We start from the raw sequence: 218,500 nt of genomic DNA, 5'->3' as shown, positions 1-218,500 counted from the left end.
CGGCGGTGACGAGACGCGGGTTGACGCCGACGTCGAGCCCGACCGTCTCGAAGAGGTCGACGTATTCGCCGGCATCGACGACGCCGATGGTTCGCTCGACGCCGACCCGCTTTGCGAGCAGCGAGACCAGCAGGTTCTTTTCGTCGCTATCGAGGGCAGCGACGACGAGGTCGGACTCGTCGACGTGTTCGCGGACGAGAAAGTCGATGTCGGTCGCGTCGCTTTGCAAGACCATCGTTCTCGGCAGATTCTCTGCCAGTTCCCGCGCCCGTGCAGGGTCTTGCTCGATGAGTCGCGTGTCGATCCCCTCGGCTTCGAAGAGTCGGGCGGTCTGTGCGGCGATCTCACCGCCGCCGACGATGACGATCTCGCGGACGTCCTCGAGCGAGGGGGGTGGAGTCACGAAATCGGCAAACGCACGGACGCTCTCCACGGAGCCAATGACGACGACGGCGTCGCCGGGTTTGATGATCGTCTCACCGGCCGGAACGATGACGTCGTCGTCACGCAAGAGGGCGGCAAACGTCAACGACTCGTAGCGGGCGGCATCAGATACCGTCTCGCCGGCGATGGGACTGTCCGCCATCACCTCGAACTCGGCCATCCGAACGAGGCCATCCGAGAAGGTCTCGACGTCGTGTGCGCCGGGCAGTCCAGCGATCCGGACGATCGACTGGGCGGTCTGGAGGTTCGTTCCGACCATGAAATCGACGCCGAACGCCCCCTCGGATCGCTCCCAGGTCCGCAACAGCCCCGTCTGCTTGACGCGAGCGATCGTGAACGGATCGCCGACGGCCTTCGCCGCCCCGCAGATGACGATGTTCGTCTCGTCGATGTCGGTGCTTGCGATGACCAGATCCGCGTTCTCGATGCCGGCTTCCTCGAGCGTCTCGATGGCGGTGCCGTCGCCCCGGACGGTCAACACGTCGTGGGAGTACGTGATCGCCTCGATCCGGCTCGGATCCGTGTCGATGACGACGACGTGGTGGTCGTGCTCGAGGCTGGCGGCGATGTTCGAACCGACCTGCCCCGCACCGACGACGATCACGCGCACCGGCGGCTCACCCGCGACGATCGCGGACGCGAAACGGCGTGGCTCCGGCTCATGGTCTCGCTATCGGGTCCCGCCAGTAAGTCGGTTGGCCCTGCACTCGACTCGTGAACCGACCGGCCGGGCTAGCCGTCGGCAACAGTCACTGAAGGAGGGTCAGGGCATCTCGTGGACCGTCAACTCGACGTCACGCCGCTGGCCCTCGATGTCGGTGACAAGTCGCTCGACGACGGTTTCCGCCTCCGCGAGCAGTTTGGGCTCGACCTTGTCGATGACCCAGTCTAACGAGACGAACCGCGGCAGCGAGATCGCGTTCGTGTTCGCCGAATGGGGGTTATAGATGGCATCGAAGTAGATCCGACTCGCCGTCGGAGCGTCCGCCGGTGCCGACTCCGGTTCCGGTTCGACGCGCCACTCGCCACGGGCGTCGATGTCGTTGACCAGCCGCCACTCGAGCGAATGCGGCGGCGTAATGTCGATCACCTTCGAGCGGGCAGTGTAGCTGAGCTTCCACCACGTCAGCGTGAGGTCGTAGACCGAGCCGACGTCGCCGTCGCCGTTGATCCGGACCTCTTTCAGGTGGTCCGTGTACCGCGGATAGTCGGCGAACGAGCGCACGTGCGGGAACACCTCCTCGGGTGACCGGTGGGCGAGCGTACTGAGGAGAATCCTGTCCACACCCATGTTAGGGGGTATTCAAACGTAAGGATTGCTGTAGAACCAGTCGCTGTACAGGCCGGCAGACAGTAGTCCGTAACTACTCAACACCTCCCGTGCGATCGTGCCAGGCCCGTGCTATCCGCAGCCTCATACGGGTGACTGTTCAGTCAGTTCCGGTGCAACCGCGACCCGCACTGCGGTCCCACCGGTACATCGGTACAGCAGACCGTATCAGTCGCTCGAGGCCGATCGCGATCCCGTGTCATTCTCCCGGAGCGCGTCGATGCGGGCCTCGATTGGGGGATGCTGGGTCGCGAGGCTGTAGAACAATCCCGCCTCGAGGCGAACGTCGTTCGCGTCGGCAAGCGTCTCGAGGGCATCGACCATCGCCTCGCGACCGGCGGTACTCGCCGCGTAGGCGTCTGCACGGAACTCCTGCCAGCGTGCGAGTCCGCCCAGCAAGAAGACGCGATACAGCACGTAGACTCCAAGAAGCGGAACAAAGTAGCCGACGAAGCCGAACGTCACCGCCAACCAGCCGAACCCGACGTGCTGGGCGACGAGCGCCCAGGCGCCAAAGACGGCAACGGTGAGTATGCCGCGCTGCCAGAGGTGACGGCCCGCGACGTGGCCGAACTCGTGAGCGAGGATCGCTCGGAGTTCGTCGTCGTCGCACTCATCGAGGAGATAGTCCGTCAGAAAGACGTACTGCAGTCCGGGGAGCGTGCCAGCGACGAGCGCGTTCGCAGTCTTGGTCGACTCGCCCTCGAGCAGGTAGACCCCGCGGGGACTGTGGCCTGCCGCGTCACAGAGGCGCTCGACGCGTTCGCGACGCTGTCCCTCGAGCGGGTCGTGCGTCCGCGTAAGGACGAGCAGGTACGGCGAGAGACCGAAGCCGACGAAAACGAGGACGCCGAGCGCGGCGACGAGGACGAGACGCGACACGCTACCGGTCGAGACGAGCGCGATGAATCCGCCGATTCCGAGCACTGCCGTGCCGATCGCGACCATCAGGGCGACGGCCACTCGGCTGACGCGTCGCCATGCCGACATCGTCGTTGCCCGGAGCGAGCGGACCGTCGGATACGTGGCGAGTGCCATCGACACGAGCGGGACGGCGACGATGCCGAACGAGATCAGTACGATCGCCGCGAACTCGAGGAGCGCGATCCCGAACAGGTGGGGCCCTGCTGCCGCGACACGAGCCGTCGTTCGGTCCATCAACCCAAACGCGTATACGCCAAGCAGCGCGAGGGCCGGCAGTCCGAACCCCGCCGCCTGCTGAATGCGATTGAGACGATGTAAACGGTCTTCGGTCGGTGCATCCATCGCCTCGACGCGCCGAGCGTACGCTCGAAGTCCGAGGAACGGCCCGACCGCGAGGGCGAGTATGAACGCAGCGACGGCAAGCATAGCCTGCGGATCGATAACACTATTCAAAGTTATGCGTCGCTTTCGACGCGAAACGAGTTGAAACGGGGACCGTCTTGTGCACAGTCACCCGGCGGACGGTAAACGGATGGCAGGCACCAAGGCAACGCCAACCGCACCGAGGAGACGGACAGCTGTCAGTGAGTGGCACCGCGATCCCGAGCCGTCCTACGGTCACGCCGACACCTCGTGACAGCAGACCGCGTCGCGCTCTCGCTGTCACCGGCCGTCCGACTGCCGGCGCTGATCAGGACGTCCCGACGCCGTCGACGGGATCGACACCGTGCCCCGTCTCGGCAGCATGACTCTCCAAGACACTGATCTCGAATTCGACACGTTCACCGGCGAGTTCGTGATTGAAGTCGACCGTTACGGTCTCGTCAGCCACGTCGACGATCCAGCCGATCTCGCCGGTCTCGCTCTCGACGAGTTCGCCCACCTCGGCGTCCGTCTCGCTACGGGCCTCGATTTCCTCGCGGGGAACCGTGACGATGGCATCCTCGTCGACGGTCCCGTAGGCCGATTCGGGCTCGAGGACGACCGTTTTCGTCTCGCCCTCAGCCATCCCCTCGACGGCCTCGTCGAGCCCCGGGAGGACGTGTCCCTCGCCGACGCGGAACTCGAGGGGCTTGAAATCACGAGTGTCGTGGTAGATCCCCTCCTCGAGGGCGACGTCGACGTCGGTCGTCTCGAACACCTCTCCTGCCTCCGGGCCGCCGACGAGGCGACCGGTCAGATGGACGATAGCGATGTGACCGGGTTCGATCATGACTCCTCGACGGTGCAGTCGACGGCGTGGGGCATGTAGGCGTTGTTGCCGTAGCCGCTCTGGTTCCACGGATACTGGTCGTCCGCGATACTGCGGAGCTGGGCGTCCGGATCGGAGATCGTCGCTGGCTGTGTGTAGCCCCGGTCGTCGGTCGCCCGCGAGGCGAGCGTGTGGTCGCCCGTCGACGGGTCTTCCCAGACGTAACGGAACTGCCGCCAGCCCGAGCTACCGTCGACCGGGCCGAAGAACTCGGCTTCACCCCACGAGTCGCCGCCATCGGTCGAGACCTCGACCATGTCGAGGCCGTCGTCGCCGGCCCACGCGACGCCGATGACCTCGATGGTGCCGGCGGGTGACGGTGAGACGGTCTGTCCCTCGCCCGGATAGCCGATGAGCGATTTCTCGACCTGGTCGTACATGTAGGCGTTGTTGATCGCGTCGGTCTGTTCCATCTGCTCGCGCGTGTCATAGACCGGGATGTCTTCGTAGTGTTCCGCGCCGTCGTCTTCTTCGGGGACAATCCGGTAGGAGTACTGCTGCCAGTGGGTGTAGGTCCGCTGTCCGTCTTCGGGGGCCCCCTCTTCTTCCCACTCGTCGCCGATGACCATCGTTTCCATGACGTGCATCCGGTTGACCCACTTGACGTTGTTACAGCCGAACCAGCCGGGCACGAGCAGCCGAACCGGGAACCCGTGATCGGGCGAGACCGGCGACCCGTTCATGTTGTACGCCAGCAACGTGTCATCCAGCACCTTCTCCATCGGGATCGACCGGGTAAAGACGTCTTCCCCCTCCGGATGTTCGCCACCCATCACCGTGAGGAAGTACCCTTCGCCGGTCTCGGCTCCGTAGTACTCGAGGATCTCCGAAACCGGCGTCCCCGTCCAGACGGTGTTGCCGACCGCGCCGAACGTCCACTGGTTGCCTCCTACCTTCGGGTCGAAGTACGACCGGCCGTTGCCGGCACACTGCATCGTGTGAGTGACCGAATCAGTGCTAAAGGAGTGTTTGATCTCCTCCATCGACAGGTCGACCTCGTCGTCGACGAGGCCGGTCAGTGAGACCGACCAGTCCGACTCCTGGATGTCGGGCGTCGGGTAGTGATTCCGGATGTAGTGTTCCTCGCGTGGCGTGATGTAATCCGTGTACGTCGATCTGGCGGCTGCCTCCGCGTTCTCCGGCTCCGGCGAGAGGATGCGCAGGCCTGGATAGCGCTCCTCGAGTGATGGGCCTCCATCCCCGCCGTCCGATCCGTTGGTGTCGCCACTCTCTGCACAGCCGGCGAGCACGCCGACGCCGGCCAGCGCCCCGGTCGCCATCAGAAATCGCCGTCGTTCGACGAACCGATCGCGTCGCGAACCGTCCGCTGACCCGTTCCCCTCGCTCGATTGCTGACGAGACATGCTGTGTGTTGTCCACGGTAGACAGTATCAAACATTGGCTGGTCCACACCAACCCTATTCGGAGACGGTCACCGTTCCGACCATCCCCTGTCCGGCGTGGGGTGTGCAGACGTAGACGTACTCGCCGGGAACGGTAAACTCGTGTTCGAAGGTTTCGTCGACGGCCATGATGGCGAAGTGATCGTCCCCTTCGTAGGACGTAAACGGCTCTGCATCGTCGGGGTTTTCGCACTTCGGGGAGGCATCCGGATGGCTCGTAACGTTGTGTCCTTCACTCAACGCAGTCCACCTGACCGTCTCTCCGGTCGCGATCTCGATTTCTTCGGGCTCGAATCGAAGGCGTCCCTCCGGGCCGACATCGACGTCGGTGACGCCGTTTTGTCCGTTCGCGCCATCCGTTCCGTTCTGATCACCGTCTTCGCCACCGGAACAGCCCGCAAGTGTCGTTCCGAGCGCCACCGTGCCAGCCGTCCGAAGGACCGTGCGTCGTTCGATCATCGTACAGACCACCGCAAGTCCCCGGTCCGCATAGATCCTGAATTGGCACAGACCAACCGCAACCCTCCCGAGACGCGGCTGTAACCGATCGGGTACGTCACCACCGTTCGACCACTCGTCTCGGATCGGAAGTTCGGGCGACCATCGGAACGATTTTTCAGTCCGCCTCGAGCGTTACCGAGAGGACGGACACCGTATTAAAATAAATAATACATATATAACGACGCGTGTGGTGTATTACCACATGCGCGAGCTGACTTTCGAACTCGAGTATCAGGATGGGGTCGATCCCGTGATGGATACGTTCATGGAGTATCCAACGCTGTCCTCGGATTCGATCGCCAGTTGTGTCCGCCGGGATCGGCTGTGGTGTATCGAGCGGTTCGTGGGACCCACAGCGGCACTCGATCGGATCGAGCGCCTCAGACTCGAGGCGGAGACGCCGACCGAGGAGATGACGACGACGGACTGCGATGCGGTTCGACAACACGAGGTTCTCGAGCGGTCCTCGACGACAGTCGTCTTCTACTCGTTTCTGAAACGACTCCACACCTGTAACTCCGTGGCAGCCCTCGCGGCCAGACATCTCGATCTCGGTCTCGTCTGTCAGTCACAGCGACGCGGGAACTGTCACGAGTGGCGGCTGCTCATGCCGTCGGACGAGAACGTCGACGTGTTCTCGGAAAAAGTCCAAACGCATCTCGGTGACGGGATCCGATTTACGATCGGTCGACTCGGCGATGCCGAGCAGTTGAACTACGACTCGCTGGCGACCGTCTCGATGCCTCACGAACAGCGAGCCACGCTCCGGGCAGCCATCGAACACGGCTACTACGAGACGCCACGGGAGATCACCATCAGCGAACTCGCGACCGTTCTCGACGTACCCCAGTCGACGGTTTCCTATCGCCTCCGGCAAGCCGAAGCGCAACTCGCCAAGGGCTACCTCCATCGCTCCGACGACGAGTTCCGTACACGGGCCGCACACACTACGTGATCACGGTCGCTTCACCGGGCTCGAGGTTCGGTCACGCGAGACGCCCCCACGCGATGTGCTCCCAGAGCCGTTCGTACGCGTAGTACGTCCCGGTCTTGACCACGTTAGCCACGAGGCCAATATCGATGGCAGTCCGTACGTCCCCGAGGACGACCCAGGCGACGACGACGGTGACCGCGACCATCAGGAGCCGATAGCCCAGCGTCTTGATCACCGCCCGCTTTCGCGCCTGAAACGGACGAGGCGTGCTGTCCGTTGATTGGGCCATACTACCAACCACCACGATCGGGGGTTTAAATGTAACCGATACCAGGTTCGTTATTGCCTTCGTGTAACCATAAGTGATTTCTCCTCTTCCAACGGTCACGTGCGGATCGGCATAGCCGTGTGCATCACGTAACGAGCGCCGGCTAGCATGATAATCTTCTATACGCGGCCTCGACAAGCGCGAGCCATGCGAGACGTCTGTATCGTCGGCGGCGGCACCGCCGGCCTCGCCGCGTCGATCTTCACCGCCCGCGCGGGACTCGACACCCTCGTCATTGACGGGGGCGAATCGATCCTCGCGCGCAACGCCAGCCTCGAGAACTACCCCGGCTTCCCGAACGGCGTCGATGCCCGTCGGTACCTGCAACTCACCCGCGAGCAGGCCCAAAACGCAGGTGCCGGATTCGAACTCGGGCGCGTGACGCGTGCTGAACCGATTGATGAGACGGATCTCGAGGCGGGCTTCGTCCTCGAGACCGAAGGCGGCGACCCGATCGAAACACGGCGTGTGATCGCGGCCTCGTGGTCGGACAGCGAGTATCTCGTCCCACTCGATGTCGGCCGCATCCAGCGCGGGAGCAAACACTTCGTCGACACCGACGACGCCGGTCGGACGGCCGTCGACGGCGTCTACGCCGCAGGCCGACTCGCGGACGAACCCCATCAGGCGATCGTCGCCGCCGGCCACGGCGCGAAAGTCGGGCTCGCCGTGATCCACGACTCGGACGCGAACTTCTATCACGACTGGGTCGCCCCCGAAGGTTACTTCACCGGCCGGGGCCGCGAGGTGCCGCCGGGCTGTGAAGAGATCGACGACGCGGAACGACACGAGCGCGACGAGACCGCGAGAGCGCGCATGCTCGAGGCTTTCGCGGAACCGTTAGACGAGGTGCCAACGATGCACCCGAGTGTCGAGGACGACTAAGTCATACGGACTGCTGTCAGTCAGTTCCGGCGCACCCGCGACCGTCATGTGGGTGCGCCGGAAATCGTGGCAGCAGACCGTATCAGCCACGCGACGCGACCGTATCCTTTTGCTGAATGCGTGCGTCGACTCGATCGATGGAAGTCGCCATCCTCACCGTCGGCGACGAAGTACTCGCCGGGGACATCGCGAACACGAACGCGCAGTGGCTCGCGACCCGGTTGACCGACAGCGGCGCGACCGTCGACCGAATTCTGACGATCCCGGACGATCGCGACCGCATCGCGGCGACGATCCGGGAGTGGACGACCGACGTCGACGCTGTGATCGTGACCGGTGGCCTCGGCGGCACCCACGACGACGTTACCGCCGACGCGCTCGCGGACGCGTTCGACCGCGAGCTGGTCGTCGACGAGGCCGTCCGGCAGGACGTCATCGAGACCGTTGCGGCGTACCGAGATCTCGACCCTGAAACGGTTACGGCTGAAGAACTCGACTTCGACGTCGACGCGTGGGCAGCGCTGCCCGCGGGGAGCCGTCCGCTACGCAATCCAGAGGGGCTGTGCCCCGGCTGTGTGCTCGAGACCGTCTACGCGTTCCCGGGCGTGCCCGCGGAAATGCGGGCGTTGTTCGAGCAGGTCGCCGCGGAGTTCGATGGCGAGACGATCTCGCGGATCGCGTACACGCCCCAGCCGGAGGGGACGATGGCCGAGGCCATCGACGGCGTTCGCGAGCACTTCGACGTGACGATCGGCAGCTATCCGGCGACGGAGCGACGAAATCGGCTGAAGGTGACCGGCACCGATCCCGCAACCGTCGATGCGGCCCTCGAGTGGCTCGCCGATCGGGTCGACCTCGTGGCCGAGGAGTAGAATACGTGTCGGCGACGCCTCGCTACGCTTAACACACCCCGAGAGAGAGTATCAGACGAATGCTCGAGGGAGTCAACGTCGCGCTCGGAGTGACGGGGTCGATCGCGGCCGTCAAGACGGTCGAACTGGCCCACGAGTTGCGACGCCAGGGTGCCACAGTTCGCGGGGTGATGACCGGCAGTGCCCAGGGGATCATCCACCCCTGGGCCGTCGAGTTCGCCACCGACAACGACGTGGTCACGGAGATCACGGGCAGCGTCGAACACGTCGACCTCTGTGGGTACGACGGCTGGGCCGACGTCTTTCTCATCGCGCCGGCGACGGCAAACACCGTCGGCAAGATCGCCGGTGCCGTCGACGACACGCCCGTGACGACGTGTGCGACGACCGCACTCGGTGCCGATACGCCGGTCGTGATCGCCCCTGCGATGCACGAACCGATGTACGACCACCCCGGCGTGCTCGAGGCCATCGACACCGTCGCCGAGTGGGGCGTCGACTTCGTCGACCCGCGCATCGAGGAAGGGAAGGCCAAGATCGCCAGTGAGGAGGCAATCATCTCTGATGTAGCTCGTGCGGCCGGCGACCGCCCGCTCGCGGGCGAGCACGTCGTCGTGACCAGCGGGGCGACCAGCGAGTCGATCGATCCCGTCCGCGTCATCACGAACCGCTCGTCGGGGAAGATGGGCCGCGCCGTCGCGAAGGCCTGCTACGTCCGTGGTGCGGACGTGACGCTCGTCCACGACGGTCCCGACGTGCCCTACGCCGCGGTTCGACAGGTCGAAAGCGCCGCGGAGATGCTCGCGGCTACCCGCGAGGCCTGCGCGGATGCCGACGCGCTCGTCTCAGTGGCCGCCATCAGCGATTACACCGTCGAGGCGAGCGACGAGAAGTTGCGTTCGGGGCAGGATCTCACGCTCGAGCTCGAGCCGACGCCGAAACTCATCGACGAGATCCGCGCCGAGTATCCCGAGCTGCCGATCATCGGCTTCAAGACCGAAACCTCCGGTGACGAGGGGGCGATGGTCGAACAGGCTAGAGAGACCTTGGAGCGAGCCGGGCTCGCCTTTGTCGTCGCCAACGACGCGAGCGTGATGGGGAAAGAGACGACACGTGCCCTGCTCGTCCACGCAGACGACGCCGCTCGCTACGAGGGGACGAAGATCGGACTGGGCGGCGAGATCGCCGACTCGATCGCAGCAGTACTCGGAGTCGGGTCGACAGGCGGCTGATCTCGTCACAGGCTCGTCAAGACAATTATATGGGTGGGATTCATTCGTTCGAACTAATGAGTATTCGATCTGATCAAAGGGGAGCACTAGACCGGGTCGGTTTGGCAACGCGAGGTGACTGAAGTGGCACAACAGCTACGGACCGACGACGGTTCGACGGCCGACGGTGACGACCACGACGCGCCCGACGACCCGCTCTCGAAAGGCGAGATCTTCGAAGTCTTACGGAACCAGCGACGGCGCTACGTCGTGCAGTATCTCAAGCAGGACGACCGCCCGGTCGAGCTCGGCGACCTCGCCTAGCAGGTCGCTGCCTGGGAGTACGATACGACCCTTGAGGGAGTCACGCCCGAGCAGCGAAAGCGGGTCTACACGACGCTCCAGCAGACCCATCTCCCGAAGATGGACTCGAGCGGCATTCTCCGCTTCGACTCCAATCGGGGCCTCATCGAGTCGACCGACCGAACGCGAGACATCAGCGTCTACCTCGAGATCGTCCCCGACCGGGAGTTCGCATGGCGGGAACTGTACCTCTCGATGGGGGCGATCAGCTGTGCACTGGCCGCGTCGCTCTGGCTGGAGATCTATCCACTGAGTCATCTCTCGAATCTGACCTGGCTGTCCGTCGTCGCAGGCACGTTCACGCTCACGGCGGTCGCACACATCTACTACGAGCGGAACATGCGCCTCGGCCACGGCGATCAGCCGCCGGAGCTCAGCTACACCGAGTGACGACTGGCGGTGAACACCCTCGACCAGTCCGGCAATACGATCGTGTGGGCAGCAAACACATCGCGCCGCTCGGCGGCTCACTCGGCCGGATCGTCAACTTTTACTCTCCGACCGTCCGACCGACGACATGGATCAACTCAAGCAGTCCCTCCTCGAGGCTCCGATTATCGAGAAAAACGGCTATCACTACTTCGTCCATCCGATCAGCGACGGGCTCCCCAAACTCGAGCCCGGCCTGCTGCGTGAGATCGTCATCCGGATCATCCGCAAGGCCGAGCTCGAGGACGTCGATCGGATCGTCACGCCCGCGGCGATGGGCATTCACATCTCGACGGCCGTCTCCCTGATGACCGACATTCCGCTGACCGTGATCCGGAAGCGCGAGTACGGCCTCGAAGACGAAGTCGCGATCTCCCAGCAAACCGGCTACTCGGAAAACGAGATGTACATCAACGACGTCCGCGAGGGCGAGCGCGTGCTCGTCATCGACGACGTGCTCTCGACGGGCGGGACGCTCGCGGCGGTACTCACCGCACTGGACGACATCGGTGCGGAGGTCATCGACACGGTCGCCGTCATCAAGAAGGTCGGCGGCGAAAACAAGGTCGACGACGCCGGCTACGACGTCAAGACGCTGATCAACGTCGACGTCGTCGACGGCGAGGTCGTCATCGTCGACGAGGAAGGCGATCAGTAGGCGAGCGGTGACGCTATAGTAGCCACTGAAAGTCACTGCACACCCGACCGCACGACGGCTGTGCGATCGGTGTGTAAACCGTTTCAGTTGTTACTATAGATCCAGCAGTCGCCGCTGGATCGCACGCAGACGAGAGCTTTGATTGGTGGCTGTGAACCGCCTCGGGTCAAGCCCCGTGGCATTCGCCTCGACAGCCTGTAGACCGTGTCGTTCGACCGGTCGATAGCGTCTTGACTCGCCGCTAGCGGCCGAATCGGTCCATGTCGGCCCAGCACAAGGAATATGGTAGCAGGATTTGAATCTCACGAACATGGCAGGGAATCGTGTCGGCCCGGATGAACGCAGTCGGCTACGACGGCGTTCATTTCTTGCGCGTACGGGGAGTGTGGGGGTTACAGGACTGGCGGGATGTCTCAGCTTCCACAGCGTCACGGCCGACGGCCCGGCCGAGGAACTGATCGAATCGGGGTTCGCGACGGCGGACATCGAGCCGCCGTTCGAGACGACGATCGCTATCGCACAGGGCGAAGAACGATCCCGGCTCGCACAGCTCCTGCAGGACGAACTCAACGGAACCGGCTTTTTCGATGTCGACATCGAATCACGAGAGTTCGGGACGCATCTCGAGTCGATGCTCGCTGCGGCCGATACGGAGGAAAACGCCATTTTCGTTGCGAGCTGGACCGGCGGCTGGGACCCCAGCAACTACGTCACCATGCTCTTTCACTCGGAGAACCACACGCCAAACGGGCTCAACGTCGGCCACTACACGAACGAAACCGTCGACGAGTATATCGACGCCGGGCTCACCGAGACCGAGCCCGACGAACGTGTCGAGATTTATCGGGCCCTACAAACAGGGCTGGTCGCGGACTCGCCGGTGTCGTTCGTTCGGTTTCGCGAGGCAACGCACGTCTGGGACGGCGATGTTGTCGACGATTGGCGGACGTATCCGCTCCAGCCGGGGTCGTACTACGCGGTGTACGCCCCTTGGGCCGGCGTCTACACCGATCTCGAGAACGGAACGGAGTTCGTCGGCGACCTGGAAAGCGACGTCACGAACTACGATCCCGTCAAAACGAACGGCACCGTCTCGAGTCAGGCGACGGCACTCGTCTACGAGCAACTCGTCGGTGTCGACTTTGATGGTGAGGTCCAGCCGATGCTCGCGACCGACTGGGAGCAACTCGACGCGACGACGTATCGGTTCGCTCTCCGCGAGGGCGTCCAGTTCCACAACGGCGAGGAACTCACCGCCGACCACGTCAAGGGCTCGTTCGAACGTTACGAAGGCACGACCCGAGAAAGCGACGTCTACGACTGGTACGAGAGCAGTACGGTCATCGACGATCACACGATCGAGATCGAGTGCTGGCGGGAGTACGGCCCGTTCGAGACGGCGCTGTTCAACGTCTCTATCGTTCCGATGGCCGCGATCGACGGCGAGCACGACCTCCAGACGGAGGCGATCGGGACCGGCCCGTATCGGTTCGCCGAGCACGAACCAGACGACTACTGGCGACTGCGCCGGTTCGACGACCACTGGTTCGCGGGCGACGAGACGGTTCCCGCGACCGCGCCGATCGAAACCGTCACCCTCGAGATCATCACCGAACAGTCGTCCCGGCAGGCGGCGCTCGAGCGCGGCGATCTCCACTTCAGTTACAACCTGTCGCCGGCGAGTCTCGGCGATTTCGAGGCAAACGACAACTATGACGTCGGCCGGCGTGTCAGTGGCGGGTTTGATATGATTCTGTACCCCTGCTATCTGCCACCGTTTTCCGAGCCATCGGTTCGCCGCGGGTGTAACATGTTGGTTCCGCGCGAGCGCATCCGTACGAGCATCTATCACGGTGTCGGTCAGTTGGCGTACACACCGATATCGCCGCTTCTCGAGGAGTACGCGGCTGAATCGTTTCAGGAAGCGATCGCAGACGAGTACGTCCATCAGCACTGATGTCGATGTCGCTCGGTCGATATGTGGGTCGACGGCTGGCGATCACAGTGCCGGTCTTAGTCGGCGTCACCGCACTGACGTTCTCGTTCGTCCACCTGTTGCCGGGCGATACAGTCGATGCGCTCGTGGGCTTTCGAGACGTCAGCCCCGCGACCGAGGTGGCGATCCGGACCGAGTATCACCTCGATCAGCCGGTATGGAACCAGTACCTGTTGTGGGTGCGTGATGTTGCCACTCTCGAGTTCGGCGAGTCGCCGGTCACCGGTCGCGACGTGACGACGACGATCGGCAGCCGACTCCCGGCGACGCTGGCACTCGGCGGGGCGGCGTGGCTACTCGCACTCGCGATCGGAATCCCGGCGGGGATTGTCACTGCCGTCAAGGCTGGCGAACCGGCTGACGAACTCGGACGGATCGCTGCGCTGGCTGGCATTGCGACGCCGAACTTCTGGCTCGGCCTGATCCTCTCGTTCGTCTTCAGCGTCCGGCTCGGCTGGTTTCGGGTCATCCCGCCGGACGCACCGCTCGCAAGCGTTGCGACGGCGAAGTTCCTCGTGTTACCGACGATCACGCTGGGGACGGCCGCGACTGCGCTCGTCATGCGCTTGCTCCGATCGTCGATGCGACGGGAGCTCGATGCACCGTACGTCGCGACCGCGCGCGCGAAGGGGCTCCCGGAACGAACGGTGATCCTGAAACACGTCTTGCGAAACGCCTTGCTGCCGGTCGTCACCGTCGCCGGCCTCCAGCTTGCGTTCCTGGTCGACGGTGCCGTCGTCGTCGAGGGGATCTTCTCCTGGCCGGGGATGGGACGGCTGCTGGTGCGGTCGATTCTCCGGCGTGACTACCCTCTCATTCAGGCGATCGTCCTGCTCATCGGTGTCACGATCGTCCTCGCGAACTTACTCGTCGATATCGTCTACGCGATCCTCGATCCACGCATTCGATACTGACGATGAACGACCGACATACCCCCGAACGTGGCCGAATTCGAATCGTCGGCTTCGACGACGATGACAACCGATCGGACAACGACGCGAACGGAGACTACGACACCGACGGCGCGACGCCGACGGGGTCCAGTGCCGGCCCGACGACAACCGCGGAGACAGAAACGATGGGTGCGTCGACTCTCCTTCAGCCAGGACGCCGCCTCGAGAACGCGTGGCGACAATTCCGCAGAAACCGGTCGGCGATGGCCGGACTGACAGTGATCGTCGGCATGGCGGTCCTTGCGGTCTTCGCCCGGCCGATCGCGATCTCGACGACCGAGGTAACGATCACGCTCCAGCCGTTCTCACTGGCACCCTCCGACCCGTCTGCGACGTTCGTCGGGCCGGCGAACGCGCCGCCCTCGCTGGCCCATCCCTTCGGGACCGACTGGGCGGGCCGCGATCAGTTCTCGCGGGTGCTCGTCGGTGGCCGATACACGCTCAGCATCGGGCTCGTTGCCGTGGCGCTGGCGCTCTGTGTCGGCGTTCCACTCGGCGCGATCGCGGGGTATTTCGGCGGCTGGATCGACGAGGCGATCATGCGAGTCGTCGACGTGCTGTATGCCTTCCCGTTGCTGGTGCTCGCGATCGCGATCGTCCCGATCCTCGAGCCGGTGCCGATCCTCGGGAGCGGCTACTGGACGGTGGTGGTGGCACTCGCCGTCACCGGCTGGATCGGCTACGCCCGGCTGTTGCGCGGCGAAGTGCTCTCGATCCGCGAACGCGAGTACGTCACGGCCGCGCGGGTGCTCGGCGTCCCCGACCGAACGATCATCCGCCGACACGTCGTGCCGAACACCATCGCCCCCGTCATTGTCCAGGCAACGCTCAACGTCGGGACGGTCGTCCTCACTGCGGCGGCGCTTGGCTTTCTCGGCCTGGGCTTAGAGCCCGGCAGCGCCGAGTGGGGGGCGATGCTCGCACAGGGCCGCAGCTCGCTGCTGCGCGGGGACTGGCACATCACCGTCTTCCCCGGGCTCGCGATCTTCCTGTTCGTGCTGGCGATCAACCTCGTCGGCGACGGGATCAACGACGCGCTCGAGCCCGACCGGGACGGCGGCGACGATCGGAGGCGGATACGCTGATGGCGCTGCTCGAGGTGGAAGACCTGGTCGTCCAGTTCTACACCGACGACGGCATGATTCGGGCGGCCGACGGCATCAGCTACGAGATCCGCGCCGGCGAGACGGTCGGGCTGGTCGGCGAGAGCGGTGCCGGGAAAAGCGCCGTCAGCCGCGCGTTGCTCCGCCTGCTCGACGGGACAGGCGAGATCGCAGGTGGTGAAATTCGGTTTCGTGGACGCGACATCCTCGAGTTATCGGCCGACGACCTCCGGGCGATCCGGGGCGACGAGATCACGATGGTCTTTCAGGACGCCGGCGCGGCACTCAACCCCGTCTACACCGTCGGCGAACAGATCGCCGAGACGATCCGCGCCCACGAGGACGTCACCGACCGCGAGGCCCGCGACCGGACGATCGCGCTTCTCGAGCGCGTTGGCATCCCGAAGCCGGCCACACGATATTCGGACTATCCCCACGAGTTCTCCGGCGGGATGCAACAGCGAGCCGTCATCGCGATGGCGCTTTCCTGCGATCCCGCGGTGCTCATCTGCGACGAGCCGACGACCGGACTCGACGTGACGGTACAGGCCGGAATCCTCGAGTTGCTCGCGGACCTCACAGCGGAGTCAGAGACGGCGGTCCAGTTGGTCACTCACGACCTCGGCGTCGTCGCCGAACTCTGCGACCGGGTGCTGGTCCAGTACGCCGGCGAGATCGTCGAGCGTGCGCCAGTCGACGAACTGTACTACGATCCCAAACACCCCTACACCGTCGGGCTGTTGGCCGCGACGCCACGACTCGGCGACGACCGCGACCGTCTGCCCACGATTCCGGGGACGGCCCCCGATCTCGTGGCCCCGCCGACGGGCTGTCGGTTCCACCCGCGCTGTCCGTACGCTGAGGACTGCTGTGCCAACCGCCACCCGTCGCTTGTCGAACCGGCATCGGGTCGGCCAGCCGACGGTAATCCCGACGCCCACGTCGCCGCCTGCCTCGAGTACACCGACGACCTCGAGGGTGGCTTGGACTACGAGGTGCAGGTGCGAGACGAGGCGGACAACAGCTGTCGCGAACGAAAGCGGCACGGTGAGCCGCGATGAGGGCCGATGACGACGAGCCGCTATTATGCGCTGAGGGGCTCGCGACACACTACACTACTGCCGATGGCATCCTCGATCGGCTCCTCGGGCGCGGCGAGACGGTTCGGGCGGTCGACGGTGTCGACCTCGAACTTCGTGCCGGCGAGACGGTCGGCCTCGTCGGCGAAAGCGGGTGTGGCAAGACCACGCTCGGCCGGACGCTCGTCGGACTGCTCGAGCCCGCCGCCGGTTCGGTCAGCTACCGCGGGACCGATCTCACCGCGTGCTCTCGAGCCGAGCTGCGAGCCCTGCGAAGCGAGATCCAGTACGTCTTTCAGGACCCCCTCTCGAGTCTGAATCCGCAGTTGTCCGTCGCCGAGATCGTCGGCGAAGCGCTCGACGTTCACGATGTGGTACCGCCGGCGCGCCGTGACGAACGGGTTCGAGAGTTGCTCGAGACGGTCGGACTGCAGGCCGACCACGCGACCCGGTACCCCCACGAGTTCTCCAGCGGGCAGCGCCAGCGGATCGGCGTCGCCCGCGCGCTCGCCGTCGAGCCCGAGGTGCTCGTCTGCGACGAGCTGGTGTCCGCGCTCGACGTTTCGGTTCAGGCCGAAATTCTCAACCTGATTGCCGACTTACAAGACCGGTTCGGACTCTCCTATCTGCTGATCACCCACGATATCTCGGTCGTCGAGCACCTCGCCGACCGGGTGGCTGTGATGTATCTGGGCCGGTTCGTCGAAACGGGATCGACCGCCGAGGTCTTCGCCGATCCGTCTCATCCCTACACCGAAGCATTGCTCTCTGCGGTTCCCGAACCCGATCCCCGCTGGGACGGCGACCGGATCGTCCTCGAGGGAGCCGCTCCTTCACCGACTGACTGCCCGTCGGGCTGTCCGTTCCACACGCGCTGTCCGCGGGTACTCCCGCCCGCAACGTCCGACCTCGACGACGACGAGTTCCGCGCCGTGATGGCGCTGCGAACCCGACTACGCGACGCTGACGCCGACGCCGGACTCGCGGCGCTGCTCCCGCGAGTTGACGACCGCACCGGTCCGGCTGCGCTCCGAGATGCCTCCGACATCCCCCGACAGCTCTCCGATCCGGACGCCGACGCCGCGCTCGCGGATGCGCTCGAGACTGTCGCGGCTGGCGACCTCTCGAGCGCACGGGAACTGCTCGCGTCGGCGTTCGAGACGCCCTGTGAGACGACCGAACCGGCACTGGAACCGGGACCGGCCCCCCATCCGATCGCCTGCCACCGGTTCGACGACCGGTTCGCAGACGATACCGGCGCCACCCGATCTGGGACGCACTCGATTGACGAATAAGATGACTCGAGACACCCGCACACGTGATCGCGAGCGCGCGGCCGATGAGCGCACACGCACGCGGACGATCGACTGGGAAGCGTTCAGTCATGCGGTCATACCGCCGACGCTTCGCCACTGGGCGATCGAGGTCAGCGTGGCGACCGACAAGTACCGATACGAACCCGGCGAGCGGGTCGGCGTCACGATCACGTTCCGCAACCGGCTCCCGATCCCGATCCGGATTCGGACGGACTCGCCGAACTACTGGTACTGGACCGTCGACGGTTTCCGTGAGGCGTCGCAGGTACCGCGGGCAGTGCCGGATCGGCCCGCCGCGTTTTCGTTCGCTCGACGCGAAGTCAAACGCTTCACACGGCAGTGGCACCAGCGACTTCAGTTCAGTGAGAACGAGTGGCAGCCGGTCGACCCTGGCACGTACACGCTTGCGGCGGAGATTACCCGCTCGGATGCTGTTACTTGTGGACTCGCCGACCACACAGTTATCGAAATCGTCGACTGAGACGGTCTGCTGTCACTGTGTCCCGGCGAACCCGCAACCCGTCATGTGGGTGCGCCGGCACCGACTGACAGGAGTCCGTATGACACACGGCTTTCCGACACGACGTAGCTGCTACTCGACAGCAATCGAATCCTCGAGCTGAGAAGTCGCGGGAGGTAAATTTGAACCATGTCGACTTCGGTCGCTTCGCTCCCTCGTCGTATCTTCATGGATTCGAGGCTCACACGTCGTCATACTCATCGTTCGCCGTTGAATCCGTGAAAAGTAGCGGGAGGTAGATTTGAACTACCGATCTGCGGGTTATGAGCCCGCCGGAATCTCCTGGCTATCCCATCCCGCTACATGTTCATACCGGAGTCGACTAATTAAGGGTTGTGATTCGGCTGCCGTATGCGGGTTTCTACCGCTACTCTTGATGGACTTGCCATGTGTAGAGACTCTCACAGGTGTAGTTGACGAAGAAGCCGACGCCGATTCCGACTACGTTCGCCGCCACGTACCAGACATCGAACCGACGAACGAGGAGAGCAAGCACCGCCAGCGTCACGAGAAACCCACCGAATCGGACCACGTTCGAGCGAAGGAACCGCTTCCCTAACGGCCGGAGCCCACGCTTCCCGTAGTCCGCGAACGTCCACCGTTCGTTGATCGCGAAGATCACTGCGATGCCGAGTTCCCAAGAGAGTATCTTCGCAACGACCGGACCGAGAACCGTCGCCTCGACGAGCAACACGAGGACCACGTTGTCGACAGTCGCCCCGACGGCACCGACGCCGACGAACTGCCCGAACCGCGTCGTCGACCACAACGCGCGAACCCGCATCCGGACGGCCTCTGACAGGGAGTTACTCATCGTCGTGTTCGGCCTCGAGCGTACGGGTCACTGTCGACGGCTTGGATTTCCATCTTCCGATCGCCGCGCGAAAACAACAATTAAATTACATATGGGCGAACCCATCGATGGAGCGAAACAGGAACGGACCGGTCGAACAGGAATCATACGGTCTGCTACCACTGTGTACCGGGCCCGCGACCCGTCATGCGGATGCGCTGGAACTGACTTGGCGGAGTCCCAGACGGGGTTACACCGACGCCGGTCAGAGCGCGAGATCGGCCTTCGGCCGGACAACCTCGACGTCCTCGGCCTCGACGTGGTCGACGTCGAGGAAGTGTGGCATGTAGTTTCGTTTCTCGTAATCCTCGTACTCGTCTTCCTCGCCGACGGTACACCACAGCTGGACCCGGTCGGGGCCGTGGTACTCGCCGTTTCTGTTGATCCCGAAACAGACCACTTCCGACCCCTCGTATCGGATGATGGCCCCGTTTCGAATACCGGGATCGCCGTGGATGATGAGCTGCTTCATGGGTGCTGCTTCACAGGAGAGCGGATTAAACGCTTCGGAGGCTGCTGTCGCCTCGCAGACGCAGGCAATGGAGATGGCGGCCCCGTCTGCAAGTCAAACGCGAGCACGACCGGCAGCCCGTCGTCGGCCGTGGGCGGTGGCCCGGCCGCTATCAAACGGTTTTTAAACAGCGCTGCCATAGGCCACAGCAAGTAAGATAACCATGCAGATGCCACGCCGATTCAATACGTACTGTCCGCACTGCAACGAACACCACGAACACGAAGTCGAAAAGTCCCGGACGGGCCGCTCGAGCGGTATGAAATGGGACGCTCGCCGTACCCGGCGCAACAGCGCCTCGATCGGGAACTCCGGTCGCTTCTCGAAGGTGCCCGGTGGCGAGAAGCCAACCAAGAAGACCGACCTCAAGTATCGGTGCAGTGAATGCGGCAAGGCCCACCTCCGCGAGGGATGGCGCGCTGGCCGACTCGAGTTCCAGGAGTGATTTCAATGGCAGGAAATTTCTACAGCGTTCGATGCAGTGACTGTGAGAACGAACAGACCGTCTTCGGCAAAGCCTCCTCGGAGGTCGCCTGTGCCGTCTGTGGCACGACGCTTGCGCGACCGACCGGCGGCAAAGCCGAGATCGAACACGAGATCATCGACACAGTCGAGTCACGATGAAGTACAGCGGCTGGCCCGATCCCGGCGAACTCGTCGTCGGCAAGATCGACGAAATCGAAGACTTCGGCGTCTTCGTCGATCTCGAGGAGTACGAGGACAAACGTGGACTGATCCATATCTCCGAGGTCGCAAGCGGCTGGATCAAAAACGTCCGCGACCACGTCCGCGAGGGCCAGATCGTCGTCTGTAAGGTCCTAGACGTCGACGAGAGTTCCCAGCAGATCGACCTCTCGCTGAAAGACGTCAACGACCACCAGCGCTCCGACAAGATTCAGGAGTGGAAAAACGAGCAGAAGGCCGACAACTGGATGGAACTGGCCTTCGGCGACGAGATCGACGACGAGGACTACACCGCGATCGCCAACGAACTGATCGGGGCCCACGGAAGCCTCTACGACGGCTTCAAGCAGGCCGCGATCCACGGCGAGGAAGCTCTCGAGAACACCGGCCTCGACGACGGTGAGATCGACGCGGTCGTCGAGACGGCCCGCGAGAACGTCTCGGTACCCTACGTCAACGTCACCGGCTACGTCGACTTGGAGAACCCGTCGCCAAGCGGTGTCGACGGCATCCGTGAGGCCCTCGAGGCGGCTGAAGGCAACGGCGAAGTGCCCGAGGAAGTCGACCTCGAAGTGAGCTACGTCGGCGCACCCGAGTACCGCATCGAGGTGCAGGCACCCAACTACAAGACCGCCGAATCCCAACTCGAGGATAGCGCCGACCGCGCGATCGCCGCAATCGAAGGCCATGACGGCAGCGGCGAGTACCACCGCGAGCGACGCACCGACGACGAGTAATGAAATCGGATATCCGGGTGTGTTCGGCGTGGCAGACGGCCCACGACCGCCCGGTGTATACCCTTTCTGAGGTCTGTCCCGACTGCGGTGCCGACGCCGAAAACAGCGCACCGGCACCCTTCGACCCCAACGACCCTCACGGCGAGTACCGACGCGCTCTTAAACGTCGCAATCGCTGATACGGTATGGACGAACTCGAGATCGACGTAGTCGCCGAGGTCGAACTGGACGACCCCGTCCTTGTCGAGGGGTTGCCGGGGGTCGGACACGTCGGCACCCTCGCCGTCGAACACTTGCTCGAGGAACTCGAAGGCGAGAGCACGCTCGTCCGACGGGTCTACTCCCGCGAGTTCCCGCCGCAGGTGAGCATCGAGAACGGCGTCTCGGAACTGACCTGTGCTGAGGTCTACGCTGTCGACGTTCCCGACGGCAGGGATCTCCTCCTCTTGACTGGCGATCATCAGGCCCAGAGCAACGCCGGCCACTACACGCTGACCGACGCCTTCCTCGACATCGCCGCGGAGTTCGGCGCGACGGAGGTGTACGCACTTGGCGGCGTCCCGACCGGCGAACTCATCGACGAGTACGCCGTCGTCGGGGCCGTCAGCGACGAGTCGCTGCTCGAGGGCCTCGAGGACGCCGGCGTCGAGTTCCGCGATGACGAACCCGCCGGCGGGATCGTCGGCGTCTCCGGGCTCTTGCTGGGGCTTGGTGAGCGCCGCGGCTTCGATGCGGCCTGCCTGATGGGCGAGACGAGCGGCTACCTCGTCGATCCGAAAAGCGCCCGATCGGTGCTCGAGGTGCTCGCGGACGTGCTCGGCTTCGACCTCGATTATGAATCTCTAGACGAGCGGGCCGACGAGATGGAAGACGTCATCGGCAAGATCCAGGAGATGGAACAACAACAGAGCATGGACGTGCCGACTGACGACGATCTACGCTATATCGGCTAACGACTCGATTTCGATCTCTTCTGTACGTGCTGAGCCGTGAGACCGTCGCCGGATCGATCACCCTTCGAGAACTTCGTAGGACACGTCGGCGTCCCGGAGTGCGTCGGTAACGCGGCCGACAGCGTCAGTCGTGGCGACGACGGTGACGGCGAGACCGTGGCTTGCAGCGTCGGCCGCGACGTCACCGACGGCGAACGTGACCGCGGGTTCGGTGCCGGCCGCTCGGCAGGCGACGATGGCTTCGACGCCGGTGGCGACCACGAGGTCGGCATCGTCACAGGCGTCAATGACGGTTTCGTCGTCGATGGCTCGACTCCCTCCGGTACGGATCGACGGGACCTGCAACACGGTGACGGTACCCGGCTCAAGTTCCATGACGCCCTCGAAGCTGGTGACGCCGACGTCGGTACCGGCCGCGGCGTCGCTGGTCGCGATTCCGGTCGCGGGGCCCTCACTGCCGGGCGTGGCGTAGAGATGACCGTCCTCGACTGTCAACGAGACCGTCTCGTTCTCCTCGATGTCGTCGGTGGCGATGTAGGCGTCCTCGCTCATCGCACCGAGGACGTCGCCGGTAACGTGGTCGGCGAACCGGCGGACGTCGTCGGCCGCACGGAAGAGCCAGTCGACCCCTTCACGGGTGACGCGATAGCGCGAGCGCCCCTCCTTTTCGACGAATCCCTCGTCGACGAGTTCGCGGATGTATTCGCTGACAGCTTGACTCGTCACGCCGACTTCCTCGGCGATTTCTCCCTGACTGACCGCGGGCTGGCGCTCGGCGATCTGGACGAGAATCCGGAACCGCGTCGCGGCCCGCTTGTTGTCGAGGACGTCGACCATACAGCTATGTTTTGGTGCGCGGCAAAAAGGACCGCGGTCGTCCGGTCGTGCTGAGGCGTCAAGTTGATAGCTGGAGAGTCCGTCGGATTGATGTGAACATGCCGGCCCTACCCGCGACGACAGCGACGACCATCGGTTCGGTTCCGCTCGGAGACGTCCTCGCCTGGACCGCAATCGGCGCGTTCGTCGTGGCGATGGTCCTCGAGTGGCGCGATGCCGTCGATCCCGCACGCTATCTCGCAGCAGGTGCCTGGGTCGTCTTCGGCGTCTTCTGGCTGACGATGGTTCCCCACTACTACCTCGAGGTCAAGAGCCCGATCGAGACGCTGCTTGCGCTTGCGGCGCTGCCGCTGTGTGTCTACGCCGGCTATCTACTTGCGACGGGCCGAGAATCGCTGCTCTTGCTCTCGAAAGCCGTCGCGCTCATGGGCCTGATCTACCTGCCGGTCGAGACGATTCCGGTCGTCAAAACGTGGCTGATCGAGACGACCGCTGCACAGACCCACTTCGGGATGGAACTGCTCGGCTACAGCCCCGGGATCGAAGAGGGTGCGAACGGCTATCAGAGTCGCTTCGGGTTCGACCCAGACGAGACCGTAACTGGCCGGACCATCTACATCATCACGGCCTGTACCGGTATCGGGAGCATGGCCATTTTCGGCGGGCTGATCGGCGCGGTCAAAGCGCCGCTCAAACGAAAGGCAACCGCATTCGCGCTCGCGATCGGCGTCATCTGGTTTTTGAACCTCCTCCGAAACGTCTTCGTCGGGCTGGCGTCTCCGTGGGGCTGGTTCCAGCAGGATTTCCTGATCTACATCGTCACGGAGTATATGGGTGAACCCGCCAGCCGGACCTCCTATCTCGTCGCCCACAATTTCATCGCCCAGTCGCTGTCGGTCGTCGCCTTGCTCGGCATTACGTACCTCGTCATCCGCATCCTCCCCGAAGTGCTCGAGCCGCTCGAGGATGTCCTCTACATTCTGACGGGGACGGAATACGACCTCGCGGCCGCGCTCGGGGATGACCTCCAGCCCACGGGCGGTCGTGATGGGGCCAGCACACCGCGATCCGAAACAGGCGATGACTGACAGCGGCGTCGAGATCGACGTCGCGTTTGCCGTCCACGATCGCGCCGTCTTCGTTCCCGCTGCCGAAACACTCGTGCTGGCTGACGTGCATCTCGGGAAAGCAGCCTCCTCGAGCGTCGACGCCCCGATCGACGATGGCGCTGCTGTCTGCGATCGGCTCGAGCAGGTGCTCGCAGCGACCGATCCAACCACGGTGGTCGTTGCGGGCGATTTGTTGCACTCCTTTTCGCGGCTCCCGCGTGGCGTCGAGCGCGACCTCGACCGACTGACCGCAACCGTCGACGCGGCCGGAGCCGAATTACTCGTCACGCCGGGCAACCACGATACGATGCTCGAGACGGTCTTCGACGGTGAGACAGCACTCGAATACGAACTGGCCGACGGCGGGACGGTGGTCTGTCACGGCCACGAGCGACCGGAGACGCCAGCCGACCAGTACATCGTCGGCCACGACCACCCCGCGCTGTCGATCGAGGGGCGCAAACGGCCGTGTGTCCTCTACGGCCCCGCTGCCTACGAGGGCGCGGACGTACTCGTCCTCCCGGCGTTTACCCGGCTCGCTGCCGGCGCGACCGTCAACAGCATGGCCGGCCACGACTTCCAGACGCCGCTCGTCCGGAATCCCGAGAGGTTCTATCCAGCCGTGCGCGACGACTCGAGCGGCGAGACGCTGTGGTTTCCGCCGCTCGGAACCCTTCGGAAACTGCTGTGACGTCACCCGAGTCAGCATCGCTGGCGATGTGAGTACGTCGGCTGCAGCGCTCCGCCCGCTCACTCGATCGGTGGTTCGGCGTCGGTGATCGAGACGTCGCCGTTCTCGAGTGTCACATCGTAGGCACTCCGATAGCCGGCGTTGAGACAGGGCGTGCCGGCGACTGTGTCGACGCCGTCGGCCTCGTGGATGTGTCCACACGCGACGAACGAGATGTCGTGTTCGGTCAGCAGGTTCGTTAGCGCGATCGACCCCCAGTGACGGCCGCCGATCCGAGAAACGGACTCGGCGACCCGATCGAGCGTCGTGTTGAACGGCGGGACGTGTGTGAGTACGATGGTCCCGGCACTGGCCTCGCTGTCCGTCGTCAGCGACGTCAGGGTCTCGTACTGATCGGTGTAGGTAGCGAACTGCGTGTCGAACTCCTCGAGTCGGCCGCGCAACGCGGCGGCAGCTTCCGTCTCGTCGCCTGCGGCACGGTCGAGCGTTCGCGCAAGCCATGCGTCAGGATCGTCGATCCCGGCCACTTGCTCGGGATCGTATCGCACTTCCGGACCGTCGTCGAGCAGTTCACTCCCGAAGCCGAACGCGTGGTACGCCCCGAGATCGACCGTCGCTCGATGCAGGTTCCGTACCCCTGTCGCGCCATCGATACACTCCTCGTGTCGCTCGTGGTCGTGGTTGCCGGGGACCGTTAGAACTGGGACGTCGAGTTCGCCTAGGTGCTCGAAGAACGTCGTCGCTTCCTCGAGTCCGACTAGTTTCTCCTGACGGAGCGTTCCATCGACAACAGTCACGCGGGAGTGAGCGACATCGCCGACGGTGAGGACGGCGTCGAACCGCTCCCACGACGGATTCGGACGAGCGGCGTAGCCGTCCTCACCGAGGTGGAGATCGCCGAGTACGAGTAGTTTCATGCGAGAAAGCAGCCCGGAACGTCGGCGACCAGCGACTTAACGATTGGTGATCGAGCCGTCAACGGTGGCGGGACCGCGAGAGATCGTCGATGACGGCCTTCGCAGCCTGCCGGCCGCTTTCCATCGCACCCTGAATGGACGACCACCGCGTGTAATCGCCCGCCAGATAGACTGGCCCCGCCGGGTCGCGAACGTCGGGCAGCCGCTCGCGAAAGCCCGGTGGCTGCGTAAACTGGGCGAACGGCACCCGCTCAGTGTGGATGGCGTCGAGTCCGTCGAACCGCTGGTCGGGATACCACGCCTCGAGCGTTTGTCGCGTCAGATCGGATCGTTCACCGTCGGGTTCCGCCGCCCCGCGGCTCGCGCCGCTCCGCCTCGAGGGCCGATGGCCCTCACCGCCGAGATACGTCGCGCTAATGAGCGTCGTCCCGTCGGGGGCATACGTCGGCGCGACCGCGCTATGCGGAACGACGTGGTTCGGCCCCGTTTCGGTCGCGTTCAACAGCAGCCGCCGGTCGGTCTCGAGGTCGATATCAGCCGGCAGCGTGTAATACTGAGTTACACAGCTGCGTGCGTCGGTCGGGATCGCGTCGACGCCGGTCAGTTCGCCGGCGGTCGGCGGGTCGGTCGCAACGACGACCGCGTCGGCCTCGATCGATTCGGCACCGGTCTCAACTGTGGCAGTCCCGCTCGAGTCGCCCCCGCTCGTTGTGATCGACTCGACCCTGACGCCCGTCTCGAGAGTGGCACCGACCTCGCGGACGCGATCGGCGAGTTGGGCCGGGATCGCGCCCATTCCCGCCGCGGGAACGGCGATTCCACCCGCCGCGAGGGTTCGAAACGTGTACTCGAAGATGCGACTCGAGGTCGACAGCGAGCGATCGAGCGTGATCCCGCCGTAAAACGGGGCGACGAACTCCTCGATGAATCGATCCGAGAACCCACGTTCATCGAGGTATGTCCGGATCGTCTCGTCAGTACCTCCCTCGAGTATCGTCTCCGGATCGGTTCGGCGAAGTTCCCACCAGAGTCGGGCGATCCGGAGCGCGTCACCGACAGAGACGGCTGGATTGGACAGCGTCGCCGGAATCGTCTCGGGCTCGCGAAGCGGGTCCGCGAGCGTCGATCGGCCGTCGGGACCCGCGATGGTGGCACCCGGCGCGAATCGCCGTAGATCGAGCGCCTCGAGATCGAGTTCCCGCTGCACTGCGGGATAGGCCGTAAACAACACCTGAAAGCCGCGATCGAATCGATAGCCGTCGCGCTCGACGGTGCGGACGCGGCCGCCGACCGTGTCGTGGCGCTCGAGTAACGTGACGTCGACGCCGCCGCCAGCGAGGTGGCGGGCGGCGACGAGGCCGGCGAGTCCGCCACCGGCGACGACGATCCGCGGAGTCGAGTGCATAGGCGGATATCAGTCGCTGATGATTAAAATAGTCGACCTAACAGTAATAAGTGACCGTCAGAGGTGATCGACCCTCGGTGCGTAGGAACGGTTCCCCAGGAATACGGGCGGTTCAAGGAACTGAAATTGGCAGACTGCTGGCAGTCGAAAGTCGCTATACTATACTGCCTCCTGGTGTCCGTCGCCTGTATGCCAGACAATGACAATGATGATATAACGCACGATTTCACGCGCGACGTCTCCCGACGGCGGATCATGCAGGCCGGCGGGAGCCTGGCCGTCTTCGGCATCGCCGGCACGGCAGAGGGGTTCGACCCCGACGCATTCGACGTGACGCCCCTCGAGCGACGTCCACCGCCGTGGCCGCCCGTTCGAACGGACGAAGCAGGATTCACTCGAGTCGATCACTGTCGGCCGGTTCGACGGTGGACAGCACGTCCAGCCAGTCACAAGCGGGGGACCGATGCGGCCGGCGGGGAACGCGCCGCGAGACCGGTGACGATCGCCAACAGACATAAGCCGTCGACCGACCCTGTTGCGATCATGGTCGACGCGACACTCACGCCGATCGATCGCGGGACGATCACCGCCGACGTCAACAACATCATCGAGGGGGCCGTCCTCGGAACGGCTGCCGAGCCAAATCCCGAGACGGTCATGGAGGACGCACCAGTCTACAACGTCGTCATCGACCACCCCGAGGCGACGATCCTCTGGGACACTGGATCACATCCCGACGCCGCAGACGGCCACTGGCCCGCCGACCTCTATGCGGCCTTCGAACACACCGGCCTCCGCCCGCTCGAAGACGATCTGGCCGACGCCGGCTACGGGATCGACGACATCGACATGGTGATCCAGAGCCATCTGCACCTCGACCACGGCGGCGGCCTCTACGCGTTCGAGGGTACGGACACGCCGATCGTCGTTCACGAAGAAGAACTCAAGTACGCCTACTACAGCGCCAAGACCGATGCAGGCGACGTGGCCTACCTCGCCGGCGACTTCGACCGCGATCTGAACTGGGAGATCGTCCACCGCGACCGCCGGCAGCTCGTCGACAGCCTCGAGCTCATTCACTTGCCCGGCCATACGCCGGGCCTCCTCGGCGTGCAACTCGAGCTCGACGACGCCGGCACGGTGATCCTCGCGGGCGATCAGGCCTACACCCGCGAAAACTACGAGCAGGGCCACCCGATGGGCGGCGGACTGCTCTGGAGCAAACGCGACTGGTACGAGAGCCTGCGAACGGTCAGAGACCTCGAGCGCCGCCACGACGCGCAGGTGTGCTGTGGGCACGCCAGGGCGGATCTCGAGGCGATGCAAGACGGATTGTAGAGCGGGTCACACGGACTCGTTCCGTTTCGTCTGTATCCCGTCGCACGAACGTGTCCCCCGACTCGTCGCCGACGGCGACGACGGTCACGTCCGATCGACACAGGGATCGTGTCGTTCGGCAGTATAGTTTACCACCGGCGATACTCTCGCTAGTCGTATGGGTCTGTTTGCTGGGCTGCTGAACGTTCTTTCAGCAAGTATCGTCGTTGTCTTCGTCGGCCGTGCAGTCCTAAAGCTCCTCGAGAATCCGGACCAGCCCCATCACGAACTGGTGTCAGCGAGAGAGCGCCACGCCACGACGATTATCGGGATTCCACTCACGCTCGTTGGCCTCTCGACGATGGTCGATGGTCCGCTTGCAGTCCCCTATAATGCACTACTGATACTGCTCCCAGGGATCGTCCTCCTCGTCTATCCGGATTTCAGTCCATCCGGCGTCTAACACCGTTTGCGGCCCGCTGCGATTCTCGACCGGTATATCGGTCGCCGACGGACGCGAGGTCAGCCCTCGAGTTCGGCTCGCAGGAGCTGGTTGACGTCGCCCGGGTCGGCACTGCCGCCGGTCTTTTGCATGACCTGGCCGACGAGGAAGTTGATCGCGCCGTCGTCGCCCGACTCGTAGTCGTCGACGGCGTCTGGATTCTCGTCGATCGCCTCGACGACGGCCTGCTGGACCTCGTCTTCGCCGGTCTTGCCTAAGCCTTCCTCGGCGACGACCTCGTCCGGCGTGCGGCCATCGTCGAGCATCGACCGCAGCACCGTTTCGCGGGCGTTTTTCGCCGTGATCTCGTCCTCGGCGACGAGTTCGACCAGCCGGGTCACTTCCTCGAGTCGGCCCTCGATTTCGGTGATCTCGATGTCGCGGTAGTTGAGTTCGCCCAGCAGGTTGTCCGCGACCCACGTGGCGGCGAGGTCGGGATCGAACTCGCCGGCGATGTCCTCGTAGAAGTCCGCGACCTGTTTCGTCGAGGTGAGCTTCGAGGCGGCCTCCTCGTTCAGGCCGTACTCCGCCTGGAACCGCTCGCGGCGGGCCGAGGGCAGTTCCGGGATGGCAATCTCGTCTTTCCAGCCGGAGACGCGAAGCGGCGGCAGGTCTGCCTCCTCGAAGTAGCGGTAGTCTTTCTCCTCTTCTTTCGAGCGCATCGAGACGGTGATCCCGCGGGATTCGTCCCAGTGGCGGGTCTCCTGTTCGACTGCACGCCCGCGCTGGATGGCGTTTTTCTGGCGCGTCTCCTCGTAGGCTAAGGCCTTCTCTGCGCCCTTGTGACTCGAGATGTTCTTGACCTCCGTGCGGTTCGCCGCGGCCAGCGCCTCCTCGCCGATCTCGTCGATGCCGTCGCCGTCGATCTCCTCCTCGGGGATGATCGAGAGGTTGGCGTCGATTCGCAGGCTGCCGTCGCGCTCGGCGTCGAAGACGCCCAGGTACTCAAGCACTTCCTCGAGTTCGGCGAGGAACGCTCGCACCTCGCTTGGACTGCGGAAGTCAGGTGCCGTGACGATTTCCATCAGCGGCGTGCCCGCGCGGTTGTAGTCGACTAAGGTGTACTCGGCCGAATCGATGCCGCCACCGCCGCCGACGTGCTGCAGACTGCCCGGGTCCTCCTCTAGGTGGGCGCGCTCGATCGCGATCGTCCGTCGCTGGCCCTCGACAGAGACCTCGAGTTCGCCGTCAGCACAGATCGGCTCGTCGTACTGGGTGATCTGGAAGTTCTTGGGCAGGTCGGGGTAGTAGTAGTTCTTCCGGTGGAAGCGGGTCTCTTCGGGGATGTCGGCGTCGATCGCCTTGCCGATCTTGACGGCGGCCTCGACAGCGGCCTCGTTCAACACTGGCAGTGCCCCCGGTAGGCCGAGACAGACCGGGCAGACGTTTTCGTTTGGCTCGTCGGTCTGGTCGGTCGAACAGGCACAGAAGATCTTCGTGTCGGTCTCCAGCTGAACGTGGACCTCGAGTCCGATGACGGTCACGAGGTCGCCCTGCTGGACGGTCTGGGCAGTCATTGGACATCGATTCGGCCCCACGGAGGTAAAACGTAACGGGACGGAGTCGCCTATCTCGCCGCCTCGAGTTCCTCGAGCGCTTCGGGGTTCTCGATGCTACTCATGTCACCCAGGTCTTCGTCGGTATAGGTCGCTTGGATGGCCCGGCGGATGATCTTGCCCGACTGCGTTTTGGGGAACTCGTCGACGAACAGTACCTCGCGCGGGCGGAATGGCTTGCCCAGCTCCTCGCCGACCTGTGCGCGCAGTTCGTCGCGGAGGTCGTCGGTTTCCTCGTATTCGTCCTCGAGGACGACGTAGGTGACCACAGCGGTGCCGGTCGTCTCGTCGGGTGCGCCGATGGCGGCTGCCTGGTTGACGGCCTCGTGGTCGATGAGTGCCCCCTCGACTTCGGCGGGGCCGACCTTCCGCCCGGCCACGTTCAGTGCGTCGTCGGCGCGGCCGTGGAGGAACCAGAAGCCGTCGTCGTCCTTCTGGGCCCAGTCGCCGTGATCCCACATGTCTTCGAACGTCGACCAGTACTCCTCGAGATAGCGTTCGTCGCCTGACCACAGCGATTTCGTCATCGAGGGACAGGAGTCACGCGCGACGAGGTAGCCGCGTTCGTTGTCTTCTTTGACGGAGTTGCTAGCGCTGTCGACGATATCGATGTCCATCCCCAGCCCCGGACCACCGAGCGTACAGGGTTTCAACGGTTCGCTCGGCATCGGCATCAGGAAACAGCCACAGATCTCGGTGCCCCCGGAGATGTTGATGATCGGGCACTCGCCGCCGCCGACGTGTTCGTAGAACCACTGCCAGGATTCGGGGTCCCACGGCTCGCCCGTCGAGCCGAGGATTCGGAGCGAGGAGAGATCGTGCCCCTCGAGCCACTCGTCACCGTGCTTGCGTAGCGCCCGGATCGCGGTCGGCGAGATACCGAACTGCGTGAGGTTGTGACGGTCGATCATCGCCCAGAACCGATCGGGATCCGGGTAGTCCGGCGCGCCCTCGTACATAAAGACGGTGCCGCCGAAGGTGTGGGTGCCGATCAGCGTCCACGGACCCATCATCCAGCCGATATCGGACACCCAGAAGAACCGGTCGGCGGGTTTGAGATCCATCCCGAAGTAGACCTCCTTGGGACACTGGACCTGTACGCCCGCGTGGGTGTGGACGATCCCCTTTGGCTTCCCGGTCGTCCCCGACGAATAGAGCAGCATCGACTCCTGATCGCTCGGGAGCGATTTCGTCTCGTAGTCGTCGTCCTGGGTCTCGACGGCGTCGGTCCACCACTCGTCGCGGTCGTCGGTCCACGGGATTTCGTGTTCGTTACGCGCCTCGCTCGAGCCGAGTCGATCGAACACGATCGTCGACTCGACGTGGCCGGCTTCCGCGATCGCCTCGTCGGCGGCGGACTTGAGGAAGACGGGGTCGCCGCGGCGGTAGAAGCCATCACCGGTAAACAGCACGGAGCACTCGGAATCCGCGATTCGTGTCGCGGCCGCATCGACGCCAAAGCCCGAGAAGATCGGGACCGCGATCGCGCCGATCTTGAAACAGCCATAGAGAATCGAGACGACCTCGGGGACCATCGGCATGTAGAGGCCAACGGTGTCGCCGGTCCCGATGCCACGCGCCTCGAGCGCGTTCGCGACCTGATTCGCCTGTCGATGGAGTTCGTGGTACGTGATCTCTCTGACCTCGCCGTCCTCGCCTTCCCAGATCGTCGCGACGGTGTTTCGCCGTTCCTCGTCGACGCCGGCGTGGCGGTCCACGACGTTGTGGGCGACGTTGAGTTCGCCGCCGGGATACCAGTCGGTGAACTGTGGCCCCTCGCTGTCGTCTCGTACCTCGTCGTAGTCCTCGTCAAACTCGATTCCCAGGTAGTCGACCAGTTCGTCCCAGAACCAGTCGACGCCGCTTTCGGGTTCTCCCTCGAGTTCGGTCGTCGTCCGGCCGATCAGTTCCTCGTAGTCGTCGATCCCGTACGTCGCCATGAAGTCGGCGACGTTGGTCGACTCGACGAACGCCTGGCTCGGTTCGTGGACGATCTCGTCGATGTCCTCGAGACTGGGGCTCGTGTGCTCGGACATTGTCACGAGAGGGTATGTGTTATGCCACCATCAAACAATAGGTCGTTTGGGCTCGACGCCCGTCCCGTCTGCAGCCGTCGCACCGTCGACGCAGCTCGCAGGGGCCCGAGCCGACGATAGCGCGTGTCTCCTCCACGTCTCCACGGACGATCTGTAAGCTAGATTATAGTCGTCTGACGTACGTTTATGTGGCCGGACGGCCCCCTAGCAGATATGTCGAACAACCGTGTCGAGCAACTCGAATCGACGGTTGCGGAACTCGAGTCGACGGTAACAGGTCTAACGGAAGAACTGATCGAGGCCAAAGAGCGGATCCGCGTTCTCGAGGCCGAACTCGATGCCGACACGCCGACGCGCGTCCCCGAGCGACGGGCGGAGCCAGCCGATGAGGACGAGACCCCCGAAGCCGAACCCGACGACGTCGCCGAAGCGGCGGCCGACGCCGATGGAGACGCGGAGACGAGCAGTGACGAAACGGAAGACTCAGGTAGCGACGACATTATCGTAGCATAACTGCAGCCGACGCCGTGGGACGGGGGGACAGCGCCGTGACGAGCACCCACGACCGACGGCATTCGACGACACGGAGGCCGCGCAACGAGAATGTATATCAAGGCGATCATCCTCGACGATTTCAAGAGTTTCGGGAGGAAGACCAAGATCCCGTTTTACGAGGATTTTACGGTGGTGACGGGCCCGAACGGCTCCGGTAAGTCGAACATCATCGACGCCGTCCTCTTTGCGCTCGGACTCGCCCGGACCCGTGGGATCCGCGCCGAGAAGCTGACCGACCTCATCTACAACCCCGGTCACGAGGACGGCGATACGTCCAGTGGCCCCCGCGAGGCCACCGTCGAAGTAATTCTCGACAACGCCGACGGCACCTTGGAGCGCTCGCAGGTCGTCAACGCCGCGGGCAGCGAGGACGTCGGCGACGTCGACGAGATCCGCATCCGCCGGCGCGTCAAAGAGACCGAGGACAACTACTACTCTTACTACTATCTCAACGACCGCTCGGTCAACCTCTCGGACATCCAGGATCTGCTGGCCCAGGCCGGCATCACTCCGGAGGGGTACAACGTCGTCATGCAGGGCGACGTCACCGAGATCATCAACATGACGCCCCACGCCCGCCGGGAGATCATCGACGAAATCGCGGGCGTCGCGGAGTTCGACGCGAAAAAGGAAGACGCCTTCGGCGAACTCGAGACGGTCCAGGAACGGATCGACGAGGCCGAACTCCGCATCGAGGAGAAACGCGACCGCCTCGACCAGCTCGCAGACGAACGCCGGGAAGCGATGCGCTACCGCCGGCTCCGTCGCGAGAAAGAGGAGTACGAGGGCTACAAGAAAGCCAGCGAACTCGAGGAGAAACGGGACGAACTCGCGTCGGTCGAAGCCGAGGCCGACGACCTCGCGGACGAACTCCGCGAACTCCAACGGGAGCTCGACGAACGCGAAGGCAAAGTCGTCCGCTTAGCGGAAGACCTAGAGGACCTCAATGCCGAAATCGAGCGCAAGGGCGAGGACGAACAGCTCCGGATCAAAAGCGAGATCGAGGAGATCAAAGGTGACATCTCGCGGCTCGAGGACAAGATCGAAGCCAGCGAGGAAGCGATCGAGGACGCCGAATCGACGCGCCGCGACGCATTCGTCCAGATCGATCGCAAGCAGGAGACGATCGATGACCTCGAGACCGAGATCCGCGAGCACAAACTCGAGAAAGCCTCGATAAAAAGCGAGATCCAGGAGCGAGAGAGCGAACGCGACGATCTCGAGGCCGAGATCGAGGCCGTCGACACCGAGTTCGACGAACTCAAGGCCGACCTCGCCGAGCGCAAGGACGACCTGGAGGCGGCTAAGACCGAGAAAAACGATCTGCAACGCGAACAGGATCGCTTGCTCGACGAGGCCCGGCGGCGCTCGAACGCCATCAGCGAGAAAGAGGACGCGATCGAGGCCAAACGCGAGTCAATTCCCGAGATCGAAAGCGAGCGAGGCGACCTCGAACGGGAACTCGAGAAAGCCGAACGGAACCGCCAAAACATCGCCGAGGTCGTCGACGATCTGAAAGCCGAGAAGCGCCGGCTCCAGTCCGATCTCGACGATCTCGACGACAACCTACAGGCAAAACAACAGGAGTACGCCGAACTCGAGGCCAACGCCGGCCAGAGCGGCGACTCCTCCTTTGGCCGCGCGGTGACGACGATCCTCAATTCGGGGATCGACGGCGTCCACGGCGCGGTCGCCCAGTTGGGGACGGTTCCCGGCGAGTACGCGACCGCCTGCGAAACCGCTGCCGGCGGTCGGCTGGCGAACGTGGTCGTCGACGACGACGTCATCGGCCAGCAGTGTATCGAACACCTCAAGTCGCGCAACGCGGGTCGGGCAACCTTCCTGCCGCTGACTGATATGAGCCAGCGCCGGCTCCCGAACGCGCCGAGTGATCCCGGGGTCGTCGACTTCGCGTACAACCTCGTCGATTTCGACAGCGAATACGCGGGCGTCTTCTCCTACGTGCTCGGCGATACGCTGGTCGTCGAAGACATCGAGACCGCCCGCTCGTACATGGGCGACTACCGGATGGTCACGCTCGACGGCGACCTGGTCGAAAAGAGCGGCGCGATGACTGGCGGCTCCGGTGGTGGCTCTCGGTACTCGTTTACCGGCGGTGGCGAGGGCCAACTCGAGCGCGTCGCCAAACAGATCACCGACCTGCAGGAGGAACGCGACTCGCTTCGCGAGGAGGTTCGTGGCGTCGAAGGGCGGCTCGACGACGCTCGCGACCGCAAGAGCGACGCGGCCGACGAGGTCCGCTCGATCGAAGCCGAACTCGAGGGGCTCGACGAGAAACGCGACCGCATCGAGACGGAGATCGAGGCCCTCGAGGCCGACCTCGAGGAGCTCCGCGCGGAGCGCGAATCCGTCGACGAGCGGATGAACGAGATCGCCGACGAGATCGAGGCGAAGACGGCAACAGTCGAGGATCTCGAGGCTGAGATCGACGACCTCGAGACCGAACTCGCCGATTCGAAGATTCCCGAGTTGACCGACCAGATCGACGCACTCGAGGCCGAGATCGACGAGCGCGAGACCCGAATCCAGGACATCGACGGCGATCTCAACGAACTCTCCCTCGAGAAGGAGTACGCCGAGGACGCCATCGAGGACCTCCACGACGACATCGAGACCGCACAGAATCGCAAAGCCGAGCACGAAGATCGGATCGAGGAGTATGAGGCGAAAATCGACGGGAAACGCGACGAACTCGACGAGAAACGCGAGGCCGTCGCGGAACTCGAGGACGAGCTCACGGAGCTGAAAGCCGAGCGCAGCGACCTCAAAGAGGAGTTATCGACGGCCCGGACGAACCGCGACCAGCAACAAGACCGGGTCAACGCCGTCGAGAGCAAACTCGAGGATGCCCGCGAACGCGCGAGCGACCTCGAGTGGGAGATCGAATCCTTAGAATCCGAAGTCGGCGACTACGACCCCGAGACCGTCCCGGATCACGACACAGTCCTCGAGATGATCGACCTGCTGAGCGCGGACATGGAGGCGATGGAACCGGTCAACATGCTCGCGATCGACGAGTACGACGAGGTTCGCAGCGATCTCGAGGACCTCGAGGACGGCAAGGCGACGTTAGTCGAAGAGGCAGAGGGCATTCGCGATCGGATCGAGCAGTACGAAACCCAGAAGAAACAGACGTTCATGGACGCCTACGACGCGATTGCCGCCCACTTCACGGAGATCTTCGAGAAGCTCTCGGAGGGGACGGGGACGTTGCACCTCGAGAACGAGGACGACCCGTTCGACGGCGGCCTGACGATGAAAGCGCAGCCCGGCGACAAGCCGATTCAACGGTTGGACGCCATGTCCGGCGGCGAGAAGTCGCTGACGGCGCTGGCGTTCATCTTCGCGATCCAGCGACACAACCCAGCCCCGTTCTACGCCTTAGACGAGGTCGACGCCTTCCTCGACGCCGTCAACGCCGAGCGGATCGGCGAGATGGTCGACGAACTCTCCGAGAAGGCCCAGTTCGTCGTCGTCTCCCATCGCTCTGCGATGCTCGACCGCTCCGAGCGGGCGATCGGCGTGACGATGCAACAGGACAACGTCAGCGCGGTGACCGGCATCGACCTGAGCAGCGGCGAGGTGCCGGCCGATGACTGACGACGACATTCCGCTGAACATCACGGGCCACGAGGGGCGCGACCGCCCCGGCGAGTCGCCGCGATCCGACGCGGACGGCGCGGACGAGGCGGACGACGCGGTCCTCAAGTTCACCGACGCCGAGACTGGAGAGACGGACGAGGATGAAGAAACGGTCGAGCCGGTCGAACTGCTCGTCCAGCTCGCGGAAGACGGCGAGATCGACCCGTGGGACATCGACGTCGTCCGCGTCACCGACAAGTTCCTCGAGGCGATCGACGAAGTCGACCTGCGGACGTCGGGACGAGCGCTGTTCTATGCGAGCGTCCTCCTGCGGATGAAAAGCGACGAACTGTTCGCGACCGACGAGCCCGACGAAGAAGAGCTTCCGCCGTGGGAAGCGCCCTTCGCCGACGACGGGCCGATGGACGCCAAGGGAACCGACCAGAGCCACCCGCCGGGGTTCGACCCCGTCGAGAGTCTCGAGGACGAGATGGAACGCCGCCTCGAGCGCAAGCACGCTCGCGGGAAGCCGGAGACGCTTGACGAACTCGTGCGCGAACTTCGTACCGCCGAACGCGATACCTGGTGGAAAGAATCCCGCAGTTACGACACGAGCGATTCGCCGAAAGGGTACGATCGCGGCGTCCAGGAATTAAACTACCACTCGGGCGACGACTTCCGGGTCGACGACGAGCCGACCAGCGACGACGTCACTCACACGACCCACGAGGAAGACATCGAGGCGGTTATCGACGACGTCGAGGCCGAACTCGAGGCCCACTACGAGCGGGGTCGCGACGAAGTGCTGTACGCCGAAATCGACGCGGTCGGCGGCTCGCGCGTGATGACGTATCTCGCATTACTCTTTTTGGCCCATCGGGGTCGGGTGACCCTCGAGCAGGACGACCTGTTCGGTGATCTCTGGATCAAAGCGGCGACGGTAGAGTCGGACGCGAGCGAAGCGATCGCCGACTGAGCGGCGACCGATCACGATCCGGAATCGCTACAGATCGACCGGAATGCGCTCCTCGGGACGCTGGTCGGGAACGAGATCGTTCGGCAGCACGTCCCACCCGAGTTCGTCCTCGCCGGGGGCCGCGTCGGTCTCGAAACTGGGATCGCTGGCGGGCGATAGCTCGCGGTTCTCCTGTGGTGGTGCGTCGTGTGCGTAGACGGTCTCGGGATGATCGACGGTCCAGACGTGGAGCATACAGGGGGTTCGACAGGGAAACTCGAGGTCGTCAGCCGCGTGGCCGTACACCTGCTGGTAGTACCACCACGCGAACCGGCCGGGAAGGCCGGTGTGGGTATGCCAGGGCGAACACTGTTCCTCGGTATCGTCCGCTCCGTACACTGCCGGCGGCTCGACCGGCTCTCCGCCGCGCGTCGCGATGAACATGACGCCCATCGACCGCCACGACTCGTTGTCGACGAGAACCGATTCAGGCCGTTCGGGGTCCACGAGCCCGTCGTCGCCGATGAACTCCGGATGGAGCCAGTGTGACCAGCTGTCGTCCCCGACCTCGAGCGCGTCGAAGTACGGCTTGAACCCTGCGTCGATCAGCGCGTCGACGTCGGAAAACCCCGCCTCGAGGGATTCCTCGACCGCCGATCGAAGCTCGATCGTCGCCGGATGGTCGTCCGCACAGCCCTCTGCACTCCCTCCCTCGCACGGCTCCATTCCGGGCTCGACGGTCGCCTCCGGACAGTTCTGGTCGAGCCATGGAACGCCCTCCCCGTTCCCATCACCGCCGCCGTCGTCGGCTCGCGCGCTTCCGACGGCCGAAAGCGAAGCCGTCCCGGCCGACGCGTGCAATAGTGTCCGACGGGAGACGGATAGATCGTCATCATTGTCGTCCATACCGGCCGGTTCCACACCGACGACCGGTATGAAACCCCGTTACCGGTCGGGCTGACAGTCACTGTGCGTGGTACTCGGCCGGCCTCGACGCGGACCGGTCAGTCGAACACGGACTCGAGGACGGCACCGGTCCCGGGGCGTTCGAGACCGGCGAGATCGATCCGGCCGTTGGGCATCGGGACGCCGTCTGCGGGATCGTCGGCCAACAGCAGCGAGCCGTCGAGATCGGCGTAGTCGAGCAGCGGGGCGAGGTGACAGGCCGCCGCGATCGAGGCGTTCGACTCGGTCATACAGCCACACATCACCTCGAGGCCGTGGGCGCGGGCGGCGTGGATCATCCGCGTGGCTTCCAGCAGGCCGCCACATTTCATCAGCTTCAGGTTCGCGATGTCACAGCGGTCCGCGATCTGTGGGATGTCCGCGAGCGTGACACAGGATTCGTCGGCGGCGATCGGCAGCGCCGACCGTTCGGAGACGAACCGAAGCCCCTCCGAGTCCTCGGCAGGAACGGGCTGTTCGACGAACGCCAGGTCGTAGTCCGCTAACCGTTCGATCTTGGCGACGGCCTCGCGAGGCGTCCAGGCCTCGTTCGCGTCGACGAACAGCCGGACATCCGGCGCGACCGACCGAATCGTCTCGACGATCTCGAGGTCGCGGTCGGTCCCCAGCTTGACTTTCAGCGTGGTGTACCCGCGCTCGATGGCCGTCTCTGTCTTCTCGCGCATCGTCTCCGTGTCGTCGAGTCCGATGGTGTAGGAGGTCTCGAGGGTCCGGTCGGGGTCGAGTCCCCAGTAGCGGTAGAGCGGTACCTCGAGTCTCTTTGCGACGAGATCGTGAAGCGCGATGCTGACCGCGGTCCGAGCGGCCGGATTCTTGCGGACCGTCTCGCGCATACGGCGTTCGATCCGCTCGAGTTGGTGAGGATCACCGACGTCTTCGACGACCGACAACAGGTCAGGTAAGACGGCGGTGACGGTCTCGAGGGTTTCGCCGTAGTGTGCCGACGGTGTGCCAGCACCGATACCGACCCGGCCCTCGTCGTCCTCGATTCGGACGAACACGGCCTCGGATTCGGTCGTCGTGCCGCGAGCGATGCCGAACGGGTACTCGAGTGGCAGCGAGCGCCGTTCGAACGCGGTCTCGAGGCTCATAGGAGTTCGTCGAGGAGGGCGTCGGTTCCAAAGCGGATCACGTCGGTCGCGGGCGCATCGAGCCGATCGGCGTACGCGTCGACGGCGTCGCGGGCCGCCTCGTCGTCCTCGAGGGCGGACGTGTTCAGCGCGCCGGCGACGATTTCGCTGTCCGCGACCGGGGCGGCGACGTTCTCGTAGAGATCGACGTACGTCGGAATCGACGGTAGCGCGAACGACTCGTAGCCGTGGATCGCCTCCTGGCCGGCGTTGTGACAGAGCACGAGTTTGTCGGCCATCGACCCGTGGAGGATGCCGAGCGTGACCGCCGAGTACGCCGGATGGACGATGCTGCCCTGGCCCTCGACGAACAGGTAGTCGTGCTCGTCGCCTTTCTCTGTGATCATCTCTTCGACCGCACCCGCGGTGAAGTCGCTGATGACGCGATCGATCGGGTTCCCCCAGCCCTCGATCATGATGCCCGTCTGGCCAGTCGGGATCACGGCGGCGTCGTGGCCGGCCGCGCGGGCATCACGGGCGAGTTCCATCGTCGTCGTCATCTTCCCGGTCGAGCAGTCAGTGCCGACGGTGAGAATTACGTCGGCGTCGACCTCGTCGGCCACGCCCTCGGCGACTGTGAGGTGTTCGGGCGGGTTCCGAACGTCCCAGATGTCACAGTCGTTTTCGGCTGCCAGCCGAGCGAATTCCTCGTCGTCTTCGAGGAAGTAGTGCAGTCCCGAAATCACGTCACAGCCGTACTCCAATGCTGTTCGAACGTCGTCGCGCCAACTCTCGTCGAAACCGCCGCCGATCGGCGCGATGCCGATCACTAAGGCGTCGACGGCATCGGGCTCTACGGCCGCCATCTCGGAGACGATCGGTGCATCCTGCACGTCAGAAACGAAATCGGAGACGCGCTGGCCATCGGTCGCCCGATCGAGGATCGAAACGACATCGTGGTCGGCATAGCGGAGGATACCGAGTGCAGTTTTGGCGTTCTCAGGGAATTTTTCGTGGGCGAGAATTGCGACGCGCATACTATGAGATAGACGAGCGAGTACTTGAAATACCGGACCCGCTGAGAAATGGCAGATACCATCGTAGCTGTTACTACTACGGCTCCCGTCGGACCCTGCCGTAACAGTTGTCGGTGTCACAACTATTTCACGGACATACAGCGGACGCGGCCGATCTCCATAGCCACTAACGATCTTCTACCACGGGATCAACGATCGGTGCGCTTATTGACTATGGTATGATGAAGCCTGCCATGGATGGCGTCCTGAACGAAACGACGAACAAGATACACAGACACGAAGTCGGCCGCTCTGACTTCCAGACGACCTGTGGTGCGACCGCCCACGTCGCTCACGACCACCTCCGGTTGATCTCCATCGAGCGGGCGGTTGCCGATACGAGCGTGACGAAATGCGGTCGTTGTTTTGCCGACGGCAGCGGCTACTGACGACCTGTTGACGGGGTTACAGAACTCGTATATCGGTCGTCCAGAACGAACGGACGGCATCAGCAAGCGCCGGTTTCGGGTCGCCGGTCGCGTCGACGGCAGCCGTCGCGGTCGGCTCGAGTCTCGATTCGTCGACGAGTGCGTCGACGATACCGCGCTGACCCACGAGCACGAGCGGCGTCTCGGCACGGTCGCCGCCGGCTTCGTACGCCGACAGCGCCTCGCGACAGCGCTCGAGATGGTCGTCGATCTGCCCGTCGCGGAGCCGCTCGAAGCGTGCCTGCGAGAAGCCACCCTTCGAGTGGCTGCCTTTGACATCGCTTTCGAAGCCACGGTAGTCGATCCGTTCGTCGCCGTCGTAGACGCCACAGGCGAACAGATCGGTCCGGACCAGCGCGACCGCGTGGCGGCCGGTCGGCAGGAACCACTCGCGCTCGAGTTCGAATCGGTCGCTCCACGCGGTATCGACGTCGGGAACGATCGGCGGCTCGAGTGTTACTGCGAGCAGTCCGGCGTCGTCGACACAGCAAAGACACGGCGCGGCGTCGGCGACGAGTGCGAGTCGCTCGCCGAGGACCGGCTCGAGGTCGTCGCGAACGGCATCAGGTACCTCGTCGTCGACGCTAACGGTCAGCGCTCCCTCGGGACCCGTTCGAACCGAGCCCAGCCGATCGAGGACCTCCTCGAGACGGGCACCGCGAAGCTGTTCACAGCGGCGGGCGTCGAGTCCGGGTTCGCCATCGTCGACCCGCTCGAGTTCGCCTTCGAGTTGGGCGATGTGATCCTCGAGCCGATTGTTACGCTCTTCGACCTCCTGTCGGGCGGTGGCAGCGTCGGCCCGGCGTTCGGCCTCGGCCTCGTAGCGCTTTCGCAACCGCTCGGTTTCCGCCTCGAGCTCGTCGATGCGCTGCTTGAGCGACGCGCGGCCGAGCAACTCGTCGAGCATGCGGGCGAAACCGGGAATCGAGACTACTTTTAGGTTCCGGCAGGCGACGGCGAGTCGTCGAACGGCGTCGCGTCGTCGGCCTCCCAGCCGCCGACGAACGAAAGCAACTGGCGAGCACGTTCCCGGCGGGCCAGAAACACCTCTCGGAGCGAGGGTGGGTTCCGAACGTCGGTGTCCTCGAGCATCGGTTCCGGGAGTGCGAGCGTATTTGTCGGAACGTCGTCGGCCCCGTGAACCGGGAAATGGCTCGTCTCGAGTTTCATCACCAGCGGGGTATCGAGTCGCTCGAGGCCGTCGCCGGTTGCGTACACCGCCTCGTTGATCCGTTCGTGTTGCTCGCTGTGCATGAGTGCGCGGTGCCCGTCGGTCGGGGTCACGTAGAGCCGCCCGAGATAGTAGCCTCGAGAGAACACCTCGAACATGCTAGTTAGTACCAAGGTACGGAACGGCATAACTGTTTTCGGACACGTTTACAACGACGCGCTATCAGCGGGGTTTCCGGTCGGCGGCCACACGCAACCGACGGTCGCACGTGAGTGATTTCATACTCGTGATTCAACGGTGTGCCCCGTCAGTCACGAATCGTGACAACGATTGGATATAGCCGTCGTCCGAATAGCGACGATTACGGAACCACAGTCCGTTGTGAACGCTCAAAACGGCTCTTAACGGTCGAACGATGCGAGTAAACGATTCGAACGAAGGTCAGTCTTTTTAGGATATTCGGACCGATAACACGACCGATGAGAACCACGCGGTCTGTCGCCCTCCTGATGGCCCTCACGATCACCGGGCTCGTATTCGTGCCGGCTGCGGGCAGCGTCTCGAGTACACTTGCTGCGACCGACGCCGAGAAGCCCCAATCGACCGGAACGAACGCGTCCGTCGGCACGCTCATGCAAGCCAGCGCAGCCGACGCGAGCAACGGGGTCGAGTCCGAGCTGTTCGAGACGGCCTACGAGCGTGCCGACACCGAACACAAGGCAACACTCGTCAGTGATCGCACGACCGAACTCGAGGAAAAGGCCGCCGCCCTCGAAGCCGAACGCGAACAACTGAAAGCGAACCGCGAGCAACTCTCGCAGGGTGTCTATCAGTCGCAGCTGTCACGACTGACGGTCCAACTCGCCGCCCTCGAGCGGTCGATCGAACGGACCGAACGCCGCGCCGAGGCGGTCGGCGTCGCCGAAGAGCGGCTCACGACACTCCGGCAGAACGTGACTGCAAGTCGGCAGAACGTCTCGACGCAGGCCGGTCCCAGCGTTGCGGCCGTCGCCCGCGGCATGGCTGGCACGGGTCCGGCCGACGTCGCCACGGGACCGCCGAGCGAGCGCGGCCCTGACACCGGGCAATCGCCGGCAAACGGCCCGGAGAATCGCCCGTCAGAGGCAGGTTCGGCCGACCAGCAGTCAGAACGGCCCGCCGAGACGCAGCCGTCAGAATCGACGCCAGCCGCCCCCTCGAGTAGTAACGAAACGGGTGGCGAATCCGCTGACACCTCAAACGATGGCGTAGCCACTGACAACTCGACGGATGGCGAATCCGCCGACAACTCGAAAGGTGGCGAGTCCGCAGATACCTCGAACGCTGGTACAGCCACTGATCGAGGACCTGCACAGGGTGCCGGCCCCGACAAGTGATACTACCGGACAACAGTCAGTGAATACTCGATCGCGTCTCGACGGCTGTCGCCGTCGGCGACAGCGTCTTGGGTGCGGTCGAGGTCTGAACCGTATTGTCCGGCAGTATGATCAACGACACCGTTTTCCATACCACCGCGTCATCGATCGTCTGCCGAGCAGACACGCTTTTCAGCGGCAGTCACTAACGCTCTCGTAATGGACTCCGCCGCGCTGTTGGATTTACTCGGGAACGAAAACCGAAGACGAATCCTTCGGTTGCTCGCCCGCAAGCCGTGCTACGTCACCGAAATATCGGATTACCTCGGCGTGAGTCCCAAGGCGGTCATCGAACACCTGCGCAAACTCGAGGACGCTGGTCTCGTCGAGAGCCGCGTCGACGACCAGCGACGAAAATACTTTCACATCGCTCGTAACGTCAGACTCGAGGTAACTGTCTCTCCGTACGGATTCGCGAGCAAGAGCGCCTATCCGGCCAATAACAGCTTCGATATTACGGCTTGCCGACACCTCTCGCTCGACGTCACCTGGGACGAAACGGACGATCTCGACGACTTGCTGGCCGTCCTCGAGGAGTTAGAACAACTCGAAAACGAACTCTCGCTGGCCCAGCGCTGGGTGCAGGGACGCCTCTCGGACGTGCTCGATCACATCTCCGAGGCCGTCGGGGCCGGTTCGGAAAGTCGGATCTACGCCGATCTGCTCGCGAGCGTCCGCTCGGAGCCGAAATCCGTCGGCGAGCTCAGTGAGGACCTCGGCGCGCCACGCGAAGTCATCGCCGAACTACTCGAGGTGATGGCCGACAACGGCGTGGTTCGCCGGACCGAACACGGCTGGGAATTGACCACGAACGGGTACAGTAGCGAGTGACGCGCAGGACCGGTTTCTGGCCCTGATCACTCGAGATCGCGGCCCAGTCCGTCACGCAGGTCGCGACCGAAGTAATAGCCGCCGACCGCGGCGAGGACTCCCACAGTCGCGCCGATGGCGACGAGCGTCTGGCCGGAGCCGGCCACGGAGAGGATCATATTGTTGAGGACTGCTGCAATCGCACCAACGGAGACGCCAGCGGCCATCATCTCGAGATAGCGCCGCTTCGACGCGACTAGCCCGATGAAAAAGGCGGTGAGGAACGTGCCGATCAAGCGCCCGGCGACCGGCAGCACGGTTGCACCGGCCAGTAACCCGACACCGAGCAGTGCCACGAGTGCGACGTACGCCTTCGGCGAAAAGTACCGTCCAAGTGAGAGCCGTGCCGTCAGCGGCGAGAGCCACGAGCCTGACGAGCCGGTGTCCGACGCGGTGTCGGTGGGGCCAGTGGGTTCGTGTTCGGCGTCCAGCTCGCGATCGAACCCGGTGAGCAAATCCAGGCCAGTGTCGTCGCTCGATTCGCTCGGCGATGTACCGACGGACTCGGACGACCCGTCACCGGTGTCGATATCCGACTCAGAGAGCAGCCGATCCGTCTCCTCGAGGAGGTCGTCGGTGGCGGTCTCCCGCCGGCTTTCGGTGACCTCGTCCGAGCGGTCGCTCATGGCTGCACGGAGGGCGGCCGACGTGATGGGCCTTTCCCCCGGCCTCGCTCCTCGGGCGAGGCGGGGCTGGGCTCGAGCGATCACATCAGCAACGGTCGAAAATCGGCGCCGGAGACCGTTAGCGGACCGAATCGAGCAGCAGTTTCTGTTCGACGCGTTTGACCTCGTGTTGGACGTCGCGGACGGCGTCGATGTTCGCGGAGATCGAGCTGATGCCTTCGTTGACGAGGTACTGGACCATCTCGGGTTTGGAGCCGGCCTGCCCGCAGATACTCGTGTCGACGTCGTGTTCGCGGCAGGTCTCGATGACGTTGCCGATCAGGCGCAACACGGCGGGGTGGAGTTCGTCGAAGCGGTCAGCGACGTTCTCGTTGTTCCGGTCGACCGCGAGCGTGTACTGGGTCAGATCGTTCGTGCCGAAGGAGGCGAAGTCGATCCCCGCCTCGGCCATCTCCTCGACAGACAGCGCGGAGGCAGGTGTCTCGATCATGGCACCCCAGCGGCGCTTCTCGGGGTCGATGCCGGCTTCTTTCATGCACGCTTTGGCCTGATAGACGTCCTCGGCGTCGTTGACCAGCGGGAACATGATCTCGACGTTGTCGTAGCCCAGGTCGTAGAGCCGACGGAACGCCTCGAGTTCGTGGCCGAAGACGTCAGTGCGGTCGAGCGAGCGGCGGATACCCCGATAGCCGAGCATCGGGTTGTGTTCTTCTGGCTCGTTGTCGCCGCCCTCGAGCTGACGGAACTCGTCAGTGGGTGCGTCGAGGGTGCGCACGCGGACGGGGCGCGGATAGAACTCGTCGGCGACGCCGCGGATACCCTCGACGAGCTCCGTGATGTAGGCGTCCGTCCCGTTTTCCTCGATGAACTTCTCCGGGGTCTGGTTCAGCGAGAGGATCATGTGCTCGGTCCGCAGTAGGCCGACGCCGTCAGCACCCGTCGCGGCCGCGCGCTCGGCGGCTTCGGGAATCGAGACGTTTACCTTGACCTCCGTCGCGGTCATCGGCTTGACCGGCGACTGTGGGCGGACCTCCTCGACCGGCTCGGTCTCCTCGTCGGGCTCGACCGTCGAGCCCTCGAGGACGGCACCCTTGTCGCCGTCGAGCGTGACGACCTGCCCGTCCTCTAACGTCGTCGTCGCGTTGGTCGTCCCGACGATTGCGGGGACACCCAGTTCACGCGAGACGATGGCAGCGTGGCTGGTCATCCCACCCTCGTCGGTGATGATCCCCGAGGCGCGTTTCATCGCGGGCACCATATCGGGCATCGTCATTTCGGTGACGATCACGTCGCCCTCGCCGACCTTCGCGAGGTCGTCGAGCTTGGTGACGATCCGGGCGGGACCGCTGACGGTGCCGGGACTCGAGCCGAGTCCGTCGACGAGTACGTCGCCGGAGCCACTCGCCTCAGCAGCGTCAGTGTCGCTAGCGTCGGCGGCCTGGACGCTACCGCTACCGTCAGTCACGCCTTTCGAGGCGTCGGCGGTTGCCGCGGCGTCGGTGTCGGCCTCGTCGATCGTGGTGATCGGTCGCGACTGGAGCATGTAGACCTCTCCCTCCACGATCGCCCACTCGACGTCCTGTGGCTCGCCGTAGTGGTCCTCGACGCGCTCGCCGAGATCCATGAGTTCCTCGATTTCGTCGGCGTCGAGGACCCGTGCCGTTCGCTTGTCCTCGGGGACCTCACGCTCGACGGTTTGGCCGGATTCCTCGTCTTTCTCGTGCATCACCTTCTTTTCGGCGACGGTGACATCCATCGACCGGTCCGAGCGATCGATGACGTAGTTGTCCGGCGAGACGGCACCGGAGACGACGGCTTCGCCGAGTCCCCACGCGGCCTCGATGATCATCGTCGGATCGCCGGTCGAGGGGTGGCTCGTGAACATCACACCCGACTTCTCGGCGTCGACCATCTGCTGGACGACGACCGCGATGTTGACGACGGAGTGGTCGAAGCCCTGCTCCTGCCGATAGTAGATCGCCCGCTGGGTGAACAGCGAGGCCCAACACTCGCGAACGCGTTTTAGGAGTTCGTCTTCGGTGACGTTGAGGAACGTCTCCTGTTGGCCGGCAAAGGACGCGTCGGGCAGGTCTTCGGCCGTCGCCGACGAGCGGACGGCGACGAACGCCTCGCCGTTGCCGACCTCGCGGTAGCTCTCGAGGATCTCCTCGCGAAGCTCGTCGGGGAACGGCGTCTCGAGGATGAGTTCCTGTGCGCGGTCTGCAGCGTCAGCCAGCGCGGCCGAGTCATCGACGTCGACGTCGACGGCTGCGAACAGTTCCTCGTCGATCTCGGCTTCTTCGATAAACGAACGATATGTCCCGGCGGTTACGACGAATCCCGGTGGGACGGGTAGCCCCGCACCCGTAAGCTCGCCCAGGGAGGCACCTTTACCGCCGACCTTCTCGAGGTCGCCGGCACCGATCTCGTCCAGCCAGAGTACAGCCATCTCTATTGAGAGTGACAGTGGTCCGCATAAAGAAGGTTGCGAACAGCCGCTCGCAGTCGGAACTCGAACGTGAATGAGGATCTACTTCTTCTGGCCGTCGAGTGGAGTCAACGCAGTCGTTTCTGTGACATGCAGTGAAAAACTAGATAGCTATCGTGAGTGTACAATTTAACTGACAGTCATCGATATCGATCGTTGATGCTGGCGCACGCGGATGGTCAGCCATCGAGCGAGCACGGCCGGAACACCGGGTTCGAACCGGTGTGATCACAGTCGGGATTCTCATCGGCTCTGAGAACGCGACCACCGGCTGATCGTCCGTTCGGGTTGGGGCTCAGGCCTCGAGAATGTCGTCCTCGTCGTCGTCGGGGACGACGAGCGATCCATCGAGGACAGTCACTCCGCGGCCGCCGACCTGCACTCCGTCGTCGAGGCGAACGCGAACCGTGCCCGGCCGGTCGACGTAGTGGCCCTGCTCGAGACGGAGTTCCTCGGGCAGATCGTCGTCGAACGCGCCGAACCGGTCGAGATACGCGCTGGCGGCCCCGCTTGCGGTGCCGGTGACGGGATCTTCCGACACGCCAGCGCCCGGCGCGAACATTCGGCCGTGCAGCGTCGACTCGCGCTCGAGTGCGTCGAACGTGAAGAGATAGATTCCGGTCGCGTCGACCGCGTCGGTCACCGCCTCGATTGCAGCCATATCCGGCTCGGCGCTGCCGACGTCAGAGAGGTACGTGATCGGGACGATCAGGAAGGGAAGGCCAGTCGAGGCCACCGCCATCGGGAGGTCGGCGCTCGCCCCCTCGAGGGCGGCCCGGTCGACGCCCAGCGCGTCGGCGACGCGGTCGTAGCCGACGTCGACCTCGCGGATCGTCGGCTCGTCTTGGCTCATCCAGACCGTGCCGTCGGGCTCGACCTCGATCTCGAGGACGCCGACGTTCGTCTCGAGGGTTGTCGTTCCAGGGTCGAGTCCTTCGTCACGAAGGTGTGCGAACGTCCCGATCGTCGCGTGCCCGCAGAGATCGACCTCCTGCGTCGGGGTAAAGTATCTGATTCGATAGTCGGCGGTCTGACTCGAGCGGAGAAATGCGGTCTCGCTGACAGCAATTTCCGCGGCGATCGCCTGCATCTGCTCTGCCGAGAGACCGTCTGCGTCCGGCACGACGCCCGCGGGATTCCCGGTCAGCGGTTCGTCAGTAAACGCGTCGACCTGCACGACTCGAGTCGTCTCCATGTGACGTGGATTGGGCGACCGCCGTATCAATCCTCGGTCGTTCATCCGGACTACCGTGTGAACCGCCGGCTACCGGTTGGCCACCCAGGTCGCGAGATCGGCGACGACCCGCTCGGCGACGTTGTTCCGAACGGCGTAGGCGAACTCCACCGACGGCCCTTCACCCGGCATGAACAGGTGGTTGAGACCGTCATACGTCTCGAACGTCGTCTCGGATCGGCCTTCGAGTTCGGTCTGCCAGCGCTCGAGGTCGTCGGCCGCGGTGACCTGAAAGTCGCGCGTGCCCTGCAAGAAGTACGTCGGAACGTCGATCCCCGCCCCGGTTTCGAGGTGATCGTACGCTGCGAGACTGTCCCAGAACGCGCCGGGTTTCCCGAGTAGCTTCTCGCTCGCGTCGTACTCGTCCGCTCGAATCCGCTCGATTTCGTCAGCCCACTGGTCGGCGATCGTCGCCAGATCGTCCCACGTCTGGCTGCCGACCGCTACCTTGTGTTCCAGTTGCGCGAGCGTCAGTTCGTGGTACGGACGTGCCGGCGCGGCCAGGCCGGCGATGCCGGCGAGGTTCCCGTCTCGAGCGGCGATCCGCGGTGTCGCGCGGCCGCCGAGACCGTGCCCGACGACGACGATCCGATCGGCGTCGACGCCCTCGACGGCCCGGAGTCGCTCGACGGCGACCAGCGCGTCGTCGACGGTAACATGGTCGAGGGTGTACGAGCCCGGTTGGACCTCGCAGGCCGGGATGCGCTTGTCGTAGCGAAGCGTCGCGACGCCCTTCGTGGCGAGTCCCCGCTCCTATATCGGTAAACGTCCTGGTGCCGCCGCGATCGGTGTTTTTCGTCCCGGGCCCGACGTCGTGGACGAGGACGACGCCGGGGACGCCGTCTCCCGTGCTTCCGTTGGGTGTCGCGACGGTCCCCGGCAGCGAACAGTCCGCGACCGAAAGGCTCACCTCGCGTGTAACGATCGCGTCCGGATCGACGTACGACGGTCGCTCGTACTCGTCGACGATCCCGCAATCGACGGGCCGCGACTGCCCATTGACGATGACACGACAGGTGTGGTCGCCGCGGGCGAACGCCAGCGTCAGGTCGACCGCCGTGAAGCCGTTTCTCGTCATTGTGCTCGTATCGACGACCTCGTCGAACGAGCCGCCGACCGTGCCGTATCCCATCCAGAGGCGCTCGAGGCGGGCGGGATCGCCGCGTCTGTCGCGTTCCTGTTCGACGAATCGCTCGCTGGCCCGATCGAACTTCTCGTTCGCGAGGTCGCTGACCAGTGCCGTCGCGACGTCGGAGGGGGTCGAGCCGTCGGTTTCGTCGCTCGTCTGCTCAGTGAACAAGTCCGTACAGCCGGCCGCTGCCGACGCTGTCGCCGTCGATACTGCCGCAAGTACGGTCCGCCGTCGAGGAGCCATCGTTGTCGGACCGTCCACAGTATATCGGATAAAGACGAGGTCGATTCTCTGTGACTGTATTCGATTTTGACATACGAAGGTCCCGCCGGTCACCGGCGGGTCCGACTCAGTCGTCTCCGACTTCCTCGAGTCGATCGACACCTTCGTCGTCCGCCATCGGCGGCAGATCGCCCGACGCGTGGGTACCGACCGGCGGCCGGTTGACCTCGGCTGCCGGCGAGGTCTCGAGGTCGGTTCCCTCGTCTTCTTCCTCGAGTGAGTCCATGTCCCCGCTTTCGCGCGCATCCTGGTCGATCCGCATCGAGCAGAACTCCGCACCGCACATCGAGCAGAAGCGGGCCTCCTTGTAGTTGTCACCAGGCAGTGTCTGGTCGTGGAAGGATCGGGCACGGTCGGGATCGAGCGCGAGGTCGAACTGCTCGCGCCAGTCGAACGCGTAGCGGGCTTCCGAGAGGGCGTCGTCCCAGTCGCGTGCGCCAGGGCGTTCGGTGCCGACATCGGCGGCGTGGGCGGCGATCCGGTAGGCCGCGAGGCCATCGCGAACGTCGTCTTTCTCGGGGAGACCGAGGTGTTCTTTCGGGGTCACGTAGCACAACATTGCGGCACCCGCTTGCGCTGCCATCGCGGCCCCGATGGCGCTGGTGATGTGGTCGTAGCCCGGCGCGATGTCAGTCACCAGCGGACCGAGGACGTAGAAAGGCGCACCGTCACAGACCTCCTGCTGGCGCTCGACGTTCTCCGCGATCTTGTGCATCGGGACGTGGCCCGGGCCCTCGACCATCACCTGGACGCCGTGGTCCCAGCCGACGCGTGTGAGTTCACCCAGCGTGTCGAGTTCGGCGTACTGGGCGTCGTCACAGGCGTCGGCCAGACAGCCCGGCCGGAGGCTGTCCCCCAGGCTGAACGTCACGTCGTGTTCGGCGAAGATCTCGCAGATCTCCGGAAACACCTGATACAGGGGGTTCTGTTCGCCATGTGCTTCCATCCACGACGCCATGATCGAGCCGCCCCGCGAGACGATGCCCGTCTTCCGGCCGTCGGTCAGCGGCAGATGTTCGGCCAGAATCCCCGCGTGGATCGTCATGTAGTCGACGCCCTGCTCGGCTTGCTTTTCAATGAGTTCGAGCAGCAGATCTTTCGTGATGTCCTTGGGGCTGCCGGCTTGCTTGACCGCCTCGTACAGCGGCACCGTCCCGAGCGGCACCGGCGAGTGGTCGACGTGGGCCTCACGGATCTCGTCTAAATCGCTGCCTGTTCCGAGGTCCATCACCGTATCCGCGCCGTAGTGGACCGCGGTGTGGAGCTTCTCGAGTTCCGTCTCGAGGTCACTGGTCGTCTCGCTGTTGCCGATGTTAGCGTTGACCTTCGTCGCGAACTCGCGGCCGATGATCACCGGATCGAGCGTGTCGTGGTTGCGGTTGGCCGGGATGACGGCCTGTCCTGCGGCGACCTGTTCGCGGACAAACTTCGGCTTTCGGTTCTCTCGCTCGGCGACACGTTCCATTGCGGGCGTGATCGTTCCTTCACGGGCGGCCTGTCGCTGTGTCTGCGCCATTGATAACTAGGTTGTATTATCCAGTTATAAATAACTGTCTACGGCCGTAAACGACGCGGTCAAACGCGGCTGGTGATCGACGGCCGTTTCAGCCAACTTAAGGGGACCGCGCTCGAGACACCCGATAGGTGGCCATCAGATGTCCGATCTACCGGACGATTTCGACTGTACCATAACCAACTGGGAGTACATTTACGGCCTGTGCCGAGACGTGGCTGACGATGTCCGCGACGACGAATTCGAACCGGACGTCGTCGTCGCGCTGGCCCGCGGTGGCTGGTTCGCGGGTCGGTGTCTCTGTGACTTCCTCGGCTTGGACGACCTGACGAGCCTAAAGATGGAACACTACGTCGGCACCGCCGCGAAAGCCGACGAGCCGACTGTCCGGTATCCGATGCCGGAAGGCAGCGTCGAAGGGAAGGACGTGCTCATCATCGACGACATCGCCGACACCGGCGGCTCGATCAGCCACGCCCACGAGTACGTCATGGACCGCGAGGCCAGCGAGGTCCGCACCGCGACGCTGCAACTGCTTGGCACCAGCGAGTTCCAGCCTGACTACGTCGGCGAACGACTCGAGGAGTGGACCTGGGTCGTCTACCCGTGGAACTTCATCGAGGACATGATCGACCTGACCTCGAGCGCCATGGAAAAGGCCGACCAGGAGACGTTCACGAACGAGGAGCTCCGTCACTTCCTCGCGGCGTACCACGGAATCGACCGCATCGAGATGGAAATCGCCCAGCCCGACCGGCTCCCCGAAGTCCTCGCCGAGATGGAACGACGCGAGGTGCTCGAGTCGGTCGGTACCGAGGAGTGGGCGCTCGTCGGCGAGTAGGTCTCAAAGCCCTCCCACAGGAGCCGCTTCTGCCGGGCGCGATACCGGCGACTACCAGCCAGTGCGCGCTCGCTCGCGGAGATCGACAGTACGGCTGTCCGATATCGCAAGCAACGATCAGTACTCGAGAGTGTCAACGGGACACGTATTTATGGGCTGGCTGTGACTGTTTCCGACGTATGAAACGAGTCCTCACGAGTCTCGGCATCGGTTCGGCGACGGTCGATACGGTTCTCCCAACGACGCTCACGGCCGGCGAGTCCGTCGACGCACGCGTCGACGTCACCGGCGGTAACGACAGCCAGGAGGTCGACGGGATCTACTTCGCGCTCGAGACGCGCTACGAGACCGACGACAGCACGGGGACGGCGAAGATCGACACGTTTCGTCTCGCGGACCCGTTTACGATCGAGCCTGACGAGGAACGGAGTTTTACCGTCTCGGTCGACGTCCCGTACCACACGCCCGTCACACTGGGGAAAACGAAGGTCTGGCTCGACACCGGGCTCGACATCGACTGGGCGGTCGATCCCGACGATCGCGACCCTGTCGAGATCGAGCCCGATCCGCTCCGGCAGGCGCTGTTCGACGCTCTCGAGTCGCTCGGCTTTACGCTCCGATCGGCCAAGTGCGAGGCCACGGAGTCGCTGTTCGCCGACCATCGCTTCGTCCAGGAACTCGAGTTCGTCCCCCGATCGGGGCCGTTCGCGGGCGAACTCGACGAACTCGAGGTCGTCACGCTTCCCGAAGGCGACGGGTTCGACCTGCTGCTCGAGGTCGACCGTCGTGGCGGCTTGCTGGCGGAGCAGTTCGACCTCGACGAGCAGTACGAGCGACTGTCGCTCATGCCCGGCGAGGAGGGGGACATCGAGCGGCGGCTGCGAACGGTGATCGAACGGAACTGTTGAGCAGCCGAACGCTCGATCAATGTGTAAATCGGTTCGTCCGGCAGTATTAGGAGGGTCGTCCGCCCACGTCTCCGTATGACAATCGGCGTCATCGGTGGAAGCGGCATCTACGAGGCACTGCCACTCGAGAACGTCCGTCGTGAGCACGTCTCGACGCCCTACGGCGAGCCAAGCGACGCGGTCACGATCGGCGAGCTCGCCGGCCGGGAGGTCGCGTTTCTGCCGCGTCACGGCGAGGCCCATCAGCATCCGCCGACCGACGCGTCCTATCGGGCGAACATCTACGCGCTCAAATCGGTCGGCGTCGACCGAGTGATCTCGACGAACGCGGTCGGGAGCCTCCGCGAGGACCTGCCGCCACGGACGCTGGTCGTCCCCGATCAGATCTTCGACCGAACCAAACACCGCTCGCCGACGTTCTTCGGCGACGGGATGGTCGTCCACATGGGCTTTGCCGAGCCCTACTGTCCGGCACTGGCCGCCCATCTGGCCGAATCGGCCCGCGAGGCGACCGATGCCGACACCAAAGTTGCACCAGACGGCACCTACGTCTGCATCGAAGGCCCACAGTTCTCGACGAAGGCCGAAAGCGAGTTCTACCGCGAGCAGGGCTGGGACATCATCGGCATGACCGCCATCCCCGAGGCCAAACTCGCCCGCGAAGCAGAACTGAGCTACGCCACCGTCGCCGGCGTCACCGACTACGACGTCTGGAAATCGGATAGCGAGGTCTCCCTCGAGGAGGTCCGCCAAAACGCCGTGGCGAACCGGGATTCGATCAATGCGGTCGTCGAACACGCGATCCGAACGATGCCAGACGACTTCGAAAGCGAGGCCTGGAACGCGCTCGAGGGCGCGATCAACACGCCACCGGAGGCGATTCCCGACGACACGCTCGAGCGCATCGACCTGCTGGCCGGCAAGTATCTCGACTAGACAACGGCTGCGATCGGAGCGAGACACACGGTGACTCACATCGTGAGTGTGCCCATCATACAGTCACGATCAGCGTGATACTCGGGAGAAATGACAGAGAATATTAAGGAAATCGCTCGTGTGGATTGCTGCGTGAACGCCCAAGAACTCATCCATGTCCACGCATTACTGTTCGAATTGCGGGTACATTTCGAGCGGGACGGCGACATGCCCGCGGGTGCGTTTACTGCCTACGAGACGCAACCGGTTCGCCCAACGCACATCCATCGCCCGAAGCACGAACACGAACACGCGATCGACCTGCTTCTGGAGGGACTCGGTCAATCCGTCCGAACACGCCCGCCACCGGATCACGCGCCGGTTTCGTGACCCCGGATAGCCGGTCACGGGTTCGATTGAGACAACCGGTGCTGGCGAGTCACGAGTGACGACGGATCGCGGGTGCGCCGGGACACAGCGGTAGCAGACCGTATCGGTGTCTCTCCTGTATCGATAAGGATTACCCATTTGAGCGTTGTATGGCACGTATGGACGAACCACACGACTTCGACGATATCCTCGTGCCGACCGACGGCAGCAAGGCCGCCCGCAATGGGGCTGCACAGGCTATCAAGTTCGCACAGCGAAACGACGCGACCCTGCACGTCCTGTACGCGATGGATATGGGTGATGCCGACTACGTCGCGGTGCCAAGCGATATCAAGCAGACACGACGCCGACTCGAGAAGAAAGGGCAGACGTTCGTCACCGAGATCGAAGACCTTGCCGACGACGCCGGCGTCTCCTGTGTCACGGCTGTCAAGGCGAACACGCCTGTCGAGGCCATCACCGAGTACGTCGACGAACACGATATCGACCTCGTTGTCATGGGGAAACGCGGGCGCTCGGATCCGGACAAACCGCTTTTGGGCTCGATCACCAACCGGGTCATCGGCTCGCTCGACGTCCCCGTATTCACTGCCTGACGAGAGCCATTCCCGGCGTCGTACCCGTCGTCTGACTGTCTCGACGGCGGCAATCGCTCTCGGGATTCATTAGCAGAGAGTGTCATCGACCGATGGCACCGCGTTGTGCTCGTCCCACGTCTCGATCGCAGTCAGTATTCGCTCGGCAGCGGCGGCGGGCTCACACCGATCGGTATCGATCACGAGATCGGCGTCGGGGGCCTCGAACTCCCGGTAGACGACGTGGACGCCCTGTTCCGCGATCGAATCCGCCCGGGCCCGATTACGCTCGAGACAGGTCTCGAGGCTCGCGGTCACGTGGACGAACCGCACGTCGCCGAGGGCGCGAAACTGCGTCTGCCATTTCCGACGGTAGAACGTCCCGTCGACGAGCGTAACGCCGGCCGCAGGGGCCGAACCGGCCTGCTCGGCCAGTTGTTCGTAGGTGCGACTCGAGAAGTCATCAGAGTGGGAGAGTCGAACCGGAACGTCCCGCTCCGTGAGTCGGTCACGGACGCGGGTCGCGATGGTGGTTTTCCCGGCACCCGACGGCCCGCAGATGACGATCACAGCCGTCGATAGTGGCCGCGGCCATACGAATGAGTCGATCCGGAATCGGGAGGGTGGGTTCCGGCGTCGCTCGAACGACGTGTTCGTTCTGCGAACAGCCACGATGTCACGCTCGAGCAGGTGTGGACGCGGTCACCGATCGTCCCCGGCGCTCACGTCGAACGGGCCCGCTTCGGGATCTTTCTGGGGGACCATTGGGCCGACCGACGCGGTTCGGCGCGTGATAGTCGCGGTTCGCAGGATGTAGGAGGCAAGCAGCGCGAGCGGCGAGAGGACGACGAGAAACAGCACGCTCACGACGGCCGGGAGCACGGCGGCGCTGACGCTCGGCCCAGTGAAGTCAGCATACAACAACCCGATGAGGATCGCCGACAGGATCGATGGCACGCCACAGTAGACCGTGAGTTGCGAGAAGCGCGTGAGTTCCTGCTGCAGGTACGTCGTCTTGAACTGCTCGCGGGCCACGTGAAACAGCTTGAGCGAGTCGATCAGTTCGTCGAGTCGCTCGACAGCAGCCGGCGACAGCGAGTCGGCGTACTCGCCGCGCAGGTGGGTACCGACGTACAGGTGCCAGGACTCGTCGTACGTGATCGCCGCCGACACGGCGGTGAACGCGTCGGAACCGGACTGCCCGATACGGTCGTCGATCCGCTCTGTCCGCTCTCGAACGCTGTTCGTGTATCGAATGACTATCTCCGAGGGCCCGTCGTCGTGATCCCCGACCGCATCGGCGAGCGCGGTGGCGTCGCGATGGATCGATTCGAGGATCACTCCGAGGACTCGCGTCGGCACTGCCGGGCTCGCAGGGATGGCCGCGTCGTCCGCGAGGGTCTGACGGAACTCGATGACGTCCTCGAGCCGGTCGCGGGCCCTGCCGGCCGCGCTGAACTCCTGAGAGAGGATGAGCTGGTTGACCGAGACCACGAGCGTCACGAGCGAGAACGTCCCCGCGATCAGACCGCTTGCCACGCTCGTCACGGCACCCGGGTTGACGAAGGTAATGACGCCGAGTTCGTACAACGCGGCGACCACCGCGAAGACGACGAGCAAGATGATGGCGGCGACGGATAACCGGTTTCCATCGACCAGAACCCACTCACGGACCCGCGTCAACAGCCCCTCGTGGGTACCGATGTCGGCCCCGTAAGACTCGAGCGTTTCGTCGGTCTCGGCGGATTCCATAGCGACACGTTCCACCGACCCGACAATAAGGGGCTGCGTTGCACACCGCCACACGCCGGCGCTGACGAACGGGTACAGCGCTCGAGCGAGTCGTGCCGAAACAGGGACGACCGAGACGGCCGCCGGCGGACGAGGACAGCGGTTTCAAGGCCGACACTGAAATGGATCCGCGGTGTTGACCCGACACATGTACCGTGATGGAGTCACCTCGCAGACGACCGCTCGACGGCGATGAGCCGACGGCAGTCGACGAGTCGACGACGCGTCCTTGCGACACTGGGAACGGGTATCGCAGCCGCAGCCGCCGGCTGTCTCGGCAGCAGTAGTCTCGGCGGACAGCCGACCTACGAGGAAGGAACCGTCAGTGGGATCAACGCCAGCAACGTCTCCAACCGGTCGGCAACGCAGCTGTCTGCGGCGGCAGCACTCTCCCAGCAACAACCCAGCAACTCGGTGACGCCGCTCGACCCGCTCTCGCTCCGTGACCACGAGTTCGTCGTCGAGAGCGGCTACCTCGGCTCGACCATCCAGGGGACCGTCGAAAACACGGGATCAAACCGGATTCAGACCGTGGAAGTACGGACACGGGTCTACGACGACGCTGGCACCATGCTCGGCCGATACCTCGCCAGTACCGGGGACCTCAACGCTGGTCTCAGCTGGGAGTTTCAGGTGATCGTTCTCGAGTCACCGTCGGCCGTCGCAAGCTACGACATCGCCGTTCTCGGGACCCCGTCGTGACGGCGATACGTCAGTCACCTTCCGGGCGGGTACGGGTGTCACTCAAGGATGACCTCGTGCAGTTCATCGGCGACACCCTCGTAGACCGCCGTTTCGGGGACGGCAAGCGTGTACGCCGGCCGCCCCTTGCCCGTCGGCGACGTCTCCGGCGGGTTGACCTCAGCGACGAGGTCCTCGTCCTCGAGTTGGTACAGCGAGCGGATGATGTCGGCTTCTGAGATCGTGCCGATGACTTCCGTGTCGACATCGGCGAGTTGCTCCTGACAGCGTTTCCGAAGGTCGTGTGTCTGGATCGGCGTTTCGTCTTGGCGGGCGAGCTCGGCGACAGTAAGCAGGACCGCCTGATTTGTCAGGGAGATCGATTCGAATGGTGACTCGTCACTCATGTGTATCCCTTCTTCATGGACAATGGTAACCGTTACCCCAAATCCCAGCGAGAGAACCGGGCTCCCGGACGATAGCTGTGTCAATAACTGGTAGACTAACCCAGAATATGTTACTACATAAAGAGTTAATTTTGCTGTGGGTTATTGGGATGCCTGTATCCCTCTCAGGCACCCTCGTCGTCCTGTAACTCCGCGAGTTCGGCCTCGACGTCTTCCTGATCCTCACTCTCGAGGTCGGCGAGTTCTTTCTCGTCGACCTCGCTCGCAGCATCGGCCGCCGGCTCGGATTCTCCCTCACCGACCTCGGATTTGAGCGTCTCGAGTTCGGCGTCGACGCCGCTGTCGGTCGACAGCTGCTCGAGTTCGCGGTCGATCGTGTCCTTGTCGGACATGACGTCCTCGAACGCGCCGGACTCATGGAGTTCGTCGAGGGCGGCGGCGCGGGCCTCCATGTCCTCGGTCTGTTCTTCCGCGCGTTCGATGGCGCGGCCGACGTCCTCGAACTCCTCGCCGGTGGACGTCATCGCCTCCGAGACCGTCGTGCTGGCTTTCGCGGCCTCGTGGCGGGCTTTCATCGTCTCCTTTTTCGTGCGGAACTCCTCGATGCGGCGCTGGAGTTCGTCTTTCTGTTCGACCAGCCGGTCTTGCTGGCCCTGCAGGTCCGAGATCTGGCGCTCTAAGTCCTCGATCTGGTTCATCTTCGTCTTCTTCTTTTCGAGGGCGCGTCGTGCCAGATCCTCCCGGTCCTGCTGGACCGCTGTGCGTGCCTGTTGGTTGTGTTTCTCGACGTTGTCCTCGAGTCGGCGTTTCTGCATCTCGAGGCGCTTTTTTTGCGTAGTGAGATCGGCGATGCCGCGTTTGACCTGCTGGAGCTGGTCGCGCATCTGTTCGTAGGAGTAGTCCAGCGTTTCGGTCGGGTCCTCGGCCCGGTTGAGTACCGAGTTGAGTTTCGACCGGATGACGTAGGAAGCCCGAGAGAGGATGCCCATACTCGCAACGTATCGCTCTTGACCCTTAAAAATGTCACTTCGGGAATATTCCATGTCGACCCGGCTGTCCCGGCGCGCCGGGTTGATTACCGAGCGTCGTGATGGCCCATCCATGACGAACGTAGTGCTTCCCGGCAGCCGCGACGTTCGGGGGACACTCGAGGAACCGGACGGCGAGCCACGTGCGATCGTCGTCGCCTGTCCGCCACATCCCCAAGACGGTGGCACGCGGAGTGATCAGCGCCTCGTCGCCGTTAGCGATACCCTACGTGACGCCGGCATTGCCTGTTTGCGCTTCGATTACGGCCCGTGGGACGACGGCTACGGCGAACTGGAAGACGTACACAACGCCAGCCGATGGGCGCGCAATGCGTACGGCGGTCCGATCGGCGTCTTCGGCTACAGCTTCGGCGCGACGCTGGCACTGCTCGCGGCAGCCGAGGTCGAGCCCGACGCGGTCGCCGCCCTCGCCCCGACGACGCGACTGGCCGACGATCTCGACGCGCTCGAGACCGTCGATTCACTCGAGACCCCTGTCCACGTCCTGTATGGCACCCGAGATACGACCGCCGACTGGGAGCCGATCGTCGAGCGCGCGCGAGGTCGTGGCGACGAAACTACCGCCCTGTCGGCCGATCACTTCTTCCTCGGCGCGGCCGACGACATCGCGAGGGCGGTTCGGACGTTTTTCGAGGCAACGTTGCTCGCATCGGCGTAGCACGACCGAGACAGTCACAGACGACCGCTGCGTGTTTCGATCGATCTCGAGACGACGTGTCGGGAACAGGAACAAGATGTCAGACAAAAATTACAGTAATTGGTACGCATCAAACTGCTGTACTGAAACACGGGATGACTCCATAAAGAATATTATAATCAATGTTCGATGACCGGGTATATGGAAGTCCCACTGTTGGTGACCGATTTCCTCGACCGAGCGCGCAAGTACTACGGCGACGAAGAAGCGATCGTCGCGACGACGGGTGAGCGGTTCACGTACGAGGAGTTCGGCGACCGAGCCGACCGCCTCTCGACGGTCCTGCAGGACCGCGGCATCGAGAAGGGCGATCGCGTGGCCGTTCTCGACCCGAACACGCACTACCAGCTCGAGTCCGCCTACGGGATCATGCAACTCGGTGCCGTTCACACGCCGCTGAACTACCGGCTGACCCCCGAAGACTACGAGTACCTGCTCAACGACTCCGGCACGAAAGCGATCATCGCCGACTACGAGTACGCCGACAAGATCGAAGCCATCCGTGACGAGGTCCCGACGGAGATCTTCATCACGAACGACGCCGACGAAGTCGAGGGCGACTGGGAGGACTTCGACGACCTCATCGCGGACGTCGAGCCCGACTACGAGCGCCCCGAGATGAGCGAAGACGACGTCATCACGATCAACTACACGTCAGGCACGACCGGCGACCCGAAAGGAGTCATGCGGACCCACCGCACCGAGTCGCTGCACGCCCAGCTCGTGACGATCCACCACGAGATCACCGACGACGACGTCTATCTCTGGACGCTCCCGATGTTCCACGTCAACGGCTGGGGCCACATCTACGCCATCACGGGCATCGGCGCGAAACACGTCTGTACCCGCGGCGTCAACGCCGAAGAGATCTTCCAGCAGATCAACGACGAGGACGTCTCGTTCCTCTGCTGTGCGCCGACGGTGCTCAGCATGCTCGACGAGTACTACGAAGAAAACGACGTCTCCACCGAGGGCGACAACCCGATGCGCGTCACCGCCGCCGGTGCTGCGCCGCCGGAAAGCGTCATCCGAACCGTCGAAGAGACGTTCGGCTGGCACTTCCGCCAGCTCTACGGGGCGACCGAGACCGGCCCGCTGATCGGCACCTCCGCGACCCGTCGCCTGATCGACGAGGACAGCGAGGAGCGCTTCGGCCTCAAAAAGCGCCAGGGCATCGCCCCGCTGGCCACCGAGCTCGAAGTCGTCGACGACGACGGCAACGAGGTCCCGTGGGACGACGAGTCCATCGGCGAGATTCTCGTCCGCGGCAACCAGGTCATGGAAGGCTACTGGGAGAAGCCCGAAGCGACCGACGAAGCGTTCAACGACAAGCGCGAGGGCTGGTTCCACACCGGTGACCTCGCCGTCGTCAACGAGAAAGGCATGCTCGCGATCCAGGACCGCGAAAAGGACATCATCATCTCCGGCGGGGAGAACATCTCGAGCATCGAACTCGAGGACACGCTGTTCGACCACGAAGCGGTCGGCGACGTGGCCGTGATCCCCTCGCCCAGCGAGAAGTGGGGCGAGACGCCGAAAGCGTTCGTCGTCCCGTCGAACGACGACCCACAGAACCCACCAGTCACCGAGGAGGAACTGACGGAGTTCACGCGCGATCGACTCGCCGGTTACAAGGTCGTCCACCGCGTCGAGTTCGTCAAATCGCTCCCGAAGACGGCGACGGGCAAGGTTCAGAAATACGAACTGCAGGAACAGGAGTGGGACGAAGAAGAGTCGATGGTCGGACAGGGATAACGCACGCGAGCACCCCCTGACGACGCGGGCGGCCTCCGAGTACGGTCGCGACGACGTCGCGGCCCACCGTGGCCGTTCCTGACGATTGTGCCCGTTTCTTTTTCGGCAGCTACTCGAGACAGATCGACCGCGAGCTGACGGCACGTCACGGCAGCGACTGACTGTGACACCGAGAACGCGTAGAGCACGCCAGCACTGCCGCTCGCCTCAATCCGCCGTAGCCGGGTCAGTCCCGCCCGTGCCGAGTCAGACACTTCGGCAGCCCGATCAGTTCGACCGGCTCCGAATTGTCGGGCGAGTAGACGACCATCTGGCCTTTCTCCATGTAGGGGACCTTCGACTCGAGGTTGCTCGGAATATTCACACTCTTGATGGCGTCCTCGTCGCCGAGATTCAGGACGATGGTGGTGTTGATCTGCTTGAAGACGGCGTCGTGGATGTCCTGTGGATCCTGTGTGATCAAGAAGAGGCCGAGTCGCTCCTTGCGGCCCTGTTTGGCGGCTTCGGTGAACTTCCGGATGACCTTTCCAGCCTGGACGCTGTCGGCGTCGGTCAGGAAATTGTGGGCCTCGTCCATGCCCACCACGAGGGGAGTCTCCTTGATCCGGTCGTAGCTCGGATCGTTCGAGAGCTTCTGGTCGATCAACAGCGACGAGACCGCGAGCACGACGGTTTCAGTCGCGCGCGTATCGTTGATATGGTAGGTCGGCACCACGGTCAGCCCGCCGGGACGGACGAACTCGTGGACGAGGTCGGTGATCGGGCGTGCGTCCTGATCAAAGACATGGCCGAATCCGAGGACGCGCCGGCGCACGGCGTCGAACGTTGCTTCGTGAACGCGGCCGGACTCGTCGAGTTCCTCGCGCAGCGCCGGGTCGTCGAGGAACGTGGTGAACTCCTCGTATGTACCATCGGTGCCGTACTGCTGTCGGAACCGTGGCAACAGGACACTCGTGAGCGCGCCGTACTGGTTGTCGTTCAAGCCGCTGCCCGCGACCAGCCACGGGTTGTCGTGAACCATCGAAAACGGGATCGTGAACTCGACTTGCTTCGCGCGGTGATGGCCGGCGGCGTACGACGCCGACCCCACTTTCGGGATGAACGCCGTCGTATCGTCGTGGCCGCCGTAGGCGATCCCTTCGCGCTCGAGCCGACGCGCGAAATCGTCATCCAGTTCGGGATTGTCGTCGTGCATCTGGGCGTACTCGTCCTGTGGGTCGAACTGGACGACCGCGGGCTGAACCGTGCGCCCGTCGGCCATCGGATACGTGCGCTCGGCGGCGAGATACTGCCGCAGGATGTTCTTCGCGCCGTGGGTCTTGCCCGATCCCGTCCCGCCAGCGACGAGCGTGTGTCGGAACACCAGCGGATCGCCTGCGTCGTAATCGTCTTTCAGCCGGTAATCGATCGTCGGCGGGGTGGCCGCCGTCCATACTTTCTCGCCGCCGACGGAGAGATGGCCCAGAAAAACGCCGTCGTCGGGCATCTTCAGCCCAGTCTTGATCGCTTCGGTGTCGTCGGCCTGCCGGATCACGGTCTGGGGTTTCGGCACGCGGTCGGTCATCCGCCGTTTGAGGTCGCCGTCATCGTCGTAGAGGACGGCAACCGGCTCGAGGGTCGCGACGAACTTGTAGTCCGATTCGTCGATCCCGTCGGACCGCATCGCCCGCCGGGCGTGGATCTCCGTTGCGTCGTCGGCGTGGTACTGCTGGGCGTACTCGAGTCCCGTAATCCGACAGAACAGCGTCTCGCCGTCGGGGTAGGGCGCGAGCAGGTAGCTCCCGATCCGAATCGACGAGCGGTTGTCGCGGGTGATGTAGGCCTGTAGCGTCGTGTCGTCGCCGTCTTCGGCGACGCGCAGTCCCTGGGAGACACAGAGCGCGCCGATGCCGACGTCATCGCCGCTGGGCTCGACCGGCGTCGACTCGAAGTCGTCGCTCGCGCCGTCGGTCGTCGAACTCGTCGTCGCCGACTCGTCGGGTCCTACCGAGGCCGTCGACGAGTCGGTTGTACCGGCCGTCGATCCCTCGCCAGCGTCGGCGTCGGCGTCGAAATCGCCGAAGTCTCCCAGATCAGTCATATAGGTTTCATCCGGGCCATCACTAAAACGCGTTTCCCTCCAGTCGGACGGACTGTCTCTCAGCCCCGGCGCTCACGACTGACCCACAGCGCCCCCGCGATGACTGACACGGCCACTAGCGCGAGCCCAGCAATACAACTGGGAATCGACAGCCAACCGCCGCTGCCTGCCATTCCGTCGCCGCTCGAGTCGTTCGCCGCCGATGCTGTGAGCTCGAGGTCTAACTCGTCAGGGTCGGTGTGATCGAACGACGCAAGTGGGTTGTCACCGCCATCGATCGAAACGGTCACTGGCTCGTCGAAAACAGCAGGTGGGTAGTCGCCGGTGAGTGCCACGTCGCTTTCGCTGAACGAAATCGTCGTCGTCCCGGCCGGCGCGTCAGCGGCGACCTGCACGGTCAGCGTCGCAATCGTGCCCCGTCCGGTCGTGCCGCTGGCTGCCGGCTCGCGGCGCTGTTCGATGACCGTCGTCCCCTGCTCGTTGGCGATCACCGTCCTCGTGTTGACCTCGGTCTCGTTGCCCTCGAGCCACGGACCCTGTTCGACATCGGTTACCGCGAGGTAGTCGGGATGGTACTGGGCGACTACCGACACGTTCGTGACGCCCTCGCCACCGTGGCCGCCCTGGCTCTGGAGCGTGATGTCGACCGCGATCGTCTCGCCGGGCGTCGCCTCGACTGTCGTCCGATCGGGCGAGAGGATCGCGACCTGGTCGATCGCGACGGCCGTCCCTGCAACGCCGGCCAGCGACAGCGCGAGCAGGATGGCGGTGACGACCACGGCGGCGGCTTTGCTAACGTCGCGATCGTCGTCCCCGCGTGGCTCCGTCATGGTCGTATCGTGGTATAGCGATCACCGGCATGGCTCTTGCCGTTTCCGCCGTCGAAATCCGCTGAAACGACCGATAGGATAGACGAATGCAGCAATAAAGAACCGGCCGACTCGGACGCTGGTGGCGACTACTGGACGAGCGAGACGCTCTCGTCGCCCCGCGTGATCAGCTTCGAGTCGTGATCGTAGCTGATGACGCCGACGTCGGCCATCGCAGGAAGGTGGGAGTGGTGCAGTGCGACCGCCGCACGGTCGGCGTCGCAAAACGGTTCGACAGCGCGTGCGCTGAGTTGCGTCGCGAGTTCCTCGAGCGAGAGTGGACGGTCGCCGTCTTCGAGCACCGAAAGGATACGCATTCGGACGGGATCGACGAGTGTTTCGAGCAGTTCTTCGGCGTTTTCGTCTTTACAGGTCTCGAGAAAGATCGAGAGGTCCGTAGGACATACCGGCGGTTCGTCGACGAGTGCGACGCCGGCGTCGCTCCAGTCGACGATGCCAGCGTCCTCGAGTCGTGGTAGATGGTTGTGGACGAGGCTGAGCCGCACCTCGTGTCGCGTCTGCCCGGTCGCAGAATCCGAGTCCATTCGGTCGACCAGTGCCGTCGTCAGTTCCGCCGGCGGAAGTCGCGTCTCTCGGTGCCCGAGAACCTCGAGAACGCGAAGTCGGTGCGGACTGCGAAGGACTTCGTAACACTCCGCCGGAACGTCGGTGAGCGGTCCGGGGGCGTCGTCGCCGATGTGACCGTCCAAACTCATTATCCGTAGTAACTCATGCAATGGGCATAAGACCAGTTCCAAAATGATTTGGTTGTGAATGAGTTGTTACCGCCGAATCCGCCGGGTAATCCGCTGAACCGCCTGCGAACGGCAGATAGTAGAAATTACTTTTAGAAATATCTACTATCGTCGTTCGAGACCAGTCAGAATTACTGGACAGTGAACGGCAGTAGCACCGTTGTTACTAAGCTATTAGCATCGGGTATGAGCGGTTTTCACCGGCTCGGAGTCGTTTACGATCTTGTTACGATCGCGCGCGACGACGGAGCCACTGAACGTCACTGCACACCGAAAGGCAGTTCGGCAGATGTCTCGCCCACACGAGTCGTCACAGGTCAGCGGAATCGTTCCACGACCCGAACGAGACACGTGTCGTCAACGTCGATCAGTCGTCCCGTCTCGTATCGACTGATACGGACTCCTGTCAGTGGATCCGGGCGCATCCGCGACGGGTTGCAGGTGCGCCAGGACACAGGGACGGCAGACCGTTGAACGTCACCTCTCGATCGAATGCGTCGTCTCGTGCTCGTGAGCGCTGTACTTTTGCGTCCGCGAGACGTATCATCATCTATGCTTCAGGTACGCGGTCGTGCCGGCGGAACGGAACTCACCGGCACACTGTACGAACGGGGAGAACGAGCCCCCTCGTTCCGCGGCGCACCGGACGAAGACGCCGCGTACGTCTGGGTTTGTGACGAGTTCTACGAGGTCGACAGCGGTGGCACGACCCAACTCGTCGACGGCCGCGAGGTCAACCTCGCCTTCGAGTCACCGATGCCGCGGGGCTTCGACACCCGCGACCAAGCCCTCGAGGGTGCCAGAGAACACATCCGGACGCAGTTCGCCCGGATCGGCGTCGACCCCGAGAACGTCGCTCTCGAGGTGGAGAAAAACGACGGTGAATAGGGGATCGATCAGTACGGCTGGTCGTCCCAGCGGTGATCGTCGTACGTCCGGTCCTGAACCGTGTCGAACTGCGTCTCGAGCGTCTCACGAAGCGAGGCCTTCTCCGCGTTGCTGATTCGAGCGAGTTCGTCGGCCTTCTCCACGATCGTCGGCGGCCCGTGGGCGATGGCGATATCCTGTAACAGTTGCATCGTCAGTCGATCGCGCGTCTCTGAATCCTTCGTGAACGCGTACGGGGCCTCGATCCGATACAGCAGGTCGTCGCGCGGATCGTAGACGACGAAGAAGGTGACCTCGTAGGCCGAGCGCTCGAGGCGTCGATCGACGCCGAGCGCGTCGCCCTCGGCCGAGAGCGGGTGATCGACGCCACCGCGCGACAGGAACCAGTTCGTGTACGATAGCGACGAGGTATCCCGTTCCCAGCGCTCGCCGTCGACGTCGTCGACGTACTCGCCGCGCTCGAGCAGCCGGGTAAACAGCGCCGAATCGTTGCTCCATGGGATGCTGACGTCGATCTCCCGGTTCGATTTCAGCGTCCGCGTGACGACGCGCGTCGCGGGGTTTTTGACGAAGCCGACGAGCGGCACGTCCCGGTCGACGAACTCCTCGACCAGCCGGACGTAGTTCTCGAGGACCGTCGTGGGTCGGGGATCGTCGAGCAGGAAGTCGGCCAGATCGGGATGCTGGTCGGCCCAGCGCAGCAGGCCCCGCGGGTACAGCGGGCCGTCGAGGACGAGGAGATCAGAAACGTCGGCGGCGTGATCGCGAGCGTGGGTGCTCTCGGCGAGATACAGCGCCAGCGCGTGGACGACGCCCTCGGCAAAGCGGGGCAGCGGTGGGATCTTGACCGCGCGACTCCGGCTGTAGCCCTCGTCGAACTTCCCCCAGGTCTCGTCGACGGACATCGTCTCGTCGTTCGAGTGGACCGTCATCACGGTCGTCCGCGACCGGTGGAGGTCGAGATCGCTCGGCGTCGCGCTCATCGCCGCCTGCGCGATGTCGATGACGAGCCCGTTTTTGAACGTCGTCGGGTTGATCGTCCCCGCGTCGAGGCCGTGCTCGGTCGGAAACTCGCGGTCGCGCAACGCAACCGCCTCGCAGTCGACCACCCGCCGCGCCTGCTCGTCGACCGGCTCGAGGACCCGCCGGCCGTCGTCGAGCAAGGGATCGAGGAACTGCTCCCAGACGGTCTCGGCGAAGGCGCGACGGTCGCGCTCGTCGGTCCCGTGGTCGATCCGCCTCGCGAGCCGCGCGATACCGTCGAAGTGGACCGGATCGAGCGTCATGACAGGGGGCTCCCGCCCGACCCGCAAAAAGCCAGTGGTCGTGAACGACGACGATGTTGACTCGGGTTCGTGTAAATTACTATCAGAAAACGTATGTATGGACGGCTCGAGGCTGGTAATATCTGGATGTCCGAGCGAGAATCGGCGACCGTTACCTCCGACGAGCGTGCGATCAACTGGCGACAGAACGGGTCTGGGGTCACCATCTACGAAGAGGGGAACCCCGACGCCTGGATCCGGGCCGACTTCGAAGCCGGCGTCCCGCCGGAACACCGTCTCTTTATGATCTGTGACGAGTGCGGTGCCGTCTTCGCACAGCGGAGCACGCCCGGCAACGCGACCGTCTGTGGCGACTGCGGGACGACGTTCGATCACCGTCACGACGACTGACCGCGCCACTGGTTGACTCGAGTCGGCTCGGCGACGCGATGCAGTCGACCTGGGCTCGGCCGCTCGAGTCGGTCCACAGAACTAACCAATTACTGATACGCTGGTGGTGAGCAGTGCCGGCAGCAGGCCATTGTTGACGACGACAACGACAGGTAGTTAGGATATGCTAGTTTCCGATCTGGTATGGAAGCTGCGCTGATCGTCCTCGACGGCTGGGGACTCGGTGACGGCGGCAGGGACGCGGTCGACGCGGCCGAAACGCCGGTCTTCGACCGCCTGGCAGAATCGGGCGCGTACGGCCGGCTCGAGGTCGCCGGTCGACGCGTCGGCCTCCCCGAGGGACAGATGGGCAACAGCGAAGTCGGCCACCTGAACATCGGTGCTGGCCGCGTCGTCTATCAGGAGTACACTCGCATCTCGGACTCCATCACGGACGGTTCGTTCCGGGAGAACGACGCGATCAACGAGGCGTTCGACCGAGCGCGCGACAACGACGGCCGCGTTCACTTCCTCGGCCTCGTCAGTGACGGGGGCGTCCACTCCGATCAGGAGCACCTCCACGCGCTGATCGAGCTGGCGGCCGACCGCGACGTCGAGGCCGTCACTCACGCGATCACCGACGGTCGCGACACCTCGCCGACCGGCGGCCGGGACTATCTCGGCACGCTCGAGGACGTGATCGCCGAGCACGGCACCGGCGACGTAGCGACGGTCTCGGGCCGGTACTACGCGATGGACCGCGATCAGAACTGGGAGCGGACCAAACGAGCGTACGACGCCATCGCCAACCGCGAAGCGGAGTGGACCGCCGAGTCAGCCGTCGACGCGGTCGAAGAATCGTACGACCGCGGCGAGACCGACGAGTTCGTCGAGCCGACGGTGATCGAAGGACAGCCTGCGCTACAAGATGGCGACGCAGTCGTCTGGTTCAACTTCCGCTCCGATCGTGCACGACAGCTCACGCGGATGCTCGCGGACATTCGATCCGACGACTGGGCTGACGAGTGCGCAACCAGCCCGCCGGATGCCGAGGTCGTGATGATGACTCAGTACGACAAGACCTTCGACCTCCCCGTGGCGTATCCGCCGAACCAGCCCGAACAGGTGCTCGGCGAGGTGCTGGCTGACGCCGGGAAGACGCAGTTGCGGATCGCCGAATCCGAGAAGTACGCCCACGTGACCTACTTCCTCAATGGTGGCCGCGAGGTCGAGTTCGACGGCGAGATCCGAAAGATCGTCGAGAGCCCCGACGTGCCGACCTACGATCAGCAACCCGAAATGAGCGCGCCCGAGGTGACCGACACTGCGATCGAGACCATCGACGCTGACGATCCGGATGTCCTCGTGTTAAACTACGCCAACCCGGACATGGTCGGTCACACCGGCGACTACGAAGCCGCGATCGAGGCCGTCGAAGCCGTCGACGACCAGCTCGGGCGACTCGTCGACCAGCTCGAGGCCGCCGGCGCACACGTCCTCATCACTGCAGACCACGGCAACGCCGACGACATGGGAACCGAAGCAGACCCCCACACGGCACACACGTACAACGAGGTGCCGTTGGTCTATCTCGCTCCCGACGGCACCGACGGCGGTCGAACCGTCCGCGAGGGCGGCACGCTCGCCGATATCGCGCCGACGATGCTCGAGGCGATCGACCTCGACCAGCCACCCGAGATGACCGGCGAGTCGCTGCTCGAGTGAGCGCGTCGTAACCCTCTTAGAATTGCTGTCGCCCTACGCTCGTCTGAACGACATGCGTTCGAAGGGCACGTCAAAAAATCAGTTCGTCATCGAATCGATATCGACAGCGCTCGCCAGATAGGCAGCCCTCCGTCAGTCGTCGTTGTCGTCCTTGCCTCGTCCGCGACCACGGCCCGGATGCTCGGCGTGACGGCCGGGCTGTTCGGCCGGACGGCCGGGGAAGTCGTTTTCCGGCGGTTCGTACACGTAGAGACAATCGTTGCTGTACGAGCGGCCGAACTGGTCGGCGTCCTCACAGCAGAGCACGCGGCCGTCGTCTATCACGAGCACGTTGTCGACATTGATGAGCGCGTCGTCCGCGACGGCTGCTGGGTCGCTCGCGTCCGGCCCGACGATGACCGGCTCGAGCTCCGAGACGTTGAAATCCGCCTCGAGTTCCGCCCGGTAGACGACGCCGCCGTCGACTCGCTCGAGCTGGACGTCGCCGACGCCTTCGTAACCCTCCTCGGCGGAGAGGTCGTCGTTGAGTTCGGAGATGGCGAAGTAGACGTAATCGCCCGGCCCGGCTCCGTCGACGCTGTCGACGCCCTCGGCTTTGTTGAACTCGATGGTCGCGCCGATTTCCTTGGCGGCCGCGCGCGTCTCGAGGAACGGCACGCGCCGGAGTTCCGGATCGACGCCGTCTGGACCGGTTGCCTCGTACTGGTTGGCCCAGCGGATGATCTCCTCGTCGGTGATGTAGTCCTGGTTGCCGTGTTCGATGACCGCCTTGTCTGCTTCCTCGAGTGCGGTTTCGAGGTCCGTCTCCCAGTCGGTTTCGGCGTGGGTCTCGAGGTAATCGGTCTGGGTAATCCCGTCGTACTCGGCGATCCACGCTTCGACCTCGCGGTTGGTGGCACGGCCCAGCTCGAGCCACTCGAGTTCGAGGTCGATTGCTGCCGGCGGCAGTTCACGAGCGGCTTCCTCGTTGGTCACTTTGGGGGCGTAGAGCGTGCCGGCGACATCCATGGGATCGTCGTGGCTGTCGATCGGCTCGTCGGCGACGAACTTGTAGATCCCCTTGCTGTCGCCGTCAGAGCAGCCGTAGACGGTCTTTTTGTCGGACTGGATGTCCGGTGCTTCCCAGGCGGCCCGCCCCATCACGTAGTACTTCACGGGCTGTGGCGTGTCGGCTGCCGGCTTGCGGATGTCGACGTGATAGCCGTAGCGGTAGGGATTTGGATAGACGTCACCGATCGGCTCGGTCGTGTTCCCGTCGGCACCCTGGTCGACGGGGTCCGCGCCGAGATAGTACGCGAGGAACTCGACGCCAGTCATCGCCCAGTAGCCCTGAATGCCCCAGGCTTCGTCGCCGTAGTAGTCGTCGACGGCGCCCTGGATCGCCGAGGGGTTCGGTCGGTTCCAGAACTCGTGGGCGCCGCGGCGTCCCTTGCCCGTCCCTGCCTCGACGATGTCGCCGACCGTCGCGGCCAGCGAAACGCGTGGGTGTGCGTAGTTCTCTTCGGAGGAGAGCATCGTCGTCCACGGACTCAGATCACCGTAACAGTTGATGCGCGTCCCACCAAGTTCGCGCATCGGCTCGGTGTTCGCGATGTTGATGGCGTTCTCGAGGTCAGCCTCCCACTCGCCGTCGTCGGTCCGGCTGATCGGGATCCGGGAGACGTTGCCGGGGCTGTTCTCCCAGTTCGTAAAGAGATAGCCCTCGGTGCTGTCCGCAGTCGTGGGGACGAACTGGTTACAGTCAGGGTTGTACGCGGCGTCGCCGTACTGCGTGCCGGCGAACGCGTCGGTCGTGATATTTTCGCCATCGGGCGTCTGGACGACGCCGAGTTCTTCGGTCCCCCCGTTGATCGCCTCGTGAGCCCGTGCGAGGAACGTGAACTCGCCGTCAGCGCCGCGGACCGTCTGCTGTTCCGCGTTCGTCTGGGGCGTCGACAGCTCGTCGAAGTCGTCGTTGCTGCCGTCGAACTCGAACTGGAAGCCGCTGAAGTAGCCGATGCCGGCCTCGTCGTACGGCGCGGGATTGTCGCGGCTCGGGTGCTGGAGGCTGTAGAGCAGCGATCCTTCATCGAACACGAACGGCCCGGTGACTTCCGCGCCGAGCGCGGTCGAGGAGAACCGCTTTAATTCTCCGTCGACGTGCGGTGCCAACGGTGTGTCGGGATCGTCAGGGTCGGCGGCGCTCGCGACGCCAGTGACGCTCGCGCCGAGCGCTGCGGCGACTGAGACTTCCATCAGGTTGCGTCGAGTTAAATCGACCATCAGTTCCGTAACGGACCAGCGTATTATAGGAATTTTATATTTTTAATATTTATTCATCAATCCCTAAACGAAGCGTACGGAACCCTATGTAGCTCTCCGTTCGACTTCCGACCGATCTACGCAGCGTCGAATAGACACCGACGACGATTCGACTACTCGAGTGAGGATTCGGTCCAAAAAGAGAGCCTCGACTGCTCCCAGTGTGAGGGGTAGCTATCGGCTACTCGAGCCCCTGTTCAGCGGCGTTCGCACGGATCTCCTGGGCGCGCTGGCGGACGGACGCGACGTAGCGCTCGATCTTCGGGGGTGTTTTCCCGTAAAACGATGCCACCCAGTTTATGTCCGTGCCGGGCATCGTGAGGAAGTACGCCGCGAGCGTATCCCGGCCCGCCTGAATGACCTCCGGCGGAACGCCCCGGTCGCCGGTCCCCGCCTCCTGAAAGCCGTTCGTGTCGAAGTAGATATCGGCGTAGAGCGTCGCCATCTCCGGCTCCTCGAACGTGATCGGCGTATGCTGGGGTGCCTCGAACCGGTACTGCGGTGTCTCGGCGTCCGGCGGCGTGACCTCGAGGATTCGGACAGCCAGTATGTAGTCGTTGTAGACCGATTCCGTGTCGTCGCTCGGTGACCGTGACGTTGATTCGGACATGGGTGGTCGATGTCGCTCGGCAGCGGTTCGGACGGGGGTCCGTCGCACGTACCGTCGTGAACCAAGTGCCGGGTGCCGTGCGTATGAGCGTTGCTAGTAGCAGTACCACCGCTCACGGAGTGCTCACGAGCGATATAGAGCGCTCCCTCGTTTATTACAACCCCCACTCGAGTCGACGGCCGCACGAGCACCCCGCAGTGTAGCGATCGTAACGCCATCGCCGCGAGGTTCTGCTATCTTTACACGTCTGCGCGATAAGGGCGAGACATGGAAGCGGAAGCCACCGAGGAACCGGCGACGCAGGAGCCAACCGCCCGACGAGGCGAGCGCAACCAACTGTTTCGGCACGGATCGACGGTCAGTCGCCGACAAGCGACCCAGTCATGATCGAAATCGCGGGGTTGCTCGCCCTCGCTGCCGTCGGAACGGGCGTGCTCTGGTACGGCAGCGCCAGACTCGAGGAGGCAGCCAACGACCTCGCAGCCGCGTATGGGCTGCCGGCGGTCGTGCAGGGAGCTGTTATCGCCGCCGTCGGCTCGAGCATGCCCGAACTGGTGAGCGTGTTGCTCGCGACACTGATTCACGGCGAGTTCGAACTCGGCGTGGGGTCGATCGTCGGCTCGGCGGTGTTCAATTTGCTGGCGATTCCCGGCCTCGCCGTGGTGGTCGGCGGCGGCATCGACACGTCGCGCGAGCTAGTTTATAAGGAATCGCTGTTCTACATGCTCGCGGTCGCGTCGCTACTGTTGACGTTCTCGCTGGCGGTCATCTACAACCCGGTTGCCGGCGGCGACGGGCTCGTTCGAGGCGACGTCTCGCGGCCGCTTGCGCTGTTTCCCGTCGCGCTGTACGGCCTCTACATCTTCACTCAGTACCTCGATGCCGCCGACGAGGGCGCAACGACGGACACGTCGGTCGACATGTTCCCGACCTGGGTTCAGTTCGGCGTCGGGCTGGTGGCGATCGTCGTCGGCGTCGAGGCCCTCGTTCGGTCGGCGGTCGGTCTCGGCGACGCGTTCGGAACCCCCTCGTTCCTCTGGGGGATGACCGTCGTCGCCGCCGGCTCGAGCCTGCCCGATACGTTCGTCAGCATCGCAGCCGCCCAAGCGGATCGGCCGACGGTGACGCTGGCGAACGTCCTCGGGAGCAACACCTTCGACCTGCTGGTCGCCGTCCCGGTCGGCGTCCTCGTCGCGGGCTCGCTAACGGTCAATTTCGCCCACATCGTCCCGATGATGGCCTTTCTGGTGCTCGCAACGATCGTCTTCTTCGCGATTTCCCGCACCGAAATGCGCCTCTCGACGCGCGAGGCGTGGCTGCTGTTGGGGCTCTATGGCGCGTTCGTCTGCTGGCTCCTCCTCGAGAGCCTTCGTATCGTCACCGTGCTCGAGGTCTGATACGGACTCCTGTCAGCCAGTGCCGGTGCACTCGCGACCCACACTGCGGTCCCACTGGGACATCGGGACAGCAGACCGTATGAGTACCATGCGGTACTCGGTAATATCTGCCCGCATCTCGGTCGTATTCCGGCGTCAAGGGAAACGCGAGGGGTTTTACGTGGAGTGGCTGCAACGACTCAGGTATGAGTGACGATTCCGATTCGGACGGCCATCGCTTCGCAACGAACAGCATCCATGCCGGTCAGGAACCGGACCCGACGACGGGTGCCCGCGCGCCGCCACTGTACCAGACCACGTCCTACGAGTTCGAGGATACCGACCACGCCGCCGCGCTGTTCGGCCTCGAGGAACTGGGCAACATCTACTCGCGGATCATGAACCCGACGAACGCGATGCTCGAGGAACGCATCGCGACGCTGGAAGGCGGCGTCGGCGCGCTCGCGACCGCCTCCGGGATGGCTGCGTTCGACCTCGCGACGTTCATTCTCGCGGACGTCGGCGACAACATCGTCTCCTCGTCGTCGCTCTACGGCGGGACCTACACCTACCTCACCCACACCGTCTCGAAACGCGGCGTCGAGACGAAGTTCGTCGACACGCTCGACTACGAGGCCTACGCCGAGGCCATCGACGACGACACCGCCTTTGTCCACCTCGAGACGATCGGCAACCCCGCGCTCGTCACCCCGGACATCGAGCGAATCGCCGACATCGCCCACGAGCACAACGTCCCGCTGTTCGTCGACAACACGTTCGCGACGCCGTATCTGTGCCGACCGCTCGAGCACGGCGCGGACCTCGTCTGGAACTCGACGACAAAGTGGATCCACGGTGCAGGCTCGACCGTCGGCGGGATTCTCGTCGACGGCGGCTCGTTCCCCTGGGAGGACGGCGACTTCCCCGAACTCACCGAGCCGAACCCGGCCTATCACGGCGTCAACTTCCGCGAGACGTTCGGCGACGCGGCCTTCGCGTTCGCCGCTCGGACCCGCGGCCTGCGAGACCTGGGCAACCAGCAGTCGCCGTTCGACGCCTGGGTCACCCTCCAGAAACTCGAGTCGCTGCCCCTGCGCATGGAGAAACACTGCGAGAACGCGATGGCCGTCGCGGAGTACCTCGAGGACCACTCCGACGTGGCATGGGTCAACTACCCTGGCCTCAAGAGCCACGAGACCCACGAGAACGCCGCGAAGTATCTCGAGGGCGGCTACGGCGGCATGATCACCTTCGGGCTCGAAGGTGGCTACGACGCCGCCGAGACGGTCTGTAACGAGGTCGACCTGACGAGCCTGCTGGCGAACGTCGGCGACGCGAAGACGCTGATCATCCACCCCGCGAGTACGACTCACCAGCAACTCACCAAGGAAGAGAAGTTGGCCGGCGGCGTCACCGACGACCTCGTGCGCCTCTCGGTCGGCATCGAGGACGTCGACGACGTGATCGCCGACCTCGATCAGGCTATCGAACAGGCGTAAGGAGTCACGAGCGAGTGCGGCGGTCGGACGTGGCGTCAGTGGCGCTGTCACGGTCGTCGTCTTCGTCGGCTGCCTCGCTGTCGGTATCGGTCCCGATAACGGGCAAGCCAGAGCCGCGGTCGCCATCCGTCCCGAGGAGGCGAGCGAATCGACGACGGTCCGCAGTTTTCCGATCGAGAGTCATGCCGTCGAGCGATGCCGGAGTGCCGGGAAGTATCCGGGGTCCGTTTCGGCCACAACGCGATGTTTCTCGGTGAAACGATCCAGTATCGACCGCCAAACGGCCATCGTTCGGTCGCCGCCGAAGCGGCGAGTCAGCTACTCCAAAACACCCTTTTTCGTCACGCCCCTCTGGATGACCGATGACCGATCTTCCGGCCCCCGTCGACCGCGCACTCGACTCTCACGACGCGTTCGATCGCACCGACGACGGCTACGACCTCACGACTACCGTCTTCGAGACGACCGTCACGGCCGAGGACGCCGAGGGTAAGCGCGACGGTCGCTTCCGCGTTACCGTCGCCCTCCCGACGCTCGACGCCGCGGTCGCCGACGAAACTGTCGCGGACGTCGTCGAAGACGGCTGGTTCGAAACGCTCGAGCGCCGCTTACAGGACGTCTTCGGCGTCGCCCACACGAACACCTACGACGAGCCAACGCTCGAGCGCGACGCCGGAGAGGTCCGGGTTCACCTCGAGTACACCGCCTGGGACGCAAGCGAGGGCGTCGAAGACGCCAAAGCCCTGATCGAGTTCGTCGAGGGCACCTACGCACAGGGAATCATCCCCGGCTACGACTACCGCGGGCCGGCGGCGACGCTGCTCGAGAACGCCCAACAGCGGGGTCAGCAGGCAGCCGACGAGGAGGGGAGCAGCGGCGGCATGCCGATGTGACGAGCTATCGGCGTGAACGACCGATTTCGGATCATTCCGTTGGACTACTCGGCGGTGCAGACCTCGGTCCAGAGGTAGCCGAGACCGATAGCAGCATAGCCGAGGCCCAAGGCGGCGAAGAGTTGGTCGTTACCCATGACGCCCCACCCAGCCTGAGCGAGCCCCAGAAGGACCATCGTGGTCCCGATGCTCGCTTTGTAGCGGTTTCGGCTCATTGTGAGTCGAGTGGTTGCTCGAGTGATAGATACGCCAGCCATATGATTACTTCCGTACCCCATGGTGAGAGCGACCCGAACCATAACCGGGACAACATAAATTGGGCTAGAGAATGCGTGGTGGGTGGAATCCCGAATATATTTGATTTCCAATGTTTTGGAACCGACTATGATGGGTGAGACCCAGCGAATCGTCGCAGTCTGGGCCGTTCTCACGCTTCCGTTCATTCTTTTTGCAACGTATCTATGGATACACGACGACCTCAGCCCCCGGTTTATCGTTGCATACTGGTTTGCACCGATCGCCCTGACATTGATCGGTGTCTTCCCAGCACCATGGCAACCCATCGCAGAATCGGTGTGAAACAGATCCAGGGCGGTCATCAGGGGACGAAAAGCACACAAAATACGGTGTGAGCACTGTCAAATGGCTCCCTGCGGGGGCTGTGGCCGAGAGCGTGACTCGAGCAGACGCGAGAGTCGCGCGACCCGGGGAAGGGCAGGCGTTCACCCCGTTACCGACCGCGAGCGAACCCAAAAGGGTGAGCGAGCGGGCCGACAACCGACCCAACGGGGAGGGAGGAGTGCGTTTGATCGACACTGAGCGGGATCAAAGATCTCGCGAAATCCAAAAGAGCGTGAGCACTCTTTTGAAGAATTTACCGAGAGACGCGACGGTGTGCGGCAGCGAAGCTGCCGTCGCCGTCGTAGACCGCAGAGTAAAATTTCGTTCTTAGTCCATCGCGATGTACGTCTGCGTATCCTCGATTCCTTCGATGGCCTGGATGTGCGTCGCCGCGATTTCTTTGACTTCGGCCGGCGTCTCGACCCGTGCTTTCGCGATGAGGTCGACATCGCCGGCAACGATGTGCGCCGATTGCACGCCTGCGATGGATTCGATGCTGTCTTTGAGCCGATCCGCCTCGCCCGTGTTCGCCTTGATCATGACGAATGCAGTGACCATTAGTTCATCCCTCCAGTGTCGCTGTCCGCGTCACGGTCCGTCGAGATCGAACTCGAGCCCGAGCCGGCGTTCGCGGCCGCCTCCATCGGCGTTTCGCCGACCAGCAGCTGCCGGACCTCACTCAAGACGTCGAAGTCCGCGAGAACGACGAGCCGGTCGCCGACCTCGAGCGAGCTGTCTTCGGTCGGGATCTCGAGGGGACTGTTGTTCTTGCCGAACGCGAGGACGGTCGCGTCGGCGGGCAGGTGCAGTTCGCTGAGCGTGTACCCGTTGACGGGTGCCGCGTCGGTGACCGTGAGTTCGACGACCTGCAGGCTCGGAGCGATGTCGGCGATAGCCCGGATCGTCCCGCCCAGCAGGGCGTTTTTCGCACCGATCGCGCCCAGTCGCTCGGGGTGGATAATCTCGTCGACCTGATCGGCGTACTTGCGGTAGATCCCCTCGCGGTAGGCCTCGTCGATCCGCATGACGGTTCGACAACCGTGGTGGTTCCCGACCATGCAGGCGGTGAAGTTGACGTTGAGGTCGCTGGTCAGCGCGCCGACGGCGTCGGCGTCTTCGACGCCGGCCTCCTCGAGGATGGGTTCGCGGGAGCCGTCGCCCTCGATGACGGGAAAGTCCTGATTCTGGGCGCGTTTGATCCGCTGTTCGTCGCGTTCGACCAGCATGATCTCGTGGCCTTCGTCTCGCAGGACACGTGCCGTCCGCAGCCCGACCCGTCCAGCCCCGATAATGACGAACTGCATAGACAGGGGTACGCTCGCCCCTGTGAATAAGTTTGCCCCCGACTAGCACGGACCGTGGCTGCCTGTGGCAGCGGCTGCAGCACGAAAAACACGCGCCGAACCCGACACGACGACGGTAGCAGTGACCTCTGTGAGCGAGCGATCAGCCCATCGCGATGTAGGTCTTCGTATCGGTGACGCCGCCGAGTCGCTGCATCCGCGAGGAGGCCGTCTGGAGCACGTCGTAGACCTCTTGGGCGTCGATCTCGGCGATGATGTCGTAGTTGCCCGCCACGATGTGGGCATCGGAGACCGTCTCGAGCTCGTCGATCTCGGCGAGCAGGCCCTCGGATTTCCCGGCAGCGGTCTTCACCATAATGAACGCGTGGACCATCGCCAGTGTGGTACGCTGTGGCACGACTAAAGCCTTTGCCCGGGGCCCGATCGCGAACGGCGTCGCGCTCCCTCAGTGAGCGTCGTCGACGGCCTCGGCGAGCGCATCGGTCACCGCCTCGCGGACCGCCTCGGGCGACTGCGTCGCATCGACGCGGACGAAGCGGTCGGGATCGCGCTCGAGGAGGCGTTCGTAGTTGTCCCGCACCGACGCGAGGTACTCGGCGCGTTCGAACTTGTTCGTCGTCCCTGCACGGACCGCGGCGGTTTCGGGGTCGAGATCGAGGTAGATCGTCAGGTCGGGCTCGATCGAGAACGGCCGATGGACGTCGACGACGTACTCCAGAGGGTCCGCGAGGCCGTGGCCGTCGGCCGCCTCGAGAGTCGCACCCTGGTAGGCAAAGCGCGAGTCAGAATAGCGATCGGAGATCACGAGGTCGCCACGCTCGAGGGCAGGCTCGATCACCCGCGAGAGGTGGTCGGCGTGGTCGGCGGTATAGAGAAACAGTTCCGCCAGTGGATCGGCGTCGTCGTCCTCGATCGATCGGTAGACGGCGTCGCCGTACCAGGAGTTCGTCGGCTCCCGCGTGAACACGGCGTCGGGATAGCGCTCGTGTAAGGCCTCCCAGACCGTCGTCTTGCCGCTACCGTCTAATCCCTCGAGCGTGACAAGCATGGTCGCACCTCGTCGTGAGGGATACTACAATCTGTCGAGAGGCGCGCTCGGGTGCGTCGACGGCTGCCGATCACAGCACGAGGCCGTCGTCGACGCGCACGACTTCGCCGTTGACGTACGAGGCAGCGTCGCTGGCCAGGAACGCGATAACGTCAGCGACTTCCTCGGGCGTCGCGGTGCGGCCGCTCGCGGTGTTCGTCTCGACAGCCGACTCGTGGCCACGCGTCTCCGCGAGCAGGTCGGTATCGGTGTAGCCGGGTTTGACGGCATTGACGCGGATGTCCTTTCCGCCGAGTTCGCGGGCCGCCGCACGCGTAAAGCCGAGCACGCCGGCTTTGCTCGCGGCGTAGTTGGCCTGCCCGACCCCACCGTGCTGAGCGGCGACGCTCGCGACGTTGACGATTCGGCCGCCCCGGTCGTCACGTCGTAGCATTCGTCTGGCCGCTTCTCGCGTACAGTAGAACGTGCCCGTGAGGTTGACGTCGACGACCCGCTGCCACTGCTCGGGTGTCATCCGAACCAGCAGGCCATCGGCCACCGTTCCAGCGTTGTTCACCAGTACTGTCGGGGAGCCATACCGCTCGGCGATGGTCTCGAACGTCGCCGCCACCGCGTCGTAGTCGGCGACGTCGAATCGCTCGACTGCTGTCTCAGCAGGGAACGACGCTAGCGCCGCCGTCGTCTCGTCTGCAGCCGCGTCGTCCTCGTGATAGGTGGCGACGACGGTCGCCCCCAACTCGGCCAGTCGCGTCGCTACCGCACGGCCGATGCCGCGTGTCCCGCCGGTGACGACCGCGACCTCGCCCTCGAAGTCAATCATGCGGACATCTCACGCGCGTCCGCGGGCGTCTCGAGCGCCCAGCACTCGGCCTCAGGTGCAATACGCTCGACGAGTCCCGACAGTACTCCGGCCGGCGGGAACGCGACGAACCGCTCGATGCCACGCTCGCGAAGTGTTTCGATGACGGCCACCCAGTCGACCGGCGACGTGATCTGTGCCGTCAGATCTCGCCGTGCGACGGCCGGATCGGTATAGTACTCGCCGGTCACGTCCGAAACGACGGGCAGTTGGGCCTCGCGCAGCGTCACATCGGCCATCGCCGTTTCGACGCAGTCGACGGCCGACGCCATCACCGGCGAGTGGAACGCCGCGCCGACGTCGAGTTCGCGAAACCGGGCGGTCGTCCGTTCCTCGAGCCGTTCCCGGACCGCCGCCACGCCCTCGGCTGTGCCGCTGATGACGGTCTGTTTCGGCGCGTTGTAGAGGGCGACGCCGACGTCCTCGCGGATGGCACAGACCTCGGCGACCTCCTCCGGGTCGGCCAGCAACACCGCGACCATCGTCCCCGGGCCGTCGGCGGCTGCCGCTCGTTCCATGCACACTCCTCGCCGGTGGGTGAGGTCTGCTGTGGTTGCGGGATCGATCGCGCCGGCGGCCGCCAGCGCGGTGAAGTGCCCAAGGCTGTGACCGGCGACGGCCGCCGGCTCGACGTCGAAGCGAGCCGTCACGCCCTCGTAGACCGCGATTCCCGTCGCCAACAACAGTGGCTGGGTGTTGCTCGGGCGCTGGATCGCCTCGGCGGTCCCGTCGAAGCACAGTTCCGGAAGATCGATCTCGAGGGCGGCGTCGAGGCGGTCGAATACCGCGCGGGTCTCGGGCCAGTCGTCGTAGAACGCCCGTCCCATCCCGACGGTCTGGCTCCCCTGGCCGGGGAAGAGAAACGCCGTCCCGTCGAGCGTCGTGAGGGACTCGGCAGTGGTCATATCAGTGGTGTGAGTCAGACCACTCGCTTAGTGGTGTCGAGTCGTCGTCCCCACGACGGTGACCGAGCCAACGGCGTAGCCCGCGGTCTGATCGTGGCTCAGGCTGACATCGATATCGGCCGTCGCAAGCGAACTGCCGCGTTCCTCGAGCGTCGCGGCGAGTGCGTCGGCCGCGGCGGGTGCCAGCGAGAGATGCGGGCCGTCGACCCGGCGGTCGATTTCGATGGCAGCGGTGGGCACGCCGGGAGACGTGCCAGCGAGCGTCTTCAGGAACGCTTCCTTGGCCGCCCATCGGGCGGCGTAATGCTGTGATGGATCGGCCTGTGCCTCACAATAGGTCTGTTCAGCAGGCGTGAACACGCGGTCACGGAACGAGTCATCGAACTCCGCGAGCAGGTCGGCGATACGAGTGATAGAGACGACGTCGACGCCGTGGAAAACGACGGGATCGGAGCCGAGAGTGGGTGCATCGTCGGCCATCGTCATGGACGTTCGAACACGAGTACCCCGTTCGTGCCACCGAAGCCGGCCGACGTACTCACGGCGACGTCGACGGCCGTCTCGCGTGGCTCGGTGACGACCGGCAGGTCACAGTCCGGATCGGGCGTCTCGTAGTTTGCCGTCGGCGGGATCGTTCCCTCGGCGATAGTCCGTGCGACGACGACGGCCTCGATCGCGCCAGCCGCGCCGAGCGCGTGTCCGAGGTGGCCCTTGATACTCGTCGTCGGCGGGACGCCGGATTCAACCTCGCCGAACACCGTCGCGAGCGCGTCGGCCTCACGGGCGTCGCCGACGGGCGTACTCGTCGCGTGAGCGTTGACGTGATCGACGGTGGCCGGCTTCCTGTTAGCGTCCAAAAGCGCCTGCTCGAGACAGCGCCGAAGCCCGTCACCCGCTTCGGCCGGCCGCGTAGGGTGGTGGGCGTCGGCGGTCCGGCCGGCTCCGGTGATCGCGGCGTATGGCGTCGCGCCACGCTTGCGGGCATGGTCGCGTGCCTCGAGAACAACGATGCCACAGCCCTCCGAGAGAACGAGTCCGTCCCGGTCGCTGTCGAAGGGGCGACTCGCTGTCGCAGGGTCGTCAGCGGTGCTGAGCGCTCGCATCGCGTCGAAGCTGCCGACACCGAGCGGCGAGATCGCGGCGTCGGTGCCGCCGGCGACGACGATGTCGGCCCGGCCGCGCCGGATGTCGTCGGCCGCGGCTGCGATGGCGTGCGTGCCCGCCGAACACGCCGTGCCTGGCGCGCGATTCGGCCCCTTCGCACCGATCGTCATGCTGACGTGCCCGGCTGCGAGGTTCGTCAGCGCGCTCACGAGAAACGACGGCGAGGGGCGCGCGCCTGCCGCAGCTTCGATTTCGGCCAGGCCGGCCAGTCCCGAGCCGATGCTGGTTCCCACCCGTTCGGCGTTCCAGTCGGGGCTGGCGGCGTCGAATCCGGTGTCGTCGAGCGCCTCGGCGGTGGCGGCGACGGCGAACTGGGCGTACCGGCCCATCGTCCGGTCGTCGACGCGGTCATCGGGCGCGATAGCTGCCGGCTTCGTCTCCACTTCACAGGCGGTCGAGGCCCGCAGGCCCGCCTCCTCGGGATCGAAGTGCGTTATCCGCCCCGCACCGCTTGCACCCTCGAGCAGCCCCGTCCAGGTCCGCTCGACGCTCTCGCCGAGCGGCGTCACCAGTCCGAGGCCGGTCACGACCACGTCGCGGCCCATCTCAGGCGCGCTCGGCGACGTACGCCGTCAGGTCGCCGACCGTCTCGAGGTCCTCTAAGTCCTCGTCGGGGACGTGGACGTCCACCTCCGCCTCGATAGCCTCCGCGATCTCGACCAGATCGAGCGAATCGGCGTCGAGCGCCTCGCCGTCGAACGGCGTTCCGTCGTCGAACACGTCCGAATCGACGCGCAATCGGTCCGCAACGATCTCTTCGACACGAACTGATACGTTCTCCGTAACCGTCATGTGCTGTCGTTCCCCGAGCGCTGCCAAAACCGTCCCGATTCTCGTCGGCACCCCGTTAGGGTTCGAGGACGACTGTTCCAACCGTCTCGCGGTTAGCAAGCGCGTCGTGTGCTTGTTCGGCGTCCGCCAGCGGCAGCGTCCGGTCGACGACGACGTCAACGTGGCCGGTCGCGACGTGATCGATCAGCGACGGCACCGCACCGAGGACGCGCTCGGGAACGTGTTCGAGGGCGTGCTCGAGGTGGTAGCCGCGAACAGATTGATTCGCGAAGAACAGTCGCGGGGTCGCCACGGTCGGCACCGATCCACTCGCCATCCCGAACGAGACGATGCGACCGACCGGTGCGAGCGCGTCCACGCTGGCAGCGAAGGCATCGCCGCCGACTCCATCGATGACGAGGTCAACGCCACGGCCGTCCGTCCGTTCGCGGACGGCGTCCGCGACGTCGATGTCCGTGTAGTCGATAGCGTGGTCGGCCCCGAGGTCGCGAGCCAACTCGCGTTTCGCCGCGGTGCTCGCAGTCGCAAAGACCGTCGCCCCGGCCGCGGCGGCCAACTGGACGGCGAGCGAGCCGACGCCGCCGGCTCCAGCGTGGATCAGAACCCGGTCGCCGGCCGACAACTCGCCCCACTCGTGGAGGACGTTGTGGGCGGTCAACCCCTGGACCGGCAGGGCCGTCGAGTCGGCCCACGCGATCGCGTCTGGGAGCCGAAACGTGCGGTCGACGGGTGCCGTCGCGACCGCCGCGTAGCCACCGGTCGACGGCAGCGCAGCGACGCGGTCGCCGACCGCGAAGTCGCTCGTCGCCGGCGCGGCCGTGACGGTGCCGGCGACGGCCAGCCCCGGGACGAACGGCGGCGATGGACTGTCCGGATAGGCCCCACGGCGTTGCTCGATGTCGGCGAAGTTGACGCCGGCGGCGGCGACGTCGATAGCGACTTCATTCGCGTTTGGCGCAGGTACGTCCCGGTCGGTGACCGTCAGCACGTCGCTGTCGCCATATTCGTGGACTTCGATAGCTCGCATCGTCAGTTCCCGGCCTCCGGGTCGACGGCGTTTCCGCCAGGCAGTTGCTGCAGTCGGTTCCGACGCTGCTGGGCGACGAACGCCACGAGGTCGTCGCTGTCGGGCCCAGGAAGCCGACGCCAGCCCATTCGCTCGACGACGGCGTCGACCAGGTCGGCGAGGCCCATGACCGTCTCCTCGACGAGCGAGCGCTCGACCGCGCCGCGCTCGAGGAGGGCCCCAAGTCGACCCATCCCGTAGCCGACGTGGCGACCCTCGTCTCGTCGGATACCGCTGAATCCCTCGACCAGCCCGGGAAGCGACGGCCCATCCGTTTCCGGGCCGAACGTCGACTCGACGGCGTGAAAACCGGTCTGGCCGAAGACGCCCTCGACCGTCAGATGGTAGTGACAGAACGCTCGAGCCCGGTTTTCGGGCGTATCTGCCTCGAGCAGGCGATTCATTGCCGTTTCGGTCCGATTGAAGATTTCCTCGTAGGAGTCGGTGAACCACCGGTCGGCCGTCGGCGCGGTCGGCTCGAGGCCGCGTGCCTCCGCGGCGGGCCTGACAACGTCGGCCCAGTAGCGCTCGAAGAAGGCGGCGTGTTTGGCCTCGTCGTAGAGGTGGCTCGCGACGAATCGCTGATCGCTGTCGTCGTCGACGACCGCGGCGACCGGCACCAGATCCTCGGTGACGCTTTCCTCGCCCGCGCCGAACATGGCGAGCGTCGCGCGCAACTGGGTAAACGCGCTCCGGCTGAGGTCGGTGAGCGTCTCTCGGTCGGCCGTCAGGTCGATCGCGTACGGGTCCCAGTGGCGCTCGACGGCCTGCCTGAAATATCGCTCCGTCGTCTCCCGTGTGTCCGGCGGCATGTCAGCCTTGTTTGATGAACCCGAAAATAAGACTGCCCATCCCGGCTGGCGGTGTGGGTCGGCGAGTCGATCCGATTCGCCGCTGGCTGCATACGTAGCCGTTCACCTATTTATCGGAGCAGGATCATATTCTACGTATGAAGATCCTCGTCGCCGGCGGCACCGGCTTTATCGGCACGAACCTGTGTGCGGAACTGGCCGAGCGCGGCCACGAGGTAACGGCACTGTCTCGATCGCCGGACGGAGGCGGACTTCCGGCCGACGTCGAGACGGCGATCGGCGACGTCAGCGCCTACGACTCGATCGCCACGACCGTCGCGGACCACGACGCCGTCGTCAACCTCGTCTCGCTGTCGCCGCTGTTCGAGCCACCCCGCGGGACGAGCCACGAGGAGGTCCATCTCGGCGGCACCGAAAACCTCGTTCGCGCCGCCGAAGACGGGGACACCGACCGTTTCCTCCAGATGAGCGCGCTCGGTGCCGATCCGAACGGCGACACCGCCTACATCCGCGCCAAGGGAAACGCAGAGCGGGTCGTCCGGGACTCGAGTCTCGAGTGGACGATCGTCCGCCCGTCGGTCGTCTTCGGCGACGGCGGCGAGTTCGTCGACTTCACGAAGACACTGACGACGCCGCACGTGACGGGGTTGCCGGGCGGTGGGAAGACGCGGTTCCAGCCCATCTGGGTCGGCGATCTCGTCCCGATACTGGCTGACGCCCTCGAAGACGACACCCACGTCGGTGAAACCTACGAGATCGGCGGCCCGGAGGTCCTGACGCTCGCAGACGTGACGGAACTGGCCTACGAAGCCGAGGGCAAAGACGTCACGATCGTCCCGATCCCGATGGGACTGGCCAAAGTCGGGCTCTCGGCGGCTGGCCCGCTGCCGTTCGTCCCCTTCGGCCCGGACCAGGCCCGATCGCTCGCCTTCGACAACACCGTCGCCGACAACGACGTGGCCGCCTTCGGCCGAGATCCAGCGGAGTTGACGACGCTCAGTGCGTATCTTGGCCTTGATGGCGCGACACGACTGTCGAAACCGGCCGACACCGCCTGACGGCGGCGAGCCGGAAGCGGGCTCGAGTATTCGCCGACTAGATTCAGACGCCCGGCGGTCCCACCGGAAACTCGGCACGGCAGACCGTCTGACAAGGGTCCGTATCAGAGACAGTTTTCCGAAGTCGATCGGCTTATCAAAGCACAGACAGCAACGGTGGCGTTTCGGCCAGGATTTTCGGAGATGTCACGGCTCGTTCGTTCTAGTTACGTGAGAGTACTCCACTCGAGAAATTCAGCTTAGCACAAGGTTTATATCCTCCATTGCACTGGTACCAATCCAACGGAGCCCCCTGACAAACAATGAAGCTGGCGATGGTCGGATTCGGACAGGCCGGTGGCAAGATCGTCGATCGATTCCTCGAGTACGACGATCGGACGAACAGCGGAATCGTCCGCGCGGCGATTGCCGTCAACTCCGCGAAAGCGGACCTCATCGGTCTCGACAATATTCCACAGGAGAATCGCGTACTCATCGGCCAGGCCCGTGTAAAGGGCCACGGCGTGGGTGCTGACAACGAGCTCGGCGCGGAAGTCGCCGAGGAGGACATCGACGAGGTACAGAACGCCATCGACCAGATCCCGACCCACGAGGTCGACGCGTTCCTGATCGTCGCCGGTATGGGCGGCGGCACTGGTTCCGGTGGCGCGCCGGTCCTCGCCAAACACCTGAAACGGATCTACACGATCCCCGTCTACGGACTCGGCGTCCTGCCGGGCACGGACGAGGGTGGTATCTACACGCTCAACGCGGCTCGCTCGTTCCAGACGTTCGTCCGCGAGGTCGACAACCTGCTCGTCTTCGACAACGACTCGTGGCGACAGACCGGCGAGTCCATGGAAGGCGGCTACGACCAGATCAACGAGGAGATCGTCCGCCGCTTTGGGATCCTCTTCGGTGCCGGTGAGGTCGGAGAAGGACAAGAGGTCGCAGAAAGCATCGTCGACTCCTCGGAGATCATCAATACGCTCTCCGGTGGCGGCGTCTCGACCGTCGGCTACGCGAGCGAGGAGGTTGAACTCAACACTGGCGGTGGACTCCTCTCACGGTTTACCGGCGATGGTGACGGCGACGACGGACTGGACGCCGCCAACACCACGAACCGCATCACGAGTCTCGTCCGCAAGGCCGCACTCGGCCGGCTCACGCTCCCGTGTGAGATCGAAGGCACCGAGCGCGCACTGCTCGTGCTCGCCGGCCCCTCGGAGTACCTCAACCGGAAAGGCATCGAACGCGGGCGCAAGTGGCTCGAGGAGGAAACCGGCAGCATGGAAGTTCGCGGTGGCGACTTCCCCCGGGAGGAACCCGAAGTCGCCGCAGCGATCTTGCTCTCGGGTGTGACGAACGTCCCCCGAATCAAGCGTCTCCAGCAGGTCGCAATCGAAGCCCAGGACAACATTGACGACATCCAACAGGAGAGCGAAGAGAACTTAGAGGAACTCGTCGAGGACGACGAGGACGAACTCGAACCGCTATTCTAGACCGCGGTTTCCGTTTCAGCCGACGGTTTGAGCGACCGCACTCGTGTCAGGGGGCACGAGAATCGAACCGACCTATACGATCGGTCGACCGGAATCGATGCCGGCTCCGACGTGCTTTTGAGCGCGCCCGGACTACGGCACCCCATTCAGATGCGCGTCGTGGTCCCGTTCGCCGCCGAGACGCCGAAGACTCGCCTCGAGTCCGTGCTGTCCCCGCCCGAGCGACTGGGCTTTGCCCGCGCCATGCTCGCGGACGTCGTAGAGGCGATCGTCGAAGCGGGCCACGAGCCGACGGTCGTCGCGACCGCGCCGCTTGATCTCGCCGCGCCCGGCCTCGAGCTCCCGGACGGCGTCGCCACAGCAGTGTCGGTCACGGTCGACGACAGACCGCTGACGGACGCGGTCAACGCGCGATTGCCGGACGGCGACGCGACGACCGGAGACGCCGTCGCGGTCGTCATGGCCGATCTCGCGCTGGCGACGCCCGCTGCACTCGAGCGCCTCCTGACTGCCGAGGCCGACGTCGCGATCGCGCCAGGTCGGGCCGGCGGCACGAACGCGCTCGTCGTTCGTGATCCCGCGTTCGTCGTCGACTATCACGGCACCTCCTATCACGACCACTGCGAGATCGCCCACGAGGTCGGGGCCAGCCTCGAGACGATCGACTCGTTTCGGCTGGGAACGGACATCGACGAACCCGACGACCTCGTCGAAGTGCTCGTCCACGGGCGCGAGCGCGATCGTGCGCTCGCCCGCCTCCGGGCGTTCGGCTTCGAACTCGACCGACACGACGGTCGGGTCGGCGTCGTTCGTCCCGAGGAGTCACTGACGGAGACGTGACACCCGCCGGCCCGAACACCGCGAAGCCAAGCCCTTATACGCCAAGCGACGACAGGGAGAGGTAATGTTCCCCGGGGCGAACGAGTACGGCGTCGAGCTTGCCGTCGACGATCGAGCCGTCGAGGACCTGCTTGCGATCAGCCCAACCGACGTCGACGCGCCGTCGGAACTGACATTCGCACGGAACGTCTTCGTGCCGCTGACGACGGCCTGTCGCTACACCTGCACGTACTGCACCTACTTCGACCCGCCGGGACAGGCCTCACTGCTCTCGCTCGAGGAGGTCCGCGAGATCTGCCGGCGTGGCGCGGATGCGGGCTGTACGGAGGCGCTATTTACGTTCGGCGACGATCCCGACGATCGCTACACCGAGATTCACGCCCAGCTCGCGGAGTGGGGCTACGACTCGATTCACGAGTATCTGCGTGCGGCCTGTGAGGTCGCCCTCGACGAAGGACTGCTCCCACATGCCAATCCGGGCGATCAGACGCGCGAACAGATGGAAACCGTCGCTGACGTCAACGCCAGCATGGGTGTGATGCTCGAGACGACCGCCGAAGTCGATGCTCATGCCGGCCCGCGCCGGAAGGAACCCGGACAGCGCCTGCGGACCATCCAAAACGCGGGCGAACTCGACGTCGCGTTCACGACCGGGATTCTCGTCGGGATCGGCGAGACGTGGCGGCATCGTGCCGAGAGCCTGCTCGCAATCCGTGAGTTACACGACCGCTACGATCACGTTCAGGAAGTGATCGTCCAGCCCGTCGTGGACAACGAGCGCTGGGCCGGCGGTTCGCCCGACCTTGCGACGATGCGTCGCGTGACAGCGATGGCCCGCGCCGCGCTCCCCGAGGAAATCTCGGTTCAGGTGCCGCCGAACCTCGCCCCCGCGAGCGACCTGATCGACTGTGGCGTCGACGATCTGGGCGGTGTCTCGCCGGTCACCGACGATCACATCAATCCCGAGTACGCGTGGCCGGCGCTGCGCGAACTCGAGGCGATCGCCGAGGACACGGGCGTGCCACTCGGCGAGCGACTGCCGGTCTACGAGCGATTTCTGCCAGCCGACCTTCGACCGGACGGGTTCGATGGCACCGCCGCCGACGGTGCGGACGGCGACGACCGGGCGTGGATCTCGTCGACGATCCGGGCTGCGCTGACGGCCGACGATCCGGCGGGCAAGCGCTATCGGGCGGTGCTTCACGATCGGACGACGACGCTCGCGGATTAGAAGAAGTCCTCGTGGACTGCAAGCCCCTCGTCCTCGAGAAGCGGCCCGTCGACTGTCGTCGGTCCGTCGGCCCGGTCGACGACTTCTTCGCAGGGAATTTCGATCACGTCTTCGTCTCGGACTGCTGCGAGCGAGTCGACGGAGACGCTGTAGACGATCTGGTCGAGCCCCGCATAGACGATCGCACTCGCACACATCGGACACGGTTCAGTGCTGGTGTACATCGTACACGACGCGCGCTCGGCCGGCTCGAGTTCCGTCGCGGCCCATCTGGCCAATTTGAACTCCGGGTGGGCGGCGATGTCGTCGTCGGTCAGCGTCGTGTTCTCGGCCGTTCTGACGATTTCGTCTTCGATAACGAGCAGGGAGCCAAAGGGTGTGTTGCCGCTCTCGACTGCCGATTCGGCGAGGTCGATCGCCCGTCGCACGTACGACTCGTCGCTTGTCATACCGATTCGTCGGTCGCCACCACTGATACGGGTTGCTGTACTCTCGACTGCGCCGTTTCCGCTGTGGGAACCACCGACTCTCATATGCGTATGATCTGAGATGATAGTGATAGCACGGACCGGCAGCGATCGAGCCAGCAAAAAAGCGGCGGTAGAGTGGTCTCGGCTACGTGCTCGGCATTCGCGGTGGACTGGATTTCGCCTTCACGCCAGTGTCACGCTCAGCACTCGTCTCCTCGGGAACACCGGACACCTTCTCACCGGTCACGAGGAACTTGAGGATGTTGCCGATCAGGACATCGTTGTCGGCACGGTTGTAGTTCGTACTGGACATGAAGCCGGGATCACCGACTGCGATCACGTTCCCGCTCCGTGCAAGGACACCGTACGCTCCTGTCTCTCGGGTTTCGGAGTGTTCCGTTCCCTCGAGCGTCGTGAGGAGGGTCTGCCCGTCTGTGACGACCGGTGTCGGGCCGTCGAAGACGACGCGGTCGACGCCGTCGGTCAGCGCGGAGTCGGTCGACGGGGTCGCGTAGATCGACTGGAAATTGTTCGCATACTCCTCCATATTGTAGAGGTAGCCGGTGTCGTAGGCGATTCCCACAGGCGAGGTGACGGCAGCGAACTCGTCGCCCGTCGGCTGGGTGCCGCCGAGCAACCCGAGCAGCCCACCGAGGCCGCCCGAGTCGGGGCCGGCAGCGAACAGGACGCGGCCGCCGGCATCGGCGAACGCGCTCACGCCAGCCGCTTCTTCGGCGGTGTATCGCGTCCCGGGTTCGACGACGATCAGCGCGTCGGCGCCACGGAGCGTCTCGTTCAATCGTGCAGCAGGATCACGGTCGAACTCGTCCGACGCTTCGAGATACTGCACGGAGTGACCGTTCGCCGTTAGCGCAGAAACGACTGGCTCGAGGTCTTCCTCGGCGACGTCGTTCGAGTGGGCGACGTCGATCACGATGGTCTTTGACTCGCCGTCGTCATCGTAGGAGATCGTCCCGCTGCGGTCGACTGTCGGCGCGTCGATCGCGCTCGGCTGGAACTGTTGTTGATCAACCGTTGGTTGTGCTGTCATCCCCTGATTGGTGACGAGTCCGGCCGCACCCACGCTGGCGACGGTGACGAACACGACGGTAGCGAAGACGACGAGCCGAGAGCGGACGCTCACGGGCGACCACCTCCAGTCTCGTTGGCCACGGGGCGCTCGAGTTCGGTCGCGGCGATGACCCGTTCGTTGTCGACCGACCCCCACAGCGCGAGGAACGTGGGTGTATTGACGGCGCCGTACCGGCCGAAGGTCTGTGGGTGAACGGCGGACGCCTCCGGGCGGTCGCCGCTTTCACCACCGATGATCAGCGAAATACCGGAGCGCGGTTCACTCTCCATTTCGACGACATCATAGTCCTTGAGGCCGGCCATATCCGCGGCCGTCCCGGTTGCGACCTCGGTGTCTCCGATCTCATCTGCGAGCCCGTTCTCGACGCTCTCGATGCCGGTGTAGACCTTTGCGTACGCCAGTTCCGTCTCCGAAAGGGTCAACTCGTCGCCGCGATGCTCGACGACGGTGCCGACGAACGCTTGACGCATCATCTCTACCTGTGTCTTGTACTCGGCTTCGGTGCCGCCGGTGTTCTTGTCAGGACCGGTCGTGATCTGCTCGTCGGCCGGCGGCACGTCGAAGTACGTCGCCCGAACGCCGATGCTACCGACGATCGAGCCCGGCTTGACGTAGATTTCGTCGCTCGGCGCAATCATGTAATATCCGCCCGAGGCGGCCGTCGAGTCGACGCTCGTAACGACGGGCATCTCTTCAGCGGTGCGTTCGACAGCGAGGTACAACCCCTCGCTCGCGCTGACACCACCACCAGGGCTATCGACATCCAATACGACCGCATTGATCGAGTCGTTCTGTCGTGCTTCTCGTAGGTCGTCCGTGATTCGCTCGGCGGACGATTCGGTGAGTGTCGAATCGACTTCGATTACGGCAACTGTTCCGTCGGGATTGCTCGTCGACCCCCAGACGATCGGTGCCAGACTGGCACTGACGAGGAGGGCAACGACGACGACCGTCACGTACGACTTCGTGACGGTCCCCAGCAGGTTTCGCAGGGACGCAAGTGTTGGAGTCATATCACAACAAAGAATACTTTTCAAATTACATTATATAATATATTCTATTTCTAATTAGTTTGCATATTGTATGATAACAGCGACCATAGACCGCCGTTCAAACGGTGTTGGAAAATGTAACACAGCCTCACGTCGGGTCACTCGACGACTCGAGCGACGGACAGTCGCTGTAAGGCACACCCGCAAACGTTTCGAAAGCGGTCCGCGCTGATCCGGTCGAGTACCGCCACTTCTCGCAACATGATAGTACTGAACAAAATAATTTACACACTGATCACACGCGAGACGCGATCGAGTATCCACAGATTGTTGTCCGGCAGTATGCTGATGCAATCAGTCGGCGTTCGATCGCTCTGCTGCGGCCGTCACCGGTTGAGACGGCCGCGAATCCGCGACCGACGTCGTATTGACTGCTGTCCGACAGTATCAAACGGCACCATAAGAACCGGTTGAAGCGCTGATTCCACTCGAGACTGCAGCTATCCGTCGTCTCGGTCGCCAGCGGCCCACACGCGTAAGAGATTGTTTTTACGGTGTTCTCGAAGTACATTGGCTGTTACCGTATCGCTAGCGGTGAATCCGCCCCGGACCAGTGACGAGAGCGATCCAGTAGTCGAATGCTCTGGTTAGGCTGCAACGATCCTTGCCATCTATTCTGCCGCCGGTCGACCGATTCGATGCAGCCAGACGTAACTGGAGGAGTGAAACGATGACACCATCCGACACGGAGCGGACCGAGGAATCGCTCACCGAATCGGAAGCCGAATTGGTCGACGCTCGGCGGCGGCCGCTGTTGAAAACGCTGGGCGCGGGGGCCATTCTTTCGCTGGGAAGCGGGCTCGCAACTGCCCAAAATCGCAACGAGTCCGACGCAGCACCGACTGATGGGACAGAGCCGACTACCGCGGGGATCGACCCGTATTACGGCCTGGCGACACCCGACGCCAAGACCGTTCCCGGCAACCGTCAACCGGACCACGAGGTCGAGCTCCGCACGAACGAACCGGCCAACCCGGAGAACCCGGATCGCCCGCCGTTCTTCCACTTTAACCCGACTGGGATTCACGTCAGCACTGGCGATGTCGTGCAGTTCACCGCCGACTCACCCGACCACACGATTACGGCATACCACCCTGCACAGGGATTCCAACAGCGAGTCCCCGACGGGGTTCCGCCGTTCTCGTCACCGGTGCTCAACGTCGATGGTGCCTGGCTCTACGAGTTCACCGAGCCGGGGCTCTACGACGTGTGCTGTGGTCCACACCACGTGCTGGGAATGGCCATGCGAATCGTCGTCGGCGACCTCGAGCCCGGCGACATCCCGGCCTACGAGGATACGTTCGAAGGGAGCGAAGATCCGCCGCTACTTCCCCCGTTTAGCAAGGCGTTCCTCGAGCGAGAGCTCAACGCAACGAACGAGGCGAACGAGGGCTGTGAGTGGTCGTGGTTGACTCCGCAGGAGATCCTTGACGCGCCTGCGCTCGATCCGGCGACGATTCAAGACCTGGGAGCGGTGCCGTTCGAGGACGTGCTCGCCGATATCGATCGCTTCGCTGACGGCGTTTCGGAACACGGCAACGCCGACGACGCAGGACCGACCTCGAACCGATCGAGCGAGGACCCGGCTGACCACGAGTGATGGCAAACGGCTGACCGCTGTCCGGCTTCCCCCAAGACGACGGACTCGGCGGCGCTCGAGGGCGGGGTTCGACTACATGAGGTGGGTCTCGCTCGATGGAAGACCCATCCGCTCACAATCGGACGAAGAGGCGTGAAAATCACGCTTTTCCAGCCGCAATACTGTCGGAGAGAACTGTGAGCGGGTCACTCGGGACACAGCCCGTATCAGTCGTCAGCAGGGACCGCTCGCGCCTCTCGCTCTTCTCGCGTCAGCAACGGCGTTCCGTCCGCGTTCGGCCCGAGTTGCGGACCGAAAGGCGGGTCGTCGGGGTCGATGACCCGTCGCGTCCCGTAGTCGGTCGAGCGCTCGACGGGAACCCGGCCGATCGAGGAGATCATCTCGACGTAGTCCGCGAACGAGCGGAATTCACCGTAGCCGCCGCCGGCGCGCTTGGTGATCTCTTCGGAGAGGATCGTTCCCATGTAGTCGTCGGCACCACAGTTGAGCAGCTTCAGCCCGTGTTCGTCGCCGTACTTGACCCACGAGGACTGGATGTGCTCGATGTTGTCAAGAAAGAGCCTCGAGACGGCGATCATCAATTCGTCCTCGTCGGTGCTCGCGCCGCCGGCGACCACGTCGTGTTCGAACAGCGGCGTGTTCTGATGGATAAAGGAGAGTGGGACGAACTCCGTGATCGCGCCGGTCCGGTCCTGCAGGTCCCGAACGCGTTTCAGGTGCATCGCGCGGTGGGCCTCGTTCTCGACGTGGCCGTACATGATCGTCGCCGTCATGTCGAACCCGACGCTGGCGGCGGCTTCCATGGCCTCGAGCCAGCCGTCAGTGCTGATCTTCCCGGGGCAAATCACCTCGCGGACCTCCTCGACGAGGATTTCAGCGGCAGTGCCGGGAACTGTATCGAGTCCCGCGTCTTTCAGCCGCCGGTAGACTGCTTCGTAGTCCCAATCGGTGCCCCGGCGGGCGTGATACGCCTCCTCGGGGGTCATCGAGTGAACGTGAACGCCGTCGACGCTCATCGCCGAAATTTGGTCCGTGTAGGTGCCGGGGCTGGTCTCGTAGACGTCGGGTGGCTTGTAGTTGATGTCCTTCGGGTTCGGATGGGCCTCGAGGATCTCCCGGTGTTCCTTGTCGAGCGCGAACGCGGGGTGTAGTCCCGACACCGAGGTAACTTCGTAGATCCCCCGGTCGACCGCATCGGCGACGATCTCGCGTGACTCCGCTGGCGTTTTCGTAAAGCCCGCGGTCTCGGTCTCGGTCTCGCGTTCGAACGTGTGAGCGGCGTCTTTGAAGTTACAGAACAGACAGCCCACGTTACAGGCCGTCGTCACGTTGTTGTTCAGGTTTGCGATGAAGGTGACCTCCTCGCCGACGACCTCGGCACGCCGGCGGTCGGCCGCCTCAAGGACGCGTTCCTTGCGCCGCCGGTCGAGCCCCTCGCCGTCGGTTCCCGTGGTGAGCAGTTCGATCGCGTCGTCGACCGTGAGTCGATCGCCGTCGCGCGCCTTCGCCAGCGCGTTCTCGAATGACTGGTCGGTCTCGGGGACGTGTTCGAACGAGAGGTCGGCCTCGGTCACCGGTCGCTCCATCGGAATAGCAATGCCTGCACAGCGAGAAAAGGATGATGGATCCGGTATTCGCCCTGTTCCCGGAACGCACGTCTCGATTTTTCGGCTGTGGCACCGGCGGTGGTCGGCACGATACTGAAACCTTCTTACGGTCCGGCCACCCCAACTGGGGTATGAACTGCGGCGACGGACACGTGCTGGGGTGTCTCGTATGACGAGCGTCAAAGAGTTCCGCATCGAGGAGAAAGCGACCGCCGAGGAACTCGGCCAGGGCTCGTTCGTCTTCACCGACGACTACTCGGTGTTTGACTGGGGGAAAATGCCCGACCAGATTCCCGAGAAGGGCGCGACCCTCTGTACGATGGGCGCGTTCAACTTCGAGCTGCTCGAGTCCGAGGGCGTCCCGACCCACTACCGTGGCGTCGTCGAGAACGGCGACGTCATCCCGCTCGAGGAGGCGTCCCATCCGCCCTGGGAGATGGCGATCGATCTCACGCAGGTCCCCGACCTGCCCCACGAGGGTCGCGAGTACGACTACGACCACTACCACGAGGCAGCCGGCGAGAACTACCTCGTTCCGCTCGAGATCGTCTTCCGCAACCGGGTTCCCGTCGGCTCGAGTCTGCGCCGTCGGACCGATCCCGCCGATCACGATCTCGCGTTCGACGAGTGGCCCGACGAGGCCGTCGACTTAGACGAGCCGATCGTCGAGTTCTCTACGAAATACGAGGAAAGCGACCGCTATCTCGACCGCGCGGAAGCCGACGCAATCGCCGGCGTCGCCGCCATCGACGACCTCGAGGCGGTCGCCCGCGAGGTCAACCGAATCATCACCGAGCAGGCCGAGTCGGCGGGACTCGTCCACGAGGACGGCAAGATCGAGTGTTGCTATTATCAGGGCGAGATTCGCGTCGCCGACGTCGTCGGCACCTTCGACGAGAACCGTTTTAGCTACGAGGGCACCCAGCTCTCGAAGGAAGTCCTGCGCCAGTACCACAAGCGCACCCAGCCCGACTGGGTCGAGGCCGTCGACGCAGCCAAGACCGAGGCCAAGCAGGAAGATATCGCCGACTGGAAATCGCTGTGTGAGGAAGCACCCGAGCCGCTCGCAGAGGAGGTCCTCGAGACCGCCCGCGACATGTACTGTGCGGGGGCCAACGCCTACACCGGCCAGGAGTTCTTCGACGCGCCGCCGCTCTCGAGTGCGATCGGGGCGGTCCAGCGTCTCTGACGATCGGATTCTGTTCCGGACGCCCGTTGGCGAACGCGGCGCTCGCGGGGACTTATACGGTCTGCTGTACCGATGTCCCGGTGCAACTGCGACTGTCCTGCGGGTGCAGCGAGAATGGCGTACAGCAGACCGTATCACATCCAGCCGTCGGGAAGCCGCTCTCGATTTGCATCTAACAGTTCGAGCAGCGGCTTGACTTCCTCGAACTTCGACCCTCGTTTTACTCGGTTGCGTTCCGGATTCCAGTCGATGACGTCGTGATCCGCTAACTTCGGCAGATGGGCGTGTTTCACCTCCGCGAGCAGGAGCTTCGTTTCTCCCTCGCTCATATTCAGCTCGCTCGTGTGGATCGCGGGCGTTTCCAGTAGCTCGAGGAGCAGCCGCCGGCGTTGAATATGACCGATCGCCCAGAGGTATCGGTCGAACTTGGTCATCGTCCAGCGTACGTATGCTAATGTGAACCAAGTGGCTGCGCCACGCAGTGGCAGGCGCGAGTACAGTGGCGGTGGATGCCGTCCTCGAGTCCGGGTGTTCGCCCCGCGCTTCGTGGCGACGGTATTTGATCGCTCGAGTCCAACATCGGCTATGGACATCACAGTGTACGGGCCGCTCCGAAGCGCGACCGGCGAGAAGACGGTCACCCTCGAGTTTACGGGGACGACCGTTTCGGATGCGCTGGCCGAGTTCACCGCCGCATATCCGCGCGCGACTCCGTATCTCTACGACGGCGACGAGGTTCGCTCGAGCGTTCGAGTGACGGTCAACGGCGAACGTGCGCCGCTCGAGGCACCAGTGTCGAACGACGCCGAACTGACGCTGATGCCGGCCGTGCAAGGCGGCTCGATCGACGGGTGAGCCGGCTTATACGGACTCCTGTACGTCATTTCCGGCGCAACCGCGACTGTCTTGCGGTTGCACCGGTACATCGGTACAGCAGTCCGTATCAGAGGTCGTACTGCTCGCGCACCAGATGATCGATGCCGCGTTCCTCGAGGACGCCCATCGGCGCGAGCATGTCAAGTTGCACGACGCCGGGAAGGCGGCCGATCTGGACGCCGCCGGTGAACGTACACCGCGAGCGGACCTCGCCCTCGCTCATGTCGAGCAGGTCAGTGGCGCGGTCGAAGGCGTTCTGCGTGGCGTCGTTGACCGTCGCACCGGAGCCGATCACCTGGATCGGACCCATGTCCTCCTCGATATCGACGCCGTGTTCTGCGCCGAGATGGCGGCCCGCCTCGCGTTCCTCGTCGCTGTAGGGTCTGCTGATGAAGGGCAGGTCCTCCTCGGGCGGCAGGAGTATCGGGCCGTCGAGGTCGAGGCCTCCGATGACCTCCACATCCATCCGCACGGTGCCGCTGACGTCGGTCGTGTGCAGGGAGAGTTCGCCGTCGCCCTGGTTGGCGTGGAGGTCGCCGACGTAGATCCCCGCGCCGTCGACCTTGACGGGACAGATGAGCGTCGCGCCCGGCCGCACCTGCGGGATGTCCATGTGACCGTCGGTGCGTGCCTCGAGGTCGGCTTCGCTCTCGAGGCCGTAGTCGTGGTCGGCACCGATGAGGAACTGGCCGAAGTCACCCGCGTTGTGTGAGTCGGGCAGCGTGACCGGCGGGGTCGTGCCGATGTTTCCGATAAAGGGGCGCAGCCGTCCCAGCGTGCCGGGCATCTCGCCAGGTTCGTATAACAGGATGGGGTGCTGGCGGGAGTTCTCGGGGATGTCCATCACCTCGGCGGCGTTGTCGGCGAGGTCGTGTGCGCCGTCCTCGTCGAGGGTGATTCCGACGGTGTGGTCGTCGTCGAAGGCGACAGTGTAGCCGTACTCGAAGCCAAAGGAGGAGGCGTTCGCGCCACACTCGGCGCACTTGATCGCGTCCTCACCGGTACCCTCGACGATCGACTCGGGCCACTCGGTGCCACACTCGGGACAGCGGTGGTCGACGAACGGGTCGTCGCCGAAGGCATCTTCGCGTTCGGCCATCGACCCCGTACTCGTGGCCATGCTCGTGACCGTCATGTCCCGGATGTGGATCGCGACGGCGTCACCCACCGATGCGCCCTCGACGCGAACCGGACGAGTGACTTCGTGGCCCCCGTGGAACTCGGGAGTGATCATCGGCCCCCAGCAGCCCGGCGGCGTGTACGTCTCGATCGTGCCGCCGTCGGCGACGGTGCCGGCCCACTCCTGATCCGGTCCGACGAGGCCGAGCGTGTACTGGTCGACGGAGAGCTCCTGTTGAACTTCTTGTTGTGCCATACCAACCCACAGTTCGACACTGACGGCGATAAGGCTGCTGCCCACTCTTCCACACTCCTCGAGTTACGACCGAGTGTTCGATAAGATAGGGTCGTTCAAGTGGGGGTCACCCCATCTGTCAGCCGATGATCGACTCGCTCGACAAGGAGCTACCCCAATGTCGACAGTGTGGGTGGTCGGTGGAGCCGTCGTCCGAACGGCGCGTCGTGACGACCGTCGAAGACGGGACCGTCGTGCATCGTCACTTCTGTAGCGACGAGTGTCTCGAGGGCTGGGAATCACCGGAGTCAGACTGAGACTGGTTGCTGTCACTGCGCCATAGCAGCAAACCGAACAACAAAACGTGGTACAGCAATCAGTGGTCTTCAGCGACCGCATTGCCGATGCCGTCGATCGGCCGGTCAGGCGTGAACTCCTCGAGTTCGTCGGGGAGGCCGAGCTGGTACTCGTCGCCGTTCTCCCGAACCGAGGTTCGGCCGCGGTGGACCGACACGTCGCCGTTTAAGTGAAGCTGGACGGCCTCGAGCAGGGCGTCAGCTTCCAGTGGCTGGCCACGGCGTTTCATCTCGTCTAAGTCGGCGTCGTCAGGGACATCGAACGCGCGCTGGGTGATGATCGGCCCCTGATCTAAGTCAGTCGTGACGTAGTGGGCGGTGACACCGGCAACTCGAACGCCTTCCTCGATCGCCTGCCGATAGGCCTCCGCGCCGGGGAACGCCGGCAGCAGGGACGGGTGGATGTTGATGATGCGATCCTCGTAGCGAAAGACCACGTTGGGGCTGAGAATGCGCATGTACCGCGCGAGGACGATCAGATCGACGTTGTACTCCTCGAGGAGCGCGAGGAGCTCGTCCTCGTTTTGCTGGCCACCCTCGTCACCAATATCGTGGAACGGCACGTCGTAGTGCTCGGCCAGCGGCTGGAGATCGTCGTGGTTGCCGATGACCACGCCGATGTCCGCGCCGAGTTCGTCGTTAGCCCAGGCCTCGAACAGCGCCTCGAGACCGTGACTCTCTTTCGTCACGAGGACGGCGATCTGCTGGTGCTCGCGGTCGGCGGGGAACCGGACCTGTACGTCGAGGCCGAGGTCGTCCCCGAGATCGTGGAGGTCCGCCCGAAGCGTGTCTTCGGTACAGACCATCTCCGACGTGTCGACGGCCAGATACATCCGGAAGACGCCGTCACGAACCGCCTGGTCGAGATCCTCGATATTGATCCCGCGCTCGAACAGGAGGCTTGTCACGCGGGCGATAAGTCCGGTATCGTCGTCTCCGATTACCGTGATTTCGGTTACGTCGGTCGTCAACGCTGCCACCTCCGCTCGAGCGAATAGCGATTCATCACGACGGATCACAGTCTACGAGCGGCTAAAAGTCCTGCTTTCCGTGGAGGCGCGTGAGAATCCACCACATTGCAGTGTGGCTCAAGTCCGGCAGCCACATGCGACCCGGCCGGCAGCGTGGCCATCAGTATCCACGAACGTGCATTACGGAGTCAAGGCGAAAGCGTTTTTGAGCACGGTTACGGGGTATCAGGTAATGACCGCCTACACCGCGACGGTGACGGTTCGACTCAAGCGTGGCGTGCTGGATCCCGAGGCCGAGACGACGAAGCGGGCCTTAGAACGGCTCGGCTTCGAACTCGAGGCGCTGCGCTCGGCCGATCGCTTCGAAGTCGACCTCGAGGCCGACTCCGCGGACGACGCGCGCGAGCGTGCCGACGAGATGGCCGAACGGCTGCTGGCGAACCCGACCATCCACGACTACGACGTGGAGGTCGCCGAACGGTAAATGACCGTCGCAATCACACTGATCGAAACCGTCGGTCGCAACACCGCGGGGTGTCGACTGTGACGGTTTCGATCATCCGCTTCGGCGGCTCGAACTGCGACCGCGACGCCGAACGCGCCCTCGAGCATCTCGATATCGACGCCGAAATCGTCTGGCACGAGGATGGCCTCCCTGAGGAGACGACGGGGATCGTGCTTCCCGGCGGGTTCTCCTACGGCGACTACCTCCGCGGCGGAGCGATGGCGGCTCGCTCCCCGATCATGGCCGAGGTCCGCGAGGCTGCGGCCGACGGCGTGCCCGTCCTCGGCGTCTGCAACGGTGCCCAGATCGGCTGCGAGTCCGACCTCACCGAGGGCGCGTTTACGACCAACGAGAGCGCCCGCTTCCAGTGTGAACACGTCTACCTGCGCGTCGAGCGCGACGATACGCCCTGGACAGCCGCCTACGACGAGGGCGAGGTCATCGAAGTCCCGATCGCCCACGGCGAGGGGCGCTACGAGATCGCCGACGATCGGCTGGCCGAACTCGAGGACGATGATCGCGTGCTCTTCCGATACTGCGACGAAAACGGCGAGACGGGCCCGGAGGCGAACCCGAACGGCTCGAAACACGACATCGCCGGCATCCTCGGCGAGCGCGACTCCGTCGCGGTGTTGATGCCTCATCCCGAACGTGTGACCCTGCCCGATGTCGGCTCGACCGACGGACAGGGCGTCCTTCGCGGATTCGAGTCGGCGTAACGCAACAGCGACCGCTGTAACAGCGCTTTTTTGTCTGTTACCGAGCGACCACTGGCGAGCCGGTTCGCAGCGACGCTAGCGGCCCCACTCGTAGAACCACCAGCTCGCGCCGAGCAGTATGAGCCCGGCACCGAACGCGGAGGTCGCGGGCTCGGGGAAGACGAACAGGACGAATCCGACGAGAATCACCAGTGTGGGTTCGAGCTCGTCGACGTAGTTCCACAGCGACGGGAGTGCCATGGCTGCCCGTTCTCGGCCGCGCATCAAGTACGTGAGGCCGTCGGCTGCCGTGTGCCGCTATCGGGTCAGCGGCTGGTTGAAGCTCCGCTCGCGCTCGAGGACCGTCTCCCAGGTCAGTTCACACTCACAGGACACCTGCTCGAAGACCGACGGGTCCTGCCGCAGGTCGAAGTCCTTGATCGCTTTCTGGACGAGATCGTCACACTCCCCGCAGTTGTGTGGCCCCCGATCGGAGCCGTGGCCGACCGGGTCCGAGACGACGATGGCGTCGACGTCGGCCGTTTGCTCGAGCACGTGTGCGACCGACCAGAGCCACGGCGGCCGGTAGCCGTCGTTGAAGTAGAGTTCGTCGACCATCGTGTAGCGCTGGACGTTACACGGGTTCATCGAGACGGTATGACAGCCGTCGACATCGGCACAGCGCTCGATCGACGAGATCATGTCCGCGACGGCTTCGGACTCGGTGAGGAACGGCGGCTTCATCAGCAGATAGGCCTTGATCCCGGCCTCGGCGTCGTCGCCCGCCGCATCGTCGGCGGCCGCGGCCTCCGCACAGGCGTCCTCGAAATCCGCGAAGTCGAAGTACTTGTTCACACAATCGTGGCGCACCCGGTCGGTGGCCGTCTCGAGGCCGATCGCGACGTCGGTGTCGAGCCCGTGCTGGGTGAAGTCGGCGATCTTCTCGCGGTCGGCGAAATCAGGGAGCGATTCAACGACCATGCGGTCGCGGTCGGCGAAGGTGTCGGCGATCGCTCGGCGGCTCTCCGCGCCGACCTCGCGCTCGTCTAAGAACGAGCCGGAGGTGTAGATCTTGATGAGCTCGGCGGGCTCGTCTCCATTTTCGGCTTCGTGCTCGAGACAGACGTCGATCTGGTCCATCAGCGCTTCGTGGGAGACGCTGCCGCCGTCGACGCTTTCGGCGACGTAGCCACACATCGTACAGCCGCCGGCGCGGGCCCATCGGCAGCCGCCGGTGTTGAGAATGATCGTCAGACTGGTTTTGACGCCGTCAGGGGTGTTGTCCTCGTCGAGCCAGACGCGAGTGGGCTCGTGGGGATCGTAACTGGCCTCCTTGCGCGATCGGATCTCGCGCATGACCTTGTTGTGGGCGTCCATGCCCTTGCCCTGCTCGTAGACGTCGGGCGTGGGTTTACTCATTAGGAGACGCAAGCGGGCCAGCGCGTAAAGCGCCTTCGTCTCCCCGCGTGCCGACGTTCTGGCTGCGATCTGTCTCCCTGATGGGACTCGAGTCCAGCGGGTCGAAAACCATCACGTCTTACGTCCGACGGTCCAACTGGCAGGCAATGCGCGAGTGCTTCGAAGTTCGGGATCTCGACGCCGGCGGCCGCATCGGTGAACTCTCCGTTCCCCGTGCGGACGTCACCGTCGAAACCCCGGCGCTATTGCCGGTGATCAATCCCAATCTGGACACGCTCAGTCCCCGCCGACTCGCCGACGAGTTCGGTGCCGAGATCCTCATTACGAACTCCTATATCATCAACGGCGACGACGACCTTCGGGAACGCGCCCTCGCGGAGGGGCTCCACGACATGCTGGATTTCCCTGGCGCGATCATGACCGATTCCGGCTCGTTCCAGCTCTCCGAATACGGTGAGATTTCGGTCACGACCGAGGAGATCCTCGAGTTCCAACACGAGATCGGCTCCGACATCGCGACGCCGGTCGACATTCCGACGCCGCCGGACGTTTCCCGTGAGCAGGCCGAGCGCGAACTCGAGACGACACAGGACCGACTCGAGATCGCCGAAGACGTCGACACGGGCGAGATGCTCGTCAGCGCGCCCGTGCAGGGCTCGACGTATCCCGACCTCCGCGAGCGAGCGGGCCGCCACGCCGAGGACACCGACCTCGACGTCTTCCCGGTCGGTGCGGTCGTCCCGCTGATGAACGACTACCGCTACGACGACGTGGTCGACGTCGTCGCCGCCGCCAAACGCGGGCTCGGGGCCGACGCACCCGTCCACCTCTTCGGGGCCGGCCACCCAATGATGTTCGCGCTCGCGGTCGCGATGGGCTGTGACCTGTTCGATTCGGCGGCCTACGCACTCTACGCTCGCGACGACCGCTATCTGACAGTTCGGGGCACGCGAGCGCTCGAGGACATCGACTACTTCCCCTGTTCGTGTGCCATCTGTACCGACCACTCGCCCGACGAGCTCCGCGCGCTTCCAGACGACGAACGCGAGTCAGAGCTAGCCGCCCACAACCTCCACGTCACCTTCGCCGAGATCCGCCGAATCAAGCAGGCGATCCGCGCCGGCAACCTCATGGAACTCGTCGAACAGCGCGCTCGCGCCCACCCGACGATGCTCGACGGCTATCGGACCCTGCTCGATCACGCCGCGCAACTCGAGCGGTCGGACCCCGTCTCGAAGGGCTCATTTTTCTATACCTCCCACGAGAGCGCTCGCCGTCCCGAAGTCGTGCGCCACCACAAGCGCCTCGAGCGGCTGTCAGTGCCGGACTCCCTGTTGCTTACCGAGGGTAGCGCACCGCGGAGCGACGAGTACGATGACTCCTGGCGGGTCGAGCCGCCCTTTGGCCCGTTCCCGCGAGCACTCTCGAAGAGCTACCCGCTCACTGCCGAAGTGCCCGATCGGACGGATCGGGCCGCCCTCGCGGCTGCAGCCGACGGTGTCGCCCGCCTCGTCGAGGTGAATCCGGACGCCGACATCACGCTCGCGCACGAGGGCTGGCCTGCAGACGTCCTCGAGCGCGTCCCCGACGACGTGGCACTGGTCGATCTCACTGCGGCGTAACCACACTCAGCGTCCTGGATCGGAACACCGAATATCGAGGCGCCGACCGATTGGGGTATGCTCGGTCCCGGCCCCGCAACGCTCGCCGTTGGCTCGTTCGTCGCTCTCCTGGTTGGCTCGTGGCTGTTCAACCGCATCCGCGGTGGCTCCGCGGACGAGCGGCGGTCTCGAAAACGCCACCGGGAGGCCCAACAGCGCGAGCCGCCGGTCGACATCGGCGACGTCGAGACGGTCGCGATCCGGGAGTTTACCGATCATCACTCCGGCGAGCGACGGGCCGTCGGCAAAATCGAGGGATTCGTCGTCTTCGTCGAGGACGTCCCGGATAGCTGTGAGACGACGGACGTGATCAGAATCAAGATCCTCTCGTTCAATCGTGGGCAGACGTCCGCGACGGCGACGTACCTCGAGTCGGTGTAGCGACGGACAGTCACGACGAACGAGGGTTCGAGAAATATACCATACCATATATCTCTGGTGGGCTCAAACTCCCCTCCGTGATCGACCGCTCTATTAGCACCGTCTTTCTGGCCGTTTTCTTCGTCGTTGCGCTCGGTGCTGTCGGACTGTTCGTCGTCGAGGTCGGGTCGACCTCGCCTGACCCTGCCGCGTTCGATGACACGGTTACCGTTGGCCTCACCCTCGAGTCCGAGTACTCACTCGGGGAGGAAGTCGACCTCCCACGTGCGCAGGTCTTTTACTCACAGTATCAGTACGTCGTCGGCTACTACGGCGTCGAAACGTTCGTCGATCAGCAGCGCCAACCCGAACACGAACAGCGGTTTGGCTATCCGATGACGGTGTACGTCTCAGACTACAGTGGCACCGGGGTCGAATTAAACGACAACGGCTATCCAGTCACCGACGGCGCTCCCGGATGGACCGACGCGGAGACGGCATGGTTCGTCATCGGGAGTGACGCACAAACCCCTGCCGGCGACACCGTCATCCCCTTTACCGACCGCGAGGATGCACAGGCGTTTACCAACGAGTACGGCGGCACCGTTCACTCCTGGGAATCGACCCTCGAGCAATCGTTCGAGCGTGACGACGCGGAAGTCGCTCGCGACCGCGTCACTGACCACCGACAAACGGCAGACGCGCGGGTCGAAAACACGTCCGCGCTTCTCGATCGGCCGACCTCCGTGGTCGTCGGCGAGGACACAGCCACCGTTCAGGACGCGATCGATCAGGCCCCGGCGAACACGACGGTCGTCGTTCCTGCAGGAACGTACGACGAGAAACTCGAAATCGATCAGCCGATCACGCTCGCCGGCGAGGGAAACGTCACGGTTCGCGGTGACGGGAACGGCTCGGTCATCACGGTCACCAGCGAGGCGGTCGCAGTCGACGGGATCGACATCACCGGTGTCGGCAACGTGACGCGCGAGGGCGGCGACCTCCCCGTCGACATCGACGAGGGGGCGTGGGACGCCTCCTTCCTGCAGTACTACGCCGGGACCGACGCCGGGATCTCGGCGTACAACGCCGACGACCTCCGCGTCGAAAACGTCAGCATCGACACGCCCGCCAGTGGCGTGATCGTCTACGAAAGCGAGGACGCCGTCATCCGGAACGTGACGGTGTCGGCTCCGGACGATCCGACAAAAGGCCTCGCCAGTGTCCTGTTGTTCCAGTCCCCGAGTGTCATCGAAGACTCGACGTTCACGGGTGGACGAAACGGGATCTACCTCTATCGCTCCTCGGAGACGATCGTCCGCTCGAACACGCTCGAGGGCAACTACCTCGGCATCCATCTGATGTATACGGGAGACAGCCTCATCGCTGACAACACCGTCAGCGGACAGCAAAGCAATGGTATCGTCATCATGACTGGGCCGGAACGAAACGCCGTCGTCGGAAACACGGTTCGTGACACAGAATACGGCCTCAGTCCGGGCGGGAGCGCGAACTACGTCGCGAATAACGTCGTCGAAGGAAACGATCTCGGAGTCCACGTCGGCTCGACGTCGTCGATCTACGAACACAACGTCATCGCGGGGAACGACGTGGGCGCGGAGGCAAGCGCCATGTTACCGACGAATCGCGTCTTCGACAACGACTTCGTCGGCAATGACGTCCACGCCACCGCGATGTCCGGTCCGCTCCGTATCTGGAGCCATGGCGGCAATGGCAACTACTGGCAGGGTGCCGCTGGCATCGCCAGCGGCGACCAATCCGACCTGTCGTACTCGCCGACTGATCCCCTCGACAGCCGATTACACCGAACCGACGGCACGCCGACGCTCGCCCGGGCCCCCGCACTCAAGGCCCTCGCCGGGCTCGAAGGCTCCGTCCCCGGGATGCGAACCGGAAGCGTCGTCGACCGGGCACCGACCTGTGAACCGAACAACCCCGACCTGCTCGCACAGACCGAGTGGGAAGACGAGGCTTGGACCTGCTACGAACTGACGCGGACGACGAGCAATGACTGATACGACACCACTTCTCGAGGCGACCGGTATCGACCACGACTACGGGACGGTCTCCGTGCTCCGAGACGTCTCTGTGACCATCGAACGCGGCCGAGTAACGGCTCTGATCGGCCCGAACGGTGCCGGCAAGTCGACGCTGATTCGTGACCTTGTCGGCCTTCACGAGCCGACGGCAGGAGCGGTTACGTACAACGGCCCCGACACCGCACGGGAGATCGGCTATCTCCCCCAGCATCCTGCGTTCCGACCCGGCTTTACCGCACTCGAGACGCTGCAATTTTACGCGTCACTCGTCGGCGGTGACGAGACTGATGCGATGGCCAAACTCGAGCGAGTCGGTCTCGAGGACGCAGCTGATCGACCGGTCGAGGCACTCTCCGGTGGAATGACCCGGTTGCTCGGCATCGCACAGGCGACGATCGGCAATCCGCCGATCGTTATCTTAGACGAGCCGGGCAGCGGACTCGACCCGAGTATGGGACTGCACGTCTTCGACGTCGCTGCCGACCTCGCCGACGACGGGATCGCAGTCCTGTTGAGTTCTCACGATCTGGAACTCGTCGAGCAGATCGCCGACGACCTGTTGATACTCGCCGACGGCCGCGTCGCCGAACAGGGGCCGATCGCCGACGTTCGGACTCGAGTCGGTGGGGACACCCTGCGACAAATATACGAGCACGCCGTGGGTGGCCACCGCGATACCGTGCAGGTCGTGGGTGATCACGCATGAGCGGTGACGTGAACGCGCCAAGTGATCCCAGTGACCGGCCCACCGGACGGCACAATCGCTCGCAGTCGACCGCGCCCGGCTCGAGACACATCCTCGAGACGATCATCGGGCGGGAACTCCGAACGATCGTACGGACGCGGACGTTTTTCATCCTCGGGCTCGCCTTTGCTGCCGTCGTTCTTGGAATCAGCTGGATCAGCGGAAGCGTCCGCGGCGGGTACGTCCCGACGCTGGTCGACCTGCTCACCCCACTCGAGTTGCTCGTCCCAGTCGTCGCGATCGCCTTTGGCTATCGCGCGATTCTCGGCGACGCAGAGCGTGGCGAACTCGACGTCCTGAAGACGTATCCCGTCTCGAGTCGCGAGATCGTCGCCGGCGTCTACGTCGGGCGAGCGATCGGCCTGCTGACTGCGATCGTTGCCCCGCTGGTCATCACCGCGATGACGGTCGTCGTCGCCGAAGACGAGGGGCGGACCCTCTATGCCTCACACTCCGGTGTCGACTCGCCGATCCTGTTCGGTCGGTTCGTCGTCCTGACGATCCTGTTTGCGCTGACGGTTCTCGCCATCGCGATCGCGATCTCGGCAGTAGTCAGTGGCACACGCAGCGCCATCGCGCTGTCGGTCGTCGCGCTCGTCGTCTTGCTCGTCGGGTTCGATCTGGCGCTCGTCTACGGGTTTTCGGCCGGGTCGATCGGCGACGGCAGCCTCGTGCATGCGCTTGCGCTCAGCCCGCTGAGTGCTTACCGGGGCCTCGTCTTCGAGAGTTCGATCATCGTCGCGTCAGGGACCGGCCCGGCAGCCGCATCACCGATCGCGAGTCTGGTGAGTCTTCTCGTCTGGACAGCCGCGTCGCTGGGCACCGCGACGTGGGTCATGAACCGCTAGTCGGCCGTCAAAGCCTACCAGCGTTCCCGGAGCGTAGTACACGCGAAAATAGCCTCATTTCGAGTACAGGTGACTGTGCGATCTAGTGTGCATCGACGTTCAATGGCTACTATCGAAAACAGAACGGTGTTTTCGATCGGGTACCGTATCGAACGCGATCGATCGTGATCGTGGTCGCGCTCACATCCCTCCCGACATCATCGAACTGACCAGTTCCTGCGTGATTTCGTCGTGCTCGTAGATGTCACCGCCGTATTCGGCTTGGAACTCGTCGGCCTGATCGGCGTCACTAAACGGAACGATGGAATCACCCATCGCCCCGATGACATCACTGCCTGCAACCATCGTGAGTTCCGTCACGTCACCGAACGCGTCGGCCTCGAGATGGCGGGAAATGGTTGTTTGGGTGGTGCTCTCGTCGACCTCGTAATCGACGGTCGAATAGTCCGTCAGGTAGCTGACCTGGGGTTTGGACTCGTGTTTGAACGCGAACGTGTAGGTGCAGAGTGAACTACAGAACTGTGCCGGGCGGTCTTCGTCAAGCTCCTCAACTGCTGTCGGATCCTCGTAATGAGACTGGCCGGCAGGTCCTTTATAATTCCCGATTTTCATGCTACAATTATCACACACCTTTTCATCGTCGATAGTGATCGGGTCGGGAACGGATTCCGATCCCGACCCATTGCCGCCGGTTCCAGAGCAGCCAGCAATGCTTGCGAGACCGACGGCTCCGATGCCACTTAGCACTGTTCGACGGGATATCGATCTATCAGTATCAATAGCAGATGTCGAAACGTCCATACGACGCATTGGATCGGAGATATCAAAGTCTGTGTGGTCCGATTCCCGAACGATACCAAGAGACTGCTGGCCCTGTTCGAAGACGTCAAGGCCGTTTCGGTCGCAGCTTCACGGTCCGTTGATGTAGGAAAAGCGGTGGCTACTGCAGTATCAAGCGACGAAAAGAAACGTCCTGATACGATCCGCTGTCAGTCAGGGCCGGTGGGACCGCGACCGTCGTGCGGGTGGGCCGGTTCCCAGTGACAGGAAACCGTATGAATGAGTCGCGCTACGGCCGTCGTCGGAGCACGAGCGTCGTCAGCAGTGCTGCAAGCGCCGTGAGTCCAGCCCCGATCCCGAAGCCAGGCATGTCATCGGAGTCGGTGGTCTTGCTACCGGATTCCCCGTTGCTTTGCTCGAGGTACTCGCTCATCGAATCCGTATCCACCTCGGGAAACTCCTCATCCCACTCGCCGGCTTCGTGGACAGTCGTCTCTGGCCCGACCACGCTGAGATGTTCGATATCCGACTTCGTCGCCGACGCAGTGTCGATGCCGTCCATATCGTCGACGTAGACGTACATCGACGTCGTCTCGTTGGTCTGTTCAGTTGCGACCCCGCTGATCGACATGCTGTCGCTGACCGTGTCAGTGATCGCGCTCATGTTTTCGAACCGCGCTCCGGCTTCGACGCGCACCGTTCCCTCTTTGATGCCGGCGTCGATGCGGGCGACCTCGAGCTTGGAATCCTCCAGTGCCGAAACGAACTCCTCCGTCTCCGAGGACATCGTCGGCGAGGACTGACTGTTCTTGATCGACTCTGCCCATCGGTTGATCGTCTGTCCGGCCAGCTCTTTTGTCTCGAGTTCGAACTCGCCGTCCATCGAGAGTTTGTCACCATCTGTTTCGGCCGTCAGGTCGAACGTCACGTCGTTTGGCGGCTCGATGTCGCGGGACTCGAGCTCGTCGATGTAGGCGTCCCAGTTTTTCGTATCGCCCGTGACTGTTGCGTCGAACGACGCCTCACCGGACGACGTTTGTTCCACCGAGCCGTCCCAGGTGATCGTCGACTCGAGGTCCGCCGCCTGCTGGGCCTCGATGGCTGTCCGTGCCTTCTCGAGTTGGTCTTCCGGAAGCTGACCGCTCGTATCGCTTGCTTCCATCAGATCGAACATCGCGAACGTCAGTTCGTCGTAGTTTGCGATCGCGACGTCCCATTCGGCAGTTGTCGACCCCTCGCTCTCGTCCATCATGAACGAGATTTTCTCGAGGTCGACGGCAGTGACGCTGGTCGCGATAGTCTCTGCTTCCGAGCGGGTCAGATCAGACGATTGATCTGCCGTCAGCTGTTCGGTTAGCTGCTCTTCGAGCCCGCTGTCGATGCCGGTGTACGTAACGGTGTACTCGAGCGTAAGCTGCGACTGACCGGCCGATTCGTTTTGGAAGTCGTAGTTCGTAACTTCGATGTCGCTGGTTCCGCCTAGACTCATGGCGACCGTTCCATACTGACCCTGAAGGGTCTTTTTGGCCTGTTCTCGTGTCTCCCACTGACTGGCCGACCACTCGGAGACGAGCTGTTCTTGGGTAACGTCGATCGTGTAGCCGTTGCTCGTCTCTTTCAGGGTGGCATCGAAGTATCTGTCCGTCTCAGCGGCCATGTCGTCCGTCTCGGTCTCGGCGGACACCTCGCCGCTCGTCTCGAACCGGTCCGCAGTTGCGGAGATCTCACCGTTTGTACTGACCGACTCAGTGCTCGCGCTCTCACTGGTGAACGTCCCGGACATCTCTGCGTCGAACTCGTTAGCGTCCTCGGTGACCTCTCCGGTGACGTCGACGTCGAGCTGCTCGAGGTCATCCGGTTGCTGCATGACCATCGACCCGCTTCCGGAGAGCCCCTGCTGGTCGAGGACTGCCGAGAAGTTCGCCGACTCTAACTCTTCGTCTGGGTCCTCGATGTCGTCGACGACGAGCACGTGAACCAGGCCTTCGCTAACGTCCATGCCCATGTCGATCTTGTTGAGGTCACCGGAGTCGTCCTCGTAATGAAGGACGGCACTCCCGTTGTCGCCGAGATAGATGTCGTCGGCCGGTTCAGACTGTGAATCGACCTGTGCGACCGAGTCGTACGATTTAAATTCCGGAGAGGGCTCTGCTGCCTCGACAGTCGTCGTCGCGCCGCCGAAGGCGACCGGCAATCCGATCGTCGCGACGCCAACGATTGCGATCATAAACACGGCCAGAAACGCCCTGAAGCCGTCCGTCGATCGCAGATTTGCTATCGATTTCAATACTGGTAGCATATATATAGATATCAATATGAATGGTGATAAAGGTTAATTTTCTCAAATATCTCGAGCTATATTCTGGTTCTTACTATCAGTAATTCACAGAATACAGATCACGACAAACGATGGCTCGCCGGCGCGAGTCCTCACGTGCGATCGACAACCTCTTTCGCCCGCCACGGTCATATCCAGTATGACCGACTATTTCGAAGTGCACGAGCGCGATGGGGCCGCGCGCGTGGGCGAACTCCGCCTCTCCTCGCCACGATCGACGCCTGCACTCGTCGACGACGTCCTCGAGGATGCAGGCTCGCTCTGGAGCCAGTCCCGCGAGGTCCCCGAGGGCGACGAGTCGACACTGACCGTCCTTCCCCACCGAGCATTTCCCGGCGGAACCGCCCCGGAAGTCCAGGAATCATTCGCCGTCGACTATCCTGACGTCGACTACCCGAGCGTCGCCGTCGTCTCGAGCGAGCACGTCGACGATCACGGCACGGATGCCTATGCCCTCTCCGAAGTCCAGTCGGTGATGGGCCACGGCGCGGCGCTGGTCGAGGCCGTCGTCGACGTTCGCGAGGCGATCCCGGCAGATACTGCCCTGCTGTTTTCGGGCGTCGCGACGCCCCGAAACGTCGCCCTGTTGGCCTACGCCGGCGTCGATCTCTTCGATGCAACTGCTGCGGTCGTCAAAGGCACCGAAGGTCGGTATCTCACGACCGACGAGGCGTACTTCCTCGAGGATCTCGACGAACTCCCCTGTTCCTGCCCGGCCTGCCAACAGCCCCGCGAGGAGTTCACCCGCGAGGACTGTGCCGAACACAACCGGAACGCCCTCGCGTCGGAACTGGCGATCGTCCGGCGGCGGATCCGCGATGGCCGACTCCGCGACTACATCGAGGGCCAGGCCCGCCACGACCAGTGGCTGACCGCCGCCATGCGCGAACTCGACTCGCAGTGGGGGTATCTCGAGGAACGCACGCCCATCCTCCGGGACGCCCAGATCAACGCGGCGACCGAGGACACGCTCCGACGGGTGGAGATCCAGCGCTTCGCCGACCGGGTGACGACGCGGTATCGCAACCGCTTCCAGAATCCGCTCGTGCTCGTCCCCTGTTCGGCCACCAAGCCCTACAGCGAGTCCCAGAGCCACCGCCAGTTCCACGACGTCATCCAGTGGCGCGGCCACCTCGTCTCGATGACCAGCCCCATCGGCGTCGTTCCACAGGAACTCGAGACGACCTACCCCGCCCAGCACTACGACACCGTCGTTACGGGTCGCTGGTCAGAAGACGAGAAGGAATTCGTGGCCGACGTCCTCCAGCGGTATCTCGAGCGCAACGAGTACCCCGAGATCATCGCCCACGTCCCCGACGAGGGGTATCGCGATATCGTCGAACGCGTCGAGAAGCGACTCGATCTCGATATCACCTACACCGTCGCCGAGCACCCGACCGACGACGAGTCGCTTGCGAACCTGTCCGAGGCGCTGTCGGGCGAGCTGAAATACTCCAAGCGCGAGCGCGAACACAACACCGTCCGCGCCATCGCGGACTACCTGCTCGGTGACGGCGCCGGCGACGACCTCTTCGCGGACATCCAGACCACGAGTCGGTACCCGAAGATTCAGGTTCGAGACAGCGAGGACACCCAGCTCGCGACGATGGTACCCCAGTACGGGACGCTGTCGTTTACACTCGAAGGAGCCAAGCGCTGGCTCGCAAGCGATGCGCCGGCCAAGCGCGTCGAGATCGACGGCTTCGTCCCCCACGGCAGCGTGCTCGCGCCGGGGGTCGTCGACGCCGACGAGGAGATCCGCGTCGGTGACGAGGTGATCGTCGAGGGGCCGAAGGCCTTCGCCGTCGGCCGCGCCGAGATGTTCGGCCGCGAGATGGCCGAGAGCACGCGCGGGATCGCCTGCGAGATTCGCCACGTCGAAGAGCAGTAACCGACTCGAGCGCGATTTGTCTCTGAACCTGTATCATACTGGTCACTGTCAGTCAGTGCCAGCGCACCCGCATGCCAGGGTGCCGGTGCGCCGAGAAACAGTGACAGCAGGCCGTATCAGCGGCCGGGACACGACTTGAGCAGGTGCTCGTGATAGACGGCTGCCGGCACTCGCTCGCTACAGAGGTCACACGTGCGATACTCGTCGTAATCGTCTGTCACGGCTCGGGATATCACGGCCCGTCGGCATAGGCGTCGTGGTTCGGCAATCACCGACCTCGATTCTCACGAGGCAACCTGCTGCCGCCGTTCGTCCCGGTTTCGGACTGGTCCGTGCCCGTGAGCTACTGTCAAACCGCAGAATTGTGTTATATACACACATGGCGTATCTGGTAGTGGTGAATATAATGAGCAGTGAAACAGCAGACACCACGTACGCCGAGGGTACCTCCCTCGAGAACGACTGGCGCCCGCTCGCGATTGCGGGCGGGATCGTCGGGTTGATCGGCATCCTCGCCATTGCCGCCCCGGTCGTCACCGGACTCTCGGTATCGATCGCACTCGGCGCACTTCTCGTCGTCGGCGGGATCGTCCACGGCGTCCACGCGTTCACGGCACGTGGGTGGCGTGGCTCGTTCTGGCAGGTCGCGCTCGCGGTCGTCTCGGTACTCGCCGGGCTGGCCGTCCTCGCAGCGCCCGCCGTCGCGCTCGTCACCTTGACGGTGGCGCTCGTGGCATACCTCTTCGTCGACGGCATCGTCGAACTGGGGATGGCGCTGTGGATGGGGTCGGCCCCGGGACGGCTCTCGATCGGCGTCAGCGGCGTTATCTCGATGGTCCTCGCTGGCCTCCTCTGGGCCGGCTTCCCGACCACGGCAACCTGGGCGATCGGTCTGCTCGTGGGCGTGAGCCTCCTCGTGACCGGCTTCTCGATGGTCTCCGTCGCGATGGCGTCCCGGCCGGTCGAGGACGTGACCCCGCCCGCGACCGAACCTCGCGGTGCGGCATAAACAGACTACCAGTTTTTAAAGTGCGCTCGAGTGACGGCAGCGACCGCGACGCTGACCACTACCCGCCGAACACCGAGTCGAAGAACTTCCGTTCGGCTGTCCGGAGGTGCTGGTTGAACGTCGCCGGTGCGATGCCCAATCGATCGGCGATCTCCTCTCCGGTGCTCTCCCGCGGCCAGTCGAAGTAGCCGCCGAAGTAGGCCGTCTCGAGTGCAGCCTGTTGTTTGTCTGTGAGGTCGTCCTCGAGGACGGACATCGTGCCAGTATCGCCACGCTCGCTTCGTTCGGTCGTCCGCTGAGCGAGATAGGTAACGTCGTCGCGTTGGGCGCGGATGAGTTCGATCATCTGGCGGGTGTCCCGACCGCGTGGGAGTTCGACGACGAAGCGGAACTCCCCGTCGTCGATCGTCGCCAAGGCGACGCGACCGCCGTGGGTTGCGATCGTCTCGAACAGGGAGATGGCCGTCGGTGCGACGAGTTCGAACTCGAATTCGTCACGTTTGGCCGAGAGGATTCGAACGTCGCTGATGCCGTCGGTTCGGTCGATGGCCTCGGTGAACGCGTCCTGGGAGACATCCTGAGCCGAGCCATACGCCAGAAGCGTCTCGTCACCGCCGACCAACTGCTCGATCGTGATCGTACACGCTTCCGAGCTCGAGAGATCGATCAGGGGTTCGGCCAGTTCCTCGACGCGGAACTCGAGTTCGATGACGGCGTCGCTGACTAAGGCATCCCGGCGCTCGATGGCGGTAATTGCGTGCGCGATGACGTCGCCGATCCGTACGAGAACAGCCGTTTCGGGTTCCCTGAACGCACGTGATGACGAGGAGTAGATACACAAGACGCCATAGACGAGATCTTCGTAAGCGATCGGGACCGCCGCCGACGAGAAATAGCCACGGGCCCGTGCCTGCTTTCGCCACGGCTCGAATTTCTGGTCTGTTCGAACGTCGTTCATCACCTGAACCTGTCCGGTCCGGATCGCCGTGCCCGCTGGTCCCTGTCCGCTCTTTTTGTCTTCGTCAACGCTGACTTCGATCTCGTCGAGGTAGCCGTCTTCGACGCCGGCCGCCGCCTTCGGGGAGACGCGGTCGCTGCCCGGATTGATCTCACCGATCCACGCGAACCGGTAGGCGTCGGACTCGGCGAGTCGGTCACAGACCTGTTGTTCGAGTTCCGCGCGCGTCTCGGTCGTGATCACCGCGTGGGTAATGTCGTGGCCGATTCGGTTCAGACGGTTGAGCGCCTCGAGCTGTTCGCGCTGCTGACGGCGTTCTCGCTGTTGGCGGGCCCGCTCGATCGCGTGATGGATCGTCCGAATCAGCAGTTCGCTCGTCACCTCGTCTTTGACGAGGAAGTCCTGGGCTCCGCGCTGGATCGCCTTCACGCCGACCTGCTGATCTCGCAGGCCGGTCAGGACGACGATCGGCGTCTCCGACGCCTCGTGGACCGTCTCGAGCGTGGACAACCCCTCGCTATCGGGGAGATTGAGATCGAGAAGAACGATGTCGACATGTTCGGACGCGAGCGTCTCGAGGGCCTCTTCGAGGCGCATCTCGTGTGAAATTTGGGGCTCCTGCCCTGACATCTCGGTGGGATTAATCCGCTTCGTGAGTTCTTCGGCCCCGTGGAGCATTTCCTGAATGAGACGAGCGTCACCGGGATTGTCCTCGATCAGGAGGACCTGCAGCGTCTCGTCTGACTCCGTGTTCGACTCCTCAGTAGTTTGGGTATTCGTCTCGCTCATACGTTTTCTTCCTCCGGTGGTAACCGAACGACCGAGAACCAGAACTGCTCGAAGGCGCGGATCGTCTCGATGAACGCATCGGGATCGACCGGCTTCGTCAGATAGGCGTTGGCATGAAGTTGGTAGGATCTGGCGATGTCTTCTTCGGCGTCCGAACTCGTCAAGACGATCACCGGGATCGACCGGAATTCCGGATCGTCTTTGAGTTCCTCGAGGATATCCTCGCCGCCTTTCCCCGGAAGATTGAGGTCTAGCAAAATGAGATCCGGACGCGGTGCGTCGGCGTACTCCCCTTCCCGTGAGAGAAACGAAAGTGCCTCACTGCCGTCGGAAACGACGTGCAGGTCGTTTTCGATCCGCCCCTGTTCGAAGGCCTCCTCGGTCAGGCGGATATCGCCGGGGTTGTCTTCGACCAACAGGAGCTGTGCTGGCTCCGCCCGAAACGTGTCTGACTCGTTCATCGGTTAGTGTGTTTCCTTCGCAACTGCGCTGGCAATCTGGCTCGGCGCTGCCCGTGCTGCCGTCCTCCGTTCGCGCGCGAACTAGGCCGGTTCATGTTTCTCTGTCTGCTCTGTCGTTTGTCGTGACTGCGGATAGACGTGGGGTACCATCCCCGAGATTCGTCCGTACGTCTTCACGCGCCGTCCGCAAGGGCCAGCGGTGTCCGACTCCCCGAGGTGAACGGCTGCTGATCGGCTACACTCGTCGATTCGCAAGAGCTGAACACCGATATCAGTCATAGGTGCCCCATACTACAGCCAGGAACGGTCGCAGGCGGTGTAAACCTGCCGCCGAAAATGGAATTATTTCAAAGTATCACGAGTGACTAGTAATCCGTTCAAGTGAAGGTCCAATTGCTAGCTGAGACAACGGGCAACCCGTGCTCTCAGTCCCTAGATGTATGAGCCGACGCTAACTCACGCGCTGACGCCGCTTGAAGATCGTCCGGTCGATCGCCTCGAGAACGCCGAACTCGATCACCTGCTCGAGGTCCGGTCAACGCCGACGATCCGCTGCGGTGGCGCGATCGGTCCGATCCAGTCGGACGTACCGATTCGATATATCAACATACAATTTACCATTACTGGAGGAAGTGGGATTTCAGTCTGTGTTGCTCACCAGCACTTGCCCGACCCGCCATCCGAGTGCGATAGCACGAACTCGGTGACGGACCAAAGCGAGAGCCGACCGGCATCACGAACGGCCCACCGCTCGGCTGCGGCGGTCGCAGAACGGCGAGGCAATGACCACGGTTCTCGGAACGCCCGCTGTTGGACGGAACATGCATACACCCCGGATCGGCTGCGCCACAGCGACTACTGCTATGACGATCACACACGAGCTCTCGAGACCGAGACACAGCGTGCAGGCACCGACCACGTCCGGCGACTGTTGACGAACACGAACCACTGACGACCGAGGTGATAGCCGGACCGGCTGAGATGGCCGCGCGCGAACGGTTGACGATCATCCGCGACCGGATCGTGAACCACCCTCGAGCGGACACTGCCTATCCACGGCCGTTCACCCGACCGGCGGCCGGTGGGATTGGTTCGATCGAGGCTCGAGCCACGCGGATCGAGGGCGGTCCGTGAGAGACTCCGAACACCTCCTGTGAGCCGATCGAGAGAGCGGTCACGTCCTGCGGCGGACGATCGGCACGTTCGTTCGAACCACGCAGTGGCCGATTCGAACGCGTGTCGTTCCCGGTTCGCAGTCGATAGTAGCCGTCTCGAATCCCAGATTCCGTGTCGACGGGCGTGTTCCCGAGTGAGTGGTGTGAGCCACCCGACACTGGTAAAATAAATAGTATATCGCGATATTAAATCGCGACTGAACCCGGCCATGTCGGCCCCAGCAGCGACTGGGACGGACCGCTAGCGAGTGATTTCCGGACGTGACAGGCGTCGATACCGTTCGAAACGGTTGGGCCTCGAGTACAATGACGTACTTCGTTACGGCGACGGGCAGACCGGCGCTGATACGAATCGCATACTAATACCGTCGGTTCGCGCGGTCGTTGCTATGAGCGTGTACCCCACCGGCTCGTTCGAAAACGAACTCCAGCGGCGCATCTACGAGTACGTCGAGCGAAACGGGGCCGTTACACCGGCCGAGCTAGCGCGGTCGATCAAAGTCGACGGCGGTCACTCGGACTCGAAACCGGCTCGATCGAGGGCGTACACCGAGTCAGTGCCACCCACAGAGGACGAGCTGCAGACGTGTCTCGAGACACTACAGGCCGAGGGATACCTGACTGATGTCGATGGAAAGTTTCGGATCGCGCTCTCGGCGACGACGGTCGACCTCGAGTGTGATGAGGGGGCCATCGTCATCCGACCGGCACGCGAGGAAGATCGGGCCGGGGTCGTCGAGACGATGCGGACGGTCGCCGAGGACGAGACGTACGTCGTCGCCGAAAACGTCGCGATGGAACTCGATCGCGAGTCGGCGCTCGTCCGGGCCAACGAGGCGCGGTCGCGGATCGTCTTCGTGGCGATTCTTATGCCGGAGCCGGAAGACGACGAGACCGAGTCGTCCGAAGAACGTACCGAGCCCTCGGCGACGGATGGCGATGTCGTCGGCTGGCTCCACATCGACGCGCCGGCACTCCCAGCACTGCGGCACACGGCCGAACTCACTGTCGGGGTCGATCCACAGTATCAACGCCAGGGCATCGGTTCGTCGCTGCTCGAGTACGGCCTCGAGTGGGCCAGCAATGCCGGCTATCAGAAGCTCTACCAGAACGTGCCCGCGACCAACGACGACACACTCGCGTTCTTAGACGAACACGGCTGGCAGCGAGACGGCGAACACGAAGGGCAGTACTGTCTCGACGGCGAACTCGTCGACGAGATCATGCTAGCGGTGTGGCCCGACTCCGAGTGACTGTTCCTGTCGGCGTTCCTCGAGGGTAGTGTTCAGATAAGCTGATTCCATGCGAAGCTGAACGATCGGAGCCAGTCGTCGGCAGTTTCTGCGTCGGCATTGCTGAAGCAGTTTGAGAAACAGAGGGTTCGTCGTTTTATCTCTCGAAAGACACGTTCAACAGCATTCCGATTTCCATGTTTTTCGTATCTGAAATCGAGGCCGTGACGCTGACATGCATCTTGTAACGAGTGCGATCCATCGACGAGAAACACGGCGTCGGAGACATCGTGTTTCTCGGAGAGTTCCGTGAGAAATGAATGAGCGAGAACCTTCGTTGTTGTCGGTTCAAGCTTGGTATGGAGTAATTCGTTTGTCTCGGGATCGACTGCGGCGTACAGCCAATACTGTTCATCGTTCAGTCGGATCACAGTTTCGTCAACCGCAACGTGATCCGGACACCGACCAGATTCGGGCTGTAGATCGGCCTTGTGAACCCAATTGTGAACGGTGGATCGAGCGCGTTCGACACCGAATATCTCAAGAATAGAGACAGTATTCGAAAGCGAGAGTCCAGCGAGATGCAGCTGAATACTGAGCTTCATTAGCAATCGCGGTGTCGCTTCTCGTTCAACAAACTCTAAGTTGATCTCGTCTAAATAACCGTTGAGGCGGTCGTTTTCGGGCATAGATCACTCAGAAAACGAACCGCCTCATCCTTCATCCTTATCTGAACACCGCCTCCTCGAGTGGGCGAAGGTTTTCTTGCCACGCGGCCTCATAACACGTCGTATGCAAGAAATTACGCTTGGCGTTCCGGAACCGATCCTCGAGCGACTGCCCGACGACGACGAGAGCGCGGCAGCGGACATGCAAAAGGCCGTCGCAGGCTGGGAAACCCGGCTCAATCAGGCGCTCGAGGACGCCGACGACGAGCGCGAGGCTGCCGGCCGCGTGCTCGAGGCGGTCGACCGCTTCGAGACGCGATACGAGACCTACGACGAACTGGTGCCGGAGCTGCGGGCGTGGGGGCAGTCGCCGATTTACGCGATCGCGTGGCGGACGCTGTACGCCGACGTGATCGCACAGCTCCACGAACACGACGACCTCGCGGACCACCTCGATCGGGAGCGGAACGCCCGATTAGTGGCAGACGGCATTCGGCTCCGGGATCTGTAACAAGCGGCGTCACTGATCGGCCGACTGCCTGCAGAATATATCATTTTTAATTCTATTTCTATATAGCCATATTTTCGGCTCCATATGCCTGTGCCTTCTGTTTACCCGGTAAGCATCACAGAAACAAAACCTATCTGATAGTAATACCTTTGTAGTCGGACTCGAGAGTGAGACGTGTGGCGACGACTGACCGACCGACACCGGATGGAACCGACGCGATCGATCTGACGACTCGCGTCCGCCGTCGGCTCCTGCCGGCACTCCACCGGCTCAAAGAGCCCCTCGGAGGCTACGCCATCTGCAGACAACATCCATCGGAGTACGTTGGCACCGTCAAGCGGACTCTGGATGCGGTGCGGTCGATGCTCGCGGAGCTGGCGTTCGAGTCGGAACCGATCGCGTCGCTGAAAGTTCACGACGACGGCCGACTCTCGGCAGGGAGCTGGGTCCGCCGCGAGTCACCGCTTGCGAGGTGGCAACTACATGTCACGCTGTTTCGGACGGGCGAGGGAACCGTCGAGGTGTTCGCCCATCGCGAACACTCGTGGCTTCGCCATCCGTACAAACACTACACACAGGATGGGTGGGACATACAGGGTGGCGTCGACCGAATGCGATCGATCCTCTCAGAGCATGGCGTTCCGTTCTGGATCGAGTAGTGCCCACTCGATCGGTTGCGCCACACAACTGTGTGAATCTATTCCAAGCGTTGAAATTCCAGGCCTCCCTAGAGAGGGTATGGAGTTCGCTGTGTCCCGAACAGGGACGACGCTCGTGACGTTGCATGGTGGATCCGATACGACCGCCTGTGACGACGCGACGTCGACACTTGCCGACACCCTCGAGACCCTCGCGACCGAGGGTGCGATTACCGATTGGGACGTTACCGACGCCGACGTCTACGAACACCCGACAGCGCCGTTCGATCCGTACACGGTTTCCCTCGAGTTCTCAGTGACGGTCACCACCGAGGCCGACGACGAACGCGAGGCAGCCGAACGCGGCGCGAGCGCGATCGACGACGCGCTCGCAACTGCCGGCGTCGAGTCGGTCGCGTACACGACGTCGCCGGCGGCCACGGCTGCCTGAGCGGGCACTGACCGACGCCCGGACTTATGTCGTCAGACCACGATCCTCCTGTATGGACATCGATCTCCGGTTTTTCGCCACGTTCCGGGAAGCCGTCGGGGAGAAAGAGCAAACACGAACGGTCGGAGACGAGACGACCGTCGGTGACGTGCTCACCACCCTCGAGGGCGAGTACGACGGCCTCGAGGGGCAGTTACTCGAGGAGGGACAGATCCGGCCACAGCTGAGCGTGCTGAAAAACGGCCGCAACGTGGTCCATATGGCTGGGGCCGAGACCACGCTCGAAGCGGGTGACATCGTGTCGGTGTTTCCACCGGTCGCCGGCGGCTAGCGTCGGGGCAGCGATACCGCCACTACCCCGAGCGAATGGGATCCCCGACATATAGCATCAACTAAACAATAGTATCGTGCATGCTCGATGAAGCCGCCGAGTTACTACTCGAACTGGGCCTCGACTGGCTTATCGACCGTAACGACGATCGAACGATGCGCAAGCAGGTGTGTCTCTTTCTCGGCGTCGTTGCCGCCCTTGTCGCGCTCGTCCTCGTCGTTATCAGTAGCCCGTTGTACGGCTTCGTGTAGGAACCGTTGCGCTGGCACTGCTCTTTGCCGGTGTCTGAACGACCCCTCAGGGAGTGTTCGAGTCGCCCGAAAAACGGTGAGTCGACGGCGGTTTCGAGAACGCTTTAGGCATCGTTCAACTCACAGCAACCGTGACGAAACTCGACGGGAGCGATGCTGATCGCGACCATAGCGGACACATCAGAGAATCATCGGACGGGCCGGTCGGTGACCCACAGGCGACAGCAGTCGAGCGCGAGCCACTCACGTTCGATCGGGAAGGGATCCGCACCGGCTTTCTCACGTGTCTCCCGGTCGCGCTCGGCGTCGGTGGATACGGGATCGCGTTCGGGATGCTCGCCCGCCAAGCGGGGCTGAGCGTCGCTGAGGCGACGCTAATGAGTGCGACCGTCATCGCGGGGGCCGCCCAGATCGTCGCCGTGGAACTCTGGGCGGAACCGCTGCCGGTCGCGACGATCGTCATCACGACGCTCGCGATCAACCTGCGCTACTCGTTGATGGGTGCAGCGCTGAGCCCGTGGCTCGAGCGACTCACACCACGGCAGAGCTACGGGAGCCTGCTGGTGATGGCCGACGAAAACTGGGCGCTGACCATGCGCGAGCTCAAATCCGGCAGCAACCGGGGGGCGTTCCTCCTGGGGACCGGGATCGCGATCTGGTGTTGCTGGGTCGGCGCGACCGTCGTCGGGGCGACCGCCGGCGGCGTGATCGGCGATCCAGCCCAGTACGGGATCGACTTCGTCCTCGCGGCGGTCTTCGTCGCGCTCGCCGTCGACCTCTGGAAGGGACGCTCGACGCTCGTCCCGTGGCTCGTCGCGCTCGTGACCGCTATCGTCGCTGCGAACGTCGTTCCGGGTCAGTGGTACATCCTACTCGGTGGGCTCGCAGCCGCAACCGTCGAGGTGATCCGATATGACGAGTGAGGGTGCGCTCGCGCTCGACCCGCTCGTCGTCGGCGTTATCCTCGCGATGACGCTTGTGACCGCGCTGACGAAAGTCGGTGGCTTCTGGCTGCTGCGCCGGATCGAGGTCAGCGAGCGACTCGAGGCAGGACTTTCGGTCCTGCCGGGCGCGATCGTGATCGCGATCCTCGGGCCTGAACTTGCGGCCGGCGGGCCGGCCGAGTGGGGTGGGGCCGCCGTCGTGGTGGCAGTCATGTGGCGCACGAAAAACATCTTGCTGTCGCTGTCTGGTGGGATCGGCGCAGTGATCCTGTTTCGCGCGGTCGGCTGACCGCTAGCCAAGAGCAGTGCCGGCTAGATCGACTGGCCGATGCCCGACAGTATATCCGTCCGGCAGTCGAACCAGAGGTATGGTAGCACGCCTCGAGCGCTCCTTTCGCGGCATCTCCGAACGGCTCGTGATCCGGTATCTGACGAACTTAGGCGGCGAACAGGTCGCTGCTGACACCGTCGAGGGCGACGACTGGACGGCGACGTTCACCTCGGAGACAGTCGGTGTCGGGCCGTCGTTGCAACTGACCGAGGTGACGGTCGTCTTCGAGGGCAATGACGACACGCTCGGGCCGCTCGTCGAGCGGTTCGCCCAGAAGGCGATGCGTGCAGGTGGATAGATGGCAGGCGAACCGATCGAGGGGCAGGTGCTCCTGCTCACCGCAGCCAAGGCGAGCGTGCCGGCGACCAGACTGCCAGACCTGATCGAGCGTGCGCAAGCGGTACTCGGATCGGCTCTCGAGCGATACCGTCGAGAGTACGAACGACTCCATGCGGGCGACGATCTCGAGGTGTTCCTCGTCGACAGCGGCCACTGGGACGAACTCGGCGTGGAGCTCGACGTGACCGGCCGCGAGCTGTCGGCGATCCGTCGCGCACACGAAGAACAGCTGTTGCGGATCGGTCGGCGAACGGACCGTGAGGCCGAGTTCGAGACGGCCCTCGAGATCCGTGAGCCGGTCGTCATCGGGACCGACGTGACAGGACCTGACGAGGACGTGTGAGGCAGCCGTGTCTATAACTTCTGCAGAGCCATCAACTACGTGACAGCGCCAGCAGTGCGTCTCGCGGTGGATGGCAACTATAAAGATAGTGTTTCACCTTTGGCAAGCTACTGAGACGATGGCCATCGAACAGGAGAACGAGATGACCGACGCGGAGATCGACGACTTCCTCAGTCGGCACGAGACGGGAGTGCTGTCGCTTGCGCGCACGGACGAGCCTTATGCGATTCCGATCTCGTACGGCTACGACGACGACAACCGGGAATTCTATATGCGGCTCGTGTCGACGCCAGAGAGCGAAAAGCGACAGTTCCTCGAGTCCTCGCCAGAAGCACGACTCGTCGTCTACGATGAGAGGGAGTCGTCCTACCGCAGCATCATCGCGACGGGCAGCCTCGAGAGCATCGAGCCGTCGGAACTCACGCCCGAGGAAATCGCCCAGTACGGCGAGGCAAAGCGGCCGCTGTTCGAGCTCTGGGCCGATGGGAAAGAGGATCTCCGTATCGAACTCTATCGCCTCGAGCCGGCCACGTTAAACGGCCGCTGGACCAAAATCGATCGCCAGACATAGAACGGGAGCGGCCGTCGGCGCAGAACGGACCGGACTCTCGAGGGGACGTCGCGTTCTCAGTTCTCGGTCGGTTGCCCCGCCACGAAGTCGGACGGCGTCACCGACGCTGCACAGACCGGACAGCCGTGTGTCAGCGTGGCTTCGCGCATCGATTCGTTGACTTCGATCTCCTGCCCACATTCGGGGCACGTGAATTCGTATCTACTCATGGCGGAGCGGGTCGGGTAGCACCCTCGCTTGTGTTGTGTACGCTATAGCTGCACGTCCGGTATATATATCATTGCGGTTCGCTGCCGGTTCGCTGTAGGACCCGACACGTTCTTGAGGCTCGAGTAGAACTCGACCGCGAGGGACGCTACTCGTGATCGAGGATCGCGTTCAGGAGCTTGGTCTGGGCTGCGGCAAGGTGTTCGGTCAGCGTCGTTCCGGTGATCCCGAGCTCGTCGGCGACCTCGCCAGCGTTAGCCCGCTTCGGGTGTTCGAAGTAGCCCATTCGGTGGGCCGTCTCGAGAACCTCCGCCTGACGATCAGTAAGCGTGTTCCGATCGACGAAGACGAGGTTTTGCTCGGTGTGCTCTTGCTGTGACTGGAGGAGCCGCTGCACGTCGAGTGTCGTATAGCGGTCGCGCAACGCACCGATAACCGTCTGGAGGTGCGCCATATCCGGCGCGTGAAAGGTCAGGTATAGCGCCGCACCATGTGCGCGGACATCGACGGGCGGACAGTCGAACCGCTCGATACACGCACAGGGACAGCCGTGGTCGAGGTCGCGTTCGAATCGATAGACGGTGCTCGAGCCATACGAAAAGATCGCCGAGAGGTCAGCGTCGATATCGACCGCGTCGGGTTCCGTCTCCGCCTCGAGCATGAATTCGACGGTCACGCGCTCGGGAGTCGACGGGTTGGTACTCTTCGAGACCGAGTGGACCCGACCGCTCGTTTTGGCTGAGGCTTGTGCGACGACACAGTTGGCCGGGTCGTCGATCCTTACCTCCGCGCGAATCCCCGATGCCATGACGCACTGGTGGGACGCAGGCATCCTAAAGCCTGCGCCCGCAAGCCCCTCAATGACACCGTCGGGAGAGAATTTCGACACCGCATATAAAGCCCCCTGTATTTATTGGGACTCATTTGGAGGGGGACTGGTTGCTACTACAGGATGTAACAGATGTCCGCTACGAATCCCGACGCCCGACGAAGCTGGCAACGTGACGAGTCCATCGACCCGCAGGCCGTGCTCGCGGCGCTCGACGACGACGCTTGCCGGGCCATTCTCGAGGCGACGGCCGAAACCGCGCTGACGGCGACGGAACTCTCCGAGGAATGTGACATTCCGATGTCGACAGCCTACCGGAAAGTCGAGATGCTGACCGAGGCCGACTTGGTCGCAGAGCAGGTCCGGATCAACACCTCGGGCAAGCACGCGACCGAGTACCGGAAGAACTTCGACGACGTGTTGGTCTCCGTCGCCGATGGGGGCGTCGAGGTCGAGCTGACGAAGCAGGACGAAGCCGACTCGGCTGCCTCCTACGCCGTCGCCGACGACTGATCGTCGCTACGGAGTCGGCTGTCGCGGACATGATCCGTCTCATACCGTAGCGGACACAGTCGAGCGGCCCGAAGCGGCTTCTGCTGGTTGTACTTTCGATTGGGTACTGAGAGACTGACGACAATAGCAGTCATACGGACGACTGTCAGTGGGTGCCGGCGCATCCGCACGGCGGGTCGCGGGTACGCCGGGACACAGTGACAGCAGACCGTCTCAGTCGTCGCTCGAGACCGCCGTGCCGCTCTCGCTGCTGACACCCGTCCCGGGGCCGATATCGATCTCGAGTTCTGCGAGTTTCTCGTCGGGGACGACACCGTCGACCCAGCCACGGTAGTCGTAGTACTCGTCTTTCATCTCGTCGAGTTCGCAGTACTCGCCGTCGCTTGCGCCCTGCCCGCGGATGCCGTCCTCGAGGAAGCGTGCGGGCAGCGAGTCGTCGCTGCCGTCGAAGCCGACGAGGTTGTTGTAGTACCGTTCGAGGTTGTAGACCCGTTCGCCGGCCTCGAGGAGTTCGTCTTCGGTGACGTCGCGGCCGGTCATCCCGTTGTACTGGGTGACGTACTCTTCGATGCCTTCGGCGAAGGCGTTGAACTTGCAGATGTCGAAGGAGTCGCTGATGGCGTGCAGATCCTGGAACTGGGCGGTGAGTTCGCCCTTGCCCTCGTACTCGTAGGGGTCGACCTTCTCGGGGATACCCAGAATCTCTGCAGCGGGGGTGTAGCCCCGCAGGTGGCAGGCCCCGCGGTTCGAGGTGGCGTAGCCGATTCCCATGCCCTTCATACAGCGCGGGTCGTAGGCCGCGATGGTCTGGCCTTTGACTGCCAGCGAGTTGTCGTGGGCCTCCTTGCGGTCGGCGACCCGGCGTGGCCCTTCGGCCAGCAGCTCCGCGAGGTCGTCCTCGCGGTGGGCGATCCGGTCGATCATGTCGATCATCGTCTCGGTGTCGCCCCACTCGAGGTCGCCTTCCTCGAGTTTGCCCTCTTCGGACATCTCCATGGCCATCGCCATCATGTTGCCCGTCTCGATGGTGTCGACGCCCATGTCGTTACAGCGTTCGATCATCACTGCGACGGCATCGCGGTCGGTGTGCCCGGAGTTCGGGCCGAGCGCGTAGGCCGACTCGTACTCGTAGGATTCGGTCCGGACGTTCATTTCCTCGCCTTTGTGCATCGTCTGGACTTCGACTTCCTTCTTGCAGGCGACCGGACAGGAGTGACAGGTCGGCTCGTCGACGAGGATGTTCTCGCGGACGTTCTCCCCGGAGACGCGCTCGGCGTCGATGTCGACACCTTCGGCCTCGCGCATGGCCTTGGTCGAGGTGTACTTCCCGTTTTTCGTCGGGAGGCCGTCCATCTCTTCGCCGATGTTCATCAGGACGTTCGTCCCGTACATCGAGAGGCCGCCCTCGTTGGGCGCAGTAACCTCCGACTCCTGGATAGCCTGCATGGCCTGCTGGTGGCCCTCCCGGAAAGTTTCCGGATCTGCCGGCTGGGGCATCTTCGTCGAGGACTTGACGACGACGGCCTTGAGGTTCTTCGACCCCATGACACAGCCCGTCCCGCCCCGTCCCGAGGCGCGGTCGTCCTCGTTGATGATACAGGCGTACTTGATCTCGTTCTCCCCGCCAGGGCCGATCGCCATGATCGAGAGGTTCTTGCCGTAGGAGCCGTCGACTTCCTCTTCGATCGTATCGCGGGTTTCGTGGACGCCGGTCCCCCAGAGGTGAGAGGCGTCTCGCAGTTCGACTTCACCGTCCTCGACGACGGCGTAGACCGGGTCGTCGGCCTGCCCCTCGAAGAGGAGCCCGTCGAAGCCGGACCATTTGAGCCGGGCACCCGACCAGCCGCCGTGGTGGCTGTCGGTGACGGTGCCGGTCAGCGGCGACTTGGTACAGACGGCGATCCGGCCGCTCATCGTTACCTGCGTCCCCGACAGCGGCCCGTTCATGAACGCGAGCAGGTTGTCGGGGCCGAGCGGATCGACGTCCGGTCCCTGATCGAAGACGTACTTTACCCCGAGCCCCCGCGCACCGATATACTTCTTTGCGTCCTCGTCGTCGATCGACTCGTAGGCAACGTCCCCCTCCGAGAGATCGATGCGGGCAACCCTGTCTTGAAATCCGCCGAGTTCAGTCATGGTAAGTGCTCACCGTTATCTACGACGCCCAGCGTGTTAGGCGTTCTCAACCAAATGTAACCAGTATCAGTTAACGAAAGCAGATTCTCGAGGCCACCATGATCGTCGGATGACGCTGGACCGGATTCTGTCGGTGCGCTCGCCGCTGCTGGCGACTGCCGTAGCCACGTAACCAGCACTGATCACGCCAAGACGGTAGCACGACCGAGTGCCCTGCAGTCACAGCAGGAGCGCGACCACCGCGAGAATGATGAAGATCAACACGAAGATCCGTGCGATCTCCATCGAGATCCCGGCAACGCCACGCGCGCCGACCGCGGCGGCGATGATCGCGAGGACGAAGAAGACGAGCGCCCAGTAGAGGAACCCACCACCAGTCTGCAGCGGCGTTGCGAACTCGAGCATGTTTACTACCCACACGACAGGGCACATAAACGCTGGCGACCATCCACGGCCGTGCTCGGTGCTAAGCCCCGACTACCGGTTTCGAGCCGAGACAGTCTCGAATCCTGCTATGCGTCGCCGAAGAACGCCCGACATAGTTTCGCCTCGGCCGTCCGCAGATGCTCGTGGAACGTCGGCCGTGAGACGCCCATCGACTGGGCGAGTTCCTCGCCGGTCGTCGGCCGCGGCCACTCGAAGTAGCCGCCGAGATACGCCCGCTGTAACGCGCCGAACTGGCGGTCGGTCAGCGCCTCCTCGAGTCCGGCGGCGAACTCCTCGCGGGTTTCGCCCTCGCGCTCGCGTTGCTGGAACGAGACGATATCGGTTCCCGTATAGCGGTCCTCGACGGCTTCGACGACCGCACGGACGTTCGCCGAGCGGGGGATCTCGAGGGTGAGGCGCGCGCGCCCGGCCTCGCTGTCGATCGCCTGGGTGCGAACGCCGCGCTCGGAGAGCCAGCCGACGAGGTCGTCCGCGCCGCGCAGTTCGATCAGCACCTCCTCGTCGCGTTCGACGACGACGCGACAGTCGACGTCGGGGAGGTCGGCGGCGGCCGCAGTGAGCTCGTCCGCGCTCGCGCCGGTGGCGGTAAACAGCGACGCCGTCTCGTCGCCGGTGTTGTGGACCGAGCGGCGATACTCGAGTTGGCACTCGGCGTCGGCCGAGAGGGCGACGGGTGCAAGCGCCCGATCGGTCACCTCGAGTTCGACGGCGACGACGGCGTCGGTCGTGAGCACGCGACTGGTCTCGCGGGCGTTGACCCCGCTGGCGACCGCGCGAGCGAGTGCGGAGAGGATGACAGTTTCGCGGTCGTCGACGGCGCGTGTCCGCTCCGTTCGGATGGTCAACACGCCGTACTCGATATCGTTGTACGACAGCGGGAACGCAGCGACCGTCGTTCCATCGGCGGTGTCAACTGCGGGCTCGCCGGTCGCGAGCGTCTCCACGGCTGGATGCTCGGTGTCCGTCCCAAGCCGATCGCGGTCGGGACTGGCCCCCACGCTCGAGCGAACGTTGATCGTGTCAGTCGCCGGGTTCCGCTCGCCGATCCAGGCCCCGCTGTAGGCGTCCTCGGCGGCGATCCGCTCACAGACTTCGGCCTCGAGTTCCGAGCGGTCGGTCGAGCCGGCGACGACGTCGGTGACGTCCTGAATCAGTCCCTCGACGCGATCCAGGATGTACTCGAGCTCTTCGGTTCGGCGCTCGAGTGCGAGTTCGGCCTCCTTGCGCGCAGTGATGTTGTTCTGGAAGCCGACGTAGTGGGTCACACGATCGTCCTCGTCGCGAACTGGCGCGATCGTTACCTCGTTCCAGAACTCGGTCCCGTCCTTCCGGTAGTTTTTGATTTCGACGGTAACCGGTCGATCCTCGTCGATCGCCGCCGCCATCTCGGCGATCGCGTCCTCGTCGGACTCCTCACCCTGCAAAAACCGGCAGTTCCGGCCGACGACCTCGTCGTACTCGTAGCCAGTCATCTCCTCGTAGGCGTCGTTGACGTAGACCAGCGGGTTGTCATCGAGATCGGGATCGGAGATGGTGATTCCGACGGGGGCCTCCTCGAGTGCACGATCTTTCACCAGTCGGTCGCTCGTTCCCGCCGACGAACCGTCCAACTCGTCGTCGCTGTCAGAGCCGGCACTGCCGCGATCGAACGTGATCGTCGCCCCGTCGGTACCGCGGTGGATACGCGCACCGCCGTCGTCTCCGCTGAGGTCGATCCGGCGAGCGGTCCCGACCGTCGTCTCGTCGATTGCCGTCGCAAGCCGGTTCCAGCGCGCCCCGAGTGCGGTCGCCGCGTCGCGGTCGGCGTCACCGATTTCGAAGGCGTCGCGAGCGGCCGCGTTCGCGTACGTAATCGTCCCATCGGCGACTGCCACTACCGGATCGACCACGTGCTCGAGTGCACGCACCGCTCCGGCAGCGTCACCGAGACCACCGCCGCGATCCGCATCGACATCGTCCATACGCCATACTAGGTCGTGACACCTAAGAATCGTTGTGATCGGCAGACGGGACAGTGAACCGCCAGCGAGCCTAGAGTGTTATATAGAGTCGTGTCATATGATATCATATGTCGGCATATCGTTCGCCGTTCGAGCGACTCCGCGAAAAGTTCGACGAATCGGAACTCCGCTGTCCGTCGTGTGGCTATCTCGACACCGACGGCGGCTGGCGCGTGACCACGTCGGGCGAACGGGTCCAGTACCAGTTCGTCTGTCCGGCTTGCGACGCCGTCGAGACGCGCGAACTCCGACTCGAGTAACTACTACGGCCGTGATCGGTTGTCGGCGACGCGAGGCGACGCTTGTGTTTCGAGGGGCAACCAAAGGTTTTGACGCGGGATCGCGGGTAAGCAGCTGCTTGGAACCCACTCGGGCACCGCAGCGGTGAGGTATTTGTCCGGATGCCCGGAGCAGAGACCTCGAGCAGCCATAATGGGTGTTTTCGGTGAAACAATCTCGTAACGGTCGGCTCATTTTAGCTCGGAAACGGCCGTCGATCCACCCGTATGGATTCACGACCGCAGATACTCGGTGTTGTGTTCGTCGCGCTGCTGGTCACGCTCGCGGGGGGTCCCGCCCTCGTCGGTGGCGCGACCACGGCCACGAACGACGACGCCGGAGACATGAGCGAGACGAGCGCAACGCTGCAAAACGTCCAGGTCGGTACACTGGAACTCGACAACGTCACGATCGAGAACGCGACGATCGAGGAACTCACGGTCGAGCAACTCGATGTCCAAGGAGACACCGACCAGCTCGAACAGCAACTCAACGAGACCGACGGGAACCAGACCGCGGACAACGAGACCGCAGATAACGAGACTGCAAATAATGAAACCGCGGACGACGACCCCTCCGAGGTGACGATCTCGAACGTCGCCTTCGAATCGCTGGTACTCGAGAACGTCTCGCTCGACGAACTCGACGGCGCTAACGAGAGTATGGCCGTCACCGAGACCGACGGCGAGAACGAAACGGACGCCAACGAAACCGACGGCGAGAACGAGTCAGAAACGGGTCTTCAGCAGGTCGTCGACGAGGACGCCAGCACGGTCGCGGTACAGGACATGACGATCGAGTCGATGAACGTCGACCAACTGACGATCGAGGACCTGATCGTCGAAGACGGTGACAGTGATAGTGACGGTGGCGGTAACGACGGGGGTATCCTCTCCGGCATCGCCGACACCGTCGGCGGCCTGTTCGGCGGCGACGGTGACGGCGGAAACCAGACGAACGACACCGCAACCGATAGCAACGAAAGCATCCAGCAGATCGAGTCGCTCACCATCGAGCAGTTCGACGTCGACGAGATCACAGTCGAAGCGATGACCGTCGGCACCATCGAGACCCAGCAGGGAGACACCGAGACGGCCGAAAACGAGACCGCCGCGGATAGTAACGAGACGGCGACGGGCGAGACGATTTCGTCCGTCTCAGCCGGATCGATGACGGTCGAAAATAGCACCGTCAACACTCTCACTATCGGCGAAACGCAGGGTCTCGAGGAAGCCCTGCAGCAGCCAGCCGACGGCGGGGCGAATGAAACCGGTAACGAGACTGGCAACGTAACCAACGAAACCGGCGACACAACCAACGAAACGAGCAACGAGACCGATAACGTGACCAACGAAACCGACGAGGGGACTGGCAACGCGACAAACGAAACGGAGTAACGGTCTCAGCAGATCACCGGATCGCACCGGTTGATTGGCGCGTTGCAGTACCGATCACTATTTTTCGGCGGGGCCACACGCTGGCTCGACCAGTCGGTAGTAGGAGACCGCGAGTACCGTCCGGCCGTCGTCGATCTCACCGGCTGCGACCGCGTCGGTCAGGTCCGCAAACGACAGCTCGGTCGGACGAATGCTCTCGTTGTGATCGAGTTGCTGTTCGGCAGTTGGCCGGCAGCCGTCGGCGACGAAAAAGTGCAAGCGCGTATCCGCGATTCCGTTCGCGGGTTCGACCGACACCAGCGGCTCGAGGCGGTCGGCCTCGTAGCCGGTTTCCTCGGCGAGTTCGCGATGGGCTGCGGCCTCGAGGTCGTCGTCGTCGGGTTCGATGCCGCCGACGGGGAGCCCGCGACTGATTCGCGAGACGGCCTGTCGCCACTCCTCGATACAGACGACGTCGCCGTCGGGCGTAAACGGCAGGACGCAGACGCTCGGCGACTCGGAGAGATAATCGAACTCGGTTTCGGTGCCATCGGGAAGTTGAACGGACTCGTTAACCACGTCGAACCCCGGACAGGAGTAGGCTACCCGGCGCTCACGTGTTTTCCAGGCCAGTTGATCGGTTGGCATAGCGGCCGATACGGTAGTGATCGTCAAAAGCGCCGCGTCATGACTGTGTGCACATGCGATGTCGATACGTGGCTGCTATCACCGGCCACGCTCGGCAGACAGCGATCCTATGGGACGCATTCTGTCCGTACCCGCTCTATAACAAAACCACAGAGCGGTGAACGTCGTCACTCAGAGGGTGATCCATGGATCAGCTAACTGGCTTCCAACGTGACTTGCTGTACGTGATCGCAGGCAAAGATCGGCCGTCGGGTCAAGAGATTCTCGACGACATCAACGACTACATCGATCAGCCGGTCACACACGGTCGGCTGTATCCCAATCTCGACACGCTCGTCGAGAAAGAACTCGTCGAAAAAGGTGAACTCGACCGGCGAACGAACTACTACGCGCTGACGCCGAAAGGCAGACGTGCACTCCAGCGCCGTCAGAAGTGGGTCGATCAGTACGTCGACGTCTGAACTACCCCACTCGCTCACGGCAGCGGCCGTTCGCTCCGTGAGGGGCGGGGTCCCATTTCTGCGACGGCGTCAGACTCACAGCAACTGGTGAGAAACCGTGCAGCGCTCGGTCTCGCCATCACCGAGCATCGTCGAGGTCGACGACCAGCTCGAGGTCTGCGGTCAGCCAGGCGTTCAGTTTCTCCGTTGTAGATCCCTCGTGAGGAACGAGCGTACAGCGATCGCTTCCGGATTCGTATCGAACGACGATGGCATCGAACAGTGCCAACTCTTCGGCGTCGACCGCGTCGGTGGCAGCCGCATACTCGTGGGCAGTACCCTCATCGATTCCGTCAGCAGAGCCATCCATGGTAGTCCTGGCGACCGTCGTCGCCACCGATTTCTACGCTCAGATGGTACAAAACGGCTACTAGTTCCGGTATAGAGCGCTTGGGTCCCCTGTATATCGCTCCGAAACCGCTTCGAGGCTCGAGACAGTCATGCCACCACTGCGGTTCGCTCGTGGTTGCTGACGCTGGTGACGTCTAGTGCTCTGTCAGGCGTCAATTGAAGGATATAGGCGTTTCAATTTGATGCGAGCATCGTCGGTCGTAAATCGCCAGTCAATATCCGTTTCACCGCTGTTTCGTTCCTTTTTCCATGCGGCGACCTCCTGACGGAGTGTCGCCGCATCGGGAATACGTCGGTCGAGACACTGCTGTTGCAGCGTATTGAACTCGATTTCCGCCATGTTGAGCCAACTGCCATGGACTGGCGTGAAGTGGAATTCGAGCTTGTCGAGTAACCGACGTGCTTCAGCCGGTTCGAAATATTCGTAGAAGGCAGCTGGGTTGTGCGTGTTGAGATTGTCCAGCACCACCCGGATGCAGTCCGCATCCGGGTAGTGCTGATCCACGAGATGCTGGATGAAATGCACCCAGTCTTCGGTGGTTCGTCGGTCTTTGACCCTTACCGCTCGCCAGCCGGCGAGCGGTTCGGAGGCCAGAAACAGGTTCTTGGTGCCGTTGCGCTCGTAGTGGTAATCCTCACGGGCAACCGTGCCCGGCTCTGCCGGGCGCGGTTGCTTGACGTGCTTGATCAACTGTGTCGGGTGCTCGTCGAAACAGACGAGAGGTCGGTCTGGATCGTATGGTTCGCGGTAGAGCGAGAGGATGTCCTCCATGTGATAGACGAACTCGGAGTCTTGACCCGGCGGAATCACCCACTGTTTGGATCGGTGAGGCTGGAGTTCGTTTTTTTGAGGACTTGACGAATGGTCTCGTGGGAGATCGACTCGTGGTCGATCTCCTCGAGGACAACGAGTTCGTCGGCAAGAAGCCGGAGCGACCACTGGGAGTAGCCTTCGGGCGGTTCGCTGGTCGCGAGGGCGATAAGGTGAGCTTCGTCCTCACCGTCGAGTTTGCGTTCGTAGGTGCGGTCAGGATCCTTGCGTTCGATGGCTTCGAGCCGGTCACGTTCGTGGAACTTCTTCCGTGTTCGCCACGGAGTACTCGGGCTACAGCCGAGTGACTCGGCGATCGCCGAGTCACTCTTACCGTCGTCGGCTTGGAGGAGGATACGTGCGCGAGTAATCTTCTGCGCCCGGTGGACGCCGTGCGATGTAATGCTGTTCAGTGTATCTCGCTCTTCTTCGGTCAACTCGATTGGATACGTCGACTGGGTCATTGCCACCAACCTACTATCCACGACAATATGAGCCTTTCAACTCACGGCTGACAGTACACTAGTCGCCGCCGAAACTGACCTGCGCGAGATCCGCCTCGAGGTCGTCGACGTGGTCGTTGAACGCGGCGACGAACGCCGGGACGTCGGCAGCAAGCCGGCGAACTTCAGTAGCTGCTGGCGGCCCGTACTGTGAGAGGAGGTAGGTACCGTTGGAGCCGCCGATACGTAGATACGAGGCAACGTCGCCGTCCCACTTCAGTTCCCAGCGGGTGCCCGAAATCGTCGTCGCGTAGGTGCCGTACTCGCCGTCGTACCGATGGAGTTGAGCCGCCATCGCGTCGCCGACCTCACGGACGCGCTCGACGATCCGGTCCCGTTCGGCGACCAGTTCCGCCGTCGACTCGATCTCGGGAAACTCCTCGGGCACGTCCGCGAACAGCCCGTCGAGCGAACGAACGTACTCATTGTACGCCGCGACGAACGCCCCGTAGTCGGCCATCGCCGTCTCTAAGGCCTCGGGTTCGGGTGGCTGCTTGCTCGAGACGACGTACGTCTCCGACCCCGAGGTGGGATCGAATCGCAAATACTGGACGTCACCGGCCTCGTACTTGATCGTCCAGCTACCGCCGTCGGTATCGAACGTTTCCTGCCCGTAGTCGCCACCCTGTAATACGGCGAGCTCCCGCGCGATCTCACCGGCGTGGGCCCGCACACGGGCAGCCAGTTCGTCCCGTCGCTCGGCGATGCCGTCCAGTCGCTCGACGTCCGACTCGAGTCCGTCGGTCATTGTCCGAGAGACGGAGTCGGAGCCGGTAACGGTTACGGCCTGGCCCACGTGACTGGGGGTACTGGCCCAGTGGAGAGGGGCCACAGGGTTCGACTCCAACACAGCCGGCACGGTGTGTGGACTCGAGAGGTCCGTTCGGCCCCCAAGAGAGGACGGCTATTCGCTTTCGTTTTCGGTGTCGTTGGTCTCGTTCATATCGGTCTCGTTCGTCTCGTTCATATCGGTCTCGTTCGTCTCGTTCATATCGGTCTCGTTCGTCTCGTTCATGCCGGTCTCGTTCTCTTCCTCGGTACCGCCATTACCGCCATTACCACCATTGCCACTCGGACCACCACAGCCAGCAACGAGAGCGGTCGAGGCAGCGGCTCCTGTGAGTGTCAGTACTCGTCTGCGAGTCGACGACTGTCGATCAGTCATACAGGCGTGGAGACACTTGCGGAGAGCATAAGCCGTCAGCCGTCACTTGCGTGGTCGCTATCCCGCGCTCTCGGCCAGGCGCGGGATTCAGGTCGACTGATACGGACTCCTGTCAGTGGGTTCCGGCGCACCCGCCACCCGTCCTGCAGGTGCACCGGGAACTCGGGACAGCAGACCGTCTGGGGTGATCGTCAGCGCATGGAAAGTGTAGGCATCACACACAAGATCACAGGAGGTGGACGACGTGGTACTCATGGCCTCGATCCCCAACGACTTCCACGATTTATTCGAGAAGCAAACGTTCGCCCACGTCGCGACCCTGACCGACGAGGGACTGCCACACGTCACGCCGGTGTGGATCGACTACGACGCGGACGACAACCGCCTGCTCGTCAATACCGAACGGCATCGACAAAAAGCACGGAACGCGGCGCGCACCCCCGGCGTCGGCGTCAGTATGACCGATCCAGACGACCCCTACCGCCACCTCTCGGTGATCGGTGAGGTCGAGGAACTTACGACCGACGGCGCTCGAGCACACATCGATAAACTCGCCCAGCGATACATGGACGCCGACGAGTACCCGAACCCGATCGAATCCGAGCGCGTGATCTTGCGGATTCGACCGGATCGGGTCATGTAATTAGCCGGCCGATCGATCCAGTTGCCAACGGCTGGCGCTGACCGTGACCACCTATTGGAACCACGCCGCTCGTCGTTGATTAGCGGGAGAAAGGGCCGGCACAGATTCCATTCCCCCGCATCGCAGACCGCTCGCTGTCGCTCACGGTTTTGCGATGCGGGAAAAGTGGGCCGGCGCAGATTCGAACTGCGGTTACGGCCACCCGAAGGCCGAAGGATACCAAGCTACCCCACCGGCCCGCATTCGAACGCAACACGTCCGCTCTTTTAACGCTTCCGAATACACTGATCAAATCGGCACCAGAGCCCGTGACACTGCGAGTACCCCTGCTCAGAACCGCTCGTAGCCGTCCGTATCCAGATAGTGGTGTGCGACGGTGATCGCCTGATCGGCGTGTAGCAACTGCGGTCCGAGTCGAAGCCGCTGGTCGGCAGACTCCTCGAGCACGTCCACTTCTGCGTCCGTGAAATCACGATGATCCGAGAGCACGAACACCGCGTCCGCAAGCCGCTCCGCGCCCACGTCGACGACTGCCTCGCCGTCCTCGTGGAGCTGGACGATCGGACCGCCGTCGGCGATCTCCTCGAGCGTGTCCGCGAACCCACGTCGGTAGAGTTCGACGCCCGGACTGGGCTCTGCGGGCAGTGCCCCGATGGCCTCGTCGCGGTGCTCGAGGGCCTTGCGAACCAACGCGGCGGTACTCCGCTCGTCGGGGTTGAGCCGCTGCAGTTCGCTGCCGTCGAAAGTGATGGTGAGTTCGTCCTGGGCGATCAGGTGGACGCGGACGTCCTCGCGGATGCCGTGAGACGTGACGAACGCGGCGGTGATCGACCGACAGAGTGCGTCGAGGCGGCCGGCTCCGCCCGCGAGATCGTCGAGCGAGAAGTCGGGCGTCGTCGGCACGTCGTGACCAATGAGTACGAACTGGCGCATAGCAGAGCGTTGCCGGCCGATGGGATAGCCTCCACGATTTGGCAGGCAATCGGATGGCCACCGACGGTCAGGACCCGATCCCGAGTCGGCGCTCGAGCGGAGCCGCGACCAGTCCGAGCCCGGGCATTCCGTCGCGATACCAGACCAGGGCGGCGACCGCAAAGAGCCCGAACTGCACCCACTCGTAGGGGCCCAGCGCGTAGTAGTGGAGGATCGCGTCGAGGATGCCGGCGACGGGGTCCTCGGGGGGTTGCTCGAGCACCGGCCAGAGGAGATACGCGGCGTGTGCGAACTCTCCCGAGAGAACCGCCGGCGGGATATCAGCCAGCAGGTGCGAACCGTAGCCGATCAGAAAGCCGACGCCGACCGCACGGCCCTCGAGTCGCTCCGCAGCGATCAGGACGGCCGGGACGAGGCAGGCGACGACGAAAAGCGAGTGGGCCAGCGTCCGGCCGCCGGGCAGGACGCCGACGTTCCACGCGAGTGGTTTGTCGATCAGATCCGGCGTCTGCGAGCCGACGGCGAGCGCGATCGCCGGCCAGGCACGCGGCGGTCGACCGAATCGGCGGTGCGTGACGACGGTACAGAGCAGATAGGCGACGGCGAGGTGTCCCCATGGCCACATTTTCCGGGCTTTCACCGGACGCGGCCATAGCTGCTTCGACTCGAGTCACGCGCGAGGCTGCATAGGCATGGCCAACTGTTTCCCTTCTCTCCGGTATGCAGTGATTACATGGCGAAATCAGAGCCGCCGCAGTCCGGTGGTACGCAGCAGTTGCTCGCGACGCTCGCGGGCCGCTCCTGTCCAGACTGCGCCGACGGCGAACTCGAGCGGGACACGTACAAGGACAAGCAAGCGGTCGTCTGTGATCAGTGTGGGACGCCACGCGTACAGGTCTGGTCGCCCTCGCTCGACTAGCCGTCACTGCGACCGCGATCCCGTATAGTCGTGGCCGACAACCAGCGCAAGTGCGTGAAACGCTAGCAGTGCAACGAGTAGCGAGAGGCGTCCCATCGAGTCGATCCCGGACAGGATAACGGGGATGTAGACGACCGGCAGCAGGGTGCCAAGCCAGAACCCGGCAGCGGTGACGGAGTGACTCAGGTGCATGGCACTAGTGCATCGACTCGAGGTCGACGTACGCGCCTTCGTGCGCCGAGATCCAGGCGGTCAGCAGCTCCGTCTCCTCGGCCTCTGGCGGGAAGATCGCACACTCGTTTGGCCCGTCATCGTTTTCCACCACGATGTGGTCGAGTTCGAACGTCGGTTCCGTGCTGTCAGGGAGGGTGGTATCGGCGTCGGTCATGCAACATCTGGTGAAGACTCACACCAGCTGTGATCGCCACATGTGTGCACATTGTTATCAAGTCTTTACTGGGGCCCCCTCGTTGGTAGCATTCGGTTTCAGAACTCTCTACCGCTCGAGAAAGAACGTGACGGACCTTGATGTGTATGATTATCCTATATCTCGAAACGAGGACGGGACAGTCACAGTAATACCTCGTTTCGGCCGGGCGCAGTCCGGTTCTGTGCGATCGGCCGAACGCGGCGTACGCACGATCTTCAGGCTGCTAACGGTCTATATCTGCGGTCGGGCACCGAGCGTTAGGTCCCGGGTACGCCACCGTCCGTTGCGCAGGAGTCGAACCTCGATCGTGTCGCCGGGGCTGGTCTCGAGTGCGAGATACGTCGAAAGGGCGTGTCGGTCGGGAATCGGCGTGCCGTCGAGTTCGCGGATGACGTCTCCCCCGACTGGGAGTTGTGCGCCACGTCGCTCGGCGGTCCGGGTGGCCGGCCGAAGGACGCCATCGGCGGCCGAGCCGTCGATGACGGCGGTGACCATGACACCGGCCGCCGTCGAAAGGTCGTTCTCCTCGGCGACGAGGCGGTCGACAGTTCGCAGGCCGATTCCCATATACGAGTGTTCGTACTCGCCGGTTTCGATGAGTGCCGGGACGACACGGTTGGTCAGCGCCGCAGAGATGGCGAAGCCGATGTTGTCGCCACTGGCGGCGTTGACGACCCCGATGACCTCCCCGTCGAGGTCGACGAGCGGACCACCGCTGTTTCCGGGATTGACAGGGGCGTCGGTCTGGATGACGTTAGGAAACGAGAACCGACGTTCGGGAAGCGTAAGCGTCCGATTGACGCCGCTGACGATCCCCGCCGACATCGACCCCGAGAGCCCGTAGGGGTTCCCGATGGCTGCGACCTGCTGACCGACGACGGGGCGCTGGTCGGCCATCGAAAGCGGCGCCACGGTCTCTGGAACGTGGTCAACCTCGAGGACGGCCAGATCGCTATGTGCGTCGCGACCGGCGAGCGTGGTGCTCGTCCAGTCACCGTTCGTGTACTGGAGATCCGCCGCCTCGCCGTTGGCGATGACGTGGTCGTTGGTGACGACGTGGCGGTCGTCGTAGAGAAAGCCCGATCCCTGCCCGCGACCCTTGGCACCAGTGTTCGGGTTCGTGACGCCGAAGACGCGCACCTGCGTGACCGAGTCGATGACCGCGTCGTAGATGTCCGTAAACGCCGAGCCGTCAGCGAGGTCGCCCCGGTCGATGGTAGCCGAGGAGTCACCCTTGATCGACTGATCGGCGCGGGGCTCGGCACAGCCGGCGATCGCACCGACGAGTCCGGCACCCGCAGCGGCGAGAAAGGACCGACGATCCGGTCGGAAATCGTTCATGACTGGTGGCTAGGACCCGACCCATTTGAACCTCCGGACTGTGGCTTGCACGAGCAAGCACGAGCTCGACCCCCAAACGAGGCCAGACGGGTGATTCCCGCTGCAAGCGAGTCTCACGCCGTCGCTTCGAAGGGAAAACGTGTTACCCGCGCCGCCCCACTCCCGAGACATGATCACGGACAACGCCCGCGCGTTGCTTTCGACGGGCACCATCTGCGATTCCTGTCTCGGTCGGCCCTTCGCCGACCGGAGTTTCGGGCTGACCAACGCCGAGCGTGGCGGGGCGCTGCGCACGACGGTCGCACTGGCCGACGACGAGGACTTCGAGCCAACTGACCCCGCGGACTGCTGGGTCTGCGAGGGCTACTGTGGCACCTTCGACGCCATCGCCGAGACGATCGTCGACGAACTCGCAGACGTCGACTTCGCGACCTACCAGGTCGGCACCCGCGTCCCGCCGCTGGTCGAAGAGAACGAACGCCTGCTTCGAGAAGACGCCGGCCTCGAGCCCGACGTCGGCGAGTCGATGAAGCGCGAGATGAACCGCGAAGTCGGCCGACGCGTCGGCGCGCTGACCGATACCGACGTCGATTTCGACCGGCCGGACGTGCTCGCCGTCGTCGACCTCCAGGGGTTCGATCCGTTCGAAACGCTCGAATCGGGCACCGTCACGAGCCACGCGGTCGACGTCCAGATCAATCCCGCGTTCGTCTACGGCCGCTACCGGAAACTCGAGCGTGACATCCCCCAGACGGAGTGGCCCTGCCGGGAGTGTGGCGGCAGCGGCGTTCAGTTGGGCGACGACGGCGAAGTAGACTGCGAGTACTGCGGCGGCTCTGGGTACATGTACGATACCAGCGTCGAACAGGTCGTCCGCCCGCACGTCGTCGAGGCGATGGACGGCGACGAGGGCACCTTTCACGGCGCGGGCCGCGAAGACGTCGACGCCCGCATGCTCGAGGAGGGCCGGCCGTTCGTTCTCGAGGTGAAACGACCCCACAACCGCGATCCCGATCCGGCGACACTCGAGCGCGAGATCAACGACGCCGCCGAGGGCGCAGTCGAGGTCGAGGGGCTGCGGCTGGCGACCTACGAGATGGTCGAGCGCGTCAAGGAACACGACGCGAGCAAGCACTACCGAGCCGACGTCGTGTTTGGGGAGCCAGTCGAGGAAGCCGCGTTCGACGCCGCACTCGCGGAACTCGAGGGGACGACCGTCGACCAGTACACCCCCGAGCGGGTCGACCACCGGCGGGCGGGGCTGACCCGCGAACGGACGGTCTACGAAATCGACGGCGACCTCCACGAGCCGACTGAGGCCGAGGTCCGCCTCCACGGCGAAGGTGGCCTCTACGTCAAAGAGCTGATCAGCAGCGACAACGGCCGTACCGAGCCGAGTCTGGCAGGCTTGCTCGAGACCGACGCCAAAGTGACCGCGCTCGACGTCACCGGCGTCGAAGGGGAACACGAGCCGTTCGAGCTCGAGGAATACTTCAGAAGCGAGCCACGGGCGGATCGCGACGACGAACTCGCGGAGACGGCCGACTGATCGACGAGTCACAACGACTTTCGTATCCGCAGTCGACCCTCGTGGTATGCCATTCGGCGTCGACGAAGCCGGCAAAGGCCCCGCGCTGGGATCGATGTTCGCCGCGGCCGTGTATCTCGAGGACCCGGACGGCCTCCCCGACGGCATCAGAGACTCGAAACGGCTCACGCCCGAGCGCCGCGAGGAACTGGCGGCAATCCTGCGGGATGACGACCGAATCGAGATCGGCGTCGCCGAGATCACGCCGGCGCGGATCGACGACCCCCAAACGGACATGAACTCGCTGGCGGTCACAGCCCACGCGAACGCGATCGAAGACGCCGTCGCAGATTGCGAGTGCAACGATGACTCGAGCGACGCGATTTCGGGACTCTGCGACGCCTGTGATACCGACGCCGATCGGTTCGCCCGCCGGGTCAGCGAGACCTGCTCGATTGAACGGCTCACCGTCGACGCCCGCCACGGTGCCGACGACGATTCGCCACTGGTCGGCGCGGCCAGTATCATCGCCAAGGTCGAACGCGACGCCCACGTCGCTGCGCTGGCCGACGAGTACGGGCCGGTCGGCAGCGGCTACCCGGGTGACTCGACCACCCGCGAGTTCCTCACATCGTACGTCGACGCACACGGCGAGCTTCCCCCGTTCGCCCGCGAGTCGTGGTCGACCTGCGAAGACGCGCTCGCCGAGGCCGAACAGACGGGACTCGAGCAGTTTTGACAGCGTTGCGTTCTCGGTATCGTGCTTCCGATGGCCATCGAGAACTGTCATCGCAAGTGGCTCGAGTAGCAGGTCGTGTTCTCGAGCGCTGTCCTAAATCGGTCAGGTCGCGGTCCAGACGGCGTAGACGTAGCTGCCGACACCGAGCACCACGAGGACCGACGAGAGCAGATCGATGGCAGCCAGTCCCGTGAGAACACTCCCGAACGCGAGGATTCCACCGGCGACGAGACAGCCCGCAGCCACGGTTTGTGCCGATCGCCAGTCCGTCGCTCCGTCGTACAACATCACCCCGACGGCGATCGCGATGATGCCGAAGCCGACTTCGGCGACGGCGGCCGCCAGCGGATCGTTTGCGATCGTCGCATAGATCAGCACGACGAAATACCCGAGAATCAGGGCACTGATCGCTCGAGAGCGGGCCGTCGACCCGGCGGTCACGTCCATACTCTATCCACCCGTTCGCCGGCCTTAGTGTTCGAGGGTCTCGGCCCACTCGAGACCGAGTCCCTCGTGGACGACGAACTCGAGGGCGTTGATCAGATAGTGAGCGACGACGACGACCAGCAGGCTCCCGGTGACGATGAAGACGGCCGCGAGGACGAACCCGAGGAGACCAGTGACGACGATGCCGACCGAGCCCTGCATGCCGTGGCCGAGGGCGAACGCAACCGAGGAACCAACCGCAAGCAGCCACGGCGAGAGGCCGAAACCGGCAGCGGCAGGGACGCCGATCAACGCCGCGCGGAAGAGAAACTCCTCGAAGACGGCGATGATCGGCAACACACCCAGCAACAACACGAGCCAGCCGCCGACCGAATCGGGAGCGAGCAGGTCCCGGAGCGTCTCGTCGTGGTCGAAGCCGAAGTGGGTCGCCGTCGCCGCGGCGAGTTCGTTCACGACGTAGATGGCGATTCCGGCGGCCACTCCAATCACGAGCCCCGTTTCGAGGTACGCGACCGAGAACTCGATACCAAGCGCCGACGCCGGGATCGCCGTGTAGACCGCCGCCCCGAGCAACAGCAGCGCGAACAGTCCCTGTGAGAAGGCGACGTTCGCGAGGAGCGCCCCCGTCGACAGCGACGACGGATCGACCGCACGATCGGCGGCGGGCCGGAGGTCGGCCGACGTGGCCGTCTTTCCTGCCCCACTCGAGTCGCGCGGTCGGCCGTCAACGCGAGTCGGGGCTCGCTCGTCGTCGGCAGGGCGGTCGCCATCGATCGATTCCGGCACGCTCGCGGGCGCATGAGACGATAGCGATTCGTCGGGGGTTCGATCGGGCCAGTCGGTATCGTGGGCCACCGCGTCGAATCGATCGTCGCCGCCGCTGGCGTCGATGTCATCGGCGTGAAACGCGGCTTGCGTCAGATGCGATAAAACGAGTAGCAAGACGAGGACGACGCCCGTCAGCCCGAGGAACGTCGCCCACTGCGGCATTTACTGCGGGCTCGGGTTCGAGCCGCTGGCGGAGCCGACGGCACCCTGGTCGAACGCGGCGTCGGTGATCGACTTGAGGCGGTCGACCAGCGAGTCCTTCTTGGGTTCGCCCATCAGGGCGACGTCTAAGACTTCGCTGATGTTCGAACAGGGGACGATATCGACCATCTCCTCGTACTCATCTTCGATCATCACGTCCTGCTCGTTGGCCTTCGGAATGATGACCGTGTCACAGCCGGCTTTCGCGGCGGCCTCGATCTTGTGGGTGACCCCACCGACCGGGAGCACGTCGCCACGGACCGACAGCGAGCCAGTCATCGCGATCGACTGATCGACCGGGATGTTCTCGAGCGCGCTGATGACGGCGGTTGCCACCGTGATGGAGGCAGAGTCACCGTCGACACCCTGCTGGCCGGCCTGGACGAACTGGATGTGGATGTCCTTCTCCGAGAGGTCGACGTCGGAGAACTTCTTGATGATCGCGGAGACGTTCTGGACCGACTCCTCGGCCATCTCCTGCAGTTTGCCGGTGGCGATCACCTGGCCGCCACCCTGGGCGGGCGCGATTTCGGCCATGACCGGGAGCATGATACCCGAGTCCTCGCCCATGACGGCGAGGCCGTTGACACGGCCCTCGACGCCGTTTTCGGTGACCTGCAGTTCGTAGTCCTTGCGGCGCTCGATGTAGTCGTCGGCGAGCTGTTGCTCGATCGACCGGGAGCGCTGCTTGGCCTGCAGGACGTCCTCGCGAGTGGTGTGCTCACGGTCCTCGGCGCGGGCGATGTCGCCAGCGACGCGGACCAGCCCACCGAGGCTGCGGAAGTGCAGCGTCAGGTGATTCTTCCGGCCCGAGCGGCGCTTGGCCTCGAGGATGAGTTCCTCGACGGCGTCGTCGGTGAAGTGGGGCAGGCGGCCGTCGCGTTCGACCTCCTGGGCGATGAAGCGGGCGTACTTGCGCCGCATCTCGGGGGTGTCCTCGATAGTGTCGTCCATGTAGACCTCGTAGCCGTACCCTTTGATCCGGTTGCGGAGCGCAGGGTGCATGTTCTCCATCGCGTCGAGGTTCCCCGCAGCGACCATGATGAAGTCACAGGGGACGGGTTCGGTCTGGACCATCGCGCCCGAGGAGCGCTCGGACTGGCCCGTGATGGCGAACTCGCCTTCCTGGATGGCCGTCATCAGCTTCTGCTGGGTGCGGATGTCGAGCGTGTTGATCTCGTCGACGAACAGCACGCCCTTGTTCGATTTGTGGATCGCACCGGGTTCGACGCGGTCGTGGCTCGGCGTTTCCATGCCACCGGACTGGAAGGGGTCGTGGCGGACGTCGCCCAGCAGCGCACCGGCGTGGGCACCGGTCGCGTCCTCGAAGGGAGCGACGCGCTGATCGCCATTGTTGACGATCATGTTGGGGACCATCGCGTCGGTCCCGCGGGACGTGTACCGGAAGATCAGCCAGATGATCCCTGCTGCGAGGATGCCAAGCAGCGGGCTGGCGCTGCTTAAGATCGCATAGGCGATGACGACCGCGATGATGATCCACATCAGGATCGATCGCATCTGGTTGCGCTTGCGGGCTTCCTCCTTGTGGGCGTCGATGATCTGTTCGCCCTTCCCGGCGGGGACGGTGCGGACCTTCGGCTCGTTCCCGTCGTCGGGGTTGTGATAGACCAAAACGTCCTGGAGGTCCTCTTTCGGCAGCAGTTGGCTCATCGCCTTCGCCAGCATCGACTTGCCGGTCCCCGGCGAGCCGATCATCATGACGTGCCGGCGCTGTTTTGCCGCCTTGATAATGATATCTCGTGCCTCGTCCTGACCAATGACCTGATCGACGAGTCGATCGGGGACTTCGATGTCCTCCGTCGAGTCGATCTTGAGACCGCCGAGGAGGTCTTCCTCGGCGATCTCCTCGTCGACCTCGACGCCGGGATCGACCTCGACCGTGCTGCCGAGGTCTTCGACGGTCTCGATCTCGTCGTCCTCGTCGGACGCCTGCTCGAACCCGTCAGTTGGATCGTCGACGTCGGTACGACGGTCGCCGTCGCCCTCGAGCGGCGACCGCTCTCCCTGACGCTCGGACTGTTCGTCCTCGGGAACAGTCTCAGGGGCGTCTTCGGGAGGGTCGTCAACGTTCGTATCGTTACTCATAGAACTCTGTTCAGTACCTGTGTCGAAGGGATTGGGACTGATATACTTTCTCCATGCGGAGGATGGTGTCAGTTGCGGATACCGGCGGACACAGCGGTCGACAGGGCGAAACGCTCGAAGTCAGGGGAGACTTTCGTACAAATATAACCTGCCACGAATATATCGTTGTGGGACTGGTCCGCAGCCGACCATGTCGTGACAGGAGGGGCCGGACGTGCGAAGATCTCTCTCACAGATCGGAATTCACGGGCAACTCGCCACGCTTAAGCGTGCTGATAGAGCAGTATCCGGCATGACTCGGGGGTTCTACATCGGTCGCTTCCAGCCCTTCCACAACGGGCATCTGAGTATGGTCGAACGGATCGCCGACGACGTCGACGAACTCGTCCTCGGGATCGGGAGCGCCGACGATTCCCACACCGTCCGGAATCCGTTCACCGCAGGCGAGCGGATCATGATGATCACGAAGTCGCTGGTCGACTACGACCTCGTGACCTACGCCGTCCCGATCGAAGACTTAGAGCGCAATTCAGTGTGGGTCAGCCACGTCCAGAGCATGAGTCCGGACTTCGACGTCGCCTACTCGAACAACCCGCTGGTCATCCAACTCTTTCGGGAAGCCGGGATCGAGATCCGCCAGTCGCCGATGTTCAACCGGGAAGTACTCGAGGGCTCGGAGGTCCGCGAGCGGATGATCACCGACGGCGACTGGGAGTCGCTCGTCCCCGAAGCCGTCACCGAGGTCATCGAGGAGATGAACGGCATCGAGCGCATCCAGATGGTCAGCGGCTCGGACTCGAACGCGAACGACGACTGATTTGAGGTGTCGAGTCGTAGCGGCGACTATGATCACGCTTTCCTCGGACTTCGGCACGCCGTATCCGGCGGCGATGAAGGGAGTGATCGTGCAGCGAACGGACGCCAGACTGGTCGACGTCGCCCACGAGTTCCCCCGACAGGACGTTCGCACGGCTTCCTTCTGGCTCCGAGAGGTGTTACCCTATTTTCCGCCAGCGACCCATCTCGTCGTCATCGACCCTGGCGTCGGGACCGACCGCGACGCGCTGGTCGTCCGCGCCGGGGAACATACCCTCGTGGGTCCCGATAACGGCGTCTTGCTTCCCGCAGCGCGGCGACTCGCGGGCGATACGGATCGACTCGAGACCCATGTAATCGACGAGGATGGCCTCGGCCCCGTCGAGCCGACGACACCAACTCGATCCGGGTCCGACACACGCGGACCGCATTCGCCACGGAGCCGAAGCAACACGTTCCACGGGCGGGATGTCTTCGCGCCGGCTGCCGCCGCGGTCCACGACGCCGGCGTCACGAGTCTCGAGTCCCTCGCGTGGCTCGAGCCGACGACACCCGCTGTCGACCTCGAGTTGCCGAGCCCGACGCTCGAGGACGAGCGAGCAGTGGGCGAGGTGCTGGTGGTCGACGACTTCGGAAACGTCATCACGAACGTGCCGGGGTCGATTCTCGACGACCTGAAGCGGGTCCGGGCCAACGACGAGCCCGTCCCGGTCGGCGAGACGTTCGCGGCCGTCCCAGCCGGCGAGCGACTGGCGACCGTCGGCAGCCACGGCTACGTGGAACTCGACGTCAATCAGGGTCGTGGTGACGAGGCCTCCGGCCTCGAGCCCGGTGATCGAGTCGTCCTCGAGCCCGTTCGGAACGACGACAGCTGACAATGGCTGACGTGCGCGAATCGCTGACCCGTCGCGATTACTGTCCCGTCAGGTACCGTTCGGAGCAGCGTACCGGTGTGCCGGTTTGATCACCAGCTCCCCGTTGGCATGGACCGTGACGGTACACTCTGCGAAGGGAAACGAGACTGACCCGCCATCGGCCCGCGCCCCGTTGCGCCGCCAGTGGCTGAACAGCGCGTTGAGCGCATCGGGTTCGATGTAGTCCGAGAGCGTCTCGAGATCGTCCGGATCGACCTCGAACACCGACGAGACCGTCAGGAGCAGTGCCGTACTCACCGGCTCGTACGAGTTGCCGTCACACCACGTGTGGTAGGTGCCACGGTCCTCGTCGTAGTAGACCGTTCGCCCACTCGTCTCGTCGACCGACGTCAGGGAGTCGCGTGGTGCGGTCTCGGACATAATATATATGAGTGTTAATTATTAGCACTTAACACTGTTGGCCGATCAATAGAAGCCACTGAGGACGGTCAATCAGCGACGAAAAATAAACCGAGAGTCGTGACAGCGACGTTACTCGGCGGCGATGACGTCGTCGATGCGGACGATCATCGTCGCGGCTTCGGTGGCGCTCTCGACGGCTTCGCGTTTGACGTCAGCGGGGTCGACGACGCCGTACTCGAAGGGATCGGCGATCGTGACCTCGTCACCGTCGGTGATCAGGCCGGCTCGGCCCTCGGACTCGTGGGCGGCACGGAGATCCACGAGCGCGTCGATGGGGTCGCGGCCGGTGTTGGCGGCCAGCGTCCGTGGGACGACGTCGAGCGCGTCGGCGAAGGCCGTCACGGCGAGCTGTTTGCGGCCCTCGATGCCGGCAGCTTCCTGGCGGATCTTGTCCGCGATCGCGATCTCGGTCGCGCCCGCACCGGGGACGACCTCGCCTGACTCGAGTGCGGTCGCGACGACGTCGAGTGCGTCACCGATGGCGCGCTCGAGTTCGTCGACGACGTGTTCGGTGCCGCCGCGGACGAAGACGGTCACCGTCTCCGCGGCCGCGCCGCCCTCGACGAACGCGAGGTCGTCGCCGGCGAAGGTCTCGGTGTGGATCCGGTCGGCGGAGCCGAAGTCCGATTCCTCGAGGTCGTCGAGTGCGCCGACGCGGCGTGCGCCGGTTGCGGAGGCGACCTGCCGGGCGTCGCTGTCGCCCAGCCCCTCGAAGACGAGGAGTCCCTCGTTGGCAAGTGCGGTGGCGACGCGGTCGTTGACGTCCTCTGTCGTGAAGACGACGTCGGCCCCGCTGTCGGCGATGGTCTCGGCGTAGCCCTCGAGTTCGCCTTCCTCGGCATCGATGGCCGCGTTGAGCTGGTCGATCGAGTCGATGGCGTACTCGGCGTCGACGTCGCCGGTTCGGACGTCGAGTTCGACGTCCAGGATGGCGATCGACGCGTCCTCGACCGTACTCGGCATGCCGTCGTGGGCGGGTTCCTCGTCGACGATGATCCCGGGGACGAGTTCGGTCGCGTTCGAGGAGGCGCCGATCTGGGTGTGGACGGTGACGTTCTCCCGCTGGACGCCCTCGCCAGTATCGACGTGGCTGATCGCCTCGACGACCGTCTCGGCTAAGGAGGCGGCGGTGAGCCCACCGGTACCCTTGCCGGTCATGCTCGACTCGGCGACCTGCTGGAGTACCTCGTCGTCGACGTCGGCCTCGCCGACCTCTTCGGCGATCGCCTCGAGGGCGATCTCGGCGGCCTCGTGATAGCCCTCGACGATGGTCGTCGCGTGGACGTCTTGCTCGATTAAGTCCTCGGCCTCGCCGAGCAGGTTGCCGGCGATGACGGCCGCGGTCGTCGTCCCGTCACCGACTTCCTCTTCCTGAGAGTCGGCGACTTCGACGATCATCTGGGCCGCGGGGTGTTCGATATCCATCTCGTTCAAAATGGTCGCGCCATCGTTCGTGATGACGACGTCCCCGCCGGAGTCGACGAGCATCTTGTCCATGCCGCGGGGCCCGAGTGTGGTACGTACCGACTCGGCGACGGCCTTGCCGGCCATGATGTTCGACGATTGGGCGTCGCGGCCCTGCGTTCGCTGACTGTCCTCGCTCAGAATGAACATAGGCTGTCCGCCCATGCGTCGCTGTTGTGCCATCGTTGATCCTCACTAACCATGTCGTCAGCACTTCTATATAAATCTTTCCCTCGAATCACCGCTCCGTCTTGCGATTGTACGTGCCTCCGAGCCACACGACCGGCCGACACCGGCCGGTAGCACAATATAGGTCGACTCGGAACACCCGGGTGGGAATGCTGGAGTTGGAACACGGGTTTCGGGTGGTGGACCTCTCGACACGATTGCCGTCAACCGATGGCGGGGGAGCCTCACAGGGACACACGATTACGGCGGATCGGCTCGAGCGGGAGATGCACCAGGCCGGAATCACGAAAGCGGTCGTCTTCCCGCCGTCGACACCGGAGACGAGCTACGTCGCGCCGAACAACGGCGTCGCCAGACGCAGCGTCGACCGGCCATTCGTCTCGTTCGCCCGGATCAACGGCACCCAGACGCCAGGACAGAAGACGACCGGACGGCTCCGCAACGCCGTCAGCCGCCGCGATGACCACCATACCACTCCAGGCGATATCGAGAAATACGCGTACGACGACCGCTTCCACGGCTTCGTCCTCGATCCGACCGTCGACGGCTACCCCGACGACGACGTTCTCACGGCTCTCGAGGACGTCGATCTCCCCGTGATCGTTCGCGGCGGTGTCGATGCACCGCCCGAAACCCTCGCCGAAACCCTTCTCGAGCGGTCGTTTCCCGTCATCGTCGGCCACTTCGGCGGCTATCCGCTGGATCGCTCGCTGATGAGCGATATGATCGACCTCTTGGCGGAGTACGACGACTGCTACCTCGAGACGAGTTTCGTCCGCTATCGCGAATACCTCGAGCGTGCACTGCTCGAGCATCCGGATCGCGTCTTCTTCGGCAGCGGTGCGCCCGCCTGTCACCCCAACGTCGCGGTCATGGAGATCCTTACCCTCGATGTCTCCGAAGACCTGTTACGGCGAGCGTTCTCGAAAAACGCCTGTCGCGTGATCGACGCGCTTGCGCCGAACGCGGAGATTTAGCGCTATTCGACGACCAGTACCCGCAGATCGTTCAGGTTCGTTCCCGTGGGTCCCGTTCGAACCAGCGCGTGTCGCGACTCGAGAGACGGGAAGACATCGTTTTCGGCGAGTGCGTCGCGTGCGCTGTCGGGCTCTTTGACGGTCGTCCCGTCGACGAGCGCACCGGCAGCGTCGGTCACGCCGTCGATCCCGTCAGTGTCGACCGCGGCGACCGTGATGTCGCTGCCCACTCCGTCGCTGTTCTCAGTCTCCCTCTCGTTTGCAAGCGCGAGCGCTGCGCTCATCGCGAACTCCTGATTCGGACCACCCGTCCCGTCGCCGCGGATCGTCACCGTCGTCTCGCCGCCCGAGAGGAGCACAGCCGGCGGTGAAACGGGGGTCCCCGTGGCGCGAACCTCTTCGGCAATCCCCATATGAACCGTCGCCGCCTCGCGGGCCTCCCCGCGAATCCGCGAGGAAAGGACGAGCGGCTCGTAGCCACGGTCGGCCGCCGTCTCGCGAGCTGCCTCGAGCGCCGTCATTCCGTCGGCGACGATCTGTGTCGAAACGCGCTCGAACACAGAGTCATCGCTAGCCGGCGTTTCGGCAATCGCACCGGCTGTGCCGCGTTCGAATCGGTCGACGACGGCCGTGGGCGCGTCGATGTCGTAGCGCTCGAGGACCGCGAGCGCGTCCGAATACGTCGACTCGTCGGGAGCCAGCGGGCCACTCGCGATGACGCTCGGGTCGTTTCCCACGACGTCGCTCAAAAGTACCGCAACGACCGTCGCAGGGGAAACGCGGCGGGCCAGCCGCCCGCCTTTCAGCGCCGAGAGATGCTTGCGGACGGCGTTGATCTCGTCGATGTCGGCCCCGCTCGCGAGCAGCGCGTCGGTGGTCGCTTGCAGATCCGCAAGCGAGATCTCACCGGCGGGGGCTGGCATGAGTGCGCTCCCGCCACCGGTGATCGCCGCCAGCACGAGCGTGTCCTCGCCGGTCGCGTCCGCTGTGTCGAGCAAGTCGCGCGTCCCCGCGACTCCGCGCTCGCTCGGGACGGGATGGTCGCCCTCGCGAACCTCGACCCGTGCCGTCTCGACCGGGTCGTCCGTGACGACCACGCCGCCGTCGATCCGGTCGCCGAGGATCTCCTCGAGCGCCGCGGCGACGTGGGCAGCGGCGTTACCGCCACCGAGGACGACGAGCTCGTCGTACTCGCGGAGATCGTAGGTCGCGTCGCCGACGCGGAGGGTCTCTCCCTCGAGCGCGACGGCGTCGCGGACGACCGTTCGCGGGTGGCCTGCTTCGATTCCGGCCTCGATGCAGTCGAGTGCGACATCGTGGGCGTCGGTCGATGCGAGACGGTCCCGATCGTCGATCACGGCCGATCACCCATGGCCGTCGCCGACAGCTTCGAACTAGTCACTCGAGACACGTCGCTAGCACGTCTCATACGTGGGCTATCGATTGGAATCCGCTAAAGCCGTCCGGTGTGGTGAACCGAGGCTGCAAGCACGGGAGTTGACGGGGGGTCCGATTACGGGCACGCAGCCTCGAGCCTCGCCTCACGATCGTCCGGGTCGGTGGCGATCCACCACGCGATCCGGTCGAGTTCGAGCGGGCGATACCCTGAGACGAACGCGAGCCACTCGCAGGAGGCGATCGTCCGACGGGTCGTCGACGACGGCCTCGAGCAGCCGTTCGGCGGTCGGGTCCGGCCGCGGCGTACCGACCCCGGCGAGCTGGCGCAGGTACTGGAACGTCGCGGGGCCAACCCCCGAAATCGACCCGATCGGGTCCTCGTCGTACCGGTAGTGGTCGGCCGTCGCGGCCCACGCCTCGAGCGCGGCGAGGTCGTCGGGCTCCGGCCGATCAGCGAGGACGCGTGCAATCTCGATGAGGACGCTTCGCTTGCGCTGGGCACCCAGCGCCGCCACGAGGTCGTCGTCCTCGCGGTCGATGGCAGCCAGCGCCGAAAACGATGTGACCCGATCGGTCGCGACGAACGCGTCTCGAAATCGCTCGACGGTTGGTTTGATCCCGTCGACGAACCCTTGACCGGTCGACGACGCGGCAGCCTCCGCGACGAGCAACAGCGGCTCGTCGCCAGTCCAGCGTCGATGCTCGAGAAAGTCCCGTGCGAGTTCCGCGTGTGGAACGCCATCGGCGTACGGCTCGAGCGCCATCCGAACCGCATCGTCGCGATGCATTCGCGTTGTCCACTGCTGTCACACGGTAGACCTATAGGTGTATCGACGGTTCCGGGCGAGTGGGGCGTGAGCCGGACCTACTCGGAGCCGTTCGTGATCGTCGTGTGGGCCCCGATCAGCGCCCCGGCGAGGTCGAGATCTTCGATTCGGGTCCCCTCGTCGATGATCGAGCGGCGGATGTCGCCGTTCGTGACCGTCGCATCCGGGAAGATGACGGTGTGCTCGAGGTCGGTGCCCTCGAGGGTCACATCCTCCATCACGTGGACGTTCTCGCCGATCGTGGCGTCTTCCAGCGTCGCCGAGTCGGCGACCAGCGAGTCGCCATCGAGGTGCCAGGCGACGGCGTCGAGGTAGCTCTCGGGGGTACCGATGTCGAACCACGCGCCCTCGAAGGTGTAGGCGTAGGTGGCCTCGCGGTTCTGGAGCCACTGGACGAACCAGCCGGGCTCGTCAGGGTTGTTGCCGTCCTCGAGGTAGGTCGGGAGCAAGTCGAGCGATTCCTGCGGGAACGCATAGCAGGCGATCGAGACGAGCGTGCTCTTTGGGTCGTCGGGTTTCTCTTGGAAGTCGACGACACGGTCGCCCTCGAGTTCGACGAGGCCGTAGGATTTGGCTTTCTCGCGGGAACCGACATCGTAGGCGGCGAGCGTGGAGGCGTCATGAGACTGGAAGTAATCGAGGAAGTCCGACACGTCGAAGCTGATCAGGTTGTCGCCGGCGATGATCAGCAGGTCGTCGTCGACGTTCTCGCGGTCGATCAACTGAGCGAGCGCACCGACGACGCCGAACTTGTCGTCTTCCTCGGTCGTCTCCTCGACCGAGAGCCGGGGCTTGTCGAACTCGCTGTCGGCGAGGTGGGCCTCGAAATCCGGCGCGAACCGCTCGTTGGTGCTGACGTAGACCTCGTCGATCCGCTCGTCGGCCTCGAGTTCCGCGAAGATGCGGTCGATGACGGTCGACTCGCCGATCGGGAGGAACATCTTGGGCCGGTGTTTGGTAATCGGCCACATTCGCGTCGCGTACCCGCCTGCAAGGACGACTGCCTTCATAGGCCGGTGTTCACCTGCGGGGTCCAAGTCACTTGCCCTTTCTCGAGTGATAGGGTCTAACACGCTCGAAACCCCGAAGCAGTAAGAGAGCGAGAGCGTGGTATCCACGACGGAGACGAACGACCTGCGCCGTGACTGCTGTCCGACAGTATAAAATCACACACCGCCTGAGGGGACGTATGCGCGAGGCCGACGAAACGACGCGACAGAAGCTCGCCGATGCGCTGCGTGCCGAGCCGGCGACGCCAAGCGAGCTGGCCACCCAGCTCGATCTGACGCCACACGCGGTTGTCCGCCACGTCGAACACGTCTCCCGGTCGGTCGACGGCACTGACGAGCAGCTACTCGTCGCACCGCCGACGTGTCGAGACTGCGGGTTCGACGACTACGACGACCTGCTGAACCTCCCCTCGCGGTGTCCCGAGTGCAAAAGCGAGTCCATCGACGAGCCGACGTTCACGATCGAGTAGCCGAACCAGACGCTCATTAACGATCAACTGTCACTATTCTATGGCCATTGCCAAGTAGATCCGATACTAATATTTATCGGGCAAGCGAGAACCCGACACGAACTCTCGAGCGCGTGGCGGCGTCACGGCCCGCTGATACGGTCTGCCGTACCGATGTCCCGGCGCACCCGCCATCCGTCCTGCGGGTGCGCCGGAACCGACTGACAGGAGTCCGTATGAGGCGTCCGCCGATCCGTCCCAGTCGCGGCTGCTCGAGGACGACGGACCACACATGACTTCCAGATCTCATTCGGAGCGTGACTGCGTCGAGATCGTGCGGACGGTACTCGACTGGCTTGACGAGACCGACGAGCCGGATCCGGCGGCCGAAACGCTCGACGACGTGTTCTCCCTGCTTGCCGACCGGCGCCGCCGGCTGCTGCTGTCGGTCATGCGCAGCTACGGTGAGGAGGTGACGCTGCCCGACGCAGCCGAAGAGGTCGCGGCCCGCGAAACGGGCCACACCGTGCGAAACATTTCGGCCGAACGCGTCAAAGAGGTCTATCTGTCCCTCTACCACGACCACCTGCCGCGGCTGGTCGACGCTGGCCTGCTCGAGTACGATCAGGAGCGGGACCTGGTCGCGCCAGCCACCATCTAGAACTCGACGTTCGAACTCGAGGCGCGATCACAGTCGTCAGTCTCGACCGGGCCGAGACCGACGAACGCGTAGTCGTCGTCAGTCAGGTAGACGTCGCCATCCTCGACGGTCACCTCGAGACCGGTGAGATAGGCACCTTCACAGGGACCGAACGTACAGCAACCGGAGTCGGCCTCGAAGTACGCGCCGTGATTTGCACAGATGAGTTCGCCGTCTCGCATTGGCGCGCCTGACCCCTTGTCGAGTTTGATGTGCGTAAGATGCTGGCAGTAGTTCAACCAGCAGGAGACCGCGTCCTCGACAGCGGCGGTCGTATCGCCGCCGTCGGTCGCCACCCCCTCGTTCCTGACGAGAATCGCTTCCTGGATCTCATCCGATCCGTCGGCCACACGAAAGCAGACCGTCGAGTCGGCGGGGACATCCGACAGCGCCGTGATTCGTCCTGTGTCCATCACTGCATCCGTTACTGATCTGCGGGCCTGAACGTTACGCCATCGTGCAAGCACGTGTCTGACTGAACTTTAAATCCTTCTCCGACGAACGCGGCCTATGGACGCCCTTCTCATCTACGGCGCCTACGGCTATACGGGGCGGCTGATCGCACGCGAGGCGGTTGCACAGGGGGGCTCGCCCGTCGTCGCTGGCCGTGACGGCCGCGCAGTTGCACGCCAAGCCGACGCTCTCGGTGTCGAAGGCCGGGTCATCGACCTCGAGTCGGACGACCCCGCGTCCCATCTCGAGCGCTTCGACGCCGTGGTCAACTGTGCAGGGCCGTTCGTCGACACCGCCGAGCCACTCGTCACGGCCTGTCTCGAGACGGGCACGGATTATCTCGACATCACCGGCGAGTTTCCGGTCTTCGAGTCTCTCCGCCAGCGCGACGACGCGGCCCGCGAGACGGAGGTCACGCTCCTGCCCGGCGTCGGCTTCGACGTCGTGCCGTCGGACTGTCTGGCGGCCTTCCTCGCCGACCAACTCCCCGCTGCCGACACGCTTCGACTGGGGATCAAAAGCGACGGCGGGCTCTCGCGGGGCACCGCCCGAACGCTCGTCGAACACCTCGGCAGCGGCGGTGTCGTCCGCCGGAACGGCCGACTCATTCAGGTGCCGGCCGCGTTCCGAACGCGCGCGATCGACTTCGGCGACGGCCCCGAACACGCCGTCACGATCCCGTGGGGCGACGTCGTCACCGCAGCCCACAGCACCGGCATCGAGTCGGTCGAGGTCTACGCCGCCGCACCGTCGTGGGCGACGAGAGGACTGGCGGCTGCCGATTCGCTGGGGTGGCTGCTCGAGCGCGGGCCGGTCAAGCGCCTGCTGAAGCGGGTCATCGACACCCGTCTCGACGGGCCGGACGGAGCACAACTGGCGGCCGATAGCGCGGTCGTCTGGGGCGAGGTCACCGACGCGGAGACCAGCCGACGGACGCGGGCCCGCCTGCGAACGCCCAACCCCTACGCGCTGACCGCTGAAGCAGCGGTGGTAGCCGCCGAACGGATGCTCGAGGATCAAAACTCCGTCCCAGACGGATTCCAGACACCCGCGAGCGCGTTCGGGAGTGAATTCGTCCTCGAGCTTGCAGGGACGAAGCGGGAACTAGTCGAGACACCTGACGAATCGAACGAGTCGACACGGGTGCTCGTCAAGCCAACGTGAGCGACTTCCCGGAGCATGGACTGGGACTCGACTACTGGTAACACGTCCGTTCGACCCGCTCGTCGTAGCGCCGCGAGAGCCGTTCCGTGACTGGACCGCCACCGATCTCGTGGCCGTCGAGCGTCGCGATCGGGCGCAGTTCCCAGGTCCGATTGGTCAGAAACGCCTCGGCAGCACCGTGAACGTCGGCCGGCTCGTACGAGCCCTCGTGGACTGCGATGCCAGCGTCCCGAGCGAGCTCGAGCACGATTTGCCGGGTGATCCCCGGCAACACCGATCCGTCGGTCGTCGGCGTGTAGAGCTCGCCGTCACGGACGAACCAAAGGTTGCTCGTTGCCCCTTCCGCGATGTGGCCCTCGAGATCGCACATGAGCGCTTCGTCCGCGTCGGCCTCGAGTTCTGCGCGCGCGAGGATTCCGTTCAGGTAGTTGTGAGTCTTGGCTGCAGCCGGAATCGCCTCGTCGGGGACGCGACGAGTCGCGACCGTCTCGACCGTCGCCGGTTCGTCCCAGATGGATTCACCCGCGACCCCGCCGCGGGGCAACGGGTTGGCGTAGACCACGATCGTCGGCTCGACGTCGGGCTGAGGCGTGAGTTTCCCAGGCTGGACGCCGCGCGTGATCGAGAGGCGGACGTAGGCGTCCGCGAGGTCGTTCGCCGCGAGCGTCCCGTCGATTCGCCCACGGAGGTCTGCCGCCGTCAGCCCGTGCTCGAGCGACAGGGCCTCGCAGGTACGCTCGAGGCGCTCGAGATGCGCGTCCCACGCGAAGATCGTCCCGCCGTAGGCCCGTAGCGTCTCGAAGGCGGCATCGCCGTAGCGAAACCCCCGATCGTCGACGCTGACGGTAGCCTCGCTGGCAGGAACGAGGTCACCGTCGACGTGGTAGCGCAGTTCTTTATCCATCGTTCGCCTCCGTGTTCCGGTCGGCCCTCGCGGCGAACCGACAGAAGTTTTCGATCAGTCGTTTGCCGAGCGCGAGCGAAATTTCTTCGCCAGCACCCGTCTCCGAACCGGTCGTCGCGTCCGGCTGTGATCGTGTGAGGATGCTTTCCGGGTGAAACTGCACGCCGAGATGGGGCTTCTCGCGGTGGCGAACCGCCATCAGGACGCCGCGCTCGTCAGCCGTCTGAGCGGTTTCCTCGAGCGTGGCCGGCAGCTCCGCGCGCTCGACCGCGAGCGAGTGGTAGCGCCCGACCCGAAACGTCGACGGCAGTCCCGCGAAGAGTCCCTCGCCGTCGTGACTGATCATCGACGGCTTCCCGTGGACGACCTCGGGAGCGTGAACGACTGGCGCGCCTTCGGCGGCACACAGCGCCTGATGGCCGAGACAGACCCCGAGGATGGGGTACTCGGTCTCGGCGAACAGCGGGATCGAGATCCCGGCCTCCTGTGGAGTGCCCGGCCCCGGTGAGACGACGATGCCGGTGGGCTCGAGGTCGCGCACGCCCGCGAGGTCGATCTCGTCGTTGCGCCGGACGACCTCGTCGGCTACCTCACCCACGTATTGGACGAGGTTGTACGCGAACGAATCGTAGTTATCGACAACAAGGATACGGGAGTTAGTCACTGCGATCACCGCCGTCGGTCGGCTCGTGAGGGATGTCGGTTTCCGCCTCGAGCCCCAGGTCGGCTCGCTCACCGAGCGCCTCGTCGACCGCCGTAATGAGCGCGCGGGCCTTGGCGAGTGTCTCGTCGTACTCGCTGGTCGGATCGGAGTCGTGGACGATCCCCGCGCCGACTCGCAGGTGGTACTCGTCGGCGTGGTGGACCAGCGTCCGGATAACGATATTCAGGGTGGCTCGGCCGTCGAAGCCGAAGATGCCGACGCTACCCGTGTAGGGGCCGCGCCGGGTCGCCTCGAGTTCGTCGATGATCGCCATCGTCCGCGGTTTCGGTGCGCCGGTGATCGTCCCGCCGGGGAAGACCGCTGCGATGGCGTCGGAGAGGGACGCGTCCGGGCGCAATCGCCCTGTGACGTCCGATACGAGGTGCATTACCTCCGAGTAGCGGTCGATCCGGCGGTACTCCGCGATGTCGACGGAGCCATACGCACAGACCTTTCCGAGGTCGTTGCGCTCTAAGTCGACCAACATCGCGTGTTCGGCGCGTTCTTTCTCGTCGGTGAGCAAGTCGGTCTCGAGAGCAGTGTCTTCGGCTGGTGTCTCACCACGCGGTCGGGTTCCCGCGATGGGTTCCGTCCGAACGAACTCGTCGTCGCGCTCGAGAAGGAGTTCGGGACTTGCGCTCACCAGCTCGGCTGCCCGGAACTCAAGCAGACAGGAGTAGGGTGCCGGATTGACCCGTCGCAGGGCATCGTAGGCGGCAACAGGGTGGACCGCGGCGGGTGCGACCAGCCGCTGGGAGATGTTTGCTTGAAACGTATCGCCGTCGTGGACGTACTTCTTGACCTGCCGCACGCGATCGGCAAAGGCCTCCCGACCACAGTCGCTCTCGAAGGTCGCGTCGGACCGCGAGACCGGCGGTTCACCGATCTCCGGGTCGTCCTCGCGAACGGCGTCGGCGAGGTCGAGCGCGCGCTCGCGGCCACGTTCGTAGGCCGCCTTGAGGGCGGCGTCCTCGGGGTCGGTCACGTCGCCGCCGACCCGCGGGCAGGCCGTGATCCGCAGCGTCACCTCGCCCGCTGTCGGCGCTTCCCAGGCGGCAAGGCGGTCGTAGACCGCGACCTCGAGCCGAGGTAATCCTCGATCATCGACAGCCGACTCGGGCAGGGACTCGAGTTCGCGGGCGACGTCGTAGGAGAGCCAGCCGATGGCTCCGCAGGGGTAGGGAACGTCACACTCTCCGCGAGCAAGGTGATCGTCCGCGAGCAGGCCCTCGAGTGCGGCCAGCGTCGGCGATCGATCGTTCGGTGCTCGTAAAACGGCGTCGGAGCCGACCGTGAGCCGCTCGACGGGATCGACGCCGAAGTAGCCCCAGCCGGGCTGGCCACCGGTCGTCTCGAGGAACGCGCCGCCGTCGCCGTCACGGGCGCGACGATAGGCGAGAAACGGATCGCTGACGGTCACGCGGACTTCGACGGGGATGCGGCGGTCGCTTGGCACTTGCGACGCGGCGTGGTCCGCAGCCGCCCCACCGCGGCGACATGCGGCGGCGCGAAACGAGTCGAGCGTCGTCACGACGCGCGGATCGCTCATGTCGAGCGGGATGCAGTCGGCAGGTAATCATCTTGCGATTTCGGGGCTATTGTGGGCAACAGCGCGGAAAATAGCGGTGAACGGCGGGTCCAGCGAAACGCTGACGTGAGATGGGAGTCGACGGGTGTCTGGCCGCTTCGTTATCGGACTTCGGCGCGGTCGATCCAGCCCTGAATGCGTTTCTCGGAAATGTCGGTCTGGCCAGCGAGTTCGGCGGCGTCTGATACGGCGAGTTCGGCGACGGTTTCGACGCCCGCACCGGCGAGGCGGTCGGCATAGGCTGGTCCGATGCCCTTGATCTCGGTGACCGGTTCCGGCTCAGCTTCAGCATCCACCGCCGGTTCGGGTTCCACTCGTGGTTCCGTCTCGATGTCCGGTTCCGGTTCCGGCTCCGGCTCTGGTTCCGGTTCCTGCCCGGATTCGGCATCGACCGCTGGTTCGGCGTCAGCCTCGAGGTCGGCGTCAGTACCGTCGGTCGTCTCGACATCACCGACCGTCTCGGAATCAGTCGCGTCCGGTTCAGCAGCAGCCTCCGCGTCGGCCGTCTGCGCGGGCGCTTCGTCCGCCGTATCCGCGGTCTCCGACTGTGGCGGTTCGGCACGCACGTCCTCCGTCCGATCTCGAGTCGCGCCGGCGGTCGTCTCGCGTTGCTCGTCCGCCGTCCCGTCCCGTTCGACCGTTACCCCGACCTCTCGAGAGCGCCTGCGCTCCGAGTCCGACCCGCCGAACCCCAACAGGGACTTCAGCTTCTGGAGGAGTGCCATTATCTCGATATAGTCGGTTCCGGCACTTAAATTCGCCTGATACTGTCAAGGTTCCCGTCGTACCCGCCGTCAGCCTACAGCCGCGAGCGAAGTGCGTCGTTCATCACGTCGACAGGTGCATCCCGACCGGTCCAGATCTCGAACGCCTCGACGCCCTGATAGAGTAACATCCACGCACCGTCGACGGTCGTCGCGCCGGCGTCGGCCGCATCGCGCAGCAGTCGCGTCTCGAGCGGGCTGTAGACCGCATCGAGGACGGCCAGATCCTCGTGGAGCGCGTCGGCGGGAACCGGCGTCGTGTCCGATTCCATCCCCACGCTCGTGGCGTTGACCAGCACGTCGGCGTCGGCGACCAGTTGCTCGAGCTCCGCCAACCCGTGGCCGGTCGCGCGGGGCACTTCCTCAGCGAGGTCGTGGGCTTTCGACTCAGTTCGGTTGGCGATGGCGACGGTCGCACCAGCGTCGGCGAGTCCGAACGCGATCGCCCGGCCGGCACCGCCGGCACCGACGACGACCGCCCGCGCGTCCTGAATCGTGACGTCGTGGTCGCGTAACGCGCGCAGCGCGCCGACGGCGTCGGTGTTGTAGCCCGTCGGTGGTCCCGAGCCCGAGAAGTCGATCGTGTTGACCGCGCCGATTCGAGCGGCCAGGTCCTCGGGCGCGACGATCTCGAGGGCGTCCTGTTTGAACGGGATCGTCACGTTCAGTCCGGCGATCCCGAGCGCATCGGCCCCGGCGATCGCGTCGTCGATATCGTCTTCGTCGGGCTCGAAGGTTACGTAGCGGGCCTCGAGCCCGAGTTCGTCGTAGGCGGCCTCGTGCATCGGCGGCGACAGCGAGTGGCCGACCGGATTGCCGAGCAAGCCGTACACGTCCATAGCCATTCTCGGTCTGTCAGTCGGAGTGGTGGGACTATAATCGGTCTGGCTTTCCGGCGGTGTTGCCGGTATCGCTCATGTGCGACTTATCATGCGCGCACCCAATGGCGCACGCGAGCCGTGTTCGCGACCGGTGGCCGTTTCGCGTGGCTTTTAGCCCCGTCACGAGTAGCCGCCGCTATGCTCCCTGGAACCCCCCTCGATCTCCTCTTGCTCGTGGGCGGGATCATCGCGCTGTATGGCGGTGCCGAGTTGCTGGTCGCGGGGGCAGGACGGCTAGCACTCGGCATCGGGCTCCGTGCGGCGACCGTCGGCGTGACGGTGGTCGCCTTCGCGACGACCGCACCCGAACTGTTCGTCTCGGCGGTCGGCGCGCTGAACGTCTCGAGCGACATCGGCCTCGGCACGATCGTCGGCTCGAACATCGCGAACATCGGGCTGGTGCTCGGTATCACTACGCTCATCAAGCCGTTGCAGATCAGCGATCAGGTGGTCCGCCAGCACGTCCCCGTGATGGTGCTTGCAGCGCTGTTGCTGGTCGCACTCGGCGCGAACGGCCAGCTCGGTCGGCTCGAGGGCATCCTCTTGCTGGTGGTCCTCGCGGGGTTTACGGCGACGATCCTCCACTATGCCAACGCGGAGTCCGCCCCGATGGTCGACGAGCCCGACGCCGACGCGTCGGGAGTGTCAGTCCGAGACGGGGCGCTCGTCGTCGGTGGGCTACTCGTGCTCGTGGTCGGCTCGCGGTGGCTCGTCGCCGGCGGGACGGGGTTGCTATCGGCGCTTGGTGTTTCTGATCTGGTTATCGGGTTAACAGTACTCGCACTCGGGACATCGCTGCCGGAGCTTGCGGCCTCGGTCGTGGGCGCGATCCGTGGCCACGCGTCCTTTGCCGTCGGGAACGTCGTCGGATCGAACATCTACAACATCCTCGCGGTGCTTGGCATCGTGGCCCTCATCACTCCGATCGAAATCGCACCCGCGACACTTCGGTTCGAACTTCCGATCATGGTCGCGTTCACCGCCCTGCTGGTCGGAATGATGGGCTATCGGCAACAGCTTACGCGACTCGACGGCGTGGTCCTCGTCGGCGCTTACGTCGGCTTTATCGCTCTTCTCGTTCCGTGATCGATGGGGTATTCGGGGCCCGATCCGATCGCGACGACGATCGGCCAGCAGGCGGTCGTGCCAGCGTCCAGAGCAGCCGATCGTCGGTCGTCGCCGACGATCCCGTCGTCGGTGCGGGCGCTGTCTCCGTTGGCGCGACCTCTGCGGTCGGCTCGTCCGCTGGCGTCGCATCAGCCGTCGGTCGATCCGAATCGTGCGGTACAGTAGCCGCGCCGCCCTGCTCGGCGCGGCGGCGTACGAACTCGGCAACGGCTGCGAGCGGCCCCTCGGTCACCCAGTCGGCCTGCCACAGCGGTGCGTCGAGCGCAAGCGAGACCGTTCGCGCCGCCGCGTCGTACTCGACGAGGCCTGCCGCCGACAGTGCCGGCAGATGCTCGTGGACGAGTGACGTTTCGACGGCGGTACACGCTGACTCTGTGACGGCGACCGGCCCCGGCTCGTCGTCGGCCTCTCGCGCGGCGACCGTCGCGGCGAGATCGGAAACGGGGACGGCCCCGCGCCGCTTTGCGAGGGCGGCACAGACGGTTCGACGACGCGGGCTGCGAAGCGCCTCGAGCGTTCGATTCAGCGTCGCCTCGTCGGCGGGGAACGCCTCGCCGGTCGGATCGGTGAGAATCGACCGGACCCACTCGGCTTCGAGGATCGGATGAGCGCTGAGAGCGACCGTCATCGCGTTGCCGTCGGTATATGTGGCCACTAGTCCGGCGTCGACCAGTCGCGGGACATGGGCGTGGACCAGCGTGAGGCGAACGCGACCGGACTGCTCGTCGGTGACGACCGCGACGTCCGCGTCCTGTTCTAGCCCCGCGACCGCAGTTGCCAGCGCGCCGATCGAGACTCCCTCCGACGCCGACTGAGGGTCCGTTTCGGACGGGGCCTCGTGCTCGAGCAGTATCGCGAGGAGATAGCGCCGTCGTGGCTCCGTGAGAACATCCAACGCGGTTGTCTGTTCGGTGGACGGGAGCGAAGTCATTGCCGGAGAAAGACAGCCAGCGGGGGAAAGGGGTGTACCAGCATGCTCTGGTATCGGCAAGTGGGAGTCAGATACCGGTTGAACCTGTGTGCGGACGTAACCGTAAACCGTTACATCTGCTCCAAGAAAACCGACAGTCTCGTACGGACACCTGTCAGTGGGTTCCGGTGGGATCGCGACCGTCCGACGGTCCCACCGAAACATCGGGACAGCAGCCGGTCTCAATCTGCATCACCGAAATACGCCGACAGCAGTTTCGCCTGTGCGACTCTCAGGTGCTGGTGGAAGGTCTGGCGAGCGATCCCGAGTCGGTCGGCGATCTCACTCGCGTTGCTGTGTCGGGTCGGCCACTCGAAGTAGCCGCCGTGATACGCCGCCTCGAGCGCGATGCGCTGTTTGTCGGTCAGCAGCGACTCGACGGTGCGCCGAAAGTCGCCGCGCGTCTCGACCGGGCGCTCGACGGTTCGTTTCGAACGGAGTCGGCTGTCGGGATAGGCCGACGTAATCGTGTCGACGAATTCCTGAAGTGCTACATCGGAACTGACCTGAACCGTTAGTTTCGCGACGCCGTCACGGACGGTTTTCGACTGGAGCCGCGCGCCGTAACCGGCGAACGTTTCGGCGATCGTCGCGTTGCGAACGACACACTCACAGTAGCTCTCGTCGTCACTGGCGTCGATGAGCCGGAAGTCCGTAATCGCCTCGTCGTCGCGGGCGCGGTCGCAAACGCGATCGGGATCGACGCCGGACGCGGTCAGATAGTAAATAAATACCTCGTCGCTCAGCGGCAAGGCGTGGTCGACCGACAGCTTGCAGCCGAGGTCGTCGGAGAGCCGAATACAGGCATCGCCCCGGTCGGTCGATTCGAATTCGAGTTCGACGACGGTGTCCTGATAGAGCAGCCGGCGGACCGCCATCGCGTTGATGGCGTGTCCGACCGTCCCACCGAACTCCTGGAGCACTTGCTGCTCGCGATCGACAAACGCCGACGGCTCGTCCGTGCCGATCACGAGTGCCCCGAGTGGCGTGCTGCTCGCGGAAATGGGGACGACGGCAATCGAGCCGTAGTCGTGCTCGCGAGCGTGGCGTCGCCACTGCTCGATCGGGCTTTCGCGGAGGGATCGATACCGCTGTACAGCTCGCGTTTCGAGTGCCGACTCGCCGCCGGCGGCGGTCGGTGGCGCGACGAACGACGAGCACACAGCAGCGGCGGTCGCGTCGATTCCGGCCCAGGCAGTCGGCTCCCACGAGTACCCCTCTCCGGTCGCGACACCTCGAGCCCGACCGATGACACCGAATTGGTAGGCGTCGTCGGCGGCGAACGTTTCGACGATCGCGGCTTCGATCTCGTCGCGGGAGTTCGCCGTGACCATCGTATCATCGATCGCCCGAACCGCCGCATTGAGCCGCTCGAGGCGCTCGAGTTCGCGCTCGCGGGTTTTGCGCGCTGAGATGTCGCGACCGATGCCGGTAAAGCCGAGCACGTCGCCGTCGTTGACGATCCTGGCGCTGTTGAACTCGTAGGGGAGTCGGTCGTCGTCGGCCGTGAGAACCTGGCCCTCGGCGGTGATGCGTTCGCCGTCCTCGAGGATGCGTTCGATTGCCTTCTCGAGGTGATCGCGGTCTTCGCGTGCGATGAACGTCAGCGGATCGATGTCACCGGTCGTCGCCGGGTCGTAGCCGGTCACGCGCTCGAATTGGTCGTTCCACTGGATCAGCGCTCCCTCGGTGTCGTAGGCATAGAGGAGATCCGGCTGTGCTTCGAGGACGCTTTCGGTGAACGCCTTCTCCTCGCAGAGCTCGCGTTCGCGCTCGTGGTCGTCAGTCCGGTCGCGGACGACCCAGAGATACCCGTCTAAGTCGGCTGCGGACTCGACGGGAACGCCGACGCCGCCGTCCGCATGGACAGTGGCGACGGACTCACAGACCCACAGCCGACTGTCGCCGTCTCCGAGCCGCCAGCCGTCGGCTTCGATGGTTCCCTCGGCTCGTGTTCGCTCGAGCAACCGGTCCGGGCGACCGGCATCGCGGGCGTCGGCCGGAAAGAGCGTCCGGTAGTGGTCGCCGACGATCGTCTCCGCGTCGTAGCCGGTAAGCCGGCGTGCCCCCGTGTTCCACGCGGTAACGCAGCCGTCGGCATCGAACAGCGCGATGGCACAACCGCTGACGAGTGCGCTCAACTCGCTGATTTCGAGGTCGAACTCGAGCGACTGCCCCCCGGACGTGACAGTTGGATCCGACGCGTCATTGCTCATTGGTCAACTAGTCCACATTCAGTGTATGGTATCCACACACATGAAAAGTTACGGGCCGCCGTCATCTCCAGATGGAAACCGGCGACGTTAACGCCGACAACTCACGAGCACGGATATGACCACGCTCGCGATCGTCGAAAGCCACGCTGACCGCGCCTCGGAGCACATCTGTGATCGACTCCGCGAGCGCGCCGACTGGACCCAGCGAACCGACGACAGCCGTCCGGCGGCCGACGGCGGCGGCACCTACTACCGGACCGACGGTGCCGTCCTGCGGTCGTTCGATGGGTTGCACATCGACCTCGAGCGGCCTGCCGACGCCTTCGACTGCGACCCCGACCTGCTCGTCTTCGCCTCGCGACACTCGGGGGATACCGGGCCGCTGCTGACCGGCCACTTCACGGGCAACTTCGGCCCGGCCGAGTTCGGCGGCGAGCCCGACGCGCTGGCCGACGCCGCGCCGAACGCCCTGGCCGAGTTGCTCGCGGCCTTCGAGGAGTATGCTCCCGCCGAATACGACGTGGGCATGGAGTGTACCCATCACGGCCCCTCCGAGGTCGGCTGTCCGTCGCTCTTTGCGGAACTGGGCAGCGACGACGAGCAATGGGACGATCCCGCTGGTGCCGACGCTGTCGCCCGCGCCGTCCTCGAGTTACGAAACGTTGCGCCACATCGTGACAGACAGCTCGTCGGCTTCGGCGGCAACCACTACGCCCCCCGGTTCGGACGGGTCGCCCGCGAGACCGCGTGGGCGGTCGGCCACGTTGCGGCCGACTGGGCGCTCGAGGCGATGGGCCATCCGACGGCCCACCGGGACGCCCTCGAGCGCGCGTTCGACGCCAGCGGGGCCGAGATCGCGCTGCTCGATGGCGAGTGGCCGGTGCTCGAGGAGACGCTCGGGGAACTGGACTGCCGGCTCGTCAGCGAGACGTGGCTCCGCGAGGTCGACGACCGGCCGCTTGCACTCGTCGACGCGGTCGAGACCGAGTTGGGGGCCATCGACGACGGGATTCGCTTTGGCGACCGGTCCGCTGCGTCAGTCACTGTCGTCGACCTGCCGGCCGATCTCATCAGCGCTGCGCAAGGGATCGATCCCGATCGCGTCCGTGCGATCGTCGAAGCGAACACCGTTGCCTTCGCTACCGAAAACGGCGGGACTCGCGTCGGCTCGCGGGTGGCGATTCCCGGAGACGACGGCGATGATGACTCGGTCGGAGCTAGAGACGCGATTATCGAGGGGCTGGCCGATGTCCTCGCGGAAAAATACGATACCGTGTGGATCGAAGCAGACGCGGTCATCGCCGAGGAGACGGCCTTCGATCCCGAACTGGCACGCGAAGCCGGCGTTCCCGAAGGCCCGAAGTTCGGTGCACTCGCCGACGGCGAGCCCGTGACCGTCGACGGAGAAACGGTCAGTCCCGAGAGAGTTCGCACCGAACGAACGCATCGGTTTCGAATCTGATCGGATCGATAGCCGACAGTAAAACAGTATTACTCGGTCACTGCCGGCGGATTCGACGTTCACGCAGTAGTACTCGTAATCGAGTTCTACCGCGTCAGACGGTAGTCTGACGTGTAGGGGAAAGGTAATTATGCTCCATCGTTTAGACACGGGCAAGAATGGACTCTCTCATCGACGACGCGATCGACGAGGCCGAAGACGGGGCGGCCACGGTCCCCGACGAGGAGCCCCAAGAGGGGCAGTCCGGCGGCGGGTCGTCGGACGGCCGACAGACCGGGACGATGACCGACGACGAACTGGAAGACGTTTTGCAGGACCTCCAGACTGACATCACCGTCGTCGGCTGTGGCGGTGCCGGTGGGAACACGATCAACCGCATGCACGAGGAGGGGATCCACGGGGCGAAACTCGTCGCCGCCAACACGGACGTCCAGCACCTCGTCGAGATCGACGCCGACACGAAGATCCTGATGGGCGAGGAGAAAACCGGCGGCCGCGGGGCTGGCTCCCTGCCCCAGGTCGGCGAGGAAGCCGCCCTCGAGAGTCAGCAGGACATCTACGACGCCATCGACGGCTCCGATATGGTCTTCGTCACGGCCGGCCTCGGTGGTGGCACCGGCACTGGCTCTGCGCCCGTCGTTGCCAAAGCTGCCCGCGAGGCTGGCGCACTCACGATTTCGATCGTCACAACGCCATTTACCGCCGAGGGAGAGGTCCGTCGAACCAACGCGGAGGCCGGCCTCGAGCGCCTGCGCGACGTCTCCGACACCGTCATCGTCGTCCCCAACGACCGCCTGCTCGATTCAGTGGGCAAACTGCCCGTCCGCCAGGCGTTCAAGGTCTCCGACGAGGTCCTGATGCGCTCGGTCAAGGGCATCACGGAACTCATCACGAAACCCGGCCTCGTCAACCTGGACTTCGCCGACGTGCGCACCGTCATGGAACGTGGCGGCGTCGCTATGATCGGGCTGGGCGAAGCCGACTCCGAGGCCAAAGCCGAGGACTCGGTCAAGACCGCGCTGCGCTCGCCGCTTTTGGACGTCGACATCTCCGGTGCGAGCTCCGCGCTCGTCAACGTCACCGGTGGCAACGACATGGCCATCGAGGAAGCCGAAGGCGTCGTCGAGGAGATCTACGACCGGATCGACCCCGACGCCCGCATCATCTGGGGCACCTCGATCGACGAGAGTCTCGAGGGCAGTATGCGGACGATGATCGTCGTCACGGGCGTCGAGTCGCCACAGATCTACGGTCGGCCGGACGGCGAGGCCGCCGTCCAGCCCGAACCCGCGGGCGGCGACGACATCGACTTCGTCGAGTAATCACGGTCCCGTTCCTCGAACCACACCGCGTCGCCGAGTCGAGTCCCAGTTTCAGCGTGTGTTTCGCGCTCGGTTTCTAAAACAGCTCCCCAGTATCATACGGTCTGCTGTCACTATGTACCGGCGCACCCGCATGACGGGTTGTGGGTGCGCCGGAAATGAGTGACAGAATGCGTATCAGTCGTCGGCGACTGCGCTGTCACGTTCACCGCTGGCCTCGAGGTCGCCCTCGATACTCGGCGGGTACTTGCCACGATCGAGTTTCAGATCCGACTGCGGCCGTGCCATGCAGGTCAGCGCGTAGCGTTCGGCCTCTTCTTCGGTCAGGCCACGGGCTGCGGGCTGGGTGACCTCACCTTCGACGATTTCGGCAGAACACGCCAGACACATCCCCACCCGGCAGGAGTACTCCTGGGCGATCCCCTCCTCGAGACACCGGCTGAGGATCGTCTCCGTGTCGGTACAGGTGATCGTCTCACCCGTCCCGACGAACTCGACCGTATACTCAGTCATACGGTCCGGTACGGCGGACCTCACTAAAACTCTTTATTTCATTGCAGGGGATCAAACCGGCCGATTCCACCGCGCGGGCTCGCCACCGGATCGGCCACAAATCGCAGCTAACCGCTTGATAAAACGTTTTCTTACCGCGGCATCCACAGTGTTGATATGAGCACGCAGGAGCAGTCGGCCGCCACGACGCCGAAGACGCAGTCGCCGGACGTGGTCGTCGTCGGCGCCGGAACCGCAGGGTGCTACGCCGCAGCGACCATCGCACGGGAAGGGTACGACGTCATCATCCTCGAGCGAAAGCCCGAATCCGAAGCGGGCCACATCGCCTGTGGCGACGCGCTGAAGGGAGCCGACAGCTTCCCGGAGGCGATCCCGAAGTCGAAACTCGAGCCCGCCTTCACGAATACGGGCGTCGACCACGGCCGCTTCGAAATCCCCCAGGAGGATACCGTCCTCGAGATTCCGATTCCGGGCGAGCTGGCCGTCATCGACCGCTGGGAGTACGGCCGGCGGATCATCGACGGGGCCGACGACGTCGGCGTCGAGTTCCACTACGACACCGTCGTACAAAACGTCCTTCAGGATGACGACGGCCGTGTCACCGGCGTCGAAGCGATCCGTAAGGGCGACCCGCTCACTTACGAGGCCGACATCGTCATCGACGCCGCGGGCTCGCTGTCCGTCCTCCAGGATCACGTCGACTTCTCGACTTCCTCGTTCGACACCAACGTTAACTATACGCACTTCTGTTCTGCCTACCGCGAGATCGTCCACGTCGACGACCCCGTCGAGTGGGACGACGCACTCGTCTTCAAGCCGACCGAACGCGCCGCGGGCTACCTCTGGTACTTCCCGCGCACCGAGACGGAGATCAACGCCGGGCTTGGCTTCCAGATGACCGAAGAGCCGATGAAACTCGTCGACGACCTCAAACGCGACCTCGAGACCCGCCCCGAGTTCCGGGATGCCGAGGTCGAGGACAAACTCGGCGCAGCCCTCCCGACGCGGCGGCCCTACGATTCGGCGGTCCATCCAGGTTACATGGCCATCGGCGACGCCGCCGGCCACGTCAACCCCACGACCGGCGGCGGCATCGCCGGTGCCGCCTACGGCGGCAAGTACGCCGGTGAGGCCGCGATCGAGGCGCTCGAGACCGGCGACGTCAGCGAGAAGGCCCTCTGGGAGTACAACGAGCGCGTCATGGACCACTTCGGCGCACGCTACGCCGCGCTGGACGTCTACAACATCCTCTCGACGGCCGTCGACGTCGACGACCTGATGGGCCTGCTCGCCGCGATGCCCGGCGAGAAACTCGCGGAGGCGCTGTACTCGGGCAGTACGAGCGTCGGCCCGAAACTCGCCGCGGAGGGACTGCTCAACAGCCGCGGCCACTGGGGGACGATCTGGACGCTCTTCCAGACCAAACGCCGGGCCGACGACCTGCTCGAGCTCTACGAGGGGTATCCCCACCATCCCGCCGCACTCGAGCACTGGCAGCAACGCCGCGACGACCTCATGGAACAGGTCTACGAGACGACTGGGGCGGAACCCAAGTACTAGAACCGACCTTTTGCGCTGCGGGCCGGCAAGCCGGCCCTCGGCCAAATGTCGATCAAAAGCACTCCTCCCTCCCCTACGGGTCGGTCGTCGGCCCGCTCGCTCACCCGTCGGGTTCGCTCGCGGTCGGTACCTGGGTAACCGCCTGCCCTCCCCCGAGTCAGCCGGCTCTCGCGTTGCTCGAGCCGTCCTCCCGGCCATCGTTCACTCGAGACGGCTACATCCGAGTAATTCGGTATTACTGGTCGGTGAGTTATAAATTCGTGTGGAAATACCCCTACGTTGTTAGGGATTTTCGTCTTTCCTACCCATCAAGTACCCGGATATATGGCAGAAAGCCACACACGCCGACGCGCACTGACCCTGATTGGAACTACAGGCGGAATCGCGCTCGCCGGCTGTATGGGTGGGAGTGATGACGACGGCGAGATGGGCGGGAGCGGGTCTGGAGATGACATGAGTGACGACGGGATGGACGACGGCGGAAGCGACGAGGCAATGGCAAACGTCCGTGTCGCTCACCTCTCGCCGGACGCGCCGAACGTCGATGTGTACGTCGACGGCGACATGGTCCTCGAGGACGTTCCCTACCGGGCCGTCAGCGACTACCTCGAGCTCGCGCCGGGCACCTACACGGTAATGATCACGGCCGCAGGAGATCCCGACACGGTCGTGTTCGAGGACGACCTCGAGATCACGGACGGAGCGTTCACCATCGCGGCACTAGGAGAACTAAGCGAGACGAACCAGCCCTTTGCACCGGCAGTGCTCGAAGACGACGTCAGCGACCCGGGTGACAACGCACGGGTGCGTCTCGTTCACGCCTCGCCGGACGCGCCCGCGGTCGACGTCACGGTCGGTGACGGCGAGACGGTACTGTTCGAGGGCGCGGCATTCGGCGACGCAGCGACGACTGAAGTGCCAGGCGGCGACTACACCCTCGAGGTCCGACCGGCGACCGAGACCAACGACGGTGACGTGGTCGCGACCTTCGACGTGGCACCAGAAGCCGGCAGCGTCTACACTGCCTTCGCGGTCGGCTACCTCGAGCCCGACATGGCACCCGCCGACGCGCCGTTCGACCTCGAGGTCGTGATGGACGCCTGATCGGCGGTCGGTCGTGACCCGTCGACCGGGGTCGCGGAGCCAACCCATTCAATCGCGCCTTTCGACGGCAGTTCTGAGCCGATCGATCCGCGTTTCGGTGTCGGGGTGTGTCCCAAAGATTCCTCGAGCGATGATCCACCGGGCCCGGTCGAAAAAGCGATGCTTCTCCCATGGCGGCGGGACGATCGAGAACGCCATTGTGGAACGGTGATCGCGCAGATCCGTCGCAGGCCGCCGTTCGAGGTCGGCGTCGAGCGTCTCGAGAGCACTCGCGAGGGCGGCCGGATCACCAGTGATCGCGACGGCACCATCGTCGGCGACGTACTCTCGATAGCTCGAGACGAGGGCGACACACCACCGGCTTACCGCGTACGTAACGGCTGCGGGAATCGCGAGGACCGGGTTCGCGACGTGGCGATCGACCGCCGCGGTCGCGCTCGCTGCGGGAAGGGCGAGAAACGTCATGACGGCCGCATCTCGGTTTACGACGTGTGCGAGTTCGTGTGCGAGCACCGCTTCGAGTTCGCGGTCGTCGAGGGACTCGAGGAGTCCCCGGGAGACCACGATCGTCGACGTCGCGGGTCGGTAGCCGACCGTGATGGCCCGCTGGGTGGCACTCGGATCGATGCGAACCGCGGGTGGGGGAACGTCGGCCTGGGCCGCAAGCCGGCCGACCGTCGCTTGGAGCGGCGCCAGACCGTGGTCGTCCGCCGTGGCTCGCGACTCGAGTCGCTCGCCGTGCTCGAGGTCGCGAAGGACTGCGCTCTCGCCAGTGTATTCAGATCGAACCGTGGTACCGACGTGCAGCCCGACGATACAGAGGCTGCCGACCGCCGCCAGTCCCGGAAGGTGATAGACCGCCGGAACGATCGTCGCGGCAACGAAGACGAAGCCAAGGACGACGATTCCTGCGAGTGTGACGCCGAGATAGCCGTATACCGGTCGGTCCGTCAGTTCGCCGACCGCCTCGAGCAGCCGGCGCATTTCGGTCGTGATCTCGACGGTCTCGTCGGTCGCCGCGGTATCACTCGTCCAATCGCTGGAACGCTCCGTCTCGTCCGCGTTCGACCAGTCGACCGCCGCGTAGAGGAGCCAGCCGACGAAGACGGCAGCGACGAGGACTCCACAGACGAGTATCGCCGCTCTGGTCGAATACCTAAGGACCGAGACGAGCAGGTATCCGGTCGCGACCAGCGACGACAGCATCACCAGCAAATACGTCACGGCGACGACTTTGACTGCCGTCTCCGAGGGAGTGGGCCCCCGCCGCATCACGCGAACGGCACAGCCCGCCGCGAACGCCAGCCCACCGTAGATGATTGCAGTAGGGACGACGGCGAGCGACGAACTCCCGAGTGTGATCGTGAAAACGCCATAGGGAACGATTATCGCCAGTCCGGACGCGAGACCGATCAACACGACTTCGATGGCAACGAGGAGCCCCAGCGCGAGCGCAAGCAGCACCACCGAGACCGCCATGCGCGCCCAGAGCGCGGCCCGCACGCGGGTTATCTCCACGATTGGTCCACCTCGAGCAGTCGATGATGGCCCCGCCAGTGCGCGTCGACGAAATCGTCGCAGTCTGCTGATCGCCCGACCATCGTGTCACGTGGTTCGGTTCGACGATGATGACTGTTCGGACTTTCTATATTAGTCCGACCGCTGACCCAGCCGCTCGATCGTCCCGGCCAGCACGTCGACCCCGTGGCCGATGCTCGCTTCGTCGACGTCGAACGTCGCCGTGTGATGGCCGCCGGGGTGGTCGGTGCCGACGCCAACGTAACAGGCGCTGCCGCCGCGTTCCTGGACCGCCCGCATCAGGTACGTCGCGTCCTCGCTGCCACCGAGTTCGTCGCGCTCTTTGACCCGTTCGACGCCCGCCGTCTCGCCGGCCACGTCGGCGACGGTCGAAACGAGGTCGCCGTCACTTCTCGCGCTAGGTGCCTCCGCGCCGGTCTCGACCGACACCTCACAGTCGTGCATCTCGGCGGCACTCCGGAGCACCTGCTCGGCTCGATGTTTCATGTACTCCATCAGTTCTGTCGTCTCGCCGCGCACTTCGGCGACGATCCGCGCCACGTCGGGGATGACGTTAGCAGCGCTGCCGCCCTCGACGACACCCGCGTTGACCCGCGTTTTGCCGTCGTTGTGCCGGGGAATCCCGTAGAGATTCTGGACGGCCGTCGCCATCGCCTGCACGGCGTTGCGTCCCTGTTCGGGGTGGCCGCCGGCGTGGGCCGATTCGCCCGTGAACTCGGCCTCGAGGTGCGAGACCGCCAGAAAGCCGTCGATCCCGGCGACGATCTCGCCGGTCGGATGGTCGAGCCCGATGTGGGTCGCGAGCAGGGAGTCGACATCTCGGATGTGCTCGCTTTCGGCCATCGACTTGCCGCCGCCGACGACCTCCTCGGCGGGCTGGAAGAACACTTTGAGTGTTCCTGCAAAGTCGCTCTCTGCGATGCGCTCGAGGACGCCGACCCCGATGGTCGCGTGGGCGTCGTGGCCGCAGGCGTGCATCGCACCCTCATGTTCAGAGCGAAAGCCCGCAGCAGCAGGAGTGTGGCTCAACTCGTCGGATTCGGGTCGCGGGAGCCCGTCGATGTCGACGCGCAGGCCGACGGTCGGCCCCTCGCCGCGTTCGATGACGGCGACCGCACCGGTGTAGCCGCCAGCAAGCCGCTCAAGCGTGGCGTCATCGACGTCCGTCTCTTGGGCCTGCTCGTACCAGCGGGCCAGTTCCGCGTCGTCGGGGACTGCTAGCCGGTGGTCGCCCGCGATCGCCTCGGGCCCGACGTAAAGCTGGTCGAGATCGTCGCCGAGTCGCGACTCGAGTTCGTCGACGATCCGTGCAGTCGTGTAGAATTCGCGCCAGGCAGGTTCGGGTTTCTGGTGGAGGTCTCGTCGGAGGGTTACGAGGTCGTCCGCGGTCATGCTACTCCCTCCGAGAGACGGATAAAAAGCTCTGACGGCGATCTCGGCTCGACGCGACGGAGAAAAGCCCTCAGTTCCCGCGGCCAGCGCCGTGGATCTGCTCGACTTCGGCCTCGATGTGGACCGAATCGGGGAAGTTCTGTGAGGCGATATTACGTGCGAGATTATCGTGGCCGTGAATCTCGAGTTCGCGGGTGAAGACGGTGTAGTCCCACGAGGAAAACTGCCGGTCGTCGTCAGCGTGCAGTCGACAGCACTGTGGGACCGAGAGTCGTTCCGGCGGGTGAGAGTGAGGACCTTTCAGTGCCGCTCCCTTTCGCTCGGCGGTTGTTTTGATGTCTTCGACGATACCATCGAGCGCGGCGCGGTCGCCGCTTTGGAGCGTCAGGCGGGTGACGAAGGTCATGGCTGGTGCTGTCGCATATGTCGACGGTGGGTGCGTAAAAAGTTGCTGAGACGCGTCGAGACAGGTCACGTGCGGTGAACGACTGCGGTCGATCGGCCGGTGATGGCGTGAAAATCGGGGCCGCAATCAGTATACGCTGGACGAACAGTCCGATATTCTCTTAACGTCGCACCTGTTAGCCAACTTAATGGCAGTCGAAGCTACGAGCGCAGGCGCGATCCTCTTCCGCGATACGCGGGGCCGGCGCGAGTATCTTCTACTCAAGAGCCGCCCAGGCGATTGGGAGTTTCCCAAGGGCGGTGTCGAAGGAGATGAAGAACTACAGCAGACGGCGATCCGCGAAGTAAAGGAAGAGGCAGGTATCGAACAGTTCCGACTACTCGACGGCTTTCGCAAGGACTACGACTACGTCTTCGAGGCGAACGGCAAGACGATCCACAAGACCGTTCACCTCTTTATTGCGAAATCGTTCGAGGCCAGCGCGGAACTCTCGAACGAACACCGCGACCTCCAGTGGCGCGACTACGAACAGGCGATCAACACCGTCACGCAGGACGGCCCTCGAGAAATCTTAGAGGACGCCCACGAGTTCTTGGACGAACGCGAGGACGAGGAAGAGTAGGTCGGCGACGGCTCATACCGCGATGCCGACATCGGACGAGTCGAGGTCCTGTTCGTCGCTGTCGTCCGCGGTTGCACCCTTACTGGACCACCGATAGTGGCGCTGCTGATTAGACACTTCACTGACACTACTGGACAGCAGTCAAGACGAAGCCGGTCGCGAATTTGCGGCCGTCCCCGCAGGTGACTGCCGCATACATGCGACCGGCGTCGCGTCGTTCTGTCCGGCAGTATGACCAGCAGGAAACATACTACTGCTCCGTACTCTCCTCTCATCGAAAGTGTTTCGTATCGTCAACGAATTCACTGGTTGTGAACGAGACATGTTAGAAGATGGACTCTCATATCCGGTTCGGGGCGACTGGGTCGGACGGATACTGATCGGTGGCGGACTCGCGTTCCTCTCAGCGTTGCTGTTTCCTGCGATTCTCTTGACCGGGTACTGGATCCGCGTGCTCGAGAAGACGGTTGCCGGCGACGAGAACCCACCGGAGTTCACCGAGTGGGGCGACCTCTTCGTAAAGGGCCTGGCCGGGACGGTCATTGGACTGGCGTATGCGATCGTGCCAACGATCATCTATTCGGTGGTTGTATTCGGCTTGATCGGCGTTGGCTTGGGGCTCGGCGGTGATGGTGGTGGGCTGATCGCCGGTATCGGGTTCATGACGGTCTTTGCAAGCATTCCACTGCTGTTGATTATCTACTACATCGTTCCCGCGGGGCTGACCAACTACGCCCGCGAAGGGTCGATCAGCGCAGCGTTCGACATGAGCGCGATCAAGCCCGTTCTGCTGAGCACCGACTATCTGTTGGCGGCGCTCTTTCCGATGGCCGTGGCCTTCGTGCTCATGATCGTCAACTCTGCTCTGATATTTACCGTCGTCGGTGCGTTACTCGTGCCGTTCGTTGGGTTCTATGCGAACGTCGCGATCTTCCGCATGTTCGGTCATGCGTTCGCGACAGCCACCACGACCGGCACGTCGCGGTCGACCTCGACACCCACCTCGTTCTGAGGCCGAATCAACGGCGTTCAAACGCCGCTTCCGGTTTCGTTAGTGACCCGATCCCAACAGCAACGCGTCGAAGCCGAAACGAACGTACCGTAGCACACATGCCGGTCGTGAGCCTATCGCGGACAGTGCAGCGCGACTCTGGACACGAATTCGGATTCGAGTTACGAACCTGTCGGTGGGCCGAACTGGCGTGGCCACCAGCAGCCGCGACCAGCGACGACACCGCGATCATCGTCGCTCGCCAACTCGGCACGAAGCGCCGCCGCTGGGACACCATCGTGCTCGAGTGTGACCCCGCTGCCCTCCGCCGCCGTGCCCAGTTCGGTCCCGACCGCCTCGACGGCGATCTGCTTCACATCGTCCACAACGCCCCCGGCGAGTGGGCCTACTATCGCGACGCCCTCCCACACCCCGACTACCCGTGGCGATACGTCCGCGAGGCGATCCACCGCGCCGACGACCGCGGGATCCTCGAGACGCGAAAGAACGGCAACCGTATCGAAATCCGCCGCAAGTGGGCCTATCCCGACTGGCTCGAGCGAATCGTCGCGATCGAAAACAAACCGGACCTCGACGCCAGCGCCGCCCGCGCGCTCGGCGCGCAACTCGAGTACGACGTCGCCATGGGGCTGGCCGACGAGGTCTGGGTCGCAACCCGGGCGACAGGAGACACCGTCGAGCCCGCGCTCTTCGAGGATCTGCCGGTCGAGGCCGGAATCCTCGCGCTCGAGCCCGACGCGCTGACCGCCGACATCGCCTGGTATCCCCGAACGCTGGCGGTCGACGAGCCGGGGACGCGGATCCTCGAGCGACCCGACGGCGGCGCTCGCGACGCGTCGGCAGCCCGATTCGAGTACGTCGACCCCGAGACGAAAGTCGACACACGACTTGCGATCGCCGAACGCGCCTACGAGCGCGGCTGGCGCTCCTTTGTCGACACCATGCGTCCCGACTGCCGGCACTTCCAGTTGCACGCTCGAGACGACCGACAGGCGCTGCCCCACTGTGCTGCCATGGATCGCTGTCAGACGGCCGCCGAGTGTGCCGGGTCCTGTTCGCACTACGAACCCGAGCCGCCGACCTGGCGGACCCGCGGCTGGCCGATCGAGGGTGGCCCCGGAAAACTGGTACAGCGGCTTCTCAGCGAGCGTCGCCGGCGGCGACGGCCGGGACTGTAGCACACCGACAGTCACAACGGCAGGAACGGGTTAGTCGGAGACGGCAACCTCGAGGTCGTCGCGTTCGACGGCCAGCCGGAACGTGGGTACGGTGCGGTACTCGACCTCGACGACGCCCTTCCGGCGCAGACTCTGGAGCCCCGAGCGGACGTCCTCGGCGTCGGGGTCGACGTCGTACTCCTCCTGGAGCTTGTGAAGCACCGAGACGACGCTCTCGGATCGCTCGTCGGGGGCGGCCAGCACCGCGACGATCCGGGCCTGCAGCTCGGGAACGCGGATTTTGGAGGGGGCCCCGTCGGCATCGGGATCGCTCTCGATGCCCGGTTCGACGTCGACCAGGTCGGCTGCCTCGGCAGTCGCCCGGATCAGGCTGTTGTCGTCACGGAAGTAGTAGTCGCCGAGTTCGTTCTCGAGATACTGGTGAACCTCGCTGCCGCTGTCCATGTCCCACCGATCCTGGAGTTCGGCATTTTTCGTCGGCTGTAGCTCCACGACGTCCGCCAACCGGTCTGTGGCCTCCTCCGAGAGCGTCATCGTCGAACCGTATGGGGAACCGCTACTTTTGCGTTGCGTCCCGTCGCGTCCGGTCAGCCCGACTGCTGTTAGGCCGTCTCAATCGTCTCCGAAGACCGGGACGGAGGCCGTCGTCTCGAGCGTCTCCTCGACCTGCGTATAAACCAAAATTGCGCCGAACACGGCGAGAACGGCACCGAAGACGAACGGGACCTGAAAGCCATACCCAACCAACGCGCCCGACGAGAACGGCCCGGCGGCGATCCCGTAGCCAAAGGCCATCGTGAGCACTGACAGCTTCGAGCCCGACTCCCCTTTCCCGGCGAGATCGCCCGCCAGCGCCAGCGACGGCGCGAACACCATCGCGGCGGCGACGCCCTGGAACAGCCGCGCGACGAACATCAACACCGAGGAGAGAATGAACCCCTGGACGAGCGTCGTCGGGATCAACAACACCATTCCAGTGACGATGAACGGCCGGCGGCCGTACCGATCACAGGCCCGCCCGATCGGCGTCTGGAGGGCGACCTGCGCGAGGATAAACGCCGCGAACTGCAGACCGAACCAGGTCGCACCCTGCTCGAGCCGGGCGTTGACCTGTGGCTGGATGGTCGCAAAGAGTGCGATCCCCGTCGCCATGAAAAACGACGCGAGGCCGAGCGTGAAGATGGGATCGAGGAGGTTCGGTCCCGTCCGATCGCGGACCGGAATCGAGAGGTCCGCACCGGCGTTCGCCACCGTCGACGCGGGATCGGAGACGAGCACCGTCACCAGCACGTAGCTGATCGTCGCCGTGATCGTGGCGATGTAGAAGGCGGCGTCGAAGCCGTTGACAACCACCCCACGGGGGAGCGCGTAGGGGCCGAGGTTGACGACAGCACCGGCGACCGCGGGGCCGGCTCCAAAGCCAACCAACCGGAAGGTGTTGTAGACGCCCATGTTCCCGCCGCGATCGCCGCTCGAGGCGAGTTCGTTGACGAGCGCGACCGACGCCGGAATGATGAAGGCGACGCTGACCCCCTGCAGCCCGCGGATGACCAGCAGGGAGACGTACGTCTCCGCGACCACGTAGGCGATGTTCGTCAGCGCAAGGCCGGCAAGTCCGGCCAAAATAAAGGGCTTGCGCCGGCCGAGCCGATCCGAGAGCCGCCCGGTTACCGGCTGAAAGCTGCTGTTGAGAAAGCCAAACAGCGAAAGGATCAGCCCGATGATCATCGACTCCTCGAGACCGAACGCCGTCCCGCCGACGACGCCGCTGGTCACGTACAGCGGGATGACGATGATCAGAAACGAGTTGCCGATCCCGTCTGCCATTCGGGCACCCGCCAGCGCGAGGACCCGTCGATCCACAGCAAACGGCGCGATAACCCGCTCGACGACACTCCGCATGGATCCTAACTGTGTGCCCCCACCCGATTACAGTTTCGACGAATCAGCGCAGTTCCGATGACAGTACGGGCAACCGTCGCAGAAGTACATGTTACCGGGACACGTCTCTGCACCCATGTCCGAAGTCAAACTCAGCCGCATCGAAGCCGCCTTCGCGGCCCTCGAGTACCCGATCACGACCGACCAGGCTGCCGCCGAACTCGGGGATACCACGCTTCTCCTGGCCGATGGCGAACGAAACCTGGGTGCACTCATTGAACGCAGCGGCAGCGACCGCTTCGAGTCGGCCGCGGACCTCGAGTCGGAGCTCCACAACGTCCTTCCGCGCGAGGCTGTCGGCGAGCCGTATCAATCGGAAGGAGAAGGCTGACTGCCCCGCGACGGGCATGGAGCCGAGCGCGATCAGCAGCCCTAAACGCGTGTCTTAAGTCACTCGACGCTCGTAGCCCGGACAACGATGGAATTCTGCGACGAATGCGGTTCGATGATGAAAGCCGACGACGGCATCTGGGAGTGTGGCAGCTGTGGCTTTACGAAGCCGAAAGGCGACGCCGCCCAGTACACCGTTACCGACGATCAGGAAGCCAGTGAGATCATCGAGTCCTCCGGCGAGACCTCGCTGCCCGAAACCGACGCGCGCTGTCCCGAGTGTGGCAACGACCGGGCCCACTGGTACATGCAACAGATCCGGGCCGCCGACGAGTCCGAAACCCGATTCTTCATCTGTACCGAATGCGAGCACAAGTGGCGCGAGGACGACAACTAACAACCTTTTACGCTGCGGTCTGTCACGCTAGCGGCTTCGCCGCACAGCGTGACGTCCCTCGGTAAAATCTCGAGAGAGCGAAGCTCTCTCGGACCTCGCGGGAGCTTCGCTCCCGCTTAGGGTTGATCAAAAGCACTCCTCCTTCCCCGATGGGTCAGTCGTCGGCCCGTTCGCTCCCGATGGTCGCTCGCGGTGAACTACTGTAAAACGCCTGCCCTTCCTCGAGTCGCGGGCTCCGCGCGTTACTCGGAGCCCGCTCCCGGCCACCGCTCGAGAGCGTCTTAACTCGAGACAGCACCCGCTAGAAAAGATCCGATTGTACCGTCGCTCGAGCAAAGAGAAGCCGCGAGAGGCCGCGTTATTCGTTGCGCGCGATCGTCAGATAGCCGGTGTGACCGACAGGTGCGGTCGACGGCCGCGAGCCACGATCGTCGAACTGCATCTCACGCTGGATCGTCTCACGCGTGGTCACGTCAGAGAGCCCGACCTCGTGGGCCGCCTCGACGACCTCACGGGTGGACTCGATGAACGGACTGTAGACCGCGACGAAACCGCCGTCGACCAGCAGGTCGGGTGCGTGCGCGACCATCGTCGCTGCATCGCCCGTATCGAGCGTCATGACGTCGAACGACGAGGGCTCGAGGGACTCGATCTGCTCGGTCACATCACCGGTTCGAACGTCGACAACGTCGGAAACGCCGCCCAGCGACATGTTCTCGCGGGCAACGTCAGCGAAGTCAGCGTCTTGCTCGTAGGTCACCACCGATGCGCCAGCGCGGGCCATCATCGCCGCGAGCACGCCCGTGCCGGTGCCGGCGTCGAGCACCCGGTCACCGCCGGCGATGCCCGTCTCGCCGATCACCAGTCCGATGTCACGGGGGACCATCGGCGCGCCGGTCCGTTCGAAGTGATGGAAGAGATCCGGGCCGCGCAGTCGGCGCACCTGAAACTCGTCGCCCAGATGCGTCTCGACGATGTCGCCCGACTGGACGTCCTCGGGTACCTCGAGCACGCCGAGGTCGGTCCCCATCTCGTCGCCGGGTTCGACGAGGAACTCGCGGTCGCCACGGACGAGCAAGACCGGCACGCGGTCGCGCTCGGCGTCTCCGTCGGCCGTGTCGCCGTTACCGCTCACGCGGGTCACTCGAGGGATTCGACCGCCGCGGCGAGGTCGCCGTCGGTCGCTTCGAGGGCCTCGCGGGCCTCGTCCTCGCTGACGTCAGCTCGCATGGCGACGAGTTCGACGTCGTCGTCGGGGATCGACGCGCCAGCGTCGTCGTCAGCCCCAGCGCCGCCGGCCGAGCCGGCCTCGACTTTCTCGGGCGAGCCGATAACCTGGTAGGTCTCCTGCCCGCGGGCGTCCATCTTGGTGACTTCGGCGTCGTTGAAGACGAGGTCGTGCTCCGCAGTGCGGATAATGACCTCTTCGGCGTCGATATCCTCGACGTCGATACCCATCTGTTGCATCATCTGCTCCATCTTGCGCGGATTGAGTCCGCCGCCGCCTCCTCCAAACATACTCGCCACGTCGCCGTGAGCGACCTTTTACTTTGTCGTTCGAGGATCGCTGCTCGGGTCGCCGAACCGATCCGTCGGGCTCGAAACGGAGCCGATGACCGACGGGTTCAACCGGCGCTAGTGCGTGCCATTTGGCCATGGCCGACGAATTCGACGCTCTGCTCGAGGCGCTCGAGCTGAAAGACGAGTCGCGGACCGGCTGGGTCCTCCGCGGAATCGATGCGCCGGAGTCGGTGGCGGCCCACACGTGGGGCGTGGCGACGCTGTGTCTGCTGTATACCGATCAAGCTGAGGCTGATATCGACCGCGATCGGGCGGTCGCGATGGCGCTGGTCCACGACCTCGCGGAAGCACGCACAGGAGATATCCCGACCCGCGCTGACGACGCACACCAGCGGGTGTCCACCGAGGAGAAGGCGGTCCGAGAGCGGGCGGCGATCCGTGAGTTGCTCGCGCCGTTCGACGACGACCGAGACGTGCAGTCGCTCTGGGAGGCGTACGAGGCTCGCGAGACGCCGACCGCGCAGTTCGTCAAAGACATGGATCTGATCGACAACTGTCTGCAAGCGCTCAAATACGAGCACGACGATCGGTACGACGCCACCGCCGAGAACGACGCTTTCTCGCAGTACGAGAAGCTGGACGAGTTTTTCGCGACGGCCGCCCCGCGACTTCGGACGGCGATCGGCGAGACGCTGTTCGAGGACGTCAAATCGCGATACGAACAGGAGATCGGGCGGGACTGTCAGCTGTAGTCCTCTTACTGCTCCGCAGGCGCGCCTTCGCGCACGTTCACTGCCATCCCCGTCTCGAAGTCCCGGATCGCCCCGGCATCGAGTTGTGCCGTCCCGACCGCGAGCAACTCGTCGCGCTCGTGGACGACGAGCACTTCGTCGCCCGGCCGGATCTCGTCGCCGACCTCACAGACGAACTTCGCGAAGACGTTCTTCTCGTCGCGGACGAACGGCTCGCTCTCGTCGTCGACGACGACGCGGTAGGCGGGATGGGAGAGGGCGGCCTCGAGCCGTCGACCGCCCTCGAGCCCGAGCGTAAACCGGCCATCGGTGCCAAAGGAGACGATCCGTCCCGAGTCAGCGTGAACCTGCTGTGGCCGGCCCGAGGTAGTGCGTTTGATCGTCAGCGATTCGTCAGGCGGGAACAGCGCCGCGCCCGCACCCGCACCGAACTGGTAGTCAGCGATGGTCCGAAGTTGGGGGAGGCCCGCACTCCCGTCTGCTGGCTCGCTCATTGCCCGGGGTTTGGCCTGCCGGATCGAAAGCCCTTCGACCTACCGGCGTCGGTGGCACTGGGGAGGGAGACGGTCGTCAGTCGTGCGTGCTGGCCGGAATCCGGCTTGTGGAGGAAATCGGCCGACTCGATCGATGAGGGCCGGACAGCGTGAGAGAGTGAATATTATAGTCATTGGATCTAGTACTATCGGCAGGACATGGACGTCACGCAAATCGGCCTCGGGGCCACCCTGCTCATCATCGGGACCCTGACGCTGGTCGGCCCTGCCACACTCGTCACCGGTCCGCTCACGTATCTCGTGACCGGTGCGACGTTGTTCGTCACGGCGTATGCGCTGCTGATCGGGCTCTGGCAGCGCCGATACCCGAACTAGATCGCCTTCGAGTCGCCCGGTTTTCTCTCCCGGCTCGAGCGGGGCAGACGCGTTAGAGCAAGAAGGTCTCGTGACGCTCTTCGAGATCGAGGAACGAATCGGCCGCGTCGATGAGTTCCTCGGCCGTCGAGGATTCGAAGGCCATCACTTCGACGCGGACGCCCTCGTGGCGCAGGTGCGAACACAGCCGCGAGAAGTCGCCGTCGCCCGTACAGAGGACGACCGTGTCGACGTGGTTGGCCAGCGTCACCGCGTCGAGGCTCATGCCGACGTCCCAGTCGGCCTTTTTGGTGCCGTCGGCGAACGTCTTGATGTCCTTGATCTTCGGTTCGAAGCCGATGTCGATCAACGCCTCGAAGAAACTCTCCTCCTCGGGGGCTTCTGCGCGGATAACATAGGCGATCGCGCGCGTGAGCTGGCGGTCCTGAACGGCTTTCTCGAGCAGTGCAGAATAATCGATATTGCGGCTATGAAGGCTCTGTGCAGTATGATAGAGGTTCTGGGCGTCGACGAGCACGGCGACGCGCTGACCGGGATGAATTTCCGTCACGTATCGACATATCGCGTGCGAGCGTAAAAAATCGCGTCGGTCGCTCGCGGCCGGAGACGGCTATCCGGTCAGCGCCGGAGTTTCTCGATGCGCTTTTCGGTTGGCGGGTGCGTCGCGAACACCTTCTGGAGAAGCGAGCGATCGGCGTTGAAGATACACAGCGCGCTCACGCTGTCGTCGAGCTGGGATTCGCGACCCTGCGACCCTTTCGAGATCTTCTCTAAGGCACGAGCCAGCGGGTCGCCGCTGCCGATGTACTGGCGAGCGTCGTCGTCGGCGACGTACTCGCGGTAGCGCGAGATGGCCAGCACGAAGACCATCACGAGCATCTGGGCGATGTTCGAGATAACCATCCCGACGATGATGCTGCCGATGTTGCGCTCGCCGCCCATTATGTAGACCATGTAGGCGACCCAGCCGACCATCATCCCGATCGACTGGCCGAGAACCATCGTGATGACGTCGCGGTTCTTGATGTGTGCGAGTTCGTGGGCGATGACGCCCTCGAGTTCGTCACGCTGGAGCAGCCGGATGAGTTCCGTCGAGACGACGACGACGCCGTTGCCCTTCCGGCCAGTCGCGAAGGCGTTGGGGACGCCCATCTCCATGACCATCAGCTTCGGCTTGTCGATGCCCATGTCCTGGGACAGCGACTCGGTCATCCGATGGATGTCCTGGTACTGACCATCTTCGGGCATCTCTTGGGCCCGTCTGGTCGCCGACCACGTCCCGATCTTGTACTGGATGGCCGGCAAGACGAGCAGGCCGAGTGCGACCAGTGGCCACGCGCCGAACCCGAACATCGCCAGGCCGAAGGCCCCGACGAGCATGTAGAAGGCAAACAGGACCGATCCGACGATCGCCATTCGCACTTTCAATCCAAAGTCCGTCATAGGAACCAGTACGTCGTGAGACGGGATAAATTACGTGAAGAAGGGGCGTCACTTCTTAACACGGTTCAATCGCCTGTCGAGCAAAGACAGAAAAAATAAGGCAGAGTAGCCCAACGGAACGGATATGCGCCACGTCGCTCAGCCGACCGTCAGCCCCGTCGTGAGCGGCGTCCCCCCTCGTTCTAAACGTAAACGTGCGTGAGTGTGCTCGCGGCGGGCGTGGCATCCCCGTCCCGGGTACGATTCGATCGCGCACGACCGATTGCTGACCATCCACCGATCGGAACCGATACACCCTACCGATTGGGGACCGAGACACGACCCAACGACAACACAAACCCATGAGTTCACCTATCGACCTTTCGGGCGTCTTCCCCGCAATGTGTACGCCCTTCGACGAAGACGAACGGATCGACTACGAAACGCTGCAGCAAGACGCACAACGGCTCGAGGCCGCGGGCGTCGACGGCCTCGTCCCCGTCGGCTCGACCGGCGAATCGGCGACGCTGACCCACGACGAACACGTCCGCGTCGTCGAGGCGGTCATCGAGGCCGTCGACGACGTCCCCGTCATCGCGGGCACCGGCTCGAACAACACCCGCGAGGCACTCGAGCTCTCCGAACGCGCCGCCGAGGCGGGCGCAGATGGCCTCCTGCTTATTTCGCCGTACTATAACAAGCCAGAGCAACGCGGACTGATCGAACACTACCGGACGATCGCGGACGCGGTCGATCTCCCACAGATCGTCTACAACGTCCCCTCGCGGACGGGCCGCAACATCGACCCCGACACCGCCGTCGAACTCGCGAGCCACGAGAACATCGCGGGTTTCAAGGCCGCCAGCGGCGATCTGGGCCAGATTGGCGAGATCGCTGAGCGCACGACCGACGAGGACTTCGCGGTTCTCTCGGGCGATGACGCACTCACCCTGCCGACGATCTCCGTCGGCGGCACCGGAACGATCAGCGTCGCGGCGAACATCGAACCCGAACGGACCTGCGCGATGGTCGGCGCGGCACTCGACGGCGACTACGAACGCGCCCAGCAGCTCCACCACGAACTCGGCCCGCTGTTCCGCGAACTCTTCGTCGAGACCAACCCGATCCCGGTCAAGGAAGCCATGCAGATCCGCGGCTACGGCCCCGCGCGCATGCGATCGCCGCTGACCCGGCTGGCCGACGAATACCGCGACGACCTCGAGGCCGTCCTCGCTGACTTAGAGCGCGACTCGGCTGCGGTTGCCGACGCGGCGGAGGGTGATCGATGACGGTTCGGCTCGGCATCACCGGTGCAACAGGCCGGATGGGTCGAGAAGTACTCGCCGCCGCGACTGGACACGAGGACTGCGAGATCGTGTTCGCCGTTAACCGCGACCCGGACGATGAGACCGTCGACGGCGTCGACATCGAACCCGCAGCCGAGTTCGACTCGCTGGTCGCCGACCGCGAGCCCACCGTCGTCATTGATTTCACTGGCCCCGAATCGGCCGTCGAGTACGCTGAGGTCTGTGCCGATGCGGGCGTCGCCTACGTCACCGGCACGACCGGTTTCGACGAGGACGGCCTCGAGGCGCTCGAGGCTGCAAGCGAGGACGTTCCCGTTCTCCACGCGCCGAACTTCGCTCGCGGCGTGCAGGCGCTGGTCAACGTCGTCGGCGAGGCAGTCCAGAACCTGCCCGGCTACGACGTCGAACTCGTCGAGGCCCACCACAACGGCAAGCGCGACGCCCCGAGTGGCACTGCAAACCGCCTGCTCGAGGAGATCGAGGCCAACGGCGAGTTCACCGAGCGTACGCACGGCCGCGAGGGCGATGCGCCGCGTGAAGGCGGCGAGATCGGTGTCCATGCGCTCCGAGCGGGCGACATCACCGGCGAACACGAGATCATTCTCGCGGGCAACCACGAGGAGGTTCGGCTGACCCACCGCGCCGAGGATCGTGGCGTCTTCGCCGCTGGCGCGGTCGACGCGGCGGTCTGGATCGCTGGACAGAAGGCAGGCAGCTACGACTTTGCGGACGTGATCAGCGAATGAGCGCACTCGAAACCGAGATCGACGAGCTGTGGGAGCGCAAGCAGAACGACGAGATCAGCGCCGAGACCGCCGGCGAAGACGCATACGCGACGCTGGATGCCTTCCTCGACGCGCTCGAGGCCGGCGAGATCCGCGCTGCCGAGAAATCGGGCGGCGAGTGGGAGGCAAACGAGTGGGTCAAGCAGGGCATCCTGCTCAACTTCGGCCTGCGCGCGACCGAGCCCCGCGAGTACGGCGGTGTGACGTACAACGACGTCCTGCCGCTCGCGGACTCGAGCGAGTACGGCGACCGCGGCAGCCGCAACACACCCGACGGCACCGTCGTCCGCCGCGGCGCGAACATCGGCTCCGACTGCATTCTGATGAGCCCCGCGTTCGTCAATATCGGCGCGCGCGTCGGCGACGGGACCCTCGTCGACTCCTGTGACACCGTCGGCTCCTGTGCCCAGATCGGCGACAACGTCAAACTCGGCGCGAACACCCTCATCGGCGGCGTGCTCGAGCCGGTCGAAGACGCACCGGTCATCGTCGAGGACAACGTCTCGCTCGGCGCTGGCTGTCGCGTCACCAGCGGGTTCGTCGTCGGCGAGAACAGCGTCGTCGGCGAGAACACGCTATTGACCCCGCGCATCCCGGTCTACGACCTCGTCGAGGAAGAGGTACTATACGGGGAACTCCCCGCCGACCGACGCGCGTTCACCCGCTTCGTCGAGTCCTCGGTCAGCGACCACGACCTCTTCGACGGCGGCGCGTACAAGCCGGCCGTCGTCGCGACCGATCTGGAGACCGAGACGCTCGAGGCGACCGAACGCGAAGACGCGCTTCGCGAATAAACGGTTTCCTCCGAGCGCGGCTTTTGGCGGATACGGCCGTAACCGGTCGATTTCAGTGGCGGACAGAGTGAGAATGCCACAAAAGCCCCTTTCATAGTGTTTGCAGTCCCGCTAATTGCTCACGGAGTGCGAACGGCGAGTGAGAACCCAAACCCTTGAATCCTCACGGTGACTTAGACATGACAATGACTGACGCTGCGGATTCACCGTCCGTCCGCCGCCTCTCCGCGTGGGACGCGGCCGAACTACAGACGCTCGCAGACGAGTACGGCTCGCCACTGTACGTTCTCGACCTCGAGCGTGTCCGCCAGAACTACCGGCGGCTCGCAGCCGCGTTTCCCGACGCCGACATCCTGTATGCGGTGAAAGCGAACGCGCTTGGTGACGTACTCGCGGCGCTGCACGAGGAAGGGGCTGGCCTCGAGTGTGCCTCCGCCGGCGAGGTCCAGCGAGCGCTCGAGGCGGGTGCGTCCGATTCCGAGGTTCACTACACGGCGGTCAACCCGCCAGCCCAGGACCTCGACTGGATCGTCGATACGTGGGCCGACCACCCCGAACTGACGGTCACTGCCGGTTCCGAGGACACGATCGACCGGCTCGCCGACCGTGGGTACGACGGTCGGCTCTGTCTGCGAGTGAATCCCGGCATCGGTGCCGGCCACCACGAGAAGGTACAGACCGGCGCAGCCGCGAAGTTCGGCGTCCCCGCAGAGCGTGCGGTCGACGTCTTGACCGACGCTGCTGACCGGGGGTTTGACGTCGTCGGCATCCACTCACATGTCGGCTCCGGCGTCTCGAGCGACCAACTCGACGCTCACCGAGAGTTCGTCGCGCGGATGGGAGATCTCGCTCGAGAGGTGAGTGAGACAGTCACCGATCTCGAGTTCGTTGATGTCGGTGGCGGCTTCGGCGTTCCCTACCGTAAGGACGAGGAACCGCTGGACCTCGCGTCGGTCGCGGAGGCGACGCGGGAGGCACTCGGCGAGGTCGACGCGCGGCTGGCGATCGAACCCGGCCGCTACTTCGTCGCGGACGCGGGCGTGTTACTGACCGACGTGAATACCGTCAAGGCGGCCCGCGACACGACCGTCGTCGGCGTCGACGCGGGGATGACGACGCTGATTCGACCGGCGATGTACGACGCGTATCATCCGATCCGGAACCTGACGGCCGATTTGGACGCCGACGAGCGCGAGATCGTCCCGCAGACCGTCGCCGGCCCGATCTGCGAGAGCGGCGACGTTTTCTGTGCGGACCGCGAACTCCCGGCAACCGAACGCGGCGACGTCCTCGCGATCGGCAACGCGGGGGCTTACGGCTACGAGATGGCGAACCAGTACAACTCCCGACCCCGGCCCGCGTCGATCGTCCTCGAGGACGGCGACACACGGCTCGCTCGCCGTCGCGAGACGGTCGACGACGTGACGCGTCCGGAACGTGAGGCACACAATGGCTCGGCGACGGATCGAAAGACCGACGACCACCCAGCGGCGAGCGACACCGACGACGAACGAGTACGATAGCACGATGACTGTTCCATTCCAGAAGTACCACGGCACCGGCAACGACTTTTTGATCATCCACGCGAACGAACACGTTCCCAATCGGGGCGCGCTCGCCAAACGCGAGTGCGACCGAACCGATGGCGTCGGTGCCGACGGGATCCTCTTTCTCGCGCTCGAGGAGGGGTTCAATCCACCACGCGTCGTCATGACGCTGTTCCAGCCCGACGGCAAGACGGCCGCAATGTGTGGCAACGGCGCGCGCTGTGCCGCCGAGTGGGCGATGGAGCGGACCGGGACTGACAGCGTGATGATCGACACCCAGGCGGGCACGCTGCGGGCCGACCGCGACGGCGAGAACGTCGTCGTCGAGATGACCGACCTCACGTTCGCTCCCGACGAAGTGCCCGTCGAGGCCGACGAGCCGGTCCTCGAAGCGGAGATCGAAGGACTCGAGGTCTCGGTCGTCAACACCGGCGTTCCCCACGCCGTGAGTTTCGTCGACGACGTCGACGATGTCGACCTCGAGGCGGTCGCGCCGCCGGTACGCCACGCCGACGTCTTCCCGGAGGGGACGAACGTCACCATCGCCAGCCCCGACGGCGAGGGTGGCTTCGATCAGCGCACCTACGAGCGCGGCGTCGAGGGCGAGACCGACTCCTGTGGCACCGGTGCGGTCGCCATCGCCGTCGTTGCGCGCCGACTCGGCCTCACCGATGCCGACCCAGTCGACGTCCACCCGCCGGGCGGTGACCTGCAGGTGAGCTTCAACGAGCGCGGTCGGCCGACGCTCGCCGGGCCAGTCGAACACGAGTTCGATGGCGAGGTGACCCTCGAGTCGCCGGTCGAGTCGTGACGGGTGACGATCCTACCAGCGGCGAGAGGTTCGACCCGGTCGCGTTTCTCGAGACCGCTGTCCAGCACGCCTCTCACGAGGACGTCGGGCCGATGCGCGAGTATCTCTGTGAGACGCTCGAGGCCCACGGCGTCGACCCCCGCGTCGACGATGCCGGGAACGTGCTAGCGAGTCGCGGACAGCCGAGAGCCGAGGCCGAGACGCACGTCGTCTTGAACACCCACATCGACACGGTGTCACCCCACGTGCCGTTCGAGCGCGACGCGGACGGTGCCGAAGCGGACGGGGGAGACGTGATCCGCGGCCGCGGCTCCTGTGACGCAAAGGGGCCGCTTGCGGCCCTGCTGTCCGCCTTTTTCGCCGTCGAGCCGACGGATGGCCGCGTCACGCTCGCAATCACCCCCGACGAGGAGGTGCTCTCGACGGGAGCCTACGCGCTGGTCTCGGGCGACGAGTCCCCTACGCGGGACGCCGACGCCGTGATCGTCGGCGAGCCGACCGACCTCGACGTCTGTACGGCTGCGAAAGGCCGGTTCCAGGGAACGGTTCACCTTTCGGGGGCCAACGCCCACGCCGCCGAACCCGACACCGGGATCAACGCGGTTGCGGCACTCGAGGAGACGCTCGCGGCGATCCGCACCTTCGACGAGCGCGACGACGCCCCGCCGACCCACCCGCAACTCGGCGCAGCCACGCTGACCCCGACCGTCGTCGAGGGTGGCGAGGCGACCAATCAGGTGCCGGCCGACTGCGCGCTAACGGTCGACCGGCGGAGCGTCCCGCCCGAAACCGCCGACGAGTTCCACGAGGCGCTGACAGCCCATCTTCGGCGTGCGATTCCCGACGACGTGGACCTCGAGTTTCGCTTTACCGACCGGCCGACGCCGTTTCTCGAGGCCTGGGACACCGGTCCCGACGCGGACGTGGCGGAAACGCTCGCGGACGCGGCCGGCGGCGAGATACGCCCGTTCACCGCTGCGACGGAGGCCTCGTATTTCGCGGCGGACGCCCCGACGGTCGTCTTCGGTCCCGGCGTCCTCGCCGACGGCGAGGGCGCGGTCGCCCACGCGCCACGGGAGTACGTGCGGGTTGCGGCCGTCCGCGAGGCGGCGCGGGCGCTCGAGGAGGCGCTCACGGCGTTGCTCGCGTAACTGGCATTAGGAGGAAGCCCTTTCAGTAGTCAGTTGTGACTGGTTTCTCACCGAGACGTACCGCTCACGTGGTACACCGAACGATTTTGTCAACGGGAATCCAATTTAGTGTGGGTGAACGCCATGCAAAAGAACGTCGGCGGGATCGATCGTACCGGACGGATCGTCATTGGCGTAATCGCTGTGCTTGCTGGCATCGCCGCGCTGATGGGGTACTGGGCCGTCGGCATCGTGACCGCGGTCATCGCACTCGTCGTCGGCGCGATCTTGCTAGTGACCGGAACGACCCAGAAGTGCCCGATTAACGACGCCGCTGGCATCGATACGACGGAGTGATTGGGCTGACCGCGACGAGGATCACAGGGACATCAGCGCGATTGCCAGCACGCTCAGCGCAATGGCGGCTATTTTGCGAGCAGTAACGGTCTCGTCGAAAGCGACAATACCGACCAGCGAACTGACGACAATGAACAGCCCGTATATCGGCACGACGATGCTCACTGGTCCAAGCGCGAGCGCCCGGTAGTAGGTCAACAGGCCGATCGTCAGTAGGACGCCCATCGCGAGGATGTAGGGAGTGCGCGGATGCCAGAGGTACGGCCGGACCGACAGCCCACGATAGCGGATCACGAGTCCGACCGTGAGAAACATTACCGAGTTTGAGAGGAAGACCGCCAGCGTGCTTGGTAACTCGAGCATCGCGATCGAGAGCAACGGCGCGACCAGGCTGTAGGACAGGAAGGCAAACAGCGACAGCCAGACGTATCGTCGCATCACGCCTCACCCCCCGCGGCGAGATAGATCGCAGCCGCCGCGACGACGATGCCGGCCGCGCGGGTCGCGGTCAGTTCTTCGCCGAGAAAAGCGATCCCGATGATCGAACTCCCGACGATGAACAGTCCGTAGATCGGCACGACGACGCTGACCGGGCCGCGCTCGAGCGCCTGATAGTACGCGAGGATGCCCGCGGAGAGAAACAGGCCGGCAACGTAGACGATCTGCGCCGACGGACTGGTGACGTCCGAAGGGGTGCCGGTCCCCGTGACGACGAGGACGACCGCTGTCAGGCAGAGAAAGATCGTCGTCGAGAGAAAGAGCGCGACTGCGGGCGGGACATCTGACGTGACAACGCTCGTCAGCGGTGCCATCAACCCGTAGGCGACGAGCGCGACGATCACCCAGAGAAGATAGTCCATACACTCCCTCGAATAAGGGTGCTCAATACTGTCACGGTCCCGGAACCGGATTCCGGAACCGAGGCTGGGTCAGGGGCCGCGATCAGTGATCGGAAACGTAGGAAAACACGCTCGCGATTACTCGAGGTCGTCGACGAGTTCGCTGGCGACACCGGTGTAGCCCGACGGCGTCAGTGCGTGGAGTTCCTCGCGGACGTCCTCGTCGACATCGAGGTCGTCGAACATCTCGCGGAAGTCTTCGATGGTGACGTCCTTCCCGCGGGTGACGGCCTTGACGCGCTCGTAGGCGTCGGCCTGTCCCTCGCGTCGAAGGATGGTCTGGACAGCCTCGCCGATGATCTCGGGGGTCGACTCGAGCTCGTCGCGCATCACGTGTTCGTTCGGGACGACCTTCGAGAGGCCGGCGGCGGTCTTGCCGTAGCCGATCAGACAGTGGGCGAAGGCACCGCCGATGTTGCGCTTGACGGTCGAATCGGAGAGGTCACGCTGAAGCCGAGAGGTGGTGACGTAGTCCGCGAGGAAGGTGAGATCGGAGTTGGCCTTCGAGAGGTTGCCCTCGCTGTTCTCGAAGTCGATCGGATTGACCTTGTGGGGCATCGTCGACGAGCCCGTCTCGCCCTCGACGGCCTCCTGTCCGAGGTAGCGATCGGAGACGTAGAGCCACATGTCCAGATCGAGGTCGAGCAGGACGTCGTTGGCCCCGCGGAACGCGTCGAAGACGGCCGCGAGGTCGTCACAGGGGTTGACTTGCGTCGTAAGTCCCTCAAACTCGAGGCCCAGATCCGTGACGAAGTCCCGCGCGAACGCCGGCCAGTCGACATCGGGGTAAGCGGCGACGTGGGCCGCGTAGGTGCCCGATGCGCCGCCGAGTTTGCCGCTGAGTTCGTCGGTCGCCTGCCGGATCCGGCCCGTCGCGCGGCCCAGCCGCGAGGCGTAGACGGCCATTTCCTTGCCGAAGGTCGTCGGCGTCGCGGGCTGGCCGTGGGTGCGCGCCAGCATCGGCAGGTCACGGTACTCACGAGCCATCTCGGCGAGGGTCTCGCGCACGTCGTACAGTTCGGGAAGCAACACCTCGTCGACGGCGTCACGAACGAGCAGTCGGTGGGCGAGGTTGTTCACGTCCTCGCTGGTCAGCCCGAAGTGAATCCAGGCCGAGGCGTCGCTGTCCTCTGGCAGCCGGTGTCGGACGAAGTACTCGACGGCCTTGACGTCGTGGTTGGTCGCCTCGAAGCCGGCGTGGCCCTCCGTCTCGAGTTTCTTGATCAGGCGAGCGTCTTCCTCGGCGAAGTGGTTGTAGAGCCCGCGGAGGTGCTCGCGGTCCTCGAGATCGAGTTCGAGCGGCGTTGCCTCGAGATCAGCCAGCGCGATCAGGTACTCGACTTCGACGCGAACGCGGGCGCGCATCAACGCAGCCTCGCTCGCGTACGGCGACAACGGTGCGGTCCGGCCGCCGTATCGGCCGTCCAGCGGCGAAACGGCATACAGGGCGTCGGTCTCGGTCATAGTGGCCGTTCGTCCAGCCCGTTGCAAAAGCGTATCGAAACCTGCGGCTGCTCGATCCCACGTGCGTGTATACCTCTCCCGATCGGGAACGGTATACAGCCAAAATAATACACGAATGTGGATACACAGGCGCTCGAGACCGCAACCACTTTGCCGCTCGCGGGCGCGGGTTCGACCATGACGCGAATCGCCGGGATGGCCGGCAACCGAGGGCGCAACCTGTTGAACATCGCCGACCGAAAGCCGGGCGGAGCCGAGTTCGCCGTAATTCTGACGAACACCGAGGACGCACCGGTACTCGAGGCCGCCGCAGAGCGCGGCATTCCAACCGAAGTCGTCCCACTCGCCGAGGACATGAGCCGCCGCGAGCACGAGGAAGCCGTACTTGAGGCGCTGAGCGAGTACGAGTTCGATCTCGTCTGTCTGGACGGCTACATGCGAATCCTGTCGGACACGTTCCTCGACGAGGCACCGACGACGCTGAACGTCCACCCCGCCTTGCTGCCGTCGTTCCCCGGCATGGACGCCTGGGGCGACGCGCTCGAGGCCGGCGTGTCGGTGACCGGCTGTACGGTCCACGTCGTCACCGACGCGACCGACGAGGACGGCGCGGTCGTCGAGGACGAAGTCGACATGGGACCGATCGTCACTCAGGAGCCGATCCCGGTCTACGAGGGCGACGACGAAGACGACCTGAAAGAGCGCGTCCTCTACGAGGGCGAGTTCCGCGCGTACCCGCGGGCCGTGAAGTGGGTCGCCGAGGGAGCCGTCGACATCGATCTGGACGCCGGTGAGGTCACGGTCGACGCCGACGTGGCCGGCGTCGAGGACGCCGAGCACGACGGTTTGCCGAGCCGTCGCGTCGTCTCCGACGACCGCGCGGACACGCTCCGCTACGGCGAGAATCCCCACCAGGACGCCGCCGTCTACGCCGACTACACCTGCGACGAGGCGAGCGTCGTCCACGCTGACCAGTTGAACGAGGGCGCGAAGGGCCTGTCCTACAACAACTACAACGACGCAGACGGCGCGCTCAATCTCATCAAGGAGTTCGACGAGCCCGCAGCGGCGGTGATCAAGCACACCAACCCCGCGGGCTGTGCGACCGCCGACTCGCTGGCCGAAGCCTACGAGAAGGCCCTCTCGACGGACCCGATGAGCGCCTTCGGTGGTATCGTCGCGCTCAACCGAGAGTGTGACGCCGCAACGGCCGAACAGATCATCGACTCGTTCAAAGAAGTCGTCGTCGCACCTAGCTACACCGACGACGCACTCGAGACGCTCTGTGAGAAGGAGAACCTCCGTGTCCTCGATGTCGGCGAACTCGGCGAGCAGACCGAGCGCTTCACCGAAAAGGACCTCGTCGGCGGCCGACTGGTCCAGGAACGCGATCTGCAGTCGATTTCGGTCGACGATCTCGAGGTCGTCACTGAGCGCGAACCGACGGAGGACGAACTCGAGTCGATGGTCTTCGCGTGGCAGACCCTCAAGCACGTGAAATCGAACGGTATCCTCTTCGCGGACGGTACCGAGACGGTCGGCGTCGGCATGGGACAGGTCTCCCGCGTCGACGCGGTTCGGCTCGCCGCGATGAAAGCCGACGAGCACGCCGAAGGCAAAGACGCCGAGGGCGCGGTCATGGCCTCGGACGCGTTCTTCCCGTTCCCGGACGGGATCGAGGAGGCCGCGAAGGCGGGCATCGAGGCGGTCGTCCAGCCCGGCGGGTCGGTCAACGACGAGGACGTGATCGAGGCCGCGGACGAACACGGCATGGCGATGGCGTTCACTGGTCAGCGGTCGTTCAAGCACGATTAGGACCGCGAGCGATGCGCGGTTCGGAGCGAACATCGTGAGCGAGAACCGCGGAATGCGAACGGACACAACGTCCGTGAGCGAAGCGAGCGCCTTTTTGGTCGAGATTTTTCAAGGAGTGGTGAGTGAGTAGAGCGAACGAACCCGACGAGAAAAAGGTCGATGCCGCGATGGCGTTCACTGGTCAGCGGTCGCTCAAACACGATTAGTGCCGTAAACGGGCAGACACGCCCGTGAGCGAACGGAACAAGCGGGCGGTTTTTTGCTCGAGGGGGTACAGCAGTGCGAGAGCGAGGTCCTGTGAGCCTGCTGTTGCAGCGGTGTCGTACTTAGCCGTGAAGTGCCAATCCCGGCGAACAGAACGATGACGAACGTCAACTCGCGGACGGCGAACAAGCTGAGTATCGTTTCGACACTGATCGACAGCGCGCTGGCGTTTCGGCGTGGACGGCCAAAGAGCGGCCTCCTGTTACTAGGTGCAGCCGCGCTCTCGTCTCGTATCCCCGGCCTCGGGACAGCAGTGTCAGTGTTCCTCCGGCTCGTCCGGCGGCTCCGATAATCGCCCACTCACATGGTCGATGTCACTGGCCACTTCGGAATGGCGCTGCTGTTTGCCGCGCCAGCATGGCTCATCTGGGGCCAACGGGGTGCACTGGGATTTACTGGCTTCGCGCTAGCGACTGCGATGCTCCCGGACACCGATCTCGTCCTTCGGCACGTCCTCCCGATCACCCACCACGGCATCACTCACACCCTGCTGTTCGTGTCACTGGTCGGCGTCCTCGTCGGCGCAGGTGCCGCGAAGTGGCTCACCGACTGGTTCAACGCGAACCGCCTGATTCGAAGCACCGCCATCTCGGACGAGACCGTCTTGGTCTTCGCGACCGCTGGGTTGGTCCTCGGTGGAACCAGTCACATCTTCGCGGACCTCCTCTCTGCTCCCGACATCGCCGCTCCGCTCGAGCCGTTCTGGCCGCTGTACGCGAAACCGGTGATCATCGACGTGATCTATTACAATTCGCCGGTCTGGAATTTCGGGCTGCTCGCCGTTGCGATCGCGCTCCACGTGCTGCTCGCCTGGCACGAACGTGTCCCGTTCGAGAACCGCTACCGAATCGGTACCTAACGGGGCTCGACTCCGCTCCGCGACTCCAACTGTGCGTCTGTGATCCGCAATCGTCTGCGGGTCCCATCCCACTCGGTCTCGTACTCGAGGTCGATCCGTCGATCCATGTGCGGCCCATCCACAACTAACGTCTCAGAACCATCGTTTTCCGCCTCGGGTCACCTGCGGTGACCACTCGTCACAAAAATCTGTATCAAAAAGACCGCTCGTTCACGCTGTTCACTCGCGGTCGCCAGTCTCTTAGACCAGCTTAGCGTCCGTGATCCGCAATCGTCCGCGGGTTCCGTCCCACTCAGTCTCGTACTCGAGGTCGATCCGCCGATCCATGTGCGGCCCATCCACAACCAACGTCTCGAATTCGCCACCTTCGCCCAGAATGTGAACGCCGTACTCCTCGTTGAGAGTCTCGAGTTCAGCGAGTGCCTCCCGATCGAGCGTTCGGCCCAGCCACGACTCGTCAAGGCCGTGGGCTGCGACCTGAATGATCGTGATTTCGAAGCCCGCCTCGAGCATCGCGTCGGCTAACTCGTGGGGGTCTTCCTGCCACAGCGGGGCGAACAGCTCACAGCCAAGTCGGTCGCACATCCCTTGAATGCGGTTCGTCTGGTACTCGCTCTCGACGGCCCCGGCCGTAACACCGGCGATGCCACCGGATAGCTCGCGGTCGAGTTCCTCGAGGGCGGCCTCGAGTGGCTCGAGTTCGTCGTCGCCCTGTGCACTCGAGTCGGTCGCTGCGTCGGCCCCGAAATCGTCGGGTTCGACGTCGACGAGTTCGATGCCGATGCTCTCGGCTGCCAGCGCGGCCAGCTCCGTCGCAGGGACGTGATACATATACGAGTCGCCTGCGGGGTGGACGGTGACGAGCCGTTCGACCGGCAAGCCCCGCTCTACGGCCCGGTACAGCGCCCACGCGGAGTCCTTGCCACCCGAAAAGAGACTCACCCACGTACCGTCTGCGTCGCTCATGGTCAGTGGTGGTCGAGGACGGGTAAAGGGATACCGAGTCCAGCCTGGATTACCGATCTCGCTCCCGATCGCGGGACGAGTCGGGATCGGCAGTCGTCTCCGCACCGCCATCAGTGCGTTCGGGATCCACCTGTCCCGCGAACGGCTCGGCAGCAGGACTGGACGTCGTATCGGCCCCGCCATCGGCATCGGCCCGGTCGTCGGTCGCGTCGCTCAACGACGATGCCACCCGCGCGCCGGCGAGGCTAACGACGATCGCCGAGACGACGAACAGTGCGAGTCGCTCGCCGGCGATCATCACGAACCGCTCGTTGGAGAAGATACCGAATTCGTACGCCGAGACGACGAACGGCTCGATCTCACCCTGTTGCTCGAGGAAGTACGCGGAGAAGCCACGGATAACTAGCCCGACGGCGACGACGATAAACGGCAGGTTGAGGAAGGACCGTCGGACCGGATCATCGCCGATCACTTCGTCGAGCAGCCGACCGGCGCTTGCGGTCAGTGCGGCCATCGCAAGCCAAGGGATGCTATCGAAGGCGAATCGCGTCGCCGGAAGCACCACACCGGGCGTATCACCGAGATCCGAGACGCCGAGCACGCCGACAAACAGGCCGACGAAGGTCAATCCGGCCGCGACGACGTAGGTGACGACGGACACCTGCCCGGAGTACAGCGATTCCCGTGTCTGGTGGGCAAAGCGGGTCAGGAGTTCGTCGATGTTGAACCCCTTGTAGAGCAAGAAGAGGCCGATAACGGTCGTAATCGCGGCCGCTCCCTTCGCGGGGCCAACGGTAGTCGCAAGCAACGGAAAGACGAGCATGGTCAACCCGATCGGGACGAGGACGGTCTGGCGGAGTTCCTCGTCGGCGAGGAACTGTTTGAGCAGGTAGTACGTCGATTCGATGTCCCGGGCCTGCCGGACGACGACCCGATCGACTGAGTCGACCCGGATGCGGCTCTCGACGATCGGGATCAGCCGTTCGTCCTCGGCGCTATCGGTCACCACGACCGCCGACTCTGGATCGTAGTCGGCGATGAGGTCGTCGAGTTGTGCGGCGACCGCCCGATCCGCCGACACCATCGACTCGTGATCCCCCGAGACGACTGCGACGACGACCTCCTCGTTTTCGTCGCGCAAGTTCTGGGCGACCCGCAAGGACTCGAGAAGCGTGTTGACACCCGAATCCTCCGGATCCGCAAGGCCGACGTCGGTCACGAGCGCGCGGACTGCCTCCCAGCCGACGACGGGCGAGCGAAGCCCCGTTTTGCGGCCCACATCGTCGGTCCGGTCGAGGCAGACGACCAGCGTTGTCACGGTAGGCGATGCATTCCGTGCAACGATAAAACCACTTACTCGTTCGAGCCGGACTGTTGTGAGGGCGTCCCATGGCAGCCGCCTCGAGCGCGCCTCGGCGCGGTTAGCTGCGCAGCCGGAACCCACGGCCGTCGCCGAGGCCGGCGATCCCAGCGCCGAAGGCGTACGCGACGCGCTGGGCACCCGTGCCGACGCGAGCCATCAGCGGTCGCTGGGGCTCGAACTCCTCGACGGTCACCTCGTCAGTGTCGAGTCGATCGGCCAATTCCGTCTCGATCTCCCGGCGGGTGCCGAGCTGATCGACGAGATCCATGTCGGAGGCCTCTTCGCCGAGGTAGATCCGGGCCTCGGTGTCGCGGACGAAATCCGGCTCTAAGTCGCGGCCGTCGCTGACTCGCTCGACAAACGTGTCGTAGTAGTCGTCGATCAGTCCCTGCAGGTACTCGCGTTCGTTGTCGTCCATTTCCTTGAGCGCCGTGCCGGCGTCTTTGTACTCGCCGGCGGCAAACCGTTCGTAGGAGAGGCCGACCTTCTCGGCGAGATCGCTTGCATTGACTCGCGAGCCGATGACGCCGATCGAGCCGACGATCGAGCCCTCGCGAGCCCAGAGTTCGTCACAGCCGCTGGCGATCCAGTAGCCGCCGCTGGCACAGACGTCGGTCGCATAAGCGATCGTCGGCCCGTCGAAGCGCTGGGCTGCGAGTCGGATGTCGTCGCTCGGGACGACCTCGCCACCGGGCGTGTTCAGCTTCAACAACAGCGCCTGGACGTTGTCGTCGTCGTCCGCGCGGTCAATCTGCTCGACGATGTCGTCAGCCGGCGTCGCCCCTGGCGTCGTCGGCAGCGGGCCGCCACCGCCGTCCCGGCTGATCGGTCCTTCGACAGCGACCTCAGCGACGTCATAGGCCGGAAACAGCGAGGTGGCAGCGTTGCCCGCAAGCCGAACGCCGACGAGCGCGGCCACGAGCGCGAGTATCACGCCCAGCAGGTCCGTCAGCGTCTCCGGGAGAACTATAAACAGGGCGACGCCGAGACTCGCGAACGCGAGGCCGCCACCGACGACGACCACGAGTCGATCGATACGCCCACTACTGACCACGGAGGTCACCTCGAGTCATATACCGATAGCTGGGTGCGGTTCCCGTTAAGGGTTGGCGGTTAGCAGAGCGCAGGTACCCTAATCCGATCAGTGGGATCGGCTACGAGTCCGACGGCTGGCCGCCGTCGGTCTGGGCCGATCGCGTCGACTCCTCGTCCGTGCCTGGCTTCGTCTCCGTCGGCTCGACGCCGTCATCGGTTAACTCGGACTCGAGACTGGTCTCGGTTTGATCCGGCACGCCGCTGCCGGACCGCTCGCCGAGCCACGCTCGCACGAGGTTGACGCCGTCCTGGAAGAACGGCACCGGATCGTCGAGGACCGCGTAATCGAATCGCGGGTGAGAGGCCAGCGACGTCGCGACCTCGCGGACAGCCCCACCGAGCGACGGCCGCTCGACGAGGGGGTACTCCTCGGTCGCGACGCTGTGGAGATAGCTGAGTTCCCCCCGCAGGAGATGGCCGCCCACCCCGACATCGTAGGTCGGCTCCGACGTGATCGGCTCGCCGGTCGCCAGCTGCCAGTAGTAGGAGGGGAAATCCGCGCCGACGCGGACCGAAAACGGCAGCGACGACCAGAACCGCGGATTGATCTCCATCAGCTTGAACTCGCCGTCGTCGGGATCGCGCAGGAACTCCACCATCGCGAGCCCGTGCCACTCGAGTTCGTCGAGCAACGCGCGCCCGGCGGCCTCGAGTTCGGGAATGTGGACCGACTCGCGGTAGGCACTGGGGCCGCCACAGTACTTCCAGCCGCGGCGCTGGCAGTGCTGGAAGGTCGCGACCGGGTCGCCGTGCTCGTAGAGTGCGAAAAAGCCGAACTCCCGCGAGTCTGGGATCCGTTCCTGGACGAGCGGAACGTGGCCACGGCGCTCGAGTTCGGCCTCTTGGTCCGGCTGTGTGCCCGGTCGCTGGTACTCCGTCGAGCCGATCTCCGCGTCGCCGAACCGTGCCCCGAGATAGGTCGGAGATGCGACAGTGTACCGTGGCTTGACTATCGTCTCCTGGTTCCAGTCGTCCCACTGATCGAGCAATGCGGTCTCCGGAGCGTCGACCCCGGCCGAATCCGCGGCTGCGAAGAGTTCGACACGGTCCTGGACGCGTCGAAGCGTCTCGAAATCCGGCCACGGCGTCGCGATTACATCCGCAAATGCCTCCTTACGCTCGGCAAGCACGTAGATGTCCTCCTCGCGGACTGGGATGATCGTCTCGACGTCCGGCCGTTCGGCCAGCGAGAGCAAAGCGTCGCCATATGCAGCGAGATCCGCTTCCGGGTCCGGCAATCCAACGAACTCATCGCGATAGACCGATGTAGCCGCCGGCGTCGACCGCGACTCCGAGCCGACGATCGTGCGGACGCCGCGCGGTCGGAGCGAGCGGAGACACGCGACGGTACTTGGCGCGTCGATCCCCGGCACGACCACGCCCGTGTCGTCCCTGTGTCGTTCCATAGCGATGGCTGTGGGTCCCGTTCCATTGTTATAGATCAAATACTGCACCTCGCCGCGGTCGCCACTGAACGAGGCCTGACCGGCCGGTAGTATGCATCGAATACCGTGCTTCGAGTGTCGACTCCCTACCGACATGACACGTCCGCGACCGTTGCCCCAACTCGAGCACGAAACCGCCGCGATTCGGGCTGTCGGTCGTCGCTTATCCCGCCGTAAGCCCACGCTACACCCCGCGTATCGTCCGTGTCGTGACTACTACAACTCGTCGGCGGAGAGATCGTCGTCGATCTCGAGGACGGCTATTGCGTGATACGGTCTGCTGTCAGTCAGTGCCGGTGCAACCGCAGGACGGTCGCGGTTGCACCGGTACACAGTGACAGCAGACCGTATGAGAACGTGAAACTGGAGATCGGCACGGAAGCCGGACGTGCATCCAGCAGCGGCTATCGACACGACGGCGCAGAAAACAGCGACGTGCCCGCATGCAAACACCGAAAATCGGGAAGAGATCGCGGTAGACGGGATCGACCTAGAGCAGCCCAGTCTTCTGGAGCTTCATCAGGTCCTCGGTGTCGAGAGTCTCGCCTTCCTTGAACTTCTGATAGATTTCCTCGGCCTCTTCTTTGGCCTCCTCTTTCTTCTTGTCGCGCTCGGACTTGCGCTCTTCTTCCTCTTTCTTGTCCAGTTCGCGCAGGCGCTTCTGGACGCGGACGAAGTCCTCGTGGTGGCGGTCGGCAGCCTCCTGGGCCTCGACGAACTTCTCGTGCATCTCGTCGGCCTCGTCACGGATGTCGTCGGCCTCGCGATAGGCCTCGATCATCTGGTTGTGATGTTCCTGGGCCTTGTCCGCAAGCTCCGTCACCTTCTGGTGGTGCTGGGAGGCTTCTGATCGGACTTCCTCGGCTTCCTCGACGAGTTCCTCGAGATCCTCGTTCTGGTCGAGTTTCTGCTTGCGCTCTTCGTACTCCTCGCGCTTGTTCTCGATCTTCTCGATCAGCTCTTTCTCGTCTTCACTCGAGAGGACCTCGGTCTGCTGTTTGAACTCGAGTTGCTCGATCTCTTCTTCGAGCTCCTCGAGATCCTTACCCTCGTCGAGTTCCATGTCCGACTTGAGCTGCTCGACCTTGTCGAACAGCTCGTTGGCTTCGGCGTTGAGCTCGTTGCGGCTTTCCTTGTGTTCCTGGACCTGCTCATTGAGCTCGTCGCGTTTCTCGCGGTGCTCTTGAGCTTTGTCGACCTTTTCGCGGGTTTTCGCGTTCAGGTCGTCGCGCTTGGATGCGCGCTCGGACGCCATCTGATTCAAGTCGTTTCGCCGGTCTCGCAGTTGACCGGCCATTTTGATGAGCTGTCCTTTCGATTTGTTTTCTAGGTCGTCCTCTGTCAGTTCGATGTTTTTCGATTCGTCTACCATGTTAGTTAAACCTCTGTGCCATACCCGCACCGGGTGCCCAGTCGAACGATCGAGCGAGCTGTCCGCCGACGGTTCGGCGAGGGGCTCGCTGTGTCTGTTCCACTGTTCGGAGCGACTGCTCACGATCTGCGAAACCTCGGTGAATAAGATTTCCTGTCATCGATCGTCGAGCGATACGCGCCCCGGTGGCGTTCTGGTGACAGACAGTACTGTCGCCTATAATTTAAATGTACCGGTCGCATACCCCCTGAAAACCGTTAGCAGGGGCGTCGTTCCCCCATGTTGGGCCATACCACAGTTCGTGAACAGCTTATAAATAAAACCGGTTACGAGGACGTCGATCGGCTCCGCTCGGCTCGTGGTCGAGAGCGCCGTCCCGGTCATACTACTAGACAGCAGTCAGTATCAGAAGAGATCCTCGAGCCGGTCGTCGGCGAACGCGTCCGCGTGGTCGGTCGATTCCGCTTCCTGAGCCTGCTTTGCCTCGCGGGCACGATCCATGAACGCCTCAATCCGGTCGGACCGTTCCGTCCCGCCGAGCAAGACCAACGCGCCGAGGCGATCACTCTCTAGCGGAAAGTCCCCGCCACGGACCTGCATGCTGCCGGTTTCGTCCTCGAGCCAGCGCCGCGCCCGCTCGACGCCCTTGCGCGGAATCGTGTCGGGCTGGCCCGCGATAACGAGCAGCGCCGCCTCCGCGGTCGTCGCGTCGGGCAAGCTCGTTCCCGTCAACAGCGCCTGCCGGGAGACGCTCATCGCCGTTCTGATGTTCTCGGCGCTGTCCTCGCTTGCGACTTCGCTCGCGTAACCGAGTGCCGCGACGCCGCCCGCGCGCAGCGTGTTGATGACTTCGCTCGAGTCAACGACACTTTCACCAACCCCTTCGACGGCCTCGCCGGAGGCGAACAACAGCCCGACCCGCCGGGCGATCCGGTCGTTGATCGTCTCGAAGGCCTCTTCGACACTCTCGCCCTGTTCGTGCCAAGCGTCGTTGTCGATCAGCAACGTCGCGTCGGCTTCCCGAAGCAGCGTTTTCAGCGACCGACCGGCGTTGGCCTGGTAGAGCGCGCCCTCGTTGCGTCCCGGCAGGATGCCGAGTGCGTAGACGGGGACGTCGTAGACCCGCTTGAGGTGGTGGACGAGTACGGGCGCACCACCGCTGCCGGTGCCACCGCCGAGACCGGCGACCACGAAGATCGCCTCGGCGCTCGAGGTGACTCGGCCGTCGAGTGAGCCCAGTACCTGCTGGATGTCCGACTGCATGACTTCGGTGCCGAGTTCGTTGTCGCCACCGACGCCGTGGCCGTTGACGCGGTCGGCACCGATCAGTTGCGTGTCGACGTACTCGAGCGACTGGAGGTCCGGTTCGGCGGAGTTGACGGCCAGCGCACCCTGAACGGCTCCAAAACCCATGTCCGCGTCGAACCGGACGAGCCGCTCGGTGACCTTTCCGCCAGCCTGACCGATTCCGAGCAGAGCGACTTTCATATTATATCCGTATTCGAGTAACATGTTTAACGTTCCGGTGATTTGATATTCCGTCGCCAGCCCCGAAGCGGAAATCGTACACCCGGTTAGCGGATCGGCGCAGCCTTTGGCCGAGGTCACAATACCTTTCTGCCGTATCCCCGTCCGTTCGGATATGTTCTACGAACAACGGATGACCGTTTCCAACTCGCCCGCCGCGTTGCGGGCCGAGTACGAGGACGACCTCGCAACGATCGTCGACCAGCGCGGCCCCGCGGCTGTCGCGGCCGACACCGATCTCGACGAAGACACGCTCGAGGCGCTCGTCGCCGGCGACTCACCTGATCTCACACTCGAGGAGGCCGCCGAGATCCAGGCGCTCGCCGAGGACGAACCGGACCCGGAGACGATCGTGACGATGGCGCTCGAGCATCTCCTGTTGGGGATGTCGACGGCGGTGCTCGACATCGAAGCCCTCGAGAGCTATATCCACCTCGACCTCGAGGCAAAGGAGATCCAACAGAAGATCGAAGGGCGAGCACCGATGTCGTTCGCGGAGTTCGTCCACGTCCAGTACGTGATCGCGGACGGTGCGCCGTAGGCGCGGCTGGGTTTCCAGCAGAGCACGCCAACAACTATCTCGACGAGTGTTACCACGCCCCGGCATTTATCGCACTCGGTGACGTGTGGCCCGTATGTCGAACTCGGAGCGCAGCGAGAATCGGCAACGGGAAACCGACGCGATTCTCGAGCGCAAACCCGGCACCGAAGCCGTCACGGATCTCGAGGACCGGTATCGGGTCGTCGGTGCTGCCGACCGGGAAACGTACGCGAACTGGCTCACGCCGATCGAAGACCACTACGTCTGTCACCGCAACGAGACGCTCGATCCCGAGGCCGCCGACTGGGAGGTCGACCTCGCCGGCGCGGTTGCTCGGGAGGGCACGCTGGGGATGGACGATCTCCGCAACGAGTATCCGACCGTCGCGGTCGCACACACGATGGAGTGTGCGGGCAACGGCCGTGGCTACTTCGACCCCGAAACGGGCAGCGTCCAGTGGGAGTACGGGGCCGTCAGCACCGCGATCTGGACCGGTGTGCCGCTGACGTCGGTTCTGGCCGACCACGGCGCGACGACCGACGACGGGATGTGGCTCACCGCGGTCGGCGGCGACCACCCCGAAGTCGAGGGCGAGAACGATCGGTTCGCCCGCTCGATCCCGATGGCCAAGGTTCTCGAGGACTGCATCCTCGCCTACGAGGTAAACGGCGAGCCGTTGCCGCCCGAACACGGCTATCCGGTTCGGTTGCTCGTCCCCGGCTGGTACGGTGTCAACAGCGTCAAGTGGCTCACCGAGTTGCACGTCACGGAGACGATGGTCCACGGCCCGGAGTGGGCTGACCGCGACGGCGAGGACTTTACCCAGTGGCAGCAGTCGTCCTACCGCATCCATCCCGAGGGCGTCGAACCCGACTCGAACGCGACGGTCTCGACGGTCGACACCTGGGCCCAGCTCGAGGCCAACGAGATCGACCATCCCTACACCTTCGACGAGAACGTCAAGTCCCTGATCGGCTACCCAGACGACGGCGCGACCGTCACCCCGGGCGCGGACGGCACAGTCGAGATCGTCGGCGTCGCCTGGGCCGGCGACGATGCGGTAACGGAGATCGAGGTTTCGACCGATGGCGGCGACAGCTGGCAGGACGCGGACTGTTTCGGGCCGGACTACGACTGTGCGTGGCGGCTGTTTCGGTACCGCTGGGAGCCCGAACCCAGCACGTACACGCTCGCCTCGCGCGCGACTGACGAACGCGGCCGCCGCCAGCCCGCACGGATCGCTGACTCGGATGAAGACGGCGACGACTACCCGTGGAACGAAGGCGGCTACGCCGAGAACGCGTGGCGCCCGCACACGCTCGAGGTTACCATCGAATAATCGTTGTTTCCGGCCGCGAGCGGTGAACCTATGCCGACCCGGCGACGAGGACGTGTATGCGCGTTGCGATTCTCGGCTGTGGGCACGTCGGCCTCGAACTGGGCCGACAGCTCGCGGCGCGAGACCACGAACCGATCGGCGTCCGCCGGTCGGACGAGGGCGTAGCACGGATCGAAGACGCTGGCTTCGACGCCGTCCAGGCCGACGTCACCGACCGCGAGTCGCTCGCGGCCGTCCCGGACATCGATGCGATCGTCTTCGCCGCGAGCAGCGGCGGCCGGGGGGCAGACGCTGCCCGCGAGGTGTACGTCGAGGGGTTGCGGACGGCGATCGAAGCATTCGGCGAGCGCGAACAGGTACCCGACCGGCTCGTCTACACCTCCTCGACGGGCGTCCACGGCGACCACGACGGCGACTGGGTCGACGAGACGACGCCACTCGAGCCCGCGACCGACAAAACCGAGGTACTCGCCGAGGCCGAACGGCTCGCCCTCGAGCTACCCACCGAGTACGGGTTCGAGGGAACCGTCGCCCGCTTTGCCGGACTCTACGGTCCCGGCCGATATCGGCTGGAACGCTATCTCGAGGGGCCGGTGACGGCAGGATATCTGAACATGGTCCACCGGGACGACGCTGCCGGCGCGGTCCGCTACCTGCTCTGTGAGGGCCGTGCCCGCGGCGAGGTCGTCCAGGTCGTCGACGACGAGCCCGCCGAGAAGTGGGCGTTCGCGGACTGGCTGGCCGACGAATGTGGCGTCGCGCAGCCGCCAAAGCGGACGAAAGCCGAGCGGCTGGCCGACGACGACCTCTCCGAGGCGGGCCGACGACGCATTCTGACGAGCAAGCGCTGTTCGAACGAGAAACTGCGTGCGCTCGGCTACGAGTTTACCTATCCCACCTTCCGCGAGGGGTATCGTGATGCGATCGAACGCTATCGGACCGACACCCCCAGCGGTCGGTAGCCACCGAATGCAGGGAAATCGGGGGAACACTCTTGATGGTTCGATTTGACATGGCGATATGAGCGTTGGGACCGACCCGACAGCCACCACGTTCGTCGGGGAGACGCTGCTGGTATCCCAGTCGGTCGGCGACTCGGTCCGCTCGCTCGAGCCGCTCGTGCTGTCGCTGCTCGTTCTCATCGCAGTCGCGCTCGTCCTCGCTCTCTGGTGGGTCGTTCGCTGGTTTCGACGACCCCCTGGCGTTCGCTTCCAGCGCATGCTGGCCGACTACGACGAAGTAACCGTCCTGATGCATCCCAACCCCGATCCCGATGCCATGTCGTGTGCGATGGGCGTCGACCGGATCGCCGAATCGGTCGACACGGACACGACCTTACAGTACGCAGGCGAGATCCGCCATCAAGAAAATCGCGCGTTCCGGACCGTTCTCGGGCTCGATCTCGAGTCCATCGAGGCCAGTTCCCAGCTCGCGTCGGACGCGGTGGTTCTAGTCGATCACAACACGCCGCGGGGCTTTAGCGGCGCCCAGTCCATCGAACCGGTCGCGGTCGTCGATCACCACCCCGGGAACGGGACCGGCACGAAGTTCACCGACGTTCGGACAGCATACGGGGCGGCGTCGACGATCCTCGTCGAATATCTCATTGACATTGGGGCGACGATGGATGCGGCGGACGACTCGAGCGATCTCGAGGTGTCATCGGAGCTTGCAACGGGGCTGCTCTATGGGATTCAATCCGATACCAATCACCTGACGAACGGCTGCTCGCGGGCGGAGTTCGACGCCGCTGCGGCCCTGTTCCCGGCGATCGACGAGGACCTCCTCGATCGGATCGCCAACCCGCAGGTCAGCGACGACGTGTTACAGGTCAAGGCGACGGCGATCACCGAAAAGCGGGTCGAAGGTCCCTTCGCGGTCTGCGACGTCGGCGAGATCAGCAACGTCGACGCGATCCCACAGGCCGCGGACGAACTCATGCACCTCGAGGGTGTCACGGCTGTCGTCGTTTACGGCGAACACGACGGGACGCTACACCTCTCCGGCCGGTCGCGTGACGATCGGGTCCACATGGGCGAGACGTTGCGCCACGCGATCAGTGACATTCCCATGGCCAGTGCAGGCGGGCACGCGCGGATGGGCGGCGGCCAGCTCTCGATCGATCACATGCACGGGATCGGGCCTTCCGACGGGATCAGCCACGAGGAGTTCGAAGAACGACTCTTTTCGGCACTGGCTGGCGAACGCTAGGTCCTCAAAGACGGGTGCGGCCGATCGCTAGCGGATCTCTTTCCACTCGGCCTCACAGTCAGGGCAGATACGGACCGTCTTGATCTCGTCCGGGTCGTTCTCGGTCTTTAATGGCTTCTCGCACTCACCACAGACGAGTCGATCGTAGGTGTCTTTGTCGAGGTCGCCGTCACGAAGTGCCTTCCGGACTGATTTCATATTCGGTCTGTAAGCAGGTGGGGTAGAAAAAGACCAGTGCTTTTTCCGAGCGCGAGTCGGCCGACGGAGGCCGGGTCGAGTCGTGTGTTCACCGGCCTGCCTTCGACAGGCTATTTGGCCGGAGCCGTGGCCGTTTTATCGATCCGCGCGAACAACCCATCGATGGAGTACCGTCAGGAGCGAATCGCGACGCTCCACGAGTTCGGTGAGGATGACGGCATGGGCAGTAACCTCGCCCGTGATGCGGCTGGCGCGGTCGCCGAGACGGCCGTCGTCGTCCCGATGACCGCCCGCGAGTACGAGAGCCCTGCCGCCGAACGCGTCCTCGAGGAACTCGAGGGACTCGAGCCCGGCCCGGCGGCGGTCTTCGTTCCCGTCCGCGCCGAGCAAGCACAGATCGGGCCGTTTCGAGAGTGGCTTGGGGCCTTCGAGTTGCCAACCGAGGTCCTCTGGTGTAACGCCCCCGACGTCGATACGTTACTCGCTGAGGGGGGCTTGGCTGGCGACTGGGGGAAAGGGCGGGACGTCTGGCTCGCACTCGGGCCGGCCGCCGCGGCTGCCGACGCTGTCGTCGTCCACGACGCCGACGCCCGCAGCTACGAGGGCGAGCACGTCCGCCGGCTGCTCGCGCCGCTGACGATGGACTTCGACTTTGCAAAAGGCTACTACGCCCGCGTCGAAGACGGCCAGCTCTACGGTCGGCTGTTTCGCCTGTTTTATGAACCGCTGCTCCGGGCGCTCGCGGACGCCCACGATTCCCCGATCATCGACTACCTCGGGGCGTTCCGGTACGCACTGGCTGGCGAGTTCGCCGCGACTGCCGATCTTGCTCGCCGACTCCACACGCCGCGTACATGGGGGCTCGAGGTCGGCACGCTCGGCGACGCTTACGACCTCGCCGGCTTCGACGGGACTGCACAGGTCGACCTCGGCCGTCACGAACACGACCACCGCGTGGTCGACGGCGAGGCCGGCCTCGAGCGAATGAGTCGCGAGGTCGCCGCCACGCTCCTGTGTGTGCTCGAAGCTAACGGCGTCGTTCCCGACTATGAGACACTGCCCGAGCGCTATCGGGCCGTCGGAACGGCACTGGTCGAGCAGTATCGTGCCGATGCGGCATTCAATGGCCTCGAGTACGATCCCGCAAGCGAACGGGAGCAGGTGACACGCTACGCCGAGTCGATCGCACCGCCAAGTCCCGACACGCGCCTGCCACGGTGGACCGACGCGCCGTTCGAGCCAGCGGAGGTGCTCGCGGCGGCCCAACCGTGGCGAGACCAACACGTGGATGTCGCTCACAAGACTAATCCCGACACCCGCCGTTAGGCCGCGTATGGACGCGACCGCCGACGAACTGGCCGGCGTGGTCGATCTTTTCGGCGGGTTGACCCGCACGGAACTCGAGCGGGCGCTCGCCGAGGCCGCATTCCGCGCCGACGGGCAGGCCGTCGACGAGAACGCCCTCGAGACGGCGATCGACGAGGCCCTCGAGTCGTTCGCGCTCGTTCGATACGAACCCGCCAGCGAGGACGGTGGGGAGACGACCGCGGACTGCGAGGCGCTGCTGGTTCCTGGTCCGACGGCGTTTCCCGTCGTTCCGGAGCACGCAGAAGACGTGCCACACATTCTCGACGTCGACCAACGACACCCCGATCGCGAACACCTCGGCGAGGCGGCCCGCCAGCGGTTCGGTGACGCTGTCGCCGAGGCTGTCACGGAGGGCGACGGCGACCGACTCCGAACCCACCTCGATGTCAGCTACGATATCGAATCGTGGGCCCCGGTCGATCTCACGGACGAACGGCGGCGACTGGAGGACGCACTCGAGGAATGACGACCCGACTCAGCCTCGAGCCGGTCGCGGCATACGAGGCCACCGAGATCGACGACCAGGAGTACGACGCAGCCGTCCTCGCGCCGATCGTCGACCGCGACGGCGAGGACCACCTGCTGTTTACCCGACGGGCCGACCACCTCGGCGAGCACCCCGGCCAGATGAGTTTTCCCGGTGGCGGAGCCGAACCGGAAGACGAAACGATCCTCGAGACCGCACTCCGGGAAGCGAACGAGGAAATCGGCCTCGACCCCAGCGAGGCCGAACTCGTCGGCCAACTCGACGACATCCGGACGGTCACCGAATACGCCGTCACGCCCTTTGTCGCCCACGTCCCGGACCGCGAGTACGTCCGCGACGACAACGAGGTCGCCGAGATCGTCGTCCTCCCGCTGTCGGGGCTGCTCGATCCCGCCAACTACGAGTACGAACGTCGATCTCACCCCTACTACGGCGACATCGTCATCCACTATTTTCACGTCGACGGCTACACCGTCTGGGGTGCGACCGGTCGGATCCTGGTCCAACTGCTCGAGTTGGCGACGGGATTCGAAGCGCCCGAGACCGTCGATCGCTCGAGCATCTGAAGCGAGTGTCAGTCGGACTGTGCGTCGCGGATCGACTCGAGGCGCATCAGTGGATAGCCGTCTTCCATTTCCATGCGGGTAACGACCTCACAGCCCTCGTAGTCGACGACGATTTCGACCTCGAGAAAGCGGCCGGTGAGTTCGGTGTAATCGGCCGTCGCGTCGGCGAGTTCAGCCTCGAGTTCGTCGACCAACACGTCGACGGTCACCGCGGTGCAGTGGGGCTGGTTTTCGATCGATTCTTCCATTGCCGACTCGAGACTCGCGGCGCTATCCGGCGAGACCGGCGTGCCGGCGAACTGGTGGTACAGCGAGCCGAACTTGATGCCGGCCTCGAAGCAGGCGGCTTCGGCGTCCGTGGGTGTCGTGTCTGTGGACATGTACGGGCCCTCGCGTGCGGTCGGGAAGGGGGTTGCGATGCGAGTGGTGCTGTCCGATCGATGCCGTGGTGTCCAGTCCAGGCCCCGAAAGGGGCGTATGACACTCTCGACCGCGCTGGGGTCGAACCGCATGGTACTTATCGACGCTGCCCCTCACACCGAACGAATGGCACAGTCAGTCCTGCTCACGGGGGCTGCGGGGCGGGTCGGAACGGCCATCCTCGGCGGCCTCGCAGACGACTACGAGTGGCGGTTGCTCGATCGCGATCCGCCGACCGGCGACCAGCCGGGCGAGTTCGTCGTCGCAGATATCACCGACGACGAGGCCGTCCGCGAGGCGATGGAGGGCATCGACGTCGTGATCCACCTCGCAGGCGACCCGCGGCCGGAAGCGCCGTGGAACAGCGTCCTGACCAACAACATCGACGGCACCCAGACGGTCTTCGAGGCCGCCGTCGACGCCGGCGTCGAAACGGTCGCCTTCGCCTCGTCGAACCACGCCGTCGGCAACTACGAGACCGACGAGCGCACGCCCGAGATGTACCGTGCCCACGACGAGTATCTCCTCGACGGCACCGAACTCCCGCGGCCGAGCAACCTCTATGGCGTCTCGAAAGCCGCCGGCGAAACCCTCGGACGCTACTACCACGACGAACACGACCTCTCAGTCGTCTGCGTTCGCATCGGTAATCTCACCGAGGGCCACCCACCGATCGATTACGAACGTGGACAGGCGATGTGGCTCTCCTACCGAGACTGTGCACACCTGTTCGACCGCTGTATTCAGGCCGACTACGACTACGAGATCGTCTACGGCATTTCGGATAACGACCGCAAATACTACTCGATCGATCGCGCTCGCGAGGTTCTCGACTACGACCCACAGGACAACTCCGCTTACTACGATGGCGAGGAACGGGTCCTCGAACCCGACGCCTGAACGGAGCCGACGCTCGCACCTGCCTCCGTCGTTCGATTAGAATAACCCTTCAACGTCTTTCTCGCGCGCCTGTCGTCGGCCGACGTGTTCTTTGAGCCGCTGGAAAACGATCCCCCGATGCTCGTCTTCGCGAACGAAATCGAACAGCAATGTAATGAACTGGCTGGCGTCGTCACCTGCCTCGAGATCCCGCCGCGCGTACGCTCGTGCCTGCGCGATCGGCTCCGACTCGTACCCGAACTCCTCGGCGAGGACGACCGCCGCGATCGCCGTCGGCCCGATGTCGAGGTCCGATAGCGTCGGCGTCGTCCCCTCGTGTTCGAGCACGACCGGCGGTCGTCGTTCGATCCGTTCCGGATCGGCCGCAAGCCCCTCGAGGAACGATCGAACGGGATCGAGGTATAGTCCGCGATACCCGGCCGGCAACCCCGCGAGGTACTCCCGAGCACTCTCAGCGAGGCCGACGGCACCTGCCCAGTTTCGCTCGCGGGCGTGGTACACCGCGCCGCTGTACTGTATGAGACCGTGCAGCAGGCGTTCGTCATCGCTGCCCGCCTCGAGGTCGAGCCAGTGATCCTCCCAGGCGTCGTGGGCGGCGTCGTAGTAGCCGTCGTTGAAGATCGCGACGCCGGCCCGGAGGTGATCGCGCATAGTCTCAGTTGAGCCTCGAGCCTCGAGAACGTGACGAAACCGCCGACCACTGTCGAGACGGGCATCCGCCCACACCGGGAGCGAGACGCCGATCACTGAGGTGTCGTCGGCAGGCGTCCGCCCGGCAGGGCAAAAGCCACAACCACAGATCGATGACAGAGTCAGCCGATTATTCTCCGCCACCGGCAGGGCGGGACTCAGTGTGAGGGGCTGTCTCGATATTGGTATGATGGTATTTCCGTTCGACAGCGAACAGCCGCTCTCTCGTAAGCAGCTAATACTGTCGGATACCAGCCCGTGAGGGGTCGGTCGGGTCTTGCGTGCAGTCGGTATCTCCGTATCGTCCGACAGTAATACGGCCACTCGTACATCGAGAGCACGCCACTCACCACGCGAAACTGACCACTCAGCCGTCGAACCCTGGCTCGAATCGGAACGTCCCGTTGCGCTGGACGACCGTGCCGTCGATCTCGATCCGGGACTCTTCGCTGACGTCGGTGATCAGGTCGACGTGGACCGCCGAGTCGTTGCCGGACTCGCCATCGGGGAGACAGGCATCGTAGGCCCGGCCGAGCGCGAGGTGAACGGTGTCGCCCATCTTCTCGTCGAAGAGGATGTTGTCCGTATACCGATCGATCCCGCGGTTCATCCCGATCCCGAGCTCGCCGAGTCTGCACGCACCCTCGTCCGTCTCGAGGATGTCGCCGATCACTGCTTCGCCCTGGTCGGCATCGTAGTCGACGACCTCGCCGTCCGCGAACTCGAGGCGGACAGTTTGGACGGACTCGCCCCGCAGCGTCATCGGCACGTCGAAGGTTACTGTCCCCTCGGTCCCAGCGGGTGCGGTAAAGACCTCGCCGCTTGGCAGGTTATGCGAGTCGTACGCAACCGAAGCGGCGCTGTTGACCGCCGTGCGGCCGTCGATTTGCATGGTCAGATCGGTTCCGTCCGAGACGAGGCGCACCTCGCTGCCGTCATCAAGGAGGTCCTTGAGTTGGGCCATCTCCTCGGCGAGTGACTCCCAATCCCGAAGGATCGCATCGTAGGCGAAGTCTCGGTACTCCTCGTAGGCCATGTTCGCCTGCTGAGCCAGCGACCGCGTCGGATGGACCGTCGACACCCAGCGAGTATCCAGTCGCGTCTCGCGAATCTCACGTCGGGCATTGTTGTACGCCCGACGCTGCTCGCCGGGAACGTCGGCCGTCGCGCTCGTGTTCCGTCCACCGCCAAGCGAGAGGTAGACATCGGCGTTCTCGAGTAATGCGCGTTCGTGAGTCGGATTCGCGTCGAAGTCGCCGTCGTGAGCGCGGAGATACGCTCGCGTAATCTCGCCCGAACTGTAGGTCGCAAGCAAGTTCGCCCCGCGTTCCCCCAGCGCTTTGGCGACGGCGACTGCCAACTCGTGGGCGTCCGGACCGACCGACAGGACGACGTTGTCGCCCGCTTCGACGCGAGCGCTCCAGTCGACCAGTACCGCGGCGTGTTCGCGTACGCGTTCGTCCATGGGTATGACTCTCGAGGGAGCTACTAAACGCTCCCCGTTCGGTTTGCGCTTTCGCTCACGATCACCAGCGACTCATACTACTGGACAGCAGTCAATACGACGCCGGTCGCGAATTTGCGGCCGTCACCTGCGGGGACGGCCACATACATGCGACCGGCGTCACGTCGTTCTGTCCGGCAGTATCAGACGGAACGCGTGTCGGTGGCGCCGACTCCCTCGCGCGAGCGCACGACCGAGACGATCGCGTAGACGATCGGCGTATCGAGGAGGGCGATCACGAATTTCAGGAGGTACTGACCCACCATCAGCGAGAGCACGACATCGGTCGGAAGTACGGCACCAACGCCCAGGATCGCCGGTGCGATAGCGAACGCGACCGAGACGAAAATGACGGTATCGATCGCCTGGCTGCTCGCCGTCGAGACGATGTTGCGAAGCCAGAGTTTTTCAGAGCCCGTGTACTCCCGAATTCGGTGGAAGACTATCACGTCCCAGTTCTGGCTCACGATATACGCGAGCAGACTGCCGAGGACGATGTTCGTCGACGCACCGAGGACCGTCGCGAACTGTCCAGCAGTACTCGGGTCGGCCGCTGGCGCAGCGATCGTCGACCAGACGAGTCCGAGAACGACGAAATTCAGCACGAATCCCACGTTGACGACGATCTGGCCTGCACGCCGACCGTACAATTCGGTATAGCAGTCGCTTGCAAGGAATGTGAGTGCGTACGCAAGTGCTGCCCCGGGTAACGCGAGTTGAGCACCCGTTACTGGGAGCGACAGAGGGAGTTCGAACGCCAGTACCTTCGACGCGGTTACCTGCGCGGTCACGAGCGCCGTGACGAAGAGCCCGATCAAGCCCACTTGCGCGACTGTCGGCGCTCTCTGCGTCCGTGTATGGGTCATACTGATAGTATCCAGTGGACTGCCCTAAGCGGTGCTGTTCTAAACGAAACGCAACGCGAGTTCACAGCCCCACCATAGGTAGGGTAAATCGCGTTACACATTCGAGAGCGCCAGCAGCGATGCCACCGCTATAACGGACCTGCTCCCGCCTCGATCCGGCAGCAAACCCAAGCTCAATCGGCTCATCGCGACTGACTTGAGACTGTTTCTGGACGATCACCAGATTCGCACTCCGATAAAACCGACAGAACTGGCCTGCAGTCGCTTGTTTCCGTCTCCAAACGAAGAAGCTGTTCCAGCAGTACGACGGGTTGTGAGCCACCTCAGGCAGCCAACACGTCTGTTTCTCGAATCGCGATCCTATTAGGAATTTAGAACAGTCGAATCCATCTTTTTCTTCGCCATTCATCCTGCGATCATTGGATACGAGATGTTATTATTTTTGCTTCGATATATATTCTATAACACAACTGTTATACGTATCAGGGGCTTCTCTTGGATTGCAATGGCGAAAGGAAACGTTGATTTCTTCAACGACACAGGCGGCTACGGTTTCATTTCGACGGACGACGCGGACGATGACGTTTTCTTCCACATGGAAGACGTTGGCGGTCCGGACCTCGAAGAAGGCACAGACATCGAATTCGATATCGAACAGGCCCCCAAGGGCCCCCGCGCCACCAACGTCACCCGCCTGTAACACGGCTTTTCACGTTCGGTAACGGGTTTTCACAGTCGATTATTTTTCTTCAGCGTCTAGCGACCAGGAGTCGCTGGCGAGCGTGTTCACGACGGTCAGAGCTGCTGTATTGCCATCCACCGAGTACCACAGACTGTTGGTGAGTGGTACTTTATGACTCGAATAGATAGTTCATTAATTCAGATAGTGACTTCAACGTGTCTGTGTCGTCTACTGAATAGTCCGTATAAGCACGTAACTGGCTTTAACTCGTTGTTACTGCATGAAACCAGCGTGATGAATACGATTGCCATAGTTAGCCCTGCGAAACGTGTGCGGAACGGTTGATACGAAATCGATAACAAATAGTCGGGTTCCCGTTCGTTCACTCGAGGATACGATGGACGATCTAACAGGGTTTCAACGAGACCTGCTGTACGTGATCGCAGGGGCTGATCAGCCGTCCGGTCAAGACGTGAAGGATGAGGTCGAGACGTATTACAACAGTGACATCAACCACGGACGGTTGTATCCGAATCTTGACACCCTCGTCAACAAGGAACTCGTCGAGAAAGGACAGCTCGATCGGCGGACCAATTACTACGAGATCAGTGATCGCGGACGGCAAGCAATCGAGGAGCGTCGGGAATGGGAACAACAGTATCTCAACGACTGATACGATCTGCTGTACCGATGTCCCGGTGTACCCGCAGAGCGGTGGCGGGCTCACCGGAAATGACTAGCAGTAGTCCGTATGAGCGGCCCCTGCGAGTTCTCACCCCCTGATCAAGCATATAGGTCAAACTGTAGTTGTCCATACTGAACGCGGAGACACGTCACTGAAAACCACATAAAGTGAACGGATCGTCCAATACAATGATTAGTTGATACAGCTACTGTGCAGACTTGCGTGGAGGAAACTTCGAGACAGATGGGACCAACGATGAGTACCGATCCAGCCTCGAGAGTGAAGTGAGCACCACACAGCAGTAGCTGTGTGGAAACAATATGAATGAAAGCGGCGAAACGAGTTTCCCAGAGGGTCGCCCACTCCAGTACTCA

General features: G+C 64.1%; 233 protein-coding genes, 2 tRNA genes, 1 rRNA gene and 2 pseudogenes (2 of these 238 only partly in view). 118 read left to right on the top strand and 120 right to left on the bottom strand.

Annotated features, from left to right (window positions below; genetic code table 11):
* The 6 genes from trkA to E2L06_RS03705 form a co-directional block, all read right to left on the bottom strand.
* On the bottom strand, positions 1–1,054 hold the 5' portion of the coding sequence (trkA, locus tag E2L06_RS03730; RefSeq protein WP_138778730.1) for a Trk system potassium transporter TrkA. Its footprint begins 284 nt before the window's first position; 1,054 of the gene's 1,338 nt are visible here — the first part of the coding sequence; its start codon is at positions 1,052–1,054; its stop codon lies beyond the left edge, outside the window.
* Between the two features lie 153 nt (positions 1,055–1,207).
* Positions 1,208–1,729, bottom strand: a complete 522-nt coding sequence (locus E2L06_RS03725; RefSeq protein ID WP_138778728.1) for an SRPBCC family protein — start codon at positions 1,727–1,729, stop codon at positions 1,208–1,210.
* Between the two features lie 213 nt (positions 1,730–1,942).
* Positions 1,943–3,124, bottom strand: a complete 1,182-nt coding sequence (locus E2L06_RS03720) for a M48 family metalloprotease (protein ID WP_138778726.1) — start codon at positions 3,122–3,124, stop codon at positions 1,943–1,945.
* A 265-nt stretch (positions 3,125–3,389) separates the two neighbouring features.
* Positions 3,390–3,911, bottom strand: coding sequence for a peptidylprolyl isomerase (locus tag E2L06_RS03715; RefSeq protein WP_138778724.1), 522 nt, complete (start codon positions 3,909–3,911; stop codon positions 3,390–3,392).
* Positions 3,908–5,314, bottom strand: a complete 1,407-nt coding sequence (locus E2L06_RS03710) for a sulfite oxidase (RefSeq protein WP_138778722.1) — start codon at positions 5,312–5,314, stop codon at positions 3,908–3,910. Before E2L06_RS03710 ends, E2L06_RS03715 begins: the two co-directional genes overlap by 4 nt.
* Before the next feature lie 54 nt (positions 5,315–5,368).
* Positions 5,369–5,812 (bottom strand): plastocyanin/azurin family copper-binding protein, encoded by a 444-nt coding sequence (locus E2L06_RS03705; protein WP_138778720.1) that lies wholly within the window; start codon positions 5,810–5,812, stop codon positions 5,369–5,371.
* A gap of 244 nt (positions 5,813–6,056) precedes the next feature.
* On the opposite strand from E2L06_RS03705, the gene E2L06_RS03700 reads away from it, so the two are divergent.
* Entirely contained in the window at positions 6,057–6,809 is a 753-nt protein-coding gene (locus tag E2L06_RS03700) for a helix-turn-helix domain-containing protein (RefSeq protein ID WP_138778718.1), read from the top strand.
* A 31-nt stretch (positions 6,810–6,840) separates the two neighbouring features.
* Here the strand turns inward: E2L06_RS03700 and E2L06_RS03695 are convergent, their stop codons facing one another.
* Positions 6,841–7,077, bottom strand: a complete 237-nt coding sequence (locus E2L06_RS03695) for a DUF2061 domain-containing protein (RefSeq protein WP_138778716.1) — start codon at positions 7,075–7,077, stop codon at positions 6,841–6,843.
* 186 nt (positions 7,078–7,263) lie between these two features.
* On the opposite strand from E2L06_RS03695, the gene E2L06_RS03690 reads away from it, so the two are divergent.
* The 11 genes and pseudogenes from E2L06_RS03690 to E2L06_RS03640 all read left to right on the top strand — a co-directional run bounded on the left by E2L06_RS03690 (position 7,264) and on the right by E2L06_RS03640 (position 18,462).
* Entirely contained in the window at positions 7,264–8,001 is a 738-nt protein-coding gene (locus E2L06_RS03690) for an NAD(P)/FAD-dependent oxidoreductase (protein ID WP_138778715.1), read from the top strand.
* Positions 8,002–8,138: 137 nt separating this feature from the next.
* Complete coding sequence (locus tag E2L06_RS03685) at positions 8,139–8,873, top strand: molybdopterin-binding protein (RefSeq protein WP_138778713.1); 735 nt, start codon at positions 8,139–8,141, stop codon at positions 8,871–8,873.
* 59 nt (positions 8,874–8,932) lie between these two features.
* A complete protein-coding gene (gene coaBC, locus E2L06_RS03680; RefSeq protein WP_138778711.1) occupies positions 8,933–10,105 on the top strand; it encodes a bifunctional phosphopantothenoylcysteine decarboxylase/phosphopantothenate--cysteine ligase CoaBC in 1,173 nt (390 codons plus the stop codon).
* A gap of 114 nt (positions 10,106–10,219) precedes the next feature.
* A pseudogene (locus tag E2L06_RS03675) lies at positions 10,220–10,837 on the top strand (hypothetical protein).
* A gap of 127 nt (positions 10,838–10,964) precedes the next feature.
* Positions 10,965–11,534, top strand: coding sequence for a hypoxanthine/guanine phosphoribosyltransferase (hpt, locus tag E2L06_RS03670; RefSeq protein ID WP_138778709.1), 570 nt, complete (start codon positions 10,965–10,967; stop codon positions 11,532–11,534).
* Positions 11,535–11,919: 385 nt separating this feature from the next.
* Positions 11,920–13,491: an ABC transporter substrate-binding protein gene (locus E2L06_RS03665; RefSeq protein WP_138778707.1), complete on the top strand. Its 1,572-nt coding sequence runs from the start codon at positions 11,920–11,922 to the stop codon at positions 13,489–13,491.
* 5 nt (positions 13,492–13,496) lie between these two features.
* Complete coding sequence (locus E2L06_RS03660) at positions 13,497–14,444, top strand: ABC transporter permease (protein ID WP_138782493.1); 948 nt, start codon at positions 13,497–13,499, stop codon at positions 14,442–14,444.
* Positions 14,445–14,446: 2 nt separating this feature from the next.
* On the top strand, positions 14,447–15,568 hold the full coding sequence (locus E2L06_RS03655; RefSeq protein WP_138778705.1) for an ABC transporter permease: 1,122 nt from the start codon (positions 14,447–14,449) through the stop codon (positions 15,566–15,568).
* Positions 15,568–16,647 (top strand): ABC transporter ATP-binding protein, encoded by a 1,080-nt coding sequence (locus tag E2L06_RS03650; RefSeq protein ID WP_138778703.1) that lies wholly within the window; start codon positions 15,568–15,570, stop codon positions 16,645–16,647. The genes E2L06_RS03655 and E2L06_RS03650 overlap by 1 nt, the downstream gene beginning before the upstream one ends.
* Positions 16,644–17,960 carry an ABC transporter ATP-binding protein gene (locus tag E2L06_RS03645; RefSeq protein WP_138778701.1) on the top strand — a complete coding sequence of 439 codons (1,317 nt, stop codon included), beginning with the start codon at positions 16,644–16,646 and terminating at the stop codon, positions 17,958–17,960. Before E2L06_RS03650 ends, E2L06_RS03645 begins: the two co-directional genes overlap by 4 nt.
* A gap of 1 nt (position 17,961) precedes the next feature.
* On the top strand, positions 17,962–18,462 hold the full coding sequence (locus E2L06_RS03640) for a hypothetical protein (RefSeq protein ID WP_138778699.1): 501 nt from the start codon (positions 17,962–17,964) through the stop codon (positions 18,460–18,462).
* Positions 18,463–18,727: 265 nt separating this feature from the next.
* On the opposite strand, the gene E2L06_RS03635 is transcribed toward E2L06_RS03640, so the two are convergent.
* The 3 genes from E2L06_RS03635 to E2L06_RS03625 all read right to left on the bottom strand — a co-directional run bounded on the left by E2L06_RS03635 (position 18,728) and on the right by E2L06_RS03625 (position 19,826).
* Positions 18,728–18,802 (bottom strand) — tRNA-Met (locus E2L06_RS03635).
* Positions 18,803–18,868: 66 nt separating this feature from the next.
* The gene (locus E2L06_RS03630) at positions 18,869–19,315 is read right to left on the bottom strand and encodes a GtrA family protein (protein ID WP_138778697.1); all 447 of its coding nucleotides are present in this window, start codon (positions 19,313–19,315) and stop codon (positions 18,869–18,871) included.
* Between the two features lie 244 nt (positions 19,316–19,559).
* Complete coding sequence (locus E2L06_RS03625) at positions 19,560–19,826, bottom strand: HAH_0734 family protein (protein ID WP_138778696.1); 267 nt, start codon at positions 19,824–19,826, stop codon at positions 19,560–19,562.
* 202 nt (positions 19,827–20,028) lie between these two features.
* Here E2L06_RS03625 and E2L06_RS03620 point away from each other — a divergent pair, with 202 nt between their 5' ends.
* From E2L06_RS03620 to E2L06_RS03600, 5 genes are read left to right on the top strand one after another with little or no spacing between them, the layout of a single operon-like run.
* Complete coding sequence (locus E2L06_RS03620; protein ID WP_008009492.1) at positions 20,029–20,310, top strand: 50S ribosomal protein L44e; 282 nt, start codon at positions 20,029–20,031, stop codon at positions 20,308–20,310.
* Between the two features lie 5 nt (positions 20,311–20,315).
* Complete coding sequence (locus E2L06_RS03615) at positions 20,316–20,489, top strand: 30S ribosomal protein S27e (RefSeq protein WP_138778694.1); 174 nt, start codon at positions 20,316–20,318, stop codon at positions 20,487–20,489.
* Positions 20,486–21,286, top strand: coding sequence for a translation initiation factor IF-2 subunit alpha (locus E2L06_RS03610; RefSeq protein WP_138778691.1), 801 nt, complete (start codon positions 20,486–20,488; stop codon positions 21,284–21,286). Before E2L06_RS03615 ends, E2L06_RS03610 begins: the two co-directional genes overlap by 4 nt.
* A complete protein-coding gene (locus tag E2L06_RS03605; RefSeq protein ID WP_138778689.1) occupies positions 21,286–21,465 on the top strand; it encodes an RNA-protein complex protein Nop10 in 180 nt (59 codons plus the stop codon). Before E2L06_RS03610 ends, E2L06_RS03605 begins: the two co-directional genes overlap by 1 nt.
* Before the next feature lie 6 nt (positions 21,466–21,471).
* The gene (locus tag E2L06_RS03600) at positions 21,472–22,239 is read left to right on the top strand and encodes a proteasome assembly chaperone family protein (protein WP_138778687.1); all 768 of its coding nucleotides are present in this window, start codon (positions 21,472–21,474) and stop codon (positions 22,237–22,239) included.
* A gap of 57 nt (positions 22,240–22,296) precedes the next feature.
* On the opposite strand, the gene E2L06_RS03595 is transcribed toward E2L06_RS03600, so the two are convergent.
* On the bottom strand, positions 22,297–23,076 hold the full coding sequence (locus tag E2L06_RS03595) for a winged helix-turn-helix transcriptional regulator (RefSeq protein ID WP_138778685.1): 780 nt from the start codon (positions 23,074–23,076) through the stop codon (positions 22,297–22,299).
* 98 nt (positions 23,077–23,174) lie between these two features.
* On the opposite strand from E2L06_RS03595, the gene artA reads away from it, so the two are divergent.
* Positions 23,175–24,164 carry an archaeosortase A gene (artA, locus tag E2L06_RS03590; protein ID WP_138778683.1) on the top strand — a complete coding sequence of 330 codons (990 nt, stop codon included), beginning with the start codon at positions 23,175–23,177 and terminating at the stop codon, positions 24,162–24,164.
* On the top strand, positions 24,157–24,876 hold the full coding sequence (locus E2L06_RS03585) for a metallophosphoesterase (protein WP_138782492.1): 720 nt from the start codon (positions 24,157–24,159) through the stop codon (positions 24,874–24,876). Before artA ends, E2L06_RS03585 begins: the two co-directional genes overlap by 8 nt.
* A 59-nt stretch (positions 24,877–24,935) precedes the next feature.
* On the opposite strand, the gene E2L06_RS03580 is transcribed toward E2L06_RS03585, so the two are convergent.
* Positions 24,936–25,793 carry a metallophosphoesterase gene (locus tag E2L06_RS03580; protein WP_138778681.1) on the bottom strand — a complete coding sequence of 286 codons (858 nt, stop codon included), beginning with the start codon at positions 25,791–25,793 and terminating at the stop codon, positions 24,936–24,938.
* A 58-nt stretch (positions 25,794–25,851) separates the two neighbouring features.
* Positions 25,852–27,198: an NAD(P)/FAD-dependent oxidoreductase gene (locus tag E2L06_RS03575; protein ID WP_138778679.1), complete on the bottom strand. Its 1,347-nt coding sequence runs from the start codon at positions 27,196–27,198 to the stop codon at positions 25,852–25,854.
* A gap of 543 nt (positions 27,199–27,741) precedes the next feature.
* On the opposite strand from E2L06_RS03575, the gene E2L06_RS03570 reads away from it, so the two are divergent.
* Together E2L06_RS03570 and E2L06_RS03565 are read left to right on the top strand one after the other, a co-directional pair.
* Positions 27,742–28,536 (top strand): N-acyl homoserine lactonase family protein, encoded by a 795-nt coding sequence (locus tag E2L06_RS03570; RefSeq protein ID WP_138782491.1) that lies wholly within the window; start codon positions 27,742–27,744, stop codon positions 28,534–28,536.
* A gap of 157 nt (positions 28,537–28,693) precedes the next feature.
* The gene (locus tag E2L06_RS03565; protein WP_138778677.1) at positions 28,694–28,978 is read left to right on the top strand and encodes a hypothetical protein; all 285 of its coding nucleotides are present in this window, start codon (positions 28,694–28,696) and stop codon (positions 28,976–28,978) included.
* 59 nt (positions 28,979–29,037) lie between these two features.
* On the opposite strand, the gene gatB is transcribed toward E2L06_RS03565, so the two are convergent.
* Together gatB and E2L06_RS03555 are read right to left on the bottom strand one after the other, a co-directional pair.
* On the bottom strand, positions 29,038–30,534 hold the full coding sequence (gatB, locus tag E2L06_RS03560) for an Asp-tRNA(Asn)/Glu-tRNA(Gln) amidotransferase subunit GatB (protein WP_138778675.1): 1,497 nt from the start codon (positions 30,532–30,534) through the stop codon (positions 29,038–29,040).
* A 50-nt stretch (positions 30,535–30,584) separates the two neighbouring features.
* The gene (locus E2L06_RS03555; RefSeq protein ID WP_138778673.1) at positions 30,585–32,609 is read right to left on the bottom strand and encodes an AMP-binding protein; all 2,025 of its coding nucleotides are present in this window, start codon (positions 32,607–32,609) and stop codon (positions 30,585–30,587) included.
* Positions 32,610–32,822: 213 nt separating this feature from the next.
* On the opposite strand from E2L06_RS03555, the gene E2L06_RS03550 reads away from it, so the two are divergent.
* The 3 genes from E2L06_RS03550 to E2L06_RS03540 all read left to right on the top strand — a co-directional run bounded on the left by E2L06_RS03550 (position 32,823) and on the right by E2L06_RS03540 (position 37,743).
* Positions 32,823–33,122: a hypothetical protein gene (locus E2L06_RS03550; protein ID WP_138778671.1), complete on the top strand. Its 300-nt coding sequence runs from the start codon at positions 32,823–32,825 to the stop codon at positions 33,120–33,122.
* Between the two features lie 90 nt (positions 33,123–33,212).
* Entirely contained in the window at positions 33,213–36,785 is a 3,573-nt protein-coding gene (smc, locus tag E2L06_RS03545) for a chromosome segregation protein SMC (protein ID WP_138778669.1), read from the top strand.
* Positions 36,778–37,743 carry a ScpA family protein gene (locus E2L06_RS03540; RefSeq protein WP_138778667.1) on the top strand — a complete coding sequence of 322 codons (966 nt, stop codon included), beginning with the start codon at positions 36,778–36,780 and terminating at the stop codon, positions 37,741–37,743. The genes smc and E2L06_RS03540 overlap by 8 nt, the downstream gene beginning before the upstream one ends.
* A 27-nt stretch (positions 37,744–37,770) precedes the next feature.
* Here E2L06_RS03540 and E2L06_RS03535 read toward each other — a convergent pair whose 3' ends face one another.
* The 3 genes from E2L06_RS03535 to E2L06_RS03525 form a co-directional block, all read right to left on the bottom strand.
* Positions 37,771–38,628: a hypothetical protein gene (locus E2L06_RS03535; RefSeq protein WP_138778665.1), complete on the bottom strand. Its 858-nt coding sequence runs from the start codon at positions 38,626–38,628 to the stop codon at positions 37,771–37,773.
* Positions 38,629–38,726: 98 nt separating this feature from the next.
* Entirely contained in the window at positions 38,727–39,779 is a 1,053-nt protein-coding gene (locus E2L06_RS03530) for a dipeptide epimerase (protein WP_138778664.1), read from the bottom strand.
* A complete protein-coding gene (locus E2L06_RS03525) occupies positions 39,776–40,795 on the bottom strand; it encodes a DUF1611 domain-containing protein (protein ID WP_138778661.1) in 1,020 nt (339 codons plus the stop codon). The genes E2L06_RS03530 and E2L06_RS03525 overlap by 4 nt, the downstream gene beginning before the upstream one ends.
* 233 nt (positions 40,796–41,028) lie before the next feature.
* Between E2L06_RS03525 and E2L06_RS03520 the strand changes: the two genes are divergently transcribed.
* Positions 41,029–41,223, top strand: coding sequence for a hypothetical protein (locus E2L06_RS03520; protein WP_138778659.1), 195 nt, complete (start codon positions 41,029–41,031; stop codon positions 41,221–41,223).
* A gap of 16 nt (positions 41,224–41,239) precedes the next feature.
* Here E2L06_RS03520 and E2L06_RS03515 read toward each other — a convergent pair whose 3' ends face one another.
* A complete protein-coding gene (locus E2L06_RS03515; protein WP_138778657.1) occupies positions 41,240–42,169 on the bottom strand; it encodes a Vms1/Ankzf1 family peptidyl-tRNA hydrolase in 930 nt (309 codons plus the stop codon).
* Between the two features lie 29 nt (positions 42,170–42,198).
* Positions 42,199–42,591, bottom strand: coding sequence for a DUF5802 family protein (locus E2L06_RS03510; protein ID WP_138778654.1), 393 nt, complete (start codon positions 42,589–42,591; stop codon positions 42,199–42,201).
* Between the two features lie 321 nt (positions 42,592–42,912).
* On the opposite strand from E2L06_RS03510, the gene E2L06_RS03505 reads away from it, so the two are divergent.
* The gene (locus tag E2L06_RS03505; protein WP_212750763.1) at positions 42,913–43,809 is read left to right on the top strand and encodes a hypothetical protein; all 897 of its coding nucleotides are present in this window, start codon (positions 42,913–42,915) and stop codon (positions 43,807–43,809) included.
* A 198-nt stretch (positions 43,810–44,007) separates the two neighbouring features.
* Positions 44,008–44,679 carry a metalloregulator ArsR/SmtB family transcription factor gene (locus E2L06_RS03500; protein WP_138778652.1) on the top strand — a complete coding sequence of 224 codons (672 nt, stop codon included), beginning with the start codon at positions 44,008–44,010 and terminating at the stop codon, positions 44,677–44,679.
* 26 nt (positions 44,680–44,705) lie between these two features.
* Here the strand turns inward: E2L06_RS03500 and E2L06_RS03495 are convergent, their stop codons facing one another.
* The 5 genes from E2L06_RS03495 to thiC all read right to left on the bottom strand — a co-directional run bounded on the left by E2L06_RS03495 (position 44,706) and on the right by thiC (position 51,996).
* Entirely contained in the window at positions 44,706–45,344 is a 639-nt protein-coding gene (locus E2L06_RS03495) for a DUF456 domain-containing protein (RefSeq protein WP_138778650.1), read from the bottom strand.
* 118 nt (positions 45,345–45,462) lie between these two features.
* Positions 45,463–47,793, bottom strand: coding sequence for a phosphoenolpyruvate synthase (ppsA, locus tag E2L06_RS03490; RefSeq protein ID WP_138778648.1), 2,331 nt, complete (start codon positions 47,791–47,793; stop codon positions 45,463–45,465).
* Between the two features lie 334 nt (positions 47,794–48,127).
* Positions 48,128–49,027 (bottom strand): PhzF family phenazine biosynthesis protein, encoded by a 900-nt coding sequence (locus E2L06_RS03485; protein ID WP_138778646.1) that lies wholly within the window; start codon positions 49,025–49,027, stop codon positions 48,128–48,130.
* Between the two features lie 69 nt (positions 49,028–49,096).
* Positions 49,097–49,705, bottom strand: coding sequence for a hypothetical protein (locus E2L06_RS22880; protein ID WP_343192871.1), 609 nt, complete (start codon positions 49,703–49,705; stop codon positions 49,097–49,099).
* 842 nt (positions 49,706–50,547) lie between these two features.
* Positions 50,548–51,996, bottom strand: a complete 1,449-nt coding sequence (gene thiC, locus E2L06_RS03475; RefSeq protein ID WP_138778644.1) for a phosphomethylpyrimidine synthase ThiC — start codon at positions 51,994–51,996, stop codon at positions 50,548–50,550.
* A gap of 139 nt (positions 51,997–52,135) precedes the next feature.
* On the opposite strand from thiC, the gene E2L06_RS03470 reads away from it, so the two are divergent.
* The 5 genes from E2L06_RS03470 (at position 52,136) to E2L06_RS03450 (ending at position 55,643) form a co-directional block, all read left to right on the top strand.
* On the top strand, positions 52,136–52,834 hold the full coding sequence (locus tag E2L06_RS03470; protein ID WP_138778642.1) for a phosphoribosyltransferase: 699 nt from the start codon (positions 52,136–52,138) through the stop codon (positions 52,832–52,834).
* A gap of 179 nt (positions 52,835–53,013) precedes the next feature.
* Positions 53,014–53,742: a sporulation protein gene (locus E2L06_RS03465; protein ID WP_138778640.1), complete on the top strand. Its 729-nt coding sequence runs from the start codon at positions 53,014–53,016 to the stop codon at positions 53,740–53,742.
* Between the two features lie 75 nt (positions 53,743–53,817).
* Positions 53,818–54,678, top strand: coding sequence for an S-methyl-5'-thioadenosine phosphorylase (gene mtnP / locus E2L06_RS03460; protein ID WP_138778638.1), 861 nt, complete (start codon positions 53,818–53,820; stop codon positions 54,676–54,678).
* Positions 54,679–54,810: 132 nt separating this feature from the next.
* The gene (locus E2L06_RS03455) at positions 54,811–55,047 is read left to right on the top strand and encodes a UPF0058 family protein (RefSeq protein WP_138778636.1); all 237 of its coding nucleotides are present in this window, start codon (positions 54,811–54,813) and stop codon (positions 55,045–55,047) included.
* Positions 55,048–55,205: 158 nt separating this feature from the next.
* On the top strand, positions 55,206–55,643 hold the full coding sequence (locus tag E2L06_RS03450; protein WP_138778634.1) for a universal stress protein: 438 nt from the start codon (positions 55,206–55,208) through the stop codon (positions 55,641–55,643).
* Positions 55,644–55,712: 69 nt separating this feature from the next.
* Here E2L06_RS03450 and E2L06_RS03445 read toward each other — a convergent pair whose 3' ends face one another.
* Together E2L06_RS03445 and E2L06_RS03440 are read right to left on the bottom strand one after the other, a co-directional pair.
* Complete coding sequence (locus E2L06_RS03445; RefSeq protein WP_138778632.1) at positions 55,713–56,192, bottom strand: ATP-binding protein; 480 nt, start codon at positions 56,190–56,192, stop codon at positions 55,713–55,715.
* Between the two features lie 132 nt (positions 56,193–56,324).
* On the bottom strand, positions 56,325–57,374 hold the full coding sequence (locus E2L06_RS03440) for a hypothetical protein (protein ID WP_138778630.1): 1,050 nt from the start codon (positions 57,372–57,374) through the stop codon (positions 56,325–56,327).
* A 231-nt stretch (positions 57,375–57,605) separates the two neighbouring features.
* Between E2L06_RS03440 and E2L06_RS03435 the strand changes: the two genes are divergently transcribed.
* On the top strand, positions 57,606–58,115 hold the full coding sequence (locus E2L06_RS03435; protein WP_138778628.1) for an FxLYD domain-containing protein: 510 nt from the start codon (positions 57,606–57,608) through the stop codon (positions 58,113–58,115).
* A 38-nt stretch (positions 58,116–58,153) separates the two neighbouring features.
* On the opposite strand, the gene E2L06_RS03430 is transcribed toward E2L06_RS03435, so the two are convergent.
* Both E2L06_RS03430 and E2L06_RS03425 read right to left on the bottom strand, forming a co-directional pair.
* Positions 58,154–58,501 carry a hypothetical protein gene (locus E2L06_RS03430; RefSeq protein WP_138778626.1) on the bottom strand — a complete coding sequence of 116 codons (348 nt, stop codon included), beginning with the start codon at positions 58,499–58,501 and terminating at the stop codon, positions 58,154–58,156.
* A gap of 164 nt (positions 58,502–58,665) precedes the next feature.
* The gene (locus E2L06_RS03425) at positions 58,666–59,490 is read right to left on the bottom strand and encodes a PspA/IM30 family protein (RefSeq protein ID WP_138778624.1); all 825 of its coding nucleotides are present in this window, start codon (positions 59,488–59,490) and stop codon (positions 58,666–58,668) included.
* Positions 59,491–59,602: 112 nt separating this feature from the next.
* Between E2L06_RS03425 and E2L06_RS03420 the strand changes: the two genes are divergently transcribed.
* On the top strand, positions 59,603–60,208 hold the full coding sequence (locus E2L06_RS03420; protein ID WP_138778622.1) for an alpha/beta hydrolase: 606 nt from the start codon (positions 59,603–59,605) through the stop codon (positions 60,206–60,208).
* 180 nt (positions 60,209–60,388) lie between these two features.
* Entirely contained in the window at positions 60,389–62,002 is a 1,614-nt protein-coding gene (locus E2L06_RS03415) for a long-chain-fatty-acid--CoA ligase (RefSeq protein WP_138778620.1), read from the top strand.
* Between the two features lie 226 nt (positions 62,003–62,228).
* On the opposite strand, the gene E2L06_RS03410 is transcribed toward E2L06_RS03415, so the two are convergent.
* The 3 genes from E2L06_RS03410 to E2L06_RS03400 form a co-directional block, all read right to left on the bottom strand.
* Positions 62,229–64,082 carry an ATP-binding protein gene (locus E2L06_RS03410; RefSeq protein WP_138778618.1) on the bottom strand — a complete coding sequence of 618 codons (1,854 nt, stop codon included), beginning with the start codon at positions 64,080–64,082 and terminating at the stop codon, positions 62,229–62,231.
* A 59-nt stretch (positions 64,083–64,141) separates the two neighbouring features.
* Positions 64,142–64,912, bottom strand: a complete 771-nt coding sequence (locus tag E2L06_RS03405) for a cohesin domain-containing protein (protein WP_138778616.1) — start codon at positions 64,910–64,912, stop codon at positions 64,142–64,144.
* Positions 64,913–65,040: 128 nt separating this feature from the next.
* Positions 65,041–65,667, bottom strand: coding sequence for an ArsR family transcriptional regulator (locus E2L06_RS03400; RefSeq protein ID WP_138778614.1), 627 nt, complete (start codon positions 65,665–65,667; stop codon positions 65,041–65,043).
* Between the two features lie 591 nt (positions 65,668–66,258).
* Here E2L06_RS03400 and E2L06_RS03395 point away from each other — a divergent pair.
* Entirely contained in the window at positions 66,259–66,594 is a 336-nt protein-coding gene (locus tag E2L06_RS03395; protein WP_138778612.1) for a hypothetical protein, read from the top strand.
* 8 nt (positions 66,595–66,602) lie between these two features.
* Here E2L06_RS03395 and E2L06_RS03390 read toward each other — a convergent pair whose 3' ends face one another.
* On the bottom strand, positions 66,603–67,880 hold the full coding sequence (locus E2L06_RS03390) for a DNA double-strand break repair nuclease NurA (RefSeq protein ID WP_138778610.1): 1,278 nt from the start codon (positions 67,878–67,880) through the stop codon (positions 66,603–66,605).
* A 126-nt stretch (positions 67,881–68,006) separates the two neighbouring features.
* Between E2L06_RS03390 and E2L06_RS03385 the strand changes: the two genes are divergently transcribed.
* Positions 68,007–68,270, top strand: coding sequence for a hypothetical protein (locus tag E2L06_RS03385; RefSeq protein WP_249361364.1), 264 nt, complete (start codon positions 68,007–68,009; stop codon positions 68,268–68,270).
* Positions 68,271–68,453: 183 nt separating this feature from the next.
* Entirely contained in the window at positions 68,454–69,974 is a 1,521-nt protein-coding gene (gene gpmI, locus E2L06_RS03380; protein WP_138778606.1) for a 2,3-bisphosphoglycerate-independent phosphoglycerate mutase, read from the top strand.
* Between the two features lie 132 nt (positions 69,975–70,106).
* Here the strand turns inward: gpmI and E2L06_RS03375 are convergent, their stop codons facing one another.
* A complete protein-coding gene (locus tag E2L06_RS03375; RefSeq protein ID WP_249361363.1) occupies positions 70,107–72,236 on the bottom strand; it encodes an alkaline phosphatase PhoX in 2,130 nt (709 codons plus the stop codon).
* Positions 72,237–72,456: 220 nt separating this feature from the next.
* Positions 72,457–72,885 carry a hypothetical protein gene (locus E2L06_RS03370; protein WP_138778604.1) on the bottom strand — a complete coding sequence of 143 codons (429 nt, stop codon included), beginning with the start codon at positions 72,883–72,885 and terminating at the stop codon, positions 72,457–72,459.
* Positions 72,886–73,268: 383 nt separating this feature from the next.
* Here E2L06_RS03370 and E2L06_RS03365 point away from each other — a divergent pair, with 383 nt between their 5' ends.
* Both E2L06_RS03365 and E2L06_RS03360 read left to right on the top strand, forming a co-directional pair.
* Positions 73,269–74,282: a sodium:calcium antiporter gene (locus E2L06_RS03365; RefSeq protein WP_138778603.1), complete on the top strand. Its 1,014-nt coding sequence runs from the start codon at positions 73,269–73,271 to the stop codon at positions 74,280–74,282.
* A 185-nt stretch (positions 74,283–74,467) separates the two neighbouring features.
* Positions 74,468–75,760, top strand: coding sequence for an O-acetylhomoserine aminocarboxypropyltransferase/cysteine synthase family protein (locus tag E2L06_RS03360; protein ID WP_138778601.1), 1,293 nt, complete (start codon positions 74,468–74,470; stop codon positions 75,758–75,760).
* Between the two features lie 4 nt (positions 75,761–75,764).
* Here the strand turns inward: E2L06_RS03360 and E2L06_RS03355 are convergent, their stop codons facing one another.
* On the bottom strand, positions 75,765–75,944 hold the full coding sequence (locus E2L06_RS03355) for a hypothetical protein (protein ID WP_138778599.1): 180 nt from the start codon (positions 75,942–75,944) through the stop codon (positions 75,765–75,767).
* Positions 75,945–76,122: 178 nt separating this feature from the next.
* Between E2L06_RS03355 and E2L06_RS03350 the strand changes: the two genes are divergently transcribed.
* Positions 76,123–76,653: a DUF5813 family protein gene (locus tag E2L06_RS03350; RefSeq protein WP_138778597.1), complete on the top strand. Its 531-nt coding sequence runs from the start codon at positions 76,123–76,125 to the stop codon at positions 76,651–76,653.
* A 44-nt stretch (positions 76,654–76,697) separates the two neighbouring features.
* Here the strand turns inward: E2L06_RS03350 and E2L06_RS21705 are convergent, their stop codons facing one another.
* Complete coding sequence (locus tag E2L06_RS21705; protein ID WP_171052300.1) at positions 76,698–76,868, bottom strand: hypothetical protein; 171 nt, start codon at positions 76,866–76,868, stop codon at positions 76,698–76,700.
* A 169-nt stretch (positions 76,869–77,037) separates the two neighbouring features.
* Between E2L06_RS21705 and E2L06_RS03345 the strand changes: the two genes are divergently transcribed.
* A complete protein-coding gene (locus E2L06_RS03345; protein ID WP_138778595.1) occupies positions 77,038–77,232 on the top strand; it encodes a hypothetical protein in 195 nt (64 codons plus the stop codon).
* 369 nt (positions 77,233–77,601) lie between these two features.
* On the opposite strand, the gene E2L06_RS03340 is transcribed toward E2L06_RS03345, so the two are convergent.
* From E2L06_RS03340 to E2L06_RS03290, 11 genes are all read right to left on the bottom strand, one after another.
* Complete coding sequence (locus E2L06_RS03340; protein WP_138778593.1) at positions 77,602–77,832, bottom strand: Lrp/AsnC family transcriptional regulator; 231 nt, start codon at positions 77,830–77,832, stop codon at positions 77,602–77,604.
* Positions 77,832–78,578, bottom strand: a complete 747-nt coding sequence (locus E2L06_RS03335; protein ID WP_138778590.1) for a TrkA family potassium uptake protein — start codon at positions 78,576–78,578, stop codon at positions 77,832–77,834. The genes E2L06_RS03340 and E2L06_RS03335 overlap by 1 nt, the downstream gene beginning before the upstream one ends.
* A gap of 142 nt (positions 78,579–78,720) precedes the next feature.
* Positions 78,721–78,951 (bottom strand): Lrp/AsnC ligand binding domain-containing protein, encoded by a 231-nt coding sequence (locus E2L06_RS03330; protein ID WP_138782489.1) that lies wholly within the window; start codon positions 78,949–78,951, stop codon positions 78,721–78,723.
* 72 nt (positions 78,952–79,023) lie between these two features.
* On the bottom strand, positions 79,024–79,626 hold the full coding sequence (tmk, locus tag E2L06_RS03325; RefSeq protein WP_138778588.1) for a dTMP kinase: 603 nt from the start codon (positions 79,624–79,626) through the stop codon (positions 79,024–79,026).
* Between the two features lie 70 nt (positions 79,627–79,696).
* On the bottom strand, positions 79,697–80,446 hold the full coding sequence (fabG, locus tag E2L06_RS03320) for a 3-oxoacyl-ACP reductase FabG (protein ID WP_138778586.1): 750 nt from the start codon (positions 80,444–80,446) through the stop codon (positions 79,697–79,699).
* On the bottom strand, positions 80,443–81,390 hold the full coding sequence (locus tag E2L06_RS03315) for an ACP S-malonyltransferase (protein WP_138778584.1): 948 nt from the start codon (positions 81,388–81,390) through the stop codon (positions 80,443–80,445). Before E2L06_RS03315 ends, fabG begins: the two co-directional genes overlap by 4 nt.
* A gap of 27 nt (positions 81,391–81,417) precedes the next feature.
* On the bottom strand, positions 81,418–81,876 hold the full coding sequence (locus E2L06_RS03310; RefSeq protein WP_249361362.1) for a holo-ACP synthase: 459 nt from the start codon (positions 81,874–81,876) through the stop codon (positions 81,418–81,420).
* A complete protein-coding gene (locus E2L06_RS03305; protein ID WP_138778582.1) occupies positions 81,873–83,099 on the bottom strand; it encodes a beta-ketoacyl synthase in 1,227 nt (408 codons plus the stop codon). The genes E2L06_RS03310 and E2L06_RS03305 overlap by 4 nt, the downstream gene beginning before the upstream one ends.
* 1 nt (position 83,100) lies before the next feature.
* The gene (locus E2L06_RS03300) at positions 83,101–83,346 is read right to left on the bottom strand and encodes an acyl carrier protein (RefSeq protein ID WP_138778580.1); all 246 of its coding nucleotides are present in this window, start codon (positions 83,344–83,346) and stop codon (positions 83,101–83,103) included.
* 55 nt (positions 83,347–83,401) lie between these two features.
* Positions 83,402–84,373 (bottom strand): zinc-binding dehydrogenase, encoded by a 972-nt coding sequence (locus E2L06_RS03295; RefSeq protein WP_138778578.1) that lies wholly within the window; start codon positions 84,371–84,373, stop codon positions 83,402–83,404.
* A 2-nt stretch (positions 84,374–84,375) separates the two neighbouring features.
* Positions 84,376–85,224, bottom strand: coding sequence for a ribonucleoside-diphosphate reductase (locus E2L06_RS03290; protein ID WP_138778576.1), 849 nt, complete (start codon positions 85,222–85,224; stop codon positions 84,376–84,378).
* Between the two features lie 137 nt (positions 85,225–85,361).
* Here E2L06_RS03290 and E2L06_RS03285 point away from each other — a divergent pair, with 137 nt between their 5' ends.
* From E2L06_RS03285 to cofG, 4 genes are all read left to right on the top strand, one after another.
* The gene (locus tag E2L06_RS03285; protein WP_138778574.1) at positions 85,362–86,282 is read left to right on the top strand and encodes a complex I NDUFA9 subunit family protein; all 921 of its coding nucleotides are present in this window, start codon (positions 85,362–85,364) and stop codon (positions 86,280–86,282) included.
* 302 nt (positions 86,283–86,584) lie between these two features.
* Entirely contained in the window at positions 86,585–87,763 is a 1,179-nt protein-coding gene (locus E2L06_RS03280; RefSeq protein ID WP_138778572.1) for a tubulin/FtsZ family protein, read from the top strand.
* A gap of 150 nt (positions 87,764–87,913) precedes the next feature.
* Positions 87,914–88,603, top strand: a complete 690-nt coding sequence (cofC, locus tag E2L06_RS03275; RefSeq protein WP_138778570.1) for a 2-phospho-L-lactate guanylyltransferase — start codon at positions 87,914–87,916, stop codon at positions 88,601–88,603.
* Positions 88,604–88,667: 64 nt separating this feature from the next.
* Positions 88,668–89,834, top strand: coding sequence for a 7,8-didemethyl-8-hydroxy-5-deazariboflavin synthase subunit CofG (cofG, locus tag E2L06_RS03270; RefSeq protein ID WP_138778568.1), 1,167 nt, complete (start codon positions 88,668–88,670; stop codon positions 89,832–89,834).
* Here the strand turns inward: cofG and E2L06_RS03265 are convergent.
* From E2L06_RS03265 to E2L06_RS03255, 3 genes are all read right to left on the bottom strand, one after another.
* Positions 89,831–90,283 (bottom strand): nucleoside deaminase, encoded by a 453-nt coding sequence (locus E2L06_RS03265; RefSeq protein WP_138778566.1) that lies wholly within the window; start codon positions 90,281–90,283, stop codon positions 89,831–89,833. The two genes, cofG and E2L06_RS03265, sit on opposite strands and share 4 nt — an antisense overlap.
* A 166-nt stretch (positions 90,284–90,449) precedes the next feature.
* Positions 90,450–91,448: a DUF4350 domain-containing protein gene (locus tag E2L06_RS03260; RefSeq protein ID WP_138778564.1), complete on the bottom strand. Its 999-nt coding sequence runs from the start codon at positions 91,446–91,448 to the stop codon at positions 90,450–90,452.
* Positions 91,445–92,410 carry a S49 family peptidase gene (locus E2L06_RS03255; RefSeq protein WP_138778562.1) on the bottom strand — a complete coding sequence of 322 codons (966 nt, stop codon included), beginning with the start codon at positions 92,408–92,410 and terminating at the stop codon, positions 91,445–91,447. The genes E2L06_RS03260 and E2L06_RS03255 overlap by 4 nt, the downstream gene beginning before the upstream one ends.
* Positions 92,411–93,119: 709 nt before the next feature.
* Between E2L06_RS03255 and E2L06_RS03250 the strand changes: the two genes are divergently transcribed.
* Positions 93,120–94,049 carry a plastocyanin/azurin family copper-binding protein gene (locus E2L06_RS03250; protein ID WP_249361361.1) on the top strand — a complete coding sequence of 310 codons (930 nt, stop codon included), beginning with the start codon at positions 93,120–93,122 and terminating at the stop codon, positions 94,047–94,049.
* Between the two features lie 206 nt (positions 94,050–94,255).
* On the opposite strand, the gene cofH is transcribed toward E2L06_RS03250, so the two are convergent.
* A complete protein-coding gene (cofH, locus tag E2L06_RS03245) occupies positions 94,256–95,635 on the bottom strand; it encodes a 7,8-didemethyl-8-hydroxy-5-deazariboflavin synthase subunit CofH (protein ID WP_138778560.1) in 1,380 nt (459 codons plus the stop codon).
* Positions 95,636–95,825: 190 nt separating this feature from the next.
* Between cofH and E2L06_RS03240 the strand changes: the two genes are divergently transcribed.
* Positions 95,826–96,845: a phosphoribosylaminoimidazolesuccinocarboxamide synthase gene (locus E2L06_RS03240; RefSeq protein ID WP_138778558.1), complete on the top strand. Its 1,020-nt coding sequence runs from the start codon at positions 95,826–95,828 to the stop codon at positions 96,843–96,845.
* Between the two features lie 134 nt (positions 96,846–96,979).
* Here the strand turns inward: E2L06_RS03240 and E2L06_RS03235 are convergent, their stop codons facing one another.
* Entirely contained in the window at positions 96,980–97,279 is a 300-nt protein-coding gene (locus E2L06_RS03235) for a transcriptional regulator (RefSeq protein WP_212750762.1), read from the bottom strand.
* A gap of 151 nt (positions 97,280–97,430) precedes the next feature.
* Between E2L06_RS03235 and E2L06_RS03230 the strand changes: the two genes are divergently transcribed.
* Positions 97,431–97,700, top strand: a complete 270-nt coding sequence (locus E2L06_RS03230) for a MoaD/ThiS family protein (RefSeq protein WP_138778556.1) — start codon at positions 97,431–97,433, stop codon at positions 97,698–97,700.
* A gap of 88 nt (positions 97,701–97,788) precedes the next feature.
* Here E2L06_RS03230 and E2L06_RS03225 read toward each other — a convergent pair whose 3' ends face one another.
* The gene (locus E2L06_RS03225; protein WP_138778554.1) at positions 97,789–99,096 is read right to left on the bottom strand and encodes an acetamidase/formamidase family protein; all 1,308 of its coding nucleotides are present in this window, start codon (positions 99,094–99,096) and stop codon (positions 97,789–97,791) included.
* Between the two features lie 125 nt (positions 99,097–99,221).
* On the opposite strand from E2L06_RS03225, the gene E2L06_RS21700 reads away from it, so the two are divergent.
* Positions 99,222–99,392 carry a hypothetical protein gene (locus E2L06_RS21700; RefSeq protein WP_171052299.1) on the top strand — a complete coding sequence of 57 codons (171 nt, stop codon included), beginning with the start codon at positions 99,222–99,224 and terminating at the stop codon, positions 99,390–99,392.
* Positions 99,393–99,451: 59 nt separating this feature from the next.
* On the opposite strand, the gene E2L06_RS03220 is transcribed toward E2L06_RS21700, so the two are convergent.
* Positions 99,452–100,411: a formyltetrahydrofolate deformylase gene (locus E2L06_RS03220; protein ID WP_171052392.1), complete on the bottom strand. Its 960-nt coding sequence runs from the start codon at positions 100,409–100,411 to the stop codon at positions 99,452–99,454.
* Between the two features lie 223 nt (positions 100,412–100,634).
* Between E2L06_RS03220 and purS the strand changes: the two genes are divergently transcribed.
* Both purS and purQ read left to right on the top strand, forming a co-directional pair.
* Complete coding sequence (purS, locus tag E2L06_RS03215) at positions 100,635–100,886, top strand: phosphoribosylformylglycinamidine synthase subunit PurS (RefSeq protein ID WP_138778550.1); 252 nt, start codon at positions 100,635–100,637, stop codon at positions 100,884–100,886.
* A 59-nt stretch (positions 100,887–100,945) separates the two neighbouring features.
* A complete protein-coding gene (gene purQ, locus E2L06_RS03210; protein ID WP_138778548.1) occupies positions 100,946–101,626 on the top strand; it encodes a phosphoribosylformylglycinamidine synthase I in 681 nt (226 codons plus the stop codon).
* Between the two features lie 75 nt (positions 101,627–101,701).
* Here purQ and E2L06_RS21695 read toward each other — a convergent pair whose 3' ends face one another.
* Entirely contained in the window at positions 101,702–101,866 is a 165-nt protein-coding gene (locus E2L06_RS21695) for a hypothetical protein (protein ID WP_171052298.1), read from the bottom strand.
* A 57-nt stretch (positions 101,867–101,923) separates the two neighbouring features.
* Entirely contained in the window at positions 101,924–103,024 is a 1,101-nt protein-coding gene (locus tag E2L06_RS03205; RefSeq protein WP_138778546.1) for an archaeosine biosynthesis radical SAM protein RaSEA, read from the bottom strand.
* A 146-nt stretch (positions 103,025–103,170) separates the two neighbouring features.
* On the opposite strand from E2L06_RS03205, the gene tgtA reads away from it, so the two are divergent.
* From tgtA to E2L06_RS03180, 5 genes are all read left to right on the top strand, one after another.
* Positions 103,171–104,646 (top strand): tRNA guanosine(15) transglycosylase TgtA, encoded by a 1,476-nt coding sequence (tgtA, locus tag E2L06_RS03200; protein WP_138778544.1) that lies wholly within the window; start codon positions 103,171–103,173, stop codon positions 104,644–104,646.
* Positions 104,647–104,703: 57 nt separating this feature from the next.
* Positions 104,704–105,066 (top strand): TRAM domain-containing protein, encoded by a 363-nt coding sequence (locus E2L06_RS03195; RefSeq protein ID WP_138778542.1) that lies wholly within the window; start codon positions 104,704–104,706, stop codon positions 105,064–105,066.
* 77 nt (positions 105,067–105,143) lie between these two features.
* Entirely contained in the window at positions 105,144–107,081 is a 1,938-nt protein-coding gene (locus E2L06_RS03190) for a NosD domain-containing protein (RefSeq protein WP_138778540.1), read from the top strand.
* Entirely contained in the window at positions 107,074–107,811 is a 738-nt protein-coding gene (locus E2L06_RS03185) for an ABC transporter ATP-binding protein (protein WP_138778538.1), read from the top strand. Before E2L06_RS03190 ends, E2L06_RS03185 begins: the two co-directional genes overlap by 8 nt.
* On the top strand, positions 107,808–108,698 hold the full coding sequence (locus tag E2L06_RS03180; RefSeq protein ID WP_138778536.1) for an ABC transporter permease: 891 nt from the start codon (positions 107,808–107,810) through the stop codon (positions 108,696–108,698). The genes E2L06_RS03185 and E2L06_RS03180 overlap by 4 nt, the downstream gene beginning before the upstream one ends.
* 180 nt (positions 108,699–108,878) lie before the next feature.
* On the opposite strand, the gene E2L06_RS03175 is transcribed toward E2L06_RS03180, so the two are convergent.
* Both E2L06_RS03175 and E2L06_RS03170 read right to left on the bottom strand, forming a co-directional pair.
* Positions 108,879–109,499 carry a nitrous oxide reductase accessory protein NosL gene (locus tag E2L06_RS03175; RefSeq protein WP_138778534.1) on the bottom strand — a complete coding sequence of 207 codons (621 nt, stop codon included), beginning with the start codon at positions 109,497–109,499 and terminating at the stop codon, positions 108,879–108,881.
* Between the two features lie 268 nt (positions 109,500–109,767).
* Entirely contained in the window at positions 109,768–111,705 is a 1,938-nt protein-coding gene (locus E2L06_RS03170) for a hypothetical protein (protein WP_138778532.1), read from the bottom strand.
* A gap of 250 nt (positions 111,706–111,955) precedes the next feature.
* On the opposite strand from E2L06_RS03170, the gene arcS reads away from it, so the two are divergent.
* Positions 111,956–113,707: an archaeosine synthase subunit alpha gene (arcS, locus tag E2L06_RS03165; protein ID WP_138778530.1), complete on the top strand. Its 1,752-nt coding sequence runs from the start codon at positions 111,956–111,958 to the stop codon at positions 113,705–113,707.
* A 406-nt stretch (positions 113,708–114,113) separates the two neighbouring features.
* Positions 114,114–114,716 (top strand): HdeD family acid-resistance protein, encoded by a 603-nt coding sequence (locus E2L06_RS03160; protein ID WP_138778528.1) that lies wholly within the window; start codon positions 114,114–114,116, stop codon positions 114,714–114,716.
* A 58-nt stretch (positions 114,717–114,774) separates the two neighbouring features.
* Here the strand turns inward: E2L06_RS03160 and E2L06_RS03155 are convergent, their stop codons facing one another.
* Both E2L06_RS03155 and E2L06_RS03150 read right to left on the bottom strand, forming a co-directional pair.
* A complete protein-coding gene (locus E2L06_RS03155) occupies positions 114,775–116,463 on the bottom strand; it encodes a bacterio-opsin activator domain-containing protein (protein WP_138778526.1) in 1,689 nt (562 codons plus the stop codon).
* Positions 116,460–116,924, bottom strand: coding sequence for a response regulator (locus tag E2L06_RS03150; RefSeq protein ID WP_138778524.1), 465 nt, complete (start codon positions 116,922–116,924; stop codon positions 116,460–116,462). Before E2L06_RS03150 ends, E2L06_RS03155 begins: the two co-directional genes overlap by 4 nt.
* Before the next feature lie 436 nt (positions 116,925–117,360).
* Here E2L06_RS03150 and E2L06_RS03145 point away from each other — a divergent pair, with 436 nt between their 5' ends.
* The 3 genes from E2L06_RS03145 to E2L06_RS03140 all read left to right on the top strand — a co-directional run bounded on the left by E2L06_RS03145 (position 117,361) and on the right by E2L06_RS03140 (position 119,352).
* On the top strand, positions 117,361–117,876 hold the full coding sequence (locus tag E2L06_RS03145; protein ID WP_138778522.1) for a hypothetical protein: 516 nt from the start codon (positions 117,361–117,363) through the stop codon (positions 117,874–117,876).
* Between the two features lie 29 nt (positions 117,877–117,905).
* Entirely contained in the window at positions 117,906–118,058 is a 153-nt protein-coding gene (locus E2L06_RS21690; protein WP_171052297.1) for a hypothetical protein, read from the top strand.
* Positions 118,059–118,488: 430 nt separating this feature from the next.
* A complete protein-coding gene (locus tag E2L06_RS03140) occupies positions 118,489–119,352 on the top strand; it encodes a GNAT family N-acetyltransferase (protein ID WP_138778520.1) in 864 nt (287 codons plus the stop codon).
* A gap of 32 nt (positions 119,353–119,384) precedes the next feature.
* On the opposite strand, the gene E2L06_RS03135 is transcribed toward E2L06_RS03140, so the two are convergent.
* Complete coding sequence (locus E2L06_RS03135) at positions 119,385–120,020, bottom strand: IS6 family transposase (protein WP_138778518.1); 636 nt, start codon at positions 120,018–120,020, stop codon at positions 119,385–119,387.
* 103 nt (positions 120,021–120,123) lie between these two features.
* On the opposite strand from E2L06_RS03135, the gene E2L06_RS03130 reads away from it, so the two are divergent.
* From E2L06_RS03130 to E2L06_RS03085, 10 genes are all read left to right on the top strand, one after another.
* Positions 120,124–120,510, top strand: coding sequence for a hypothetical protein (locus tag E2L06_RS03130; protein WP_138778516.1), 387 nt, complete (start codon positions 120,124–120,126; stop codon positions 120,508–120,510).
* 176 nt (positions 120,511–120,686) lie between these two features.
* Entirely contained in the window at positions 120,687–121,169 is a 483-nt protein-coding gene (locus tag E2L06_RS03125) for a hypothetical protein (protein WP_138778514.1), read from the top strand.
* A 79-nt stretch (positions 121,170–121,248) separates the two neighbouring features.
* On the top strand, positions 121,249–121,599 hold the full coding sequence (locus E2L06_RS03120) for a hypothetical protein (protein ID WP_138778512.1): 351 nt from the start codon (positions 121,249–121,251) through the stop codon (positions 121,597–121,599).
* Between the two features lie 52 nt (positions 121,600–121,651).
* On the top strand, positions 121,652–121,930 hold the full coding sequence (locus tag E2L06_RS03115) for a ubiquitin-like small modifier protein 1 (protein ID WP_138778510.1): 279 nt from the start codon (positions 121,652–121,654) through the stop codon (positions 121,928–121,930).
* Between the two features lie 80 nt (positions 121,931–122,010).
* Positions 122,011–122,181 carry a hypothetical protein gene (locus E2L06_RS03110; RefSeq protein ID WP_249361360.1) on the top strand — a complete coding sequence of 57 codons (171 nt, stop codon included), beginning with the start codon at positions 122,011–122,013 and terminating at the stop codon, positions 122,179–122,181.
* Between the two features lie 131 nt (positions 122,182–122,312).
* The gene (locus tag E2L06_RS03105) at positions 122,313–123,104 is read left to right on the top strand and encodes an AzlC family ABC transporter permease (RefSeq protein WP_138778508.1); all 792 of its coding nucleotides are present in this window, start codon (positions 122,313–122,315) and stop codon (positions 123,102–123,104) included.
* Positions 123,094–123,414, top strand: a complete 321-nt coding sequence (locus E2L06_RS03100) for an AzlD family protein (protein WP_138778505.1) — start codon at positions 123,094–123,096, stop codon at positions 123,412–123,414. The genes E2L06_RS03105 and E2L06_RS03100 overlap by 11 nt, the downstream gene beginning before the upstream one ends.
* A gap of 79 nt (positions 123,415–123,493) precedes the next feature.
* Positions 123,494–123,754 (top strand): hypothetical protein, encoded by a 261-nt coding sequence (locus E2L06_RS03095; protein ID WP_138778503.1) that lies wholly within the window; start codon positions 123,494–123,496, stop codon positions 123,752–123,754.
* Entirely contained in the window at positions 123,755–124,138 is a 384-nt protein-coding gene (locus tag E2L06_RS03090; protein ID WP_138778501.1) for a hypothetical protein, read from the top strand.
* Between the two features lie 118 nt (positions 124,139–124,256).
* Positions 124,257–124,709, top strand: coding sequence for a pyridoxamine 5'-phosphate oxidase family protein (locus tag E2L06_RS03085; protein WP_138778499.1), 453 nt, complete (start codon positions 124,257–124,259; stop codon positions 124,707–124,709).
* Between the two features lie 56 nt (positions 124,710–124,765).
* Here E2L06_RS03085 and E2L06_RS03080 read toward each other — a convergent pair whose 3' ends face one another.
* On the bottom strand, positions 124,766–124,918 hold the full coding sequence (locus tag E2L06_RS03080) for an FmdB family zinc ribbon protein (protein WP_138778497.1): 153 nt from the start codon (positions 124,916–124,918) through the stop codon (positions 124,766–124,768).
* 146 nt (positions 124,919–125,064) lie between these two features.
* Positions 125,065–125,724 carry a helix-turn-helix domain-containing protein gene (locus E2L06_RS03075; protein WP_138778495.1) on the bottom strand — a complete coding sequence of 220 codons (660 nt, stop codon included), beginning with the start codon at positions 125,722–125,724 and terminating at the stop codon, positions 125,065–125,067.
* 153 nt (positions 125,725–125,877) lie between these two features.
* Here E2L06_RS03075 and E2L06_RS03070 point away from each other — a divergent pair, with 153 nt between their 5' ends.
* Entirely contained in the window at positions 125,878–126,258 is a 381-nt protein-coding gene (locus E2L06_RS03070) for a helix-turn-helix domain-containing protein (protein ID WP_138778493.1), read from the top strand.
* Positions 126,259–126,471: 213 nt separating this feature from the next.
* Here E2L06_RS03070 and E2L06_RS03065 read toward each other — a convergent pair whose 3' ends face one another.
* The 3 genes from E2L06_RS03065 to E2L06_RS03055 all read right to left on the bottom strand — a co-directional run bounded on the left by E2L06_RS03065 (position 126,472) and on the right by E2L06_RS03055 (position 130,802).
* A complete protein-coding gene (locus tag E2L06_RS03065) occupies positions 126,472–128,394 on the bottom strand; it encodes an aldehyde ferredoxin oxidoreductase family protein (protein ID WP_138778491.1) in 1,923 nt (640 codons plus the stop codon).
* A gap of 219 nt (positions 128,395–128,613) precedes the next feature.
* Entirely contained in the window at positions 128,614–128,799 is a 186-nt protein-coding gene (locus E2L06_RS03060) for a DUF1328 family protein (RefSeq protein WP_138778489.1), read from the bottom strand.
* A 107-nt stretch (positions 128,800–128,906) separates the two neighbouring features.
* Positions 128,907–130,802, bottom strand: coding sequence for a bacterio-opsin activator domain-containing protein (locus E2L06_RS03055; RefSeq protein ID WP_138778487.1), 1,896 nt, complete (start codon positions 130,800–130,802; stop codon positions 128,907–128,909).
* A gap of 107 nt (positions 130,803–130,909) precedes the next feature.
* Here E2L06_RS03055 and E2L06_RS03050 point away from each other — a divergent pair, with 107 nt between their 5' ends.
* On the top strand, positions 130,910–131,101 hold the full coding sequence (locus E2L06_RS03050; protein WP_138778485.1) for an HVO_0649 family zinc finger protein: 192 nt from the start codon (positions 130,910–130,912) through the stop codon (positions 131,099–131,101).
* A gap of 246 nt (positions 131,102–131,347) precedes the next feature.
* A complete protein-coding gene (locus tag E2L06_RS03045) occupies positions 131,348–132,517 on the top strand; it encodes a hypothetical protein (protein WP_138778483.1) in 1,170 nt (389 codons plus the stop codon).
* Positions 132,518–132,574: 57 nt separating this feature from the next.
* On the opposite strand, the gene E2L06_RS03040 is transcribed toward E2L06_RS03045, so the two are convergent.
* Positions 132,575–133,144, bottom strand: a complete 570-nt coding sequence (locus E2L06_RS03040) for an NUDIX hydrolase (protein WP_138778481.1) — start codon at positions 133,142–133,144, stop codon at positions 132,575–132,577.
* A gap of 185 nt (positions 133,145–133,329) precedes the next feature.
* Here E2L06_RS03040 and E2L06_RS03035 point away from each other — a divergent pair, with 185 nt between their 5' ends.
* Positions 133,330–133,605, top strand: a complete 276-nt coding sequence (locus E2L06_RS03035) for a PadR family transcriptional regulator (RefSeq protein ID WP_008009301.1) — start codon at positions 133,330–133,332, stop codon at positions 133,603–133,605.
* A gap of 118 nt (positions 133,606–133,723) precedes the next feature.
* On the opposite strand, the gene E2L06_RS03030 is transcribed toward E2L06_RS03035, so the two are convergent.
* From E2L06_RS03030 to E2L06_RS03015, 4 genes are all read right to left on the bottom strand, one after another.
* Entirely contained in the window at positions 133,724–133,954 is a 231-nt protein-coding gene (locus E2L06_RS03030; RefSeq protein WP_249361359.1) for a hypothetical protein, read from the bottom strand.
* Between the two features lie 186 nt (positions 133,955–134,140).
* A protein-coding gene (locus E2L06_RS03025) for an IS630 family transposase (protein ID WP_138778477.1) occupies positions 134,141–135,270 on the bottom strand; the annotation gives its coding sequence in 2 pieces (ribosomal slippage) (positions 134,141–134,844 and positions 134,844–135,270; 1,131 coding nt in all).
* A 58-nt stretch (positions 135,271–135,328) separates the two neighbouring features.
* Complete coding sequence (locus E2L06_RS03020) at positions 135,329–136,057, bottom strand: hypothetical protein (protein WP_138778473.1); 729 nt, start codon at positions 136,055–136,057, stop codon at positions 135,329–135,331.
* Between the two features lie 156 nt (positions 136,058–136,213).
* Positions 136,214–136,474, bottom strand: coding sequence for a hypothetical protein (locus tag E2L06_RS03015; RefSeq protein WP_138778471.1), 261 nt, complete (start codon positions 136,472–136,474; stop codon positions 136,214–136,216).
* A gap of 253 nt (positions 136,475–136,727) precedes the next feature.
* Between E2L06_RS03015 and E2L06_RS03010 the strand changes: the two genes are divergently transcribed.
* Positions 136,728–137,117, top strand: a complete 390-nt coding sequence (locus E2L06_RS03010; protein WP_138782486.1) for a PPOX class F420-dependent oxidoreductase — start codon at positions 136,728–136,730, stop codon at positions 137,115–137,117.
* A gap of 166 nt (positions 137,118–137,283) precedes the next feature.
* Here the strand turns inward: E2L06_RS03010 and E2L06_RS03005 are convergent.
* From E2L06_RS03005 to E2L06_RS02995, 3 genes are all read right to left on the bottom strand, one after another.
* Positions 137,284–137,356: transfer RNA gene (locus tag E2L06_RS03005), tRNA-Pro, on the bottom strand.
* 91 nt (positions 137,357–137,447) lie between these two features.
* Positions 137,448–138,050: a tRNA (pseudouridine(54)-N(1))-methyltransferase TrmY gene (gene trmY / locus E2L06_RS03000; protein ID WP_138778469.1), complete on the bottom strand. Its 603-nt coding sequence runs from the start codon at positions 138,048–138,050 to the stop codon at positions 137,448–137,450.
* A 67-nt stretch (positions 138,051–138,117) separates the two neighbouring features.
* The gene (locus tag E2L06_RS02995) at positions 138,118–138,675 is read right to left on the bottom strand and encodes a metal-dependent hydrolase (protein WP_138778467.1); all 558 of its coding nucleotides are present in this window, start codon (positions 138,673–138,675) and stop codon (positions 138,118–138,120) included.
* A 108-nt stretch (positions 138,676–138,783) separates the two neighbouring features.
* On the opposite strand from E2L06_RS02995, the gene E2L06_RS02990 reads away from it, so the two are divergent.
* Positions 138,784–138,969 (top strand): HVO_A0556 family zinc finger protein, encoded by a 186-nt coding sequence (locus E2L06_RS02990; RefSeq protein ID WP_138778465.1) that lies wholly within the window; start codon positions 138,784–138,786, stop codon positions 138,967–138,969.
* A 3-nt stretch (positions 138,970–138,972) separates the two neighbouring features.
* Here E2L06_RS02990 and E2L06_RS02985 read toward each other — a convergent pair whose 3' ends face one another.
* The 3 genes from E2L06_RS02985 to E2L06_RS02975 all read right to left on the bottom strand — a co-directional run bounded on the left by E2L06_RS02985 (position 138,973) and on the right by E2L06_RS02975 (position 140,740).
* Positions 138,973–139,161 carry a hypothetical protein gene (locus E2L06_RS02985; RefSeq protein ID WP_138778463.1) on the bottom strand — a complete coding sequence of 63 codons (189 nt, stop codon included), beginning with the start codon at positions 139,159–139,161 and terminating at the stop codon, positions 138,973–138,975.
* Between the two features lie 4 nt (positions 139,162–139,165).
* Complete coding sequence (locus E2L06_RS02980; RefSeq protein WP_138778462.1) at positions 139,166–139,357, bottom strand: hypothetical protein; 192 nt, start codon at positions 139,355–139,357, stop codon at positions 139,166–139,168.
* A 273-nt stretch (positions 139,358–139,630) separates the two neighbouring features.
* Entirely contained in the window at positions 139,631–140,740 is a 1,110-nt protein-coding gene (locus E2L06_RS02975; protein ID WP_138778460.1) for a S1C family serine protease, read from the bottom strand.
* Between the two features lie 169 nt (positions 140,741–140,909).
* Between E2L06_RS02975 and E2L06_RS02970 the strand changes: the two genes are divergently transcribed.
* Positions 140,910–142,289, top strand: a complete 1,380-nt coding sequence (locus tag E2L06_RS02970) for a tRNA pseudouridine(54/55) synthase Pus10 (protein ID WP_138778458.1) — start codon at positions 140,910–140,912, stop codon at positions 142,287–142,289.
* A gap of 46 nt (positions 142,290–142,335) precedes the next feature.
* Complete coding sequence (rnhB, locus tag E2L06_RS02965; protein ID WP_138778456.1) at positions 142,336–143,007, top strand: ribonuclease HII; 672 nt, start codon at positions 142,336–142,338, stop codon at positions 143,005–143,007.
* 102 nt (positions 143,008–143,109) lie between these two features.
* On the opposite strand, the gene E2L06_RS02960 is transcribed toward rnhB, so the two are convergent.
* Genes E2L06_RS02960 through lonB form a run of 3 tightly spaced genes read right to left on the bottom strand, consistent with a single transcriptional unit; the run spans position 143,110 to position 146,589 of the window.
* On the bottom strand, positions 143,110–143,454 hold the full coding sequence (locus tag E2L06_RS02960; RefSeq protein ID WP_138778454.1) for a hypothetical protein: 345 nt from the start codon (positions 143,452–143,454) through the stop codon (positions 143,110–143,112).
* 24 nt (positions 143,455–143,478) lie between these two features.
* The gene (locus tag E2L06_RS02955; protein WP_138778452.1) at positions 143,479–144,444 is read right to left on the bottom strand and encodes a CPBP family intramembrane glutamic endopeptidase; all 966 of its coding nucleotides are present in this window, start codon (positions 144,442–144,444) and stop codon (positions 143,479–143,481) included.
* A complete protein-coding gene (lonB, locus tag E2L06_RS02950) occupies positions 144,445–146,589 on the bottom strand; it encodes an ATP-dependent protease LonB (RefSeq protein WP_138778450.1) in 2,145 nt (714 codons plus the stop codon). It abuts the gene before it with no gap.
* A 292-nt stretch (positions 146,590–146,881) separates the two neighbouring features.
* Here lonB and E2L06_RS02945 point away from each other — a divergent pair, with 292 nt between their 5' ends.
* On the top strand, positions 146,882–147,406 hold the full coding sequence (locus E2L06_RS02945; protein ID WP_138778447.1) for a nicotinamide-nucleotide adenylyltransferase: 525 nt from the start codon (positions 146,882–146,884) through the stop codon (positions 147,404–147,406).
* A gap of 28 nt (positions 147,407–147,434) precedes the next feature.
* Positions 147,435–148,280: an S-adenosyl-l-methionine hydroxide adenosyltransferase family protein gene (locus E2L06_RS02940; protein ID WP_138778445.1), complete on the top strand. Its 846-nt coding sequence runs from the start codon at positions 147,435–147,437 to the stop codon at positions 148,278–148,280.
* A 48-nt stretch (positions 148,281–148,328) separates the two neighbouring features.
* Here the strand turns inward: E2L06_RS02940 and E2L06_RS02935 are convergent, their stop codons facing one another.
* Together E2L06_RS02935 and thsA are read right to left on the bottom strand one after the other, a co-directional pair.
* A complete protein-coding gene (locus E2L06_RS02935) occupies positions 148,329–148,700 on the bottom strand; it encodes a HalOD1 output domain-containing protein (RefSeq protein WP_138778443.1) in 372 nt (123 codons plus the stop codon).
* Between the two features lie 111 nt (positions 148,701–148,811).
* A complete protein-coding gene (gene thsA, locus E2L06_RS02930; RefSeq protein WP_138782485.1) occupies positions 148,812–150,356 on the bottom strand; it encodes a thermosome subunit alpha in 1,545 nt (514 codons plus the stop codon).
* Between the two features lie 188 nt (positions 150,357–150,544).
* On the opposite strand from thsA, the gene E2L06_RS02925 reads away from it, so the two are divergent.
* Complete coding sequence (locus E2L06_RS02925) at positions 150,545–151,372, top strand: amidohydrolase family protein (RefSeq protein ID WP_138778441.1); 828 nt, start codon at positions 150,545–150,547, stop codon at positions 151,370–151,372.
* 2 nt (positions 151,373–151,374) lie between these two features.
* Here the strand turns inward: E2L06_RS02925 and E2L06_RS02920 are convergent, their stop codons facing one another.
* From E2L06_RS02920 to E2L06_RS02910, 3 genes and pseudogenes are all read right to left on the bottom strand, one after another.
* Positions 151,375–152,730, bottom strand: a complete 1,356-nt coding sequence (locus E2L06_RS02920; protein ID WP_138778439.1) for a glycerate kinase — start codon at positions 152,728–152,730, stop codon at positions 151,375–151,377.
* A gap of 155 nt (positions 152,731–152,885) precedes the next feature.
* Positions 152,886–153,558: pseudogene (locus E2L06_RS02915) on the bottom strand (hypothetical protein).
* Between the two features lie 77 nt (positions 153,559–153,635).
* The gene (locus E2L06_RS02910; RefSeq protein ID WP_138778437.1) at positions 153,636–154,607 is read right to left on the bottom strand and encodes a sugar phosphate nucleotidyltransferase; all 972 of its coding nucleotides are present in this window, start codon (positions 154,605–154,607) and stop codon (positions 153,636–153,638) included.
* Positions 154,608–154,786: 179 nt separating this feature from the next.
* On the opposite strand from E2L06_RS02910, the gene E2L06_RS02905 reads away from it, so the two are divergent.
* Entirely contained in the window at positions 154,787–155,077 is a 291-nt protein-coding gene (locus E2L06_RS02905; protein ID WP_008009258.1) for a transcriptional regulator, read from the top strand.
* 271 nt (positions 155,078–155,348) lie between these two features.
* Positions 155,349–155,717, top strand: a complete 369-nt coding sequence (locus tag E2L06_RS02900; protein ID WP_138778435.1) for a hypothetical protein — start codon at positions 155,349–155,351, stop codon at positions 155,715–155,717.
* Here the strand turns inward: E2L06_RS02900 and E2L06_RS02895 are convergent.
* Positions 155,714–156,169, bottom strand: coding sequence for a Rieske 2Fe-2S domain-containing protein (locus tag E2L06_RS02895; RefSeq protein WP_138778433.1), 456 nt, complete (start codon positions 156,167–156,169; stop codon positions 155,714–155,716). The genes E2L06_RS02900 and E2L06_RS02895 overlap by 4 nt on opposite strands.
* Before the next feature lie 97 nt (positions 156,170–156,266).
* On the opposite strand from E2L06_RS02895, the gene E2L06_RS02890 reads away from it, so the two are divergent.
* Entirely contained in the window at positions 156,267–157,373 is a 1,107-nt protein-coding gene (locus tag E2L06_RS02890; RefSeq protein WP_138778431.1) for a trans-acting enoyl reductase family protein, read from the top strand.
* Positions 157,374–157,404: 31 nt separating this feature from the next.
* Here E2L06_RS02890 and E2L06_RS02885 read toward each other — a convergent pair whose 3' ends face one another.
* The 5 genes from E2L06_RS02885 to E2L06_RS02865 all read right to left on the bottom strand — a co-directional run bounded on the left by E2L06_RS02885 (position 157,405) and on the right by E2L06_RS02865 (position 162,171).
* Positions 157,405–158,277, bottom strand: coding sequence for an aminotransferase class IV (locus E2L06_RS02885; RefSeq protein ID WP_138778429.1), 873 nt, complete (start codon positions 158,275–158,277; stop codon positions 157,405–157,407).
* Entirely contained in the window at positions 158,270–158,950 is a 681-nt protein-coding gene (locus E2L06_RS02880) for an anthranilate synthase component II (RefSeq protein ID WP_394348730.1), read from the bottom strand. The genes E2L06_RS02885 and E2L06_RS02880 overlap by 8 nt, the downstream gene beginning before the upstream one ends.
* Complete coding sequence (gene pabB / locus E2L06_RS02875; RefSeq protein WP_138778427.1) at positions 158,934–160,529, bottom strand: aminodeoxychorismate synthase, component I; 1,596 nt, start codon at positions 160,527–160,529, stop codon at positions 158,934–158,936. Before pabB ends, E2L06_RS02880 begins: the two co-directional genes overlap by 17 nt.
* Before the next feature lie 140 nt (positions 160,530–160,669).
* Positions 160,670–161,293 carry a helix-hairpin-helix domain-containing protein gene (locus E2L06_RS02870; RefSeq protein WP_138778425.1) on the bottom strand — a complete coding sequence of 208 codons (624 nt, stop codon included), beginning with the start codon at positions 161,291–161,293 and terminating at the stop codon, positions 160,670–160,672.
* A 74-nt stretch (positions 161,294–161,367) separates the two neighbouring features.
* Positions 161,368–162,171, bottom strand: coding sequence for a shikimate dehydrogenase (locus tag E2L06_RS02865; protein ID WP_138782483.1), 804 nt, complete (start codon positions 162,169–162,171; stop codon positions 161,368–161,370).
* Positions 162,172–162,351: 180 nt separating this feature from the next.
* Here E2L06_RS02865 and E2L06_RS02860 point away from each other — a divergent pair, with 180 nt between their 5' ends.
* Complete coding sequence (locus tag E2L06_RS02860) at positions 162,352–163,299, top strand: calcium/sodium antiporter (protein ID WP_138778423.1); 948 nt, start codon at positions 162,352–162,354, stop codon at positions 163,297–163,299.
* On the opposite strand, the gene E2L06_RS02855 is transcribed toward E2L06_RS02860, so the two are convergent.
* Both E2L06_RS02855 and E2L06_RS02850 read right to left on the bottom strand, forming a co-directional pair.
* Entirely contained in the window at positions 163,277–164,272 is a 996-nt protein-coding gene (locus E2L06_RS02855; RefSeq protein WP_138778421.1) for a hypothetical protein, read from the bottom strand. The genes E2L06_RS02860 and E2L06_RS02855 overlap by 23 nt on opposite strands.
* A gap of 221 nt (positions 164,273–164,493) precedes the next feature.
* Entirely contained in the window at positions 164,494–166,527 is a 2,034-nt protein-coding gene (locus E2L06_RS02850) for a bacterio-opsin activator domain-containing protein (protein WP_138778419.1), read from the bottom strand.
* Positions 166,528–166,642: 115 nt separating this feature from the next.
* Between E2L06_RS02850 and E2L06_RS02845 the strand changes: the two genes are divergently transcribed.
* Positions 166,643–167,989: a D-aminoacyl-tRNA deacylase gene (locus E2L06_RS02845; protein ID WP_138778417.1), complete on the top strand. Its 1,347-nt coding sequence runs from the start codon at positions 166,643–166,645 to the stop codon at positions 167,987–167,989.
* Positions 167,990–168,147: 158 nt separating this feature from the next.
* On the top strand, positions 168,148–169,311 hold the full coding sequence (ftsZ, locus tag E2L06_RS02840) for a cell division protein FtsZ (protein WP_138778415.1): 1,164 nt from the start codon (positions 168,148–168,150) through the stop codon (positions 169,309–169,311).
* A gap of 177 nt (positions 169,312–169,488) precedes the next feature.
* Here ftsZ and E2L06_RS02835 read toward each other — a convergent pair whose 3' ends face one another.
* Positions 169,489–169,824 (bottom strand): 2Fe-2S iron-sulfur cluster-binding protein, encoded by a 336-nt coding sequence (locus tag E2L06_RS02835; protein WP_138778413.1) that lies wholly within the window; start codon positions 169,822–169,824, stop codon positions 169,489–169,491.
* 156 nt (positions 169,825–169,980) lie between these two features.
* Between E2L06_RS02835 and E2L06_RS02830 the strand changes: the two genes are divergently transcribed.
* Positions 169,981–171,384, top strand: a complete 1,404-nt coding sequence (locus tag E2L06_RS02830; protein WP_138778411.1) for a geranylgeranyl reductase family protein — start codon at positions 169,981–169,983, stop codon at positions 171,382–171,384.
* A gap of 324 nt (positions 171,385–171,708) precedes the next feature.
* Complete coding sequence (locus E2L06_RS02825; RefSeq protein WP_138778409.1) at positions 171,709–172,488, top strand: DUF4397 domain-containing protein; 780 nt, start codon at positions 171,709–171,711, stop codon at positions 172,486–172,488.
* A gap of 48 nt (positions 172,489–172,536) precedes the next feature.
* Here the strand turns inward: E2L06_RS02825 and E2L06_RS02820 are convergent, their stop codons facing one another.
* From E2L06_RS02820 to E2L06_RS02810, 3 genes are all read right to left on the bottom strand, one after another.
* A complete protein-coding gene (locus tag E2L06_RS02820; RefSeq protein WP_249361358.1) occupies positions 172,537–174,006 on the bottom strand; it encodes a M48 family metallopeptidase in 1,470 nt (489 codons plus the stop codon).
* Positions 174,007–174,138: 132 nt separating this feature from the next.
* A complete protein-coding gene (locus E2L06_RS02815; RefSeq protein WP_138778407.1) occupies positions 174,139–175,419 on the bottom strand; it encodes an amidohydrolase in 1,281 nt (426 codons plus the stop codon).
* A 70-nt stretch (positions 175,420–175,489) separates the two neighbouring features.
* Positions 175,490–175,825 carry an uS10/mL48 family ribosomal protein gene (locus E2L06_RS02810; protein WP_138778405.1) on the bottom strand — a complete coding sequence of 112 codons (336 nt, stop codon included), beginning with the start codon at positions 175,823–175,825 and terminating at the stop codon, positions 175,490–175,492.
* A gap of 187 nt (positions 175,826–176,012) precedes the next feature.
* On the opposite strand from E2L06_RS02810, the gene E2L06_RS02805 reads away from it, so the two are divergent.
* The 3 genes from E2L06_RS02805 to E2L06_RS02795 all read left to right on the top strand — a co-directional run bounded on the left by E2L06_RS02805 (position 176,013) and on the right by E2L06_RS02795 (position 178,637).
* Complete coding sequence (locus E2L06_RS02805; RefSeq protein WP_138778403.1) at positions 176,013–176,447, top strand: bis(5'-nucleosyl)-tetraphosphatase; 435 nt, start codon at positions 176,013–176,015, stop codon at positions 176,445–176,447.
* A gap of 322 nt (positions 176,448–176,769) precedes the next feature.
* Positions 176,770–177,459: a DUF4013 domain-containing protein gene (locus tag E2L06_RS02800; RefSeq protein ID WP_138778401.1), complete on the top strand. Its 690-nt coding sequence runs from the start codon at positions 176,770–176,772 to the stop codon at positions 177,457–177,459.
* Positions 177,460–177,557: 98 nt separating this feature from the next.
* A complete protein-coding gene (locus E2L06_RS02795; RefSeq protein WP_138778399.1) occupies positions 177,558–178,637 on the top strand; it encodes a DUF5787 family protein in 1,080 nt (359 codons plus the stop codon).
* A 30-nt stretch (positions 178,638–178,667) separates the two neighbouring features.
* Here the strand turns inward: E2L06_RS02795 and E2L06_RS02790 are convergent, their stop codons facing one another.
* Both E2L06_RS02790 and E2L06_RS02785 read right to left on the bottom strand, forming a co-directional pair.
* A complete protein-coding gene (locus tag E2L06_RS02790) occupies positions 178,668–179,171 on the bottom strand; it encodes a DUF5797 family protein (RefSeq protein ID WP_138778397.1) in 504 nt (167 codons plus the stop codon).
* Positions 179,172–179,249: 78 nt separating this feature from the next.
* The gene (locus tag E2L06_RS02785) at positions 179,250–180,539 is read right to left on the bottom strand and encodes an MFS transporter (RefSeq protein WP_138778395.1); all 1,290 of its coding nucleotides are present in this window, start codon (positions 180,537–180,539) and stop codon (positions 179,250–179,252) included.
* Between the two features lie 115 nt (positions 180,540–180,654).
* Between E2L06_RS02785 and E2L06_RS02780 the strand changes: the two genes are divergently transcribed.
* Positions 180,655–180,909, top strand: a complete 255-nt coding sequence (locus tag E2L06_RS02780; protein ID WP_138778393.1) for a hypothetical protein — start codon at positions 180,655–180,657, stop codon at positions 180,907–180,909.
* An 87-nt stretch (positions 180,910–180,996) separates the two neighbouring features.
* Entirely contained in the window at positions 180,997–181,305 is a 309-nt protein-coding gene (locus E2L06_RS02775; RefSeq protein WP_138778391.1) for a transcription factor S, read from the top strand.
* Between the two features lie 358 nt (positions 181,306–181,663).
* Here the strand turns inward: E2L06_RS02775 and E2L06_RS02770 are convergent, their stop codons facing one another.
* Together E2L06_RS02770 and E2L06_RS02765 are read right to left on the bottom strand one after the other, a co-directional pair.
* On the bottom strand, positions 181,664–182,449 hold the full coding sequence (locus tag E2L06_RS02770; protein WP_171052296.1) for a methyltransferase domain-containing protein: 786 nt from the start codon (positions 182,447–182,449) through the stop codon (positions 181,664–181,666).
* Positions 182,446–182,823 (bottom strand): nascent polypeptide-associated complex protein, encoded by a 378-nt coding sequence (locus E2L06_RS02765; protein ID WP_138778389.1) that lies wholly within the window; start codon positions 182,821–182,823, stop codon positions 182,446–182,448. Before E2L06_RS02765 ends, E2L06_RS02770 begins: the two co-directional genes overlap by 4 nt.
* A 137-nt stretch (positions 182,824–182,960) precedes the next feature.
* Here E2L06_RS02765 and E2L06_RS02760 point away from each other — a divergent pair, with 137 nt between their 5' ends.
* A complete protein-coding gene (locus tag E2L06_RS02760) occupies positions 182,961–183,578 on the top strand; it encodes an HD family hydrolase (RefSeq protein ID WP_138778387.1) in 618 nt (205 codons plus the stop codon).
* 5 nt (positions 183,579–183,583) lie between these two features.
* Here the strand turns inward: E2L06_RS02760 and E2L06_RS02755 are convergent, their stop codons facing one another.
* Entirely contained in the window at positions 183,584–184,072 is a 489-nt protein-coding gene (locus E2L06_RS02755) for a PUA domain-containing protein (protein ID WP_138778385.1), read from the bottom strand.
* A gap of 198 nt (positions 184,073–184,270) precedes the next feature.
* Here E2L06_RS02755 and E2L06_RS21685 point away from each other — a divergent pair, with 198 nt between their 5' ends.
* Positions 184,271–184,447, top strand: a complete 177-nt coding sequence (locus E2L06_RS21685; protein WP_171052295.1) for a hypothetical protein — start codon at positions 184,271–184,273, stop codon at positions 184,445–184,447.
* Between the two features lie 52 nt (positions 184,448–184,499).
* Here the strand turns inward: E2L06_RS21685 and E2L06_RS02750 are convergent, their stop codons facing one another.
* Both E2L06_RS02750 and E2L06_RS02745 read right to left on the bottom strand, forming a co-directional pair.
* Complete coding sequence (locus E2L06_RS02750) at positions 184,500–184,997, bottom strand: NYN domain-containing protein (RefSeq protein WP_092932691.1); 498 nt, start codon at positions 184,995–184,997, stop codon at positions 184,500–184,502.
* A gap of 68 nt (positions 184,998–185,065) precedes the next feature.
* On the bottom strand, positions 185,066–185,890 hold the full coding sequence (locus tag E2L06_RS02745) for a M48 family metallopeptidase (protein WP_138778383.1): 825 nt from the start codon (positions 185,888–185,890) through the stop codon (positions 185,066–185,068).
* 341 nt (positions 185,891–186,231) lie between these two features.
* On the opposite strand from E2L06_RS02745, the gene dapA reads away from it, so the two are divergent.
* From dapA to E2L06_RS02710, 7 genes are all read left to right on the top strand, one after another.
* Complete coding sequence (gene dapA / locus E2L06_RS02740) at positions 186,232–187,158, top strand: 4-hydroxy-tetrahydrodipicolinate synthase (protein ID WP_138778381.1); 927 nt, start codon at positions 186,232–186,234, stop codon at positions 187,156–187,158.
* On the top strand, positions 187,155–187,922 hold the full coding sequence (gene dapB / locus E2L06_RS02735; RefSeq protein WP_138778379.1) for a 4-hydroxy-tetrahydrodipicolinate reductase: 768 nt from the start codon (positions 187,155–187,157) through the stop codon (positions 187,920–187,922). Before dapA ends, dapB begins: the two co-directional genes overlap by 4 nt.
* Positions 187,919–188,755, top strand: a complete 837-nt coding sequence (locus tag E2L06_RS02730) for a 2,3,4,5-tetrahydropyridine-2,6-dicarboxylate N-succinyltransferase (RefSeq protein ID WP_138778377.1) — start codon at positions 187,919–187,921, stop codon at positions 188,753–188,755. The genes dapB and E2L06_RS02730 overlap by 4 nt, the downstream gene beginning before the upstream one ends.
* A gap of 185 nt (positions 188,756–188,940) precedes the next feature.
* Positions 188,941–190,278 (top strand): diaminopimelate decarboxylase, encoded by a 1,338-nt coding sequence (gene lysA, locus E2L06_RS02725; protein WP_138778375.1) that lies wholly within the window; start codon positions 188,941–188,943, stop codon positions 190,276–190,278.
* A 4-nt stretch (positions 190,279–190,282) separates the two neighbouring features.
* Positions 190,283–191,113 (top strand): diaminopimelate epimerase, encoded by an 831-nt coding sequence (gene dapF / locus E2L06_RS02720; RefSeq protein WP_138778373.1) that lies wholly within the window; start codon positions 190,283–190,285, stop codon positions 191,111–191,113.
* Positions 191,110–192,264: a M20 family metallopeptidase gene (locus E2L06_RS02715; RefSeq protein WP_138778371.1), complete on the top strand. Its 1,155-nt coding sequence runs from the start codon at positions 191,110–191,112 to the stop codon at positions 192,262–192,264. The genes dapF and E2L06_RS02715 overlap by 4 nt, the downstream gene beginning before the upstream one ends.
* Before the next feature lie 123 nt (positions 192,265–192,387).
* Complete coding sequence (locus tag E2L06_RS02710; protein ID WP_138782480.1) at positions 192,388–192,600, top strand: DUF2892 domain-containing protein; 213 nt, start codon at positions 192,388–192,390, stop codon at positions 192,598–192,600.
* Between the two features lie 21 nt (positions 192,601–192,621).
* Here the strand turns inward: E2L06_RS02710 and E2L06_RS02705 are convergent, their stop codons facing one another.
* From E2L06_RS02705 to purB, 3 genes are all read right to left on the bottom strand, one after another.
* Positions 192,622–193,038 carry an EamA family transporter gene (locus tag E2L06_RS02705; protein WP_138778369.1) on the bottom strand — a complete coding sequence of 139 codons (417 nt, stop codon included), beginning with the start codon at positions 193,036–193,038 and terminating at the stop codon, positions 192,622–192,624.
* Positions 193,038–193,460, bottom strand: coding sequence for an EamA family transporter (locus tag E2L06_RS02700; protein ID WP_138778367.1), 423 nt, complete (start codon positions 193,458–193,460; stop codon positions 193,038–193,040). The genes E2L06_RS02705 and E2L06_RS02700 overlap by 1 nt, the downstream gene beginning before the upstream one ends.
* Positions 193,461–193,577: 117 nt before the next feature.
* Positions 193,578–194,963 carry an adenylosuccinate lyase gene (purB, locus tag E2L06_RS02695; RefSeq protein ID WP_138778365.1) on the bottom strand — a complete coding sequence of 462 codons (1,386 nt, stop codon included), beginning with the start codon at positions 194,961–194,963 and terminating at the stop codon, positions 193,578–193,580.
* A 177-nt stretch (positions 194,964–195,140) separates the two neighbouring features.
* On the opposite strand from purB, the gene purH reads away from it, so the two are divergent.
* The 3 genes from purH (at position 195,141) to E2L06_RS02680 (ending at position 197,901) form a co-directional block, all read left to right on the top strand.
* Positions 195,141–196,778, top strand: a complete 1,638-nt coding sequence (gene purH, locus E2L06_RS02690; RefSeq protein WP_138778363.1) for a bifunctional phosphoribosylaminoimidazolecarboxamide formyltransferase/IMP cyclohydrolase — start codon at positions 195,141–195,143, stop codon at positions 196,776–196,778.
* A 361-nt stretch (positions 196,779–197,139) separates the two neighbouring features.
* On the top strand, positions 197,140–197,334 hold the full coding sequence (locus tag E2L06_RS02685) for a hypothetical protein (protein WP_138778361.1): 195 nt from the start codon (positions 197,140–197,142) through the stop codon (positions 197,332–197,334).
* 12 nt (positions 197,335–197,346) lie between these two features.
* Positions 197,347–197,901 carry a metal-dependent hydrolase gene (locus E2L06_RS02680; RefSeq protein ID WP_138778358.1) on the top strand — a complete coding sequence of 185 codons (555 nt, stop codon included), beginning with the start codon at positions 197,347–197,349 and terminating at the stop codon, positions 197,899–197,901.
* A 240-nt stretch (positions 197,902–198,141) separates the two neighbouring features.
* Here E2L06_RS02680 and E2L06_RS02675 read toward each other — a convergent pair whose 3' ends face one another.
* The 6 genes from E2L06_RS02675 to E2L06_RS02650 form a co-directional block, all read right to left on the bottom strand.
* Positions 198,142–198,867: a diphthine--ammonia ligase gene (locus tag E2L06_RS02675; protein WP_138778356.1), complete on the bottom strand. Its 726-nt coding sequence runs from the start codon at positions 198,865–198,867 to the stop codon at positions 198,142–198,144.
* Between the two features lie 49 nt (positions 198,868–198,916).
* The gene (locus E2L06_RS02670; protein ID WP_138778355.1) at positions 198,917–200,185 is read right to left on the bottom strand and encodes a DUF373 family protein; all 1,269 of its coding nucleotides are present in this window, start codon (positions 200,183–200,185) and stop codon (positions 198,917–198,919) included.
* Between the two features lie 103 nt (positions 200,186–200,288).
* Positions 200,289–201,284, bottom strand: a complete 996-nt coding sequence (gene sppA, locus E2L06_RS02665; RefSeq protein ID WP_138778353.1) for a signal peptide peptidase SppA — start codon at positions 201,282–201,284, stop codon at positions 200,289–200,291.
* A 100-nt stretch (positions 201,285–201,384) separates the two neighbouring features.
* On the bottom strand, positions 201,385–202,731 hold the full coding sequence (locus E2L06_RS02660; RefSeq protein ID WP_138778351.1) for a carboxylate--amine ligase: 1,347 nt from the start codon (positions 202,729–202,731) through the stop codon (positions 201,385–201,387).
* Between the two features lie 529 nt (positions 202,732–203,260).
* Positions 203,261–204,142: a coiled-coil protein gene (locus tag E2L06_RS02655; protein WP_138778349.1), complete on the bottom strand. Its 882-nt coding sequence runs from the start codon at positions 204,140–204,142 to the stop codon at positions 203,261–203,263.
* 405 nt (positions 204,143–204,547) lie between these two features.
* On the bottom strand, positions 204,548–205,630 hold the full coding sequence (locus E2L06_RS02650; RefSeq protein ID WP_138778347.1) for a tubulin/FtsZ family protein: 1,083 nt from the start codon (positions 205,628–205,630) through the stop codon (positions 204,548–204,550).
* A gap of 154 nt (positions 205,631–205,784) precedes the next feature.
* Here E2L06_RS02650 and E2L06_RS02645 point away from each other — a divergent pair, with 154 nt between their 5' ends.
* From E2L06_RS02645 to E2L06_RS02630, 4 genes are all read left to right on the top strand, one after another.
* The gene (locus E2L06_RS02645; protein WP_138778345.1) at positions 205,785–206,210 is read left to right on the top strand and encodes a DUF5791 family protein; all 426 of its coding nucleotides are present in this window, start codon (positions 205,785–205,787) and stop codon (positions 206,208–206,210) included.
* A 94-nt stretch (positions 206,211–206,304) separates the two neighbouring features.
* Positions 206,305–207,549, top strand: coding sequence for a sulfite oxidase (locus E2L06_RS02640; protein ID WP_138778343.1), 1,245 nt, complete (start codon positions 206,305–206,307; stop codon positions 207,547–207,549).
* A gap of 56 nt (positions 207,550–207,605) precedes the next feature.
* Positions 207,606–208,511 (top strand): SDR family oxidoreductase, encoded by a 906-nt coding sequence (locus E2L06_RS02635; protein WP_138778341.1) that lies wholly within the window; start codon positions 207,606–207,608, stop codon positions 208,509–208,511.
* A gap of 58 nt (positions 208,512–208,569) precedes the next feature.
* Complete coding sequence (locus tag E2L06_RS02630; protein WP_138778339.1) at positions 208,570–209,760, top strand: DHHA1 domain-containing protein; 1,191 nt, start codon at positions 208,570–208,572, stop codon at positions 209,758–209,760.
* A gap of 27 nt (positions 209,761–209,787) precedes the next feature.
* Here the strand turns inward: E2L06_RS02630 and E2L06_RS21680 are convergent, their stop codons facing one another.
* The gene (locus E2L06_RS21680) at positions 209,788–209,958 is read right to left on the bottom strand and encodes an HVO_0758 family zinc finger protein (protein WP_171052294.1); all 171 of its coding nucleotides are present in this window, start codon (positions 209,956–209,958) and stop codon (positions 209,788–209,790) included.
* Positions 209,959–210,120: 162 nt separating this feature from the next.
* On the opposite strand from E2L06_RS21680, the gene E2L06_RS02625 reads away from it, so the two are divergent.
* Genes E2L06_RS02625 through E2L06_RS02615 form a run of 3 tightly spaced genes read left to right on the top strand, consistent with a single transcriptional unit; the run spans position 210,121 to position 212,379 of the window.
* Positions 210,121–211,284, top strand: a complete 1,164-nt coding sequence (locus tag E2L06_RS02625) for a glycosyl transferase family 2 (RefSeq protein ID WP_138778337.1) — start codon at positions 210,121–210,123, stop codon at positions 211,282–211,284.
* Between the two features lie 7 nt (positions 211,285–211,291).
* Positions 211,292–211,792 carry a hypothetical protein gene (locus E2L06_RS02620; protein WP_138778335.1) on the top strand — a complete coding sequence of 167 codons (501 nt, stop codon included), beginning with the start codon at positions 211,292–211,294 and terminating at the stop codon, positions 211,790–211,792.
* Positions 211,789–212,379: a CoA pyrophosphatase gene (locus E2L06_RS02615; protein WP_138778333.1), complete on the top strand. Its 591-nt coding sequence runs from the start codon at positions 211,789–211,791 to the stop codon at positions 212,377–212,379. The genes E2L06_RS02620 and E2L06_RS02615 overlap by 4 nt, the downstream gene beginning before the upstream one ends.
* An 8-nt stretch (positions 212,380–212,387) precedes the next feature.
* Here the strand turns inward: E2L06_RS02615 and E2L06_RS02610 are convergent, their stop codons facing one another.
* Complete coding sequence (locus tag E2L06_RS02610) at positions 212,388–212,759, bottom strand: dihydroneopterin aldolase family protein (protein WP_138778331.1); 372 nt, start codon at positions 212,757–212,759, stop codon at positions 212,388–212,390.
* Positions 212,760–212,925: 166 nt separating this feature from the next.
* On the opposite strand from E2L06_RS02610, the gene azf reads away from it, so the two are divergent.
* Entirely contained in the window at positions 212,926–213,699 is a 774-nt protein-coding gene (azf, locus tag E2L06_RS02605; RefSeq protein ID WP_138778329.1) for an NAD-dependent glucose-6-phosphate dehydrogenase Azf, read from the top strand.
* Between the two features lie 36 nt (positions 213,700–213,735).
* On the opposite strand, the gene E2L06_RS02600 is transcribed toward azf, so the two are convergent.
* The 3 genes from E2L06_RS02600 to E2L06_RS02590 form a co-directional block, all read right to left on the bottom strand.
* Positions 213,736–214,350 carry a DUF309 domain-containing protein gene (locus E2L06_RS02600; RefSeq protein ID WP_138778327.1) on the bottom strand — a complete coding sequence of 205 codons (615 nt, stop codon included), beginning with the start codon at positions 214,348–214,350 and terminating at the stop codon, positions 213,736–213,738.
* Positions 214,351–214,756: 406 nt separating this feature from the next.
* Positions 214,757–215,854 (bottom strand): aminopeptidase, encoded by a 1,098-nt coding sequence (locus tag E2L06_RS02595; RefSeq protein WP_138778325.1) that lies wholly within the window; start codon positions 215,852–215,854, stop codon positions 214,757–214,759.
* A 182-nt stretch (positions 215,855–216,036) separates the two neighbouring features.
* The gene (locus E2L06_RS02590) at positions 216,037–216,759 is read right to left on the bottom strand and encodes a queuosine precursor transporter (RefSeq protein WP_138778323.1); all 723 of its coding nucleotides are present in this window, start codon (positions 216,757–216,759) and stop codon (positions 216,037–216,039) included.
* Positions 216,760–217,264: 505 nt separating this feature from the next.
* On the opposite strand from E2L06_RS02590, the gene E2L06_RS02585 reads away from it, so the two are divergent.
* Positions 217,265–217,459 carry a cold-shock protein gene (locus tag E2L06_RS02585; protein ID WP_006087767.1) on the top strand — a complete coding sequence of 65 codons (195 nt, stop codon included), beginning with the start codon at positions 217,265–217,267 and terminating at the stop codon, positions 217,457–217,459.
* Positions 217,460–217,838: 379 nt separating this feature from the next.
* Positions 217,839–218,114 carry a PadR family transcriptional regulator gene (locus E2L06_RS02580; protein ID WP_138778321.1) on the top strand — a complete coding sequence of 92 codons (276 nt, stop codon included), beginning with the start codon at positions 217,839–217,841 and terminating at the stop codon, positions 218,112–218,114.
* A gap of 337 nt (positions 218,115–218,451) precedes the next feature.
* On the opposite strand, the gene rrf is transcribed toward E2L06_RS02580, so the two are convergent.
* Positions 218,452–218,500, bottom strand: a 5S ribosomal RNA gene (rrf, locus tag E2L06_RS02575) (it continues 73 nt past the right edge of the window).

Origin of the sequence: Haloterrigena sp. H1 (assembly GCF_005938085.1) — an archaeon.
GTDB lineage: Archaea > Halobacteriota > Halobacteria > Halobacteriales > Natrialbaceae > Natrinema.
Note: the sequence above shows the minus strand (reverse complement) of the source record. Positions and strands in the feature narration are given on the sequence as shown.

What these genes read in the sequence shown, in the direction of transcription:
- E2L06_RS03720 (WP_138778726.1), bottom strand. Translation starts at nt 3,124, where the DNA reads ATGCTTGCCGTCGCTGCGTTCATACTCGCCCTCGCGGTCGGGCCGTTC.
- E2L06_RS03715 (WP_138778724.1), bottom strand. Translation starts at nt 3,911, where the DNA reads ATGATCGAACCCGGTCACATCGCTATCGTCCATCTGACCGGTCGCCTC.
- E2L06_RS03710 (WP_138778722.1), bottom strand. Translation starts at nt 5,314, where the DNA reads ATGTCTCGTCAGCAATCGAGCGAGGGGAACGGGTCAGCGGACGGTTCG.
- E2L06_RS03705 (WP_138778720.1), bottom strand. Translation starts at nt 5,812, where the DNA reads ATGATCGAACGACGCACGGTCCTTCGGACGGCTGGCACGGTGGCGCTC.
- E2L06_RS03700 (WP_138778718.1), top strand. Translation starts at nt 6,057, where the DNA reads ATGCGCGAGCTGACTTTCGAACTCGAGTATCAGGATGGGGTCGATCCC.
- E2L06_RS03695 (WP_138778716.1), bottom strand. Translation starts at nt 7,077, where the DNA reads ATGGCCCAATCAACGGACAGCACGCCTCGTCCGTTTCAGGCGCGAAAG.
- E2L06_RS03690 (WP_138778715.1), top strand. Translation starts at nt 7,264, where the DNA reads ATGCGAGACGTCTGTATCGTCGGCGGCGGCACCGCCGGCCTCGCCGCG.
- E2L06_RS03685 (WP_138778713.1), top strand. Translation starts at nt 8,139, where the DNA reads ATGGAAGTCGCCATCCTCACCGTCGGCGACGAAGTACTCGCCGGGGAC.
- coaBC (WP_138778711.1), top strand. Translation starts at nt 8,933, where the DNA reads ATGCTCGAGGGAGTCAACGTCGCGCTCGGAGTGACGGGGTCGATCGCG.
- hpt (WP_138778709.1), top strand. Translation starts at nt 10,965, where the DNA reads ATGGATCAACTCAAGCAGTCCCTCCTCGAGGCTCCGATTATCGAGAAA.
- E2L06_RS03660 (WP_138782493.1), top strand. Translation starts at nt 13,497, where the DNA reads ATGTCGCTCGGTCGATATGTGGGTCGACGGCTGGCGATCACAGTGCCG.
- E2L06_RS03655 (WP_138778705.1), top strand. Translation starts at nt 14,447, where the DNA reads ATGAACGACCGACATACCCCCGAACGTGGCCGAATTCGAATCGTCGGC.
- E2L06_RS03650 (WP_138778703.1), top strand. Translation starts at nt 15,568, where the DNA reads ATGGCGCTGCTCGAGGTGGAAGACCTGGTCGTCCAGTTCTACACCGAC.
- E2L06_RS03645 (WP_138778701.1), top strand. Translation starts at nt 16,644, where the DNA reads ATGAGGGCCGATGACGACGAGCCGCTATTATGCGCTGAGGGGCTCGCG.
- E2L06_RS03640 (WP_138778699.1), top strand. Translation starts at nt 17,962, where the DNA reads ATGACTCGAGACACCCGCACACGTGATCGCGAGCGCGCGGCCGATGAG.
- E2L06_RS03630 (WP_138778697.1), bottom strand. Translation starts at nt 19,315, where the DNA reads ATGAGTAACTCCCTGTCAGAGGCCGTCCGGATGCGGGTTCGCGCGTTG.
- E2L06_RS03625 (WP_138778696.1), bottom strand. Translation starts at nt 19,826, where the DNA reads ATGAAGCAGCTCATCATCCACGGCGATCCCGGTATTCGAAACGGGGCC.
- E2L06_RS03620 (WP_008009492.1), top strand. Translation starts at nt 20,029, where the DNA reads ATGCAGATGCCACGCCGATTCAATACGTACTGTCCGCACTGCAACGAA.
- E2L06_RS03615 (WP_138778694.1), top strand. Translation starts at nt 20,316, where the DNA reads ATGGCAGGAAATTTCTACAGCGTTCGATGCAGTGACTGTGAGAACGAA.
- E2L06_RS03610 (WP_138778691.1), top strand. Translation starts at nt 20,486, where the DNA reads ATGAAGTACAGCGGCTGGCCCGATCCCGGCGAACTCGTCGTCGGCAAG.
- E2L06_RS03605 (WP_138778689.1), top strand. Translation starts at nt 21,286, where the DNA reads ATGAAATCGGATATCCGGGTGTGTTCGGCGTGGCAGACGGCCCACGAC.
- E2L06_RS03600 (WP_138778687.1), top strand. Translation starts at nt 21,472, where the DNA reads ATGGACGAACTCGAGATCGACGTAGTCGCCGAGGTCGAACTGGACGAC.
- E2L06_RS03595 (WP_138778685.1), bottom strand. Translation starts at nt 23,076, where the DNA reads ATGGTCGACGTCCTCGACAACAAGCGGGCCGCGACGCGGTTCCGGATT.
- artA (WP_138778683.1), top strand. Translation starts at nt 23,175, where the DNA reads ATGCCGGCCCTACCCGCGACGACAGCGACGACCATCGGTTCGGTTCCG.
- E2L06_RS03585 (WP_138782492.1), top strand. Translation starts at nt 24,157, where the DNA reads ATGACTGACAGCGGCGTCGAGATCGACGTCGCGTTTGCCGTCCACGAT.
- E2L06_RS03580 (WP_138778681.1), bottom strand. Translation starts at nt 25,793, where the DNA reads ATGAAACTACTCGTACTCGGCGATCTCCACCTCGGTGAGGACGGCTAC.
- E2L06_RS03575 (WP_138778679.1), bottom strand. Translation starts at nt 27,198, where the DNA reads ATGCACTCGACTCCGCGGATCGTCGTCGCCGGTGGCGGACTCGCCGGC.
- E2L06_RS03570 (WP_138782491.1), top strand. Translation starts at nt 27,742, where the DNA reads ATGGTCGACGCGACACTCACGCCGATCGATCGCGGGACGATCACCGCC.
- E2L06_RS03565 (WP_138778677.1), top strand. Translation starts at nt 28,694, where the DNA reads ATGGGTCTGTTTGCTGGGCTGCTGAACGTTCTTTCAGCAAGTATCGTC.
- gatB (WP_138778675.1), bottom strand. Translation starts at nt 30,534, where the DNA reads ATGACTGCCCAGACCGTCCAGCAGGGCGACCTCGTGACCGTCATCGGA.
- E2L06_RS03555 (WP_138778673.1), bottom strand. Translation starts at nt 32,609, where the DNA reads ATGTCCGAGCACACGAGCCCCAGTCTCGAGGACATCGACGAGATCGTC.
- E2L06_RS03550 (WP_138778671.1), top strand. Translation starts at nt 32,823, where the DNA reads ATGTCGAACAACCGTGTCGAGCAACTCGAATCGACGGTTGCGGAACTC.
- smc (WP_138778669.1), top strand. Translation starts at nt 33,213, where the DNA reads ATGTATATCAAGGCGATCATCCTCGACGATTTCAAGAGTTTCGGGAGG.
- E2L06_RS03540 (WP_138778667.1), top strand. Translation starts at nt 36,778, where the DNA reads ATGACTGACGACGACATTCCGCTGAACATCACGGGCCACGAGGGGCGC.
- E2L06_RS03535 (WP_138778665.1), bottom strand. Translation starts at nt 38,628, where the DNA reads ATGGACGACAATGATGACGATCTATCCGTCTCCCGTCGGACACTATTG.
- E2L06_RS03530 (WP_138778664.1), bottom strand. Translation starts at nt 39,779, where the DNA reads ATGAGCCTCGAGACCGCGTTCGAACGGCGCTCGCTGCCACTCGAGTAC.
- E2L06_RS03525 (WP_138778661.1), bottom strand. Translation starts at nt 40,795, where the DNA reads ATGCGCGTCGCAATTCTCGCCCACGAAAAATTCCCTGAGAACGCCAAA.
- E2L06_RS03520 (WP_138778659.1), top strand. Translation starts at nt 41,029, where the DNA reads ATGGATGGCGTCCTGAACGAAACGACGAACAAGATACACAGACACGAA.
- E2L06_RS03515 (WP_138778657.1), bottom strand. Translation starts at nt 42,169, where the DNA reads ATGCTCGACGAGTTGCTCGGCCGCGCGTCGCTCAAGCAGCGCATCGAC.
- E2L06_RS03510 (WP_138778654.1), bottom strand. Translation starts at nt 42,591, where the DNA reads ATGTTCGAGGTGTTCTCTCGAGGCTACTATCTCGGGCGGCTCTACGTG.
- E2L06_RS03505 (WP_212750763.1), top strand. Translation starts at nt 42,913, where the DNA reads ATGAGAACCACGCGGTCTGTCGCCCTCCTGATGGCCCTCACGATCACC.
- E2L06_RS03500 (WP_138778652.1), top strand. Translation starts at nt 44,008, where the DNA reads ATGGACTCCGCCGCGCTGTTGGATTTACTCGGGAACGAAAACCGAAGA.
- E2L06_RS03495 (WP_138778650.1), bottom strand. Translation starts at nt 45,344, where the DNA reads ATGAGCGACCGCTCGGACGAGGTCACCGAAAGCCGGCGGGAGACCGCC.
- ppsA (WP_138778648.1), bottom strand. Translation starts at nt 47,793, where the DNA reads ATGGCTGTACTCTGGCTGGACGAGATCGGTGCCGGCGACCTCGAGAAG.
- E2L06_RS03485 (WP_138778646.1), bottom strand. Translation starts at nt 49,027, where the DNA reads ATGGAGACGACTCGAGTCGTGCAGGTCGACGCGTTTACTGACGAACCG.
- thiC (WP_138778644.1), bottom strand. Translation starts at nt 51,996, where the DNA reads ATGGCGCAGACACAGCGACAGGCCGCCCGTGAAGGAACGATCACGCCC.
- E2L06_RS03470 (WP_138778642.1), top strand. Translation starts at nt 52,136, where the DNA reads ATGTCCGATCTACCGGACGATTTCGACTGTACCATAACCAACTGGGAG.
- E2L06_RS03465 (WP_138778640.1), top strand. Translation starts at nt 53,014, where the DNA reads ATGAAACGAGTCCTCACGAGTCTCGGCATCGGTTCGGCGACGGTCGAT.
- mtnP (WP_138778638.1), top strand. Translation starts at nt 53,818, where the DNA reads ATGACAATCGGCGTCATCGGTGGAAGCGGCATCTACGAGGCACTGCCA.
- E2L06_RS03450 (WP_138778634.1), top strand. Translation starts at nt 55,206, where the DNA reads ATGGACGAACCACACGACTTCGACGATATCCTCGTGCCGACCGACGGC.
- E2L06_RS03440 (WP_138778630.1), bottom strand. Translation starts at nt 57,374, where the DNA reads ATGGAATCCGCCGAGACCGACGAAACGCTCGAGTCTTACGGGGCCGAC.
- E2L06_RS03435 (WP_138778628.1), top strand. Translation starts at nt 57,606, where the DNA reads ATGAGCCGACGGCAGTCGACGAGTCGACGACGCGTCCTTGCGACACTG.
- E2L06_RS03430 (WP_138778626.1), bottom strand. Translation starts at nt 58,501, where the DNA reads ATGAGTGACGAGTCACCATTCGAATCGATCTCCCTGACAAATCAGGCG.
- E2L06_RS03425 (WP_138778624.1), bottom strand. Translation starts at nt 59,490, where the DNA reads ATGGGCATCCTCTCTCGGGCTTCCTACGTCATCCGGTCGAAACTCAAC.
- E2L06_RS03420 (WP_138778622.1), top strand. Translation starts at nt 59,603, where the DNA reads ATGACGAACGTAGTGCTTCCCGGCAGCCGCGACGTTCGGGGGACACTC.
- E2L06_RS03415 (WP_138778620.1), top strand. Translation starts at nt 60,389, where the DNA reads ATGGAAGTCCCACTGTTGGTGACCGATTTCCTCGACCGAGCGCGCAAG.
- E2L06_RS03410 (WP_138778618.1), bottom strand. Translation starts at nt 64,082, where the DNA reads ATGACTGATCTGGGAGACTTCGGCGATTTCGACGCCGACGCCGACGCT.
- E2L06_RS03405 (WP_138778616.1), bottom strand. Translation starts at nt 64,912, where the DNA reads ATGACGGAGCCACGCGGGGACGACGATCGCGACGTTAGCAAAGCCGCC.
- E2L06_RS03400 (WP_138778614.1), bottom strand. Translation starts at nt 65,667, where the DNA reads ATGAGTTTGGACGGTCACATCGGCGACGACGCCCCCGGACCGCTCACC.
- E2L06_RS03395 (WP_138778612.1), top strand. Translation starts at nt 66,259, where the DNA reads ATGCTTCAGGTACGCGGTCGTGCCGGCGGAACGGAACTCACCGGCACA.
- E2L06_RS03390 (WP_138778610.1), bottom strand. Translation starts at nt 67,880, where the DNA reads ATGACGCTCGATCCGGTCCACTTCGACGGTATCGCGCGGCTCGCGAGG.
- E2L06_RS03385 (WP_249361364.1), top strand. Translation starts at nt 68,007, where the DNA reads ATGTCCGAGCGAGAATCGGCGACCGTTACCTCCGACGAGCGTGCGATC.
- gpmI (WP_138778606.1), top strand. Translation starts at nt 68,454, where the DNA reads ATGGAAGCTGCGCTGATCGTCCTCGACGGCTGGGGACTCGGTGACGGC.
- E2L06_RS03375 (WP_249361363.1), bottom strand. Translation starts at nt 72,236, where the DNA reads ATGGTCGATTTAACTCGACGCAACCTGATGGAAGTCTCAGTCGCCGCA.
- E2L06_RS03370 (WP_138778604.1), bottom strand. Translation starts at nt 72,885, where the DNA reads ATGTCCGAATCAACGTCACGGTCACCGAGCGACGACACGGAATCGGTC.
- E2L06_RS03365 (WP_138778603.1), top strand. Translation starts at nt 73,269, where the DNA reads ATGATCGAAATCGCGGGGTTGCTCGCCCTCGCTGCCGTCGGAACGGGC.
- E2L06_RS03360 (WP_138778601.1), top strand. Translation starts at nt 74,468, where the DNA reads ATGAGTGACGATTCCGATTCGGACGGCCATCGCTTCGCAACGAACAGC.
- E2L06_RS03355 (WP_138778599.1), bottom strand. Translation starts at nt 75,944, where the DNA reads ATGACTCTCGATCGGAAAACTGCGGACCGTCGTCGATTCGCTCGCCTC.
- E2L06_RS03350 (WP_138778597.1), top strand. Translation starts at nt 76,123, where the DNA reads ATGACCGATCTTCCGGCCCCCGTCGACCGCGCACTCGACTCTCACGAC.
- E2L06_RS21705 (WP_171052300.1), bottom strand. Translation starts at nt 76,868, where the DNA reads ATGAGCCGAAACCGCTACAAAGCGAGCATCGGGACCACGATGGTCCTT.
- E2L06_RS03345 (WP_138778595.1), top strand. Translation starts at nt 77,038, where the DNA reads ATGATGGGTGAGACCCAGCGAATCGTCGCAGTCTGGGCCGTTCTCACG.
- E2L06_RS03340 (WP_138778593.1), bottom strand. Translation starts at nt 77,832, where the DNA reads ATGGTCACTGCATTCGTCATGATCAAGGCGAACACGGGCGAGGCGGAT.
- E2L06_RS03335 (WP_138778590.1), bottom strand. Translation starts at nt 78,578, where the DNA reads ATGCAGTTCGTCATTATCGGGGCTGGACGGGTCGGGCTGCGGACGGCA.
- E2L06_RS03330 (WP_138782489.1), bottom strand. Translation starts at nt 78,951, where the DNA reads ATGGTCCACGCGTTCATTATGGTGAAGACCGCTGCCGGGAAATCCGAG.
- tmk (WP_138778588.1), bottom strand. Translation starts at nt 79,626, where the DNA reads ATGCTTGTCACGCTCGAGGGATTAGACGGTAGCGGCAAGACGACGGTC.
- fabG (WP_138778586.1), bottom strand. Translation starts at nt 80,446, where the DNA reads ATGATTGACTTCGAGGGCGAGGTCGCGGTCGTCACCGGCGGGACACGC.
- E2L06_RS03315 (WP_138778584.1), bottom strand. Translation starts at nt 81,390, where the DNA reads ATGACCACTGCCGAGTCCCTCACGACGCTCGACGGGACGGCGTTTCTC.
- E2L06_RS03310 (WP_249361362.1), bottom strand. Translation starts at nt 81,876, where the DNA reads ATGACGATGGCCGACGATGCACCCACTCTCGGCTCCGATCCCGTCGTT.
- E2L06_RS03305 (WP_138778582.1), bottom strand. Translation starts at nt 83,099, where the DNA reads ATGGGCCGCGACGTGGTCGTGACCGGCCTCGGACTGGTGACGCCGCTC.
- E2L06_RS03300 (WP_138778580.1), bottom strand. Translation starts at nt 83,346, where the DNA reads ATGACGGTTACGGAGAACGTATCAGTTCGTGTCGAAGAGATCGTTGCG.
- E2L06_RS03295 (WP_138778578.1), bottom strand. Translation starts at nt 84,373, where the DNA reads ATGCGAGCTATCGAAGTCCACGAATATGGCGACAGCGACGTGCTGACG.
- E2L06_RS03290 (WP_138778576.1), bottom strand. Translation starts at nt 85,224, where the DNA reads ATGCCGCCGGACACACGGGAGACGACGGAGCGATATTTCAGGCAGGCC.
- E2L06_RS03285 (WP_138778574.1), top strand. Translation starts at nt 85,362, where the DNA reads ATGAAGATCCTCGTCGCCGGCGGCACCGGCTTTATCGGCACGAACCTG.
- E2L06_RS03280 (WP_138778572.1), top strand. Translation starts at nt 86,585, where the DNA reads ATGAAGCTGGCGATGGTCGGATTCGGACAGGCCGGTGGCAAGATCGTC.
- cofC (WP_138778570.1), top strand. Translation starts at nt 87,914, where the DNA reads ATGCGCGTCGTGGTCCCGTTCGCCGCCGAGACGCCGAAGACTCGCCTC.
- cofG (WP_138778568.1), top strand. Translation starts at nt 88,668, where the DNA reads ATGTTCCCCGGGGCGAACGAGTACGGCGTCGAGCTTGCCGTCGACGAT.
- E2L06_RS03265 (WP_138778566.1), bottom strand. Translation starts at nt 90,283, where the DNA reads ATGACAAGCGACGAGTCGTACGTGCGACGGGCGATCGACCTCGCCGAA.
- E2L06_RS03255 (WP_138778562.1), bottom strand. Translation starts at nt 92,410, where the DNA reads ATGACTCCAACACTTGCGTCCCTGCGAAACCTGCTGGGGACCGTCACG.
- E2L06_RS03250 (WP_249361361.1), top strand. Translation starts at nt 93,120, where the DNA reads ATGACACCATCCGACACGGAGCGGACCGAGGAATCGCTCACCGAATCG.
- cofH (WP_138778560.1), bottom strand. Translation starts at nt 95,635, where the DNA reads ATGGAGCGACCGGTGACCGAGGCCGACCTCTCGTTCGAACACGTCCCC.
- E2L06_RS03240 (WP_138778558.1), top strand. Translation starts at nt 95,826, where the DNA reads ATGACGAGCGTCAAAGAGTTCCGCATCGAGGAGAAAGCGACCGCCGAG.
- E2L06_RS03235 (WP_212750762.1), bottom strand. Translation starts at nt 97,279, where the DNA reads ATGACCAAGTTCGACCGATACCTCTGGGCGATCGGTCATATTCAACGC.
- E2L06_RS03230 (WP_138778556.1), top strand. Translation starts at nt 97,431, where the DNA reads ATGGACATCACAGTGTACGGGCCGCTCCGAAGCGCGACCGGCGAGAAG.
- E2L06_RS03225 (WP_138778554.1), bottom strand. Translation starts at nt 99,096, where the DNA reads ATGGCACAACAAGAAGTTCAACAGGAGCTCTCCGTCGACCAGTACACG.
- E2L06_RS21700 (WP_171052299.1), top strand. Translation starts at nt 99,222, where the DNA reads ATGATCGACTCGCTCGACAAGGAGCTACCCCAATGTCGACAGTGTGGG.
- purS (WP_138778550.1), top strand. Translation starts at nt 100,635, where the DNA reads ATGACCGCCTACACCGCGACGGTGACGGTTCGACTCAAGCGTGGCGTG.
- E2L06_RS21695 (WP_171052298.1), bottom strand. Translation starts at nt 101,866, where the DNA reads ATGGCACTCCCGTCGCTGTGGAACTACGTCGACGAGCTCGAACCCACA.
- E2L06_RS03205 (WP_138778546.1), bottom strand. Translation starts at nt 103,024, where the DNA reads ATGAGTAAACCCACGCCCGACGTCTACGAGCAGGGCAAGGGCATGGAC.
- tgtA (WP_138778544.1), top strand. Translation starts at nt 103,171, where the DNA reads ATGCGCGAGTGCTTCGAAGTTCGGGATCTCGACGCCGGCGGCCGCATC.
- E2L06_RS03195 (WP_138778542.1), top strand. Translation starts at nt 104,704, where the DNA reads ATGCTCGGTCCCGGCCCCGCAACGCTCGCCGTTGGCTCGTTCGTCGCT.
- E2L06_RS03185 (WP_138778538.1), top strand. Translation starts at nt 107,074, where the DNA reads ATGACTGATACGACACCACTTCTCGAGGCGACCGGTATCGACCACGAC.
- E2L06_RS03180 (WP_138778536.1), top strand. Translation starts at nt 107,808, where the DNA reads ATGAGCGGTGACGTGAACGCGCCAAGTGATCCCAGTGACCGGCCCACC.
- E2L06_RS03175 (WP_138778534.1), bottom strand. Translation starts at nt 109,499, where the DNA reads ATGGACGTTTCGACATCTGCTATTGATACTGATAGATCGATATCCCGT.
- E2L06_RS03170 (WP_138778532.1), bottom strand. Translation starts at nt 111,705, where the DNA reads ATGATCGCAATCGTTGGCGTCGCGACGATCGGATTGCCGGTCGCCTTC.
- arcS (WP_138778530.1), top strand. Translation starts at nt 111,956, where the DNA reads ATGACCGACTATTTCGAAGTGCACGAGCGCGATGGGGCCGCGCGCGTG.
- E2L06_RS03160 (WP_138778528.1), top strand. Translation starts at nt 114,114, where the DNA reads ATGAGCAGTGAAACAGCAGACACCACGTACGCCGAGGGTACCTCCCTC.
- E2L06_RS03155 (WP_138778526.1), bottom strand. Translation starts at nt 116,463, where the DNA reads ATGAGCGAGACGAATACCCAAACTACTGAGGAGTCGAACACGGAGTCA.
- E2L06_RS03150 (WP_138778524.1), bottom strand. Translation starts at nt 116,924, where the DNA reads ATGAACGAGTCAGACACGTTTCGGGCGGAGCCAGCACAGCTCCTGTTG.
- E2L06_RS03145 (WP_138778522.1), top strand. Translation starts at nt 117,361, where the DNA reads ATGTATGAGCCGACGCTAACTCACGCGCTGACGCCGCTTGAAGATCGT.
- E2L06_RS21690 (WP_171052297.1), top strand. Translation starts at nt 117,906, where the DNA reads ATGGCCGCGCGCGAACGGTTGACGATCATCCGCGACCGGATCGTGAAC.
- E2L06_RS03140 (WP_138778520.1), top strand. Translation starts at nt 118,489, where the DNA reads ATGAGCGTGTACCCCACCGGCTCGTTCGAAAACGAACTCCAGCGGCGC.
- E2L06_RS03135 (WP_138778518.1), bottom strand. Translation starts at nt 120,020, where the DNA reads ATGCCCGAAAACGACCGCCTCAACGGTTATTTAGACGAGATCAACTTA.
- E2L06_RS03130 (WP_138778516.1), top strand. Translation starts at nt 120,124, where the DNA reads ATGCAAGAAATTACGCTTGGCGTTCCGGAACCGATCCTCGAGCGACTG.
- E2L06_RS03120 (WP_138778512.1), top strand. Translation starts at nt 121,249, where the DNA reads ATGGAGTTCGCTGTGTCCCGAACAGGGACGACGCTCGTGACGTTGCAT.
- E2L06_RS03115 (WP_138778510.1), top strand. Translation starts at nt 121,652, where the DNA reads ATGGACATCGATCTCCGGTTTTTCGCCACGTTCCGGGAAGCCGTCGGG.
- E2L06_RS03110 (WP_249361360.1), top strand. Translation starts at nt 122,011, where the DNA reads ATGCTCGATGAAGCCGCCGAGTTACTACTCGAACTGGGCCTCGACTGG.
- E2L06_RS03100 (WP_138778505.1), top strand. Translation starts at nt 123,094, where the DNA reads ATGACGAGTGAGGGTGCGCTCGCGCTCGACCCGCTCGTCGTCGGCGTT.
- E2L06_RS03095 (WP_138778503.1), top strand. Translation starts at nt 123,494, where the DNA reads ATGGTAGCACGCCTCGAGCGCTCCTTTCGCGGCATCTCCGAACGGCTC.
- E2L06_RS03090 (WP_138778501.1), top strand. Translation starts at nt 123,755, where the DNA reads ATGGCAGGCGAACCGATCGAGGGGCAGGTGCTCCTGCTCACCGCAGCC.
- E2L06_RS03085 (WP_138778499.1), top strand. Translation starts at nt 124,257, where the DNA reads ATGGCCATCGAACAGGAGAACGAGATGACCGACGCGGAGATCGACGAC.
- E2L06_RS03080 (WP_138778497.1), bottom strand. Translation starts at nt 124,918, where the DNA reads ATGAGTAGATACGAATTCACGTGCCCCGAATGTGGGCAGGAGATCGAA.
- E2L06_RS03075 (WP_138778495.1), bottom strand. Translation starts at nt 125,724, where the DNA reads ATGGCATCGGGGATTCGCGCGGAGGTAAGGATCGACGACCCGGCCAAC.
- E2L06_RS03070 (WP_138778493.1), top strand. Translation starts at nt 125,878, where the DNA reads ATGTCCGCTACGAATCCCGACGCCCGACGAAGCTGGCAACGTGACGAG.
- E2L06_RS03065 (WP_138778491.1), bottom strand. Translation starts at nt 128,394, where the DNA reads ATGACTGAACTCGGCGGATTTCAAGACAGGGTTGCCCGCATCGATCTC.
- E2L06_RS03060 (WP_138778489.1), bottom strand. Translation starts at nt 128,799, where the DNA reads ATGCTCGAGTTCGCAACGCCGCTGCAGACTGGTGGTGGGTTCCTCTAC.
- E2L06_RS03055 (WP_138778487.1), bottom strand. Translation starts at nt 130,802, where the DNA reads ATGGACGATGTCGATGCGGATCGCGGCGGTGGTCTCGGTGACGCTGCC.
- E2L06_RS03050 (WP_138778485.1), top strand. Translation starts at nt 130,910, where the DNA reads ATGTCGGCATATCGTTCGCCGTTCGAGCGACTCCGCGAAAAGTTCGAC.
- E2L06_RS03045 (WP_138778483.1), top strand. Translation starts at nt 131,348, where the DNA reads ATGGATTCACGACCGCAGATACTCGGTGTTGTGTTCGTCGCGCTGCTG.
- E2L06_RS03040 (WP_138778481.1), bottom strand. Translation starts at nt 133,144, where the DNA reads ATGCCAACCGATCAACTGGCCTGGAAAACACGTGAGCGCCGGGTAGCC.
- E2L06_RS03035 (WP_008009301.1), top strand. Translation starts at nt 133,330, where the DNA reads ATGGATCAGCTAACTGGCTTCCAACGTGACTTGCTGTACGTGATCGCA.
- E2L06_RS03030 (WP_249361359.1), bottom strand. Translation starts at nt 133,954, where the DNA reads ATGGATGGCTCTGCTGACGGAATCGATGAGGGTACTGCCCACGAGTAT.
- E2L06_RS03020 (WP_138778473.1), bottom strand. Translation starts at nt 136,057, where the DNA reads ATGACCGACGGACTCGAGTCGGACGTCGAGCGACTGGACGGCATCGCC.
- E2L06_RS03015 (WP_138778471.1), bottom strand. Translation starts at nt 136,474, where the DNA reads ATGACTGATCGACAGTCGTCGACTCGCAGACGAGTACTGACACTCACA.
- E2L06_RS03010 (WP_138782486.1), top strand. Translation starts at nt 136,728, where the DNA reads ATGGCCTCGATCCCCAACGACTTCCACGATTTATTCGAGAAGCAAACG.
- trmY (WP_138778469.1), bottom strand. Translation starts at nt 138,050, where the DNA reads ATGCGCCAGTTCGTACTCATTGGTCACGACGTGCCGACGACGCCCGAC.
- E2L06_RS02995 (WP_138778467.1), bottom strand. Translation starts at nt 138,675, where the DNA reads ATGTGGCCATGGGGACACCTCGCCGTCGCCTATCTGCTCTGTACCGTC.
- E2L06_RS02990 (WP_138778465.1), top strand. Translation starts at nt 138,784, where the DNA reads ATGGCGAAATCAGAGCCGCCGCAGTCCGGTGGTACGCAGCAGTTGCTC.
- E2L06_RS02985 (WP_138778463.1), bottom strand. Translation starts at nt 139,161, where the DNA reads ATGCACCTGAGTCACTCCGTCACCGCTGCCGGGTTCTGGCTTGGCACC.
- E2L06_RS02980 (WP_138778462.1), bottom strand. Translation starts at nt 139,357, where the DNA reads ATGACCGACGCCGATACCACCCTCCCTGACAGCACGGAACCGACGTTC.
- E2L06_RS02975 (WP_138778460.1), bottom strand. Translation starts at nt 140,740, where the DNA reads ATGAACGATTTCCGACCGGATCGTCGGTCCTTTCTCGCCGCTGCGGGT.
- E2L06_RS02970 (WP_138778458.1), top strand. Translation starts at nt 140,910, where the DNA reads ATGATCACGGACAACGCCCGCGCGTTGCTTTCGACGGGCACCATCTGC.
- rnhB (WP_138778456.1), top strand. Translation starts at nt 142,336, where the DNA reads ATGCCATTCGGCGTCGACGAAGCCGGCAAAGGCCCCGCGCTGGGATCG.
- E2L06_RS02960 (WP_138778454.1), bottom strand. Translation starts at nt 143,454, where the DNA reads ATGGACGTGACCGCCGGGTCGACGGCCCGCTCTCGAGCGATCAGTGCC.
- E2L06_RS02955 (WP_138778452.1), bottom strand. Translation starts at nt 144,444, where the DNA reads ATGCCGCAGTGGGCGACGTTCCTCGGGCTGACGGGCGTCGTCCTCGTC.
- lonB (WP_138778450.1), bottom strand. Translation starts at nt 146,589, where the DNA reads ATGAGTAACGATACGAACGTTGACGACCCTCCCGAAGACGCCCCTGAG.
- E2L06_RS02945 (WP_138778447.1), top strand. Translation starts at nt 146,882, where the DNA reads ATGACTCGGGGGTTCTACATCGGTCGCTTCCAGCCCTTCCACAACGGG.
- E2L06_RS02940 (WP_138778445.1), top strand. Translation starts at nt 147,435, where the DNA reads ATGATCACGCTTTCCTCGGACTTCGGCACGCCGTATCCGGCGGCGATG.
- E2L06_RS02935 (WP_138778443.1), bottom strand. Translation starts at nt 148,700, where the DNA reads ATGTCCGAGACCGCACCACGCGACTCCCTGACGTCGGTCGACGAGACG.
- thsA (WP_138782485.1), bottom strand. Translation starts at nt 150,356, where the DNA reads ATGTTCATTCTGAGCGAGGACAGTCAGCGAACGCAGGGCCGCGACGCC.
- E2L06_RS02925 (WP_138778441.1), top strand. Translation starts at nt 150,545, where the DNA reads ATGCTGGAGTTGGAACACGGGTTTCGGGTGGTGGACCTCTCGACACGA.
- E2L06_RS02910 (WP_138778437.1), bottom strand. Translation starts at nt 154,607, where the DNA reads ATGAAGGCAGTCGTCCTTGCAGGCGGGTACGCGACGCGAATGTGGCCG.
- E2L06_RS02905 (WP_008009258.1), top strand. Translation starts at nt 154,787, where the DNA reads ATGCGCGAGGCCGACGAAACGACGCGACAGAAGCTCGCCGATGCGCTG.
- E2L06_RS02900 (WP_138778435.1), top strand. Translation starts at nt 155,349, where the DNA reads ATGACTTCCAGATCTCATTCGGAGCGTGACTGCGTCGAGATCGTGCGG.
- E2L06_RS02895 (WP_138778433.1), bottom strand. Translation starts at nt 156,169, where the DNA reads ATGGACACAGGACGAATCACGGCGCTGTCGGATGTCCCCGCCGACTCG.
- E2L06_RS02890 (WP_138778431.1), top strand. Translation starts at nt 156,267, where the DNA reads ATGGACGCCCTTCTCATCTACGGCGCCTACGGCTATACGGGGCGGCTG.
- E2L06_RS02885 (WP_138778429.1), bottom strand. Translation starts at nt 158,277, where the DNA reads ATGGATAAAGAACTGCGCTACCACGTCGACGGTGACCTCGTTCCTGCC.
- pabB (WP_138778427.1), bottom strand. Translation starts at nt 160,529, where the DNA reads ATGAGCGATCCGCGCGTCGTGACGACGCTCGACTCGTTTCGCGCCGCC.
- E2L06_RS02870 (WP_138778425.1), bottom strand. Translation starts at nt 161,293, where the DNA reads ATGGCACTCCTCCAGAAGCTGAAGTCCCTGTTGGGGTTCGGCGGGTCG.
- E2L06_RS02865 (WP_138782483.1), bottom strand. Translation starts at nt 162,171, where the DNA reads ATGGACGTGTACGGCTTGCTCGGCAATCCGGTCGGCCACTCGCTGTCG.
- E2L06_RS02860 (WP_138778423.1), top strand. Translation starts at nt 162,352, where the DNA reads ATGCTCCCTGGAACCCCCCTCGATCTCCTCTTGCTCGTGGGCGGGATC.
- E2L06_RS02855 (WP_138778421.1), bottom strand. Translation starts at nt 164,272, where the DNA reads ATGACTTCGCTCCCGTCCACCGAACAGACAACCGCGTTGGATGTTCTC.
- E2L06_RS02850 (WP_138778419.1), bottom strand. Translation starts at nt 166,527, where the DNA reads ATGAGCAATGACGCGTCGGATCCAACTGTCACGTCCGGGGGGCAGTCG.
- E2L06_RS02845 (WP_138778417.1), top strand. Translation starts at nt 166,643, where the DNA reads ATGACCACGCTCGCGATCGTCGAAAGCCACGCTGACCGCGCCTCGGAG.
- ftsZ (WP_138778415.1), top strand. Translation starts at nt 168,148, where the DNA reads ATGGACTCTCTCATCGACGACGCGATCGACGAGGCCGAAGACGGGGCG.
- E2L06_RS02835 (WP_138778413.1), bottom strand. Translation starts at nt 169,824, where the DNA reads ATGACTGAGTATACGGTCGAGTTCGTCGGGACGGGTGAGACGATCACC.
- E2L06_RS02830 (WP_138778411.1), top strand. Translation starts at nt 169,981, where the DNA reads ATGAGCACGCAGGAGCAGTCGGCCGCCACGACGCCGAAGACGCAGTCG.
- E2L06_RS02825 (WP_138778409.1), top strand. Translation starts at nt 171,709, where the DNA reads ATGGCAGAAAGCCACACACGCCGACGCGCACTGACCCTGATTGGAACT.
- E2L06_RS02815 (WP_138778407.1), bottom strand. Translation starts at nt 175,419, where the DNA reads ATGACCGCGGACGACCTCGTAACCCTCCGACGAGACCTCCACCAGAAA.
- E2L06_RS02810 (WP_138778405.1), bottom strand. Translation starts at nt 175,825, where the DNA reads ATGACCTTCGTCACCCGCCTGACGCTCCAAAGCGGCGACCGCGCCGCG.
- E2L06_RS02805 (WP_138778403.1), top strand. Translation starts at nt 176,013, where the DNA reads ATGGCAGTCGAAGCTACGAGCGCAGGCGCGATCCTCTTCCGCGATACG.
- E2L06_RS02800 (WP_138778401.1), top strand. Translation starts at nt 176,770, where the DNA reads ATGTTAGAAGATGGACTCTCATATCCGGTTCGGGGCGACTGGGTCGGA.
- E2L06_RS02795 (WP_138778399.1), top strand. Translation starts at nt 177,558, where the DNA reads ATGCCGGTCGTGAGCCTATCGCGGACAGTGCAGCGCGACTCTGGACAC.
- E2L06_RS02790 (WP_138778397.1), bottom strand. Translation starts at nt 179,171, where the DNA reads ATGACGCTCTCGGAGGAGGCCACAGACCGGTTGGCGGACGTCGTGGAG.
- E2L06_RS02785 (WP_138778395.1), bottom strand. Translation starts at nt 180,539, where the DNA reads ATGCGGAGTGTCGTCGAGCGGGTTATCGCGCCGTTTGCTGTGGATCGA.
- E2L06_RS02780 (WP_138778393.1), top strand. Translation starts at nt 180,655, where the DNA reads ATGTCCGAAGTCAAACTCAGCCGCATCGAAGCCGCCTTCGCGGCCCTC.
- E2L06_RS02775 (WP_138778391.1), top strand. Translation starts at nt 180,997, where the DNA reads ATGGAATTCTGCGACGAATGCGGTTCGATGATGAAAGCCGACGACGGC.
- E2L06_RS02765 (WP_138778389.1), bottom strand. Translation starts at nt 182,823, where the DNA reads ATGTTTGGAGGAGGCGGCGGCGGACTCAATCCGCGCAAGATGGAGCAG.
- E2L06_RS02760 (WP_138778387.1), top strand. Translation starts at nt 182,961, where the DNA reads ATGGCCGACGAATTCGACGCTCTGCTCGAGGCGCTCGAGCTGAAAGAC.
- E2L06_RS02755 (WP_138778385.1), bottom strand. Translation starts at nt 184,072, where the DNA reads ATGAGCGAGCCAGCAGACGGGAGTGCGGGCCTCCCCCAACTTCGGACC.
- E2L06_RS21685 (WP_171052295.1), top strand. Translation starts at nt 184,271, where the DNA reads ATGGACGTCACGCAAATCGGCCTCGGGGCCACCCTGCTCATCATCGGG.
- E2L06_RS02745 (WP_138778383.1), bottom strand. Translation starts at nt 185,890, where the DNA reads ATGACGGACTTTGGATTGAAAGTGCGAATGGCGATCGTCGGATCGGTC.
- dapA (WP_138778381.1), top strand. Translation starts at nt 186,232, where the DNA reads ATGAGTTCACCTATCGACCTTTCGGGCGTCTTCCCCGCAATGTGTACG.
- dapB (WP_138778379.1), top strand. Translation starts at nt 187,155, where the DNA reads ATGACGGTTCGGCTCGGCATCACCGGTGCAACAGGCCGGATGGGTCGA.
- E2L06_RS02730 (WP_138778377.1), top strand. Translation starts at nt 187,919, where the DNA reads ATGAGCGCACTCGAAACCGAGATCGACGAGCTGTGGGAGCGCAAGCAG.
- lysA (WP_138778375.1), top strand. Translation starts at nt 188,941, where the DNA reads ATGACTGACGCTGCGGATTCACCGTCCGTCCGCCGCCTCTCCGCGTGG.
- dapF (WP_138778373.1), top strand. Translation starts at nt 190,283, where the DNA reads ATGACTGTTCCATTCCAGAAGTACCACGGCACCGGCAACGACTTTTTG.
- E2L06_RS02710 (WP_138782480.1), top strand. Translation starts at nt 192,388, where the DNA reads ATGCAAAAGAACGTCGGCGGGATCGATCGTACCGGACGGATCGTCATT.
- E2L06_RS02705 (WP_138778369.1), bottom strand. Translation starts at nt 193,038, where the DNA reads ATGCGACGATACGTCTGGCTGTCGCTGTTTGCCTTCCTGTCCTACAGC.
- E2L06_RS02700 (WP_138778367.1), bottom strand. Translation starts at nt 193,460, where the DNA reads ATGGACTATCTTCTCTGGGTGATCGTCGCGCTCGTCGCCTACGGGTTG.
- purB (WP_138778365.1), bottom strand. Translation starts at nt 194,963, where the DNA reads ATGACCGAGACCGACGCCCTGTATGCCGTTTCGCCGCTGGACGGCCGA.
- purH (WP_138778363.1), top strand. Translation starts at nt 195,141, where the DNA reads ATGACGCGAATCGCCGGGATGGCCGGCAACCGAGGGCGCAACCTGTTG.
- E2L06_RS02685 (WP_138778361.1), top strand. Translation starts at nt 197,140, where the DNA reads ATGACGAACGTCAACTCGCGGACGGCGAACAAGCTGAGTATCGTTTCG.
- E2L06_RS02680 (WP_138778358.1), top strand. Translation starts at nt 197,347, where the DNA reads ATGGTCGATGTCACTGGCCACTTCGGAATGGCGCTGCTGTTTGCCGCG.
- E2L06_RS02675 (WP_138778356.1), bottom strand. Translation starts at nt 198,867, where the DNA reads ATGAGCGACGCAGACGGTACGTGGGTGAGTCTCTTTTCGGGTGGCAAG.
- E2L06_RS02660 (WP_138778351.1), bottom strand. Translation starts at nt 202,731, where the DNA reads ATGGAACGACACAGGGACGACACGGGCGTGGTCGTGCCGGGGATCGAC.
- E2L06_RS02655 (WP_138778349.1), bottom strand. Translation starts at nt 204,142, where the DNA reads ATGGTAGACGAATCGAAAAACATCGAACTGACAGAGGACGACCTAGAA.
- E2L06_RS02650 (WP_138778347.1), bottom strand. Translation starts at nt 205,630, where the DNA reads ATGAAAGTCGCTCTGCTCGGAATCGGTCAGGCTGGCGGAAAGGTCACC.
- E2L06_RS02645 (WP_138778345.1), top strand. Translation starts at nt 205,785, where the DNA reads ATGTTCTACGAACAACGGATGACCGTTTCCAACTCGCCCGCCGCGTTG.
- E2L06_RS02640 (WP_138778343.1), top strand. Translation starts at nt 206,305, where the DNA reads ATGTCGAACTCGGAGCGCAGCGAGAATCGGCAACGGGAAACCGACGCG.
- E2L06_RS02635 (WP_138778341.1), top strand. Translation starts at nt 207,606, where the DNA reads ATGCGCGTTGCGATTCTCGGCTGTGGGCACGTCGGCCTCGAACTGGGC.
- E2L06_RS02630 (WP_138778339.1), top strand. Translation starts at nt 208,570, where the DNA reads ATGAGCGTTGGGACCGACCCGACAGCCACCACGTTCGTCGGGGAGACG.
- E2L06_RS21680 (WP_171052294.1), bottom strand. Translation starts at nt 209,958, where the DNA reads ATGAAATCAGTCCGGAAGGCACTTCGTGACGGCGACCTCGACAAAGAC.
- E2L06_RS02625 (WP_138778337.1), top strand. Translation starts at nt 210,121, where the DNA reads ATGGAGTACCGTCAGGAGCGAATCGCGACGCTCCACGAGTTCGGTGAG.
- E2L06_RS02620 (WP_138778335.1), top strand. Translation starts at nt 211,292, where the DNA reads ATGGACGCGACCGCCGACGAACTGGCCGGCGTGGTCGATCTTTTCGGC.
- E2L06_RS02615 (WP_138778333.1), top strand. Translation starts at nt 211,789, where the DNA reads ATGACGACCCGACTCAGCCTCGAGCCGGTCGCGGCATACGAGGCCACC.
- E2L06_RS02610 (WP_138778331.1), bottom strand. Translation starts at nt 212,759, where the DNA reads ATGTCCACAGACACGACACCCACGGACGCCGAAGCCGCCTGCTTCGAG.
- azf (WP_138778329.1), top strand. Translation starts at nt 212,926, where the DNA reads ATGGCACAGTCAGTCCTGCTCACGGGGGCTGCGGGGCGGGTCGGAACG.
- E2L06_RS02600 (WP_138778327.1), bottom strand. Translation starts at nt 214,350, where the DNA reads ATGCGCGATCACCTCCGGGCCGGCGTCGCGATCTTCAACGACGGCTAC.
- E2L06_RS02595 (WP_138778325.1), bottom strand. Translation starts at nt 215,854, where the DNA reads ATGGACGAACGCGTACGCGAACACGCCGCGGTACTGGTCGACTGGAGC.
- E2L06_RS02590 (WP_138778323.1), bottom strand. Translation starts at nt 216,759, where the DNA reads ATGACCCATACACGGACGCAGAGAGCGCCGACAGTCGCGCAAGTGGGC.
- E2L06_RS02585 (WP_006087767.1), top strand. Translation starts at nt 217,265, where the DNA reads ATGGCGAAAGGAAACGTTGATTTCTTCAACGACACAGGCGGCTACGGT.
- E2L06_RS02580 (WP_138778321.1), top strand. Translation starts at nt 217,839, where the DNA reads ATGGACGATCTAACAGGGTTTCAACGAGACCTGCTGTACGTGATCGCA.